Genomic DNA, 230,686 nt, shown 5'->3' with positions numbered 1-230,686 from the left:
ACCTGGTAGCCCGGAAGCGAATCACCTCGTCGAGCGGCACCGCGAAGTCTTCGCTTCGTACTTTCCGCTCACCAGGCAGATGCAGGTCTGTCTCGGCCGCATGTTTGAGGCCGACCCGGGATTCGCCGCCCACTACGACGGCATCCGCGCCGGCCTCGCCACGTGGTTCCGTCGCATCATCGACGCCGACGCACGCGCCCACGGCATCGACCCCGACATCGCGACCTGGCAGTAGAGCACGGTGCAGAGCTGAGAAGGCTCCGCGCACGCGAAGAGGGCGGCACCCCCGCACAGGGTTCCGCCCTCTTCTTTGGTGCTCCGGAACCGCCGCCGGATCGTGAGGGTCGGGGATCAACGGCGGTTCCGGGGTCCTCGCGTCAGCGGTGGTCGCTGCCCGCCGACTGCGACGCCGCGCGGCCCGCCTCCAGGCGCGCCACCGGGATCCGGAACGGCGAGCAGGAGACGTAGTCCAGCCCCACCTCGTGGAAGAAGTGGACGGACTCCGGGTCACCGCCGTGCTCGCCGCAGACGCCGAGCTTCAGGTCGGGGCGGGTCTCGCGGCCCGCCTTCGCCGCCGCGGCGACCAGCGAGCCGACGCCGTCCTTGTCGATCGTCTCGAACGGGGAGACGCCGAAGATGCCCTTCTCCAGGTACGCCGTGAAGAACGAGGCCTCCACGTCGTCCCGGCTGAAGCCCCACACCGTCTGCGTGAGGTCGTTCGTGCCGAAGGAGAAGAACTCGGCGGCCTCGGCGATCTGACCGGCGGTCAGCGCGGCGCGCGGGAGCTCGATCATCGTGCCGATCGACAGCTTGAGCGACGTACCGGTCGCGGCCTCGACCTCCGCGACCACCGCGTCGGCCTCCTCGCGGACGATTTCCAGCTCCTGGACCGTGCCGACGAGCGGGATCATGATCTCGGCGCGCGGGTCGCCCTTGGCGTTCTTGCGCTCGGCGGCGGCCTCGGCGATCGCGCGGACCTGCATCGTGAACAGGCCCGGGATCACCAGGCCCAGGCGCACGCCGCGCAGGCCCAGCATCGGGTTCTGCTCGTGCAGCCGGTGCACCGCCTGGAGCAGACGCAGTTCGTTCTCGTGCGGCTCCTGGCGGGACTCCGCCAGCGCGACGCGGACCGAGAGTTCCGTGATGTCGGGGAGGAACTCGTGCAGCGGCGGGTCCAGCAGACGGATCGTCACCGGCAGGCCGTCCATCGCCGAGAACAGCTCCACGAAGTCCTGCTTCTGGAGCGGGAGCAGCGCCTTCAGGCTCTCCTCGCGCTCGTCCGCCGTGTCCGCCAGGATGAGGCGCTCGACCAGCTCACGGCGGTCACCGAGGAACATGTGCTCCGTACGGCACAGCCCGATGCCCTGCGCGCCGAAGCGACGGGCGCGCAGCGCGTCCTCGGCGTTGTCCGCGTTGGCGCGCACCCGCAGCCGGCGCTTGCGGTCGGCGAACGCCATGATCCGGTGCACGGCCTCGACCAGTTCGTCGGCGTCCTGGGCGCCCGCGTGCATCCGACCCTCGAAGTACTCGACGACGGGAGACGGGACGACCGGGACCTCGCCCAGGTAGACCTTGCCGGACGACCCGTCGATCGAGATCAGGTCGCCCTCCTCCACCACATGCCCGCCCGGCACGGTCATCCGGCGGCGCTTGGTGTCGACCTCCAGCTCCTCGGCACCGCAGACACAGGTCTTGCCCATGCCGCGCGCGACGACGGCCGCGTGCGAGGTCTTGCCGCCGCGCGAGGTCAGGATGCCCTCGGCCGCGATCATGCCGTCCAGGTCGTCGGGGTTGGTCTCACGCCGTACGAGAATCACCTTCTCGCCCGAACGCGACCACTTCACCGCGGTGTACGAGTCGAAGACCGCCTTGCCGACCGCCGCACCCGGCGACGCCGCGATGCCCCGGCCGACCTGCTCGACCTTCGCCTCCTCGTCGAACTTCGGGAACATCAGCTGGGCGAGCTGGGCGCCGGTCACGCGCTGCAGGGCCTCGGCCTCGTCGATCAGGCCCTGGTCGACGAGCTGCGTGGCGATACGGAAGGCCGCGCCCGCGGTGCGCTTGCCGACGCGGGTCTGGAGCATCCAGAGCTGGCCGCGCTCGATGGTGAACTCGATGTCGCAGAGATCCTTGTAGTGGTTCTCCAGCGTCTCCATGATCTGCATCAGCTGGTCGTACGACTTCTTGTCGATCGACTCCAGCTCCGCCAGCGGGACCGTGTTGCGGATGCCCGCGACGACGTCCTCGCCCTGGGCGTTCTGGAGGTAGTCGCCGTAGACGCCCTGGTGGCCGGAGGCGGGGTCGCGGGTGAAGGCGACGCCCGTGCCGGAGTCGGGGCCGAGGTTGCCGAAGACCATCGAGCAGACGTTGACGGCCGTACCCAGATCGCCGGGGATGCGCTCCTGGCGGCGGTACAGCTTGGCGCGGTCGCCGTTCCAGGAGTCGAAGACCGCCTTGATGGCGAGGTCCATCTGCTCGCGCGGGTCCTGCGGGAAGTCCCGGCCGGCCTCCTTCTTGACGATCTTCTTGAAGGCGGTGACCAGCTTCTTCAGGTCGGCGGCCTCCAGCTCGGTGTCGACCGTGACCTTCTTGGCCTCCTTGGCCTTCTCCAGCGCCTCCTCGAAGAGGTCGCCGTCGACGCCGAGGACGGTCTTGCCGAACATCTGGATGAGGCGGCGGTACGAGTCCCAGGCGAACCGGTCGTCGCCGGCCTGCTTGGCCAGGCCCTGCACGGACTTGTCCGAGAGACCGATGTTGAGGACGGTGTCCATCATGCCGGGCATGGAGAACTTGGCGCCCGAGCGGACCGACACGAGGAGGGGGTCGTCGGCCTGACCGAGCTTCTTGCCCATCTTCTGCTCCAGCGCGTCGAGGTGCGCACTCACCTCGTCACGCAGTGCCGCGGGCTCCTCACCACTGTCGAGGTAGACCTTGCAGGCCTCGGTGGTGATGGTGAAGCCCGGAGGGACGGGAAGGCCCAGGTTGGTCATCTCGGCGAGGTTCGCGCCCTTGCCACCGAGGAGGTCCTTGAGGTCCTTGTTGCCCTCGGTGAAGTCGTAAACGAACTTCACGCCCTCAACGCTCTTGCCGGATCCGGCTACCTGGGGATCTTTGTTTTCCGACACGGGTCTCGACTCCTCGAGGACGCGGTGGCTGCCCTGACGGCGAGGAACATACCCAGATCAAAGGCGCCTGGGTACGTCTACTTGTGCGTCATGCGCCTGTAACCACTCGTCCGCCACCGGATCGAAAGTCAAGGCTTGGTAAGCGGTGACGGCCTGATGTTTTCACTTCTTGAACGCAACCTTGCCCGCAGGCCGGGCATTGCGCTCTTATGAGCGGCATCCAGCACGTCTGATTTCGATCGATGAACGATCAAGGGGTGGCACTGAGTGCCACCCCTTGGAGAAGTGCAGTCGCCCAAGATCCGCTCATCTGAGCGCAACCCTTATCAAGGGTGGCGAGAATCACGCTGCCACAGGCGACGGGATTTCACCATGCGGACGTCGTCGAGAGACGGAAACGCGCCTGTCACACGCCCCGGCCACGCCTCACACCCCCAGCGCCCGCAGCCGCTCCTCCACCCGCTCCGGCGCGTACAGGTGCTCCACCACCAGCGCACCCGCCCCCACCAGCCCCGCCCGCTCCCCCAACCGCGAGGTCACGACGTCCAGCCGGGCCGTGGAGCGCGGCAGCGCCCGCTGGTACAGCAGTTCCCGTACGCCGGTCAGGAAGGGCGTTCCGGCCAAATCCCCCGCGATCATCAGCACGCCGGGGTTCAGCAGCGTCACGACCGTCGCGAGGACGTCCCCGACCCGGCGCCCGGCCTCCCGTGCCAGGCCCACCGCCCCCGGATGCCCGGCCGCCAGCAACTCCCGGACGTCCGAACCGGACGCCGCCGCCACCCCGGCCTCGGCCAGCCGCCGGGCCACGGCGCCCCCGCTGGCGACGGCGGCCAGACAGCCGTAGGAACCGCACCGGCACAGCACGTCGGCGCCCTCCGGCACCCGGATGTGGCCGATGTCCCCGGCGCCGCCGTCGATGCCCCGGTAGACCGAGCCGTCCACGACGACGCCCGCGCCGATGCCGGTGGAGACCTTGACGAGGACGAACGCCGAGCAGTCCGGGTGGCCGGTGCGCTGCTCGCCGTACGCCATCAGGTTCGCGTCGTTGTCGACGAGGACGGGGACGGGCGCGGCGCCCGTGTGGTCGGTGAACGACCTGGCCAGGCGGCCGCGTATGTCGTAGCCGTCCCAGCCCGGCATGATCGGGGGCTGGACGACCCGGCCGGTGTCGGTGTCGACCGGGCCGGGGACGGCGAGGCCTATGCCGCAGACCTCGTCGGCGCCGTGACCGGACTTCTGCAGCAAGTCCGCGAACCAACGCCCGAGTTCGCCGAGGACCGGCTCCGGGCCGTCCTCGACGACCAGGGTGCCGCCGTGTTCGGCGAGTATCTCGCCGGTCAGGGAGAGGACGGCCGCGCGGGCGTGGCGGGTGTCGAGGTCGGCGGCGAGGACGACCGCGTGTGCGTCGTCGAACTCCAGGGTGATGGCGGGGCGGCCGCCGAGCGGGGAGTCCACCGGGCCGCCGGCGCCCTCGCGCAGCCAGCCCGCGCGGAACAGGCGGTCGAGGCGCTGGCCGACGGTGGCCCGGGACAGGCCGGTGACCTGCTGGAGTGCGCCCCGGGTGGTGGCGCGGCCACTGCGCACGAGTTCGAGCAGCTCGCCAGCGCTGGTCTGGGTCACATTGCGTCCGGACATGCGCACCCCCTTGTGTTTCCCAACCCTGCATTACATAGTGAGTTTTGCGTGTTAAATAGACGTAACTCTACGGTAGCCGAGGCCGAACCGGCCGACCGGACGTCTTTCGGGGAGCCCCGAGTGGATCGCATCGCCCAAGTCACCGACCGGCCGACCCAGCGCGCGATCGCATACGATCCCGGCGCGGAGCCCCAGTCACCGCACCTCAGGGCCGAGCGCGTACTGGCGGGCAACTGGACCGGAACGTCGACCGTGCCCTCGCGCGGGCTGTATCCGCACCAGTGGTCCTGGGACTCGGGGTTCATCGCGATCGGGCTGCGGCACGTGTCGCCGTTACGGGCACAGACGGAGCTGGAGACGCTGCTGGCCGCGCAGTGGGGCGACGGGCGGATCCCGCACATCGTCTTCAACCCCTCCGTGCCCCTGGACGCGTACTTCCCGAGCCCCGACTTCTGGCGCTCCTCGACCGCGGGGCGCGCTGCGGGCGCCCCGCGCACCGTACAGACCTCCGGCATCGTGCAGCCACCGGTGCACGCGCTGGCGGCATGGCTGGTGCACTGCGCCGACCCGGGGCTGTCGCGGGCGCGCGGCTTTCTCGCCGGGGTGTATCCGCGGCTGGCGGCCTGGCACCGCTATCTGCTGCACCGGCGTGACCTGGGCGGCGCCGGGCTCGCGTCGGTGGTGCACCCCTGGGAGCAGGGCATGGACAACAGCCCCTGCTGGGACGCCCCGCTCGCCCGCGTCACCCCGGCCCCGGCCCGCTCCTTCCGCCGCGCCGACCTCGACCACGGCGCACCCGAGGACCGGCCGACGGATCTGGACTACGGGCGGTATGTGCGGCTGGCGACGGACTACCGGGAGCGGGGATACGCCGACGGGCCGGGCGACTTCGCGGTGGAGGACCCGGCGTTCAACGCCCTGCTGATCGCCTCGGAGCACGCGCTGGCGCGGATCGCACGGGAGCTCGGCGCGACGGGCACGGCCCGGCACGCACGCGCGGAGCGGCTGACCGGGGTGCTGATCGAACGGCTGTGGGATCCGGAAGCGGGGATGTTCCTCTGCCGGGACTTGCGGGGCGGCGAGTGCCGGGGCCTGCGCGGCAAGTACCAGGACCGGCGCGGCGAATGCCGGGACCTGCGCGGCGGCGAACGCCGAGACCCGCACAGCCACGAGTGCCAGCACCCGCGCGGCGAATGCCGAGACCCGCGCGGCGGCGAACGCCGAGACCCGCACAGCCACGAGTGCCAGCACCCGCGCGGCGAATGCCGAGACCCGCACGGCAGCGAATGCCGGGACCTGCGCGGCGGCGAAGTGATCCCCGAGCGCAGTGTCTCCGGTCTCATCCCCCTGCTCCTGCCCGCCCTCCCCCGCGGCATCGCCGCCGCACTCGTGCGCACGCTCGACGGGCCGCACTTCGGGGCCCGCCTCGTGCCCAGTTACGACCTGCTCGGTGAGGCCTTCGACCCGCACCGGTACTGGCGTGGGCCCGCGTGGTTCAACACGGGCTGGCTGGTGGAGCGCGGGCTCAGGGTGCACGGCGCGACCGAGCGGGCCGACGCCCTGCGCGACGCGATGATCGACACCGCCGACGCCTCCGGGTTCGCGGAGTACGTGGACCCGCACACCGGCGAGGCCTGCGGGGCGACCGGCTTCAGCTGGACCGCCGCGCTCACGCTCGACCTACTTCAAGCCAAGGGTGCCAACGGAGCCAAGGGAGGGGACCGGGGATGACGGACCGGCATCATCTGCTCGTGCACGGCGGGACGTTCGCCGCCGTCGGCGACGGCGGGGACATCAGCGGCGTGCGGGGCGGCAGCTCACCGGACGGCCTGTTCGTACGCGACGCCCGGCATCTGAGCCGCTGGCAGCTCACCGTCGACGGGGCCGTGCCCGAGGCCTTGAGCCCCGTCGCCGACGGCGACACCGCCCGCTGTGTTCTCGTCCCGCGCGGCGGCCGGCAGGAGCCCTCGGCGTACGCGATCTTCCGCGAACAGGCCGTCGGGGACAGCTCGTTCGTTGAGCTGCTGCGCGTCACCAGCAACCGCCCGGTGCCGGTCACGGTCCGCCTCGCGCTCACCGTCGACGCCGACTTCACCGACCAGTTCGAGCTGCGCTCCGACCACCGCACGTACGCCAAGACCGGCGCGGTCCGCTCCCGCCAGGTCGTCGAGGACGGTGTGGAGTTCACCTACCAGCGGGGGGAGTGGCGGTCCCGGACGACGGTGACCGCCGACCCCGCCCCGGACGCCGTGGAGGAGACCGGCACCGGCGCCCGCCGCCTCGTATGGGCCCTCGATCTGGAACCGCACGACACGGCCGAACTGACCCTCCGTGTCATCGCCCGCCCGCACGGCGAGCGGCGCGCGCTGCGCGTGCCCCGCTCCCCCGACGCCGTCAACGAGCAACTCCTCTCCATGGAGGGCAGGTTCGTGGAGGGCGTCGCCTTCCCGACCGGCTGGCCGGAGCTGGCGGCGGCCTGCGCGCGGGGCCTCGCCGACCTCGCCGCGCTCCAGGTGCCGGCCACCGGCCCGGACGGCGAGGAGCTGCGCGTCCCGGCCGCCGGAGCGCCCTGGTTCCTGACCCTGCTGGGCCGCGACGCCCTCCTGACCTCCCTCTTCGCCCTCCCTTATCACCCGCAGCTCGCCGCCGCCACCCTCCCCGCCCTCGCCGCCACCCAGGCGACCGGCACGAAAACCGGCTCGGTCGCGCAGCCCGGCAAGATCGTGCACGAGGTGCGGCACGGCGAGCTGGCCCACTTCGGGCAGGTGCCGTACGGGCGTTACTACGGCTCGGTCGACGCCACCCCGCTGTTCCTGGTCCTCCTGGGGGCGTACGTCGAACAGACCGGGGACACCGGCCTCGCCCGCCGCCTGGAGCCGCACGCCCGCGCGGCGGTCGGCTGGATGCTGGACCACGGCGGGCTGACCTCGCGCGGCTACCTGGTCTACCGCGCCGACCAGGGCGGCCTCGCCAACCAGAACTGGAAGGACTCCCCCGGCGCCATCTGCTCCGCCGACGGCACCCGCCCGACCGGCCCGGTGATGGCCGCGGGCGCCCAGGGCTACGCGTACGACGCGCTGCGCCGCACGGCATGGCTGGCCCGCACGGTGTGGGACGACAAGACGTACGCGGCGCTGCTGGAGCAGGCGGCCGGTGATCTGCGCGACCGTTTCCAGCGGGACTTCTGGATGCCGGACCGGTCCTTCCCCGCCCTCGCGCTGGACGGCGACGGCCGCCCGCTGGACGCGCTGGCCTCGGACGCCGGGCATCTGCTGTGGTCCGGGCTGCTCGACAAGGAGTACGGCGAGGTCGTCGGCCGGCGGCTCCTGGAACCCGACTTCTTCTCCGGCTGGGGCGTGCGCACACTGGCGGCCGGGCAGCCGGCGTACCACCCGCTGTCGTACCACCGCGGCTCGGTCTGGCCGCACGACAACGCGCTGATCACCCTCGGCCTGGCCCGCTACGGTCTGCACGACGAGGCCCGTACGGTCGCCCACGCGCTGGTCGACGCGGCGACCGCGACCGGGCACCGGCTGCCGGAGGTGCTCGCCGGGTACGGCCGGGACACGCACGCCGAGCCGGTGCCGTATCCGCACGCGTGTGTACGGGAGTCACGGTCGGCGGCGGCACCGCTGGCGCTGCTGACGGCGGTCGGCGGCGCGTGAGTTTCCCTTGGTGGTGAACGGAGTGGGGCGGCGGGCCGTACGAGAGGACGGCGGACCCGTTCCCCCACGCCGGGTCCGCCGCCGCACCGCGCTTTCGTACGGAGGGACCTTCGGGTGGCTGTCTTCACGCGTCAACCACGGCACACGACCGATGACGCACCGGACGACACCGAGCCCCCGGCCCCCGCAGGCCGCCTCACCCGCTGGCGCGCCGCCCACCCCACCGCCACCCGCGTCCTGGGCCGCACCGCCACCGGCCTGTCCGCGGCCCTGGTCCTGATCGCGCTGCTGATGCCCAACACCCTGGAGACCCTCGGCCCGGGCACGTTCCTCCGCATCCCGGTGGAGGCGATCATCAGCGCCGCCCTGCTGCTGGTGCTGCCGCGCCGCCCCCGGCTGGTGGCGGCCGTCGTCGCCGGACTCGGGCTCGCCGTGCTGACCGCGCTGAACCTGCTCGACATCGGCTTCAACGAATACCTCGGCCGGGGCTTCAACCTCATCCTCGACTGGGGCCTGCTCGACGACGCCCAGTCGTACATGGAGGACGCGATGGGCAGGGCCGGGGCCGTCGCGCTCGCGATCGGCGCCGTCGCCCTCGTCGTCCTCGTGTGCGCGCTGATGACGCTGGCGACGGTCCGGCTGAGCAACGTACTCGTCCGGCATCGCACGGTCGCCGTCCGGTCGACGCTCGCCGCCGGCGTCGTATGGACGCTGACGTACGCGCTGGGCCTGCAGTTCGCCGGTCTGCCGATCGCGGCCGACAACGCGGCGGCGCTGACGGAGGGCCGGGCGGAGCGGGTGCAGGCGACGCTGCGGGACGAGGCGGCGTTCGCCCGGGAGGCGCGGACGGACGCGTTCGCCGCCACCCCCGGCGAGCAGCTCGTACCGGATCTGCGCGGCAAGGACGTCATCTTCACCTTCATCGAGTCCTACGGCCGCAAGGCCATCGAGGATCCGCTGATCTCACCCGGCGTCCGCCGGACCCTCGACACCAGCACCGATGCGCTGACCAAGGCGGGTTTCGCCGCGAAGAGCGGCTGGCTGACCTCCGCGACCTTCGGGGGCAGCAGCTGGCTCGGGCACTCCACGTTCCTGTCCGGACTGTGGATCGACAGCCAGCAGCGCTACGCGACCGTCACCTCCGGGGACCACCTCACCCTCACCAAGGCGTTCCAGAAGACCGGTGCCTGGCAGACCGTCGGGATCATGCCGGGGGTGCAGAAGGGCTGGCCGGAGGCGGAGTTCTACGGGTTGGACGATGTGTACGACGCCTTCGAACTCGGCTACAAGGGCCCGAAGTTCAGCTGGTCGACGATGCCGGACCAGTACACGCTGGAGGCGTTCCAGCGGCTGGTGCACGGCAAGAAGCGCGACAAGCCGCTGATGGCGGAGGTCATCCTGACGTCCAGTCACCAGCCGTGGTCGCCGCTGCCGAAAATGGTCGACTGGGAGGACCTCGGCGACGGCTCGCTCTTCGGCCCCATCCAGAAGGCGGGCACGAATCCGGCGGACATCATCGCCGACAGCACCCGCTCGAAGCAGGAGTACGGCAAGTCCGTCGAGTACTCCGTGACCAGCCTCACCCAGTGGCTTCAGCGCTACGGCACCGAGGACACCGTCCTCGTCTTCCTCGGCGACCACCAGCCCATCGTCCGGGTCAGCGGCTACGACGCCGGCCGGGACGTGCCGGTGTCGATCGTCGCCAAGGACCCGAAGGTGCTGGACAGGATCGCCGGCTGGGGCTGGTCGGACGGGCTGCGGCCGGCGCAGGACGCGCCGGTGTGGAAGATGAGCGACTTCCGGGACCGCTTCCTGACGGCATATGGCTCGACGCCGTCGGGAAAGACCGGCTGATCAGCCGCCGGAGGTGTCCAGCTCGGCGTCCTCGCTGATGCCCGCGCAGTCGTAGGGGTCCTTCAGCCAGCCGTCCGGCAGGACGACCCGGTTGTTGCCGGACGTCCGGCCGCGGGGCCCGTCGGCGCCGGCCGGCCAGGGCTGGTCGAGGTCCAGCTCGTCCAGTCCGGCGCGGAGTTCTTCGAGCGAGGACGTGATAGCGAGCCGCTTGCGCATCTCGGAGCCGACGGCGAAGCCCTTCAGATACCAGGCGACGTGCTTGCGGAAGTCGATGACACCGCGCGACTCGTCGCCGATCCACTCACCGAGCAGGGTGGCGTGCCGGACCATGACGTCGGCGACCTCGCGGAGGGTGGGCCGTGCGATGTCCTGGTCACGCCCCTCGAAGGCGGCCACCAGATCGGCGAACAGCCACGGCCGCCCCAGGCAGCCGCGCCCGACCACGACCCCGTCGCAGCCGGTCTCCTTCACCATCCGCACCGCGTCCTCGGCCGACCAGATGTCGCCGTTGCCGAGCACGGGGATCTCCGGCACATGCTCCTTCAGCCGGGCGATGGCGTCCCAGTCGGCGGTGCCGCCGTAGTGCTGGGCGGCGGTACGGCCGTGCAGGGCGATGGCGGTGACGCCCTCCTCGACGGCGATCCGGCCGGCGTCGAGGTAGGTGATGTGGTCGTCGTCGATGCCCTTGCGCATCTTCATGGTGACGGGCAGGTCCCCGGCCCCGGTGACCGCTTCCCGGAGGATCGCGCGCAGCAGGTGCCGCTTGTACGGCAGCGCGGAGCCGCCGCCCTTGCGGGTCACCTTGGGCACCGGGCAGCCGAAGTTCAGGTCGATGTGGTCGGCCAGGTCCTCCTCCGCGATCATGCGGACGGCCTTGCCGACGGTCGCCGGGTCCACGCCGTACAGCTGGATCGAACGCGGCTTCTCGGTCGCGTCGAAGTGGACCAGCTGCATCGTCTTCTCGTTGCGCTCGACCAGCGCCCGGGTCGTGATCATCTCGCTCACGAACAGGCCCTTGCCACCGCTGAACTCCCGGCACAGGGTGCGGAAGGGCGCGTTGGTGATCCCGGCCATGGGGGCCAGGACGACGGGCGGCTGGACGGTGTGCGGACCGATCTGCAGGGGCGTGGGCATTCCCCCATTGTGCCGTGCGAAGGCAATGGGACGGTAAAGTTAGTTAGTTAGCCACACTATTGAAATCGGCGTGCGAGGGACGTCATGCCCGAGCTCAGCCCTCGCCGACGCCTGCTCGTACTCGCGATCTGCTGTATGAGCCTGCTGATCGTGAGCCTCGACAACACCGTCCTGAACGTGGCCCTGCCCTCGATGCAGGACGACCTGCGGGCCAGTACGTCCGGCCTCCAGTGGACGATCGACGCCTACACCCTCGTCCTGGCGTCCCTGCTGATGCTCGCGGGCTCCACGGCCGACCGGATCGGCCGCAAGCGGGTCTTCATGGCGGGCCTGATCGTCTTCACCGTCGGCTCGGCGCTCTGCTCGGTGGCACCCGACCTGAACACCCTGGTGATCTTCCGCATGGTGCAGGCGGTGGGTGGCGAATGGGGGTACCTCCCAGGCCCTTAAGGCACTGGGGGAGCTCAACCCGGTCGCCATGTCGATCATCACGAACACCTTCACGGACCCCCGCGAGCGTGCCCGTGCGGTCGGGGTGTGGGGTGCGGTCGTCGGCATCTCGATGGCCGCGGGCCCGCTGGTGGGCGGCCTGCTGGTGGAGGCGGTGAACTGGCGGGCGATCTTCTGGGTCAACCTTCCGGTGGGCGCCGCCGCGCTGCTGCTGACGCTGCGCTACGTCCCCGAGTCCCGCGCCCCGAAGGCCCGGCGGGCCGATCCGGTGGGACAGCTGCTGGTGATCGCGCTGTTCGGGGCGCTGACGTACGCGATCATCGAGGCGCCGAACGCCGGGTTCGCGACGGTGCTGCCGTTCGCGGTGGTGGCGGTGGCCGCGCTGCTGGGGCTGCTCGCGTACGAGCCGCGTCGCGCCGAGCCGTTGATCGATCTGCGGTTCTTCCGGTCGGCGCCGTTCAGTGGGGCGACGGTGATCGCGATCAGCTCGTTCGCGGCGCTGGGCGGGTTCCTGTTCCTGTCGACGCTGTATCCGCAGAACGTGCGGGGGCTGGACGCGCTGCACGCCGGGCTGTGGATGCTGCCGATGGCGGTGCCGACGTTTCTGTGCGCGCCGCTGGCCGGGCGGCTGGTGGGGAGCCGGGGCCCGCGGGTGCCGTTGCTGATCGCCGGGGTGGCGACGACGACGAGCGCGGCGCTGTTCGCGGGGTTCGAGGCGGAGACGTCGGATGTCGGGTTGTTCGTCGGGTACGTGCTGTTCGGCGTGGGCTTCGGGTTCGTGAACGCGCCGATCACCAACACGGCGGTGTCGGGGATGCCGCGGGCGCAGGCGGGGGTGGCGGCCGCGGTCGCCTCGACCAGCCGCCAGCTCGGTCAGACCCTGGGGGTCGCTGTGGTGGGCGCTGTGCTGGCGTCGGGGATCGGGGCGTCTTCGTATCGGGAGGCGTTCGTGTCGGCTGCTCGGCCGGGGTGGTGGATCCTCGTGGTGTGCGGGGTGGCTGTGCTGGGGTTCGGGGTGCTGACCAGCGCGCGGTGGGCCCGGGGGACTGCGGAGCGGACGGCTGAGCGGTTGGAGGGGGATGGGGTGCGGGAGGTGGTGGGGGCTGTTGAACGCGCCTGACTGCGGGTCGTGGGTGGCTGGCCGCGCCCACGCGGCGGAGCCGCAGCTGGCGACGCGAGGGCACAGCTTGGCCAACTCGGTGTGAAGAGATCCCTGTTGATGTTGATCCTGCTGCACACTCCTTGCTGCGCGAAGAGACAGCCCGGTTGCGCGAGAACGGACGCTGGAGGCGTCATGCCGCAGATCGACACGAGCAAGGTCAGCCGGTGGGATCAGCACGGGCGCGAACACGTGGTCCGCGTCCAGCGCACCGGCGTGCAGCGCACGATCAGATGCGACACGTGCGGCTGGCGGCGGGGTGCGCAGTTCCTGCCGTGGCTGAAGGCGGAGGAGCACCTGGCGGAGGCGCACCAGGCGACGGTGGACCCGACGGGGGCCTGACCGGCCGCAGCGCGACTGGCCCGGCGGGCGCCTGACCCCGCCCCGGCGTGACCGGACCCGGCCTGACCTGGCGGGGCCTGACCCCGCCCCGGCGTGACTGGAGCCGGCGGGTCCCTACCCCGCCCCGGCCTGACCGGACCCGGCGGGCGCCTGACCCGCCCCGGCCTGACCGGACCCGGCCGGCGCCTGACCCGCCCCGGCCTGACCGGACCCGGCCGGCGCCTGACCCGCCCCGGCCTGACCGGACCCGGCCGGCGCCTGACCCGCCCCGGCCTGACCGGACCCAGCGGGCGCCTGACCCGCCCCGGCGTGACTGCCCCCGCAGGGGCCTGACCGGCCGCGAGCGTCAAGCCCTCAGCCCCCGTATCACCAAGTCCACCACCGCCGCGAAGTCCGCCTCCGCCTCCGGCCGCGCCCACTCCGGGGCGTAACAGGGGTCGTGGAAGCGGCCGGTGGCGTGGAACACCGCGCGGGCCGCGGCCGCCGGGTCGGCGGTCGTGAAGGTGCCCGCCGCCACCCCAGCCTCGACGATCCGGGTCAACTGGGCGGCGAGATCGGCGAGGTGCTCCGGGACCGCCTCACCGCTCTCGCCGGTGAGCACCATGTACGTCGCGAACAGCTCCGGATCGTCGCCCGCCTTGCGGCGCTTGGCGTCGAACAGCGCCCGCAGCCAGTCCCGCAGCCGCGCCTCGGGGTCGCGGTCCTCGGCGACGATCCCGGCCAGCGCCTCGGACGTACGGTCCAGCCACCGCTTCGTGACCGCCTCCCGCAGGGCCGCCTTGGTGCGGAAGTGCCGGTACACGCTGCCGTGGCTGACGCCGAGCGCGCGGGCCACGTCGACCACGGTGGCCTTGGCCGGGCCGTGGCGGCGCAGCACCTCCTCGGTCGTTTCGAGGATGCGCTCGGCGGTCAGGGTTTCGCTGGTCGGGGGCATGAGGTGACCGTACCTCGTGCCCGGATCAGCGTTCGCTGTCGAGGTGCGCCATCTGCTGGGTGGGGTAGCGGTCGCCCGCCGCCGCGTCCGCCGGGACGGCCTCCTCGATCGCCCGCAGGTCGGCCTCGTCCAGTACGACGTCCATCGCGCCAAGCGCCTCGGTCAGCCGGTCCCGGCTGCGGGCGCCGACCAGCGGCACGACGTCCTCGCCTCGCGAGAGGACCCAGGCAATGGCGATCTGCGCGACGCTCACGCCCTTCTGCTCGGCGATCTTCCGCAGCGCCTCCACCAGGTTCAGGTTGTGCTGGAGATTCTCGCCCTGGAAGCGGGGCGACAGCGCCCGGAAGTCGTTGGCGGCGAGCTGCCGGTCGGCGGTGAAGTGGCCGGAGATCAGCCCGCGCGAGAGCACGCCGTACGCCGTGACGGCGATGCCCAGTTCACGGACGGTGGGCAGGATCTCGGCCTCGATGCCGCGCGAGATCAGCGAGTACTCGATCTGCAGGTCCGAGATCGGGGCGGTGGCGGCGGCCCGTCGGATCGTCTCGGCGCCGACCTCACTGAGGCCGATGTGCCGGACGTACCCCTTCTCGACCAGTTCCGCGATCGCGCCGACCGTCTCCTCGATCGGCACGTCCGGGTCCAGGCGGGCGATCCGGTAGACGTCGATTTGGTCGACGCCGAGGCGCTGGAGCGAGTAGGCGGCGAAGTTCTTCACGGCGGCCGGGCGGCCGTCGTAGCCCGACCAGCCGCCGTCCGGGTCGCGCAGGGCGCCGAACTTCACGCTGAGCAGCGCCTGTTCCCGCCGGGCGGCGGGCGCGGCGCGCAGGGCCTCGCCGATCAGCAGCTCGTTGTGGCCCATGGCGTAGAAGTCGCCGGTGTCGAGCAGGGTGACGCCGGCCTCCAGGGCGGCGTGGATGGTGGCGATGGATTCGGCCCGGTCCGCCTCGCCGTACAGCGCGGACATGCCCATGCAGCCGAGGCCGAGGGCGGAGACCTGGGGGCCGGTGGTTCCGAGAGTGCGGGTCTGAATGGTCATGGGTCCACCATGGCATGACAGCTGACAGATTTCAATACCTGTCAGCTGTCATTTTCCACCGAGCGGCAGATGCGGGACTTGGTCCAGACCTCTTGACGAAAGGTCTGGACCGCTGGACTGTCATGCCTACGACACCTCACCGCACCCCCACCGGGAGGCCTCGCATGATCCGCCGCGCCCTGCGCCTGCTCGCCGCCGCACTGGCGACCGCCTGTCTCACCCAGCTCCCCGTCGCCGCCACCGCCTCCGCCGCCGCCGAGACCTGCGCCGTGAAGTCGAAGCCCGCCGGGAAGGTCCTCCAGGGCTACTGGGAGAACTGGGACGGCGCGGCCAACGGCGTCCACCCGCCCTTCGGCTGGACCCCGATCACCGACTCCCGCATCGGCGCGCACGGCTACAACGTGATCAACGCGGCGTTCCCGGTCATCCGCTCCGACGGCACCGCGCTGTGGGAGGACGGCATGGACACGGGCGTGAAGGTCGCGACGCCCGCGGAGATGTGCGCGGCGAAGGCGGCCGGCCGCACGATCCTGCTCTCGATCGGCGGCGCCACGGCCGGCATCGACCTCAGCTCGACCGCGGTCGCCGACCGGTTCGTCGCGACGATCGTGCCGATCCTGCAGAGGTACAACTTCGACGGCATCGACATCGACATCGAGACCGGCCTGGTCGGCAGCGGCAACATCAACCAGCTGTCCACGTCCCAGGCCAACCTGATCCGCATCATCGACGGCATCCTGGCCCGCATGCCGTCGAACTTCGGCCTCACCATGGCCCCGGAGACCGCCTACGTCACCGGCGGCAGCGTCGTCTACGGCTCGATCTGGGGCGCGTACCTCCCGATCATCAAGAAGTACGCCGACAACGGCCGCCTGTGGTGGCTCAACATGCAGTACTACAACGGCAGCATGTACGGCTGCTCCGGCGACTCCTACTCCGCCGGCACCGTCCAGGGCTTCGTCGCGCAGACCGACTGCCTCAACAAGGGGCTCGTCATCCAGGGAACGACCATCCGCGTGCCGTACGACAAGCAGGTGCCCGGCCTGCCCGCGCAGCCCGGCGCGGGCGGCGGCCACATGTCACCGAGCCTGGTCGCCCAGGCCTGGCGGCACTACAACGGCGCCCTCAAGGGGCTGATGACCTGGTCGATCAACTGGGACGGCTCGAAGAACTGGACGTTCGGCGACAACGTCAGGTCCCTGCAGGGCCGTTAGCGCGCGGTCAGGGCGAGCTTCGCCCCCAGCGCCAGGAACGATCCCGCGAAGGTCCGGCGCAGCCAGGTCATCACGCGCGGCCGGGACACGACATGGCTGCGCACGGACGCCGCGAGCAGACCGAAGGCGACGAACACGACGAAGGTCACCAGCATGAAGACGCCGCCCAGCGCCAGCATCCGCGGCACCGCGTGCGGCTCGGCGGGGCTGACGAACTGGGGCAGGAACGCCAGGAAGAAGATCGTCACCTTCGGGTTGAGCAGATTGATCAGCACGGCCCGCACGATCACCCGCCCCGAGGTGACCGGCGGGGCGTCCCCCTCCTGACCGACGTCGATCGTGCCCTTCTCCCGCACCGTCGCCCAGGCCATGTAGAGGAGGTAGGCGACACCGGCGTACTTGAGCACCTGGAAGGCGGTCGCGCTGGCGTGCAGCAGCGCGGCGACGCCGGTGACGGTGGCTAGCACATGCGGAACGATCGCGAGCGTGCACCCGAAGGCGGCCGCGACACTCGCCCGCCGCCCCCGGGAGAGCGCGGCGGCGAGGGTGTAGACGAGTCCGGTACCCGGGGTGACGACGACAACGAGGGTGGTCAGCAGGAAGGCGATACTCATGGGGGCCACCCTGCCGACGCCGTGGCCCCCGTTGCAGGGCCAATCCGACGGCTGTATCGGGGGCCAATGACGAACGCCGGACGGGCCGAGTGACTCAGCCCGTCCGGCGTTTGAGGACGAGGCCGTCCAGGCCGAAGCGGGGGTGCGGGGGCGGCAGCCCCCGCGACGGCGCCCGCAGCCGACCTAGCAGCCCATCAGGCGCGACGCCAGGTATCCCTCGATCTGGTCGAGAGACACACGCTCCTGCTTCATCGTGTCGCGCTCACGCACGGTCACCGCGTTGTCCTCAAGGGTGTCGAAGTCGACCGTCACGCAATACGGCGTGCCGATCTCGTCCTGGCGGCGGTAGCGGCGGCCGATGGCGCCCGCGTCGTCGAACTCGATGTTCCAGTTCTGGCGCAGCGTCTGGGCGAGGCCCTTGGCCTTCGGGGACAGCTCGGGGTTCCGCGACAGCGGCAGCACCGCGACCTTCACCGGCGCGATGCGGTGGTCGAGGCGCAGCACCGTCCGCTTCTCCATCTTGCCCTTGGCGTTCGGCGCCTCGTCCTCGACGTAGGCGTCGAGCAGGAACGCCAGCATCGCCCGGCCGACACCGGCCGCGGGCTCGATGACGTACGGCGTCCAGCGCTCGCCGGCCTCCTGGTCGAAGTAGGAGAGGTCCTGACCGGAGGCCTTGGAGTGCGAGGCGAGGTCGTAGTCGGTGCGGTTGGCGACACCCTCCAGCTCGCCCCACTCGCTGCCGCCGAACTGGAAGCGGTACTCGATGTCGGCGGTGCGCTTGGAGTAGTGGGAGAGCTTCTCCTTCGGGTGCTCGTACCAGCGCATGTTCTCCTCACGGAGACCCAGGCCGGTGTACCAGTTCCAGCGCTGCTCCATCCAGTACTCGTGCCACTTCTCGTCCTCGCCCGGCTTGACGAAGAACTCCATCTCCATCTGCTCGAACTCGCGGGTGCGGAAGATGAAGTTGCCCGGCGTGATCTCGTTGCGGAACGACTTGCCCATCTGGGCGATGCCGAACGGCGGCTTGCGGCGCGAGGTGGTCTGCACCTGGGCGAAATTGGTGAAGATGCCCTGCGCGGTCTCGGGCCGCAGGTAGGCGATGGAGCCGGAGTCCTGCGTCGGGCCGAGGTGCGTCGACAGCAGGCCGGAGAACTGCTTGGGCTCGGTGAACTGGCCCTTGGTGCCGCAGTTCGGGCAGTTGATGTCGGCGAGGCCGTTCTCGGGGACGCGGCCCTTCTTCTCCTCATACGCCTCCTCCAGGTGGTCCGCGCGGAACCGCTTGTGGCAGGAGGTGCACTCGGTCAGCGGGTCGGTGAAGGTGGCGACGTGACCGGAGGCGACCCAGACCTCGGGGGCCAGGATGACGGACGAGTCGATACCGACGACGTCCTCGCGCGACGTCACCATGTAGCGCCACCACTGGCGCTTGAGGTTCTCCTTGAGCTCGACACCCAGGGGCCCGTAGTCCCAGGCGGCACGCTGGCCGCCGTAGATCTCACTGCAGGGGAAAACGAAGCCACGGCGCTTGCTCAGGCTGACGATGGTGTCGATCTTGTCGGCGGCCACGGTGCTCTCTTCATTACGACGACGGGCGACGAAGCGAGATGCTTCCAGCGAATGCTTCAGGTTACCGGCGCGGACTCCCCCTGAACCAAATCGGGCTCCCCTCAGAACCGAATCGGACCTTTGTTGACAACGGTTTCCAGATTTGTTGAAAATGACTCTCATGAACATACGACGCCGCCTGATACCCGCGGCAGCACTGGCCACCCTCAGCCTCACCGCCCTCTCCGCCTGCTCCAGCGACAGCGGGACCGCGGGCAACGCGGGTAACACGGACAAGTTCGACGTCGTCGCCTCGTTCTACCCGATGCAGTTCCTCGCCGAGCAGATCGGCGGGGACCATGTGAACGTCACCACCCTGACCGAGCCCGGTCAGGAGCCGCACGACCTGGAGATCAGCGCCCAGCAGACCGCGCAGCTCCAGGAGGCGGACGCGATCCTCTTCCTCAAGACCCTCCAGCCCGCCGTCGACGAGGCGGTCGCCCAGACCGACGTCAAGACGAAGATCGACGCGGCCACGCTGACCAAGCTGGAGGACCACGGCGACGTCGAGCACGAGCACGCCGGCGAGGGCGAGGAGGCGCACGCGGAGTCCGAGGTGGAGGAGCACGCCCTCGACCCGCACGTCTGGCTGGACCCGGTGAAGTACGCCGAGGTCGCGAGCGGCGTCGGCGCGGCCTTCGAGAAGGCCGACCCGGACCACGCGGCCGACTACAAGCAGAACACCGAGGCCCTGGTCAAGAAGCTGGACGCGCTCAACACCGAGTACGCGGACGGCCTGAAGGACACCGAGTCCAAGGTCTTCTTCACCAACCACGCGGCCTTCGGCTACCTCGCCGAGCGCTACGGCCTGACCCAGGAGGCCATCTCCGGCCTCGACCCGGAGAGTGAGCCCAGCCCCGCCCGGATCAAGGAACTCCAGGACGAGGCCAAGGCCGACGGCGTGACCACCGTCTTCTACGAGACACTGGTGAGCGACAAGACCGCGAAGACCCTCGCCAAGGACGCGGGCCTGAAGACGGACGTCCTCGACCCGCTGGAAGGCATCACCGACAAGTCCAAGGGCGACGACTACTTCCAGGTCATGGAGTCCAACCTCAAGGCGCTGCGGACAGCCCTGGGAGCCAAGTGATCGTTACGGAGGACGCCATGGGCGCCACGGGAGAGCCCGTCATATCGATGCGCGACATCCGCGCCGAGTTGGGCTCGCGGCCCGTGCTGCGCGGCATCGACCTCACCGTGCGCCACGGTGAGGTCGTCGCGCTGCTCGGCGCGAACGGCTCGGGCAAGTCGACGGCGGTGCGCAGCGTCATCGGGCAGGTGCCGGTGAGCGCCGGGCAGATCGAGTTGTTCGGGACGCCGCGACACCGGTTCCGCGACTGGGCGCGCGTGGGGTACGTCCCGCAGCGCACGACGGCCGCGGGCGGGGTGCCCGCCACGGTGACGGAGGTCGTCTCCTCCGGCCGGCTGTCGCGGGCCCGCTTCGGCGTGCTGCGCAAGGCGGACCACGAGGCCGTACGCCGGGCCCTGGAGCTGGTCGGTATGACGGACAGGGCCAAGGACTCGGTCAACGCCCTCTCCGGGGGCCAGCATCAGCGGGTGCTGATCGCCCGCGCCCTCGCCTGCGAACCCGAGCTGCTGATCATGGACGAGCCGATGGCGGGCGTCGACCTGGCCAGCCAGGAGGTGCTCGCGCGGACCCTGCGGGAGCAGGTCGCCGCCGGCGCGACGGTCCTGCTCGTCCTGCACGAACTGGGCCCGCTGGAGCCGCTGATCGACCGCGCTGTGGTCCTCCGCGACGGCTGCGTGCTGCACGACGGCCCGCCCCCGAAGGCGGTCGGCCAGCACGCGCTGCCCGGCCACGACCACGTCCACCCGCACGCGGCGCCCGACGCCGAACCGATCCGCACGGGACTGCTCAGCTGATGGATTTCCTCGACTACGCCTTCATGCAGCGGGCCCTGCTCGCCGCGGTCCTGGTCGGCATCACGGCCCCGGCGATCGGCATCTACCTCGTGCAGCGCCGCCAGGCCCTGATGGGCGACGGCATCGGCCATGTCGCCATGACCGGCGTCGGCCTGGGCTTTCTGCTCTCCTGGTCGCCGGTGTGGATGGCGACGCTGGTCTCCGTACTCGGCGCGGTGCTCATGGAGCTGATCCGCTGGTTCGGCCGCACCCGCGGCGACATCGCCCTCGCCATGCTCTTCTACGGCGGTATGGCCGGCGGCGTGATGTTCATCAACCTCGCGCCGAAGGGCTCCAACGCGAACCTCACGTCGTACCTCTTCGGCTCGCTCTCCACGGTGAGCGAGTCGGACGTCACCGCGATCTGCCTGCTCGCGGCCTTCGTGGTGCTGGTCACCGTCGGGCTGCGCCGACAGCTGTTCGCGGTCAGCCAGGACGAGGAGTTCGCGCGGGTGACGGGGCTGCCGGTGCGGGCGCTGAACCTGCTGACGGCGATCACCGCGGCGGTGACGGTCACCGTGGCGATGCGAGTGGTCGGCCTGCTGCTGGTGTCGGCGCTGATGGTGGTCCCGGTGGCCGCCGCCCAGCAGCTCACCCGCAGCTTCGCGGCGACCTTCGCGATCGCCGTCGCGATCGGCGTGGCCGTCACTCTCGGCGGCACGGTCACCTCGTACTACCAGGACGTCCCGCCCGGCGCGACCATAGTGCTGCTGACCATCGGCGCGTTCGTCGTGCTGACCGCGCTGGCGGCGCCGCTGGCCCGGCGGCGCGCGCGGGCGCTGGCCGCGGCGCAGCCCTCCGGGGACCCGGCGGAGTGTGCGATTCCGGCCAGTCGGGGAGCCGCGGACGAGGTCGGCGTCTGACCGCGCGCAGTCCGGGCTGGCACAATGGCCCGGCAGACGCTTCAGGCAAGGAGGCAACCGGTGACCACCGCTGGACCGCCCGTGAAGGGCCGGGCCACTCGGCAACGTGCCGCTGTGGCGGCAGCCCTGGACGAGGTCGACGAGTTCCGCAGCGCGCAGGAACTGCACGACATGCTCAAACACAAGGGCGACGCCGTCGGGCTCACCACGGTCTACCGCACCCTGCAGTCCCTCGCCGACGCCGGCGAGGTCGACGTCCTGCGCACCGCCGACGGCGAGTCCGTGTACCGCCGCTGCTCCACCGGCGAGCATCACCATCACCTCGTCTGCCGGGGCTGCGGCAAGGCGGTCGAGGTCGAGGGGCCCGCGGTGGAGACGTGGGCGGAGGCCATCGCCTCCGAGCACGGGTTTGTCAATGTGGCGCACACGGTGGAGATTTTCGGCACCTGTTCGGACTGCGCCGCGGTTTCGACCGGTTCGTAAGCGCCGTCGTGGGGGCCGGTGGCCTCTTCGGGCTGTCCGGCCGTTGTGGCCGGTCGCGCAGTTCCCCGCGCCCCTGGGGGGAACTGCGGCGCCGTCGGCTATGAGGTGCTCTTGCCCTCCATGGCCAGGAGTTCCTCGTTCGGGATCGCGCCGCCGAAGCGGCGGTCGCGGGAGGCGTACTCCACGCAGGCCCGCCACAGGTCGCGGCGGTCGAAGTCCGGCCACAGCACGTCCTGGAAGACCATCTCGGCGTAGGCGCTCTGCCAGAGCAGGTAGTTGGAGGTGCGCTGCTCGCCGCTGGGGCGCAGGAAGAGGTCGACGTCCGGCATGTCCGGGTAGTAGAGGTACTTCGCGAAGGTCTTCTCCGTCACCTTGGACGGGTCCAGACGCCCGGCCCGCACGTCCTCCGCCAGTGCCTGTGCCGCGTCGGCGATCTCGGCCCGGCCGCCGTAGTTCATGCAGAAGTACAGGGTCAGCCGGTCGTTGTCCTTGGTCTGCTCCTGGGCGATCTGGAGCTCCTTGGCGACCGACTTCCACAGCTTGGGCATCCGGCCCACCCAGCGCACCCGGACGCCGAGTCCGTCGAGCTGGTCGCGGGTCTTGCGGATGAAGTCGCGGTTGAAATTCATCAGGAAGCGCACCTCGTCCGGCGACCGCTTCCAGTTCTCGGTGGAGAAGGCGTACAGCGAGATCGCGCCGACGCCCATCTCGATCGCGCCCTGGAGCACGTCCAGCACCCGCTCGGCGCCGACCTTGTGCCCCTCGGTGCGCGGCAGCCCGCGCTCCTTGGCCCAGCGTCCGTTGCCGTCCATGACGATCGCCACGTGACCGGGGACCAGCTCACCGGGCAGCTTCGGCGCGCGAGCGCCGGACGGGTGCGGCTCCGGCGTCTTGTACTCGCGCCGCTGGCGCCCCAGGAACCCGCGTACGGCCATGTGCTTCTCGTCTCCTCAGGTCTTACTTTTCCACGTACCGAAGTGAGCGCAGCCCGCGCTCCAGATGCCAGTGCAGATACGCGGACACCAGCCCGCTGCCCTCCCGCACATACCGCGGCTCGCACGCGTCCGCGGTCTCCCAGTCTCCCGTAAGCAGCGCCCCGAGGAGCTCCAGGGTCTGCGGTGAGGGTACGACGCTCCCGGGCACCCGGCAGTCGACGCAGACGGAGCCGCCGGACGCCACCGAGAAGAATCGGTTGGGTCCGGGCATTCCGCACTTCGCGCAGTCGCCGAAGCTGGGGGCGTAGCCGTTGACGGCGAGGGAGCGCAGCAGGAAGGCGTCGAGGACGAGGTGCGGGGCGTGCTCGCCGCGGGCGAGCGTGCGCAGGGCGCCGACCAGCAGCAGGTACTGCTGCACGGCCGGCTCGCCCTCGTGGTCGGTGAACCGCTCCGCCGTCTCCAGCATCGCCGTCCCGGCGGTGTACCGCGCGTAGTCGGTCACGATCCCGCCGCCGTACGGAGCGATGGTCTCGCTCTGGGTGCAGAGCGGCAGCCCGCGCCCGACCAGCTCACTGCCCCGCGCGAAGAACTGCACGTCGACATGCGAGAAGGGCTCCAGCCGGGCCCCGAACTTCGACTTCGTCCGCCGCACCCCCCGAGCCACGGCCCGCACCCGCCCGTGCCCCCGCGTGAGCAACGTGATGATCCGGTCGGCCTCACCGAGCTTCTGGGTGCGCAGCACGATGCCGTCGTCCCGGAACAGACTCATCGCACACCGCCTTCGGACTGCTGGGGGTGCGGGGGTCGCCCCCCGCAGTGTCGCAGCATGATCCGGTCGGCCTCACCCAGCTTCTGGGTGCGCAGCACGATGCCGTCGTCCCGGAACAGAGTCATGGGCCCATTCTCTCCTACGCGGGCGGCCCCTCCTTCAAGGAACCTCGCCCCGGCTGCGGGCGTTGGCGTACGCGGTCGCCGCGCTCAGTCTTTCCGCCGCCGTGGCGTTGCGCAGGGCCTCCGGGTCGCAGTCCCACTCCTTCCCGCCGCCGACGGCTCTCAGCTGCACGTACGGCCCCTCGTGCCCCATGACGATCCCCACCTTCCCGCTGCGGGTGTCCACGACGTACGAGCCGATCGGCGGCTTCGGCGGCTTCTTCGACTTCATCGGCTTCCGGCCTTTTCCAGTGCGCTTTCGCGATTGCTTCACGGGGTGGTTCCCCGCCCCTTTCGGGTTTCACTCTTTGCGACTCCCCGACCACGCACTGCCTCTACACTCACCAGAAGCCCACCGGGCCTTCCGTGGCGACCCCGTTGAGCGGCGTTACCGCCGCTGGATCATCAGCGTTCGGCGAGAGGTGTCGGGGCCTCCTGGATCGCCCAGCCGTTGCCGTCGGGGTCCTGGAAGAAGAGGAAGGAATTCCACCGCTCCTCGCCCCGGCCCTCCGCCCAGCCGGACGCGCCGACGTGCAGGACCGGCGTCACCTCGACGCCGCGTCCCACCAGTTCCGCCCTGGCCGCCTCGATGTCCGTGACACAGAGCTGGAGGCCCTGGAGGGCGCCGGGGGCCATCCGGGACTGGCCCGGCGAGTCCGGCAGGCCCGACTCCAGCACGATCGAGCAGCGCGAGCCGGGCGGGGTGAGCTGGACGAAACGGCCGACGCCCTCGTAGAACGCCGCGTCGATGTCGGCGCGGAAACCGCACTGGTCCTCGTAGAAGGCCTTGGCGCGGTCCAGGTCGGTGACCGGCACGGTGATCACCTCAAGCGTCCATTCCATACGCGCACCTCCTCAGCCATGGTCCCCCCGCGCCACGGGCCGCGCCCGTCGGCCGAACCGGCGGGCCGGCGCGAGCAAGGCCAGCTTCGGCTCCCAGTGCCAGTCGGAGCGGGGTCGTCGGGCCGGTCCTTGACGGCGGCTGTCGGGGCGGTGCGGGGCGTCCGGCGTGACGAACTCGAAGGCCATCGCCGCGTACAGCCCCATCGACTCGAACACGTCCACCAGGTCGACCAGATAGGCGGCCTGGGTGCGTTCGCTGCGCACCGGCTCGCCCTTGATCTCCGGCGGCTCCTTGCGTGGTCGACGACGTCCCAGCCCATGCCGCCCGCGCTCGGCGCCCCCTCGTACGCGCACGTGCCGAACTCGGTGATGGCGAGGGGCCTGCCCCAGCGCAGGTACTCAACGCCCGGCGAACCGGCGCACGTACGCCCGCTGCCACGGCGTCTCCACCGCCCGCCGGTCGTAGCGCGCCCGGACGTACGCCACGGCCTCCTGAGGCGGTACGCCGTCCAGGACCGCCAGACAGGCCAGCGCCGTCCCCGTCCGCCCCCGCCCTCCCCCGCACGCGATCTCGACGCGCTCGGCGGCGGCCCGCTCCCAGACCTCGGTCAGGACCGCCCGGGCGTCGGCCCGGTCCGTCGGAAGGCGGAAGTCGGGCCAGCGGATCCAGCGGGACTCCCAGGGGAAGCGCTCGGGCGGCTTGCCGAGGAGGTACACGCCGTACGACGGGCCGGGCGCCACCGGGTCGAGGGGGTGGCGCAGTCCCCGGCCCCGGATCAGGCGGCCCGAGGGCAGCCGGAGTACGCCTGGTATCCGCTCGTCCCACCCGTCGACCGTCGTCATACGGCCATTCGAACCCGCTCTCCGCGCCCGGGCAACCGATTCCCGCCGACCGAAGGGGCCCCGTTCAGCCCTCTCCGCCACGGAAGTGAACTGCCATCGCGCGCTGCGCGCCCTCCACGTCACGGGCGCGCAGCGCGGTGATGATGGCGCGATGACGGTGAACGGTGAGCTCGGGGGACGGGTCGTCCGGGCGGGCACGGGCACCGGCGACCCGGTGGCAGACCGTCCACAAGGCGTCGAGCAGCTCGGGCACGAGCGCGTTGCCCAGCGAGGCGTACAGCAACTGGTGGAACCGGCGGTCGAGTTCGGCGACGGGACGCCCGGCGCGGCCCTCCGCCGCCATCCGGTCCACCAGCCCGTCCAGCCGGTCCAGCTCCGCCTCGGTGAGCGTGCCGGCCACCCGGCGGATCAGCCACTCCTCCAGCGCCTGACGCACCTCGCGGATCTCCGCCGTCGCACCGGCGTCGTCCGCGTGCCGGACGAGGGCGCGGAAGGTGAGGCCGTCGACCAGCGGGGTGAGCGAGGCGCGGCCCACGAAGGTGCCGTGGCCGTGTCTGATCTCCACGATGTCGAGCGCCTGGAGCGCCTTGAGGGCCTCGCGGACGGAGTTGCGGCCGGCCCCGAGCGCCGCCATCAGCTCGGTCTCGGTGGGCAGCGGCGTGCCGGACCGGAGCCCGCGGTCGAGGATCAGCTGAACGACCGCGCGCTGCATCCGGCGATTCCTCGGCTCCCCGGGCATGCGCCGCATCGTACGCCCCGGGGACGTCCCACGTCCCACCTCTGGCTCCGAGCTGTGCCAACTCCCGCTATTTCCCGCTGTCATTGGTGCGACCTGTGGCGGATACGCCATTCGTGTGCGATCTCTTGACCGCCCCCACGGCCGCTCCTATCGTCGCGCTCACCGCAGGACGTAGGACGTCGTATCTCCCCATCATCCGACTCATCACCTGACTAGTCATCAGACTCGTCATCAGACCCGTCATGCCTCCCCACCACCCTTCGGAGGACCCGTGCGCGACGTGACCCACGACGTGCCGGCGCTGCACCGCCGGTCGTTCCTGAAGTACTCCGGTGCGCTGGGCGCGGCGGGCGCCGTCTCGGCGTCGTTGGCAGCCTGTTCGGCGGGCCCCGAGTCCACGAACGACCTCGGCGACGGCGGCTCGGGCCCGAACCGGACGCTGACGGCGGTCATCGGCTACGGGAACGACGGCACCTGGGACCCGACGCAGACGGCGTCGGCGTTCTGCATGGCCGCCAACAACCACATCTACGAGGGTCTGCTCGACACCGACCCGATCTCCCGGCAGCCGTACCCCGCGCTGGCGACCAGGGTGCCCACGGACCTCACCGCCACGTCCTGGAAGTTCACCCTGCGCCCGGGCGCCACGTTCCACGACGGCAGGCCGGTCACCGCCGACGACGTGGTCTTCGTCTTCGACCGGATCCTCGACCCGGGCACCCAGACCCTGGCCAAAGGGTTCTTCGAGCCCTGGCTGAAGGACGTACGGAAGATCGACGAGCGGAACGTGGAGCTGGTGCTGAAGTTCCCCTTCCCGGAAGGGGTCTCCCGGCTCACCCTGGCCAAGATCATGCCGAAGCACGTGTTCTCCCGGCCCGGCGCCTGGAACGACGCGATCAGGGGGCTGGCGGTGGGTTCGGGGCCGTACCGGCAGACCGCGCACCACCCGAAGTCCAACACCACCTTCGAGGCGTTCGCCGGCTACAACGGCCCGCGCCCGCCCGCCTTCAAGAAGATGAACTGGCTGACGATCGTCGACGCCGCGCCCCGCGTCGCCAAGATCTCCGGCGGCAGCGCGGGCGCGCAGATCGCGGACAACATCCCGTACGCCAACATCGGCCAGCTGGAGAGCACCGGGATGACGGTGGCGGGCGGGGCCGGGATGAACAACCTGTTCCTGATGTTCAACACCCGGCACAAGCCGTTCGACGACGTGCGGGTGCGGCAGGCGCTGCACTACGCCATCGACAGCGAGAAGATCGTCGAGGTCGCCCTCAAGGGGCACGGCAAGCCGTCGTCGTCGTTCCTCGACGAGGCCAATCCGTCGTACCGGCGGGCGAAGACCGTCTACGACCACGATCCGGACCGGGCGAAGGCGCTGCTGAAGGAGGCCGGGGTCAGCGGGCTGCGGATCGACATCCTCGCCGTGAACGTCAGCTGGATCGTGGACTGCCTGCCGACCATCAAGTCGTCCTGGGACGCGATCGGCGTGGCGACGACGCTGTCGCCGCAGGAGACCACGGCCGTCTTCACCAAGATGGACCAGAAGCAGGACTACCAGGTGGTCGCCGCGGCCTCGAACCCCAACCAGTTCGGCCTCGACGCCGACCTGATCATGCGTTACAACCACGGCCCCGAGAACCTCTGGATGCAGTACGCCCGCTGGGCCGACGACCCGGTCGCGAAGCAGCTCTTCAAGGACATGGACCGGGCCACCCGGGAGCCGGACCCGGACCGCAAGAAGACGATGGTCCAGGACTACGTCGACGTCGTCGCCGAGCAGGCCGTGCTCTACCCGGTCGTCCACAACGAGCTGATGACGGCCTGGGACCCTCGGGCGCTCGCCGGGATAAGGGCACAGGCGTACCCCGGGATCAACGTCCTCCAGGCCAAGTGGGCCTAGCCGGTGGTCGCCGTCGTCAGAATCCTGGCCCGCCGTGTCCTGCTGCTCGTACCGCTGATGCTCGGCATCGTGCTGTTCGTCTTTTTGGTGATGCGGTTCTCCGACGTGGACCCGGCGTCCGCGTTCTTCCAGGGCGCCAATCCGACGCCCCAGCAACTGCACGACTTCCGCGAGGAGCACGGCCTGCTCGACCCGCTGCCGGTGCGCTACGTCGCCTTCGTCGGCGATCTGCTCCACGGCGACATGGGCACCAGCGCGCTCACCCGGGGCGAGGTCGTCGACCAGGTGATGACGGCGCTGCCGCTCACCATGCAGCTCACCTTCCTGGGCCTGGGCATCGCGGTGGTGCTGTCGCTGCTCGGCGGCGTGACCGCCGCGATCTACCGGGACCGGCTGCCCGACCAGATCATCCGGGTGGTGTCCCTGACCGGCGTGGCCGCGCCCGGCTTCTGGCTGGCGCTGCTGATGATCCAGTACCTGGCGGTCGACCTGGGCTGGTTTCCGACCGGCGGCTACATCAACCCGGCGGACTCCTTCACCGGCTGGCTGAAGACCATGACCCTGCCCGCCCTCGCCCTGTCGCTGCCGGTCGCCGCACAGCTGACCCGGATCGTGCGCACGGCGGTCGTCGAGGAGCTGGACAAGGACTACGTCCGCACCGCGATCGGCAGCGGGCTGCCGCCGAGGGTGGTGGTCGGGCGGAACGTGCTGCGCAACGCCCTGATCAACCCGCTGACCGTGCTCGGGCTGCGCGTCGGCTATCTGCTCGGCGGCGCGGTCGTCATCGAGACGATCTTCTCGCTGCCCGGCATGGGCAAGCTGATGATCGACGCCGTGAAGAACGGCGACCCGGCCGTCGTGCAGGGCGTCGTCCTGACCACGGCGACCGGGTTCGTGGTCGTCAACCTCGTCATCGACATCCTCTACCTGCTGGTCAACCCGCGACTGAGGGATGCCGCCTGATGTTCTCCCGCAAGCGCCTCACCGAGGCCCTGACCCGACCCGGCGTCCGGCTGCGCGGCTGGCGCCGGCTGCCGCTGCTGTCGAAGGTCGCCGTCTGCTTCCTGGCCCTGGTGGTGCTGGTCGCGGTGTTCGCGCCGCTGCTCGCGCCCTACGACCCGCTGGAGCAGCTGCCGCCCGTCGACGGGACGGGGCATCCGTCCGCCGAGCACTGGATGGGCCAGGACAGCCTCGGCCGGGACATCCTCAGCCGGCTGATGTACGGCGCCCGCTGGTCGCTGGCCATCGGGCTCGGCGCGACCGCGCTCGCGCTGCTGGTGGGCTCGGTGATCGGGGCGGTCGCGGCGACCTCCCGCAAGGCGGTGGACGAGACGCTGATGCGCTGCCTGGACGTGGTGATGGCGTTTCCGGGGATCGCGCTGGCCGCCGTGCTGGTCGCCGTGTTCGGCGGCGGGATCGTGGTGCTGATCTGCGCGATCGCGTTCCTGTTCACACCGCCGGTGGCCCGGGTCGTCCGGGCGAACATCCTCGACCAGTACGGCGAGGACTATGTGACCGCCGAACGGGTCATCGGCGCCCGCACCCCGCACATCGTCGTCAGGCACGTGGCCATCAACTGCGCCGCCCCGGTGCTGGTGTTCTGCACCGTGCAGGTCGCCGAGGCGATCGTCTTCGAGGCGTCGCTGTCCTTCATCGGCGCGGGCGTACGGCCGCCGGACCCGTCGTGGGGCAGTGTCATCGCGGACGGCAAGAACATGGTGCTGACCGGCGGCTGGTGGGCGACCGTGTTCCCCGGGCTGCTGATGCTGGTGACCGTGCTGTCGCTGAACATCCTGTCGGAGGGCGTGTCCGACGCCTGGGCGGCTCCGGCGCCCCGCGAGGTGGAGGCGCCCAAGGACCGCCTGGAGGCCCCCGAGCCCGGCAGCGGCAAGGTCACCCCGCTGCCCGGCCTCGCCGAGGCCGCCCTGAGGCTCCGCTCCCGCGCCCGCCCCCTGCCCGACGGGCAGCCGGTGCTCGCCGTCGAGAACCTCGCCATCGGCTTCCCGGACCGGCATCACGGCGTGGACATCGTCGACGGCATCAGCTTCGAGGTGCACGCCGGTGAAGTGCTCGGCCTGGTCGGCGAGTCGGGCTGCGGCAAGTCGCTCACCGCGCTCACCGTGATGGGCCTGCAACCCAAGGCCGCCCGGGTGCGCGGCCAGGTCCGCTTCCACCAGCGCGACCTGCTCGCCGAGCCGATGCGGGTGCGCCGCAAGCTGCTCGGCCACGAGATGGCGATGGTCTACCAGGACGCCCTGTCCTCCCTGAACCCGGCGATGACCATCCGCTCCCAGCTCAAGCAGGTCGTACGGCGCGGCGGCCGGCGCAGTCCCGCCGAACTGCTCGGCATGGTCGGCCTCGACCCCGACCGCACCCTGCGCAGCTACCCGCACGAACTCTCCGGCGGCCAGCGCCAGCGCGTGCTGATCGCCATGGCCCTGTCCCGCGACCCGAAGCTGATCGTCGCCGACGAGCCGACCACCGCGCTCGACGTGACCGTGCAGGCGCAGATCATGGAACTGCTGCTGAAGCTGCGCGAGGAGCTGGGCTTCTCACTGATCCTGGTCTCGCACGACCTCGCGCTGGTCGCGGCCGTCACCGACCGGGTCGTGGTGATGTACGGCGGGCAGATCGTGGAGACGGGCGTGACCGCCGACCTGGTCGAGGCGCCGGCCCACCACTACACGCGCGGCCTGCTCGGCAGCGTGCTGTCGCTGGAGGGGGCGGCGGAGCGGATGACGCAGATCAAGGGCGTCGTGCCGTCCCCGGCGGACTTCCCGGCGGGCTGCCGTTTCGCGGACCGCTGCCCGATGGCGAGCGAGGTCTGCCGGACCACGGCTCCCGACCTGCTGGGCACACCGACGCACACGGCGGCCTGCCACCATCCGGCGGTCCTGCTGGTGAACACCGGCGAGGCGGAGAGCGAGGTCGTCACATGACCGCACGGGCGGAAGCGCTGGTGGAGCTCGACGACGTGCACGTCGTGCACAGGGCCCGCACCGGCGGGGTGTTCACCCGGGACAAGGTGTACGCCCTGACCGGCGCCGCCCTCACCATCGCGCCCGGCGAGACGGTCGGCGTGGTCGGCGAGTCCGGCTGCGGCAAGTCGACGCTGGCGAAGGTGCTGGTGGGCGTGCAGCCGCCGACGTCGGGGACGGTGTCCTTCCAGGGCCGCGACCTGTGGGCGATGCCGCCCGCCGAGCGCCGGAAGGCCATCGGCAGCCACACCGGCATGATCTTCCAGGACCCGTCGACCGCGCTGAACCGGCGGCTGACGGTACGGCAGATCCTGCGCGACCCGCTGGACGTGCACGGGCGCGGCACGGCCGCCGGGCGGGAGGAGCGGGTGCGGGAGCTGATGGCGTTGGTCGGTCTGCCGAAGGCGCTGGCCGACGGGCTGCCCGGCCAGCTCTCCGGCGGACAGCGCCAGCGCGTCGCCATCGCCCGCGCGCTCGCCCTCGACCCCGAGCTGGTGGTGGCCGACGAACCGACCAGCGCGCTGGACGTGTCGGTGCGCGCCCAGATCCTCAACCTGCTGCTGGACCTGAAGGAGCGGCTGGGCCTGGCGCTGGTGTTCGTCTCGCACGACATCCAGACGGTACGGCGGATGAGCGACCGGGTGATCACCATGTACCTCGGCCGGATCGTGGAGGTGGCCCCGGCCGACCGGGTGACCGACCGGGCCCGCCACCCGTACACCCGCGCCCTGTTCTCCGCGACCCCCGGCCTGCTCGACCCGATCGACCCGATCCCGCTGGTCGGGCCGGTCCCGTCGGCGACCCGCCCGCCGAGCGGCTGCCCGTTCCGCACGCGGTGCTGGAAGGCCGACGGGATGTGTGCCGACTTGATGCCTGAATTTTCCGTTTCGTCCACCCCTGTGCATCGGTTCCGCTGCCATCATCCGGTGGGAGAGGACCAGTCGACCCGTGAGCTCGTCGGCCAGGCTCAGGCACCAAAGGAGCCCGCATGACCTTCCCCTCCCCGCTGACCGGTGTCATCCCGCCCGTCTGCACGCCCCTGACACCGGAACGTGAGGTGGACGTCCGCTCGCTGCTCAGGCTCGTCGACCATCTGGTGGCCGGTGGTGTGCACGGGCTGTTCGTGCTCGGCTCGACCTCCGAGGCGGCCTACCTCACCGACCGGCAGCGCGCCCTCGTCGTCGAGACCGTCGCCGGTCACCTCGGCGGGCAGCTCCCGCTGATCGCCGGGGCGATCGACATGACGACCCCGCGCGTGCTGGACCACGTCACGGCCGTCACCGAGGCGGGCGCGGACGCCGTCGTCGTCACCGCGCCCTTCTACACCCGCACCCACCCGGCGGAGATCGCCCGCCACTACCGGCTCGTCGCCGCCGCCTCCCCGGTCCCCGTCCTGGCCTACGACATCCCGCCCGCCGTGCACACCAAGCTCCCGGCCGAGCTGGTCGTGGAGCTGGCCGCCGAGGGTGCGCTGGCCGGGCTGAAGGACTCCAGCGGGGATCTGGCGGGGTTCCGTCAGGTCATCACCGGCCTGCACGCACACGGCGTCCTGGGCTTCAGCGTGCTGACCGGCTCCGAAACGCTCGTGGACGCGGCCCTCGCGATGGGCGCGGACGGGGCGGTGCCCGGCCTGGCCAACGTCGACCCGCACGGCTACGTCCGGCTCGACCGGCTGTGCCGGGCCGGTGACTGGGACCGCGCCCGCGCCGAACAGGAGCGGCTGTGCGCCCTGTTCGGCCTGGTCGGCGTCGGCGCCCCCACCCGGATGGGCGGCAGCTCCTCGGCGCTGGGCGCCTTCAAGGCGGCGCTGCATCTGCGCGGGGTCATCGCCTGCCCGGCGACGGCGGAGCCGCAGGTGCCGCTGTCGCCGGACGAGGTGGAGAAGGTGGGCAAGTTCCTCGCGGCGGCGGGGCTGCACTGACGGCGGCTAGTAGTGCTTCGTCAGGTTCTGGATCTGCTTGTGGTGAGGGTTAGGCCGGCGTCTGGGCTTTTGGGTCGAGCCGCCGGAGCATGAGGAAAGCCTGGGCGGCGATGACGAGGGTGATGTGGTGATGCCAGCCGCGCCAGTGCGGCCTTCGAAGTGGTCCAGGCCCAGGTGGAGTCTTTCTGGAGCGGCTGCTTCTGATGCACCGATCTTTTGACCTTACTCAACGTTCACTTGTCGGCTACCTTTGCGCTGCAACTGAAGATCAGCTGTGGGTGGGGTGGTACGGATGTGGCTTCGAAGATGGGGCGCCAGCCGGGCGATGGGGGTGATGCTCGGCGTGGCGCTGGCCGCGAGCCTGTCCTCAGGGTCCAACCAAGCGCAGGCGCAACCCGCGCAGTTGCCTGCCCCTGGGGCTGAGTCGGAGACGCGGGCGTATTCCGAGAGCGAAGCCCTTGCGGCGGCGAAGCGCTCCGGTGAGCCTGTGGAGATCGCCTCGCTGCGAGGTGAAAGCCGTGATGTGTTCGCGACCCCGGACGGGAACCTGGAGGCGCGAGAGTATCTGCGGCCGATCCGCGCCCGGGTGGGGGTGATTGGAAGCCGGTCGACACGGAGCTGAAGAGAACGGCGGACGGAACGGTCGCCCCGAAGGTGACCACCGTGGACCTGGAGTTCTCCGGCGGCGGTGATGAGCCACTGGTGTCGATGACGAAGGCGGGGCGCGAGCTGGCGCTGTCCTGGCCCAATGAGTTGCCGTCGCCTGAGCTGGACGGTGCGACCGCCACGTACCGGGAGGTGCTTCCCGGTGTTGACCTGCGGATGGGCGCGCAGGAGGACGGCTTTACCCAGCTGCTGGTAGTGAAGTCGGCGGAGGCCGCCGAGAACCCTGAACTGGCCGAGCTGCGGCTGAAGCTGGCCGCTGAAAGCATGGACGTCAAGGAGACCGCGGCCGGCGGTCTCGAAGCGGTCGATGCCGGCGCCAACGGCGTTGTGTTCGAGGCGCCCAAGCCGTTGATGTGGGACTCCAGCACGGGCAACAGTGCGGCGACGGCCGGGCAGCTGTCGGCACGGGCCACAACGGTGTCCACGGACAGCGAGCCGGGTGCTGGTGAGTCCGGCAAACTGGCACCGGTCGGCGTCGACGTTCCCGCCGAACAGGACGAGCTGGTGCTGACGCCGGACGAGGAGGTCCTGAAGGGCAAGGACACCACATACCCGGTGTTCATCGATCCGCAGTGGTACTCGCCGCGCACCTCAGCGTGGACGATGGCGTCGAAGTACTGGGCGTCGTCTCCGCAGTGGAAGTTCAACGGCGACTCGGATGCGGGAATGGGCTACTGCAACTGGTCGTACTGCCAGCCGCATGACACCAAGCGGCTGTTCTACCGGATCCCAGTGTCGGCGTTCGCCGGCAAGACGATCTTGTCGGCGGAGTTCGTCGTCCGCAACACATGGTCCGCTTCGTGCTCGGCGCGCAGCGTGGAGCTGTGGCAGACGAAGGGCATCTCCACCTCCACGACTTGGAACTCTCAGGAGGCCTCCGGTTTCTGGGTCAAGCAGCTGGGGTCAAAGCCGTTTGCTTACGGCTACTCGGGCTGCAGCGCGGCCGATGCCGAATTCACTGTGAAGTCCGCAGTTCAGGCGGCCGCCGACAACGGGGACTCCACGATGACCTTCGGCCTGCGGGCGGCCAGCGAGAGCGACGGCTACGCGTGGAAGCGATTCTCGGACAAGGCATTCCTGCGGGTGAAGTACAACCGTCCGCCGTCCCAGATCAGGACGTCGCAGCTGACGATGGAGTACGGCGGTAGCTGCAAGAGCCCGTCGTCCCCAGCGCGCGTCCGGACGCTCGGCAAGCTCTACGCGAACAACGTCACCGACCCCGACGGAGACACCGTCGCGGTGCAGTTCCAGGCGAAGTGGGACGGCGGTTCATGGAGTCCCGCGCGGACCACCCTCAAGGCGTCGGGTTCGACGTTCTCGATTACCCTGCCCTCGACGATCCCACAGAACAAGACGGTTAACTGGTACGCCCGTGCCTATGACGGGGCGCAGTACTCCCCGTGGTCGTACGCTGGTGATCCGGCGGCGTGCTATTTCGTCTACGACACGAGTGTGCCCAAGGCGCCAACAGTCAGCTCCGGTGAGTACCCGGAATCGGATCCGGCGGATCCCAACGATCCGTGGTACGACGGAGTGGGCCAATACGGGACCTTCACCATCGATGGGGTCAACTCCGATGTGACGACGTACTGGTACGGCATCAACGGTGACCCGACCTCGAAGAACAAGATCACTACTTCGGGTGGGGCCGCCCGGATCGCCAATGTGCTGCCGGCCAAGCCGGGCGTCAACTCCTTCACCGCGCAGGCTTTCGACGCGGCGGGCAACGGCAGCGAGATCCGCACCTACCAGTATCGCGTGAAGGCCGGCCAGCCCGATCGCGCGACCTGGCAGCTGGACGAGGGCGCTGGGGCAAGCGAGGCGAGAGGCTCGACACCCCCGCGCAAACTGAATTTGCTGGGCGGCACGACCGCCGAGGTGGAAGGTGTCACGGGGACGGCGGTCAGGTTCAACGGCACGGACGGCTACGCCGACACCGACCTCTCCCCAGTCAATTCCATGCAAGGGTTTACCGTTTCCTCATGGGTCAAGTTCGACCAGCAGCCCGCTCGTTCGGCGGTAGTGGCCACCCAGCCGGGCAACATCATGGCTGGCTTCGAGCTCTACTACTCCCTGACCCACGGCTGGGTGTTCAACCAGCATTCCGCGGACACCGCTGATGCCAATTCGGTTATGGCCAAGGCTCCCACGCCCGCCCCGATCACCGTGGGCAAGTGGACACATGTGGCCGGCTCCTACGATGCGACCCTCGATCTGCTGCGACTGTATGTCGACGGACAGCTGGTCGGCGAGAAGAGCTGGTCCACACCGTGGAACGCCCGCCGCGGTCTGAGACTGGGTGCGGGCTCCTACAGCGGGGCCCCGGGTAATCATTTCCCCGGCGCCATCGATGAAGTACAGATCTTCAGCCGGTCGCTCGCCGACACCGAGATCGCCCGGCTGTATGCGAAGCAGACCGTCGGCGATCCGGGGCCCCCTGCGATCGCGGTGTTCCCCATGGACGAGCAGGCCGGCGCCACCGAGATCGCCGGTCACGGAGGAGTGATCCCGGCGACCTACCACGGAACGGTCACCACGGGCGAGCCGGGAATCGCAAAGAAGGCCACCCACTTCGACGGCGCTACCGGATACGGCAAGGTCGGCCAGACCAGCGCTCCCCACGTGAACACGTTCCGCAGCTTCACCGTCTCCGCCTGGGCCAAGCTCGACAGGTTGGCGACGGAGAGCGGCGTGGTCGTGCTGCAGGCCGGTAAGGAGCGGCCCGGGCTGGAACTGTACTACTCAGCCGCCACCCAGCAGTGGGCATTCGCCCAGTACACGGCGGACTCAGCCACCGCGGCCATCGTGCGCGCGCAGCAGCCCTCCGGTACGAAGGCGCGGGCCGGTGAGTGGGCGCATCTGGTCGGAGTGCACGACACACAGGACAACACGCTCACGCTGTACGTGAACGGAGTGAAGGCCGGGTCGGCCACGCAGACGAGCCCCTTCTACGCCGACCAGTCGATGTACATCGGCGCGGGAAGCTTCAGCGGAACGACGCAGTTCTTCTTCCCCGGCACGGTCGACGATGTGCGGATGCTGGACCGGCCGGTTTCCGCCGAAGAGGTCCAGCAGATGTTCCAACAGCGTCCGCTGGTCAAGGCTCGCTGGAAGTTCGAGGAGACCTCCGGTACCTCCCCGGTCGTCACCCCAGACGACGCCGGGACCGGGAACGACCTCACCCTGCTCGGTGGTGCGTCCAAATCCGACAACGCGTGGATCGACTCCGGCTCGATGGAGCTTAACGGCACGAGTGCGTACGCCACCGCCGGCAATGTGCCTGTCGATACCTCCGGAAGTTTCACGCTGACCGCATGGGCGCAGGCTGTCGCCATGCCCGCTGGTTCGGTGGCCCTGGCAAGCGCGGAAGGCAGCAACCAGAAGGCCTTCACAGTGCGCTTTGTGCCCGATGCCGCCGATCCGGAGAACAAACCAGGCCGCTGGCAGTTGACGGTCGCAGACAGGAATGCCACCGACGCCATCGTGGTAGAGGCCAACAACGGCGAGTTCTACGACGCCCGCCAGTGGAATCATCTCGCCCTCGTCTACGACGGCTTCGCCAAGACGGCCCGCCTCTACGTCAACGGTGGCCTCGCCGAAGTTGCCTGCACCGACCTCGACGATGATGGCACCGGCGATGACTCCTCCTGCACAGATCTTGTGCCATGGGCGGAGAACACCACGGCCTTCAAGGCCACCTCCTTGCAGGTGGGCCGCGAAGGCACTGGCAGCGCGGCCAAAAGCTACTTTCCCGGTCTGGTCGACGACGTATGGGTTTTCCAGGGTGCGCTGAGCGAAGCCCAGGTCGGCAAGCTGGCACGAACCTGGTTCGACCTGTCCACCGAGATCCCCGGCGACTGATCTGGCAGAGGGACGGGGCCCATAGGTGTGCTCGGGCCCCTCCCCTACCCGTATCCGTGACCGCTTGCGCTGTCATCTCACGCCTGGATTCCTATGCCTGGCGCCCGTCGATGAAGAATCGAGTCTATGTATGTATGGCATATCGCGCCCACCGCGCGTAGCCGCCCTGTGGCGCAGAGCCACACAGAGGCGCGGAACAAGGGCAGCCCTGGGACGCAGAGTCGCCCTGGGCACGTCCGTGGTCATGGTCGCCACGCTGCTTCAGGCGGCGACGTTCACGCCTCCCGCCGTCGCTGCGGGCAAGGGACGCCCAGGGGTGTCCGAGCCGGACAACCCGGTCGCGGGCACGTCCGTCACGAAGCTGAAGCCACGGAAGGTCCAGAAGGGTCCGCGGACACCCCAGGACGCCCCGAAGGCCAACTGGCCCAAGGCTGGTTCGGCCCTCGTCTCACTGAAGGAGCCTGCGGCGAAAGCGGGTTCGGCGGTCACGGCCAAGGGGTTGCCGATCTCGCTGAACACCCCCGCGAAGCGGGTGAAGTCGGCGACCGGCGGCACGATCGAGGCGAAGGTTCTCGGCCGTGAGGCCGCGAAGAAGGCCGGGGTCGACGGGGTGCTGTTCACCCTGAAGGCCAAGGACAAGGCGTCCTCTGGCACGGTCAGTGCCACCGTCGATTACTCCTCCTTCGCCGAGGCGTTCGGCGGCGCCTACGCCTCCCGGCTGACGCTGGTGGAGCTGTCGGCCTGTGCGCTGACGACGCCGAAGAGCCCAAAGTGCCGAAACAACAGGCCTCTGCCCACGGAGAACGACACCGAGGAGCAGACCCTCACCGCCCGATCGGTGTCGGTGAGCAGTAGCTCGCCCACTTTGCTGGCCGCGACCGCCGGGGACGCGGGCAAGACCGGCGACTACAAGGCGACCCCGCTGTCGCCGTCCTCCACCTGGAGCACCAACCTCAACACCGGTGACTTCGGCTGGTCGTACAACATTCCGGTGCCCGAGGTGCCCGGCGGGCTCACCCCGCAGGTGGGTCTGTCGTACTCCTCCGGCACGGTCGACGGCCGTACCGGCAACACCAACAACCAGTCCTCGTGGGTCGGCGACGGGTTCGAGCTGTCGCCGGGCTTCATCGAGCGGCGCTACAAGGCGTGCGCGGACGACGGGCAGACGGCTGCCGACGGGATCAACAAGCCCGGTGATCTGTGCTGGGGCTACGACAACGCCTACATCGCCTTCAACGGCAAAGGCGGCGAGCTCGTCCCGACCGGGGTGACCGATGAGTTCAAGCTCAAGCAGGACGACGGCACGCTCGTCAAGCGGCTGCGCAACACGGCGCTGGCCAACGGTGACAACGACGGTGAGTACTGGCGGGTGACCAGCCCCGACGGTACGCGCTACTACTTCGGTTACAACCGTCCGTCCGGGTGGTCCGAGGGCAAGGACGAGACGAACTCGTCGTGGACCGTGCCTGTCTTCGGTGACGACGCCGACGAGCCGTGCAATGCCAGCACCTTCGCGGCATCGTGGTGCCAGCAGACGTGGCGGTGGAACCTGGATGCCGTCGTTGATACGCACGGCAATCTGATGACGTACTACTACGGCAAGGAGACCAACTCCTACGGCCGTAACCTCAAGGCCGCAGACGACACCCCTTACGTGCGGGGCGGGTACCTGAAGCGGGCCGAGTACGGCCTGCGCGCCTTCTACGGTCAGGCGCTGGCCAAGGTGGAGTTCACCAGTTCCGAGCGCTGCATACCCAACGCGAGCACGACGTGTTCGTCGATCTCCACGGACTCGTTCTACTGGTACGACACTCCGTGGGACATGAACTGCACGGCGGGCACCGACTGTGACAACGGGCGGCTCTCGCCGACCTTCTGGACCCGCAAGCGGCTGACCGGCATCACCACCTCCGTCCTCAACAGTACGGCCTACAGCAAGGTCGACTCCTGGGCCCTGACCCACCGCTGGGGTCAGGCCGACGTCGACTACCAGCTGCTGTTGGACTCCATCCAGCACACCGGCCACACCGGCGCCACCCCCGTCACACTGCCGAAGACGACGCTGGCCTACACCCAGCTGGCCAACCGGCTGGATCAGACCGGCGACGGCTACGCCCCGTTCATCAAGGCGCGCCTGTCGACCGTGGCCGACGAGCACGGCGGGCAGATCGACGTCAACTACTCCGCTGCCGCTTGTAGCGCGGGCTCCCTGCCGACCCCCGAGACGAACACCACTCGCTGCTTCCCGCAGATGCTGGGCGGCTCGGACACCCAGGCGCCGGAGCAGCACTGGTTCAACAAGTACGTCGTCACATCCGTGACGGCCACGGACCGCACCGGTGGTGCGCCGGACGCGGTGACCGCGTACGAGTACCTGGGCGGGGCGGCCTGGCACTACGACGACGATGACGGTCTGACGAAGGAGAAGCACAAGACCTGGTCGCAGTGGCGCGGCTACGGTCACGTCCGCGTCAAGACCGGTGGCCAGGGCGGCGCCGCGTACATGAAGACGCAGCAGGACAGCTACTTCCTGCGCGGTATGCACAGTGACCGGCTGAACAAGGACGGCGGCACCAAGACCGTCAGCGTCACGCTGGACACCGGCGAGGGCGACCCCATCACCGACCATGAGTCGGCGGCCGGCTTCACCTACAGGACCGCCACGTACTCCGGTCCGGGCGGCAAGGTGCTGGCGAAGACTGTCCAGCGGCCCTGGCACCACCAGACCGCGAAGAAGGTCCGCTCCTGGGGCACGGTGACCGCGAACTTCACCGGCACCGGCGAGTCGCGGACATGGACGTCGCTGGACGACGGAGCGGGCAGCCAGTGGCGTACGACCTCGGCCTCCACGACGTACGACACCGTCGCGGGCCGCGTCACCCAGGTAGACGACAAGGGCGACACCTCCACCACCACCGACGACGTCTGCACCCGCACCAGCTACGCCACCAACACCACCGCCAACATCCTCACGCTGCCCTCGCGGGTGGAGACGGTGTCGGTGTCGTGTGCCACCACCCCGGACCGCACCAAGCACGTCGTCTCCGACGTACGCAGCGCCTATGACGGCGGTGCCTACGGTGCTGCGCCGACGAAGGGTGACGAGACCGCGACGGCCAAGCTGACCAAGCACAGCGGCACCACCGGCACCTACCTGGAGACCGGCACCACATTCGACGCCTACGGCCGCGCGCTGTCGACCACCGATATCACGGCGAACGTCACGGCCACCGAGACGACCGCGCCGGTGCGCACCGCGCGCAGCGACGGCCTGACCACCACCACCGCCTACACCCCGGCCACCGGCTTCCCGACGACGGTCACCACGGCCACCCCGCCGGCCAAGGCGGGAGACTCGGCCACCGCACAGACGACCACCACAACGCTGGAAACGCTGCGTGGCCTGCCCACACAGCAGAAGGACACCAACGGCAAGATCAAGACCTTCACCTACGACGCGCTGGGCCGCGCCGACCGGGTCTGGCTCGCCGACCGCAAGACCGGTCAGACACCGTCGTTCGAGTTCAACTACTTCATCGACGAGGGCAAGCCGGTCGCAGTCCGCACCCTCACCCTGGACAACGGCGGCGCCCAGGTCGCTTCGTACACGCTGTACGACGGCCTGCTGCGCGCCCGCCAGACCCAGGACATCGGCCCCGACGGCGGCCGGCTGATCGCGGACACGTTCTACGACGAACGCGGGCTGGCCACCAAAAAGTTTGCGCCCTACTACACAACCGGCGCCCCCAACCGCGAGTTGTTCAAGCCGGTCGATGCGCTGAGCGTGGAGACGCAGACGTGGCACACGTATGACGGCCTGAACCGCGAGACCTCCACGAAGAACATCGCCGGCAACGGCGACGGCGGCGCCGATCTCGGCACCACGACGACTGCGTACAGCGGCGATCGCACCACGGTCATCCCGCCCATCGGCGGCACCGCCACCACCACCCTGACCGACGTCCGCGGCCGTGTCGTGGAGCTGCGCCAGCACCACGAGCGCAGTGCGACCGCGCCCTACGACGCGACCAAGTACAAGTACACGCCGTCCGGCCAGCTGTCCCAGGTCACCGACCCGGCGGGCAACGACTGGTTCTACGACTACGACCTGCTCGGCAACCAGACCAAGTCCACCGATCCCGACCAGGGCATCACCTTCAAGACGTACGACGACCGCAGCCAGCTCAGCACCACCAAGGACTCCGAGAACCGGGTCCTGTACCGGGTCTACGACCAGCTCGGCCGTCAGACCGAGCTGCGTGACGCCGGCCACACCGGCAAGCTGCGCGCCAAGTGGACGTACGACACGATCACAGGCGCCAAGGGCCACTTGGCCTCCGCGACGCGGTACGACGCGGACGGCGACGAATACACCAGCAAAGTCACAATGTACGACCAGCTTTACCGTCCTGTGCGCACAGCAGTGACGATCCCGACGAGCGAAGGTGCTCTCGCCGGCACTTACCAAGGGGGGACAAGCTACAAGCCATCGGGCCTGGTCGCGGGTATGTCGTACTCGGCGGCAGGCGCCCTGCCCGGCGGCTCGTTCAGCTACACCTACGACTCCGCGCTGCGTCCGGTGTCGATCCTCGGTGACGGTTTCCAGGCCGACACCACCTACTCCAACACCGGCAAGCCGCTGCAGTACGCCTACGGCTCCACCGCGGCCGGCGCGAAGAAGGCCTGGGTGACCAACACCTACGAGTGGGGCACCCAGCGCCTGGCCACCACCCGAGTGGACCGACAGGACATCGCAGGCGTCGACCGGCACAGCACGTTCGGCTACGACCAGGTGGGCAGTATCCGGTCGATCGCCGACGTGTCGCGTCACGGTACCGACACCCAGTGCTTCACCTACGACTACCTGCGCCGGCTGACGGAGGCGTGGACCGAGGGCGACACCGCCTGCTCGGCCACTCCATCGGCGACCGCGGTCGGTGGCGTGGCCCCGTACTGGCACTCCTACACCTACGACAAAACGGGCAACCGCAAGACCGAGACCCTGCACGACCCGAGCGGCGACACCACGAAGAACACCACCCGCTCCTACGTCTATCCGCCGGCCGGCGGCCCGCAGCCGCACACGCTCACCGAGGTGAACCAGGAAGGCCCGAACGGCAGCACATCGAAGACCAGCTACCTCTACGACAACACCGGCAACACCACCGACCGCGTGATCAGCGGCACCACCCAGACGCTGGAGTGGGATGCCGAGGGGCATGTCACCAAGGTCACCCAGCCCGTAGAGGGCAAGCCGGCCGAGGTCACCGAGTACGTCTACGACGCCGAGGGCAACCGGCTCATCGCCCGCGGCCCCAACGAGACCACGCTGTACGTCGGGAACACCGAGGTCGTCCTGCCCAAGGGCGCCACCACGGCCAAGGCCACCCGGTACATCGACCTGGGCGGCGGCCATCAGGCCGTCCAGTCGAACGACGGCTCGATCACCATTACCGTCGCCGACCACGTCGGCACCGGCCAGCTGCAGGTCAAGACGGCCGACCTGTCGCTGTCTCAGCGCCGTACCCTGCCCTTCGGGGGTAGCCGCGGCACCGATACCGGCACCTGGACCGGCAGCAAGGGCTACGTCGGTGGCACCGACGACACCAGAACCACCGGCCTGACCCACCTCGGGGCCCGGGAATACGACGCCTCGATCGGGCGGTTCATCAGCCTGGATCCGATCATGGACCCGGCCAGCCCACAGCAGATCAACGGCTACGCCTACGCCGACAACACACCCGTCACCGGCTCGGATCCCACCGGCCTGTACTGCGACGGCTGCAGCGTCGACAACCCCGACAGCGTATGGGGACCAGGCAGCGGCCCAGGCTGTACGCACTACACCTGCTACGACGACAACGGAAAGCCGGCCTACACGGTCACCCCGTCCGCCGCGTCCAAGCCCAGCTCCAAGGCGAAGAACAGCCAGCCGACCGGAGAGCCCGCACCCGTCTTCCTGGCCGGCACGCAGGTGCCCACGCCGAAGCAGATGAACGCCCGCGCGGGTTACGAGAGCCTGCGCGGGAACTATCAGGCACAGGTGATGAAGTGGGCCGAGGGCCAGTGCCAGATGGACCCCAGCTCCGAAGTCTGCGCGGCAGCCCATGACTTGGGCTGGGTCCGACCCGGCGGACCTGGCGCGCTCTTGGAACTGCTCGGCATCCAAGACGCGATCGATTGCTCCAACGGCAGTGTCAGCGCCTGCTTGTGGACCGCAGCCGGCTTCATTCCCTTCGGGAAGATCGCAAAGGCGGCCAGTCTCCTTGGGAAGGGCAAGCACGCCGACGCGGCGGCCTTGGCCGTCTGTCCTGTGCGGCACAGCTTCGTAGCCGGCACGCTGGTCGCGATGGCCGACGGATCCTACAAACCGATCGAGCAGGTTGAGGTCGGGGACATGGTCCTTGCGACCGATCCGGAAACCGGCGAAACAGGAGCACGAGAAGTCGTCGCGACCATCATCAAGGACGACGACAAGCACTACACGCAGCTCACGATCAGCACACCCGACGGCGAATCCAGCATCACCGCCACCGACCACCACCCCTTCTGGAGCCCGAGCAGAAACGGCTGGGTCAACGCCGGTGATCTCACGGCGGGCGCGACCCTGCGCACAGCAGAGGGCAAGACCGCGCTCGTCGAGAACGTCGAGCCTCTGCGCAAGTCCGGGCGAACGTATGACCTGACCGTGGCGGGCTTGCACACGTACTATGTACTCGCTGGGCAGACGCCGGTTCTGGTTCATAACAGTGGAGGATGCCTTCCCGCTCTCCGGGACTGGAGCAGTCAGCGGTTCCAGTTCGGGAATCAGTCCTTCTTGCTGGACAAGAAGGGAATGGAGCACATCCTCACTCGTCATCACCCGAAGTATTGGGATGGCTCGGTGAAGAAAACGCAGTCCTTCTTTGATTCGAGCATGAGTGTCGATGACGTCCAAGGCGCTATTGGGCAGGTCATGCGACAGAACCGCGATACACTCGTTCAGCGAGGCAGTCAGGGAATGTATCAGATTCGCGGCAACGTCAACGGCGTCGATTACGTGCTCGGCATGAACAGAGGTCGAGTGGGCCAGTTCTATCCGGAATCTCCATAATCGAAGGGCCTGTGACGTGGTTGAGATTGAGACGTTCCTGAAGGATGTGGATGGTGGGTTTGTGCAGGTGGAAGCCTGCCGAACTCCACCGCCCGACCTTGACTACATTGAAGGTGCCATTCGGCTGTCCGTTGATGGATTGGAAATCATCGGCACTGAAGAGTGGGACTATGTCGACCAACTCTGGTGTTATATCGCCGAGATGGTGACGAAAGTGCAGTCGTCGGGTTACGCGGAGACGTATTTCCCGGATCAGCCGATCAAGCTCTCTTTTCAGGTCACCGGGTCTCGCGTCCTGGTGACCGCCAAGATTGGCGAAGAAGTTAAGAGGGCAAATGCTTCGTCGGCGGATCTCCTGGAAGCCGTCAAAGCGGCTGGAATGAGCTTCTTCAGGAAGATGTCCGAGCTCGCCCCGGACAATTTGTATTCCGAGGCGCAGCAGGAGCTGTCAGTTTGACCGAACCAGAGGCCCCGCCGGGAATGCTCAATCCGGCAGGGCCTCTGGGGCTCTTGACGGCAGTAGTTGACGGCAACGTCAGCGGACGGGAGCCGCCCAGAGCGGTGGTTCGTCGCCGTCGTCGGGCTTGCCGGTGATCTCGGCGGGGTTGCGGAGGGCGTGGCCGAGGAGGTCGATGGCGTCGCGTTGGAGTCGGAGCCGGACGTGGGCGTAGACGGTGGCGGTGACGCCGATGTGGGCGTGCCCCAACAGCTCCTTGATCACGATGAGTTCCACTTCTTGCTCCAGTAGGAGGGTGGCCGCCGAGTGGCGGAGGTCGTGGAACCGGATGCGGCGGAGTCTGGCCTGGCGGAGCAGGGTGTTGAAGTGCCGGGTGAGAGTGGACCCCTCGATCGGGGCGCCGTCGGGGCGAGTGAAGACGTAGCCGCTGTCCTCCCAGCCCGCCCCCGCCGCCTCACGTTCCTGGAATTGTCGGTCGCGGTGCTGTTCAAGGCGGCCCGCTGTCGAGGGCCGCGCGCGCTCCGGCCCTGCGGGGGCCGCCGCGCGCTCCTGTCTCCGCCCCGCTTGCCGTCGGCCCCGCCGGTCCGGGCGCGCAACAGCCGTACAGCGAACCACCCTGGGGCTCTGCCCCAGACCCCGGCCCTCCCTCCGAGGGGCAGTGGGGCCGAGTGCGGGTGCGGCTTCGTCGTGGTGAGTGGTCGCGGGTCGCGGGTGACGTCCCTCGTCGCCCGGTCACCGGAGGCGTACCAGGAACCCCCGGGGGCCGGCGAAGCTGCCCGACCGACGAGGGACCCCTCCCGCTCAGGCCCCGGTCCTGCCGGAGCCCGGCCCGCCGCGTGGTGGGGCACCTTTGTGGGCGGGTGTCTGCCGGATCGCCCCCGGTTGATGTGCCGGCCGGGCGTACCGTGGAGTGGGAGGTGGTGAGTTGATGACTACGGAGCTGGCTGACAACGTCCGCAAGTACCGGCGTCGCGCGGGGATGAGCCAGGAGGAACTCGCCCACGCCGCAGGCGTATCGCCGGGCACCGTGCGCAAGGCCGAGCAGGGCGGCACCATCCGCATGGAGACCCTACACACGCTTGCCCGAGCGCTGGGGGTGACCACGGCCGCGTTGATGGCCTCGGATGCACCGGAGCCCGTCGGGCAGGCCGAGGAGCCGAACCGGGTCAACCTGATCCAGCTCCGCGCCGCCCTCACCCCAGCCGTCGGGCTCGTGGACCAGGACGCCGAAGCCGTGGCCGAGGAACCGAACCTGCGCACCTTCCAGCGGATGCTGCAAGACGCACGGGTGTTGTACTTCTCCGACAGCTACAAGAGCGTCGCGGCTCAACTGCCGGGCCTGCTGCGTGATGCCGCACAGGCCGTCGCCTACTACGACAGCGGAGACGAGCACCGACAGGCCCTGCTGGCCCGCGCTGAGGCGCTGCGTCTGGCCGGCACCTACCTCACCCAGGTCCGGCAGTACGACATCGCGTACGCCGCTGTACGTGGCGCCATCATGGACGCCCGTCAGGCCGGAGACATGCTTGCGGCGGGCTCGGGCGTCGGCTGCATGTGCTGGCTGCTGGTGCGCCAGGGCCGGTTGGACGAGGCGGAACAGGTCGCCGCCCAGAGCATGGACGCGGTGGAGCCGAAGATCACCGGGGCCGAGCCGGACCACTACGCGGTGTGGGGCGGCCTGGCGATGGAGGCCGCCGCCGCAGCCGCGAGGAACAACCGTCCCGACGAGGCGAAGGAGTACCGTCAAGCCGCCCGGGTCGCGGCAACCGCGGTCGGTACGGCGCATCGCAACGTCTCCCGGCACTGGTCCGTCTTCGGGCCCGTCACCGTCGCGGTCAAGGCACTCGAAGACGACATGGTCGTCGGGACGCCCGCGCGGTGGTGCGCAAGGCAGGCGAGCAGGAGGAGTTGTCGCCCAAGGCATGGAAGCGCTTGGGCAGGCCCAGCACCAACGACGGGAACCGCTTCACCCTCGACGTGGCGCGCGCCCACACCCGAACCGGCGACTTGTCCGCCGCCATGGACGAGTTGACCCGCGCCAAGGAAGCCGCCCCGCAGTGGCTGCGGCACCAGAACGGGGCCGCCGAGACCATGCAGGAGATCCTGCACAAGCGCAAGCGCACCCTCACGACGGAGATGCGCGAAATGGCCGACTACTTGGGCGTTGTCGGGTAGCTGCCACGCAGCGTGGCAGTTCGTGAACCTAGAGTGGCGAACTGCCATGACTCCCACCTGGGGTGACGATCAGTCAGCGCTTACGGTCAGTGCGTCCAACGTCAGTGACCTAGGCCGGGGGTGCTCAGTGAGCCAGCCCAGGAGCGATGCCGACCGCATACGTCGCAGAGAGCTGTACGACGCCCCGTCGGGCAGGGGAGGTCCCCGCTTACTGCCGTGGACCAGCCCGGAGGGGAAACCCTGCTACCTGAGCAGCGACGGCCGGGGCTACCTCTCCACCCTCACCGACAGCATCGAGACGGTACAGCTCAGCATGGGCCAGGAACTGTTGGAGTACGCCCGCGACGCCACGGCACCCGGCGCGAAAACCCTGTCGGCGACCGAATACCGCTGGCTGGCCTGCCGGTTGACAGAAGCCCTGGCGGACACGCTCAGGGTCGCGGAATCACGCGGACAGCGCATCCCGGATCAGGAAGCAGCGACCGAAGATGCCTGACTCCCCGAACGCCGGCGCACCAGCATGCAACGCCTCTCGGGGGCGCTACCGCTTCCGCGAGTACCACGAGACCACCGTCACCGACTCCATGGCCCTGCCAGCGTTCGAGGCGGTCTGCGTCACAGGCGAAGAGCGCAACTGCGGCGCCACCTCAGGCACACTGCACACCCCGGACGAACTGACCCGTTGGATCGCCGGACACTGCGCCCAGAGCCAAGGCTTGATCAAGTTCCCTCGATTCCCGGGTTGTTGGTGATGCCCAGGAGTGGAAGTGCTCGTTCGGGTTGGTCGCGGATTGCGCGGGTGGTCTTGGCGATGTTGTCGGCTCCCAGGGTTCTGAGCAGGCCGATGGCAAGGTTGCGGAGGGTGGCCATGGCCCGGGGTGCGGTGCCGGTGTGGACGGTGGAGGCGTCCTCGGCGAAGGTCACGTCTCTCACGTGGTGCAGGGCTTCCACGGTCCAGTGGCCGCGGATCGCGGCGGCGAGCTCGGCGGGGCCGGCCTGGTGGGCGTCGAGGCTGGTGACGGCGTAGACCGTCTCGCGGGTTTCGCGTCGGCCGGTCTGCCTGCGGGGGCGGTGGACGCGGACGGCCAGACGGGCGTGAGGGAAGGCGATCCCGCCGAGTTCGTCCGCGATGCCGCAGGTCTTGACGGAGCGGGACTCGCGGCGGCCGTGTCCGGTGGAGGTCGTGGTGTGCTGGACCGGGATGTCCCGCCAGGGCAGGGCCGCGAGCTGGCGGTGTGCGGTCGGCTGGTTGGCTTTGATCACCGCGATGTAGTGGGCGTTCTTGGTCTCGACCAGCCAGGTGACGTTCGCCTGGACCGAGTGCAGCGCGTCAAAGGTGACAAGAGCTCCCTGAAGGTCCAGCGGCTCGAGCAGGGGCCGGAAGTGCGTGGTCTCGTTCGTCTTCGCTCCCACCTCCGCCTGGGCGAGGGTCACGGCCCGGTGGTGGGTGACCGCGGAGAGCAGATGCCGGCGGGTGGCGGTCAGGTGGGCCGATCCCTTCAGCGCCTTGCCGTCGACGGCGATCACGCGACGCGGTCCGGACCCGGCCCCGGCGGCGTCGTGCCGGCCGGTGAGGTAGGCGCCGACCGCCCGGTCCAAGGCGTCACCGTCGATAGCCTGGAGGACACGCCCGATCGTGGTCCGTGAGGGAGTCCGGCGCCACTGGAGCGGATGACGGCGCACGCCGACGGCCGCCAGCAGGGCGTCCGAGGCCCGCTCCGCCCACTCGGCGAGTTCGTCGACGCTCCTCGCTCCCGAAACGGCCGCACAGGCACATATGAGGAGGATGGCGGTCAGCGGGTACCAACGGCCCCGCCGCGCACGCGGGTCGGGCACCAGGTCCAGGTAGGGGCGCAGGTCGGCAACCCGGCCGCCGTCCAGCGGCCCCAGCTTCACCAGCACCGCGGGGAAAGGGGAGGATACAGCGGCAGGCACGGGCCACCTCATGATCGTTGAGCTTCGACACCCCAATGATCACGAAGCCCGTGCCTGCTCTGCTATGAGCTCGTAACAGGATCTTGCAGAGGTGCCTTGAAGGCCGTGCGCCGGGAACGGCGCCGCCGCCGGATCCTGCCCGTCATCTCCCGCAAGGGTGCCCCGGACATCAAGGGCCTGGGCAAGCTCCGCTACGTCGTCGAGCAGTCCTTCGCCCTGTTCCATCAGTTCAAACGCCTTGCCACCCGCTGGGAACGACGCCTCGAACTCCACGACACCTTCCTCTCGTTGGCCAGTAGCCTGATCCGCTGGCGGCGGCTCAAGAAGACCGGATCATGAACCTCGCACAGGCTTCTAGGAGTTTCGGCTCACGATTGAGTTGGCGTATGACGCGAGATCGTGGACCAAAACCTGCAGGCGCCGTCTTCTGAGCGTGCCCAGAAGCGGGAGGGCGTGCCGGTAGGTTGCCGACCAGGTGATATTGGTGCCGCCGTGGGGTGCTCGAGCCAGGTCCACAGACCCCCGATGAGACGCGAACAGCCCGGCGGCCTGTTCGTAGCTGAACCGCTGGTCGGGAACCAACTCGACAATGCGCTCGCGGCAGCACACACGTCCAAGGCGGGAACGGATGGTGCGGAGGTCATCTACACGTGCCGGTCGCTCGACCCCCGCGGGCAACTCCCACTGGACCTCGTAGTAGGAGGTCCACGACGGCCAGGATTCTGCATCCAGGAGTGCTGCGTAGACGAGAGCGGAAGGCGCCGATGAGTACGAGGTGGCAGTAACAGGGAGGGACGACACCCGGCAAGGCTAGACGCTGTCTCGCCATGATCGTGTTACGAGTTCTATGCGCCCCAACCGGTCACGGCCCGACGCACCCGCACCACTCCGGAACTTGACCAAGCCCTGGCCCAGAGCGGCCACGAGTTCTACGAGCAGACCGCCCGCGCTCTCGTCCGCGCCGAGCCTGGCGCGTGACAGTAAAGTCCCGCTGCACCGACACCAGGCAGCGACAGCGCAATCGCATGCCCCGAGCCGTTGACGGCAGTAGCGACGGCAACACCCACGGATTTCCCCGCACAACCACGGACACCAGTGGAACGCAAAATCCACGCTGACCAGCGAAGAAGCAGGTAGAGGGGTGCCGCGTAGCACACGTACTATGTGCTGGCTGGGGCCACGCCGGTCCTGGTTCACAATTCGAATGGCATTTGCGGAACCGCAGCCCTGGAGAACGGGGACTGGCAGCATATTCTGGACCGTCACCGGCCCGGTGGTGCGCTGATCGACGACGAGGCAGGCATCCTTATTGGTAAGGAGAAGAAGGTCCGTCAGACGCCAAAGCCGAACACTCAAGGGCGACCTGGCCAGATCTATGAATGGGACTTTGGTCCAGGTAACGTCGTCGGCAAGGCTGGTCCGGCAAATGGGGGCGGAGACTTGACTAGAATCCGTGTAATCGTGAATGACGGAAAAGTCGTGACCGCCTTCCCGTTCTAGGCGAGAGAGCTCCCTACAAGGAGAAATCATGATTCATCTTTCCTTCTCTCTCCCGGAGCCGGGATCGCCCTGGCGGAGAACCTGGGAGGGGGCGAAGCAGGGCGATCCTGCGGGCCTTGCAGAGATCGACCTTCGCTACAAGTACTTCGGCGTCAATGTCGAGATGATCGTAGGTGGCGTGGAGGCCATCTCGAAGAGAAGGTTTGTGACGCTCGTGGATCTGGCCCTTTCGCTCTCTCACGCGGAACGGCGTATCTCATCAGGAGAAGACGCGGCGTTCGGCTTCACTGAGAGCGAAGAGGTTATCCATCTGCGGCACGACGGAGATCTCATTGTCGTGACCTCATCGAAACGTGCCTGGCGGGTTAGCGTCGAGCGTGAAGAGCTGGCGAGTTCCTTCTCCAGATTTCTCCGTGAGGCGTATTCACATCTGACTTCAGAGATCCCTGGATTGGTTACTAATCCGGTAATTCGGCAAATGTTGCCGGAATAGTTCGTACCGTTCTCGGAATGAGTGCAGAGTGATACGCGGAGGCCCCGCCGGAGTGACTTCTGGCGGGGCCTCTGAGGCTTTTGACGGCAACGTTGCCGCTGAGGTTGAAAGGACGGGGTGACAGGCTATGGAGGCTCCAGCCCGAGTCCGGTCTCGGCGATGGAGCCGTCGAGAACTTCGGGGCGTCGTTGGATGGCGCGTAGGCGGTTCTTCACGAGCGGGGTGAGGTCGTCGATCGCGTGGGGTGCGAGGTTGGCCAGGGACTTCTTCAGGTGGGCCCAGACGGCTTCGACGGGGTTGAGGTCCGGCGCGTAGGGCGGGAGCTTGACGATGGTCAGCAGGTCGCTGCCGCGTTCGCGGAACTCCCGCAGGGCCTTGGCGTGGTGGGTGCCGGCGTTGTCCCAGACCACGATCAGCGGGGCACCGCCCAGCTGCCGACGGGCGGAGGTCAGCAGGTCCGCGAACTCGCGGGCCCGGAAACCCTTCTTCTCGCCGGTCCGGCCCCGCTACGTCTGGGTCCGGTAGATCAGCCTGGTCTCGCGGCCCGGTCTGACGCAGATCATCCCGGCCATCAGAACCCGGCCGGAGCCCTTGCCCGTCACTCTGACCAGCGGTGTCCGCCCGCGTCGCGACCAGGTCCGGCCCTTCCCGGGTTTCAGGTCCTGTCCGGCCTCGTCCTCAAAGACGATCCACGCACCCAGGAGCCGGGCCGTCCTCTTACCCGTGACCACTGCTCCGTGCGCCACAGCCCTACGGCCTGTTCGCCCCGTTCGACGGCCCGGTGCGCGGGGACTTGTGGGGACCAGCCCAGCCGGTGCAGCAGATACGACACCCCACGCGGGGTGTACCGGTAGCCGAACAGCCGGCGGATCAGCTCCGCGACCCTCGTCAGGGTCCACCGCTGGTCCTCGACCCAGCCGTGTACCGCCGGGCCGGCCTCCAGCTCGGCCTGCAACCGCTCGGCCTGGACTGGACATCGTCCAGCCGGCACGGAAAGCCGCCGGGCCCCCTTGGACACCAGGGCCGACTTGCCGCCGTCTCGCCAGACGGCGTGCCAGGCGTACGCCGACTTCCGCGACACCCGTAACCTGCGCGCCACCTCCGGCGGCTGCACCCCCTGCTCGAACATCTCCGCGGCCTCGAAACTCACCGCCTCACGCTTCGCCCGCCCCACAGCGGTCAGACCGCCGCCATCCGCATACCTCATGACGAGGATGTAGCACCGCCAACGCCCGCCGTCACCCCGTCCTTTCAATCTCAGCGGCAACGCTGACGGCAACGTCAGCGGACGACGGCTGCGATGGGTGGGTCGTCAGGGTCGTCGTCGGTCGGGCCGAGGGCGTTGCCGAGGGTGTCGATGGCTTGGCGTTGGAGTCGGAGTCGCACGTGGGCATAGACGCCGGCGGTGACACCGATGTGAGCGTGGCCCAACAGCTCCTTGATCACGACGAGGTCGACGCCCTGTTCCAGGAGCAGGGTCGCTGTCGAGTGCCGGAGATCGTGAGTGCGCCGTGAGGCGCAGTGCTTCGAGTGGGGGGAGACCTTCACCGCTGTTCCCGTCGCAGCGGGACGGTGGAGCTGAGGGCAGCCTGAGCCGGATGGTGCCGGGGAGGGTGGGAGCAGCCCTGACAACGCCGGGACGTGCCAGTACCGCCAGATGGTGCGGGTTCGGCTAGCGGGACGGAGAGGAGTACGCGAGGAACCGGCGTGTGACACCCCCGATGCGGCGGAGGCCGGCCTTGCGGAGGAGAGTGTTGAAGGTGCGGGTGAGATTGGTCGGGTCGATCGCTCTGCCCTGCACTGTGGTGAACACGTGCGCGTCGTGCTGCCACGTACTGCCTGCGGTCGCACGTTCGCGCTGCTGCTGTTCGTGGTGGAGTTTCAGGGACTGGTGTCGACGGTCAAGTAATTCCCCAGTTGCAGCGCCACCGTCCCCAGACGGGTGTTCGGGCTGAGTGGGTGGGCGGGGGCCGGGCCGCCCGCCTGGAAATTGTCCGGGACGCAGCGGCCGGTCAAGGACGCCTTCGGCGCCGCTAGCGCGGTGAGCTGCGCTCATCCTTGACAGTCCGCTGCGTCCCTCAAGATCAGGCTGGCTGTCGGGCGGCCCGGCGAAGAGCGGCGTCCTCATGGGGATCGGGGAGCAGCGTCGGGATCCCCATGGGGATCCTTTGGTGTCTCGGCTGGGGAATTACGTGACGTTCCACAGGGACTGGACGCAGAGGGTGGGGAGGGCGATGCGGCGCTCGGAGGCCCGGGTCTTGGTGGGCAACGTGGTGAGTCCGCCCGCCGCCGTCCACCAGGACGGCTGGTTTCCGGCAGGTGTGCGGCGAGGGTGAAGCTGCTGGAAGACGAGGGTGCGAGCAGGGGGTGTGCTCCTAGACTGGCCGGGTGACCGAAGCATTCGACTACGAGGACATGCACTACCTGGTGGACCGGCTCACGCCGACGCAGGTACGTCGCTTGCGCCTGCTCGTGACCCAGGACGAGGAATTGTCGCAGGCCGCCGCCGCGGCGCTACCTCCGCGTCCCGATGAGGAGCGGCCGGTCTCGGCTGGGCTGCTGGCGTTGATCGGTGCGGTCAACGGGCCGGAGGATCTGGCCGAGCGGCATGACGACTACATCCGGGAGCGGATGCGCGAGCGGTTCGGCGACCAGACGTGAACGCGATCGTCTTCGACACCGGCCCGCTCGCCGCAGCCCTGAACGCCGGTGACCGGCGCCATGCGGAGTGCGCTTCTCTTCTGGTCTCGTTGACTGGCCGCCGTCTGCTGCCCAGCCCGGTACTGACCGAGGTGTGCTGGCTGCTGGAGCGCTGGCCCAAGCTGGAAGCCGCCTTCCTCACCGAAGTCGCCCGGGGTGCCTTCGAACTGGTCCACCTCGCCCCTGCTGACCTGGAGCGTATGGGCGAGTTGGTCCTGCAGTACGCCGACTTCCCTCTCGGCGGAGTCGACGCCTCGGTGATCGCCGTGGCCGAACGCTTCGGAGTGGAACGCGTCGCGACCCTTGACCGCCGCCACTTCAGCGTCGTCCGCCCCAAGCACGCCCCGGCACTCACCCTCCTGCCCTGACGGTACGCCGACGGCACCGGACCCGATAGCAGCGCACAACCGCGGATGTCGACGTACCAGGAAACCTCGCCTGATCTGCGAAAACGCAGGTAGGGAGGGGTAGGCCGGCACACGTACTGAACCAGAAGGTTCAGGCTGACCTGGACAGCCTGTTCCAGCAACTGTCAGGCGGAAATATGAATCCGGGCCTCGGAAGCAAGGCGCTGGCAGGAACTGATGTCACCTATGCGCGAGGATGGAACGGCGTTCGCCTATTCTTCCGGAACGTGGACGGAGGGGTTCAGATCGTTGGAAATCCGATAAGGCGAACGAGTCCAAGGTGATTGCGAGGCTGAATCAGCTCTATGGCCAGTGACCCTCTCTACGCGTAGAGAACCAGCATTTCAGCGCACTCTTCATTCTGAGCGCAGAGGAAACAAGGAAACCGTTGAGAATGTCGACGCAGAACTCAGCCTCCCTGATGGGACGCGGTGGAGCGCCACGTTCATGACGCTACGGGCTATCGAACAGGTGATGAATCGATGGAAGGAGACTGGAGAATGTGCCAGCGGTGCGTACTTCCAGTGTTCCGACCTTGTGATCATTCCGGAGGGTGGGTCTGGCGGCGATGCTGGATTCCTTCAAGGGGATTATCGATTCGGGTGTACCTGAAGGGGTTTTGCAACTCCTGAGTGACGACCGAAACGTCGTAGATGCTCCTGCGGAGCGAATCAGGATGCCCCTTTCTCGGGTGACGGAGAGAGGGGCATCCTGGCTTTTGACGGCAACGGTGACGGCAACGTCAGCGGACGACGGCTGCGGCGGGTGGGTCGCCGGGGGTGTCGGTCGGGTTGAGGGCGTTGCCGAGGGTGTCGATGGCCTGGCGCTGGAGGCGGAGGCGTACGTGGGCGTAGACGCCGGCTGTGACGCCGAAGTGGGCGTGTCCGAGGAGTTCCTTGATGACGACGAGGCCGATGCCCTGTTCCAGGAGCAGGGTGGCGGTCGAGTGTCGGAGATCGTGGAAGCGGATCGTCCGAAGGCCGGCGCTGTGTGTCCGTCCAGCCCGCTCCAGCCGCCTGGCGCTCCTCCCGCTGCCGTTTCTGGTGGATCTTGAGCGAACTGATGCATTCGGTGGGGAGGGCGATGCGGCGTTCGGAGGCGAGGGTCTTGGTGTGCAGGACGGTCAGGCCCTGGCTGCGGGTGCGCTGGAGGGAGCGGTGGATGGTGGCGGTGCCATCAGATCACCAGATCCGCCGTTGGTCAGGTCACGTCGGCGAGCCGGATCCGCCGGAACTCGATCCTCTCGTACGTCCCCGTCACCCCCGTCTCGTAGAGCACCCCGAGCGTGTCCGTGCCGACCTGCACCAGGTCGGAGTAGGCCGCCGGCTGCCGGGACAGCGTCAGCGCCTTGGTGAAGGTCGCCCCGGCGTCCCTGCTGCGCCACACCGCCATGGCCTCGCGGGCGGTGGGCACGGAGGGGCCGGAGAAGAGCAACGGGGCGTCGGGGTCACCGGGTTGCAGGGCACTCGCCTGGACGATGGGCACGTCGTTCAGGGTGGGCTGGACGGCGTAGGGGCGGGCGAGGGTCCGGCCGCCGTCGGTGGAGCGGCTGTCGAGGCGGTGGCCGGGGCTGGTGCCGTGCTGGTCGCGGGCGGAGAAGTAGAGCGTGCCGTCGGGGAGTTCGGCGGCGGTGCTCTCGTTGGCGTTGTCCAGGCCGTCGTAGGAGTCGTCCACGAAGCCCAGCCGCCAGGTGGCGCCGCCGTCGTCGCTGTAGAAGGCGTGGGCGCCGTAGTACTTGGTTTCCTGCCCGGTGTCGGTGGATCCGGCGGGCGGGGCGGCGGAGTGGTTGGCGGGGACCAGCAGACGGCCGGCGTACGGGCCGTGGCTGAGGGCGAGGGCGTGGCCGGGGCCGGTGGCGTACCAGCGCCAGCCGGTCCGCTTCACGCCCCGCGTGATCTCCCGCGGCCGGGTGAAGGTGCGCCCGTCGTCCGTGCTGCGCTGCACGAACACCCGGCGGCTCTGCGCCGGCGTCGCCTCGCCCCGCATGATCTGCGCCTCCGTCACGGCGCCGCTGTTGTAGGTGCTGAGCAGCACGACGGCGCCGGTGCGCGGGTCGAGAACGGGTGCCGGGTTGCCGCGGGTGTCCCCCGCCCCGGCGGCCACGACCGTGAGCGGGCCCCAGGTGCAGCCGCCGTCGGTGGAGCGGCGCGCGACCACGTCGATGTCGCCGGAGTCGCCCGCGCCGCCGCGCCGGCCCTCGGCGAAGGCGAGGACCGCGCCGGTGCCGGTCGTGACGGCGGCCGGGATGCGGTAGGTGGTGTAACCGCCCTGCCCGGCGGTGTACGGCACGGAGGAGGTGCAGCGGGCGGCGGACGCGGGTGGGCCGGAGGTGAGCGGGCCGAGCACCAGTGGGGCGAGGGTGGCGGCGGCGGTCAGGAAGGCGCGTGTGGGACGTCTCATCGGGCGGTCCCCTCAGGGTCGGTGACTGTGTGTCAGTCATCGATGACTGACTGTCAGTCACATCGTCCCCGGAGTCACCAGCCCGCTCTCGTACGCCACGATCACCAGTTGCGCCCGGTCCCGTGCCCCCAGCTTGCCCATGATGCGGCTGACGTGGGTCTTCGCGGTGAGCGGGCTGAGCCCGAGCGACTCCGCGATCTCGGTGTTGTTCAGGCCTCGCGCGACCAGCGTGAGCACCTCGCGCTCACGCTCGGACAGGCATTCGGGTCCGGCCGCCGCGGGGGCCGAGGGGCTGCGCAGCAGACGCGCGATCAGCCGGGCCGTGGGGCCGGGTGACAGCAGCGCCTCACCGGCGGCCACCGTGCGGATGGCGTCGAGGAGTTCGGCCGGACGGGTGTCCTTCACCAGGAACCCGGAGGCACCCGCGCGCAGCGCCTCGACGATGTTCTCGTCGGTGTCGTAGGTGGTCAGGACGAGTACCTTCACCCCGGCCAGGTCCTCGTCGGCGGCGATCAGCCGGGTGGCCTCGATGCCGTCCAGGTCGGGCATGCGGATGTCCATCACGACCAGGTCGGCGCGGGCGCTGCGGGCCAGTTCCACCGCCTCCCGTCCGGTGCCCGCCTGGCCGACGACCTCCATGTCCCGGGCCGACTCGACGAGCATCGCGAACGCGGCCCGTACGAGGGTCTGGTCGTCGGCGAGCAGTACACGGATGGCGCTCATCGGGCTCCTTCGCTTCCCAGTGGCAGTACGGCCCTCACCTCGTAGCCGCCCGCGCGGCCCGGCCCGGCGTCCAGCGTGCCGCCCACGCTGCGCGCCCGTTCCCGCATGCCGACGAGCCCGAAGCCGGGCGTGCCGGCGCCGGCGCCGGTCCCGTCGTCGGTGACGTCGACGCGGAGGGCGCCCTCACCCTCGTACACCCGCACGCGGACGGTGACGTCGGCGCGTCCGCCGTGCCGTACGGCGTTGGTGAGCGCCTCCTGCACGATCCGGTAGGCGGCCGCCCCGACGGCGGGCGGCACCTCGTCGGCCCGCACCGTCAGCTCCACGTTCGCCCCGGCGCCGCGCGCGGTGTCCGCGAGGTCCTTCAGGCCGTGCAGGTCGGGCAGTGGGCCGCGGGCCTCGGCCGGGGTGTGCTCGCGCAGCACCTCCAGGGTGGTGCGCAGTTCGCCGCGCGCCGTGCGGCAGGTCTCGGCGATGTCGTCGAGGGCCTCGGCGACGGCGGCGCGGTCGAGGCGTTCGGGGTCGGCGGTCAGGACGTGCGCGGCGACGGAGGTCTGCACGCCGATCAGGGTGATGCTGTGCGCGAGCAGGTCGTGCAGGTCGCGCGCGATGCGCAGCCGCTCCTCGGCGACCCGGCGGCGGGCCTCCTCCTCACGGGTGCGTTCGGCGCGTTCGGCGCGTTCGACGATGGCGGCGACGTACTGGCGGTAGTAGCGGACGTCGACGCCGAAGAAGAGGACGGCGATGACCCAGCCGGAGATGCGCAGCAGTTCGAGGCCCTGGTGGGCGTTGACAGTGAGCATCACGCTCACCGAGATGCCGAGGACGGCGGCTCCGGCGAGGAGCGTGCGCATGGGGCGGCCGGTGACGGCGACCGAGTAGAGGATGACGTACGTGGCGGGGGCGGGAGCGATGTGGTTGTAGTCGAGGGTGTGGTACGGCCCGACCAGCACCACGACCACGGCCAGCATGAGCAGCGGCCGGCGCCGCCGCCACAGCAGCGGGACCGAGATGGCGAGCAGCAGCACCCAGGCGAGCGCGTCGAGCCGCCGGCCGTCGTCGGTGAACAGGGCGATGACCGTGGCGAGGACGGCGGTGGCCACCGCGAGCAGGGCGTCGTTGCGCAGGGCGTGCGGGGCGGTGAGCGGGTCGCGGTTGACGACCGCCATGATCCGCTCGCCGAGGCCCGGCCGGTGGGGTGGGTGCACGGAGCTCATCTTCCGGGAGGAGGGCGCCCCTCCGGCAGGGAGGGGCGCCCCAGGGCTCATACGGGTTCCGGCTGGCGTTCGGGCCGTACGGGTTCCTCCGGTGCCTTGGACAACCGCCCGGGCCACCACACCGTCCGCCCCAGCGCCACGCTCGCGCTGGTCACCAGGTAGGTGCGGACGAGGAAGGTGTCCAGCAGCACCCCGACGGCGATGACGAAGCCCAGTTCGACGAGTGCCACCAGCCCCATGTTCACCAGCACCGCGAAGGTCGCGGCGAGCACCAGACCGGCGGAGGCGATCACGCCGCCGGTGGTGCGCAGCGCGGTGAGCGCGGCGGTGCCGGGTTCGGCGCCGCGTGTGGCCTCCTCGCGCATCCGGTGCATGAGGAAGATGCCGTAGTCGACGCCGAGGGCGACCAGGAACACGAAGGACAGCAGCCCCAGTCCCGGATCGGTGCCCTGGAAGCCGAACAGCGGCTCGAACACCAGCCCGCCGATGCCGAGCGTGGCGCCCCACACGGCGACCACGGCGGCCACCAGGATCAGCGGCGCGACCAGCGAGCGCAGCAGGACGACGAGGATGAGCAGCACGGAGACCAGCACGATCGGCACGACGACCGCGGTGTCCCGGGCGTTGGTCTCCTCCAGGTCGAGCTGCTGGGCGCTGGGCCCGCCGACGTAGGAGCCGTCGAGCCGGTCGCGCAGCTCCTCGATGGTCCGGGTCTCCCCCGGCGTCTGGGGGGCGTCCTCGGCGATGACGACGACCTCCGTCCAGCCGTCTCCGGTACGTCCCCGCTGCGCGCTGTCGACGCCCTCGGTGGCACGGACGGCGGCGAGAGTGGCGTCGGCGCGGTCGGCCGGGGTGAGCACGGTGATGGGCTGGCTGGACCGCTCCGGGTAGGCCTCGGCGAGCGTCCGCAGGGCGGCGACCGAGTCCGGCCGGTCGACGAAGGAGTCCTCCTGCTTGAGCGTGCCGGGCAGATTGAAGGCGCCCAGCGCGAGCGCGCCGAGCAGCACGGCGCCACCGGCCAGCACGGTCACCGGGCGCCGCCCGGCCGAGCCGCCCATCGCGGCGAACAGCGACCGGCGCACCTTGGGCGTGGAGCCGTACGCCGGGACCAGCGGCCAGAAGACGCGGCGGCCCAGCAGGACGAGGATCGCGGGCAGCAGGGTCAGCATCGCGGCCAGCGCGCAGAGCACGCCGACCGTGCCGAGCGGTCCCATCCCGCGGTTGGAGTTGAGGTCGGCGGCGAGCAGGCACAGCAGCCCGGCGGCGACCGTCCCGGAGGAGGCGAGCACGGCGGGCCCGCAGCCGCGCAGCGCGGTCCGCATGGCGTCGTACGGCCGCTCGATCCGGCGCAGTTCCTCGCGGTAGCGGGAGATGATCAGCAGGGCGTAGTCGGTGCCGGCGCCGAAGACGAGGATCGTCATGATGCCGGTGCTCTGCCCGGACACCTGTGTGCCGAAGGCCTCGTGCAGCCCGTAGGAGACGGCCATCGACAGATAGTCGGCGAGCCCGGCGACGGCGAGCGGTACGAGCCACAGCAACGGGCTGCGGTAGATGAGGATCAGCAGGACGGCGACGACGGCGACGGTGGTGTAGAGCAGCGGCCCGCCGAGCTGGTTGTACACCTTGCTCGCATCCGTCGTCATGGCGCCGGGCCCGCCCACCTCGACGGTCAACCCGCCCTGGCTGTGGGCGACTTCACGGACGTCGTCGACGAAGGCGTCGCGCTTCTTCTCGTCGTCGCCGGGTTCGTTGGTGGCGACGGGATACATGAGGGTGGTCCCGTCCTTCGACGGCACGCCCTGCGGCTCGGCGGTCAGCTCGTGCTCCCCGGCGATCCGCGCGACCTGCTCGCCCGCCGTCGCCCGGTCGGCGGCGGTGAGCCCGGCGTCCCGGTGGTAGACGAGCACCAGTTCCGTGGTCTCGCCGCCCGGCAGCCTGTCCTGGATCTCGGCGACCTGCGTGGAGTCGGCACTCGCCGGCAGATAGTCGGTGACGCGGTCGCGCTGTACGTCCCCCAGCTTCGCCGCGAACGGTGAGGCGATCGCCAGCACGCCGACCCACAGCGCGAGCAGCAGCCACGGCACGGCGCGCCGTCGCGTTCGTATCGTTTCCCCGGCCCCCATGGAACGGGCCCTCCCTCCGGAACGGATGACTGGATGCGGCTTCCAGACTTCCGGTGGCAGGGCGTGGAAACGTCGCGCGCGAGGGCGAGTTCGGCGGTACGGCCGGGGGTGACCTGACGGCCGTATTACTCCCCGGGGAGTATCAGGACGGCGTCCGGGCGGCGGCCGCCAGCAGGCGGGTCACCTCGTCCGAGGTGATGGTGAGGGCGGCGCCGACGGTGGCGAGGACCTCGCGTTCGGCGGCGGTGTAGGGGCCGTCGGCGAGGGCGATGCGGGCGCCCTGGAGGAGGATCGACTCACGGCCCGCCGGGGCGAGGTGCGGGGCGAGTGGGTCGAGGGCCTCGTGCAGCTCTATGGCCAGACCCGGGCCGCAGGGTGTGCCGATCACCCGGCCGGTGTCCGCGGCCAGCGCCTCGACCAGGGCGTTGAGCTGCTCCTCCGTGCAGTCCTCGAAGCCGGCCGCGCGGACCGTGCCGGCGGCCGCGCTGAGCGACGGGCGGGTGCGGGTGCCGCCCGCGGCCAGCACCGCGAGGGCGACGGTGTGCACGGCGTCGCGGAGCATCGCGGAGAAACGGGTGGTGGTGGGGTGGTCCAGGACGTCGGTGCCGAAGTGCCGGCGACAGGCCGCGCACTCCACGACCGGGCCGGTGTCACCGCGCGGCAGCACGGGCACGCCGAGCAGGGTGAAGCGGCGGCGCCCGGTCAACCGCTGGTAGTTGCGGTCACCCCCGCAGCCCGGGCAGAAGAACTCGCCGTCGCCGACGGCCGTCCACGCGGTACGGGTGCCCAGAACGCGCGAACGCCTGGCGGCACGGCCGTTTCGTCCCCGGACTGGCAGCACGTCGCACCTCCGTAACCCCACGGCAACATCGCCGCGCTGGCGTGATGTTAGCCACATCCGTGAGGCGGAGTCAGTACCCCGGACGAGACCTCTCCGTGACCTGGCCGGTAAACGACGGGGCCCCGCCCGCCGCAAAACGGCGGACGGGACCCGAAACGCCCGGTCAGAGGGGTCAGCGTGCCGCCCGGTTGACGGCCGAGACGACTGCCTTCAGTGACGCACGTGTCGTGTTCGCATCGATGCCGATCCCCCAGAGGACCTTGTCGTCGATCGCGCATTCGATGTACGAGGCGGCCTGCGCGGAGGCGCCCTCGCTCATCGTGTGCTCCTGGTAGTCCAGCAGCCGGATGTCGATCCCGATGCCCTGCAGGGCGTGGAAGAACGCGGAGATCGGGCCGTTGCCGGTACCGACCAGCGTCACCTCGGTGCCGTCCACCTCGGCCTGGGCGGTCAGCGTGTCCACGCCGTCCTTGTCGGTGGTGGACTGGCCGTTCTTCAGCTGGATCCGGCCCCAGGGGTTGTCCGGGTTCGGCAGGTACTCGTCCTCGAAGATCGCCCAGATGTCCTTCGGCGTGACCTCGCCGCCCTCGGCGTCCGTCTTCGCCTGGATGATCTTGGAGAACTCGATCTGCATCCGGCGCGGCAGGTCCAGCTTGTGCTCGTTCTTCAGCACGTACGCCACGCCGCCCTTGCCGGACTGCGAGTTCACGCGGATGACCGCCTCGTAGGACCGGCCGACGTCCTTCGGGTCGATCGGCAGGTACGGCACCGCCCACTCGATGTCGTCGACGGTGACGCCCTTGGCCTTGGCCTCGGCCTCCATGGCGTCGAAGCCCTTCTTGATGGCGTCCTGGTGGGAGCCGGAGAAGGACGTGTAGACCAGGTCGCCCACGTACGGGTGGCGCGGGTGGACCTCCATCTGGTTGCAGTACTCCCACGTACGACGGATCTCGTCGATGTCGGAGAAGTCGATCTGCGGGTCGACACCCTGCGAGAACAGGTTCATGCCCAGCGTGACCAGGTCGACGTTGCCGGTCCGCTCGCCCTGCCCGAACAGACACCCCTCGACGCGGTCGGCACCGGCCATCACCGCCAGCTCGGCGGCCGCCACGGCCGTACCCCGGTCGTTGTGCGGGTGCACGGACAGACACACGTACTCGCGCCGCGAGAGATTCCGCCCCATCCACTCGAACCGGTCCGCGTGCGTGGACGGCGTCGACCGCTCCACGGTCGCCGGCAGGTTCAGGATGATCTCGCGGCCCGGCCCCGGCTGCCACACATCCATGACGCCCTCGCAGACCTCCAGCGCGAAGTCCAGCTCGGTGTCGGTGAAGATCTCCGGGCTGTACTGGTAGCCGAACTCGGTCTCCGGACCCAGCAGCTTCTCGGCGTACTCCATCACGAGCCGCGTCCCGTCGACGGCGATCTGCTTGATGTCGTCCTTGGAGCCACGGAAGACGACCCGGCGGAAGACCGGCGCGGTGGCGTTGTACAGGTGCACGGTGGCGCGGCGGGCGCCCTTCAGCGACTCGACGGTCCGCTCGATCAGGTCCTCACGGGCCTGGGTGAGGACGGAGATCGTCACGTCCTCGGGGATGGCGTTCTCGTCCTCGATGATCGACCGTACGAAGTCGAAGTCGGTCTGACCGGAGGCCGGGAAGCCGACCTCGATCTCCTTGTAGCCCATCTTCACCAGCAGGTCGAACATCGCCCGCTTGCGCACCGGTGACATGGGGTCGATCAGGGCCTGGTTGCCGTCGCGCAGGTCGGTGGAGAGCCAGCGGGGGGCGACGGTGATTCGGTTCTGCGGCCAGGTGCGGTCCGGGATGTCGACCTGCTCGTAGCGGCCGTACTTGTGGATCGGCATGGAACTGGGCTGCTGGCGATGTGCCATGGTGGCGTGGGCTCCTCGAGAAATCCGGTGAGATCCGGTGTCCGGAAGGACGGCCGACGACGCAACGCCGAGCTCCGCGGGGAGGGGGTCGGCCTCGACTACAGGCCCTCGCCGCGGCAGCTAAGGAGAAGCAGCCCGAAACGCATGATGCCCAGCATGCTAGCCGAGCCCTTCAGAAACAGGCGGTCCCGTATCAGTATGCGGGACCGCGCGCCGCCAAGGGGCGCGGGGAACTGCGCGAGAACCACCCACGATCCCGCAGCCAATAACACAGCGCAACCACCCACCACCCCCCTCATCCCCACATTTCACCAATCAAGGTTGCAGAGGGTGACACTGACCTAACTCGGTGCAATGGTGCGGTCATGACCGCGACCTTCTGCACGATCGTCCCGCCCCACGTCCTCGACAAGCTCGCCCAGTCCGAGGACCCAGCCCTCTCCGGTCCCGCCCGCCAGACCCTCCAGCGTGACGCCTACGAACGCACCCACCGCCGCCTCACCACGGTCCTCGGCGCCCCCACCATCACCCCGCCCGCCGAAGCCGCCGGAGGCACACCGCACCGCACGATCCACGACGCCCAGCACAGGACCAGCCTGCCCGGCAAGAAGGTCCGCGGCGAGGGCGACGAACCCGGCAAGGACGCCACGGTCAACCGCGCCTACGCGGGCCTCGGCGCCACCTTCGACCTGTTCCTCAAGGCCTACGGCCGCGACTCGATCGACGGAGGCGGCCTCCCGCTCGTCGCGACCGTGCACTACGACGAGCGGTACAACAACGCCTTCTGGAACGGCGAGCAGATGGTCTTCGGCGACGGGGACGGCGAGATCTTCCTCGACTTCACCATCCCCATCGACGTCATCGGCCACGAGCTCGCCCACGGCGTCACCCAGTACACCGCGAACCTGACCTACTTCGGCCAGCCCGGCGCCCTCAACGAACACGTCTCCGACGTGTTCGGCGCGCTGATCAAGCAGTACACGCTGGGCCAGACCGCCGCCGAGGCCGACTGGCTGATCGGCGCCGGTCTGCTCGCCCCGCGCGTGAGCGGAGTGGCCCTGCGGTCCATGAAGGCCCCCGGCACGGCGTACGACGACGATGTGCTCGGCAAGGACCCGCAGCCCGCCACGATGGACGAGTACGTGCGCACCGGCCGCGACAACGGGGGCGTCCACATCAACTCGGGCATCCCCAACAACGCCTTCTACCTCGCCGCCACCGCCCTCGGCGGGCACGCCTGGGAGCGCGCCGGGCAGATCTGGTACGACGTGCTGACCGGCGGCGAGCTGAAGGAGGACGCCATGTTCGCCGAGTTCGCCACGCTGACCGTCTCCGCCGCGAAGGCACGGTTCGGAGACGGCAGCGACGAGCTGCGGGCGGTGGCGAAGGCCTGGGAGCAGGTGGGGGTGCGGACGCTGTAGCGGCCCTGTAGACAGGAACCCATGCGTATTCAGGTGCGGCGCACGGGCGGATTCGCGGGCATCGAGCGGCACGCCGAGGTGGACACCTCGGGGCGGCCCGACGCGCACGAGTGGCACGCCCTGGCCGAGAAGGCGCTCGCGGCGGGCCGGGGCACGCCACCCGTCGGGGTTCCGGACGGCTTCGGCTACCGGATCACCGTCGACGGCAGAACGGTGTACTGCGCCGACCCCCGGCTGACGGAGGAACAGCGCAGGCTGATCTCCAGGGTGCTGAAGGAGGGAGCGTAACTCCCGGTTCACGCCAGGGCGTTGACTTCCGTTACCGGCGGTACCGATGATCCGCGCATGGCGACTGAAGCGAGCACGGCGACGAACCCCCTGCCCCAGTTCCCGGCCGGCTTCCTGTGGGGCGTCTCGACGTCCGCGCACCAGATCGAGGGCGCGGCGGACGAGCGCGAAACGTCCGTGTGGGACGCCTTCACGGCCGAGCCGGGACGGGTGAAGGACGGCTCCACCGCGACGGTGGCCTGCGACCACTACCACCGCTACCGCGAGGACGTGGCGCTCCTGGCCGACCTGGGAGTGGACGCGTACCGCTTCTCGATCTCCTGGCCGCGTGTGCGCTCGCCCAAGGGGCTCGACTTCTACGACCGTCTGGTGGACGAGCTGTGCGCGGCGGGCGTGCGGCCGGTCCCGACGCTCTTCCACTGGGACCTGCCGGTGGGCCTCGACTGGCTGGAGCGGGACACGGCGTCACGGTTCGCGGAGTACGTGGCGGTGGTCGCGGAGCGGCTCGGCGACCGCGTCGGCAAGTGGATCACCCTCAACGAGCCCGCCGAACACACCCTCCTCGGCCACGCGCTCGGCGTGCACGCGCCGGGCCGGCAGCTGCTGTTCGACGCGCTGCCCGTCGCCCACCATCAGCTGCTGGCGCACGGACTGGCGGTACGGGCCCTGCGCGCGGCCGGCGCGACGGACATCGGGATCGCCAACTCGCACGGGCCGACCTGGCCGGCGTCGCGGGACAGCGCCGATGTGGAGGCGGCGGACTTCTACGACGTCCTGCTGAACCGGCTGTTCGCGGACCCACTGCTGCTGGGTGAGTACCCCTCGGGGATCGGCGAGTTGATGCCGGGGGATGTGGCGTCCGACCTGAAGGTGATCGCCGAGCCGGTCGACTGGTACGGGATCAACTACTACGCGCCGACGCGGGTGGGGGCGCCGGAGGGCACGGAGATCGACTTCGGCGGGGTCCGGATGCCGGCCGAACTGCCCTTCTCGGTGCGGGAGATCGAGGGCGTGCCGGTGACCGACTTCGGCTGGCCGGTGGTGCCGGAGGGGCTGACCGAGCTGCTGACCGGCTTCCGGGACCGGTACGGCGAACGGCTGCCGCCGGTGGTGATCACCGAGAACGGGTGCTCGTACGAAGGGCTCGACGACCAGGAGCGCATCGCCTACCTGGACGGCCATGTGCGCGCGCTGCACGCGGCGTTGGTGGCGGGGGTGGACGTGCGCGGGTACTTCGTGTGGTCGTTGCTGGACAACTTCGAGTGGGCCGAGGGGTACGCGCGGCGGTTCGGGCTGGTGCATGTGGACTACGAGACGCTCCAGCGGACGCCGAAGGCCTCGTACCGCTGGTTCCGGGACGTGCTGCGGGCGCAGAGCTGAAGGTCGCCGCGACCTCGGGGGTGCCGGACCGGGTGCCGCGACTGCGACGCGGTGCGGCGGCCGGGGCGAACCCAGTCGTCAGAAGCCGAGCTTGCGCAGTTGCTTCGGGTCCCGCTGCCAGTCCTTCGCCACCTTCACGTGCAGGTCCAGGAAGACCGGAGTGCCGAGCAGCGCCTCGATCTGGCGGCGGGACTTGATGCCGACCTCCTTCAGGCGCTTGCCCTTGGGGCCGATGATGATGCCCTTCTGGCTGGGGCGTTCGATGTAGACGTTGGCGTGGATGTCGAGGAGCGGCTTGTCGGCGGGGCGGTCCTCGCGCGGGAGCATCTCCTCGACGACGACGGCGATGGAGTGCGGCAACTCGTCGCGTACGCCCTCCAGCGCGGCCTCCCGGATCAGCTCCGCGATCATGACCTGCTCGGGCTCGTCCGTCAGGTCACCCTCGGGGTAGAGGGCCGGGCCCTGCGGGAGCAGCGGGACGAGGAGGTCCGCCAGCAGGCTCACCTGCTTGTCCCCCACCGCCGACACCGGCACGATCTCCGCCCACTCGATGCCCAGCTCCTTGCCGAGCTGGTCGATCGCGATCAGCTGCTCGGCGAGCGTCTTGCTGTCGACCAGGTCGGTCTTGGTGACGATCGCGACCTTCGGCGTCTTCCGGATCCCGGCGAGTTCCTTGGCGATGAACCGGTCACCGGGGCCGATCTTCTCGTTCGCCGGCAGACAGAAGCCGATCACGTCGACCTCGGCCCAGGTCGTGCGCACCACGTCGTTCAGCCGCTCGCCGAGCAGCGTGCGCGGCTTGTGCAGGCCGGGGGTGTCCACCAGGATCAGCTGGGCGTCGGGCCGGTGCACGATGCCCCGGACCGTGTGCCGGGTGGTCTGCGGCTGGTTCGCGGTGATCGCGACCTTCTGCCCGACCAGTGCGTTCGTAAGGGTGGACTTGCCCGCGTTGGGGCGGCCCACGAAGCAGGCGAAGCCGGCCCGGTGCGCGCTTTCGGCCGACTGCTCGGATGACGGGGTACGAACGCTCATGGCGCCCATTCTCCCTGATCGCCGAAGCCCCGCCGTACAGTGCGGCCCCGCGCCCTCCCGGGCCGGGGCCGCGACCGTCCGAGAACTCAGTCGAACACGAACGGGCCCGGTGACTGCGGCCCGGTCGCCGTGCAGGTGATGGTGATGCCGAAGACGGTCATCCGCAGCGAGCCGCCGAAGGCCTCCAGGCTGTCGCCGGAGGCCACGGTGCCGCTGAGCGGGCCGACGGTGACGGGATCGCCGGCGGCCATCGCCGGGTTCTCGGTGCCGCTGAAGACGGTGGTGCCGCCGCTCCCCTTCACCAGGGTGAGCGTGGACGCGATCGAGTCGGCCCCGAGACCGATGGGGGCGGTGATCTCGGAGGAGGTGAGGGTCATGGTGGCCGCCGTGCCGTTCTGGGTGGCGGTGAGGGTGGCCTGGCCGCCGCCGAAGCTGCCGCAGTCGGCGGTGAGGGTCGCCGACTCCGGTGTGACGGCCACGGCCGCGGGCGCGAGGAGGACGCCGGTGACCGCGAGGGCCCCGACGGTCAGTGCCGCACCGGTCGCAATGCGCTTGCCTCTCATGGGGATGGGGCTCCCTTCCCGTGTGGGGAATGCCATGTGGGGGATGGACGGGAGACCGAGGGACCGCCCGGTCCGGCAGCGGGGTGCGGGCGTGCTGCGCGGGCTTGTTATCTGACGGTCCGTCGGAACTTACGGTCCTATTGATGCGCGAGTGGCAGACGACGGCAAGGGGTATTTCCGGCCTTCAACGACCGGCTCGCTTCGGCCGAAGCGGGGTCTGGGGGCCGAAGCGGGGGCCTGGGGGCGGCAGCCCCCAGCACTACCTCAGCCCGCGGAAACGGTCAGCCGCACAACCCCGTCGGTCCCGGCCACCAGCACCGGCGTCTCCGGCCCCCCAAGGTCCCGTACGGCCGCCCGGTCCTCCGCGGACGCGGAGTCCGCCTCCGTGACGACCGCCGCCGCCTCCAGCGACTTCGCCCCCGACGCCACCGCCATGGCCACCGCCGTCCGCAGCGCGCTGAGCTTCAGCGAGTCCAGGTCGACGGTCCCGGCGACATACGTACGCCCCGTCTCGTCCCGTACGGCAGCCCCCTCGGGGACACCGTTGCGGGCCCGGGCCGAGCGGGCCAGGGTGACGATCTTGCGGTCCTCGGGGTCAAGCGCGTTGGTGTCGGTCATGCCCCGAGCATACGTAGCCCGGCGGCCCGCTTCAGGGGCGGTCCAGGCGGAGCCGTTCGGCGCGCGGCAGGCCGGCCACCACCAGGTCGTAGGAGTCCTCGATCAGCTCCCGGACCAGGCGGTCGGGGAGCGAGCCGTCCACTGTGACGGTGTTCCAGTGCCGCTTGTTCATGTGCCAGCCGGGGACGATCAGGCCGGAGTGGTCGGCGCGCAGACGGACCGCGTCCTCCGGGTCGCACTTGAGGTTCACCGTGAGCGGGCGGGCGTCCATGATGGACAGGGCGAACATCTTGCCCAGCACCTTGAACACCGACGCCTCCGGGCCGAACGGGAAGTCCTCCACGGCCGCGTTGAAGGACAGACAGAAGGCGCGCAGCTCCTGGGGCGTCACTCCGGCTTCGTCTCCTCCTGCGGCGGATCCATCGCGGCCACCGGCTCCACCAGCACGGTCACGATCTTGTTCCGGCGCCCGGCGGCGGCCTCGGCGGTCAGCCGCAGTTCGCGGCTGTCGGGCAGCTCGACCACGGACGACGCCCCGGCGATGGGCACCCGGCCCAGCGCCTTGGCCAGCAGCCCGCCGACCGTCTCCACGTCCTCGTCGTCGTACGCCTCCAGCCCGTACAGGTCGCCGAGGTCGCCGATGTCGAGGCGGGCGGTGACCCGGTAGCGGTCGTCACCGAGGGGCTCCACGGGCGGCAGCTCGCGGTCGTACTCGTCGGTGATCTCGCCGACGATCTCCTCGAGGATGTCCTCGATGGTGACGATCCCGGCGGTGCCGCCGTACTCGTCGATGACGACGGCGACGTGGTTGCGCTCCTTCTGCATCTCGCGCAGCAGGTCACCGGCGTTCTTGGTGTCCGGCACGAAGAAGGCGGGGCGCATGGCCGTGGACACCAGCTCCGTCTCGGCGTCCCGGCTGATGTGCGTCTTGCGGACCAGGTCCTTCAGATACACGATCCCGACGATGTCGTCCTCGCTCTCGCCGGTGACCGGAATCCGCGAGAAACCGGACCGGAGCGCGAGGGTCAGGGCCTGGCGGATGGTCTTGTAGCGCTCGATGGCGACGAGGTCGGTGCGCGGGACCATCACCTCCCGTACGAGGGTGTCGCCCAGCTCGAAGACGGAGTGCACCATGCGGCGCTCCTCGTCCTCGATGAGGGACTCCTTCTCGGCGAGGTCGACCAGCGCGCGCAGCTCCGCCTCGGAGGCGAAGGGGCCGCGCCGGAAGCCCTTGCCGGGGGTGAGGGCGTTGCCGATGAGGATCAGCAGGGACGGGATCGGGCCCATGATCCGGGCGAGCGGGACCAGGACGTACGCCGCCGCGGTGGCCGTGTTCATCGGGTGCTGGCGGCCGATGGTGCGCGGGGAGACTCCGACGGCGACGTACGAGACGAGGACCATGACCGCGATGGCGATCAGCAGGGCCTCGGTGGTGCTGTCGAACTCGTTCAGGCAGGCGTATGTGATCAGCGCGGCGGCGGCCATCTCGCAGGCGACGCGGACGAGCAGCGCCACGTTGAGGTAGCGGGTGGGGTCGGCGGCGACCTGGGCGAGCTTGGCGCTGCCGCGCCGGCCGGAGCGTACGGCCTCCTCGGCGCGGAAGCTGGAGACGCGGGCGAGGCCCGCCTCCGCGCAGGCGGCGAGCCAGGCGACGACGACCAGGGCGACGGCGCCGGTGACCAGCGGGATGCTCATGACACGGTGGGGGCCGGGGAGGGGCCGGTGAGGCCCTTCTCGGCACGCCAGCCGTCCACGATGGCGGCCTGGAGGCCGAACATCTCGGCCTTCTCGTCGGGTTCCTCGTGGTCGTACCCGAGCAGGTGCAGCACTCCGTGGACGGTGAGCAGCTGGAGCTCCTCGTCCATGGAGTGCTGCGTCGGGGCCTCGGCCCCCTGCTTGGCGGCGACCTCCGGGCACAGCACGATGTCGCCGAGCAGGCCGTGCGGCGGCTCGTCCTCGTCCTTCGCCGGCGGGCGCAGCTCGTCCATCGGGAACGACATCACGTCGGTCGGACCCGGCAGGTCCATCCACTGGATGTGCAGCTGCTCCATGGCGTCGGCGTCCACCACGATCACCGAGAGCTCGGAGAGCGGGTGGATGCGCATCCGTGCGAGCGCGTAGCGGGCGATGTCGAGGATCGCCTGCTCGTCGACCTCGGTTCCGGACTCGTTGTTGACGTCGATCGACATGGTCGTGCTGGTCTACTTCCCCTTGGAGCCCTTGGCGCCGGTCTTGCCACGGCCCTTGTGCGTGCCGTTCTCCGTGCCGTGCTTGTCGTCGTACTTCTCGTACGCGTCGACAATACGGCCCACCAACTTGTGCCGGACGACATCGTGGGACGACAGCAGGGAGAAGTGGACGTCCTCGACGCCCTCCAGGATCTCCCGCACCTGCCGCAGTCCGGACTTGGTGCCGTTCGGCAGGTCGACCTGGGTCACATCACCCGTGATCACGATCTTCGAGTCGAAGCCGAGGCGGGTGAGGAACATCTTCATCTGCTCGGGGCTCGTGTTCTGGGCCTCGTCCAGGATGATGAAGGCGTCATTGAGAGTCCGACCACGCATATACGCGAGCGGCGCGACCTCGATCGTCCCGGCCGCCATCAACCGCGGAATCGAGTCCGGGTCGATCATGTCGTGCAGCGCGTCGTAGAGCGGGCGCAGGTAGGGGTCGATCTTCTCGTAGAGCGTGCCCGGCAGGAAGCCGAGGCGCTCGCCGGCCTCGACGGCCGGGCGGGTCAGGATGATGCGGTTGACCTGCTTGGACTGCAGGGCCTGCACCGCCTTGGCCATGGCCAGGTACGTCTTGCCGGTACCGGCGGGGCCGATGCCGAAGACGATCGTGTGCTTGTCGATCGCGTCGACGTACCGCTTCTGGTTGAGGGTCTTGGGGCGGATCGTGCGGCCGCGCGAGGACAGGATGTTCTGGGTGAGCACCTGCGCCGGGGTCTCCTCCGGGCCCTCGCCGTTCTCAGTCGCCCGGAGCATGGCGATCGAGCGTTCCACTGCGTCCTCCGTCATCGGCTGCCCGGTGCGGAGCACCAGCATCATCTCGTCGAACAGGCGCTGGACGAGGGCCACTTCCGCCGCGGGCCCGACCGCGCTGATCTCATTGCCCCGGACGTGGATGTCGGCCGCCGGGAAGGCCTTCTCGATCACGCGCAGAAGGGAGTCGCCGGACCCCAGGACGGTGACCATGGGGTGCTGGGCGGGGACGGTGAACTGTGCTCTCGCCTGCCCCTGCGCGGGGGTGTGAGCTGTGGGTGTCTGAGTCATGGGCCGGCGCTTAAGGCCTGCACGTCCTCCTCGATACGACTCGCCTGCCACAAGGGCGGCCTGGCGATTTCCAGAGTACGCCGGGGGACTGACATCGCCGTAGGCCTTTTCGATGCGCAGTACGGCACACGGGCCCCGGGGCAACGGGGGACAACGGGGGGACAACGGGGTCAGACGGACCGGCCGAAGCCGATCGTCGGGACCGCGCGGCGCAGCGGCCAGGGGCGGGACGTGGCGGGGATGAGGTCTTCCAGGAAGGCGTACCGGCGCAGGGCCGCCGGGTCCTGGTCGTCGAACGACTGGACCCTGCGCCACCAGGCCCCGATCTCGGACCAGCCGGGGGCCGAGAGGGAGCCGCCGAACTCCTGGACGGACAGGGCGGCCGTGAGGCCGGCGAAGGCCAGGCGGTCGGCGAGGGGCCAGCCGGCCAGGGTGCCGGTGACGAAGCCTGCGACGAAGACGTCTCCCGCGCCGGTGGGGTCCAGGGCCTCGACGGCGATCGCCGGGACCTCGGCGCTCTCGCCGGTGCGGCGGTCCACGGCGTACGCGCCGTCCGCACCCAGGGTGACCACGGCGAGCGGTACGTGTTCGGCGAGGGCGTGCGCGGCGGCGCGGGGGCAGGTGGCGCCGGTGTAGCGCATCGCCTCCTCGGCGTTGGGCAGGAACGCCTCGCAGTGTTCGAGGTCGGCGAGGCCGGCCAGGTCCCAGGCCCCGGTGTCGTCCCAGCCGACGTCGGCGAAGATGCGGGTGCCCTTGCTCGCGGCCTGCGCGATCCAGGGGGCGCGCTCGCCGGGGACGAGCGAGGCGACGGCGGCACGCGCGCGTGGGGGGCAGTCGGGGGCGGGCTCCTCGGGGGGCGGCTCGTGGCCGTGGGAGATCATGGTGCGCTCGCCCTCGTACGCCATCGAGACGGTGACCGGGGAGTGCCAGCCGGGCACCGTGCGCGACGGGGTGAGGTCGATGCCCTCGCCCTGCTCCAGGGCGTCCCAGCAGTAGTCGCCGTAGTGGTCGTCGCCGAAGGCCGCCGCGAGGGACGTCTTCAGGCCGAGGCGGGACAGCGCGGTCGCCATGTTGGCGACGCCGCCGGGGCTCGACCCCATCCCGCGCGCCCAGGACTCGGTCCCGCGCACCGGGGCGGAGTCGAGCCCGGTGAAGACGATGTCGAGGAAGACGGTGCCGGTGAGATAGACGTCCCAGGGCGGCTCGCCCTGCCCGCGCAGGGCGGCCAGGGGGTCGACGTGGGCGTGGCAGTACCGACCCTGGCGGATGGTCGGCACCGCCGTCGCGGTGGGCTGCGGCCCCTCTCCGGTGGACGCGGTCACAGTGCGCTCCCTGACGTGGTACTGGTCTGGCCAGTGTGCACCACGTCACTGACAGCGGTTGTCCGGTCACGGGAGAAGGACCTCTACGAGGTCGCCGCAGATGGAGGCCCGCACGGTCACGAGGAGCCACGCCCCGTCACGCGCGCGGTCCGCCGCGTCACGCCGTCGCCGGACCCGGCCGCCCGGCGCCCGGCGGCCCCGAAGCGGACCGTGCCGCGCCCGGTGCCGACTTGGGGGTGGCCGTGGCGGCGGCTGCCCGTGCCGGTGCCTCCCCGCCCCGCACCCGGTCGTTCCGTCCGCCGCCGCGCACCAGCAGGACGCTCACCGCCGCCAGGAAGCCGACCACCGTCAGGCCGACCAGGCCGCCCTTGGTGGAGCCGGTCGCGTCCTCGATGAGGCCGAAGGCGGTCGGGGCGACGAAGCCGCCGAGGTTGCCGATGGAGTTGATCAGGGCGATGCCGGGGGCGGCGGCCCGGGCGTCCAGGTAGCTCTGGGGGATGGTCCAGAAGATCGGGGACGCGGGTTTGAAGCCCACCGCGGCCAGGCACAGCGCGCCCAGCCCCACCCACGGCGACACGAACACCGCCAGCAGCGTGCCGCAACCGCCCAGCACCAGCAGCGTCATCAGGATCGGCCGCCGCTTGCCGATCCGGTCGGAGATCCGCCCGCTGACGTACACGGCGACGATCGCGCACAGCCACGGCACCGACGTCAGCAGCCCCACCTGGAAGTCGCTCAGTCCGCCGATGTCGGCCACGATCGACGGCAGCCAGAAGGTCACCGCGTACAACGCCACGTTGATAGCGAAGTAGATCCACAGGAAGAGCAGCATCTGGGGATCGGCGAGCAGCCTCCAGCGGGAGATGTGCGCACCCCCGGTGGCCCGTGCCTCCTGCTCCGCGTCGATGACGGCGACGAGGCCGGACTTCTCCTCCTGCGTCAGCCAACTCGCCGTCTCGATGCCGGAGTCGAGGAACCGGTAGACGACGAAGCCCAGGACGACGGAGAAGATGCCCTCGATGAAGAACATCCACTGCCAGCCGGCGTGCCCCCAGATGCCGTGCATCTCCATCAGCGCGCCGGAGACCGGGCCGACGATGACCGTCGCCGTGCCGGACCCCATCAGAAAGATGGACGTGGCGCGGCCGCGGTGGGAGTCGGGCAGCCAGCGGGAGAAGTAGTAGATGACGGCCGGGAAGAAGCCCGCCTCCGCCACGCCGAGCAGAAAGCGCAGTGCGTAGAACATCTCCACGCTGTTGACGAACGCCATCGCGGTCGCCACGACACCCCAGCTGATCATGATCCGGGTGAGCCAGACCTTGGCGCCGTAGCGCTCCATCAGCATGTTGGAGGGGACTTCGAAGAGGGCGTAGGCGATGAAGAAGATCCCGGCGCCGAGGCCGAACGCGGCGGCCGACAGCCCGACGTCGGCGCGGAGTTCGTCCTGGGCGAAGCCGAGGTTGACGCGGTCCATGTAGTTCGCGACGAACATCACGAAGAAGAGCGGGACCACGCGGCGGAAGATCTTGCGGATGGCGGACTGGACGGCGGGCGGGTGCACTCCAGGGGCTTCGGGTACTGCTGCGGACACGAGCGGCTCCGATCGTGGGCAGGGGAAGGGGAGTTACCGGCGGTCGAGGGTGTTACCAGCGGGGCATCGCCGGAGTGACCCACTCCGGATCGGCGATCCGCATCGCGGCCGCGTCGTCGCGGTCGCGCAGTGTGCCGTCGTCGTCCAGCCAGCGCCGGTGCAGCAGGGCGAGCCGGTCGCGGTCGAGTTCGACGCCCAGGCCGGGGGCGTCCGGGACCCGCACGGACCCGTTCTCGAAGACCAGCCGCTCGGTGAGCACGTCCTCGGACTGCCAGGGGTAGTGGGAGTCGCAGGCGTGATGGAGGTCGGGGACGGTGGACGCCACGTGGGTCATGGCGGCCAGCGAGATCCCCAGGTGGGTGTTGGAGTGCATGGACACCCCGACGCCGAAGGTGCGGCAGACGGCGGCGAGTTGCTGGGTGTTGCGCAGTCCGCCCCAGTAGTGGTGGTCGGACAGGACCACCTGGACGGCGCCCCGCGTGAACGCCTCCTTGATCTCGGCGAACGTCGTCACGCACATGTTGGTGGCGAGCGGTACGCCGGTCCGCGCGGCGACCTCGGCCATGGCGGGCGTGCCGAGCGCCGGGTCCTCCAGGTACTCCAGGACGTCACGGAGTTCCTCGGCCACCTTGACCGACGTCTCCACGGACCAGGCACCGTTGGGGTCGAGCCGCAGCGGATGTCCGGGAAAGGCCTCCGCGAGCGCCCGTACGGCCGCGATCTCCTCGTCGGGCGGGAACACCCCGCCCTTGAGCTTGAAGGACGAGAACCCGTACCGCTCCTTGAACTTCCGCGCCTGCTCCACGACTCCGGCCGGGTCGAGGGCGGCACCCCAGTCGTCCTGCTCGGCGGCCACGCCTTCCGGATGCTCGGCCCACTTGTAGAAGAGATACGCGCTGTACTCGACCGCGTCCCGCACCTTGCCCCCGAGCAGCGCGTGCACGGGCAGCCCGAGCGCCTTGCCCAGCGCGTCCAGACAGGCCACCTCGAAGCCGGAGACGACGGACAGCCGCAGCTTGTCCGCGGTCTGCACGCCGCGCAACCCGCCGACGTCCACGGCCTCGGAGACCCGTGAGGCGTCCACGGCCACCTCGTCGGCGAGGACGAACAGCCCGTTGAGATCGCTGACTTGCCGTCCCTTCAGTTTCTCCGCGAAGGGCCGTGCCAGCTCCAGGTACTTGGCGTCCCCGTACGTCTCCCCGACGCCGGTCACGCCGTCCGCCGTCACCACCTCCACGATCAGCCGGGGCGTGTACGGCTGGTGGACGCCCTGCGTGTTCAGCAGCGGCGGGTCGGCGACCAGGATCGGGGTCAGGTGGACGCTCGCGATCGTGAGGTTCACAGGGCGGCTCCTACGAGGTCGAGTCCGGTGGCGAGCAGGGTCCTGAGGTCGGCGAGGTCGGCCGACGAGGGTTCGGTGAGCGGGGCGCGGACCGGGCCGACCGGCCGGCCACGCAGCCGGGCCGCCGCCTTGACCAGCGACACGGCGTATCCGGGCGTCCGGTCGCGCAGTTCGACGAACGGCACGTAGAAGTCCCGCAGCAGCTTCTCCACCACCCCCTCGTCGCCGTCGCGCAGGGCGGTGAAGAAGGCGTTCGCGATCTCGGGGGCGAAGGCGTGCACGGCGGAGGAGTAGGCGGGGACGCCGACGGCGGCGTAGGCGCGGGCCTGGATCTCGGCGGTGGCGGCCCCGTTGAAGAACAGGAAGTCCTCGGGGGAGGCGAGGGTGAGGCGCTGGAGCCGGTCGAGGTCGCTGTGCCCGTCCTTGAGGCCGATGACGCCGGGGATCCGCGCGATCCGGCGGAACGCCTCGGTGCCGTAGGCGACCTGGCCGCGCTGGTAGGCGATGAGCGGCAGCGGGGTGCGGGCGGCGAGCTGCTCCAGCTGGGCGACCAGGCCGTCCTGCGGTACGGCGACGAGATAGTGCGGCAGCACGAGCAGCGCGTCGGCGCCGGCGTCCTCGGCGATCCGGGCGAACCGTACGGCCTGCGCCCAGCCGTAGCCGACCCCGGCCACGACCGGCACGCGTCCCGCCGCCTCGTGCACAGTGGCCGTGACGACCTGCCGGTACTCGTCCTCGTCCAGCGAGAAGAACTCGCCGGTGCCGCAGGCGGGGAAGACCGCGCCGGGCCCGGTGGCGAGCTGCGCGGCGAGATACGCGCGGAAGCCGTCGAGGTCGAGGGAGCCGTCGTCGTGGAAGACGGTGAGCGGGAAGGACAGCACGCCGCCCGCCATCCCCTCCCGCAGCCGCGCCGCCACGCCGGTGTCGAGACCCACGCCCATCATCTCCCTATGTAGACGCCATCCACGTATGAAGACGGAGATTAGATAGGCGAACGGCGGCCGTCAATGGTTCGCGCACACCGCGACGCATCGCAGGGCGGCGCCCCTGCTTACGATCAGGACATGTCGGAGACAGGCGGCGTCCGCGAGGTGAAATCGGCGGCGCGTACGGTCGAGTTGCTGGAGCTGCTGGCCGCGCGCGGCGACCGTCCGGCGCGGCTTCAGGAGCTGGCGGACGAGCTCGGCGTGCCCCGCAGTTCGATGTACGCGCTGCTGCAGACCCTCGCCGCCCGCGGCTGGGTCCGTACCGACGTCACCGGCTCCCTGTACGGCATCGGCATCCGTGCCCTGCTCACCGGCACCAGCTACCTCGACTCCGACCCACGCGTCCGCGTCGTACGCCCCTACCTCGACGAGGCGTCGGAGGCGCTCGGCGAGACCATCCATATGGGTCGGCTGGACGGCCGGGACGTGGCGTATCTGGCGACCCGTGAGTCGCACGAGTACCTGCGGACCATCAGCCGGGTCGGGCGCAGGCTGCCCGCCCATGTGGGCGCCCTGGGCAAGGCGTTGCTCGCCGAACGCCCCGACACCGACCTGCCCGACGGCCCGTACGAGGCGCTCACCCCCCACACCCACACCACCCGTGCGTCCCTCGCCGCCGACCTCGCCGAGGTCCGGTCGCGCGGCTACTCGGTGGACCGCGAGGAGGGCGTGCTCGGCATCGTCGGCTTCGGCTTGGCGCTGCGCTACGACGACCCGGCCCAGGACGCGATCAGCTGCTCGGTGCCGGTGGCCCGGCTGACGCCGGGCCGGGAGGAGCGGATCGTCGCGGTGATGCGGGAGATCAGGGCGAAGATCGAGGCGACGGCGCCGGCGACCGGCGGGGCCGCGCACTGGCGTTAGCCGGCCGGAAGGCGAGTGGAAGGCGCTCATTTACCCGGCTTGGCCGACCCCAAACAGAAGGTGACCCAGATCACCCATCCCGGCCTCCCGTCGCCCTCCCCCCGCTTGATACAAATTGCCCGCGCGTTCCTGTCCGTCGACGGTCGTCGCCCAATCCCCCTTTTCTGTGCCGTCCTTTCGCATGCCCTGGGAACGCCCGTGTTCGCCCCCCGCACCATCCCCTGGCCCCTCGTCGCCCTTTTCACGGCCGGGTACCTCGCCCCGTACCTCCTCCCGACCGTCGTCGGCAGGCTGGACTCCGGACTTCCTGTCTCCGCCACCCAGGCGGGCGCCATCGGCAGTGCGCTGCTGCTGAGTTCGGCGGCGGCCGGGTTCCTGCTGGCGTCCCGCGTCGACCGGGTCGGCCCGCGCACCCTGGCCCGCGTCGGCCTCGCCCTCGCCGTGCTCGGTTACGGCGGCGCCACCCTCACCACCACCGTCCCCGCGGTCGTCGCCGGCGCGATGGTCGGCGGGTTCGGATCCGGTACGGCCACGGCGGTCGCCGCCACCGGGATCGCCGCACAGCGCGACCCGCACCGCGTCACCACGGTCGGCCTGCTCGGCGTCTCCGCCCTCGCCGGGGCGCTCTATCTGACGATCCCGCACCTCGGCCCCGGCCACGGCATCCCGCTGGCCGCGATCGCCCTCACCGCGCTCGCCGTCTGGCCGCTGACCGCCCGTCTCCCGGTCCGTACGGCCGCCCGCCACGTCCGCCGGGAGTCCAGCCCTCTCCCCCACCCCCGCGCAGGCCTGATCCTGGCCGCCACCCTGCTGTGCTGGTCCCTCGCCCAGAACTCGCTCTGGGGCGTCAGCGGCCGCATCGGCCTCACCCAGGCCCACTTGTCCGAGGCCACGGTCGGCGTGGTCTTCGCGGTGGCGCTCGGGGCGGGGCTGCTGGGGGTCGTCGGGGCGGGCGCGCTGGGCCCACGGCTCGGCCGGGCCCTACCCGTCGGGGCGGGCACGGTGCTCATCGCCGCGTGCATCGCGCTGAGCGCCTCCGCGACCGACCTGACGACCTTCGCGACCGGCGAGATCGCGTGGAATCTGCTCTACCCGATCGTCCTGTCGTACGTCATCGGCCTCGCCGCCTCCCTCGACCCGCGCGGCCGATGGGCGGTACTCGTCGGTTCCGCGTCCTCGCTGGGCACGGCGGCGGGCCCGCTGACCGGCAGCCTGCTGTCGGCGCGGGCCGGTTTCCCGGCGATGGGCGTGGTGCTGGCCGTCGGGCTGCTGGTGATCGCCGTGCCGATGACGGCGGTGGCACTCGGCGCGGGCAGACGCTCGCTTCCGATGGTGGAGATCCCGGTGGAGACACCTGCCTACGACAAGGCGACGGCCGCGTAAGCGCCCCACGAGCACTTAGAACTCGTACGCCTCCACCTCCGCGAGATACCGCGCCCGCCGCTCCTCGTCGTGCTCCAGGAACGACGCGACGAAGGAGTTGCGGGCAAGCTCCCTCAACGCGTCCTCGGTCAGTCCCAGCGCCGAGCGCACCGCGTCGAAGTTGTCACCCACGTACCCGCCGAAGTACGCCGGGTCGTCGGAGTTGACCGTGCACAGCAGCCCCGCGTCGAGCATCGCGGGCAGCGGATGGCCTGCGAGGACGTCGACGGCACGCAGCCGGACGTTGGACAGCGGGCACAGCGTCAGCGGGATCCGCTCCCGCACCAGCCGCTCCACCAGCGCCGGATCCTCCATGCAGCGCAGCCCGTGGTCGACGCGCTCGACGCCGAGCACGTCGAGGGCCTCGGTGACGTACTCCGGCGGCCCCTCCTCCCCGGCATGCGCCACCCGCCGCAGCCCGAGGGCGGCGGCGGCCTCGTACACCTCACGGAACTTCACCGGCGGATGCCCGACCTCGGCGGAGTCCAGCCCGACCCCGGTGATCCGGTCCAGATACGGCTTCGCCGCGTCCAGCGTCGCCATCGCCGACTCGGCGGACTCGTCCCGCAGGAAGCACATGATCAGCTGGGTGGAGATCCCGTGCGCGCGCTCGCTGTGCTCCAGCGCCCGCCACAGGCCCTCGACCACCGTGCCCATGCCGACCCCGCGGGCGATGTGCGCCTGCGGGTCGAAGAAGATCTCCGCGTGCCGCACGCCCTGCGCGGCGGCCCGGGCGAGGTAGGCGTTCGCGAGGTCCGCGAAGTCCTGCTCGGTGCGCAGCACGGCCATGAGCTCGTAGTACAGGTTCAGGAAGGACTGAAGGTCCTCGAACTGGTACGCCTTGCGCAGCTCGTCGGTGTCCGCGTAGGGCAGCCGCACGCCGTTGCGTGCGGCGAGCTCGAAAGCGAGCTCCGGCTCCAGGGTGCCTTCGATGTGCAGGTGCAGTTCGGCTTTCGGGAGGGGCATCAGATCATCGTACGGGCGTTTCACCGACGCTTCGGAAGCGGCACTCTCAGTAGGTCGTGCGCCACGCTCAGCTCCCCCTCGAACCCGGCGGCCCGCGCCTGCCGCTCGAAACCGTCCGGCTCCGAGTAGCGCTGGCTGAAGTGGGTGAGCACGAGATGCCGTACGCCGCTCTCCCGGGCCACCCGTGCGGCCTGACCGGCCGTCAGGTGGCCGTGTTCCACGGCGAGTTCCTCGTCCTCGTCGAGGAACGTCGACTCGATGACGAGCATGTCGCAGCCCTCGGCGAGCGCGTACACGCCGTCGCACAACCGGGTGTCCATCACGAACGCGAACCGCTGCCCGCGCCGCACCTCGCTGACCTCTTCGAGGGTCACCCCGCCGAGCGCGCCCTCGCGCTGGATCCGGCCCACGTCGGGCCCCTTGACGCCGTGCGCGGCGAGCCGCTCGGGCAGCATGCGACGCCCGTCGGGCTCGACGAGGCGATAGCCGTAGGACTCGACGGGGTGGGAGAGCTTGTGGGCCTGAAGCGTGTATGCCTGCGACGAGGCGAGCTCCCCGTCGCGGTCCACCGGCGCCTCGACGAGCTGCACGGTCTCGCGGTAGGCGGTGGCGTACCGGAGTCGGTTGAAGAAGCGCTGCCCGGAGCGGGGGTAGTGCGCGGTGATCGGGTGGGGCACCTGGTCGAGGTTGATGCGCTGGATGACTCCGGCCAGGCCCAGCGAGTGGTCCCCGTGGAAGTGCGTGACGCAGATCCGGTCGATGTCGTGGGCGGCGACCCCGGCGCGCAGCATCTGGCGCTGGGTGCCCTCGCCGGGGTCGAACAGGATGCCCTGGCCGTCCCAGCGCAGCAGGTAGCCGTTGTGGTTGCGGTGCCGGGTCGGGACCTGGCTGGCGGTGCCTAGGACCACCAATTCACGTACGGACACGGCGACTTACCCGGGCGGCCATTCCAGGCCGCGGCCGCCCAGGACGTGGGCGTGCGTGTGCCAGACGGTCTGGCCGGCGCCGGGGCCCTTGTTGAAGACGACGCGGTAGCTCTCCAGCTTGTCCTCGTCGGCGACCGCCTGGGTCTCGCGCAGCACGTCCGCGGCGATCTGAGGCACGGCTGCGGCGAGCGCGGCGGGGTCGGGGTAGTGCACCTTGGGGATGACCAGGACGTGGGTGGGTGCCTGGGGGTTGATGTCCCGGAAGGCGACGGTCGTATCCGTCTCGCGGACGATCGTCGCCGGGATCTGGCCCGCGACGATCTTGCAGAACAGGCAGTCGTCCTGCGGCTCCCCTGCCATGGTCCCTCCGGGGGTTGAACGGGTGATCGGGTGTGGGGGCATCGTATCGTCGCCGGGTGCGGGCCGTCGGGGGCTGGTCGCGCCCACGCGGCGGAGCCGCATATCGACACAGCCCCGCGCCCCTTTACGTCGGCAAGCTGGGCGGTGCTTTCGCGGGACCGGAGTCCAGTGCCTCCAGCGCGAGCCTTATCGCCTCGTCGAGCTGTACGTCCCGGCCCGCCGTGTAGTCCTGCGGACGCTGTACGACCTCCACGTCCGGGTCCACGCCGTGGTTCTCGACGCCCCAGCCGTAGCCCTCCAGCCAGAAGGCGTACTTGGGCTGGGTGATCAGTGTGCCGTCGATCAGCCGGTAGCGGCTGTCGATGCCGATCACGCCGCCCCACGTCCGCACCCCGACCACCGGGCCGAGCCCGAGCGCCTTGATCGCAGCGTTGACGATGTCGCCGTCCGAGCCGGAGAACTCGTTGGCGACGGCGACGACCGGCCCGCGCGGCGCGTCCTGCGGGTAGCTGTACGGCCGCATCCCGCGCGGAACCGCCCAGCCGACGATCCGCCGGGCCAGCTTCTCCACCACCAGCTGGGAGGTGTGCCCGCCCCGGTTCTCCCGGACGTCGACGACGAGCCCCTCCCGGCCCACCTCCACCCGCAGGTCCCGGTGGATCTGCGCCCAGCCCGGCGCCTGCATGTCGGGGACGTGGAGGTAGCCGAGTCGCCCGCCGGACCGCTCGTGCACGTACGCCCGTCGGTCCGCGACCCACGCGTGGTAGCGCAGCGGTTCCTCGTCGGCGATCGGGACGACGACCGCGTGCCGCACATCGCCACCGCCCGACGGCGAGATGGTCAGCTCGACGGCCTTGTCCGCCGTACCGACGAGCAGCGGTCCCGGGCCGGTCACCGGGTCCACCGCCCGCCCGGCCACCGCCACGATCGCGTCCCCGGGACGCACCGCGACGCCGGGGGCGGCGAGGGGTGAGCGGGCGTCCGGGTCGGAGGTCTCCGAGGGCAGGATGCGGTCGATGCGCCAGCTGCCGTCCGGGTGCCGGGAGATGTCGGCGCCGAGCAGGCCCTGTTGGGCACCGCCTCCGTGTCCGCCGCGCGGGATGACGTAGGCGTGCGAGGTGCCCAGTTCGCCCTGCACCTCCCACAGGAGGTCCACCAGGTCGTCGTGGGTGGCGACCCGCTCCAGGACGGGCCGGTAGCGGTCGAGGACGCCGTCCCAGTCGACGCCGTTCATGTCGGGCCGCCAGAAGTGGTCGCGCATGATGCGCCCGGTCTCGTCGTACATCTGCCGCCACTCGGCCGCCGGGTCGACCGTCTGGCGGACGCGGGTGAGGTCGACGGTGACGTTCGTGTCGCTGTCGTCGTCGTTCGAGGCTCGGCGGTCGCTCGGTACGACCTTCAGGCGGTCGCTCGTCCAGAGCAGCACCCGCTTCCCGTCGCCGCTGACCTCGAAGTGGTCGGCGTCGGCCGCGAGGTGCTCCAGGCGCTGCTGGGCGAGGTCGTAGCGCTCCAGCTCGGTCTTGGGGTCGGGGTCGTCCGGGGTGGCCCGGGAGGAGCCGAGGACGCCCTCCACCGGGTGCCGCAGCCACAGCACGCCGTCCTTCGCGGCACGCAGGTTGGAGTAGCGCCCGGCCTCCACCGGGAACGGCACGATCCGGTCGGCGAGCCCTTCGAGGTCGATGCGCGTGGTCGGCGTGCCCTCGCTGTCGGGCGTCTCGTCCTTGTCCGGCGTCTCGAAGGGACGGCCGTGCCGCTGCGGGCCGAACGGGGACGGCGTGGTCGCGGCGAGGGTGATGAGGTGCGGGCGGTCGCCGACGACGAAGGCCAGGTCGAAGACGTGCTCGTCGTAGACCGGGTCGAAGGAGCGGTTGGACAGGAACGCCAGGTGCTTGCCGTCGGCGGTGAAGGCGGGGGCGTAGTCCTGGAAGCGCAGCGGGGTCGCCTCGGTGACCGACAGGTCGGTGGTGTTGGCGAGCTTCAGCTGGCACAGCGGGCGCGGCCCGGGGTGGGACCAGGCGAGCCAGGCGGAGTCGGGCGAGAAGACCAGCCCGCGCACGTCGCCGTTCTCACTGCGGTCGACCTCACGCACCTCGCCGGTCTCCCGCTCGACGAGCAGCAGCCGTCCGTCGTGCGAGGCGACGGCGGCCCGGCTGCCGTCGGGGGCCATGGCGAGCCCGAGGACCCGGCCGAGGCGGCCGGCGGCCAGCCGGCGCGGGATCGAGCCGGGTGTCAGGCCGGTGGCGGGCGCGAACTCCAGGGCGTCCTCGCCCTCGGCGTCCGTCACCCACACCACCCACTCCTCGCCTTCGGCGCGGAAGGTGCGGGGCAGCCGGGCCCGGACGCCGGGTTCGGCGGCGAGCGCGCGGGCGGGGCCGGAGCGGTGGGTGACCCAGTGCACGCCGCCGCGTACGGCGACCGCGCTGCCGCGCGCGGTGTGGTCGGGGGACGCCGACCCGAACCAGCGGGCGGCGTTCACCGGGTACGGCTGCCGGTCGGTGCGCTGCCCGCCGAGCCGGATGTCGAGGCGGCGCGGCTCCGCCCCGTCGAGGTCGTCCAGCAGCCACAGTTCGCCGACGGAGGAGTACACGACGCGGGTGCCGTCGCTCGCCGCGTGCCGGGCGTAGAAACCGTCGATCGGGGTGTGCCGGCGCAGGTCGGAGCCGTCGGCGTGGGAGGAGTACAGCGCGCCGGTGCCCTCGTGGTCGGACAGGAAGGCGATCCGGTCGCCGACCCAGGTCGGGTACTCGATGTTCCCGTCGAGCTCCTCGTGCAGCCGCACGAACTCGCCGTTCCCGTCGCGGTCGATCCACAGCTTGCCCGCCGTACCGCCCCGGTACCGCTTCCAGGAGGCGGCCTCGCGGCCCATCGGCGCGGACAGCAGCACGGTGTGCGGGCCGTACGCGATGCCGCCGACGGGGCCGTACGGCAGCCTGGTCGGCGGTCCGCCGTCGAGGGGGACGGCGTGCGCCCAGGTGCGGCGGAGGGTGGCCTGGCCGTGGGTGGTGAGAGCGAGGACCTGTCCGTCGGGGGTCCAGCCGCGCACGCGGGTGACCCAACTGCCCCAGTACGTCAGGCGTTTGGCGGGACCGCCGTCGACGGGCGCGATGTGCACCTCGGGTGCGCCGTCGCGGGTGGAGGTCCAGGCGACGGTGGTGCCGTCGGGCGAGATGCGCGGCTGGGTCACCGGCACGTTGTCGGCGCTGACCCGCCAGGCGCGCCCGCCGTCGAGGGGCGCGAGCCAGACGTCGTCCTCGGCGGTGAAGGCCACCAACTCGCCCTGGACGTGCGGAAACCGGAGATACGCGGGCACTGCGGACTGTGTCACCAGGTCACCCTACGCAGGCCGGGCTCCCGAGCACAGGGGTTTGGATCACCTGCCACACCTGCTACTTACCTTCTGGCCAGCACGTGGGGGCGCTCCGGCAGTAGACGGTCTTGGTGACGGTCACTGTCGTGGTGGGGCCGCCGCCGGGCGGGTTGTTGACGGGCGGGGCGGAGGTGGCGTCGCAGTCGCCGAGTCCGCTGACCCGGAACCACTCCTTGCCGTCGATCTCGGCGGTGAGGTCGCCGCGCACGCAGGCGCCGTCGACCGCGCGGGTCACCTTGCCGGTGACGGTGATGTCCTGGCCGTCGGTGGTCTGCCCCTCGCAGTCGACGTCCGCGACGGTGTTCACGCTCGCGGACGGTGTCGACCCGCTCCGCTCGCCGAAGTCGGCGGTGCAGCTGAGCCACTGCACCTCGGCCTTCTGCCGCTCCAGCTCCCGGGTCACCAGCTCGTCGGTCGTGTAGGCGACGGTCACGGAGCTCATCGCCCCCGGCTCGCAGGCGACCAGCCCGCCCAGGCAGGCGACCAGGACCGCCGCCACACCGGCCGTCCGCTGCCGGCGAGGACGGCCCCAAATCCACCGCAATGCCCCCATGGACGGCAGCCTGCCACTGTCCCGGCCGTCGCGGTAGGGCGCATACGGCCACTCGGTACCCTCACACGTCACCCAACCGCCGTTCTCCGGAGGAACGTTGCCACCCCGTGTCCGCGTCCGCAGGAACCTCCCGCTGCCGGCCCCGCGCGTACCCGACGGCGGCGCCGACGAGGCCGGGCCGGTGACCGACCCGGCCACCGCGCCCCCGGTCCCGCCGCGCCGCCGCCGGGTGCGGATGCTCGTCGACGTGGTCGACCATCCCGACGAAGTCGCCTACGCCACGGGCCTGTTCGAGGAGCGGGGCTGGTCCGTGCGGCCCGCCGAGGCCGAGGAGCGGGCGCGGGCCGGGGAGGCGCGGCGGGCCGCGCTGGCCGTGGAGGTGCGGCTGCACGGGGCGCGGTTCGGGGCGGTGCGCACGGCGGTGGCGGAGGTCGAACGGCTGCTCCAGCAGGCCGAGTTGGGCGCGTGGGTGCGGGACGCGGCGCTGGTGGAGCACGAACGCCCGCCCAGGACGACGTACCAGATGCACCGCGCCCCCACCACCGGTGGCCGGGTGGGTCGGATGTGGACCTGGCTGGGCGGCCTGGACGAGCAGCGGGCGGTGACGGTGGCGGCGGGACCGGACTCGCGGGAGGCGGCGGAGGCGGAGTTCGCGGCCCGCCCGCTGGGTGGCCGGGAATTCAGCCCCGACCGGCACGGCCTGCGCGTCCCCGGCCACTCGGACGCGAACCCGCCGCGCGACGAGACGCCGGAGGCGCGGCGGGTGCGGCTGGCCTGGCTGACGGCGGGCTCGGCGGGCCTGGTGCTCGCGATCGTCTGCGGGATGTACGTCGTGCGGGCCGAGGGCGCGTGGAAGCTGCTGCCGGCGCTGCTGAGCACGGCGGGCGCGCTGCCGCTGGGCCGGATGGCCAAGGAGACGCGGGACCGGGGCAGGCCCGCACAGTGGGCGGCGGGCGTGGCGGGGACCAGCGCGCTGGCCGGGTTCGGGGCGCTGGTCGGGCAGGACGTCACGCCGGGCGATCTGTGGGCGGGGGTGCTGGTGCTGGGGGCGGCCGCGTTCGCCGGTACCGGGGTGGTCCTCGCGGTGCGCCGGACGTTCTTCACCCGGCACGCGGCGTGGCTGGTGCCGCTGTCGGTGCCGGTGGTGTGGTCGGTGGTCGGCCGGCTGGGCGGCCAGATGCACGACGCCTACCTCGACCGCTTCGGCATCCGCGCGGCCACCGTGCCCACGCCGGCGCTCGGCAGGTACCTGGCCGCCGCCGAGCCGATGGGGCTGGCACTGGGCAGCGTGCTGTTCTCCGTGGCGATCCTGGGCTGGCTGCGTCATTTCCACCTGGGCCGCGACGGCAGCTACCGCCTCTTCGCCGTCGTCATCGCGACCCTGCTGGCGGTGACCTACGCCCTGACGGCCGTCGCCCTGGGCGCCGACCGCGCGACCGGCGCGGCGGACCGGGCGGCGGTCCGGACGGCGACCCTGGGCACGAGTCCACCCGACTACTTCGGCCTGCACGGCCACCTGGTCTGCGTCCGCCCCGTGGACCCCACCAAGCCCGTCCCCGTCGAGAACGGCCCCCTCCCCACGGCCCACCCGGTCCTCTCCTTCGGCTCCACCACCGACTGGATCTGGCTCTGGGACCCGTCGCGCGACGGCAAGTCCCCGGCGGAGTCCTTCGCGGTCCGCCGCGAGGACGTCCAACTCCTCCCCACCAAAAACCCCGCACCGAAGAGGTGCCCTGCGTCCTAGCGTTGGTGGTGCGCATGAGGGGCGGCAGGGGGACGGGCCGTGCGGGGACGGGCCGTGCGGGCGTCCTTCCGCGTGGGATCAGGACCAGCGGCCGGTGCGGCCCAGCAGGAGTGCTGCCGCCGCCGTGCCGGCCGTGGACGTGCGCAGCACGGTGGGGCCGAGGCGGTAGGCGCGGGCGCCGGCGTTCGTGAACAGGGTCAGTTCCTCCGGGGAGACGCCGCCTTCGGGGCCGACGACCAGCATGATCTCGCCCTCGGTGGGGAGTTCGGCGGTCGCCAGCGGCTCGTCGCCGCTCTCGTGCAGTACGGCGGCGAAGTCGGCCCCGGCGAGCAGCGCGGCGACCTGCTTGCTCGTCGCCGCGTCCGCGACCTCGGGGAAGCGCACGCGCCGGGACTGCTTGCCGGCCTCGCGGGCGGTGGCCCGCCACTTGGCAAGGGCCTTGGTGCCGCGTTCGCCCTTCCACTGCGTGATGCAGCGGGCCGCCGCCCACGGCACGATCGCGTCGACCCCGACCTCGGTCATGGTCTCCACGGCCACCTCGCCCCGGTCACCCTTGGGCAGCGCCTGGACGACCGTGACGCGCGGCTGTCGCACCGGCTCCTCGGTCACCGAGTCCATGTGGACGATCAGCCGGTCCTTGCCCTCGGTGTCCACGACCACGCACTCCGCCCAGCGCCCGGCCCCGTCGGTGAGGACCACGTCCTCCCCCGGCCGCAGCCGCTTCACGGACACCGCGTGCCGCCCCTCGGGCCCGTCGAGGACGTACCGCCCGCCGTCGCCCGCGTCGAAGTGCTCGACGACGAACACCGGCGCGGTCATCCGGCACCCCCGGAGGACAACGCTGTCCTGGCCGCGTCCAGCTCGGCCGCCAGCACCTCCACCAGCTGCCCGGCGGGCAGCTCACGCGCCATCCGGTGCCCCTGCCCCGCCCAGAGCGCCATGCCCTGCGCGTCACCCGCCTTCGCGGCGGCCTTGCGGACCGGGGAGGTGAGGTGGTGGATCTCGGGGTAGGCGGCGGGGGCGTACGGGCCGTGCTCGCGCATGAACCGGTTGACCAGGCCACGGGCCGGGCGGCCGGAGAAGGCGCGGGTCAGTTCCGTACGGACGAAGAGCGGGTTGGTCAGCGCCTGCTTGTGGACGGCGTGGGCGCCGGACTCGGGCGTGGCGAGGAACGCCGTGCCGAGCTGCGCCGCGCTCGCGCCGGCCGCGAGGACTGCGGCGATCTGGCTGCCGCGCATGATGCCGCCGGCGGCGACGAGCGGCAGACCGACCGCCTCACGGATCTGGCCCAGCAGCGAGAGCAGCCCAATGGCCGAGCGGTCGTTCTCGGGGATGTCCTGGTGAGTGCCCTGGTGGCCGCCGGCCTCGGCGCCCTGCACGATCACGCCGTCCGCGCCCGCCCGCTCCACGGCCCGGGCCTCGTCGGGGGTGGTGGCGGTGACCAGGGTGAGGGTTCCGACCCGGCGGAGGGCGTCGAGGACGTCACGGGAGGGGACGCCGAAGTGGAACGAGACCACCGGCACCGGGTTGTCGAGCAGCACCGCGAGCTTGGCGTCGTAGCCGTCGTCGCGGCCGCTGTCGGGGTCGCCGAGCTCGGTCTCGTACCAGGCGGCCTCGCCGGCCAGCTGGTGGGCGTAGACGTCGACGGCGGCGGGCTCGGCGTAGTCGGGCTGCGGCATGAACAGGTTCACGCCGAAGGGGCGGCCGGTCAGCCCCCGCAACTGCTTGATCTCCTGGTACATACCGTCGGCCGTCTTGTAACCGGCCGCGAGGAATCCGAGCCCGCCGGCCTCGGCCACGGCCGCGGCGAGCTGCGGCACGGAGACGCCGCCCGCCATGGGGGCCTGCACGATCGGAAGCGGAAAGAGATCGGTCAGTGCGGAGGACATGACGGCATGTTGTCACGTCCTCCGAACAAGTCCGAATCCGGCCTGACCCCGGTCATATGCCTGAGGCACCCCAAGGTCCCGTGAAGGGCTAGCGCCCGTTGAACGCGTCCTTCAACCGCGAGAACAACCCCTGCTGCCCCGGCTGGAACTGCCCCTGAGGCCGTTCCTCGCCGCGCAGCTTGGCCAGTTCCCTCAGCAGGCGCTCCTGCTCCACGTCCAGCTTGGTCGGCGTCTGCACCTCGACGTGCACGATGAGGTCGCCGCGGCCGCCGCCGCGCAGGTGTGTGACGCCCCGGCCGTGCAGGGGGATCGACTGGCCGGACTGGGTGCCCGGGCGGATGTCGACCTCCTCCAGGCCGTCCAGGGTCTCCAGCGGCACCTTCGTACCGAGGGCCGCCGCCGTCATCGGGATCGTGACCGTGCAGTGCAGGTCGTCGCCGCGCCGCTGGAAGGTCGGGTGCGGCAGCTCGTGGATCTCGACGTAGAGGTCACCGGCCGGACCGCCACCGGGCCCGACCTCGCCCTCACCGGCGAGCTGGATGCGCGTGCCGTTGTCGACACCGGCCGGGATCTTGACCGTCAGGGTGCGCCGCGACCGGACCCGGCCGTCGCCCGCGCACTCCGGGCACGGGTTCGGTACGACCGTCCCGAAGCCCTGGCACTGCGGGCAGGGCCGCGAGGTCATGACCTGGCCCAGGAAGGACCGCGTGACCTGCGAGACCTCACCACGGCCCCGGCACATGTCACACGTCTGCGCCGAGGTCCCCGGCGCCGCGCCCTCGCCGCTGCAGGTCGAGCAGACGATGGCCGTGTCGACCTGGATGTCCTTCGTCGTGCCGAAGGCCGCCTCGTCGAGCTCGACCTCGATCCGGATCATCGCGTCCTGGCCCCGGCGCGTGCGCGAGCGCGGCCCGCGCTGCGACGCCGTACCGAAGAACGCGTCCATGATGTCCGAGAAGTTCCCGAAGCCACCCGCGCCGAAGCCGCCCGCACCGGCGCCGGCCCCGGCCTGCGACAGCGGGTCGCCGCCGAGGTCGTAGACCTGCTTCTTCTGCGGGTCCGAGAGCACCTCGTAAGCGGCGTTGATCTCCTTGAACCGCTCCTGGGTCTTCGGATCGGGGTTGACGTCCGGGTGCAGCTCGCGCGCGAGCCGCCGGAAGGCCTTCTTGATCTCTTCCTGCGACGCGTCGCGACGCACGCCGAGAACGGCGTAGTAGTCCGTGGCCACTTACGACTCCGCCAGGATCTGTCCGACGTACCGTGCCACTGCGCGTACCGCTCCCATCGTTCCCGGGTAATCCATGCGGGTCGGTCCGACCACGCCGAGCTTGGCAACCGCCTCGCCGCCCGAACCGTAGCCCACCGACACCACCGACGTGGAGTTGAGTCCCTCATGGGCGTTCTCGTGCCCGATGCGCACGGTCATGCCCGAATCCTTCGCCTCGCCAAGCAACTTGAGAAGCACCACCTGCTCCTCCAGCGCCTCCAGCACCGGCCGGATGGTGAGGGGGAAGTCATGTCCGAAGCGGGTGAGATTGGCCGTACCGCCGATCACCAGCCGCTCCTCCGTCTCTTCGACGAGCGTCTCCAGGAGGGTGGAGAGCACCGTCTGGACCGTACCGCGGTCCTCGGCCTCGAAGGCCTCCGGCAGATCCTGCACCAACTGCGGCACGTCCGTGAAGCGGCGGCCCGCGACCCGGCTGTTCAGCCGCGCCCGCAGATCCGCCAGCGACGACTCGCCGAACGGCGCCGGGCAGTCGACCATCCGCTGCTCGACCCGCCCGGTGTCCGTGATCAGCACCAGCATCACGCGCGCGGGTGCCAGCGACAGCAGTTCCACGTGCCGCACGGTGGACCGGGTCAGCGAGGGGTACTGCACGACGGCGACCTGCCGCGTGAGCTGCGCGAGCAGCCGTACGGTCCGGGTCACCACGTCGTCCAGGTCGACGGCGCCGTCGAGGAAGTTCTGGATCGCGCGGCGCTCCGGCGCGGTCAGCGGCTTGACCTCGGCCAGCTTGTCGACGAACAGCCGGTAGCCCTTGTCCGTCGGGATGCGCCCGGCGCTGGTGTGCGGCTGGGCGATGTACCCCTCGTCCTCCAGGGCCGCCATGTCGTTGCGCACGGTGGCCGGGGAGACGCCGAGGCTGTGCCGCTCGGTGAGCGCCTTGGAACCGACCGGCTCCTCGGTACCGACGTAGTCCTGGACGATCGCGCGCAGTACCTGCAGCCTTCGTTCACTGAGCATCCGCGCACACCTCCAGTACGTCGTCCCCTTGGCGCTCCCCCTGGCACTCGACGCCCGCGAGTGCCAGCCTTACCGGCCCAGTGTACGGCCGTCGGGTACGCCCCGGGCAAGGCCGGTCCTGCGAGGTCGTGCGGTCGGGAGCGTAGGGCTAGCGTCGCCGTATGAACGTGACTTGGGAAGAGGTGGGCTGGGAGCGGCTCGCGCGCGGGGTCGGGCGGTGCCGGCTGCCCGGCTGGGACTGCACGGTGGGGCTGGTGATCGGGCAGGGCGCGGCGCTGCTGATCGACGCGGGGTCGAGCCTCGCGGAGGGGGCGGCGCTGCGGGCGCGGGCGGAGGCGCTCGCCGGTCATCGTGTGACCCATCTCGCGCTCACCCACCCCCACTTCGACCACGTCCTCGGCGCGGCCGCGTTCGCCGGGGCGGAGGTCTTCGGCGCGGTCGGCATCGACACCGTGCTCGGTGGCCGGCGCGGCCGTGAGGAGATCCGCGCGGACGCCGTCCACCACGGCCTCGACGCGGCGGCGGCCCAGGAGGCGGCCGACACCCTGGTCCCGCCCCGCCACCATGTCTGCGGCGAGTGGACCCTCGACCTGGGCCCCGGCCGCCAGGTCCTGCTGGCGAACGTGGGCCCGGGCCACACGGCGTACGACCTCGCGGTCCTCGTGCCGGGGGAGCCGGAGGTGGTCTTCTGCGGCGACCTGGTCGAGGAGTCCGGCGAACCGCAGGCGGGCCCGGACGCGGTGCCGTCGCACTGGCCGGACGCGCTGGACCGGTTGGTGGACTTCGGCGGCGAGGACGCGCTGTACGTGCCCGGTCACGGTGCGGTGGTGGACGCGGCGTTCGTACGGCGCCAGCGCGACGCCCTCGCCACCCGTTTCGGCGTGTCGCACGGATGACGTAAGGCACCGTCCATATCGTCATGCGAATGCGCCAGTACTCCGCCGACCTGACCCCGCCGTGGAAGAAGCCCCAGCCCGTCCCGGAGGTCCCCGCGGAGGCCGGTCTGGTGGTGGAGGAGCCCGGCACCGGTTTCTGCGGCGCGGTGATCCGCTGCGAGGCGGGAACGGTGACCCTGGAGGACCGCTTCGGCAAGCACCGGGTCTTCCCGCTGGAGCCACGCGGCTTTCTGCTGGAGGGCAAGGTGGTGACCCTCGTACGGCCGTCCGCTTCGGCTCCGGTACGCCCCGCCCGCACCGCCTCCGGCTCGATCGCCGTACCCGGCGCACGCGCGCGCGTGGCCCGCGCCGGCCGCATCTACGTCGAGGGCCGGCACGACGCCGAGCTCGTCGAGAAGGTGTGGGGCGACGACCTGCGCATCGAGGGCGTGGTGGTGGAGTACCTGGAGGGCGTGGACGACCTGCCGTCGATCGTGGCCGATTTCGCACCGGGCCCGGACGCGCGGCTGGGCGTCCTGGTGGACCATCTGGTGCCGGGCACGAAGGAGTGGCGCATCGCGGAGGCGGTGACGAGCGAGCACGCGCTGGTGGTGGGGCACCCGTACATCGACATCTGGCAGGCGGTGAAGCCGTCGGCGCTGGGGATCGCGGGGTGGCCGTCGGTGCCGCGCGGTCAGGACTGGAAGACGGGGGTGTGCCGGGCGCTGGGGTGGCCGTCGGAGAACACCGGGGCGGTGTGGCAGGCGATTCTGGGCCGGGTGGGGTCTTACAAGGACCTGGAGCCGGAGTTGTTGGGGAGGGTGGAGGAGCTGATCGACTTCGTTACGGGTAGCGGTGGGGCCTGACGTCGGGGAAGGTTCCGAACTCGCTGGTGTCCAATTCGAGTCCCAGAGCCTCCAACGGGATGGGATCGCCGAATTTGATGATCTCCTGGCTGAGGTAGTCGGCGTCCTCACCCTGGCCCGCGGGCTTCGTCAGCAGGACGCAGTGCGCCATGATCGGGTCGAGGATGAGGTACACGGGGATCTTGCCCGCCGCGTAGATCGAGCGCTTGACCACATAGTCCTGGTGAACGCTGCTCTTGGAAACGACTTCGACCACCGCTGTGACCAGCTGGGACGGCAGGAGACGGCCCGAGGCAGGCAGTACGTCCGGCGCCGCGACAACCAGATCCGGGATGGGCATACTCTCCTCGCCGGCGATGCCGACGTCCTGGGTCTGGATGGGATACCAGCGGTCCATAGGCATCTGCCGCAGCGTGTGGAGCACGATCAGGTTGTGCACCAGATCTGGGCTGGCCATCATCACGATTACCCCCCGGAGGAGCTCAGCCTTGACGCCCTCGGGAGGCTCGAACTTGTCGAGGTAGTTGGCCAATCCACGTTCGTCCACAGCGGTCATCTCCGTGGCCTCCGCATCCGCCGCGTCCTTTTGGCGGCAGCCTACGAATCAGGTTAGGGACCGAACCGGCGTTCCGCATCGATTCACCCGCCGGAGTGATCAGTCCACCAGGTCCCTGACCACCGCATCCGCCAGCAGCCGGCCCCGCAGCGTCAGCACCGCGCGCCCCTGCTCGTACGGACCGGCCTCCAGCAGCCCGTCGGACAGCGCACGCACCGCCGCCGCGAGCCCCTGCTCACGCAGCAACCCGAGCGGCACCCCCTCCCGCAGCCGCAGCTCCAGCAGGATCCGCTCCACCCGGCGGTCCTCGCCGGACAGCAGCTCGCGGCCGGCGCCCGGAGAGCGGCCCTCCGCCAAAGCAGCGGCGTACGCGCCAGGGTGCTTGACGTTCCACCACCGCACGCCCCCCACGTGGCTGTGCGCGCCCGGTCCCGCTCCCCACCAGTCGGCCCCGCGCCAGTACAGCTCGTTGTGCAGACAGCGGGCCGCCTCCGAGGTGGCCCAGTTGGACACCTCGTACCACTCGAAACCGGCCCCGGACAGCCGCTCCTCCGCGATCAGGTACCGGTCGGCGTGCACGTCGTCGTCCGTCATCGGGACCTCGCCCCGGCGGATACGACGGGCCAGCTGGGTGCCCTCCTCGACGATCAGGGCGTAGGCGCTGATGTGATCCGGCCCCGCCCCCAGCGCCGCGTCCAGGGACGCCCGCCAGTCGTCGTCCGACTCGCCCGGGGTGCCGTAGATCAGATCCAGGTTCACGTGCTCGAAGCCCGCCGCCCGGGCCTCCGCGACGCACGCCTCGGGGCGGCCGGGAGTGTGGGTGCGGTCCAGGACCTTCAGCACGTGCTGCTTCGCGCTCTGCATTCCGAACGACACCCGGTTGAAGCCACCCTCGCGCAGGGCCGCGAGATACGCCGGATCGACCGACTCGGGATTCGCCTCCGTCGTGACCTCGGCGTCCGCCGCCAGCCCGAACTCCTCCCGGATCGCGCCCAGCATCCGTACGAGGTCACCCGCGGCCAGCAGCGTCGGCGTACCGCCCCCGACGAAGACCGTCCGGACCTCACGCGGATCGTCGCCGAGCACCTTGCGGGCCAGCCGGATCTCGTCGATCAGCGTGTCGGCGTAGTTGTCGCGCGAGGCGAGGACCCCGCCGGTGCCACGCAGCTCGGTCGCCGTGTAGGTGTTGAAGTCGCAGTAGCCGCAGCGGGTCGCGCAGTACGGGACGTGCAGATAGAACCCGAGGGGTCGGTCCGCCGCCCCGGCGAGCGCGGCCGGGGGCAGCGCGCCGTCGTGGGGGACGGGCTCGCCGTCGGGAAGTACGGAAGGCATGTCCCCCATTGTCCCGTACGCGGCGGGTCACTCGGCCTGCAGCACCAGCAGCGCGAGATCGTCCTCCGGCGGGCGCCCGCCGAACTCGTGCACCAGCCGCCTGATCCGCTCGGCGATCAGCTCGGCGCTCATCCCCGCGCACCCCGCCAGCGCCGCCGCCAGTCCGTCCCCGTCGTCGAACTGGCGTGAGCCGCTGCGCCGCTCGGTCACCCCGTCCGTGACGCACAGCAGGGTGTCACCGGGCCGCAGCTCGAAGCTCTCACTCGTGTACGTCTCGTCCTCGACGACCCCGAGCAGGGTCTGCGGCCGCGCGGCCGTCCGCACGTCGCCGTCGGGTCCGAGGAGCAGCGGCAGCGGATGCCCGGCGGAGGCGACGGTGCAGCGGACGCCGCCGTCGAAGGGGGCGAGCTCGCCGTAGAGGAGGGAGAGGAAGCGGGTCTGCGGGCCGTCTCCCGGGCCGACGGGGCCGACCAGGGCGCGGGCGGCCGCGTCGGCGGCCTCCGTGGCGTCGTCGAGGAGGAGCTGGTTGAGGCGGTCGAGGACGTCGGCGACGCGGTAGCCCTCGCGGGCGAGCAGCCGCAGCCAGGGGCGGGCCAGCCCGATGACGACGGCGGCCTCGGGGCCCTTGCCCTGGACGTCACCGACGGCGAAGCACCAGCGCCCGTCGCCGGCCGGGAAGAGGTCGTAGAAGTCGCCGCTGGGTCCGCCCTTGTCGCAGGGCTCGTACACGAGGGCGCTGCGCACGCCGGGGATCTGTGCGACGGCCCCGGGCAGCAGGCCGCGCTGGAGCACGGCGCTGATCGTGGCCTGCCGGGCGTACTGCCGGGCCGCCCCGATGGCCAGCGCCACCCGGCGGCTCAGGTCCTCGACGAGCCCGGTGATCTCGTCCGGGAAGCCCTCGACCCCGGCCCGCCCGATGACGAGCGTGCCGAGCGGGCGCCCACCGGCGACGAGCCGGTACGACAGGGCCGTACCGCCACCTGCGCCCTCGGCCGCGGGGCCCGCGCGATCCACCTCCAGCGACTCGTCCCCGGGCCACGGATAGGGCACCGGCCCCGAGGACGTCACCCCCTCCTCGCCGCGCGGCGGCTCCTTCTCCAGGCAGCGTCGCAGCTCCTCGATCCGCTCCTCGCTCGCGTGCCACACCCGCGCCAGCCGCGCCCCGCCCGCCCCACCGCCGTCGCCCCACCCGGCCCGGCCGCCCAGGGCCTCGTCCTCCAGCCATACGGCACACCAGTCGGCCAGCCGGGGCACGATCAGCTGGCCGGTGAGCGCGGCGACCAGGTCCTCGTCGAGCTGCCCGGCGAGCAGGTCGGAGGCCTCGGCGAGGAAGGACAGCGCGCCCCGGCCGAGCCAGTCCCGGTCGCGCTCGGCCCGGTGGACGTGCCCCCGGTCGAGCGCGGTCGAGGGTGGGGGAGGCTCGGGCGCGAGCAGTTCGGCGCCGAAGAAGGCCGTGCGCTCGGGGTCGTGGCCGTCGGCGTCCGGACACACCTCGGCGGGCACCCGCGCCCACACCGTCTTGGCGCCCCGGCGATAGGTCACGCCCCAGGCCTCGGAGAGCGCGGCGACCAGGCGCAGCCCGCGTCCGTACTCCGGTGTCTCGAACCCGGCGTCGCTCTCCCCGTCCCGGGGCGGCCGCGAGGGATGGTGGTCGCAGACCTCCACGACGACGGCACCTGTCTCCGCCTCCAGCCGGCAGACCAGCTCGACGTCGGTACCGGCGTGCACGACCGCGTTGGTGACCAGCTCGCTCAGGACGACCATGGCGTCATGGGCCAGCCGATCGGTGAGCCGCTCGGCGCCCGGCAGTCCGCTGCCCGCCCACTCCTGGAACGCCGCGCGCAACAGTCCACGGGCCGCCCCCGGCGCGAGAGGACTCCCGTTGAGCGCCGTGCGCACCTGTGCGCCGGGGCGCACGGAGACAAGGGATACGGACTCCCGTTGCGCCGGAACGGCCCCCATCTACAGCTCCCCGAGCGGCTCGGACGAAGACGATTACGCCTCGATCAATGCCGACAGGGTGACAGACCGCCCGCACGCATAAGCACGGAGTCACTAAAGTGGCCACATTCGACCGGAATCGGTCACCTAACAAACACAGGGCGCGTGAACTGACCTCAGGGGCGCGGGGAACTGCGCGACCAGCCCACCACAACGAGCCGGCCGCGCACGAACCCTCAGACACCGCTACGCCTCGCGCGCCCCCGCATACATCTCATCCAGCAGATGCTGATACTCCCGCTCCACCACAGGCCGCTTCAGCTTCAGACTCGGCGTGATCTCCCCGTGCTCCACATCCAGGTCCCGAGGCAGCAACCGGAACTTCTTGATCGTCTGCCACCGCTGGAGCCCGGCGTTCAGCTGCTGCACATACCCCTCGACCATCCCGACGGTCGCCGGCGCGGCCACCACCTCGGCGTAGGACTTCCCCTCCAGCCCGTTCTCCTTCGCCCACTGCATGATCGACACCTCGTCGAGCGCGATGAGCGCGGTGCAGAAGTTCCGGTCGGCCCCGTGCACCAGGATGTTCGACACGTAGGGGCACACCGACTTGAACGACCCCTCGATCTCGGTCGGCGCCACGTACTTCCCGCCCGAGGTCTTGAACAGGTCCTTCTTCCGGTCGGTGATCCGCAGATACCCGTCGGGCGACAGCTCCCCGATGTCCCCGGTGTGGAACCAGCCGTCCGGCTCCAGCACCTCCGCGGTCTTCTCGGGCAGCCCGTGGTACCCCTCCATGATCCCGGGCCCGCGCAGCAGGATCTCGCCGTCCTCCGCGATCCGCACCTCGGTGCCGGGCAGCGGCTTGCCGACCGTGCCGGTCCGGTACGCCTCACCGGGGTTGACGAAGGACGCCGCCGAGGACTCGGTCAGTCCGTAGCCCTCCAGGATGTGGATGCCGGCGCCGGCGAAGAAGTACCCGATCTCGGGCGCCAGCGCCACCGACCCGGACACGCAGGCTCGCAGCCGCCCGCCGAAGGCCTCCCGCAGCTTGGAGTACACGAGCGCGTCGGCCACCTTGTGCTTCGAGGCCAGTCCGAACGGCGCCGAAGCGGTCCCGGTGCGGCGGAAGTTGTCCTGCGTGACCTTGGCGTACTCGCGCGCGACACCCGCCGCCCACTGGAAGATCTTGTACTTGGCGGGGCCACCGGCACGGGCCTTCGCGGCGACGCCGTTGTAGACCTTCTCGAAGATCCGCGGCACGGCAGCCATGTACGTCGGCTGCACCACCGGCAGATTCTCGATGATCTTGTCGACCCGCCCGTCGACGGCGGTGATGTGCCCGACCTCGATGTGCCCGGAGGTCAGCACCTTGCCGAAGACGTGCGCGAGCGGCAGCCACAGGTACTGCACGTCGTCCGGGCCGAGCAGCCCGGTCGCGGCGATCGCCTTGGCCATGTACGACCAGTTGTCGTGCGGCAGCCGGACACCCTTGGGCCGGCCGGTCGTGCCGGAGGTGTAGATCAGGGTGGCCAGCTGGTCCTTGGTGATCGCGCCGACCCGCTCCTTGACGAGGGTGGGGTCCTTCTCCAGCCGGGCCGCGCCCCGAGCCTCCAGCTCGGCGAGGCTGAGCACCCAGTCGCCGGTCTCCACGCCCTCCGCGTCGATGACCACGACATGCGTGAGGTCGGGCAGCTCGGCGCGCTTCTCCTGCGCCTTGGCCAGCTGCTCGGCGTTCTCCGCGATCAGGACGCGGCTGCCGGAGTCGGCGAGGATGTACGCCGACTCGTCGGCGTTGGTCTGCGGATAGATCGTGGTGGTGGCGGCGCCCGCGCACATGATGCCGAGGTCGGCGAGGATCCACTCGATCCGGGTGGCCGAGGCCAGCGCGACCCGCTGCTCCGGCTGGACCCCCAGCTCGATCAGCCCGGCCGCGATCGCGTACACCCGCTCGGCGGCCTGCGCCCAGCTCAGCGACTTCCAGTCGTCCGGGCCCTGCCCGGAGGCCGACGGGACCGGATAGCGGTAGGCCTCGGCGTCAGGGGTGGCCGAAACGCGCTCCAGGAAGAGGCCGGCGACGGACGGCGGACGGTTCTCGATCAAGGTCTGTGTGTCGCTCACGACATCCTCCGGGGCCCGCGACGGTGCGGCTGGCTCAGGGCGTCTAGCGCCTTCAGTGCGGCAGTTTTCACTCGCGTGCCGTTGTTTAACTCGCGAGTAACTATCGAGCAGGGATCAGGGTAGAGGCCGACCGGCCACTACGTAAGCCTTCGGACTTTGTCACTTCCTCCAGAAGAACGGCCGCACACATGCAACAGGGGCCCGCCGTCCTGGACGGCGGGCCCCTGTTGCGCACGATTTGCGAGGTAACTCCTCGTAACCCGCGGTTACTTCTTGCCCTTGCTCGGCCCCGCGCTGTCATCGCTGGACAGCACGGCGATGAAGGCCTCCTGCGGAACCTCCACGGAACCCACCATCTTCATCCGCTTCTTGCCTTCCTTCTGCTTCTCCAGCAGCTTGCGCTTACGGGAGATGTCACCGCCGTAGCACTTGGCGAGGACGTCCTTGCGGATGGCGCGGATGGTCTCGCGGGCGATCACCCGGGAGCCGATGGCGGCCTGCACCGGCACCTCGAAGTTCTGCCGCGGGATCAGCTCCTTGAGCTTGGCGACGAGCCGCACGCCGTAGGCGTACGCCTGGTCCTTGTGCGTGATCGCCGAGAAGGCGTCCACCTTGTCGCCGTGCAGCAGGATGTCGACCTTGACCAGGGAGCTGGACTGCTCGCCGGTGGGCTCGTAGTCGAGCGAGGCGTAGCCGCGCGTCTTCGACTTCAGCTGGTCGAAGAAGTCGAAGACGATCTCGGCCAGCGGCAGCGTGTAGCGGATCTCGACGCGGTCCTCGGAGAGGTAGTCCATGCCGAGCAGGGTGCCGCGCCGGGTCTGGCACAGCTCCATGATCGCGCCGATGAACTCGGTGGGGGCGAGGATCGTCGCCCGGACCACCGGCTCGTAGACCTCCGCGAGCTTGCCCTCGGGGAACTCGCTCGGGTTGGTGACCGTGTGCTCCATGCCGTCCTCCATGATTACGCGGTAGACCACGTTGGGGGCGGTGGCGATCAGGTCGAGGCCGAACTCGCGCTCCAGTCGCTCACGGACCACGTCGAGGTGGAGCAGGCCGAGGAAGCCGACGCGGAAGCCGAAGCCGAGGGCGGCGGAGGTCTCCGGCTCGTAGACCAGCGCCGCGTCGTTGAGCTGGAGCTTGTCGAGGGCCTCGCGCAGCTCGGGGTAGTCGGAGCCGTCCAGCGGATACAGCCCGGAGAAGACCATGGGCTTGGGGTCCTTGTAGCCGCCGAGCGCCTCCGTGGCCCCCTTGTGCTGCTGGGTGATGGTGTCACCCACCTTGGACTGCCGGACGTCCTTCACACCGGTGATGAGGTAGCCCACCTCACCGACGCCGAGCCCGTCGGCGGGCAGCATCTCCGGCGAGTTGGTGCCGATCTCCAGCAGCTCGTGCGTGGCACCGGTCGACATCATCCGGATCCGCTCACGCTTGTTGAGCTGGCCGTCCACGACTCGGACATACGTCACGACACCGCGGTAGGAGTCGTAGACGGAGTCGAAGATCATGGCGCGCGCGGGGGCGTCGGCGACGCCGACCGGCGCCGGGATCTCGGCGACCACCTTGTCGAGCAGGGCCTCCACCCCGAGCCCCGTCTTCGCGGACACCTTGAGCACGTCGTCCGGCTCGCACCCGACGAGGTTCGCCAGCTCCTCGGCGAACTTCTCCGGCTGCGCGGCCGGCAGGTCGATCTTGTTGAGCACCGGGATGATGGTGAGGTCGTTCTCCATCGCCAGGTACAGGTTGGCGAGGGTCTGGGCCTCGATGCCCTGGGCGGCGTCGACGAGGAGGATGGTCCCCTCGCAGGCGGCGAGCGACCGCGAGACCTCGTAGGTGAAGTCGACGTGCCCCGGGGTGTCGATCATGTTGAGGATGTGCGTGTTGCCCGGGTCATGGGTGGGAGCCCAGGGCAGGCGCACGGCCTGGGACTTGATCGTGATGCCACGCTCGCGCTCGATGTCCATCCGGTCGAGGTACTGAGCACGCATCTGCCGCTGCTCGACCACACCGGTCAGCTGGAGCATCCGGTCGGCGAGCGTGGACTTGCCGTGGTCGATGTGCGCGATGATGCAGAAATTGCGGATCAGAGCCGGGGCGGTACGGCTCGGCTCGGGCACATGGTTAGGGGTCGCGGGCACGCAGGGTCCTGTCTCTTGAGGCGCCTTATGCCTCGGGTCGGATCGTCACGTAGCCTCCATGGTCCCACGGGCGGCGACCGGGGACCGGTTTGGGCCACCTGGAGCGCCGCTGGTAGCCTGGGTCGCTGCGTCTCATGCCCTCTCAGCGCGAGGCGCGCCTTCAAGAAATCACCTGGTACGGGTCCCGGAGTCCCTCTGGTCCCGTGCCTGAACCTGAAAAGGCTCATTCGTGGCGAACATCAAGTCCCAGATCAAGCGGATCAAGACCAACGAGAAGGCTCGGCTGCGCAACAAGGCCGTCAAGTCCTCCCTGAAGACCGCGATCCGCAAGGCCCGCGAGGCCGCTGCCGCGGGTGACGTCGAGAAGGCCACCGAGTACCAGCGCGCTGCCGCGCGTCAGCTCGACAAGGCCGTCTCCAAGGGCGTCATCCACAAGAACCAGGCCGCCAACAAGAAGTCGGCGCTGGCTGCGAAGGTCACGTCCCTCAAGGGCTGAACCCCTTATCTGGTCTGAGCGGATCCGGCTCACCGGATCCAGCCGCCGGAAGGACCCAGAGCGGGCCCTCTCTCATCCGCTCCCGACCGGCACCCCGGATTCGCACGCGGCCTGCGTTCGCCACGCGGGTGCGGATCCAACAGCTTGAACCGAGGCTCCGGCGCCCCGCTCTTCCCCAGGGCGGGCGCCGGGGCCTTCGGCATGCCGCTCACTCCTCACGACCAGAACTCGTTGGCCCGGCGTCACGACCAGAACTCGTTGGCCCGGTCGATGTCCTCGACGCACTCGTCGAGGTCGGAGATCTTCTCGCCGACGATCCGGAAGACGATGCAGCCCTTGTCGTCGATGCGCCTGCCCTGCCGCTCGGCCCTGAGCCGGTGCACGGCGACCGCGTGCCCCCGACCGTCGACCAGGACGCTGCCCAGCGCGACCTGCAGGGTCCCACCGGTCTCCTCGTGGAGCCGCCGGTACATGTCGATGATCGCGTCCTGTCCCTTGAAGTCCCCCGCGAGCGGATGACTACCGGGCACGTGATGCGCGCAGTCCGACGTCATCAGCCCTCGCAGGGCATCCATGTCACCCCGCGCGAAGGCCGCGTAGCCCTTGCGGACGAGAGCCGCGTGCGGATGTTCAGCCATGCCGAATCGCCACCTTTCGTGATGCGGGCGATCTGGGCTGATACCGACGATTCTCCTCTCGGGAGGTCACGGGCACACCTCGACGCGGGGAGAGTGCCCGCAGCCCGTCCGGGCCGACCTCCGCTATCCGCGCCCCCGCGACCGAGCCGCCCGTGCGATGGTCACGACCGCCTTCTCCAGGGCGTACTCCGGGTCGTCCCCTCCGCCCTTCACCCCGGCGTCGGCCTCGGCGACCGCCCGCAGCGCCACCGCCACCCCCTCCGGCGTCCACCCCCGCATCTGCTGCCGCACCCGGTCGATCTTCCACGGCGGCATGCCCAGCTCCCGCGCCAGATCAGCCGGACGCCCACCCCGCGCGGCGGACAGCTTCCCGATCGCCCGCACCCCCTGCGCCAACGCACTGGTGATCAGCACCGGCGCCACCCCGGTCGCCAGCGACCACCGCAGTGCCTCCAGCGCCTCCGCCGCCCGCCCCTCGACCGCCCGGTCGGCGACCGTGAAGCTCGACGCCTCGGCCCGCCCGGTGTAGTACCGCCCGACGACCGCCTCGTCGATGGTGCTCTCGACGTCCGCGCACAGCTGGGACACGGCGGACGCCAGCTCCCGCAGATCGCTGCCGATGGCGTCGCAGAGCGCCTGGCAGGCCTCCGGTGTGGCGGACCGCCCCAGCGTGCGGAACTCCCCCCGGACGAACGCCAGCCGGTCCGCCGGCTTGGTCATCTTCGGGCACGCCACCTCGCGCGCCCCCGCCTTGCGCGCGGCGTCCAGCAGCCCCTTGCCCTTGGCACCGCCCGCGTGCAGCAGCACGAGCGTGATCTCCTCGGCGGGCGCCCCCAGATACGCCTTCACGTCCTTGATCGTGTCGGCCGACAGATCCTGCGCATTGCGGACGACCACGACCTTGCGCTCCGCGAACAGCGACGGGCTGGTCAACTCCGCGAGCGTGCCCGGCTGCAGCTGGTCCGGCGTCATGTCACGCACGTCCGTGTCGGCGTCGGCGGCCCTGGCGGCGGCCACCACCTCCTGGACGGCACGGTCGAGCAGGAGGTCCTCCTGGCCCACGGCGAGCGTCACCGGGGCGAGAGGGTCGTCTTGAGCAGTCTTCCTGGCCATCCCGGACAGCATCCCACGCGCCACTGACAACGCCGCCCGTCAGTCTCCGGCCCCCGTCAAAGGCAGGGGACACGTCGGGCCTACGGATCCTCCCGCCACCCCTCCCACTCCGCCACGAACTCGTCCAGCTCCCCCGCGTCCAGCCGTCCGTCCTCGTCCCGCAGCACGACCAGCCACTGCGCGTCCTCGGCGTCGTCCTCACCGGCCAGCGCGTCCCGCACCAGCCGCGGCTCCTCCCGCAGCCCGAACCGCTCCCCCAGCGCCTCCGCCACCTCCTGAGCGGCATCGCGGTCGGGCAGCACCAGCACATGTCTCACATCACTCACGGCAGCCATTTTCCGCCACCGCCCCAGCCCACGAACCAGCAGGTCAGCCCACCCAGCTCCAGCTCGCGATAGCAGGTCAGTCCACCCACCCCGCGAACCCAGCAGGTCAGCCGCCCGCGCGCCCGGCAGGTCAGCCCACCCCGTCCGCGGAAGCGGGTCAGTCCACCCCACCCCGCGAACCCAGCAGGTCAGCCGCCCGCGCCCCCGGCAGGTCAGCCCACCCCGTCCGCGGAAGCGGGTCAGTCCACCCCACCCCGCGAACCCAGCAGGTCAGCCGCCCGCGCCCCCGGCAGGTCAGCCCACCCCGTCCGCGGAAGCGGGTCAGTCCACCCCACCCAGCGATCCCGGCAGGTCAGTCCACCCAGCCCGCCGGGGGCAGGTCCACCCAGCTCCCGAACCCAGCAAGTCACCCCACCCCAGCCCGCGAACCCGGCAGGTCAGTCCACCCCACCCCGCGAACCCGGCAGGTCAGTCCTTCCCACCCCCAGCCCCCCGCACCACCGGCACCCGGTCCAGCTCGATCCCGAACCGCTCCCGGTAGACCTCCAGTACCTCCTCGTCCGTGCCCAGCTCCCGCTCGTCCCGCGTCCCGTCCGCGCCCGTCGTCTTCAGTCGTCGCCCGCTGAGCGTGATCCGGCCGCCGTCCTCCGTGATCCGGGAGCACACCAGCGACTGCCCGAAGTGCGACTCCGGCGAGGTACTGTGCCACCAGGCCCCGGTCACGAAGTCCGCGAGCACCCGAGGCCTCTGCTCCAACCGGTACGCGGGCCTGCCGTCCCTGATCACATCCAGGTCGGGAGCCCCGGCCGCGGGCGCGCCCCGCATGCCCGCCGCGTCCGGCCCCGCCTCGGCGATCCGGAACACGCCCCCGGGATCCACCTGTTCGCGCCGCTCCTCGAAGGCCAGCGGAAAGTGGCTGAAGGCACCGAAGCCGACATCGGCGAGCCACTCCCCCGCATCCACCGTCCGCACCCGCAACGCCATGTGGTCGTAAGGGATCCCGGGCCGCCCGCCCTCCCCGTACACCCGCGCCGCCAGCAGCGAGACGTCGTATCCCAGCGCGACGAGCAGCGCGCCGAAGGCCCCGTTCAGTTCGTAGCAGAACCCGCCGCGCCGCGCGCCCACCACCTTGTCCAGCAGCCGTTTCTCCTCCAGCACGATCGCCTCGCCGAGGTGGATCGACAGGTTCTCGAAGGGGATCGACCGCAGATGGTGCAGTTGCAGTTCACGCAGGACGTCGATGGTGGGCCACGCCGGGTGCGGGACTCCCAGGCGGCGGAGGTAGGCGTCAACCTGTGCGGCATTCATGCCTTCAGTCTCGCGCCACGCGCAAGCCCGCGCCCGCACCGACGACAGCCAGCGCCCCGTCCACGTCCGTCCGCAGCACTCTCGCGCCCCCGTTCCGCAGCGCCGCGACCGTACTGGGAGCCGGATGCCCGTACGGGTTGTCCGCGCCGCAGGAGATCAGCGCCAGTCGCGGCGCGGCCCGGCGTATCAGCTCCGGATCTTGGTACGCGGAGCCGTGGTGGGCCACCTTGAGCACGTCCACGCCGCCCACCAGCGCGGCCGCCGGTGTCCGCAACAGCGCCTGCTGGGCCGGGGGTTCGAGGTCCCCGAGCAGCAGCATCCGCAGGCCCGCCGACCGTACGAGCATCGCGACGCTGGCGTCGTTCGGGCCCTCCGGCTCCGGCGCCGGTCGTGGCGGTGGCCACAGCACCTGCCAGGACAGGTCCCCGGTACGCCGCTGCTCCCCGGCCAGGGCTCGCGTGACCGGAATCCCCCGGGCGGCCGCCTCTCTGTGGACGAACTCCGCCTGGTCCTGCGGTTCTTCGAACCCGGTCGTCTCGATCGCCCCCACCGCACGCCCCCGCAGTACGCCGGGCAGCCCGGCCACATGGTCGGCGTGGAAGTGGGTGAGGACCACCAGCGGGACGCGGGTGATGCCGAGGTCGCTCAGGCACCGGTCGACCAGCCTCGGGTCGGGTCCGGCGTCCACGACGACCCCGGCGCCCGCGCCCGCCGCGAGCACGGTGGCGTCGCCCTGTCCCACGTCGCACATCGCCAGCCGCCACCCCGGCGGCGGCCAGCCCGTGACGACTCTGGCCAGCGGCGGCGGCTGCACCACCGCCAGCACCAGCAGCAGCCCGCAGGCCCCGCACAGCCACGGGTGCCCCAGCAGCCGCCGGCCGGCGATCACGACGGCCACCGTGACGAGGGCGAGCAGTGCCGCCCCGCCCCAGCCACCCGGCCAGTCCACCCCGGCTCCGGGCAGCGCCGCCCCGGTGCGGGCGACCTGGGCGATCCACCCGGTCGGCCAACTCGCGCACCACGCCAGCCCCTTGGCCAACGGCATCGCCACCGGCGCCACCGCGAGCGCCGCGAAACCCAGCACGGTGGCCGGCGCGACCGCGAACTCCACGAGCAGATTGCACGGCACCGCCACCAGACTCACCCGCGCCGACAACACCGCCACCACCGGCGCACACAGCGCCTGCGCCGCCCCCGCCGCGGCCAGCGCCTCCGCCGGCCGCGGCGGCACCCGGCGTCTGCGCAACGCGCTGCTCCAACGGGGCGCGACGGTGAGCAGCGCGCCCGTGGCCAGGACCGAGAGCAGGAAGCCGTAACTGCGGGCCAGCCACGGGTCGTAGAGCACCAGCAGCAACACCGCCGTCGCCAGCGCCGGAATCAGCGACTTGCGGCGCCCGGTCGCGAGGGCCAGCAGCGCGACGGCTCCGCAGGCCGCGGCCCGCAGGACGCTCGGGTCCGGTCTGCACACGATCACGAACGCCAGCGTGAGCGCTCCGCCGAGCACCGCCGTCGTCCGCAACGAGATGCCGAGCCGGGGTGCCAGGCCACGGCGCTCACTGCGCTGCGCCAGGCCGGGCGGTCCCAGCAGCAGGGCGAGGATGATCGTGAGGTTGCTCCCGGACACGGCGAGCGTATGGGCGAGGTCGGTCTCCTTGAAGGCCTCGTCCAGTTCCGGCGTGATCCGTGAGGTGTCGCCGACGACCAGTCCCGGCAACAGTGCCCGCGCGTCCGCCGGCAGCCCGTCGGTGGCCTCCCGCAGGCCGGCCCGTAACCGTCCCGCGAACCGCTGTGGCCCCGACGGCTCCCCCACCACCTCCGGCCCCGCCCGATCCCGCACCCGCAGCACGGCCGCGATCCGGTCCCCGCCCACCATGGCGGGCGCCAGCCGCCCGGTCACTCTGACCCGGGTGGAGGGCAGCAACCCGAGCCACTCCCGCCGCCCGGCCACCCCCGCGTCGACGATCACCAGCACGGGCGTCCGCGTCACGGCCCTCGCCCCGGACGTCTCCTCGACGCTGCGCACCTCGCCCTTCGCCAGCACGGACACCGGCGCCAGATGGTTCCCGGTGACCCGTGGGCGCGTGAGCCGGGGATCGGCGGTGACCTCCACCTCGGCGGTCACCGTGGCGAACCGCTCCGCCAGCCCCGGCACCGGTCCCCGGCGCAGATCGGCCCCGTGCAGCCCGGCCGAGGCGGCGGCGGCCGCGACGCAGAGCAGCACGGCGGCGACCGCGGCACGCGACCCGGCACCCGCTGTCGCCCGAACAGCACCGAGCAGCAGCCCGCATCCCACGACCAGGCAGACCACGACCACACCGGTCAGCAAACCGGGAGAGGCGTCCAGCGCGAGCGCCGCCGTCGCCCAGGCGGCCAGGGCGGGAGGTACGAGCCGTAGGTCCGTCGGCCCCTCCTGCCTGGGATGGGCGGCTCCGAGGCGGCTCCCGGAAGTCACGTGCACGGCCCGCCGCGCGCCCGAGGGCGAGACGTCCTGGGAGGGCCTCATGGCCGTACGAGATTCCGCAGGTCGGCGAACCGTCGTTCACCGATGCCGTTGACCTCCCGCAGCTCGTCCACCGAGCGGAACCCGCCCTGCTGCGTGCGGTAGTCGATGATGTGCTGCGCCAGCACGGGACCGACGCCCGGGAGGGTGTCGAGCTGCTCGACCGTGGCGGTGTTGAGCGAGACGGGGGCTGCGGGAGCGCCGCCCGCCCCGCCGGTCGCGGCTCCCCCGGCCGGAGCCGGGACGGCGGCGGGCGCGGGGCCCCCGACGACCACCTGTTCACCGTCCACCAGGAACCTGGCCCGGTTCAGACCGTCGATGTTCGTGCCCGGCCGCACCCCACCCGCCGCCTTCAGCGCGTCGGCGACCCGCGATCCGGCCGGGAGACGGTGAATGCCGGGCTCGCGCACCTTGCCACTGACGTCCACCACGATCTCCGCGACCGGCGTGCCGTTGGCTGCACCGGGAGGGCCGGTGGCCACGCCCGGCGCGGCGGACGCTTCGCCCTCCTGCTCCTCGAACGGCGCCGCCGCCCTGACCACCTCGGGTGCCTGCACGGACTGCGTCCGCCCGGCCCAGAAGTGCTGTACGGCGAACCCCGCCACGACGACGACCAGCACGGTGAGCGCCACGACGCTCCGCCGTTCAAGGCCGCACCGCGCCTGCAACCAGACCGGCAGCCGCTCCCGCAGAGCCAGCCCGGCACGCCCCTGCCGACTGCCCGCACCCTCAGGTGCGACCCCCGGCTCTTCCCCACCGGTGTCACCCGGTGGCCCCGCCCCCGACTCCCGCCACTCCTGCGCGCGTTCACCGAAGAGCACCTCCGCACGGCGCCGGAGCTCATCTGCCGACGCGTGCCGGTGCCGGGTCCGGCCGAGGGCCGCAGGGCCGCGGTGGCGGTGACGGTGTGCGGTGCGGCCGTCGGAGGCAGGTCCACGGCCCGGTCCACTCGTTACGGATGCTGCGCGTGTGCGTGATCGAAGTGCCATGCGACGAGGATGCGGCAGCCCACCACCCTCGCGATGATCTTGCTCAATTCCCGGGGACTACCGCCCAGTTGTGGAAAACTCCGTCACCCACACGGGTGAAAGCGCGCAGGCCAAAAGCCACGGCACCTCCACGCATGCCACGGCACCTCAACGACGAGGCCCTCACCGCACCGAAACCACAACCCCCAACAACCCAGGCCCGGTATGCGCCCCGATCACCGCCCCCACCTCACTCACATGCAGGTCCGCCAGCCCCGGCACCCGCCCCCGCACCCGCTCCGCCAGCGCCGACGCCCGTTCCGCCGCGGCCAGATGGTGCACCGCGATGTCCACCGGCGCGCCCCCCGCCCGCTCGGCCACGATCTCCTCCAGCCGGGCGATCGCCTTCGACGCCGTCCGCACCTTCTCCAGGAGTTCGATACGGCCACCGTCCAGCTGCAACAACGGCTTCACGGCGAGAGCGGATCCGAGGAACGCCTGCGCGGTGCCGATCCGTCCGCCGCGCCGCAGGTAGTCGAGCGTGTCGACATAGAAGTAGGCCGATGTGCCGGAGGCGCGTTTCTCGGCGGCTGTGACCGCCTCGTCCACCGTGCCGCCCGACTGCGCCACCTCGGCCGCGGCGAGCGCGCAGAATCCGAGCGCCATCGCGATCATCCCGGTGTCCACCACCCGTACCGGCACCGGCGCTTCGCGCGCCGCGAGGACCGCCGCGTCGTACGTGCCGGACAACTCCGCCGACAGGTGCAGGGAGACGATGCCGGTGGCGCCGGATTCGGCGACCTTGCGGTAGGTCTCGGCGAACAGCTGGGGGCTGGGGCGCGAGGTGGTGACGGGGCGTCGCTTCTGCAGCGCCTGGGCCAGCGAACGGGTCGAGATCTCGGTGCCCTCTTCCAGCGCGCGGTCGCCGAGGACCACGGTCAGGGGTACCGCTGTGATGCCATGGCGCTCCATCGTCCGGGGCGGCAGGTAGGCCGTTGAATCGGTGACGATAGCGACATGGCGGGACATGAGCTGGAGGTTACCTGCCGTAGCGCCCGGGCGGCAGCCCGGGCCTCTCACCTGCGCGGAACTTGCGCAAGGACGCCACGCGGAACCCGCGCACACCGGACGGACACACGCACACCGCGCGACAGCCGGGCCGACGCCGCATGCTCAGGTCGTGCTCTCGGGGCGGGGCTTCTTCTGCCAGGGGTACGTCGGGCGCGGCCCCGGTGGGGTGATGGCGGGCCGCGTCGGCTCCTCGGCCGTGCGGGACTGCGGGGTGTCCGGCCAGGTCTGCTGCGCGTTGGGAGCGTCGGTGGGCGGGGCCTCGGGCCACGGTGGCGGCGTCGCGGCGGAGTCCGGCGTCGTCCAGTGCCGCAGCGCCCCGGTCTCCACGTCGATCTGGGCGCTCAGCGCGTCCAGGTCGTCGTCCGCGAAACGGCCGGCCCGATCGCGGGCCGCCCAGCGCAGCGACTCCGCCGAGTGTGTGATGCGCTCGGTGCGGTCGCGCAGCTCGGGCAGCCGCTCGGCGAGCGTCGCCCGGTCGGGCTCCGACTCCAGACGCCTGAGCTCGGCGTCCAGTTCGTGACCGTGCGCGCTGAGCCGCTGGAACAGGCCGAGCGCCTCCTTCAGGGACTCGTCCTCGGTCACGCCCGCGTGCAGCGTGTCCTGCGTGGCGCGCATCGAGGTGCGCAGCTTCAGCCGGAGCTGGGCGATCTCCCCGACGGGGCCGGGCTGGGCGAAGGACTTGGCCCGCAGGGTGTGGTCCTCGACCGTGCGGCGGGCCTGCGTGATCGTGCGGTCCACGCCCCGCTTGGCGGCGCCGACCACCTTGACCGTGGCATAGGCGCCCAGCGCCAGGAAGAGCACGAAGAGCAGGGCGAACACCATGATCACTGCTTCCACGACGCTCCTCCTCCGAACCGGCCGCGGCACACCGCGCGCCGCTCTTCAACGGTAAACGCAACGGGCAGGCCCGGAGTTCCAGGAGAACCCCGAACCTGCCCGCAGAACACCCCGAACCGACCCGTAGGGGACGACCCCGAGGCGGCAGCAACCGCTCCCCGGACCGCTACGCCGGAACGATGTTCACCAGCTTCGGCGCCCGAACGATCACCTTCCGAATCCCGGCCCCACCCAGCGCCGCGACCACCTTCTCGTCGGCCAGCGCCACCTTCTCCAGCTCCTCCTCGGAGATCGCCGGCGACACCTCCAGCCGCGCCTTGACCTTGCCCTTGACCTGCACCACACAGGTCACGGTCTCGTCCACGACGTACGCCGGGTCGGCGACGGGGAAGTCCTGGTGGACCACGGAGTCCGTGTGCCCCAGCTTCCGCCACAGCTCCTCGGCAATGTGTGGCGCCAGCGGCGCGACCATCAGCACCAGCCCCTCGGCGACCGGCCGCGGCACCGCCCCGCCCGCCTTGGTCAGGTGGTTGTTCAGCTCGGTGACCTTGGCGATCGCGGTGTTGAACCGCATGCCCTCCAGGTCACCCCGCACGCCGTCGATCGCCTTGTGCAGCGCCCGCAGCGTCTCCTCGTCGATGTCGGCGGGCGCCACGTCGACGACCGTCACCTCACCGGTGGCCTCGTCGACGATGTTGCGCCACAGCCGCTGCAGCAGCCGGAACTGGCCGACCACCGCGCGCGTGTCCCACGGCCGCGACACGTCCAGCGGACCCATCGCCATCTCGTACAGCCGCAGCGTGTCGGCGCCGTACTCGGCGGAGATCTCGTCCGGAGTGACCGCGTTCTTCAGGGACTTGCCCATCTTGCCCAGCAGCCGGGTGACCTGCTCGCCCTGGTAGTAGTACGCGCCGTCGCGCTCCTCCACCTCGGCGGCCGGCACCGCGATGCCGCGGCTGTCCCGGTAGACGTAGGCCTGGATCATGCCCTGGTTGAACAGCTTGTGGAACGGCTCGGCGGACGAGACGTGCCCCAGGTCGTACAGCACCTTCGACCAGAAGCGCGCGTACAGCAGGTGCAGTACGGCGTGCTCGGCACCGCCCACGTACAGGTCCACGCCGCCGTGCGGCCGGCCCTCGCGCGGGCCCATCCAGTACTGCTCGATGTCCGGGTCGACCAGGACCTCGTCGTTGTGCGGGTCCAGGTAGCGCAGCTCGTACCAGCACGAACCCGCCCAGTTGGGCATGGTGTTGGTCTCGCGGCGGTACTTCTTCGGGCCGTCACCCAGGTCCAGGGTGACGTTGACCCAGTCCTCGTTGCGCGACAGCGGCGTCTCGGGCTGGGTGTCGGCGTCGTCCGGGTCGAAGGTGCGCGGGCTGTAGTCCTCGACCTCCGGCAGCTCCAGCGGCAGCATCGACTCGGGCAGGGCGTGGGCGATGCCCTCCTCGTCGTACACGATCGGGAACGGCTCGCCCCAGTAGCGCTGCCGGCTGAACAGCCAGTCGCGCAGCCGGAAGTTGACGGTGCCCTCGCCGACACCGGACCGCTCCAGCCACTCGGTGATGCGCGCCTTGGCGTCGACGACGCCCAGGCCGTCCAGGCTGATCTCGTCGTTCGACGAGTTGATGATCTTCGCGTCGTACGAGACGAAGGCGTCGTCCCACGTCGACGGATCCGTGCCCCGGTCGTCCGAAGGCTCCACCACGCACCGCACGGGCAGCTCGAAGGCGCGCGCGAACTCGAAGTCGCGACTGTCGTGCGCCGGGACGGCCATGATCGCGCCGGTGCCGTAGCCCATCAGCACGTAGTCGGCGATGAAGACCGGGATCCGCTCGCCGTTGACCGGGTTGGTCGCGAACGCGCCCATGAAGACGCCGGTCTTGTCCTTGGCCTCGGCCTGCCGCTCCACGTCGGACTTGGCGGCGGCCTGCGCGCGGTACGCGGCGACGGCGTCGGCCGGGGTCCGGTGACCGCCGGTCCACATCTGGTGGGTGCCTTCGGGCCACTGTGCCGGGGTGAACTTCTCGACCAGCGGGTGCTCGGGCGCCAGCACCATGTAGGTCGCGCCGAACAGGGTGTCCGGGCGGGTGGTGAAGACCGTGACGTGTTCGCCGTCGATCGGGAAGTCGACGCGGGCGCCCTCGGAGCGGCCGATCCAGTTGCGCTGCTGCAGCTTGATGGCCTCGGGCCAGTCCAGCTCCTCCAGGTCCTCCAGCAGCCGCTCGGCGTAGGCGGTGATCCGCATGTTCCACTGGCGCAGCTTGGCCTTGAAGACCGGGAAGTTGCCGCGCTCGGAGCGGCCGTCGGCGGTGACCTCCTCGTTGGCCAGGACGGTGCCCAGTCCGGGACACCAGTTGACCGGCGAGTCCGAGGCGTACGCCAGGCGGTACTCGCCCAGCACGTCGGCGCGCTCGGCGGCGCTCAGCTCGTTCCAGGAGCGCCCGCCGGGCAGCGCGCGCTCACCGCTCTCGAACTGCGCGACCAGGTCCGCGATCGGACGGGCCTTGCGCGCCTCGTCGTCGTACCAGGAGTTGAAGATCTGCAGGAAGATCCACTGGGTCCACTTGTAGTAGTCCGGGTCGATCGTGGCGAACGACCGGCGCTTGTCGTGGCCCAGGCCCAGCCGGCGCAGCTGGCTCTGCATGTTCTTGATGTTGGCCTCGGTGGACACGCGCGGGTGCGTGCCGGTCTGCACGGCGTACTGCTCGGCGGGCAGGCCGAAGGCGTCGAAGCCCAGGGTGTGCAGGACGTTGTGGCCGGTCATGCGCTGGAAGCGCGCGAAGACGTCGGTGGCGATGTAGCCCAGGGGGTGGCCGACGTGCAGTCCCGCACCGGAGGGGTACGGGAACATGTCCATGATGAACTTCTTGGGCCTGGCGACCGCCTCGGGGTCGCCCGCCAGGTCACCGTTGGGGTTGGGTGCCGCGTACGTGCCCTCGGCGTCCCAGAAGTCCTGCCAGCGTGCCTCGATCTCGGCTGCCATGGCGGCCGTGTAGCGGTGCGGCGCGGCCACCTCGGCAGTGGCTGCGGGGTTCGTCTCGCTCATGATCCTCAAAGCTCCATCGATCGTCTCTGCCAGCGGCTGCGATTCCTCGGAAACGAAAAATCCCCTCGCACAGGAGGGGACGCCGCGCCGACTCCGGCCACTCGACTCACCCGGTGGCCGGGACTGATCAGCGCGGCCCGCTAAGCAGAAGGCGTACGGCACGCATGGCGTCAGGGTACCGCAGCCGCCGACCGAGCCGCGACGGACTTCGGGGCCGTCCGGCACGCCGTGCCGGCAGGCCAAAACCTGAATGATGTTCAAAGGTTACTTCGCGTAACGGCCACTAAGGGGCATCACAACAAGCAGATTGTCCTTTGATAACAGCGCAATAACTCAAACCTCGTACTCATCGGTATGGCGCCACTTAGAGTTCGGCCCGGGACCGCTTTACCGAACCGCTCGGAGTTGCCCCATGAAGTCTCCCCGCAGTACCCCACCGCTCCCGCAACGCGTCGCGCCGTGGGGAGGTGCGCCGTGCTGACCGCGGACGGCGTCGCGGACACGACCAACGACAGCACCGCGGACACCTCGTTCGTGGTGTTCCTCGACTTCGGCGTGGGCGTCCTGTCACTCGTCTGCCTCAGCTGCTCGGTGATCTGGGGACTCGTCGCACAGGACCGGATCCTCCTCGACGCCCGTCGGCGGATCCTGGCGCAGGCGGTGCACCGGAGCACCGCCGTCGCCTCCGTCGTCTTCCTCCTGGTGCACATCGGGGTCAAGCTGGCGCTGGAGCACACCACCTGGATCGCCACGGTGATCCCTTTCGGGCTCCTGCTCACCAACAACGACGAGCTCATGGGCCGGGGCTTCCTCATCGGCCTCGGCACCCTGGCCGGCCTCCTCATGATCTTCGTCGGCGTCACCGGCGCCCTGCGCAACCGCTTCGCCTCCCCGGCACCCGTCGCGGCACGCTGGCGGGCCATGCACATGCTGGCCTACCCGGCCTGGTGCGCGGCCCTGGTTCACGGGCTCTACGCGGGTCGCACGGCCAAGCCGATCTTCGTGTTCCTCTACGGACTGTCGGTGCTCGGGGTCGCGGCGGCCCTCGCGCTGCGCGCGGCGCCACGCCCCGTCAAGCGCCGGGTCGCCGACGGGATCACCGCGCTGCTGCGATCGCCGAGGGCACTGGGCCGCGAACAGCTCGAGGCGAGCCGGGCCCGGGTGGCGGGCGAGTCCGCGCTGCCGGGTTACGAGAACCAGCAGGGCTCCCAGTCGCGCACGGCGGCGCCCGCGGGACCGCTGTACGAGACCGCCGAGCGCGTTGCCGCACCGGAGCCCGCGAGCGGGTTCTCGGCCGCCTACCGCGCCGTCTCGGCACCTTCACGCCCCTGGCAGCAGCCCTCCCCGGGCGGCCAGACCGCGCCCGTGGAGTTGCCGTTCGACGCGCAGCCCACGGAGGCCTTCCCGCGCGTGGACACCGGCGGCAGCACCTCCGGCTCCTGGCCGATCCCGTCCCCGCCCCCGGTCGGCGAGGCACCCCCGTCGGCCTACGACCCCCTCCAGGACACGGGATACAACATCCCGGCCTATGGCAATTCGGGCGCGTCCGGCTATGGATCAAGTGATGTGTACGACACCGGTGAGATGAACGCCGCCTTCGGCACGTACTACCCGGATGACACGTACAACAACAGCGGTCCCGCCACTGAAACACTGCCCGGTGCGTCCTACGACTTCGACGCACCGGGTTCGGGCGAACCTTGGAACACGCCTTCCGGAGGCTTTAAGTGAACGAGGCCCTGCCCGACGTCCCAGAAGTCCGCGTGGTCGGCCTTCCTCAGCTCACGTCAGGCTTCGACCTTGTCGAAAGACTCGATCTGCCCATGCACCTGAAAGTGCATGGGCCGCTCGAACCCATGGGCGGCGAGCAGCTCGCGCAGCTCGCCGAACGCATCAACCTCAAGGGCCGCGGCGGCGCGGGCTTCCCCTTCCACAAGAAGCTGCGCTCGGTCGCCGAATCGGCGATCAAGCGCGGCGTCCGGCCGGTCGTCGTCGTCAACGGCAGCGAGGACGAACCGGCCTGCCGCAAGGACACGGTGCTGATCAACCGCGCTCCGCACCTGATCCTCGACGGCGCCCTGCTGTGTGCCGAGGCGCTCGGTGCCCGCACGCTCGTGGTGGGGGTCACCCGTGAGTCGACGCAGCGCTCCATGGAGGCCGCGCTCGCCGAACGCGGCCTCAGCAACGGACGCCGATCGGCTCTCCGCGCGCGCGTGCAGCGGAATCCGGTCCGCATGGTCACCGGCGCCGCAGCCTCCCTGATCCGCTCGATCGACGGCGGCCCGGCGATCCCGCCCGGCCGCAAGATCAGCGCCTCGCAGAGCGGCGTCGGCGGCGCCCCCACCCTGCTGTCCAACGCCGAGACGTTCGCCCAGCTGGCCATCGCCGCCCGCATCGGCCCGGAGCGCTACGGCAACACCGGTCTGTACGACGAGCCCGGCACCGTCATGCTGACGGTCTCCGGCGCCGTCGCCCGCCCCATGGTCATCGAGGTGCCCACCGGCGTGCCCCTGCGTTACGTCCTCCAGCTCGCCGGCGCGCCGCCGGTCCCGCAGGGCGTGCTGACCGGCGGCTACCACGGCAAGTGGATCGACGCGGCGACGGTGAACGAGGCGATCGTCTCCCGCAACTCGCTGGACGCGGTGGGCGGTTCGCTGGGTGCCGGCGCGATCCTGCCGATCAGCCAGGAGACCTGCCCGCTGGGCGAGTCGCTGCGGGTCGCCCAGTGGCTGGCGGAGGAGAGCGCGGGCCAGTGCGGCCCCTGCTACCTCGGCCTGCCCGCCGCCGCGCGCGGCATGGAGGACATCCTCAACGGCGGCGGCCCGGCCGCCCTGGAGGCCCTCAAGCAGGTCGCCAAGAACGTCAAGCGGCGCGGCGCCTGCTCGCATCCCGACGGCTCCGCGATGTTCCTGGAGTCGACCGTCAAGGCCTTCACGGACGACCTGGCGGCCCATGTCCTCGGCAACGGCTGCGGACGGCCCGTGCACGGCGTGCTGCCCCTCTTCGAGGGCGGCAGGGCCCCGACAGGCCTCCCCGGCGGCACGACCGAGGAGAACGGCCCCAGCCGCCAGAAGATCTTCGTGGACTGGACGCTGTGCCGGGGCCACGGCCTGTGCGCCGACATCCTCCCGGAGGTCTTCGAGCTCGGCGCCGACGGTTTCCCGACCGTCGCCCAGGCCCAGGTGCCGCGCCGCGCGGAGGACAAGGCGATGCGGGCGGTCCGCCGCTGCCCGGCCCTGGCCCTGCGCATCGAGGAGCAGGCGGAGCGGGCACCGGCCCGCAACAACCTCCCGGTCCTCTCCCAGGGCCGCGGCCGCCGCGCTCTCGGCCGCTGACACGAGAAACGGGGCCATCCCCTAGGGGGCGGCCCCGTCAACTCGCGCAGAAGGGGGTGCGGGTGGCGAAGCCCCCGCCACGCGCGGCGCAGCCGCGCAGAACACGAAAAGGGCGACCCGGTCCGCTCTTTCCACGGATGCAGGTCGCCCTCGCACTTGTGGAGCTAAGGAGAATTGAACTCCTGACCTCCTGCATGCCATGCAGGCGCTCTACCAACTGAGCTATAGCCCCTTGTTGTGTTCCGCCGTGTTCCCCCGGCGGCGACGCCAACATTACACGGTGGACGGGGTACTCCACCAAATCGTTTCCCTTCTGCCCCGATACGGCCGCTATGGTCGGCCCTCGTGACCGTGATCACGTCCACCGCAGTCCACCGCCGGACGCCCGTCGCCCTGGGCGCGTGCCTGCTCTCCTTCGCGGCGTTCTGGATCGCCCAGCGAGCCGCGCACGTGTCGATGATCGACCTGATGGTGTACCGGGCCGAGGGCGCCACCGTACGCGCGGGCGGCGACCTGTACGCCCTGCGCGCCACCGCCACCCAACTGCCCGCCACCTACCCGCCCTTCGCCGCCCTGCTGTTCACCCCGCTCACGCTTCCCGACACGGGCTCCCTGCGCACCCTGGCCACCGCCGGGAACCTCGCCCTCCTGGTGGTGCTCGTGCGGCTCTCCCTGCGGATCATCGGGCACACGCGCGTGGAGACCGCCTGGTGGGCCTCGGCGGTGGTCGTGTGGTGCGAGCCGGTGTGGACGACCCTGCGCTACGGCCAGATCAACCTGCTGCTCGCCGTGCTCGTCCTGTGGGACCTCTCCCGGCGTCCGGGCGACCGCTGGACGGGCGTCGGCATCGGCCTCGCCGCGGCCGTGAAACTGACCCCCGCGCTGTTCGCCGTCCTCCTGCTCGCCACCGGCCTCGTGGCGCGCCGACGGCACCGGAGCGGCCCTTGGCTGCGGCACGCGCGCGTGGCGGCCGGCAGCTTCGTCTCGGCGACGCTCCTCGCGGCGGCCGTCCTGCCGTACGACTCCTGGCGGTTCTGGACGGACATGGTGTTCCGGACGGAGCGCGCCGGGCACGCCGAGCAGACCGCCAACCAGGCGCTGCGCGGCGTTCTGGCCCGCCTGCTGCACTCCCCCGACCCGGGGGCCCTCTGGGTCGCTGTGGCGGCCCTCGTGGCCGCGGCGGGGCTGGCGGTGGCGGTGCGGGCGGAGTTGCGTGGGGAGCGGGCCTGGGCGGTGGTCTGCTGCGCGGTGACGGCGCTGCTCGTCAGCCCGGTGTCGTGGTCGCACCACTGGGTGTGGTGCGTACCGCTCGTCCTGCTCCTCGCCGCGCGCGCCCGTCGCGCGGCCGCCGTCGGCACGCTCCTGGTGTTCTGCTCGTACGCCCTGTGGTGGGTGCCACACACCCCCGGCAGGCCCGAACTGCGACAGAACCCGATCGAGTTCACACTGTCGGGCCTCTACGCCGCCACCGGCTGCCTCGTCCTGGCGCTCGCCACGGCCAGAACGCGGAAGGGTCAGGCGGTCACGAACGAGTAGAACCGCTTGAGCGTGCAGTGCTCTTCGAGGAGCCGGCCGTAGATCGGCTCACCCTCCAGCTCCCGGTACGTCTCGATCGGGTCGCCCTTTATGATCAGCGCCCGTGCGCATTCCTCGCACCAGTACTGGTAGTCGGGGTTCACCGGTTCCATGTCGCGGACGATCGGCGTGCCGCTGCCGCACCAGTCGCATTTCCGCCTGTGTGCACCCATCGATCAGCTCCAGCTGTGGCCGCAGGCCGTGCACACGTAGGAGATCCCGCCGTTGTCGCCGAGCACCTGGGCGACATGCGCGGAGCCGCAGGAAGGGCAGCTGAGCCGGGTGGTCGTGTCCCGTATCAACGCCGCTTCGCCAAGGAGGTGGCCGACCTCCCTGAGGATGCTCGCAGGCATCGCTACTCCCTCCCGTCGGGCCGCGCCCCCTTCCGGCCGTTTGATTCTGCCACGACCGGACCAATACGGTCAGCGACGCCTTGGTACCAGTCCGGACACGGCAGCCTGGGCGTCTCCACAGAGGTATACGCCTTCCGGGCGACGACTGCTCAAACGCGTGACGACGAAAAATCCCGCCCCCTGAGGGGACGGGATTCGTCCGTGGAGCTAAGGAGAATTGAACTCCTGACCTCCTGCATGCCATGCAGGCGCTCTACCAACTGAGCTATAGCCCCTGGTGCCACGCGGCGGAGCCGCATGGTGTTTCGCCCCGCTCGGCGGGGCGAACAAGAAGAACTTTAGCCTGCGACCTGCCGGAAAGTGAAATCCGGGGTACGGCCCCCGGGGCGGGGCTCAGTCGTCGTCGCCGAGCACCGGCTCCGGAAGGGTGCCGGCGTTGTGCTCCAGCAGCCGCCAGCCGCGGGCGCCCTCGCCGAGGACGGACCAGCAGCAGTTGGAGAGGCCGCCGAGGCTCTCCCAATGGCGGGCCTCCAGGCCGAGGAGGCGACCAATGGTGGTGCGGATGGTGCCGCCGTGGCTGACGACGACCAGGGTGCCGTCGTCGGGCAGCTTGTCGGCGTGCCGCAGGACGACCGGGGCGGCCCGGTCGGCCACCTCGGACTCCAGCTCGCCGCCACCGCGGCGCACCGGCTCCCCGCGCTTCCACGCGGCGTACTCCTCGCCGTACCGGGCGATGATCTCGTCGTGCGTCAGACCCTGCCAGACGCCCGCGTACGTCTCCCGCAGGGCCTCGTCGCGGTTGACGCCCAGGCCGGTGAGCGCGGCCAGCTCGGCGGCCGTGTTCGCGGCCCGCTTCAGGTCGGAGGAGATGATCGCGGCGGGCTTGAGGGAGGCGAGCAGGCGGGCCGCGCGTCGGGCCTGGGCGACGCCGGTATCGGTGAGCTCGACGTCCGTGGTGCCCTGGAAGCGGCGCTCCACGTTCCAGGCCGTCTGGCCGTGCCGCCACAGGATGACGCGGCGGCCGGGCTTGCCGGCGGGCACCTCGCCGGTGGCGCTCATCGCCACTCACCGCCCAGCTCGGCCGCCTCCTCGGCAGCCTGGAGCTTGGCGTGCTCCGCGGCCTTGCCGCGGGTGGCCTTGGCGTCGGCGGGCAGCTCCAGCTCGGGGCAGTCCTTCCACAGCCGCTCCAGGGCGTAGAAGACGCGCTCCTCGCTGTGCTGCACGTGCACGACGATGTCGACGTAGTCGAGCAGGATCCAGCGGGCCTCACGATCGCCCTCGCGGCGCACCGGCTTGGCGCCGAGCTCCTTCTGGAGCCGTTCCTCGATCTCGTCGACGATGGACTTGACCTGGCGGTCGTTGGGCGCGGACGCCAGCAGGAAGGCATCCGTGATCGACAGCACATCGCTCACGTCGTAGGCGATAACGTCGTGGGCGAGTTTGTCGGCGGCCGCCTGGGCGGCGGTGTTGATGAGCTCAAGAGAACGGTCGGTTGCGGTCACTACATGGCTTTCGTCGGCGGTCACTTGCCTTCAAGGGTCTCACGGACCGCCGACGGCGCCCCACGCATTACCCGGCGGAGGCCGGCTCGTAGTCCTGGCCGAGGACGACCGAGACGTTGGCGTTGGAGGAGACCTCACCCTTGGTGACCGCACTGGAGGGCAGCCCCAGGGTCTTGGCGACCTCGGTGGCGTTCTCCTTGTCGGCGGCGTCCGCGTAGGTGACCTTGGAGGCGGACTGGGCACTGCTCGCCGTACCGCCCTCCAGGAAGGTGAAGCCGCCGTTGAGGAGCACCACGCGCGCCTTCTCCGTGTTGTCCTTCACACCGCTGGCGTTCTGCACCGCGACCCGGACGGCCGCGTCCTGGTCGGGGCTCTTGGCGGTGCCGCCAAGCACGTCCTTGACCACGCTGTCGCTCGCCTCGGCGCTGAGGGTGCCGTCGTCCTGGACGGGCAGCATGGCGGTCTTGTAGTCGCCGCTCTTGGCGAGGTCGGACAGCTTGGCGAGGAAGGTGCCGAGGTCCTTGTCGGTGAGCGACGGGTCGAGGATCTGCGCCAGCGTCTGCACGGTGGTCGTCGCGGCCTGCGCGTCCGACGACATCTTGCGCAGCACGCCCTGCATGACCTGCCCGAACCGCTCCAGCTGGGCGTTCTGGGCCTCGCCCGAGGCGCGGTACGTGGCGTAGGCGACCGCCGTCTTGCCGCTGAGGGTCTGGCCCTCGCCCTTGTTGACCAGCGGTGCCTCGCCCTTCTTCTTGGCGTCCGGGTCGGGCACGTCGGCGTTGGTGTCGATCTCGATGTTGCCGACGAGGTCGACGAGGTTCTGCAGGTAGGGGGTGTCCAGGCGCCAGGTGCCCTGGATCGACGTGCCGAGGACGGTGTCCAGGGCCTCGCGGGTGCCGGAGGAGCCGTCGTCCTCGACCGACTTGGCCAGCGTCGTCGTCCCGTCGTCGCCGGACAGCGCGAGGGAGTTGGGCAGCAGGACGGTGGTGCCCTGCTTGGTGGTGGTGTTGTCGACGAGCAGCGCCGTGGCGGTGCCGCCCTTCTTGGTGTCGTGCAGGTGTACGACGATCACGTCCCGCTTCTGCGCGGCCGCCGACGTCGTACCGCCCTTTGTGTCCTCGGACGGGGACAGGCCGGGCAGCTTCCCGGCGTACCAGAGGTAACCGACGCCGCCGGCCGCGACCAGCGCCAGCACGACGACCAGGGCGACGAGGCGGCTGCGGGCGCGGCGCTTGGCCTCCTCGCGGCGCTCGGTGCGGTTCTCGGTGAACGCCAGCCAGTCGATGACGTCCTCGGAGTCCTGGTCGGGCTCCTCGACGAAGGCGAACTGTTCCGTCCGGTAGTCCCGGTCCTCGCGGCCGTGTCCGGCGTCGGGGGCGTCCCGTACGGGCTCCTGGCGCTGTTCCGGCTCGACCGGGCGCGGCTGCTGCGGGATGTACGCGGTCTGCTCGGCGACCCGGGGCTGCTGCCCGCTGGTGGCGGTGCGGCCGTAGGGGTCGTACCCGTCGTACGAGGTCACGGGCTGCTGCTGACCGGTCCCGTAGGGGTCGTACGGGGGGACCGGCTGCTGCTGGCCGGTGGCGTACGGGTCGTACCCGTAGCCCTGCTGCTGCGCGTAGGGGTCGTACGGCTGCTGGGCCGGTACCTGCCGGTACACAGGCCGGCCGTACTCGTCGTAGCCGACGAGTTCGTACTGGTCGGCGCCGTAACCTGCGGCCCCCGCGTCGTATCGGTCGTTCACCGGTGCCCCTCTCGGCTCACTCGCCGCGGTACAGCTGTCGCTTTGCGATGTAGCGCACGACTCCGTCCGGCACCAGATACCAGACGGGATCGCCCTTGGCGACTCTCGCACGGCAGTCCGTGGAGGAGATGGCGAGGGCGGGAACCTCGACCAACGAGACACCGCCCTCCGGAAGCCCGGCGTCCGTCAGGTGGTGGCCGGGCCGGGTGACCCCGATGAAGTGTGCGAGGGAGAACAGCTCCTCGCTGTCCCGCCAGGTCAGGATCTGGGCGAGGGCGTCGGCGCCGGTGATGAAGAACAGGTCCGTGTCGGGGTTGAGGGCGCGCAGGTCACGCAGGGTGTCCACGGTGTAGGTGGGGCCGCCGCGGTCGATGTCGATGCGGCTGACCGAGAACTGCGGGTTCTCGGCGGTCGCGATGACCGTCATCAGATAGCGGTCCTCGGCCGGGGAGACCGTGCGGTGGGTCTTCTGCCACGGCTGTCCCGTCGGTACGAACACCACCTCGTCGAGGTGGAACTGTGCCGCGACCTCACTGGCCGCCACGAGGTGCCCGTGGTGGATCGGGTCGAACGTCCCGCCCATGACGCCGAGGCGGCGCTTGGCCGACGTCGACGGGCCGGTAGGCATGTCCTGCTCTCCCATGCGTGCAGACCCTACCGGCCCGGCCTGTGGACCAGGCCCTAGCGGTCGCGGTTGAAGCGGGTGGTGATCCACAGCAGCAGCATCAGGGCGATGAACGCGCCACCGCCGGTGACCAGGGGGTTGAGGCTCTCGTGGTTGCCGCCGTGTTCCTCGCCCTCGGCGGCGAGGGTGACCAACTGGGCAGCGGCGCTGTGGAAGCTCATCTTCGGCAGGACCTATCGCGTGTGGGCGGGATAAAGACGTCGGCTCATCGTAAGCGGGCGCCTCGGCCGCGCTCACGCCGACTCCACCGTCGAGCAACCTTCCCGGGCCCTCAGTCGTCCTTCCGCCTGTAACCCCGAAGCAGGAACCAGGCGGTCAGCACACAACCCACCACCATCACGATCAGCACGACCCTAAGGAGATTCCCCGCGCCTTGCTCCTGAGCGGCGCTGAGCCACTGGATCGCGGCGATGTGCTCCATGGTGCGGGACTCCTTCGTCGTACTGCCCGTCCACGGTATCTCCGCCTAGGCTTGGCCTTGCTTCGGGGACGTACAAGAAAGCGCAAAGGCACACCAGGGCACACCGACGCACATGGGGGACCACATGTCCGACGACGGCCACCAGCAGGGCGGGCACGAGAGCGTGCCCAGCAGGCAGCGCAGGCGCTTCCCGGGGATCTCCTCGCGTGCGTACGAGCACCCGGCCGACCGCTCCGCCCTGGTCGCGCTGCGCAAGCTGAGCGGCTTCGACACGGTCTTCAAGGCCCTCAGCGGCCTGCTGCCCGAGCGGAGCCTGAGGCTGCTGTTCCTGTCCGACTCGGTACGCGTCTCGGACCGGCAGTTCGCCCACCTCAACGACATGCTGCGAGACGCCTGTTACATCCTGGACCTGGAGAAGGTCCCGCCGATGTACGTCAACCAGGACCCGCAGCCCAACGCGATGTGCGTCGGCCTGGACGAGCCGATCATCGTCGTGACCACGGGGCTCGTCGAGCTGCTCGACGAGGAGGAGATGCGGGCGGTCATCGGCCACGAGGTCGGCCACGCCCTGTCCGGCCACTCCGTGTACCGCACGATCCTGCTGTTCCTGACCAACCTCGCCCTGAGGGTCGCCTGGATCCCGCTCGGCAATGTGGCGATCATGGCGATCGTGACGGCGCTGCGTGAGTGGTTCCGCAAGTCGGAGCTGTCCGCCGACCGGGCGGGCCTGCTGGTCGGGCAGGACCTCCAGGCCTCGATGCGCGGCCTGATGAAGATCGCGGGCGGCAACCATCTGCACGAGATGAACGTGGACGCGTTCCTGGAGCAGGCCGACGAGTACGAGGCGGGCGGCGACCTGCGCGACTCCGTGCTGAAGATCCTCAACGTCCTCCCCCGCTCGCACCCGTTCGCCACGATCCGCGCGGCCGAGCTGAAGAAGTGGGCGGCGTCCCGCGACTACCAGCGGATCATGGACGGCCACTACCCGCGGCGCGGCGAGGACAAGGACACCTCGGTCACCGACTCCTTCCGCGAGTCCGCGGCGAGCTACGCGGGGCATGTGCGCGGCAGCAAGGACCCGCTGATGAAGCTGGTGACGGACATAGCGGGCGGCGCGGGGGACCTGGGCAGCCGGGTGCGGCGGGGCTTCAGCGGTTTCGCGGGCGGTGCTGGGGGTTCCACCGATACGACCGGTACGAACGGTTCGGCGGACTCGGCGCCCAAGGACCAGCCGCCGCGCGACGAGGACTGACCGGGGCGGGGCCGACCGTACGGGCCTGCCCCGCTCACGCCTTCGGCAGCCTCGGCTGCGCGCTGTCCGCCAGCGTCCCGCACAGTGCCGCCGTGCCCTGGGGTGCGTACGGGTCCGTCCCGGCCGGGCCGCCCGCCTTGGGGGTCTGGCCGGCGAGCAGCGGGCGCAGGTGGTTGGTGGCGTCCTCGGCGCAGGACAGTGGTCCGGCCTGGAGGGACGAGCCGACCAGCTCGGCCTGGTGCAGCCGCAGGTCGTCGCGGTCGAAGCGGAAGTGCAGCTCACGCCGGACGGTGAACAGGGACACCTCGGCCTTCTCGTCGGCGCCGGCCGGTCGCAGCGCGTACACGAACGTGTGGTCCGAGGTGACCTCGAGGGTGGAGGAGTCGACCTCGCCGGCCTCCAGTGAGCCCTGCACCCGGATCTTGCGGTCGGCCAGTTCGGCCCGGCTGGGGTCGAAGCGCACCAGCCAGCCGGTGGGGGCGTGCCGGCCGTCGGCGGTCGGCTGCTCGAAGCTCCGGTCGAACTGGTCGAGTTGCTCGGGGTCGAGCAGCACGCGCACCGGCCTGACCTGCCCGCCGGTGAGCACCTCGGGGTAGAGCGAGGAGCGGACGAGGTAGTCCTTGGCGGTGGTCAGGGCGGTGATGACCTGGGCGTCCGAGAAGTTCGCGGTGCGCCGCGCGGCCGGCAGCGCTATGCCCTCGGCGCCGACGCGGAACTGGGCGGCCGGACTATTGGCGTACAGCTGTTCGGAATCGGGGGCGCCGGGCACCTTGCCCTGCGGGGCGAGCGGGATGACGGTCATCCGCAGCGGTTGGACGTACCGGCCGGCCTGCGGGGTCTGGTACGGGTGCCGCACGCCCATGTAGATCGCGGTGCCGAAGGCGACGGCGATCAGCAGGACCAGGACCAGGGCCTGCCGGGACAGGCCCCGGCGCATGGGCGGACGGCGGCGGACGGCGGGCGCGTGGTCGGCCATGCGCTCCTGCGCGGAGAACTCCTGGAGGCGGGCAGCGCGGACGAACGATTCGTCGAACACGACAGATCGGTATTCGTCGTCCGCACCGTTGGGGGCGCCGTCCGGTGTCCCCTCAGGTGGGTCCCCAGGCCCGCCCATATCTTCAGAGTAGGTCGCCACAAGCTCCGGTAAACGCCCCGCTACGCGACAACTTCTGACAGGTACTCACCAGGTTCGCGAGCCTCCGCCGGGGCGTGCGGAACCGGCCGTTCAGGGGGTGCGCGGGACCGCCGAGACGGCCGGCTGGGAGTAGTCGGCGGACGCGGAGGGCGCCGTTGAGGTGCCCTGCTCCAGGCCGGTCGAGGCGGGCGGCGGGACCTGGTCCTGGCGGTTGGACGAGGCGCCCCGGTAGACCGCGGCGAAGGCCAGCGCGACCATGCCGATGCCCATCACCAGGGCGAGCAGCCAGGCGACCGGGCGATGCCAGCGGACCTGTTTCCCGTACGGTCCCGCCGAGCCGTCATGGTCGTCGAGGATGTCGGGGTCCAGGTCGTCGAAGTCCGGGTCGTGGCCGAAACCGCCATGGCCGTCCGGGCCGTACCCGTCGTCGTACCGCTCGCCCCTGCCGTGCGCCCGGCGGGCCTCCGCCTCGGAGGCCTCGGCTCTGGCCTGCGCGGCGGCCAGGAGGCGTTCGACGGCGGTCGGCTCGTGCACCACGGCCGCCCGTACGAAGGCCTCGTCGAAGACCACGGAGGCGAACTCTTCGTCCGACACCCCGCGGTCGTGGTCGTCGTCGGGCTCCCAGCCGTCAGGGAACGGCGTGCCCCCCACGTCCTCCGGCACGGATCCAGAGTAGACCTGGGGGGTCAATTTGGGCAGACGGTATGCAAATTCATCCGTCTGCCGAGACACCTCCCGGCCGCCGCGCGCCGGGGTCGTGCGCCTCAGCGCCGTACGTGACCGTCCCCGGTGACGATGTACTTCGTGCTGGTCAGCTCGGGCAGACCCATCGGGCCGCGGGCGTGCAGCTTCTGCGTGGAGATGCCGATCTCGGCGCCGAAGCCGAACTGGCCGCCGTCCGTGAAACGGGTCGAGGCGTTCACCGCGACCGTCGTGGAGTCCACCAGCTGGGTGAAGCGGCGGGCGGCCTGCTGGGAGGTCGTGACGATGGCCTCGGTGTGGCCGGAGGTCCACAGCCGGATGTGCTCGACGGCCTTGTCCAGCGAGTCCACGACGGCGGCGGCGATGTCGTACGACAGGTACTCGGTCTCCCAGTCCTCCGCCGTGGCCTCGACGACGGTCGCCTTGGAATCCTTGGCGTACGCCATCACCCGCTCGTCGGCGTGCACGGTCACCCCGGCCTCCGCGAGGGCGTCCAGGGCGCGCGGCAGGAACCGGGCGGCGATGTCCTGGTGGACCAGCAGCGTCTCGGCGGCGTTGCAGACGCTGACCCGCTGCGCCTTGGAGTTGAGCAGGATCTCGATCGCCGTGTCGAGGTCGGCGTGGGCGTCGACGTAGACGTGGCAGTTGCCGGTGCCGGTCTCGATCACGGGGACCGTGGACTCCTGGACGACCGTCTGGATCAGCGAGGCCCCACCGCGCGGAATCAGTACGTCGACCAGGCCGCGGGCGCGCATCAGCTCGCGCACGCTCTCGCGGCTCTCGCCGGGCACCAGCTGCACGGCGTCGGCGGGCAGCCCGGCGCCGCCGACGGCGTCCCGGATGACCCTGACGAGGGCGGTGTTCGACTCGTAGGCGGAGGCCGAGCCGCGCAGCAGGACGGCGTTGCCGGACTTCAGGCAGAGCGCGGCGGCGTCGACGGTGACGTTCGGGCGGGCCTCGTAGATGATCCCGACGACGCCCAGCGGGACGCGGACCTGGCGCAGGTCGATGCCGTTGGGGAGGGTCGAGCCGCGCACGACCTCGCCGACCGGGTCGGGCAGCGCGACGACGTCCCGCACGTCGGAGGCGATGGCCCGGACGCGCTCCGGGGTGAGGGTCAGCCGGTCGACGATGGCCTCGCTGGTGCCGGCCTCGCGGGCCTTGGCCACGTCCTTGGCGTTGGCCTCGACGATCTCGCTCGTACGGACCTCCAGCGCGTCCGCGATGGCGAGCAGCGCGTCGTCCTTCACGGCCCGGGGCAGCGGCGCGAGGTCGGCGGCGGCGGCCTTGGCACGGTAGGCGGCCTGGGTGACCGGGGACATGGAGTCGTACGGAGAGAGCGTGGTCATGAGGGAAGGGTAGTGCGCGTCAGGGGTGCGTTCATCTGGTGTTCCACACCCCGAGATGCCCTCAGAAGGGGTGCACTCCGACAGGAGACGCCGGTGGGGGCCCGTAGCCCTCGGAGATGCGTTGGTGGTAGGTGGCCCGGTCGATGACCTCCAGGCCGACGATCTCCCAGGGCGGGAGCCCGGCGCTCTGCCGGTGCTCGCCCCACAGCCGCAGCGCGACGGCGGCCGCGTCGTGCAGGTCGCGAGCCTCCTCCCAGTACCGGATCTCCGCGTGGTCGTCGGCGTATCTGCTGGTCAGCAGGAAGGGGTGGTCGTGGGCGAGCTGCTCAAGGGCGCGCCGCACCTCCTTCAGCGGGGCCGCTTCGCCGGAGACGCTGAGGGTGACGTGCCACAGGCGGGGGATGTCCTCGGGCTGCTCGCTCTTGTACTGCTCACCGGCGGCGACGCTGGTGAGGGCGCGCTCGGTGCCTGCCGCGCGGGACGCTGCCCCAGGGCGCACTCGTCTCACGGCGGCCTCCTTCATGCAGTGCCAGTGCGTGCCTCTGGACAAAGTTGAGCAGGCCCCCGGGGGCTCGCGGGGCGGTTTTGCGGAACGTCCACCTCAGGGCGGGGGCTTTTGCGGGGCGTTCCCCCCGTTTTCGGCCGCTCGCCAGGGCCTCGTCAGTGCCGCTCGCCAGGGCCTCGTCAGTGCCGCTCGCCAAGGCCTCGTCAGCGCCGCCCCGCCAGGCCTCGTCAGCGCCGCCTGCCGGGCGTCGTCAGTGGTGCAGGACCACCAGATCGTCCCGGTGGACGACCTCGCGCTCGTACGCGGGGCCGAGGTCGCGCGCCAACTCCCGCGTGGAGCGGCCGATCAGCTGCGGGATCTCCTTGGCGTCGAAGTTGACCAGCCCGCGCGCCACGGCGTGCCCCCTGCCGTCACGCAGTTCGACCGGGTCGCCCGCGCTGAACTCGCCCTCGACGGCGGCGATTCCGGCCGGCAGCAGCGACTTGCGGCGCTCCACGACCGCGCGCACGGCACCGTCGTCCAGCGTCAGCGCACCCTGCGGCGTGGAGGCGTGCTGGAGCCACAGCAGCCGGTGGGCGGAGCGCTTGCCGGTGGGGTGGAAGTACGTGCCGGTGTCCTGGCCGGTCAGCGCGTCGGCGGCGTGGATGGCACTGGTGAGGACGACCGGGATGCCCGCGGCGGCGGCGATCCGGGCGGCCTCGACCTTGGTGACCATGCCGCCGGTGCCGACGCCGGCCTTGCCCGCGCTGCCGATCTCCACACCGGACAGGTCCGACGGCACCCGCACCTCCGCTATCCGCGAGGTGCCGGGCTTGCTGGGGTCGCCGTCGTACACGCCGTCCACGTCGGAGAGGAGGACCAGCAGGTCGGCGTGGACGAGATGGGCGACGAGCGCGGCGAGCCGGTCGTTGTCGCCGAAGCGGATCTCGTCGGTGGCGACGGTGTCGTTCTCGTTGACGACCGGGAGGGCGCCCATGGCCAGGAGCTTGTCCAGGGTGCGGGAGGCGTTGCGGTGGTGGGCGCGGCGGCTCATGTCGTCCGAGGTGAGCAGCACTTGGCCGACGCGGACGCCGTAGCGGGCGAAGGAGGCGGTGTAGCGGGCGACGAGCAGCCCCTGGCCGACGCTGGCGGCGGCCTGCTGGCGGGCGAGGTCGGTGGGGCGGCGACGCAGGCCCAGCGGGGCGAGTCCGGCGGCGATGGCACCCGAGGAGACCAGCACGATCTCCCTCTCCCCACCGCTGCGGATCTTGGCGAGGACGTCGACGAGCGCGTCGACCCGGTCCGCGTCCAGTCCGCCGGTTGCGGTGGTCAGCGACGAGGAACCCACCTTGACGACGATCCTGCGGGCCTCGCGCACGGCCTGCCTTGCCCCTGTCACCTTGGTGTCTGTCCCCTCGCGTAGGTATGGCTCCCGAAACCGCAATCTACGCGAAGTGGCTCGGCGTCCGCTCGTCGGTCCAGCGTCCGGACAGGCAGTGGGTGACGGCGTGCTCACACTCCGCTTCCGGCGTCCGGCGGCTCAAACGCGGGGGCGTCTCAGGCCGCCGGCCGGCCTGCGTCCTCCGGTTCGACCTCCTCCACGGCACTGGCCGCGATGCGCGACTCCTGGCCGAGGTTGCGGGTCTCGGCCTTCAGCGCCAGCTCCGCCACCGCCGAGTTGAACTGGTCGATCGACTTCGGCTCGTCCGGGCCCAGCAGATACCGCTTCAGCTCCTTGCGGTTCTCCGCCAGCGGATCGGCGGCCGGATCGCGTACCGCCGCCAGCAGTTCGCCCAGTTCGGCGGCGCTGTTGGTCAGGATCACGGCGGCGCGCACGGCGGTGTTCTGCCGTCTGAACTCCTCGGCGCCCAGCCCGGCCGAGTCCGTCACCGCGTACGGCTTGCCGCTCGCGATGAAGTCGGAGACCACGCTGGAGATGTCGGAGACCATCGCGTCGGAGACGTTGAAGCAGTCGTACAGGCGCGGCTCGGCACCTGTGATGACGCGGTGCTCCCAGGCCGGGACGGCACCCCAGTAGGCCTCGTTCCACTCGGCGCGCAGCCGGGCGATCTCCTTGTGCCGCGCGAGGTCGATCAGGCCGTCGCGGGTCGCCTCGGCCTCGTCGTCCTTCTCCCCGCCGGTGGTGCGGGACAACTCGGCGAGCCGGGCCTCGATCCGGGCCCGCTCGGCCTGGGCGGCGGTCCGCGCGGCGGCGTCGACGGTGCAGCGGGGGTCGGCGGCCCGCTCGGCGGCGGCCTGCTCGACCAGGGCCGTGATCCGCCGGTGGGCGGCCTTGGCCTCGGCGCTGCGGGTGCCGGTGAAGGGGTGCGGCTTGTACAGGACGCGTACCGGCGGGTCGGCCGTGACGAGCCGCCGCACGATGTTCTCGCCCGCCAGCAGGAGCGAGGTGTTGCCCGGGTTGTCGTCCCAGCCCTCCCAGGTCGGGGCGTACAGCACCGTGGGCATAGGGTCTTCGGGCACGCCCTGCCAGGTCCGGATCGGCGCCAGCTGCGGGCGGCCCACCTCCACGATGTCCTCGTCGCGGACACCGACGTCGGCGATGGCGTAGCGGTGGCGGCCCGCCCGGCCGGCGGTCCACACCTCGTCGTAGACCTTGCTGAACGGGTTGACGCTGGCCGCCTTGTCGCTGTCGCCGTGGCCGATGAAGACGTGCTTCATGGTGGGGACGCGCAGCATGTGGATGTTCTTGCCGACGTTCGCCGCGTACAGCGTGACCCGCACGGTGGACAGGTCCATGTTCATCAGGTGCACCCCGCCGGGCACGCAGATCACGGGGACCGTGGTGGGCGCCAGGTTCTGCAGGATGACCCGCTCACGCAGGATGATCAGCGGCTTGGAGTCCAGCTGCTCCATGGTCTCCAGCCACATGTTGACCTGGTACGCCGAGTCCTTGGAGCCGGAGAAGTACAGCACCGTCTCCGGCCGGTACGCGCACAGCCAGTCGTCCACCGCGGCCAGCACGGCCTCCGGACACGACGGCACCCGCCGTCCGCGCACGTACGGCACCAGCGCGAGGGTGTAGCCGCCGCCCAGGACCAGCGTGACGGCGATTCCGACCAAGCCGGCCACGGCCGAGTCGGCGGCCGCGGAGACCAGCACGCCGACGACCGCGGCGAGGTCGAGGTGCAGGATCTTCTCCGCCGAGCGGTGCAGCAGCCGGCGCGGCGGGGCGTCCGGGATGCGGATGCGCGTCGTGAGGTCGACGTTGCGGGTGGCGACCGGCAGCCGGCGGCGGTTGCGGATCAGGGTGACCAGGGCGCCGTGCGGGGCCTGGAGGCCGTAGAAGGCGATGAAGCAGCCGACCGCGCCGTAGAAGATCAGGTCGTCCGAGAGGGAGAGCCGGGCCAGCAGCAGGACCAGCAGCAGCTGCCGGATCAGGAAGCGGATCGACAGACCGGCCCGGACCTTGCTGAGCCGGTTGATCAGATAGCTGCCCCTGCGGTGCAGATAGTGGTCCGCCAGGTACGTCACGGCGGCCGCGGCCGCGAAGGCGGGCACGCTGGGGACGAGCGCGGCCAGCATGAGGCAGGGATAGCCCAGCACCATGAGGGCCGCCGCGGCCAGCTCGGCCACGGTGCCCACCCGGGCGACGCGTACAGCGGTGGAGATCACGAAGAACCTGCTCTGTGGGGGGTAGGGAGGGGCGGTCGACTAAGCCGCGTCGTCCTGACGGTCAAAGACCCCGGCCAGCGCCTGTTCAAAACCGGAGGCCTTGGTGGCGCCCGCCGTCGGGTCCTGCTGGCGGACGTCGATGACATGGCCGGTCAGCTCGGACAGCAGCACGTCGAGCGAGGTGCGCGCCACGGCCTCGGAGGAGAGCAGCGAGTCCGTGGGCTCCTGGCCGAAGGCCTTGGTGCGCATCGGGGTCGCGGTGCGCTCGGGGTTGACGCAGTTGACGCGGATGCCTTCGGCGGCCCACTCGTCGGACAGGGCCTGGGTGAGGTTCACCATGGCGGCCTTGGTCGAGGAGTAGAGGGAGTACTCGGCGCGGCCGCGCGTGTAGCTGCTGGAGGTGTACAGCAGCAACTGCCCCTTGGTCTCGGCCAGATACTTGTACGCCGAACGAGCGATCTGCACCGGCGCGAGGTAGTTGACCTTCAACGCCTCCTCGATGGTGGCGTTGTCGGTCTCGGCCAGCCTGCCGATGCGCAGGACACCAGCGGTGTTGACGACGTAGTCGATCCGCCCGCTCTCGGCGTACGCCCTGGACAGCGCGTCGTCGACCTCCTCCGGGTTCTCCACGTGCGTGCCGGTGGTGGAGCGGCCGAGGGCGTGGACGTTCGCCCCGTAGGACTCGGCGAGTTCGGCGATGTCCTTGCCGATGCCGTACGAACCGCCGAAGACCACCACGGTCCTGCCGGTCAGCAGCTCGCGGTAGGCGTCCTCGACGTTCTGCTCCGGAGCGGCCGTGGAGCCCAGCTGGAACAGCTTGTCGGCGATGAAGACGTCCACGGGCTGGGTGACCTTCATGTTGTACTCGTCACCCGCGACGACGTGGATCGGCACGTCCGGCAGATAGCGCAGGACGACCGTGCAGTCGTCCGTGGCCTGGAAGTTGGGGTCCTCTGCCGCGACCTCGTAGGCCCGCTTGATCGTCGAGAGCTTGAAGGCCTGCGGGGTCTGGCCGCGGCGCAGCCGGGAGCGGTCCGGGATCTCGGTGATGAACTCGCCGTCCTCGCCGTGCGTGCGCGTGACGATGATGGTGTCCGCGGACGGGATCGCGACGTCGACGGCCTGGAAGCGCTCCAGCGCGGCGACGCAGTCGTCGATGACGCGCTGCGACAGCAGCGGACGTACGGCGTCGTGGAACAGGACGTTGAGGTCCTCGCCCTCGGCCGCGCTCTCGGTCAGCGCCGCGATGGCGCGCTCGGTCGTCTCGTTCCGCGTGGACCCGCCCTCGATGATCCGGGAGACCTTCCTGAACCCGGCCCTGGCGACGATCTTTTCGACGTCGGGCACATAACCCGGCGCCATCAGCACGATGACGTCGTCGATCGAGTCGGCCTTCTCGAAGGTGGTCAGGGTGTGCTCGATGACTGCCTTGCCGGCGATCTTCAGCAGCTGCTTCGGGATCGACAGACCCACGCGCTGACCGGTACCGCCGGCCAGGATCACTGCGGTGGTACGGGGCTTGGCTATGTGCTGTGACACAGATGACCTACCTTGTGGCGACTGGGAACTTGCAAAGGCTCGCACTTGCGCTTACCCCGATGCAAGGTGAGCGACCGCCGGCCAATATATGGGCGCAACCTGTCGTTCACCTTGCACTTCTGGTGGCCCGTCGAGAGGTTCCGTGGGCGTCCGTGGAAATGTTGTGAGTAACTCCACAGGGAGTTATGGCCTTGGTGTGACGCGTAAGTTCCCCGTAAGTACCGTGCAAGTAACTCAGCGCCGCCGCAGCCGTTTCAGGCAGCGATGACCGAGAGCCTTGACCAATTCTTTGGAAGATGTCTGGTGAACGGTACGGGACTTGGCGGGTGCCGTGTGCCGGACAGGCGCCGCGGCGGCCGCCGCGAGCACCCCGTAGAGCGCCTGCGCGGCCACTTCGGGCGCGAGCCACGGCTCATTTCCAGGCGGGGCGGGCTCCGGCACGGCGGACAGAAGTGCGGTATCCCCGATCACTCGCACGCCCATCTCCGCGATTCGCTCCGCCATCTCGGCGCCGATCGCGGCGGCCGCCTCCAGCGCCCACTGCGGAGTACCGATCTTCACATCCCGCGAAGACGGAGGGCACGCGTTCTTCATATGCATCACAGCGCCATTGCGGACCAGCCTGGAATACAGCTCGTCGGGCAGTCCATTGCCGCGGAATTCCCTGTTGAGATTCCTGAGCATTTCGGTCTCGGCGAGGGTAAGAGAACGATTCGCCGTATCCGGAACAGGCTGCAGCAACTTATCCGGAAGACCGAGAAGTGTCTCGAACGTACGCATCAGACCGTCCCGGTCCCGGTCGTCCACGATCACGACTGTGAATCGCTCCGGCCCCACCGCCCGAGCCCACCGCTCCACCAGCCGGTCATGCCGGTGCCGGTGCCAGAAGCTGGGGTTGGGCTTCTCGTACGGCGGCCTGCGCAGCATGTGGTCCAGCCAGTCCGGGTAGCCCATGCGCAGCCCGTTCTGCACGTACTGCTGCCACTGCGACGGCATGATCTTCGTCAGCGGGCGCAGGGTGACCAGGACGTGCACACGGTCGCCGCCGAGCTGGTCGACGATCGTTGCGATGGTGGCGTCGTCGGCGGCGTCGGCGAAGAACTCGCTGCTGACGACCGAGGTGCGGGTGCCGGTGGCGGCGACCTGGTCGAGCAGGCGGGTCCAGTGCCGGTCGGTGGGCACGGTGTCGCCGATCATCGCCGGCCGGGCGCAGGCGGCGAGGGCGGCCTCCATGGGGTGCCGGGTGTGCGCGGGGAAGGCGACGCCGAACGCGGGCAGCCGGTCCTTGGCGGCGAAGAGGGCGCCCTGAATGGCCGTGGTGCCGGTTTTGTGCGGGCCTATGTGCAGCAGGCGGGTGCCTGGAGGGAGTGCGGCGATGGGCCGGGCCGCGGTGGCCGGTTCAGCGGCGGGCTGGGCGAGTCTCTGGCGTTCCGTCTCCATGGTGAACGGACGGTAAACGGCTTGCCTGAGACAGACGTGAGAAGGCCCTGGGACTCCGATGAGCGCCAGGGACCTTCACAGAGCCGGGCGGGTCAGACCACCCGTACCCCCGGGCGCCCCGCGTCCACCCGCAGCCGCGCCAGCGTGCTCGGCGTCGCCTGCGGCGTACGCACGGTGTCGACGATCCTCACCTGCGCGTCGATGCCGTCCCGGCGGATGTCGAACAGGTGGTAGCCGCGGTGGGCGTCGAGCAGCTTCCAGTGCGGATTGTCCGGCATGCGCGGGTCCCACTCCTTGCGGAAGGCGGCCTGGTCCTGGTCGCCGTTGCTGGAGATGGACGTACCGACGAACTCGGCGCCGACGACGTCGGAGTCGGGGTCGGCGAAGTCCTCCTTGAGGTCGGTGACCATCGTCAGGTGCCGGTCGCCGGTGAGCACGACCGGGTTGTCGACCTGCTTGAACTCCTCGAGGAACCGGTTGCGTTCGGCCTGGTAGCCGTCCCAGGCGTCGTAGAACCACTGCTTGCCCGCGCCGACCAGCAGATCGGTCTCGGCCATCATGATCTGCGAGGCGACCAGGTTCCAGCGGGCGGGCGAGTCCTGTAGCCCGTCGAGCAGCCACTGCTTCTGCCGTGCGCCGAGCATGGTGAGCCCCGGGTTCTGCGCACCGGCCTGGCTGGTGGCCTGGTCGCCGCGGTACTGCCGGGTGTCCAGCACGTTGAGGCGGGCGAGGCGGCCGAACTCCAGGCGGCGGTACATCCGGATGTGCGCGCCCGTAGGGATCGCGCTCGCCCGGACCGGCATGTGCTCGTAGTACGCCTGGTAGGCGGCGGTCAGCCGGGCCACGAACGCGTCGTGCGACTGCTTGTCGGGGTCCTGCGGGACCTCGCCGGCGAAGTCGTTGTCGACCTCGTGGTCGTCGAAGGTGACCACCCAGGGGGCGGCCGCGTGCATCGCCTTGAGGTCCGGGTCGGTGCGGTACTGCGCGTACCGGTTGCGGTACTGGGTGAGGGTGTACGGCTCACCGGTCCCCTCGTGCCGGCGCAGCGCGGTCGCCGAGGGCGTGGACTCGTAGATGTAGTCGCCGACGAAGAGGACGACGTCGGGATCCTGGGCCCGCGTGTCGGCGTACGGCGTGAAGTAGCCGTGCTGCCAGTTCTGGCAGGACGCGAGCGCGACGCGCAGGGTGCCGCCGGAGCTGAGGCGGTGGGGGGCGGTGCGGGTGCGGCCGACGGGCGAGAGCCTGCCGCCGGCGCGGAAGCGGTACCAGTACTCGCGGCCCGGGCGCAGTCCTCGTACATCCACGTGAACGCTGTGCCCGTACTCGGGCCGGGCCTGGGCGACACCGCGCCGCAGGGGCTTGCCGAGCCGCTCGTCGGTGCCGATCTCCCACTCCACCGGCACCGGCCGGTCGGGCATGCCGCCGCCGTTCAGCGGGTCGGGGGCGAGCCGGGTCCACAGCACGACGCCGTCGGGCAGCGGGTCGCCGGAGGCCACGCCGAGGCTGAACACCCCGTCGGGCAGTGGCGTTTCGCCGGCGCGGGCGGCGGACGGCAGCCACAGCTGGGCGGAGGCGGCGGCGCCGACCACCGCGGCTCCCGCGGTCAGAAAGCGGCGTCGGTCGGGCGAAACGGCTCCGGTCATCGGCGAACTCCCTTGCCTCGCTGGCCACATGGACAAGGGGATGCTCACGCGCCCGGGCGGTCCGTCCGCTGAACGCAGGGATGCGCGTGCATGACAACCAGGAGGACAAGGGAAGACCCGTCACGGCAGGGTGGACATTCCCTTGCCGCAACGGGTCTGACAGTCAATCAGCAGGCGAAACCCGGGCGTCTAGAACGGCTCGAAGTCGTCGAATTCCCGCTCCAGCTCGTCCCGTTCCGCCTCCCGGTCCCGGCGACGCTGCACCGCGGGCCGCTGCCCCTCCAAGCGGTGGTCCTCGCCACGGCGGCCCAGCATCTCCGCACCGGCCATGAGGGTCGGCTCCCAGTCGAACACCACGGCGTTCTCCTCGGGCCCGATGGCCACGCCGTCCCCGGCCCGGGCGCCGGCCTTGACCAGCTCCTCCTCCACGCCGAGCCGGTTCAGCCGGTCGGCGAGATAGCCGACCGCCTCGTCGTTGTTGAAGTCGGTCTGCCGCACCCAGCGCTCCGGCTTCTCACCGCGCACCCGGAACAGGCCGTCGTCCTCGCGTACGACGGTGAAGCCCGCGTCGTCCACGGCCTTGGGCCGGATGACGATCCGTGTCGACTCCTCCTTCGGCCGGGCGGCCCGCGCCTGCGCGACCAGCTCGGCCAGTGCGAAGGACAGCTCCTTCAGCCCGGTCCGCGCCACCGCCGACACCTCGAACACGCGGTAGCCCCGCGCCTCCAGATCCGGCCGCACCATCTCGGCGAGGTCCTGGCCGTCCGGTACGTCGATCTTGTTCAGGACGACGATCCGCGGCCGGTTGTCGAGCCCGCCGTACTCGCGCAGCTCCGCCTCGATGACGTCCAGGTCGGAGACGGGGTCGCGGTCGGACTCCAGCGTCGCGGTGTCCAGCACGTGCACCAGCACACTGCACCGCTCCACGTGCCGCAGGAACTCCAGGCCCAGTCCCCTGCCCTGGCTGGCGCCCGGGATCAGCCCGGGCACGTCCGCGATGGTGTACACGGTCGAACCGGCGGTGACGACACCGAGGTTCGGCACGAGCGTGGTGAAGGGGTAGTCGGCGATCTTCGGCTTGGCGGCGCTGAGCACGGAGATCAGCGACGACTTGCCGGCGCTCGGGTACCCCACGAGCGCCACGTCGGCGACGGTCTTGAGCTCCAGGACGACGTCCTGCAGATCGCCCGGCTCACCGAGCAGCGCGAAACCGGGCGCCTTGCGGCGGGCGGAGGCCAACGCGGCGTTGCCGAGCCCGCCCCGGCCACCCTGTGCGGCGACGTACGAGGTGCCGTGGCCGACCAGGTCGGCGAGGACGTTGCCCGCCTTGTCCAGCACGACGGTGCCGTCCGGCACCGGCAGCACCAGGTCCTGGCCGTCCTTGCCGGAGCGGTTGCCGCCCTCGCCGGGCTTTCCGTTGGTGGCCTTGCGGTGCGGGGAGTGGTGGTAGTCGAGCAGCGTGGTGATCGACTGGTCGACGGTGAGGATGACGTCGCCGCCGCGGCCGCCGTTGCCGCCGTCCGGCCCGCCGAGCGGCTTGAACTTCTCACGGTGGACGGAGGCACAGCCGTGGCCTCCGTTACCCGCGGCGACATGCAGTTCGACGCGGTCCACGAAGGTGGTCATGGTGCGGTGCCTCCAGTTACGTACGGGAATGTCTCTTGTACAACACGCGAAAGGCGGACCCGCTTCCCCGAAGGGAAGTGAGGCCCGCCTCGCGAAAGCTTCCGATCAGGCGACCGGAACGATGTTCACGACCTTGCGGCCACGGTGGGTGCCGAACTGCACCGAACCGGCCTGCAGCGCGAACAGCGTGTCGTCGCCGCCACGGCCGACGCCCGCACCCGGGTGGAAGTGGGTGCCACGCTGACGGACCAGGATCTCGCCCGCGCTGACGACCTGACCGCCGAAGCGCTTCACGCCGAGGCGCTGAGCGTTGGAGTCACGACCGTTACGGGTGGACGATGCGCCCTTCTTGTGTGCCATCTCTCCTCAGTCCCTTACTTCGCAGCCGCGGGGATCTCAGTGACCTTGATCGCCGTGTACTGCTGGCGGTGGCCCTGACGACGGCGGTAGCCGGTCTTGTTCTTGTAGCGCAGAATGTCGATCTTCTGGCCCTTGTGGTGGTCCACGACCTCGGCCTGGACCTTGATGCCGGCCAGCACCCACGGGTCGCTGGTCACAGCGTCGCCGTCGACAACGAGCAGGGTCGAGAGCTCGACCGTGTCGCCAACCTTGGCAGTGGAAATCTTGTCAACCTCAACGATGTCGCCGACAGCAACCTTGTGCTGACGACCACCGCTGCGCACGATGGCGTACACGCGGATCTCTCTTTCGCTCGGAGAACGGCACCCCCGCAGGCCAGCCGCCCTGGGACAGACGGCCTCTCCCGGTGGCCCGGGAGGAAGAGGTTTACGGGGATGTGGCGTGTTCAGTGGACACGCCGACGGTCAAGGTTACGGGGCGGTGGCCGAGAGGGTCAAACCGGGCCCCGTGGTGGGCGGTGTGCGGCCGGTCACCCGGCCGCACACCGTCACCTGTGGCGTCAGCCTTCGTCGGTCGAGACCGAGACGGTCGGCTGGGACTGCTCGGCGGCCGCGGTCTTCTTCGCCGTCGCCTTGGTCGCCTTGGCGGCGGCCGTCTTGGTGGCGGTGGACTTCGCCGCCTTCTTGGCCGTCGCCTTCTTCGCGGCCGTCTTCTTGGCCGCGGTCTTCTTGGTGGCGGCCTTCTTCGCCGTGGCCTTCTTGGCCGTCTTGCGGGCCGTCTTCCTGGCCGGGGCGGACTCGTCGCCCTCGGCCTCGACGACGGCCTCGGCGGCGGCTTCCCTGGCCTCCACGAGAGCCTGCTCGGCCTCGTGGGCGGCCTGCTCGGCGACCGGCGCCTGCGTCTCCGCCGACTCCGCCGACGGCACGACCACGACGGCCGTCTCCTCGGACGCGGTCGGCGCGGTGGCCTTGCGGACCGCACGGCGGCGCGGACGGGCCGGGGCGGCGGCCTCGGCGGGCGCCTCGGCCTGCTCCGGCCGCGCGGCGACCGGCGTCTCCGCGACCTCGGGCACCTCCGGCGTCGCGGCCACGGCCGGCGCGGTCTCGGCCGGCGCGGTCTCGGCGACCGTCACCACCGCCGCCTCCGCCGACGCCGGTGAACCGGCCGGTGCGCTCACCTTGCGGGTGGCCCGACGGCGGGTACGGCCCTTGGGCGCGGCCTCCTCGGCGGGCGCCGGGGCCTCGACCACCGGGTCCTCGACGGCCACGGGCTCGGCGTGCGCCGCGGCGGCCGGCTCCAGGCGCACCGGACGCGCGGCCTCCTCCTCGGCCGTCACGTCCTGCGCCGTGGGCGCCGGTACGCCGGCCCCGTCGGCCTCGCTCTTCGGCGCGGGCGCACCCGCCGGAGCCGAGACCCGACGGCTCGCCCGACGCCGCGAACGCCCGCGCGACGCCGCGGCCTCCGCCTCGGCGACGCTGCTGTACAGCTCCTCGTCCGGCGCGAACTCCGGCGCGGGGAGCGCCACCGGCTCGGCGACCTCGGCCGCGACCTCGGTCTCGGTCTCCGCCTCCTCCTCGGCGGTCTCGCCGATCTCGACGAGCTCGCCGGCCACGGCCTCGTGCGTGTGCTCCGGCTGTTCGGCACCGGCCCGCGCGCGCTTCTTGCGCTTGCCTCCGCCACCGGCGGCGGCCGCGTGGTCCAGGTGCACGATGACACCGCGCCCGTTGCAGTGGACGCAGGTCTCGGAGAACGACTCCAACAGGCCCTGCCCGACCCGCTTGCGGGTCATCTGGACCAGGCCCAGCGAGGTCACCTCGGCGACCTGGTGCTTCGTACGGTCCCGGCCCAGGCACTCCAGCAGGCGCCGCAGCACCAGGTCCCGGTTGGACTCCAGCACCATGTCGATGAAGTCGATCACGATGATGCCGCCGAGGTCGCGCAGCCGCAGCTGACGGACGATCTCCTCGGCCGCCTCCAGGTTGTTCCTGGTGACCGTCTCCTCCAGGTTGCCGCCCTGGCCGGTGAACTTGCCGGTGTTGACGTCGATGACGACCATCGCCTCGGTCCGGTCGATCACCAGCGAACCGCCGCTGGGCAGCCAGACCTTGCGGTCCAGCGCCTTGGCGAGCTGCTCGTCGATCCGGTAGGTGGCGAAGACGTCGACCTCGGAGGTCCACTTCTGCAGCCGCCCGGCGAGATCCGGCGCGACATGGGCGACGTACCCGTGGATGGTCTCCCAGGCGTCCGGGCCGCTGACGATGACCTTGGAGAAGTCCTCGTTGAAGATGTCCCGCACGACGCGGACGGTCATGTCCGGCTCGCCGTACAGCAGAGTCGGCGCGTTGCCGCTCTTGGCCTTCTTCTGGATGTCCTCCCACTGCGCCTGCAGCCGCTCGACGTCCCGGCGCAGCTCGTCCTCGCTCGCGCCCTCGGCGGCGGTGCGCACGATGACGCCCGCGTCCTCGGGGACGATCTTCTTGAGGATGGTCTTCAGCCGGGCCCGCTCGGTGTCGGGCAGCTTGCGGCTGATGCCGGTCATCGAGCCCTCGGGGACGTACACGAGGTAACGGCCGGGGAGGGAGACCTGGCTGGTCAGACGCGCGCCCTTGTGCCCGATCGGGTCCTTGGTGACCTGCACGAGGACGGACTGGCCGGACTTCAGGGCGGACTCGATGCGGCGCGGCCCGTTGGCCATGCCCAGCGCCTCGAAGTTGACCTCACCGGCGTAGAGCACGGCGTTGCGGCCCTTGCCGATGTCGATGAAGGCGGCCTCCATCGACGGAAGCACGTTCTGCACCTTGCCGAGGTAGACGTTGCCGACGTACGAGGTCGACTGCTCCTTGTTGACGTAGTGCTCGACGAGCACGTTGTCCTCGAGCACGCCGATCTGCGTACGGTCGCCGTTCTGCCGGACGACCATCACGCGCTCGACGGCCTCGCGCCGGGCCAGGAACTCGGCCTCGGTGATGATCGGCACGCGGCGGCGGCCCTGCTCGCGGCCCTCGCGGCGACGCTGCTTCTTGGCCTCCAGACGCGTGGAGCCCTTGATGGACTGCACCTCGTCGGACGGCTCGGCACCCTTTTCCCGCGGGGGTCGCGGCTCGCGGACCTTGACGACCGTGCGCTCGGGGTCGTCGGCGGACGGCTCGGCGTCCGTGCCGGAGTCACCGGCCCGGCGACGACGGCGACGGCGACGGCGGCTGCTGGTGGACGAACCCCCGGACTCGGCGGCCCGCTCGTCCTCCTCGGCGTCCTCCTCGGCGTCCTCCTCGACCTGCTCGGCGGTGTCCTCGGCGTCCTGCTCGGCCTGCTCGGCGGCGAGTTCCTCGGTGTCACCCTCGGCGAAGTCGCCGGACTCGCCCCGACGGCGACGCCGGCCACCGCGACGACGACGGCGACGCGACCCGGTCTCCTCGCCCTCCTCGTCCTCGACGACGGGCTCGGCGGCCTCCTCGGCCTCCTCGGCCTCCTCCGCCTCCTCGTCCCCGGCGGTCTCGACGGCCTGCGCCTCGGCCTCCTCCACGGCTCCGGCACCCCGGCGCCGGCGGCGACGCCGCGACCCGGTCGGCTCCTCGGGGAACTCCTCGGCCTCGGGGGCCTCCTCCACCGCCTCGGCGGCCGCTTCGGCGGCGGCCCGCTCGGGCGTCTGGAACCTCGGCTCGGTGAACACCGGCGGCTGGAACACCGCGACGGCGGGCCGCGCCGGCGGACGCGGTGCCTCGGCCTCGGCGCCCTCGGTCTGCGCGGGCGCGGCGAAACCGGTCGCCGCCTTCCGCACGACCCGACGCCGCGTACGGCGGGTGGCACCGCCCTGGTCACCGGCGGCCTCGGCGGGCTCGGGGGTCTCCTCGGTCACGGCAGGCCGCGCGGCCTCAGCGGGCTCTGTCACGGCGGGCTCCTCGGCCCGCGTGGCCTCGGCGACGGCAGGCTCGGCGGGCGCCTCGGCCGCGCCCCGGCGGCGACGCGTACGACGCGGGGCGGCAGCCTCGTCGGCCTGCTCACCGGCGGCCTCGACGGCCTCACCGGCGGCGCTCTCGGTCGTCTCGGCGGGCGCCGACACCCGACGCGTGGCCCGACGGCGGGCCCGGCGCGGAGCGGCCTCCTCGGTTTCCTCCGCGGCGGCGGCCTCGACCTGCGGCTCGGCGGCGGGCACGGCGACGGCAACCTCCGACTCGGCGGCGGGCGCCTCGACGGCAGCCTCCGGCTGTGCAATCTCCGGCTGTGCGGCCTCAGTGGCGGCCGGAGCCCCGGCGGGCGCGGACGCCCGGCGGGTCGCCCGCCGACGCGTACGCGCGACCGGCGCGGCCTCCTCGACGGGGGCGGCCTCGGCCTGCGGCTCGGTGGCGGGCGCCTCGGCGCTCACGTTCACGGCTGCGGGTACGACGGGCGCGGCGGACTCGGCGGGCGCGGCTGAGGTCGGCGACCCGGAAGGCGCCGACGCCCGGCGCGTGGCCCGGCGACGGCGGGGCGGGGCGGGCTCGTCGACGACATGGGCTACGGCGCTGTCGTCCACCGGCTCGGGGGCGACCTGGGCGGCGACCGGCACCACCGTCTCGGCGGCCTCGACGGACTCAGCAGACCCGGCAGGCGTGGAGACCCGACGGGTCACGCGACGACGCGTACGCGCAACGGGCGCGGGCTCCTCAAGGGCCTCGGGCTTCTCGACCGCTTCTTCAGCCTCTTCGGCCTCTTCGGCCTCTTCGGTCCCGGAAAGCTCTTCGGTCTCGGAAATCTCACTGGCCTCGACAGCCTCGTCGACCTCCCCGGCCTCCTCAGCAGCGGCAGAGGAAAGGTCGGTCGCGGCCAGGTCGGCGGCTTCGGCGGCAGGCAGGTCGCCCGAGGCCAGATCGGCGGCGTCAGCGGCCGGTATGGCCGGCGCGACGGTCTCCGTCGGCGTTTCGGACGTGGTGGCGGGCGGACCCGCCGGTCGGGAAGCGGCACGGCGCCGACGACGCGGCGGCAGGGTGTCGCTTGGAGTGTTCAGTTCGGAACCCTCAGTGGGTTCGATCGGCTCGAGCATGCGGGCGTTTCTCCCGTCAGGCTCCCGGGCGCCGCACCTGGTCCGGCGGGGATGCCGGTGACGTCCGCGGCTCGCGCGATGCGCGACTGCCGCCGTCCGGGGCGCGGGCGCCGCACGGGAGCTCTCTGTTGTCCTGTCTCGCCGGTTCCGTCCGCCGTGTTGCGGACGGCCTGGCGAAAGTCTTCTGGTCGGTTCGCTGCCCGACCCAGGTGGCTCCCGAGTACGAGGGCGGCGCTACGACGTCCGTCCTACGCGGGGCCCGCCTCGCGGTCAGGCGCGAGCGGGTCTGTCACCGTGCCGGTCTCTTCATCGAACAGCCCCTGCGCCAGCCTGGTCACCGCTGCGGGGACCGGCGGCGCCAGGTCGGCCACGGCGCGGAGACCGGACAGGACGTCGTCGGGTCGTACGGCAGGCGTCACGTGCCGAACAACCAGCCGCAGTATCGCACAGGGCTGGTCGGTCGGCCTATCAGCCTGCGAAGTGTGCTCTTCGGTTGTCTCTGGGCTGACGACTGTCTCCAGGCTGACGACGGCGGGGCGGGCGTCGAAGGTGCGGACGCCGTTCTTGGTCAGGCGCTGCACCTCCACGGCCTCGGCCGCGATGAAGGCGGCCACGGCGCGCGCGGCGTCGGCCCGGTCCACACCGTCCAGCCGCAGCTCCCAGACGGAGGCCGTCAGCCGGTCGGCGAGCCCCGAGGTGCGGGCCTCGACCGCCTCGACGATGTCGAGCCCGGGGGGAAGCGACTCGTCGAGCAGGATCCTGAGCTTGTCCGGATCGCGCGTATCGGTGAGCGCGATCTCCAGGTACTCCGCCTCACTGCCCGTGCCGGTGGGTGCGGCATTGGCGTACGACACCTTCGGGTGCGGGGTGAACCCCGCCGAGTACGCCATGGGCACCTCGGCGCGGCGCAGCGCACGCTCGAAGGCGCGCTGGAAGTCACGGTGGCTGGTGAACCGGAGGCGGCCGCGCTTGGTGTAGCGCAGTCGGACGCGCTGCACCGTGGGTGCCGGCGGCGGGCCTTCGGGCTGTCGCTTGCCCAGTGTCGTTCAATCCTTCGTGAGAGCGGTCGTACTGCTACCAAGAGTACGTGTGTCGGCGGCCGCGGGTTCCCGCCGGACCGTCGCCCGCGGCTGCCGGGGCTCGCCGAAGAGCATCCGCCGGAAGTCGGCCCGCGCCTGCCGCGCGCTGTCCCGCGCGGACGCCAGCGCCTGCCGCGTGGCCCGGCCCGCGGCGCGCAGCGCCTCACCCACCGGCCGCAGGACCGCGTCCCGGACCGCATGGCCGACAGGCGTGAGCACGCGCGCGTACGCCCATCGCACCGGCTCCACGAAGATCCACCGGAAGAGCGTGGCGAGGAACCGCCCGACGGCGCGCGAGATGTGCCCCGCGACCCGCCAGGCATGGCCGAGCGCGGCGCCGATCTCCCGCCCGACGACCGCGAGCGCGTGCCCGACGGGCACCAGTAGCCACCGCCACAGGGCGAGCGCGGGCAGCACGAACAGGATCCGGCAGGTCCAGTACAGGGCCGTCCCGATCCCGGTGACGATCATGCGCACGGCCCACACGAGCCCGTTCACGCACCACACGAGCGCCCGCCCGACCGGCGCGAGCAGCCACTCGTACAGCCACGTGGCGGGTACGACGAGGAGGTATCGCACCAGCCACGCCACGCCGACTCCCCCGGCGGCGAGCACGGCGCCAAGGCCCTTCAGGAGCCACATGATCCCGTGGCCCACCGGCGTGAGCACGCGCGCGTACACCCACGCCAGCCCCGCCGCGATCCCCCGCCCGACCCAGGCGATCGCATGCCCGATCGGCGTCAGGACGTACCGGTACAGCCATCCGCACGGCACGGCGACCAGCACGTGGCCGAGCCAGGCCAGCGCCCGGCCCGCCGGCACCAGCACCCACCGCCACAGCGCCACGAACGGCCATACGAACACCGCCCGTCCGAACCACAGCAACCCGCGTCCGACCGGCCTCAGCACCGCGTCGTCGAGGAACCGCCCGGCGACGACGAGCGCGTCCCACGCCATGCGTACCGGCAGGACGACGACGAGCATGACGATCCGCACCGGAACGCGGATCGCGACCACGAGGCACCCGTCAGGCGGCTGCTGAGCAGGCGGCTTTTCCAGATCCATACCGGCGTAGACGCCACAGCCCCCGGTCTGGATCCGCCCCGCTCCCCGACCCTTCGTCCACACCTCCACCCGCACCCGCATCCGCACCTTCATTCGAAAACTGCTGCACGAAGAGATACATGCGGCGGATTTGGGTGACACGGAGGGTTGATGATGGTTGGTGATGATATGCCCGGAAACGAGAGAGTCTCCGCCGCCGAGGCGATGCGGCAGGCCACCGAGCAGCTCGCGGAGCTGCTGGGCCGGCGCCCTGAATCCGTCTCCGCTCTGAAGCCGACGGACGACGGCTGGGAGGCCGAGGTCGAGGTCGTGGAGCTGGAGCGCATCCCCGAGACCACGAGCGTGATGGCCAGCTATGAGGTCGCCCTGGACCCGGCCGGCCAACTGCTGGCCTACAAACGCGGGCGGCGCTACACGCGCGCCCAGATCGACCGCAATGAAGGGAGCAGGTCGTGACCATCACCCCGGGCGGCGGCGGAGTGCCCGCCCCCAGCCAAGGCGGCTCCGGAAACCTCTATGACGTCCTGGAGTTGGTCCTGGACCGCGGTCTGGTAATCGACGCCTTCGTGCGGGTGTCCCTCGTCGGCATCGAGATCGCCAAGGTCGACGCCCGTGTCGTCGTGGCCAGCGTGGACACGTATCTGCGCTTCGCCGAGGCGTGCAACCGGCTGGACCTCGAAGCGGGCCGCAAGGCCCCGGCCCAGCTGCCCGACGTGATGGAGCGCGTCACCGAGGGCGGCGCCAGGGGCAAGAGCAAGGGCGCGCTGAGTGGCGCCGTCGACGCTTTCACGGAGTCCCTCCAGAAGGGCCGCCGCGACGAGATCGAGAGCGGCGAACGACCACGGCACGGCAAGGAGGAGCGGCGGGAGCGGGAGCGCGAACCCGTCGAACGCGGCGCGGAGCGCCGTTCCTCGAAGGATCGCGAGGAGTGAGCGATGTCGCTGTACGTGTACGCCATCACCAAGGCATCGCATCCCCTGCGCCTCGACGACCTCAAGGGCGTCGGCGACTCGCCGTCCGAGGTGCGGGTGGTGCGCGGCGACTCCCTGTGCGCCGTCGTCAGTGAGGCCCCGGAGGACCTGTCGATCGCGCGCCGGGACCTGGAGGCGCATCACGCGGTACAGGAGCGGCTGTGGTCCGACGACGTCACGCTGCCGCTGGGCTTCGGATTCGTCGCCCAGGACGAGGACGCCGTACGCGCCGTCCTGGACCAGGGCGCCGAGCAGTACGCCCAGCGGCTGGCCGAGCTCGCCGACCGGGTGGAGTTCAACGTCAAGGGCGTGCAGGACGAGGACACACTGCTGCGGCGGATCGTCGAAGAGTCCGATCGGGTACGTGAGTTGAACGAGGCGACCCGCGAGGGCCACGGAACTCCCGAGCAGCGGCTGGAACTCGGCCAGCTCGTGGCCCAGGAGGTGCAGGTCCGCCAGGACGCGCTCGCCGAGCAGATCGTCGCCGCGCTACGGCCGCTCGTGTACGCGGAGAGCCTGTCGCCGCCGTCCGAGCAGTACTTCGTCAACGCCTCGTTCCTCGTGGACCGCGACAAGGCCGAGGAGTTCACCGACTCCTGCGCGGAGCTGACCGAGCAACTGCCCGAGGGAGCCGAGCTACGGCTCCGCGGTCCGCTGCCGCCCTACAGCTTCGCCTGACAGCTGCTGACGGCACCGGACCCGAACGACACAAGGAGGCACTGGTGGGACTGGTCTTCGAGGTCCTGGCGCTGCCCTTCGCCCCGGTGCGGGGCGTGGGCTGGGTGCTCGAGAAGGTCGTACAGGCCGCGGAGCACGAGTACTACGACCCCACCCCCATCCAGGCGGCGCTCGCCGACCTGGAGCGGGCGCGGGCCGAGGGCCGTGTCGACGAGGAGGACTTCGCGGCACGCGAGGAGGAGCTGTTGCGGCGGCTGGAGGAGATCAGGCTGTACCAGCTCGGAAAGACGGCATCATGAACAACGCCAAGATCGGAACAGCTCTCATCGGCGGCTATCTGCTGGGCCGCAGGAAGAACACCAAGGCCGCCCTGGGGCTCGCCCTGGCGATGGCCGTCAGGCGGGCGAAGGCCGGGGACATCGCCGAGGCCCTCGCCCCCGTGCTCGGCAACCTCAACCGGCAGGCCCGCACCGAACTGGCGGGCGCGACCAAGGCCGCGGTCGGTTCCGTGCTGAACGCCCAGGCCGACCACCTGGCCGACGCCCTGCACCGGCGCACCGTCGGCCTGCAGGAGCAACGGGAGGATCTCGGCCCGCAGGGGCAACGGGAGGACGAGGACCGGGAGGCGGAGGAGGAGCCGCGCGACGAGGAGGAGAAGGAGGAGCGGCCCAGGGCCAAGAAGGCGGAACGCCGCCCCTCGTCGCAGCCCAAGTCCGGCGGCGGGGCCCGCAGGGCGTCGTCCTCCGGATCGAGCAGCACCTCGCGAGCGAGGGAGTCGGACGATGACTGACCGCAAGGCGTCCGGGCGCGGCTCGCCGACCGGTACCGGAGTCCTGAAGGGTCCGGGCGCGAACAAGCTGGTGGAGGAACTGGGAGCCTACGCCGAGGCCCGCCTGGAACACATGCTGACCGGCGTCGGCCACAAGATGGGCGATGCCGCGAGCCGGCTCGGCTCGGCCCATGTGGGGCCCGGCCCTCTCGTCCACGCCCTCGGCAAGGGCGGCAAGGTGTTCGGCGGGCAGGTCGCGTCCCAGGCCAAGGAGACCGCCGCGCACGCCAAGGACGCCGTGGCGGACAAGGTCAAGGAGGCCACCGGCCAGAAGCACGGGCCGGCGCGCGGCGCCGGGACCAAGAGCATCACCATCATCGAGGACATCGACGTCGGTGTTCCGGTGCGCGAGGCGTACAACCAGTGGACGCAGTTCACGGAGTTCGGCCGGTTCACCAAGGGCGTGGTCGACGTCGAGCAGAAGGACGACACCACGACCCAGTGGCAGGTGAAGATCGCCAAGGCGAGCCGCGCGTTCACCGGGACGATCACGGAGCAGGTGCCCGACGAGCGGATCGCCTGGACGTCCGAGGGCGCCAAGGGCACCACCAGGGGCGTGGTCACCTTCCATCCGGTGGCCGACAACCTCACCAAGGTCCTGCTGGTCGTCGATTACTTCCCCAAGGGATTCGTCGAGAAGACCGCGAACCTCTGGCGGGCCCAGGGCCGCCGTACCCGGCTGGACCTGAAGCTCTTCCGCAAGTTCGTGATGCTGCGCGGCGAGGCCACGGGCGGCTGGCGCGGGGAGATCCGCGAGGGGGAGGTGGTCCGCGGCCCGGACGAGGAGGCCGAGGAAGAGGGCCGCGAGTCCCGTGAGTCCCCTGAGTCCCGTCAGGAGAAGGAGCGGCCCCGCGAGGAGAAGGCCGGGGAGGAGGAGTACGACGAGGAGCAGCCCGAGGACCGCTACGACGAGAGGGACGAGGACGAGAAGAGGGACGAAGGCGAGGAGAGGGACGAAGGCGAAGACGAGTACGAGGACAAGGACGAGGACGAGTACGACCAGTACGACGATGAGGACCAGGAGGACGAGGAGGACCAGGAGGACCAGGAGGACGAAGACCGCGACGACGAGGAACCCGCGGCCGAGAGCCGTCGGCGCCGCAGGTAGCCGACGGCACGAGCCGCTCCCAGGAACGAGGTCGAGGACGCCGTGACCGAGCCCCTATCCGCCGGCCCCTCCCCGGCTCGGACGCTTCAGCCGTACGGCCAGGGATCCAGTGCGAACCTCGCCGACATACTCGAGCGCGTGCTCGACAAGGGCATCGTCATCGTCGGCGACATCAAGATCGACCTGCTCGACATCGAGCTGCTCACCATCCGGCTCCGCCTGCTGGTCGCCTCGGTGGACAAGGCCAAGGAGATCGGCATCGACTGGTGGGAGCGCGATCCCTCTCTGTCGTCCCGCGCCGACGGCACCCGCGACCTGGAGGAGCAGAACGCCCGGCTGCGTGACGAGGTCAGGCAGCTGCGCCGGCAGATGGCGGAGCTGCCGGAGGGCGCTCCGACCGGCCGCCGCCGTTCACGCGATCGCGACCCCGACCGTGAACGCGAAGGGGAGCGTGAGCGTGAGCCCGGCGCGGAGCCCCGGCGCAGGAAACGCAGGCCCGACGAGGACGACGACAGCCGGAGTTGAGGCGCCATGGACGACCAGCTCAGCTACGTGTACGGCGTCGTGCGCACCGTCGCTTCCCTGGAGCGGGACGCCCTCACCCGCCTCCGCGGGGTCGCGGACGCACCCGTCACGCTGGTCCACCACGGCGACATGGCGGCGGCTGTCAGCCCGGTCCCCCGGTCGGACTTCTCCGAGGCGGCGCTCAGAGCCCACCTGGAGGACCTGGACTGGCTGGAGACGGTGGCCCGCGCCCACCACCAGGTCGTGGAGACGCTGGGCGCGCACACCACGGTGCTTCCGCTGCGACTGGCGACGGTGTACCTCGACGACGCCCGGGTCCGCGACATGCTCGGCGAGCGGGAGAAGACCCTCACCACGCTGCTGGACCGCCTCGCCGACCATGTCGAGTGGGGTGTGAAGGTCTACGCCGACGCGTCCTCGCCGGCCGCCGAGCCGCCGCCGGACAGCACCGCGGACGAACCCGACCCCGGCCGCGCCTACCTGCGGCAACGCCGACGACAGCGGCACGCGCGCGAGGACGCCTGGTCGTCCGCCGCCGAGGCCGTCCGGCGTGTCGAGGAGCAGGCCGGGGCCCTCGCCGTGGCCCGCGCCCGGCACCGCCCCCAGCAGGGCCGACTGGCCGCTGGGACCGGGGCGACCGGGGCGACCGGGGCGACCGGCGAGAACATCGCCAACGACGCCTATCTCGTCCCGCGCCGCCACGCCGAGGAGTTCCGCGCGCGGGCCCTGCGAGCCGCCGAGGGACTCCCGGGCGTACGGGTGGAGGTCACCGGCCCCTGGGTGCCGTACTCCTTCGCCCAGATGCCTCAGACCCAGGCGGCCCCGGAGGGAGCACGACAGCGGTGACCGCGTACGAGGACCCACCCATCGCCCAGCGCCAGGTGGCCCTGATCGACCTGCTCGACCGGCTGCTGAGCGGCGGCGCGGTGCTCACCGGCGACGTCGTCCTGTCGATCGCGGACATCGACCTGGTCCGGATCTCGCTGCGCGCGGTGATCGTCGCCGTTCACGAGCAGCAGTGGGGAGTGACCCTTGACGAACCCCGCTGACCGCCCGAGCGCCGACCGCCTGGAGGAGGTGGCCGACGCCGCCGCACGCGCGTTCGCCCTCCTGCCCGCCCGGCCGGACGAGGTGCCGCCACCGCTGGGCGCCGGGGACGACCGCTCCTCGGTCGCCCGCCGCCTCCGTACCGACCCGGAGACGGTGGAGCGCGACCTGGTCAAACTCGTGCTCACGATCGTCGAACTGCTCCGCCAGCTCATGGAACGCCAGGCCCTGCACCGCGTCGACCAGGGCAACCTCACCGAGGAGCAGGAGGAGCGGCTGGGCCTGACGCTGATGATCCTCCACGACCGCATGACGGAACTCTGCCGCCGCTACGACCTCACCATGGAAGACCTCAACCTCGACCTGGGCCCCCTCGGCCCCCTACTGCCACCGCCCTGACAGTGCGGCCATCACCCGAACGAGTGCGTCATTCACCTCAGTGCCCGAGCCCGCTCGGCGCTGGCGCGGCATTCTTGACCGTCAGCGGCAGCAGCTTCTTCCCGGTCGGGCCGATTTGGATCTGCGTGTCCATCTGCGGACACACCCCGCAGTCGAAGCACGGCGTCCACCGGCAGTCCTCGACCTCGGTCTCGTCGAGGGAGTCCTGCCAGTCCTCCCACAGCCAGTCCTTGTCGAGGCCGGAGTCGAGGTGGTCCCAGGGCAGGACCTCCTCGTACGTGCGCTCGCGGGTGGTGTACCAGTCGACGTCCACGCCGAACTGGGCCAGCGCCTTGTCCGCGCAGTCCATCCAGCGGTCGTACGAGAAGTGCTCGCGCCAGCCGTCGAAGCGGCCGCCGTCCTCGTACACCGCGCGGATGACCGCGCCGATCCGGCGGTCACCGCGGGAGAGCAGACCCTCGACGATGCCGGGCTTGCCGTCGTGGTAGCGGAAGCCGATGGAGCGGCCGTACTTCTTGTCGCCGCGGATCTTGTCCCGGAGTTTGGCCAGGCGGGCGTCCGTCTCCTCGGCGGACAGCTGCGGGGCCCACTGGAACGGGGTGTGGGGCTTCGGGACGAAGCCGCCGATCGAGACCGTGCAGCGGATGTCGTTGGAGCCGGAGACCTCGCGGCCCTTCTGGATGACGTGGGTCGCCATGTCGGCGATCTGGAGGACGTCGTCGTCGGTCTCGGTCGGCAGGCCGCACATGAAGTACAGCTTCACCTGGCGCCAGCCGTTGCCGTACGCGGTCGCGACCGTCCGGATCAGGTCCTCTTCCGAGACCATCTTGTTGATGACCTTGCGGATGCGCTCGCTGCCGCCTTCGGGGGCGAAGGTCAGGCCGGAGCGGCGGCCGTTCCTGGTCAGCTCGTTGGCCAGGTCGATGTTGAAGGCGTCCACACGGGTCGAGGGCAGCGAGAGGCCGATCTTGTCGTCCGTGTAGCGGTCGGCCAGGCCCTTGGCGATGTCGCCGATCTCGGAGTGGTCGGCCGAGGAGAGGGACAGCAGGCCGACCTCCTCGAAGCCGGTCGCCTTCAGGCCCTTGTCGACCATGTCGCCGATGCCGGTGATGGAGCGCTCGCGCACGGGGCGCGTGATCATGCCGGCCTGGCAGAAACGGCAGCCGCGCGTGCAGCCGCGGAAGATCTCGACGGACATCCGCTCGTGGACCGTCTCCGCCAGCGGCACCAGCGGCTGCTTGGGGTACGGCCACTCGTCGAGGTCCATGACGGTGTGCTTGGACACGCGCCACGGGACGCCCGACTTGTTCGGTACGACACGGCCGATGCGGCCGTCCGGCAGGTACTCCACGTCGTAGAAGCCGGGGACGTACACCCCGCCGGTCCTGGCCAGCCGGAACAGCAGTTCCTCGCGGCCGCCCGGGCGGCCCTCCGCCTTCCAGGCGCGGATGATGTCGGTGACCTCCAGGACGGCCTGCTCGCCGTCGCCGATCACCGCGCAGTCGATGAAGTCGGCGATCGGCTCGGGGTTGAAGGCCGCGTGGCCGCCGGCCATGACGATGGGGTCGTCGACCGTGCGGTCCTTGGCCTCCAGCGGGATTCCGGACAGGTCCAGCGCCGTCAGCAGGTTCGTGTAGCCCAGCTCCGTGGAGAAGCTGACGCCGAGCACGTCGAACGCCTTCACCGGGCGGTGGCTGTCCACGGTGAACTGCGGGACGCCGTGCTCCCGCATCAGCGCCTCCAGGTCCGGCCACACGCTGTAGGTCCGCTCGGCGAGGACGCCCTCACGCTCGTTGAGGACCTCGTAGAGGATCATGACGCCCTGGTTGGGCAGCCCCACCTCGTACGCGTCCGGGTACATGAGCGCCCAGCGGACATCACAGGCGTCCCAGTCCTTGACGGTGGAGTTGAGCTCTCCACCGACGTACTGGATCGGCTTCTGCACATGCGGGAGCAGGGCTTCGAGCTGCGGGAAAACCGACTCGACAGACATCGCGGGACTTTCGTGAGCTGACAGGGGTGACCATCAAGCCTAACGCGGCCGGAGCCCCCGTCCGCACGCTCAGATCCCGGCCGTGCCCTTCATCCCCTTCCACACTCCCGGCAGCTCCGCCTCCACCGCGGCCGCCCGCTGCTCCTCCCGCCCGTACACCAGGCCGTAGGTGAACGCGTTCTCCCCGGCGGCGTGCGCCTGCTCGGCCAGTTCCTTCAGCGCCTCCCGGCTCATCACGCTGTCCTGGTGCTCACCGAGCAGGCCCTGCAGGTCCTTCAGCGACGACACCAGCTTCGACGCCGGCTTCCCGAGCGCGGGGGCCGCCGCCTCCGCCGCGTAGCGCGCCCGCTTGGCCTTCTTGCGGGCCTCGTGCGTCGCCACGTCACGGTCGTGTCCGGGTGGGGTGGCGAGGGCCTGCTCGACCAGCCCGGCCAGCACGTCGTACGCCTTGTCCACGGCCTTGGCGAGGACCTTCGACGGCTTCCCGGCCGCCGCCGGACGCAGCGGCGGGTCGGCGAGCAGGGCGTCCAGCGAGGTCAGCAGCGCGAGATAGCGCTGTCCGTTCAGTACGTCGATGATCTGCCGGCGTGAGTCCCCGCCCCGCGCCTTCGCCCAGGTGCGCAGCCGGTTGCGGACGGGCCCGACGACCAGGCCGGGCGGCAGTTCCTCGACGATGCCGCCGATCCGCTCGGCCAGCACCTCCTGGTCGCGGCCCGCGCCCAGCTCGCCCGCCAGCCACTTCAGCTCGTCGCCGATCGGGTCGGTGACGGCCCGGTCGAGGATCTTGCGGTACGACTTGAAGGTGCTGCGCGTCCGACGGGTGGCGACCCGCATGCGGTGCACCGAGTCCTCCACGTCCCGGCGCACGGCCGGATCCAGCTCGACGATCACGTCCCGCTGGGCCCGCAGATACGCCAGCACATGGTCACCGGCGGTGACCGGCGCGGCCCGGTCCTCCTTCCGGGGCTGTCCCTTGCCGCTGGTCTCGGCCAGGGCCCGGGCCAGCTTCGAGGCGGACTCGGCGGGCCGCACGCCGGCCTTGCGCAGTCGCTTCTCGACCTTGTCGAGGAACGCCGGATCGCCGCCGTCGGCGAGCTCCACCTCGATCTCGGTCCACTCGGCTTTCCCACCGGCCCCGGTGAGCCGCTCGGCCCGCACGGCGTCCACACTGACCTCGGCGAGCAGCCGCCCGTCGACGTCCACCAGATGGCGGATGTCGCGCGTCGAGCGCAGCCGCACCACGGGTGCCAGCTTGTCGTCGCGCACTCGGGAGCGGACGAGCGCGCCGAGCGTGGACGGCACCGTGTCGGACAGCGGGGCGCTGATCTCGTCCCGCACCCCGCTCGCGACCGGGAACTTCAGATGCCATCCGGCGTCCGTGCCGCCGGTGCGGCGGCGCAGGGTGATCGAGGAGGCCGCCAGGCGCTCGTCGGCGGTGTCGTAGTAGGTGGCGTCCAGCTCGGCGACGCCCTGGTCGAGGACGGCCGCCACTCCGGCGACGCCGGTCAGGTCGGGCAGCCCACTGTCGTCGGACTCGTACTTGCGCTCGATCTCACGCTTCGTATCCGCCATGAACCGAATCTAGTGGGAGTCGGGGTACAACGGCAGGGCGACCAGAAGGTTAATTCGGGAGAAACCTCACGCCGACATGGGTCTCTGCACCCGGATCGACTGCAACAGGCCGACCGCCACCCAGACCGCGAACATCGACGATCCGCCGTAGGACACGAACGGCAGCGGCAGACCGGTGACCGGCATGATCCCCAGGGTCATCCCGATGTTCTCGAAGGACTGGAAGGCGAACCAGGCCACGATCCCGGCCGCGACGATCGTGCCGTACAGCTCGGTCGTCTCCAGCGCGATCCGGCAGGCCCGCCACAGCACCACGCCCAGCAGGAGGATTATCAGCCCGCCGCCGATGAAGCCGAGTTCCTCGCCCGCGACGGTGAACACGAAGTCCGTCTGCTGCTCCGGCACGAACTGCCCGGTGGTCTGCGAGCCCTGGAACAGGCCCGATCCCGTGAGCCCGCCCGAACCGATGGCGATGCGGGCCTGGTTGGTGTTGTAGCCGACGCCCGCCGGGTCGAGGTCCGGGTTGGCGAACGCGGCGAAGCGATTGATCTGGTAATCGTCGAGGATGTGCAGCTGCCAGACGGCCACCGCTCCCATGGCGCCCGCGCCCAGCAGTCCGAACACCCACCGGTTCGACGCGCCGGACGCCAGCAGCACGCCCAGCACGATCACCACCATCACCATGACCGACCCGAGGTCGGGCATCAGCATCACGATCAGCATCGGCACCGTGGCCAGGCCGAGCGCCTGCACGACCGTGCGATGGTCCGGGTACGGCTTGTCGCCCGCGTCCACCCGGGCCGCCAGCAGCATCGCCATGCCGAGGATGATCGTGACCTTCACGAACTCCGAGGGCTGCAGCGAGAATCCGCCGCCGACCGCGATCCACGAGTGGGCGCCGTTGACCGTGGTGCCGAGCGGGGTCAGCACCAGCAGCACCAGGAAGACCGACGCCCCGTACAGGATCGGCACCGCGCCGCGCAGGGTGCGGTGGCCGAGCCAGACCGTGCCGATCATCAGCGCGAAGCCGATGCCGGTGTTCAGCAGGTGCCGCACCAGGAAGTAGTACGGGTCGCCCTGGTTGATGTCGGTGCGGTTGCGGGTCGCCGAGTACACCAGCACCGCGCCGATCAGGGACAGCGCCAGGGCCGACAGCAGTATCGGCCAGTCGAGCCGCCGGGCCAGCGAGTCACGGGCGAACAGCCGGGTCCAGCCCGCGCGTTCGGGCCCGTATCCGGAGACCTGGAAGCTGTTCGCGCCCGTCATGTGAGCATCCTTCGGCTGAGCGTGCCTCGGCGGCCACCGCGGCCCCGGCGGCGCTGCCGCCGGCGTGTGTCCCGGTTGGCTTCCGGCGACGCCTGCACAGTCGCCGCCGTCTGCACCGTCCCGCCCTCGTCCTCCGGGGCCTTCTGGCTGGCCTGCTGTTCCTTCGCCGGGTCCTTGGGGATCTTCGGCGCGATGATCGAGCCGTCGGCCTGGATCTTCGGCAGGCTCTTCTGCGGGGTGGGCAGCAGGGCGTTCTTCTTGTTGATGGTGCCGTCGTCGGAGACGCCGTACAGCGCGTCGTAGATGTTGCGCACGGCCGGACCCGAGGCGCCGGATCCCGTACCACCCTGGGAGATCGTCATCACGATCGCGTAGTCGTCGGTGTACGTCGCGAACCACGAGGTGGTCTGCTTGCCGTAGACCTCCGCCGTACCGGTCTTGGCGTGCATCGGGATCTTGTCCTGCGGCCAGCCGCCGAACCGCCACGCCGCCGTACCCCGGGTGGCGACGCCCTCCAGCGCCTCGTCCATCTGGGCCAGCGTCTGCCGCGTGACCGGCAGCCTGCCGTGCGACTGGGGCTTGATCTCGCTGACCTGCTTGCCGTCGGCGCTGATGATCGCCTTGCCGACGGTCGGGTCGTAGAGCGTGCCGCCGTTGGCGATGGCCCCGTAGATGGTGGCCATCTGAATCGGCGTCACCAGCGTGTCGCCCTGGCCGATGGAGTAGTTGATCTCGTCACCGGCGCGCATCTTGTTGCCTTCGAGGCAGTTCTCGTAGGAGATCCGCTGGACGTAGTCCCCGTCCTTCTTGCCGGTCTTGCACCAGGCGTCCTTGTTGGCCTCCCAGTACTCCTGCTTCCACTCGCGGTCGGGGACCCGGCCGGTGACCTCGTTGGGCAGGTCGATGCCGGTCTCCTTGCCGAGGCCGAACGCGTGGGCGGCCTTGAAGAAGTGGTCCTTCGGCTTGCCCTTGGGGTTGATGCCGCCGTCCTTCTTCCACTCGCTGTGCGCGAGGGCGTAGTAGACGGTGTCGCAGGAGACCTCCAGGGCGCGGCCGAGGCTGATCGGGCCGTGGTTCTGCGACTCGAAGTTCTTGAAGACCTGGCCACCGACCGAGTAGGCGCTGGAGCAGTTGTACCGGCCGTCGAAGTCGTAGCCCGCCCGGACGGCGGCCGCGGTGGAGACCACCTTGAAGATCGAGCCGGGGGCAGCCTGACCCTGTATGGCCCGGTTGAGCAGCGGGTAGTTGGACTTCTTGCCGGTCAGCTGGGCGTAGTCCTTGGCGGAGATGCCGCCGACCCAGGCGTTGGGGTCGTACGTCGGGTTGGACGCCATGGCGACGATGCGGCCCGTCTTGGCCTCCATCACCACCACCGCGCCGGAGTCGGCCTTGTAGCGCTCGTTGGTGTTGCGGTCCCACTGCTGGCGGGCGACCTTCATCGCCTCGTTCAGCTCGAACTCGGCGACCCGCTGTACGCGCGCGTCGATGCTGGTGACGAGGTTGGAGCCGGGCTCGGCGGCGTCCGACTCGGCCTGGCCGATGACCCGGCCGAGGTTGTCCACCTCGTAGCGGGTGACGCCGGCCTTGCCGCGCAGCTCCTTGTCGTACGTGCGCTCCAGGCCGCTGCGGCCGACCATGTCGGAGCGCAGGTACGGCGAGTTGGTGTTCTGGGCCTGCTGGATCTCCTGGTCGGTGACCGGGGAGAGGTAGCCGAGCACCTGGGCGGTGTTGGCCGCGCCGGGGCTCGGGTAGCGGCGGACGGCCTGCGGCTCGGCGGTGATGCCGGGGAAGTCCTCGGCGCGCTCGCGGATCTGCAGGGCCTGGCGCGGGGTGGCCTCGTCGGTGATGGGGATCGGCTGGTACGGCGAGCCGTTCCAGCACGGCTGCGGCGTTTCGGCGTCGCACAGCCGGACCTTCTCCATGACCTCCTTGGGCGTCATGTTCAGCACGCCCGCGAGTTTGGTGAGGACGCCCTTGCCGTCGTCCTTCATCTTCAGCAGGTCGGTCCGGGAGGCGGACACCACCAGCCGTGTCTCGTTGTCGGCGAGCGCCACTCCGCGCGCGTCCAGGATCGAGCCGCGCACGGCGGGCTGGACGACCTGCTGGACGTGGTTGCCGGAGGCCTCCTTGGCGTACGCGTGGCCCTCGCGGATCTGGAGGTACCACAGGCGGCCGCCGAGGGTGGCCAGGAGGGAGAGGACGAGGATCTGGATGACGACGAGCCTGGTCTGGACGCGTGGGGTCCGTCCGGTCTCGGGAATGTTGGTCACTGCGGCTGCCTCCCCCTCTCAGAGCGCGTACGCGTGTGCGGGTACGAATGATGAACGGCCGGTCGACGAGGCCGGGTTCCGCCTGAGCTCCCCCGTTCGGGTGAACTGCCCTGCGCTCACAGCCGCTTGACCCCCTTGATGCGCCCGGCCCGCGCCACCCGCGCTCTGGCCGCCTTCACCTTCAGGCTGCCGAGCCCGCCGCGCTGGCCGCCGATGCGCAGTCCGGTGCCGGCGGAGAGCCAGCCGGAGGAGATGTCGGTCGCCTTGGCCGAGGAGCTGGCCTCCACCGGGTCGTTGTCCGCGCGCCGGGCGAGCGCCATCAGGCCGGGGACGACGAAGGGGGCGAGCAGCAGGTCGTACAGGGCGGCCGTGAACAGCAGGCCGGTCAGGCCGACATGGCGGGCGGCGGTGTCGCCGACGAGGGCACCTACCCCGGCGTACAGCAGGGTGCTGCCGATCGCGGCGGCGACCACCACGGCCATCGGTCCGGTGGCCGACTTGACCTGGCCGTTCTCCGGCTTGACCAGGCCCGCGAGGTAGCCGATGACGCACAGCACCAGCGCGTAGCGGCCGGCGGCGTGGTCGGCGGGCGGGGCGAGGTCGGCGAGGAGTCCGGCGCCGAAGCCGATCAGAGCGCCGCCGACATGGCCGTAGACCAGCGCGAAGGCGAGCACGGTGAGCAGGACCAGGTCGGGGACGGCGCCCGGGAGGTGCAGCCGGGCCAGGACGCTCACCTGGAGCACCAGGGCGACGACGACCAGGGTTGAGGAGAGCAGGATCCGGTTGAAACGCATTGGGTACAGCTCCCCCTACTGGTCTTCCTCTTGCTGGGACTCGCCGCCGGTGGGCGCCTCGGAGCTCCCGGAATTCTCGGAACTCTCGGTGCTCTCAGAGCTCTCGGAGTTCTCGGTGCTCCCGGAATTCTCGGTGCTCTGGGAGTTCTCGGTGCTCTGGGAGTTCTCGGCGTTCGCCGCGCCCGGCGTCACGGTCACCGTCACGGTGGGAGTCGGCGTCGGCTTGGACTTGTCCGGCAGCACCGTGTCGCGCGGGTCCTTGGCGGGCGTCTGGACGACCACCCCGACGATGTCGAGCTTGCTGAAGCTGACGAACGGCGTGACGTAGAGCGTGCGGGTCAGGTCGCCGCCGGAGGGGTCGACGCGGGAGACCACGCCGACGGGGACGCCGGGCACGAACGGCTTGTCGGCCTGCGAGCCGAAGGTGACCAGGCGGTCGCCCTTCTTGATCTGGGCCTTGCCGTTGAGGAGTTCGACGCGCAGCGGCCGGTCGCCCTGGCCGGAGGCGAAGCCGAGTTCGTCGCTGCCTTCCATCCGGGTGCCGACGGTGAAGTCGGGGTCGCTGGCCAGCAGCACGGTCGCGGTGTTCGGGCCGACGGTGGTGACGCGGCCGACCAGGCCGTCGCCGTTGAGAACGGTCATGTCCCGCTTGATGCCGTCGCCCGCGCCGATGTCGATGGTGATGGTCCAGGAGAAGCCCTGGGCCGCTCCTATGGCGATGACCTCGGCGCCCTTGATGCCGTACTGGCCCTCACCCGCGACCTTCAGCATCTTGTTCAGCTGGGCCAGGCGGCTGCGGTTGCGGTCGTCGCTGCCGAGCTTCGCCTTCAGGGCGGCGTTCTCCCGCTCCAGTTCGGCCAGCCGGTCGTGCCGCTCGCCGGAGTCACGGATCGCGGCGATCGCGTTGCCCACCGGGTCGACCGCCGTCGACACCCCGTTCTCGATCGGGCCGAAGACCGCGGCCGCGGCTCCGCGGGCACCGTCGACCGGTGAATCCTCCCCGCCGCGGATGTCCACCGTGATCAACGCGAACGCGATGGCGACCAGCAGCACAAGAAGCAGCCGGCTCTCTCGTGTGTCCCTCACGTGCGGCGGCCGTGCCCTTCCTCATAGGAATCCGGGAAATCGGGTTGGCCCGAAGGGAAACCGGACGCGGAATCCCACGGGCTGTTTGTGGCAGCTTATGCCTCTATATCAACGATCCGCCGTACGAGAGGCGATGGTCTCGTACGGCGGAATCGAAGAGTTACGTCATCTGCGCGGCTGGGCGTCCAGCACCTGCTGGAGCGCCTCGAACTCCTCGACGCACTTGCCGGACCCGAGCGCCACGCTGTCCAGCGGGTCCTCGGCGATGTGGATCGGCATACCGGTCTCGCGGCGCAGCCGCTCGTCCAGGCCGCGCAGCAGCGCGCCGCCGCCGGTCAGAACGATTCCGCGGTCCATGATGTCGCCGGACAGCTCCGGCGGACACTTGTCGAGCGTCGTCTTCACCGCGTCCACGATCGCGTTGACGGGCTCCTCGATCGCCTTGCGCACTTCGGCGGCCGAGATGACGACGGTCTTGGGCAGCCCGGAGACCAGGTCCCGGCCGCGGATTTCGGTGTGCTCGTCGGAGTCGAGGTCGTACGCCGAACCGATCGTGATCTTGATCTGCTCGGCCGTGCGCTCACCCAGCAGGAGCGAGTACTCCTTCTTGATGTGCTGGATGATCGCGTTGTCCAGCTCGTCGCCCGCGACGCGGATGGACTGGGCGGTGACGATGCCGCCGAGGGAGATGACCGCGACCTCCGTGGTGCCGCCGCCGATGTCCACCACCATGTTGCCCGTGGCCTCGTGGACCGGCAGGCCGGAGCCGATGGCGGCCGCCATGGGCTCCTCGATGATGTGCACCTGACGGGCGCCGGCCTGGGACGACGCCTCGATGACGGCACGGCGCTCGACGCCGGTGATGCCCGAGGGCACACAGACGACGACCCGCGGACGAGCCAGATACCGCCGCTTGTGGATCTTCAGGATGAAGTAGCGGAGCATCCGCTCGGTGATCTCGAAGTCGGCGATCACGCCGTCCTTCAGCGGACGTACGGCAACGATGTTGCCGGGCGTGCGCCCGATCATCTTCTTCGCTTCGGCACCGACCGCGAGGATGCCACCGGTGTTGGTGTTGATGGCGACGACGGACGGCTCGTTGAGTACGATCCCGCGACCCCTGACGTACACCAGCGTGTTGGCGGTCCCGAGGTCGACAGCCATGTCACGGCCGATGAACGACATTGAGTTCCCCATCAGGATTCGTCTGGCCTTCCCACGGAGCTTTTGAGGGCTTTTCAGGTCGGCGAAGTGGGTGCTGTGACGTGAAGGCTTCCATCGTAGACGCGTCTTCCCGAACACTGCGCGAGGGTCTTCGCCATTGTCATCAGATGGCGCGCCGCCTCGCTTGTGGAGACGGGCCATCGGGGGCACTCGTTCCCCCGATCGGCACGGATACACCGGGGGACGACCGGAAATTCGCGGCCGTCCCAGGTCAGGCGGTGGGAAAAGGTGACGGTCCCTCAGAAGGACGCGTGGTGAATTCGTTCCGCTTCTTCGGCGACGCGTCAGGCGCGGCCGGGGAAGAAGATCTTCACCTCACGTTCGGCCGACTCCTCCGAGTCGGAGGCGTGGATCAGGTTCTCGCGCACGATCACGCCGTAGTCACCGCGGATCGAACCGGGCGCGGCGGCGATCGGGTCGGTCGGGCCGGCCAGCGCGCGCAGCCCCTCGATGACCCGCTCGCCCTCGACGATCAGCGCCACGACCGGGCCGGAGGACATGAACTCCACCAGCGGCTCGTAGAAGGGCTTGCCCTTGTGCTCGCCGTAGTGCTGCTCCAGCGTCTCCTGGTCCAGGGTGCGCAGTTCCAGCGCGGTGATCCGCCAGCCCGCCTTGCGCTCGATACGGCTGATGATCTCGCCGGTCAGGCCGCGACGGACGGCGTCGGGCTTGAGCAGGACGAGGGTGCGCTGGGTCACGACGGGGCTCCTTCTTGGGTCACGCGGTGTGCGGGGTGATGAGGCTACAGGGCGCTTCCGCGCGTTCGTTACGCAGTGTCAGCCTGCGCGGCGAATCTGGCCTTGGCCTCGTCGATCTTCCTGCCGTAGTGGACGGAAGCCCACCACAGCGCGGCGAACATTGCCCCCAGGAAGAACATCGTGGGGACGACGAAACCGGAAGCAATGAGTCCGATCTGCAGGGCCCAGCCCATGGCCACTCCGCCCGGCCGGGTCGCCAGGCCGCACAGCACCAGGCACAGGAACATCGCGATGCCGCTGACCGTCCAGACCGTCGACATCGACAGGTCGGGATCCTTCATGGCCACCAGACCGGCGAAGCCGATGACGAAGAACTCGCCGATCAGGGTGGAAGCACAGAGCGTACGCATGGTGGGAATCAGCCCTTCCCCAGCAGCAGTCGGGCCTCGCCGACGGTGATGACGGATCCGGTGACGAACACACCGCCGCCCGCGAACTCGCCCTCCTCCTCGGCCAGCGTGATCGCCGCCTCCAGCGCGTCCGGCAGCCGCGGCTCCACCTGGACCCGCTCCTCGCCGAACACCTCGACAGCGATGGCCGCCAGTTCGTCGGCGTCCATCGCGCGATGGCTGGAGTTCTGCGTGACGACGACCTCGGCGAACACCGGCTCGAAGGCCTCCAGCAGCCCGCGTACGTTCTTGTCGCCGCTGGCGCCGACGACCCCGATGAGCCGGCTGAACTGGAAGGCCTCGCCGATCGCCTCGGCCGCGGCCCGGGCGCCGGCCGGGTTGTGCGCGGCGTCCAGGACGACGGTGGGCGAGCGCCGTACGATCTCCAGCCGGCCCGGCGAGGCGACGGCCGCGAAAGCCTTGCGCACCGTGTCGATGTCCAGCGACTCGGCCCGCTGCGCGCCGACGCCGAAGAACGCCTCGACGGCGGCGAGCGCGACGGCCGCGTTGTGCGCCTGGTGGGCGCCGTGCAGCGGCAGATACACCTCGGTGTACTCGCCGCCGAGCCCGCGCAGGGTCAGCAACTGTCCGCCGACGGCGACCTGCCGCGCCACGACACCGAACTCCAGGCCCTCCCGGGCCACGGTCGCGTCGACGTCCACGGCCTTCTTCAGCAGCACCTGGGCGGCGTCCACCGGCTGCTGGGCCATGATCACGGTGGCACCGGTCTTGATGATCCCGGCCTTCTCACCGGCGATCTCGCCTGGGGTGCCACCGAGCCGGTCGGTGTGATCGAGGTCGATGGGCGTCACGACGGCGACATCACCGTCGATGACGTTGGTGGCGTCCCAGCTCCCGCCCATGCCCACCTCGACGACGGCGACGTCGACCGGCGCGTCGGCGAAGGCGGCGTACGCCATGCCGGTCAGCACCTCGAAGAACGACAGCCGGTACTCCTGCTGGGCGTCGACCATCTCGACGTACGGCTTGATGTCCTGGTACGTCTCGATGAACCGCTCGGGCCGGATCGGCGCCCCGTCGAGGCTGATCCGCTCGGTGATGGACTGCACGTGGGGCGAGGTGTACCGCCCGGTCCGCAGCTCGAAGGCGCCGAGCAGGGCCTCGATCATGCGGGCGGTGGAGGTCTTGCCGTTCGTGCCCGTGATGTGGATCGAGGGGTACGACCGCTGCGGCTCGCCGAGCACGTCCATCAGCGCGGAGATGCGTGTGACGGACGGCTCCAGCTTGGTCTCGCCCCAGCGGGTGGCGAGCTCGGCCTCGACCTCGCGCAGCGCCTTGTCGACCTCAGGGTCCTCGGGGCGCGCCGGCACGTCGGACTGCGGGGGGCCGCCCTGGGTGCGCAGGGTGCGGCTGCCGGCCTCGATCACGGCGAGGTCGGGGTCGCGCTCGGTTTCGGCGGCGATGATCTCGTCGAACGACTCGCCGGGGTCGGACTGGTCACGCGGGGGGAGCTCACTCACGGGGCCAGTCTACGGAGCGGGACCGACAAAGGTTGTGGGTGGCTTGTCCTGTCGTTCGGCTGCCGGTCGTTTGTGGCCGGCGGCGCAGTTCCCCGCGCCCCTGGGGGACGTGAAGGCCCCGGCACCGACAGGGCACCGGGGCCTTCAGCCACGTACCGACCGCTACGCCTGCGGCAGCCTTTCCAGCTGCGCGGCGATCCGCGCGATGTCCTCCTCCGCCTTGGCCAGGCGCCCGCGGATCTTGTCCACCACCTGGTCCGGTGCCTTCGCGAGGAACGCCTCGTTGCCGAGCTTGGCCGTGGCCTGGGACTTTTCCTTCTCGGCGGCGGCGAGGTCCTTGGCGAGGCGCTTGCGCTCCGCCGCGACGTCGATGACGCCGGAGAGGTCCAGGCCGACCTCGACGCCCGCCACCGGCAGGGTCGCCGTCGCCGAGAAGCTCTCGCCCTCCGGCTGCAGGCGCAAAAGCTGGCGGATGGCCGGCTCGTGCGAGGCCAGCGCCGTACCGTCCAGGCTCAGGCGCGCCGGCACCCGCTGGCCGGGCTGGAGGCCCTGGTCAGCGCGGAAGCGGCGGACCTCGGTGATGACGGACTGGAGCGTCTCGATCTCCCGCTCGGCGTCGGCGTCCCGGAAGCCGCTGTCCTCGGGCCACTCGGCGATGACGACGGACTCGCCGCCGGTCAGCGTGGTCCACAGGGTCTCCGTGACGAAGGGGACCACCGGGTGCAGCAGGCGCAGGGTGACGTCCAGGACCTCGCCGAGGACGCGCTTCGAGACCTCGGCGGCCTCGCCGCCCGCCTGGAACACCGTCTTCGACAGCTCGACGTACCAGTCGAAGACCTCGTCCCAGGCGAAGTGGAACAGCGCGTCGGACAGCTTCGCGAACTGGTAGTCCTCGTAGTACGCGTCGACCTCGGCGACCACCGAGTTCAGGCGGGAGAGGATCCAGCGGTCCGTCGAGGACATCTTCGACGCGTCCGGCAGCGGGCCGTCCACCGTCGCGCCGTTCATCAGCGCGAAGCGGGTGGCGTTCCAGATCTTGTTGGCGAAGTTGCGGGAGCCCTGGACCCAGTCCTCGCCGATCGGGACGTCGACGCCCGGGTTGGCGCCGCGCGCGAGGGTGAACCGCAACGCGTCCGAGCCGTACTTGTCCATCCAGTCCAGCGGATTGACGACGTTCCCGAAGGACTTCGACATCTTCTTGCCGTTCTGGTCACGGACCATGCCGTGCAGCGCGATGGTGTGGAACGGCGGGGTGCCGTCCATCGCGTAGATGCCGAACATCATCATCCGGGCGACCCAGAAGAAGAGGATGTCGTAGCCGGTGACCAGGACGGAGTTCGGGTAGAACTTCGCGAGCGACTCGGTCTGCTCGGGCCACCCCAGCGTGGAGAACGGCCACAGGCCGGACGAGAACCAGGTGTCCAGGACGTCGGAGTCCTGCCGCCAGCCCTCACCGCTCGGCGGCTCCTCGTCGGGGCCGACGCAGACGACCTCGCCCTCCGGGCCGTACCAGACCGGGATGCGGTGGCCCCACCACAACTGCCGCGAGATGCACCAGTCGTGGAGGTTGTCGACCCAGTCGAAGTACCGCTTCTCCATCTCCTGCGGGTGGATGCCGACCTTGCCCTCGCGGACCGCGTCACCGGCGGCCTTGGCGAGCGGGCCGACCTTGACCCACCACTGCATGGACAGGCGCGGCTCGATGGTGGTCTTGCAGCGCGAGCAGTGGCCGACGGAGTGGACGTACGGGCGCTTCTCGGCGACGATCCGGCCCTCGGCGCGCAGCGCGGCGACGATGGCGGAGCGGGCCTCCAGCCGGTCCAGGCCCTGGAAGGGGCCGTGGGCGGTGATGACGGCGTGCTCGTCCATGACCGTGATGGCCGGCAGGTTGTGCCGCTGGCCGATCTCGAAGTCGTTCGGGTCGTGCGCCGGGGTCACCTTGACGGCGCCGGTGCCGAACTCGGGGTCGACGTGCTCGTCGGCGACGACCGGGATGGAGCGGTCGGTCAGCGGCAGCTTGATGAGCTTGCCGACGAGGTGCCTGTACCGCTCGTCCTCGGGGTGAACGGCGACGGCGGTGTCACCGAGCATGGTCTCGGCACGGGTGGTGGCGACGACGATGGTGTCGTCCCCGTCGCCGTACTTCATGGAGACGAGCTCACCGTCGTCGTCCTGGTACTCGACCTCGATGTCCGAGATGGCCGTCAGGCATCGGGGGCACCAGTTGATGATGCGCTCGGCGCGGTAGATCAGCTCGTCGTCGTAGAGCCGCTTGAAGATGGTCTGAACGGCCTTGGACAGCCCCTCGTCCATGGTGAACCGCTCACGCGACCACGCGACGCCGTCGCCGAGGCGGCGCATCTGGCCGGAGATCTGCCCGCCGGACTCGGCCTTCCACTGCCAGACCCGCTCGACGAACGCCTCACGGCCCAGGTCGTGCCGGGACTTGCCCTCCTTGGCGAGCTCGCGCTCGACGACGTTCTGGGTGGCGATACCGGCGTGGTCCATGCCGGGCTGCCACAGCGTCTCGTAGCCCTGCATCCGCTTGCGGCGGGTGAGGACGTCGATGAGGGTGTGCTCGAACGCGTGCCCGAGGTGGAGCGAGCCCGTGACGTTCGGCGGTGGGATGACGATGGTGTACGGCGGCTTGTCGCTCTTCGCGTCCGCCTCGAAGTAACCGCGCTCTACCCAGCGCTCGTACAGCGGCCCCTCTACGTCGGCCGGCGCGTACTGGGTCGGCAGTTCGGTGTTGGGCGCTGGTGGCTGCTGCTGAGCGTTCTCGGTCACGGCCTCAGTTTAGGGGTGTCACCGGGGCGTCCCGAAACTCGATTCCTTTGTAACGGTGCGCACCCCGATGCCGTGCGGTTCCTGTGGCTACGCCAGGATGTCGTGAACACATAAGCATCTGGAGGGGAACCCAGAAATGAGCTACAACCAGCCGGGCCCGTACGGCGGGCAGCCCCAGCAGCCCGGACCGTACGGCCAGCCGGGCCCCTACGGCCAGCAGCCGCAGGCACCGCAGCCCGGCTACGGCTACCCCCAGCAGCCCGCCCCGCCGCAGCCGGGGTACGGCTACCCGCAGCAGGCCCCGCAGGGCGTGCCGCCGCAGACCCCTCCGTACGGCCAGCAGCCCCCCTACGGCCAGCAGCCCCCTTACGGCCAGCAGCCGCCCTACGGTCAGGCCCCGTACGGCGCACCGACGCCGCCGGCTCCGGGCGGCGGAAAGAAGAAGACCGGCCTCGTCATCGGCGCGGTGGCGGTCGTGGCGGCGATCGCCGTGGGCGCGTACTTCGTGCTCGGCGGGGGCGGCGGCGCGGGCGGTCTGGAGGACGACGGCGCCCACAAGCTGGCGACGCCCGCGACCGTGCTCACCGAGTACAAGCGGATCTCCGACGACGGTGCGAGCGCGGGCGACGACTCCGAGAAGGAGTTGGCGAAGAGCGGTGTCAAGAACGGCAAGACCGCGTTCGGCCTGTACTCGACGGCGGACCTGTCGGGGTACGACCCGAGCGACCCGAGCTCCACGCCCGACCCTGCCGCGGCGACGGCCAAGGGCATCACGTTCCTCGGCGTCTACGGCGAGATCAGTGACCCCGAGACCGCCCTCGACACGTTCTTCACCAACTTCAAGAAGACGGCAGAGGAGGACTCCGGCGGTTCCGGCAACGAGCCCGAGCTGGTCGGAGAGCCCGAAGAGGCCGATCTGGACGGCGCGGTCATGAAGTGCCAGTCGATCAAGGGACAGGACCAGCTGACCAAGAAGGAGAAGACCGACTGGTTCTGCGCCTGGGCCGACTACAGCACCCTCGTCATGATCTCTCCCAGTGACGCCACCAAGAGCGTGACGAAGGACGTCGTCGTCGACATCACGACGAAGCTCCGCCCCGAGATCCGCGTCAAGGCCTGACGCCGCCTCAGCCGCCGCAATCGAGAAGGGGCCCCGGTCGGTTGACCGGGGCCCCTTCTCGTACGCGGTGTCAGGTGTTACGCGGACTTCTGCTCGCCCGTCCCCCGCCCCCGCGCGTCCCTCGGGATGAGGGTCGGGTTGACGTTGGAGTGGACGACGTCCGCCGTGATGACGACGCGGGCGACGTCCTTGCGGGACGGCACCTCGTACATCACCGACATCAGGACCTCCTCCATGATGGCGCGCAGGCCGCGGGCGCCGGTCTGGCGGAGGATGGCCTGGTCGGCGATGGCTTCCAGCGCCTCGCGCTCGAAGTCGAGTTCCACGCCGTCGAGTTCGAAGAGGCGCTGGTACTGCTTGACCAGGGCGTTGCGCGGCTCGACCAGGATCTGGAGCAGGGCCTCGCGGTCGAGGTTGTGGACGGAGGTGATGACCGGGAGGCGGCCGATGAACTCCGGGATCATGCCGAACTTGACCAGGTCCTCCGGCATGACGTCCTGGAACTGGTCCTTGGCCTCTAGCTCGCGCTTGGAGCGGATCGTCGCGCCGAAGCCGATGCCCTTCGCGCCCGCCCGGGACTCGATGATCTTCTCCAGTCCGGCGAAGGCACCGCCCACGATGAACAGCACGTTCGTCGTGTCGATCTGGATGAACTCCTGGTGCGGGTGCTTGCGGCCGCCCTGGGGCGGGACCGAGGCCGTGGTCCCTTCGAGGATCTTGAGGAGGGCCTGCTGGACGCCCTCGCCGCTCACGTCCCGTGTGATGGACGGGTTTTCACTCTTTCGCGCGACCTTGTCGATCTCGTCGATGTAGATGATCCCGGTCTCGGCCTTCTTGACGTCGTAGTCGGCCGCCTGGATCAACTTCAGCAGGATGTTCTCGACGTCCTCACCGACGTAGCCCGCCTCCGTCAGCGCCGTCGCGTCGGCGATGGCGAACGGGACGTTCAGCATGCGCGCCAGGGTCTGCGCCAGGAGGGTCTTGCCGGAGCCCGTGGGGCCCAGCAGCAGGATGTTGGACTTCGCCAACTCGATGGCGTCGTCGCGGCCTTGGGCGCCGCCGTTCTCACCGGCCTGAACGCGCTTGTAGTGGTTGTAGACGGCGACGGAGAGGGCCTTCTTCGCCGCCTCCTGGCCGACCACGTACCCCTCGAGGAACTCGTAGATCTCGCGCGGCTTGGGCAGCTCCTCCCAGCGCACCTCGCTGGTCTCCGCGAGCTCTTCCTCGATGATCTCGTTGCAGAGATCGATGCACTCGTCGCAGATGTACACACCGGGGCCTGCGATGAGCTTCTTGACCTGCTTCTGGCTCTTGCCGCAGAACGAGCACTTGAGCAGATCGCCGCCGTCACCGATGCGTGCCACGGTGTGCTTCCCCTTCGCCTGGGAGACGCCTGGACGCTAAGAGTCCAGCGGCTCCTGGTGCTGCCTTATGTCGACGGTACCTTGCCGGGCCCCCCGTTCGGGCCCCCTTGGCACGGTTCACTTTGACGTGGACCTTGCCACGCACAGTGTCACACCGTGCCAAGGAGCGGGGTACATTACCCGATCCGCGTCAGCGGACCGACGCGTTGTTCATCTTGCGGGTCGAGATGATCTGGTCGATCAGGCCGTACTCCAGCGCGTCCTCGGCGGTGAGGATCTTGTCGCGCTCGATGTCCTCGCGGATCTTCTCGATCGACTGGGTGGAGTGCTTGGCCAGCATCTCCTCCAGCTGCGAGCGCATCCGCAGGATCTCGTTCGCGGCGATCTCCAGGTCCGAGACCTGACCGCGGCCGGTCTCGCTGTACGGCTGGTGGATCAGCACGCGCGCGTTCGGCAGCGCCATGCGCTTGCCGGGCGTGCCGGCGGCCAGCAGCACGGCCGCGGCGGAGGCCGCCTGGCCCATGCAGACCGTCTGGATGTCCGGCTTGACGAACTGCATCGTGTCGTAGATCGCCGTCAGCGCGGTGAAGGAGCCGCCGGGGCTGTTGATGTAGACCGAGATGTCCCGGTCGGGGTCCATCGACTCCAGGCACAGCAGCTGCGCCATGACGTCGTTGGCGGAGGCGTCGTCGATCTGGACGCCGAGGAAGATCACGCGCTCCTCGAAGAGCTTCGCGTACGGGTCGTACTCGCGGATGCCCTGGGAGGTGCGCTCGACGAAGCGCGGGATCACATAGCGGGACTCGGCCTGCGGGCCGGTGTACTGGGCCTGCGGGGCCTGCATGTCCTGGACGGCGCGCATACGGTCGTAGAGGCCGCTGCCGGGGAAGTCGTTCACGGTATCTCCTGAAAGGGGCTGGGGCGGTGGCTGGGGCGCTGTGAGGGGTGTACGGGCCCGGCGGGGGCCGGTACGGCCGTCAGGCCCCCGTGCCGCCGCCGCCCGGCATGCCGGCGGCCGTCGCGATCACCTCGTCGATGAGGCCGTACTCCTTGGCCTCCGTGGCGTCGAACCAGCGGTCGCGGTCCGAGTCGCGGGTGATCTGCTCGACCGACTGGCCGGTGTGCAGGGCCGTGAGCTCGGCCATGCGCTTCTTGGTGTGCAGCAGCCGCTCGGCGTGGATCTTGATGTCCGAGGCCGAGCCGGCCAGGCCGGCGGAGGGCTGGTGGATCAGGATCTCGGCGTTCGGCAGGGCGAAGCGCTTGCCCGGGGTGCCGGCGCTGAGCAGGAACTGGCCCATGGACGCGGCGAGGCCCATGGCGATCGTCACCACGTCGTTCTTGATGTACTGCATGGTGTCGTAGATCGCCATGCCGGCCGTGATCGAACCGCCCGGGCTGTTGATGTACAGGTAGATGTCCTTGTCCGGGTCGGCGGCAAGGAGCAGCAGCTGCGCGGTGATCTTGTTCGCGATGTCGTCGTCGACCGGCTGGCCGAGGAAGATGATCCGCTCGTTGAGCAGCCGGTTGTAGACATGGTCGCCGAGGCCACCGCCGATGGAAGGCTCGCCGGCGGCGGAGGGCATCAGATTCGTCACGTATCCACCTGCTCGTCTTGCGACGGCGCGCGGCCGTCTTACGTTCGCCGTATTCATGGACCCTAACGCGGTAGCCCTCCGGGGGAATCCCGAGTTGAGGGGTGTTCGCCGGGGGCGTAGCGCGCCGGGGGGAACCGGTTCGTCGGCGACTGCGGGTCGTGGGGGCTGGTCGCGCAGTTCCTCGCGCCCCTTCAGGGCGCGACGCCCAGCCGTATGACAAAGGGCCCCGGGGTGTGTCCCGGGGCCCTTCTTACGGCTGTTTACGCCTCGTCGTCCGTCTTGTCACCCTCGGTGACCTCGGCGGACTCCTCGGTCTCGTCCTCCTCGTCCAGGTCGACGATCTCGCCGTTGGTGTCCTTGACCGTGGCGGCCTCGACGACGACCGCGAGGGCCTTGCCGCGGGCGACCTCGCCGACCAGGAGCGGGACCTGGCCCTGCTCGACGACGGCCTGGGCGAACTGGTCGGGGGACATGCCGGAGGAGGCCGCGCGTCGCATCAGGTGCTCGGTGAGCTCGTCCTGGTTGACGTTGAGCTTCTCCTGCTTGACCAGCTCGTCGAGGACGAACTGGGTCTTGATGCCCTTGACCGCCGCCTCGCGGGTCTCGGTCTCGAACTCCTCGGCGGTCTTGCCCTGGATCTCCAGGTACTTGTCGAGGGTCAGACCCATCTGGCCGAGCTGGTGGTGCTCCAGGTTGTGCTTGCGGGTGTTGATCTCGTCCTCGAGGAGCTTCTCGGGGACGGGCACCTCGACGAGCTCCAGCAGCTTCTCCAGGACGCGCTCCTGGGCCTGCGTGGCCTGGTCGAACTGCTTCATGTTCTCCAGGCGCTTGCGGCTGTCGGCCTTCAGCTCGTCCAGCGTGTCGAACTCGGAGGCGAGCTGCGCGAACTCGTCGTCCAGCTCGGGCAGTTCGCGCGTGGCGACCTGGGTGACCTTGACGGTGACCTCGGCCTCACGGCCGGCCGCGGAGCCGCCCTTGAGCTCGGAGGTGAAGGTGGCCTCCTCGTCGGCCGACAGGCCCTTGACGGCGTCGTCGATGCCGTCCAGCAGCTCGCCGGAGCCGATCGTGTAGGAGACACCGCTGGCGATGCCGTCCTCGAGGACCTCGCCGTCGACCTTGGCCTCCAGGTCGATCGTGACGACGTCGCCGTCCTCGGCGGCGCGCTCCACCGGGGAGGTGGACGCGAAGCGCTCGCGGAGCTGCTCGACCGACTTCTCGATGTCCTCGTCGGTGACCTCGACGGCGTCGACCTCGACCTCGATGCCGGAGTAGTCCGGGATCTCGATGGCCGGGCGGATGTCGACCTCGGCGGTGAAGTTCAGCGTCTCGCCGTCCTTCAGCTCGGTGATGTCGACCTCGGGCTGGCCCAGGACGGAGAGCTCGGCCTCGTTGACCGCCTCGGTGTAGAACTTCGGCAGCGCGTCGTTGACGGCCTCCTCCAGCACGGCGCCACGACCGAACCGCTGGTCGATGACCCGGGCGGGGATCTTGCCCTTGCGGAAGCCCTTCACCGTGACCTGCTGGTTGATCTTCTTGTACGCCGCGTCGAGGCTGTCCTTGAGCTCCTCGAAGGGCACCTCGACAGTGAGCCGAACCCGGGTCGGGTTCAGGTTCTCCACGGCGCTCTTCACGGTTCGGTCTCCTTGTGGCTGACTTCTCGGGTTCTGCCGGGACCCGACGGGCCCGGCGGATGTGGCCGCCCGGAGGACTTCAGTGATGAGGCACACGGGCGTGCAGCTTGCATAGTAACGGCAGCGGGTACACGGCCCAAAAGGCGATCACGCGTGGTGATCGGGTGAGTGGTCGGGGTGGCGGGATTTGAACCCACGGCCTTCCGCTCCCAAAGCGGACGCGCTACCAAGCTGCGCCACACCCCGTCTGGTGCGACACGTAGGGTACATGCCCGCAGGCAGCGGGGCTGCCGCATTTCCCGAGGGAGGTGCGATCTCGTGCGATGCCGGCGCCCGGGCGGAAAACGGGGTGTGCGGTGAGGGGGGCCGACCCGCTACGATGCCTGCAGTGCCGCGGGCGACTGACCTGCGGCGCACCCTGTGCGGGCGTAGCTCAATGGTAGAGCCCTAGTCTTCCAAACTAGCTACGCGGGTTCGATTCCCGTCGCCCGCTCTGTCGGCCCAGGGCCCGGCAGGAGGTTCGCCCTCCTGTGCGGGCCCTGCGGCGTTTCGGGGGCGGACCCCGGGGCCGTCAGAAGCTGATCGAGTTGATCGTTTCCGCTATCGAGTTGAGAAAGCGGTTGATCGACGGGGCCATGCCGGTCGAGGCGAGGAAGAAACCGAAGAGCATCGCCACGATGGCGGGACCCGCCTTGATCGAGCCCCCTCGCATCATCACCACCAGGATGATCGCCAACAGCAGCACCACAGACAGTGAAATGGCCACAACTGATCACACCCTCGGTCGGTCCGCTCTCCCGGCCGGGGGACACGAGCCCGCGCACCCCCGCCAGAACCATCGTGCCACCAACAGGCCTGCCGTATGCGGCGCGTGACGTAACGCCGACCACACCCGCGCCGCACCCCGGCACGTTCGGCCACGCCCCGCGCGCCCACCGCGCACGCCACGGAAATCCAGGAAATGGGGCAATCGTGAATATCCACGCCCGCGTTGTGATGACTGTGAGCCAAAAGAGAAGTGACTGACAGCTGAATCCGGAATGACCTGGAGGGTTTTACGGCGGCCCGCGGCCGCGGCTAGGGTGCCTCAGATGTTTCAGGCACAGGTCAAGCAGCGCGATGCCTTCTTCGACAACGCCAAGTACCTGGCGATCGTCCTGGTGGCGGTGGCTCACGCATGGGAGCCGTTGAAGGGGGACAGCCGGATCCTGGAGGGCGTGTACCGCGTTGTGTACGCGTTCCACATGCCGGCGTTCATCATCATCTCCGGCTATTTCTCGCGCAGTTTCGACATGCGCCCCGACCGCCTGAAAAGACTGATCACCGGCGTGGCGGTGCCGTACATCGTCTTCGAGACCGCCTATCCGCTCTTCAAGCGTGTCGTCGCCGACGACCCCGGCCAGGAGATCAGTCTGCTGGACCCCTGGTATCTGACCTGGTTCCTGTGCGCGCTGTTCATCTGGCGGCTCACCACCCCTGTCTGGAAACTCGTGCGTTGGCCGCTGCCCGTCGCGCTCGGCGTCGCCATGCTGGCGTCCGTCTCCCCGCAGATCGGGGACGACCTGGACCTGCAGCGGGTGCTGCAGTTCCTGCCGTACTTCGTGCTGGGCCTGTGCATGAAACCCGAGCACTTCCAGATGGTGCGCACGCGGTCGGTGCGGATCCTGGCGGTGCCGGTGTTCGCGGCCGCGCTGGTGGTCGGCTGGTGGGCGGTGCCGCGGATGGACACCGCGTGGTTCTTCCACCGGGACGCCGCGCAGCAGCTGGGCGCGCCCTGGTGGTCCGGGCCGGTGATGGTGCTCGCGATGTTCGGCTGCTCGCTGCTGCTGACCGCGTGCTTCTTCGCCTGGGTGCCGGGGCGGCACATGTGGTTCACGGCGCTGGGCGCGGGGACGCTGTACGGCTATCTGCTGCACGGGTTCCTGGTGAAGGCCGGGGACTACCGGGGGTGGTTCGACCAGGACTGGCTGCACCGGCCGGCCGGGCAGATCCTCGTGAGCGTGCTCGCGGCTGTCGCTGTCACGCTGTTGTGCACGGCGCCGGTGCGGCGGGTGTTCCGGGGTGTGATGGAGCCGAGGGTGGCTTGGGCGTTTCGGGAGGATGCGGTGCGGGAGGCGCGGGAGCGCGAAGAGGTTCCGGTGGGCTGAGTTCGCCTACTGGAGTGCCACGAATTGCTCACGGGCGAGTGCGGGCAGTTTGTGGTTCTCGCGCAGTTCCCCGCGCCCCTTTTGGGTCAGCTGCCCTTGAGGTGCCTCATCAGGCGCTCGAAGTCCTGCCAGCCCGACAGGTCGGACGGGTCGCCCGGCAGTGGGTAGTACAGGGCTGGGCGGGTCTTCGGGCCCAGTTCTCGTGGGGGCTCGGAGAGCGGGGTGCGGCGGGCGCGGTCGCCGGGCATGGTGCGGACCTCTTCGGCGCCCAGTACGAAGGCGTAGGGCACGCCCGGGCCCTCGAAGCGGGGCGGTACGGACAGGTCGCGGCGGGCCCGGCGGATCTGGACCAGCATGGACTGCAGGTCGTGCTTGGTGGCCAGGGCCTCCGCCGCGGCGGGCACGGCGTCGGACGGCACCTCCTCGCCGGGGCCGTAGCCGAACGCCATCGTGACGTCCTCCTCCACGCCGGCCTTGGTCCGGGTGATGCGCACCGTCGCCAGTCCCGGGCGCTCGGGCGTGCCGACGACGACCAGCCAGGTCGGCTGGGGGCTCCGCTCGTGGGCCACGTCGGTGAGCTGCCGCAGCGACCAGGGCAGGTTGGCGGGCTCCTCGGTGCCCCAGCCGGACGGCGGCTCCCCGGTGATCTCCCGCCACACGGCTTCCACGGCGCCGCCGAGCACGAGGCGGTCGTCGGCCGGGTGGACGGTGCGGAAGGAGATCGCGAGCTGGCGTTCGCCGGTGTCGGCGATGTCCTCGCCGAACGTGCGAGCGACCGGCGTGCGCGGGTCCTCGGGGGTCGCCTCCGGGGACTCGACGGTCACGAAGAGGCCGTTGTCCCAGCGCAGCACGGCCCCGGACAGGCCGTCGTAGTAGCCGTCCCGCTCGTCCTGCACCACCCAGCGCGAGGGCCAGCCCGGCAGGGCGCCTCGGACGGCCGGGGACATGCGGGTGCCGGCGGGGGTGACGATCTGCAGGCCGCGGCCGCCCTCGGCGGCGGCGCGGAAGGCGTCCGCGAGCCACGCGGTCATCGACACGACCGGGCGGTCCTGGATGACGACGGCGACCTTGTCGGTGAGGACGTCGACGGCGGGCTGGGCGGCGGCCTGGGCCGGTACGGCGCTGACGCCGTCCGTCTTGACCACGGCCATCGACCGGGCCGCCTCGCGCGGCCAGGCGGTGCCGCCGACGAGGGTGGCCAGCCGGGCGGCGAACGTGCCGGCGAGTTCCTCGGCCTCCTGCACGCCGGTGGTCGCGCGGGCCTCGGTCCACCAGTACGGCGTCTCCGGCTCGCGCGCCCCCAGCAGCCGCTGGGCCTCGCCCCGGACCTGCACGAGCAGGGGTGCCTCGACGGAGACGAGGGGGCGGCCCTGTTCGTCGCACAGCCGCACCACGGCTCCGTCGCCCTCGGCGCCCACCAGCTTGTCGGGGCCGCCGGAGAGCAGGCCCGCGAGCACGCTCAGCGGGTCGGGCATCTTCTTCGTGAGGGCGATGACGTCCTTGGTCATGGGTTTACCTGGTCCCCGCGTGTGGCCGGTCTGTGGTCATCAATTACTTGGTCCCCGCGTACACGGTCTGGATCAGCCGGGTGGCCTCGCCCCGGCGCAGCAGGGTGCCCCGGCCGGGCGGCTGCTGGCCGGCGTACACGCCCGGGAAGAGCTGGCCCTCGCTGCGGTCGCCGGCCATCACCAACGCCGAGGCGCCGGACTCGCGCAGGCTCTGCAGCAGCGGCTCGTACAGGCCGCGGGAGGCGCCCGCGACGCGCCGGGTGAGGACGAAGTGCAGGCCGATGTCGACGGCGGAGGGGATGTACGGCACGAAGGGCGCCAGCGGCTGCTGTCCCGCGGTGGTCAGGACGTCGTAGTCGTCGACGAGGATCACGATCCGTGGGCCGGAGAAGCTGCCGGGCTCCAGGTCCTCACCGTCGGCGCCCTCGTCGGGCAGCCGCTTCTCCAGCTCGGAGGCGATGCCGGCGGCGAGGCCCGCGCACAGCTTGGCGTTGTAGGCGTAGCCGCCCCGGTACTCCTCGGGGATGGCGCCGCGCAGCCCACGGCGCGGGTCGAAGACGCCGAAGACGAGTTCGTCGTCGCCGTAGCGCTCGATCAGGCCCTGCGTGATCACCTTGAGCAGGTTGGTCTTGCCGCACTCGCTGTCGCCCATGATCAGCAGGTGCTGGTCGTGCTGGAACAGGTCTAGCAGGACGGGCGCGAGCTGGGTCTGGTCCAGGCCGATGGGGACGCGGCGCGGCTCGGCGGCCGGGGTCGGCAGCTGCTGCGGCTCCAGGACGTGCGGGAGTACCCGCACCGGCTGGGCGACGTCGCCGGTCCAGGTGGCGCGGACCGTGCGGGCGGTGCGCTCCAGGACGGCGCCGAGGTCGGTGGTGTCGGCGAGGCCGTCGGTGCGGGGCAGCGCGACCTGGGCGAACAGCTTGCCGTCGGTGAGGACGCGGCCCTTCTCCTCGGGGGAGAGGGTCTGGGCGAGCTTGCGGTCGATGCTGGACTCGCTGGGGTCGTTCAGGCGCAGCTCGACGCGGGTGCCGAACTGGGACTGGGTGGCGATGCGCACGTCGTTCCAGCGGAGCATGCCCGCCACGACGTGGATGCCGTAGCCGCTGCCGCGCTTGAGGATGTCGGCGACCGCGTCGTCCAGTTCCTCGAAGTCGTCGCGCAGCGCGCCGAAGCCGTCGATGAGCAGCACGATCTCGGTGGAGGCCAGCTCGGTGACGCGGCCCGCCGCGCGCAGGGTGCGCAGTTGTTCGAGCGAGTCGATGGAGTGGATGCGGAAGAGCTCCTCGCGCTGGTCGAGCATGGCCCGCACCGAGTCGATGGTGCGTGCGGCGCGCTCCCGGTCGGCGCGGCCGGCGACGCCGCCGACGTGCGGCAGCCCGGACAGCGCCTGGAGGCCGCCGCCGACGAGGTCGAGGCCGTAGATGCCGACCTCCTGCGGGGTGTGCGTCAGCGACAGGGAGAGGGCGAGGGTGCGCAGCAGGGTCGTCTTGCCGGACTGGGGGCCGCCGATGACGGCCGCGTGGCCGCCGGCCAGTGTGAGGTCCAGGTACCACTGGCCCTGCCACTGCTTGGTGGGGTCGTCAAGGACGCCGAGCGGCACCCGCAGCGGGCCGCTCCGCCTGGCCAGCTGCATGCCGCGCGGCCCGACCTCCACGGGCCCGGCGACCTTGTCGAGGGCGACGGCGGCGGGCAGCGGCGGCAGCCAGATCTGCCGTACCGGACGGGCGCCGAAGCCCTCGATCTGCTCGATCATCACGCCCATCTCGGTGGGCCCGGTCTCGCGGCGCCGCATCTGCGGCTGCTCCTCGGGTGCCGCGCCGGACTCCTCGCCGAGCGAGTTGTACGCCTCGTAGGCGAGGGCGAGCGGACCGGTGTCCTCCGCCTCGCGCTGCACGGGCCCGCTGTAGGCGCCGGAGACATAGCTCGCCTTGAACCGCTCGTAGTGGCTGGTGTCGACCTTGAGGTAGCCGAAGCCGGGCAGTGGCGGCAGGTGGAAGGCGTCGGTGGTGTCCAGCACGGTGCGGGACTCGTCGGCGGAGAAGGTGCGCAGGCCCAGCCGGTACGACAGGTAGGTGTCCAGGCCCTTGAGCTTGCCGCCCTCGATGCGCTGGCTGGACAGCAGCAGGTGCACGCCGATGGACCGGCCGATGCGGCCGATGGACAGGAACAGGTCGATGAAGTCGGGCTTGGCGGTGAGGAGTTCGCCGAACTCGTCGATCACCACGAACAGGTGGGGCAGCGGCTCCAGGTCGGGGCGCTTCTCGGCGCGCAGCGCGGCGTAGTGGCCGATGTCGGCGACGTTGCCGGCGTCCTTGAGCACCTGCTGGCGGCGCTTGACCTCGCCGGCCAGCGAGGAGTGGACGCGCTCGACCAGGCCCGCCTGGTTCTCCAGGTTGGTGATCACACCGGCGACGTGCGGCAGGTCGGCGAAGGGCGCGAAGGTGGCGCCGCCCTTGTAGTCGACGAGGACGAGGGCGAGGTCCTCCGGCGGGTGGGTGGCGACCAGGGCGAGGACGAGGGTGCGCAGCAGCTCGGACTTGCCGGAGCCGGTGGCGCCGACGCACAGGCCGTGCGGGCCCATGCCCAGCTCGGAGGACTCCTTCAGGTCGAGCAGGACGGACTCGCGGGAGTCGCTGATGCCGATCGGCACGCGCAGGAACGCGCGTTCGCCGCGCGGCGCCCACAGCCGGTCCAGGTCGAGGCGGGCCACGTCGTCGATGCCGAGCAGCTCGGCGAAGTCGACGGGGCCGGTCAGCGGGGCGTCGGCGCCCATGGAGTCGGCGGACAGCCTCAGCGGGGCCAGCATCCGGGCGAGGCCCTCGGCGAAGGCGGGGCCGACCTCGTCGACGGTGCCGTGGGCGCTGATCGGCTCGCTCTCGCGCAGGTCCTCGATGACGACGCGTTCGCCGTCGACGGTGATGCGCACGCCGACACTGCCCGGTTCCTGGACCCGCTCGTCGAGCAGGTGCAGCACGCTGACGCCCATGTCGCGCAGGCCGACCGCGTCGTCGGGGCGGGGCAGGTCCACGGCGTCGTCGCCGTGCGCGTCGGCGACGACGATCAGCCGGGAGCTCATGGCGAGGGCGTCCCGGCCGGACAGGCCGCGCCGCACTTCAGCCGCGTAGGAGGCGCGGCGGCGCAGCTCGGGGCCGATCTGCCGGGCCAGTTGGGGCACGGAGGGGGCGATACGGCGGGCGGCGACGGGCCCGTCGAACTGCTCGCCGTCGAGCAGGTGGGGCAGCCACTTGGCCCACTCCCAGTCGGCGATCCGGTCGCCGGGCGCGGCCAGCGCCATCGCCACGTCGTCCGGGGCGTGGGTGGCGGCGGCCTGCGCCAGCAGGGCGCGGGCGACCCGCAGGGTGTCCTCGCGGCGGCCGATGACGCTGATGTTGCCGACCCGGTCCAGCGGGACGGTGAGCGGCAGTTCGGTGCCGGTGCCGAAGCGGGCGACCAGCGCGGACGCCTCGTTCAGCATGAACTGGTCGGGCGGGGTGAGCACGGAGGAGCCCTGGTCGCCGACCTTCAGGTCGCGTACCCGCATCTCGCCGGTGCCGACGCGCACGCGCAGGAAGTCGCCGTCCATACGGCGCCGCTCCCACAGCCGGGCGGGGTCGCGCACGATGTCGTACAGCGCGTCCGGCGGCGGGTTGAGTACCTGGGCCCGTTCCCGGCGCTCGCGTTCCTCCTTCGACAGCTCCTCCCGCAGGTCCTCCAGGTAGGCGAGGTAGGCCTCGCGCTGGGTGCGGCGGGTGCGCTGGGCCTTGCCGCGCTGGGAGAACAGCAGAATCATCGAGCCGACGATGGTGACGACGAGGATGATCGCGCCCAGTGCCGCGAACTGGCTGTTGCGCACGACCGTCATCATCACGACGGACGACATCACACCGGCGACGGGCAGCAGCGAGGTCGCGACCGAACCCGACTTGCCGTCGGGCAGGTTGGGCGGGGCCTCTATGGTGCGCGGCGCGGGGGAGGCCGGGGGACGGGTGGTCCGGGCCGGGCGGTGGATCAGTCGGGTGCTCATCGTCCTTGCCTCTGCGGGTTCCCTTCGGGGGAGCTCAACGGCGCTTCTGGGACAGCTGGAAGACCTCCGCGGCCAGGCCTGCGGCGGCCTGCCGGGTGGCCCGGGCGAGCAGGTCGGTGCGGATGGTGCCACCGGCCGCGAGATGCCGGTCGTACGGCAGGACGCGCACGCTCGCGCCGGTCGCCTTCAGCGGCTCGGCGGCCTTGTCGAGGTCGACGCCGGTGTGCGGCACGGTCTCGGTGAGGACGACGACCGTCGAGGTCGTGATGTCCCGGGGCAGTCCGCGCATCCACTGCAGCACGGCGTGCGTGCTGGCGACGCCCTCCAGCGTGGCGGGCACGGTCAGCACCCGCGCCTGGGCCGCGGACAGCGCGGTGCGGGCCACCTCGGCGGGCAGCGTCTCGCAGTCGACGACGGTCACCCCGAAGTAGCGGCGCAGCGACACCATGACGCGCTCGTAGGACCGGGTGTCGAGCATGGCGCCGACCTGGCCCTGGCTGCCGGGCAGCAGCCAGGCGTTGTCGGGCAGTTGGACGAGGTAGCCGGTGATGTCGAGCAGCGACATCTGCGGTTCGACGACGTCGGCGAGGTCGCCGGTGGTCCAGCGCAGGTTCTCCGCGCCGAGCCGCAACGGCAGGGTGCCGAGCGCCGGGTCGGCCTCGACGGCCAGCACCGGGTCCTGCCGGTAGTGCGCGTAGGTGGTGCTCAGCAGGGCGGCGACCGTGGTCTTGCCGGAGCCGCCACGGATGGAGGTCACGGCGATCTGCCGGCCGGTGGTGACGGCCTGCTGGAGCACCTCGGCGGTGGCGGTGGTCTCGGCGACCTCGCGGGCGGCGGAGGAGGACACGGTACGGCGTACGGCGCGCAGGGCGCGGGTGCCGAAGGGCTCGCCGCGGCGGGGCTTGAGTCCGGCGTCGGCGATCCGCTTGTCGACGGCCGGGCGGGAGTCGGGGGTGGTGCGGGAGGCCGGGGCGCGGCGGGCGGGGGCGGGCTGGGGGGTGGGGGCGGCCTGCTGCTGGGGGTGGGCGGCGTTGCCCTGGTCGGCGTACGGCTGGGGCTGGTGCTGGGCGGCGTAGGCCTGGGCCTGCTCGGCGTACTGCTGTGCCTGGTCGGCGTACCCCTGCTGCGGGTAGCCGTAGGGGGCCTGCTGCTGCGGGTAGCCGTACGGGGCCTGCTGCTGCGGGACGTTGGAGGCGGGCTGCTGCTGCGGGTAGCCGTAGGCCGGGTCGGGGCCCGGCTGCTGGTGCTGCTGCTGGGGGTAGCCGTACGCCGGGTTCGGCCCCTGCGGGGGAACTTGCGGCCCCGGCTGCCCCGCCGCCTGCTGCGGCTGCTGCTGTTCCTGCTGTGGAGGCGCCTGTTCCGGCTGCGCGCCGGACTGCTCCCCGGGCCGGGCGCCCTGCTGTGCGGCACGCTGTCCGGCCGCGCCGGCCCTCAGGTCGCGCAGCACATCGCCCTGCCAGTTGTCCCCGCTCGGCATGTCGCCCTTTCTCTCCCGCCACGCTCCTGCCTCGTCGTCCCGCCCGGAGCGACGCGCGTCGGCGTCCGTATTCGAAGCCTCAGAACTTGTTGAGCAGTTGCCCGTAGATACCGAACACCCCGACGGCGAGCGGGAAGAGCCCGATCACACCGAGGGACTCCACCAGGTCGGCCAGGCGCCGCAGCCGCACCCGGACGTGCTCCGGCGGCTCGATCGCGAGGACCAGCAGCGGCAGCAGCGCGGCAGCCGCCAGCAGGACGAGCGCACCGGCCCCGCCCGCGTGGTCCAGCCACAGCACCGCGAGCCGTACGACGAGCAGGGCCGCCGCGCCGAACAGCGCCACGACCTCCGCGACCAGCGGGAAGGCCCGCGCCCGGGACAGCAGGACGACCGCGGTGAGCGAGGCCAGCGCCACCGACCACCAGGCCGGGTCCTCCCCCGTGGTCAGCAGCCAGCCGCCGGCGGCGGCCGAGGCGGCGGTGACCACGGTGGCGAGGGCGAGGCCGCGGTGGGTGGCGGCAAGCGCGTTGCCGACCTCGTGCCGGCTCACCGAGGTGCCCGAGGAGCGCCGGTCGTCGAGCCCGGTGAGGCCCGAGGCCATCAGCGCGAACCGGGGCAGCATCCCGAGCAGCACCACCGAGAACACCGCCATCACGGCACCGAGCCGCTCCGGCTTGTCCTGTACGGCGGCGACGGCCTCCCACACGACGGTGATGACGGCGGCCGCCCCGGCCCCGATGAGTCCGCCTCGGCCGAGTGGCGAGAAGAAGGCGAGCAGCACGAGGCTCAGCACCAGCGCGGCGACGACCCCGGCCAGCCGGGCGGTGCCGGACCAGTCGTAGGCGTCGGCAGTGGTCCACGCGGCGAGCACGCCGAGCCCGCCGGAGGCGAGCAGCAGCGCGGTGGCGAGCCCCAGGTTGCCGCCGCCGGTCTTCGCCACCACGGCACCGGCGATCAGGAAGACGACGGTCGCGACCAACAGCGCGGTCGCCACGGACTCCAGGGCGAACTCCCGCCGGGCCAGCACGGCCGCGGCGACGGCGAAGGCGAAGGTGGCGACGCCGGCGCTGATCCGGCGCGCGGCCGGACGCCAGCGCCAGGCGCGCAGGTCGAGGTCGTCGGCGACCTGGTCGGTGACGTCGTGCACGACGGGCGCGGGCGGTGCGGCGTGGGCGCGCACCAGGCGCAGTACGGCGCCGTCGGGCACCTCGGCCGAGGACAGTGTGGCCTCGTGCGGCAGCACCGAGCCGTCGGTGCTGATCAGTTGCCGTGTGGTCGGCCGGCTGGCGGCCCGGTCGTCGAGCAACCGCAGTATGTCGGGGAGCAGTTGGCCGATCGGCGTGTCCGAGGGCAGAACGATGTCGGCGCGTCGTCGCTCACCGACCAGGGTGACCCGGCTCAGTTGAGTCCGGGACGTCGTTGATGTGCTCACCACTCACCGGAACCTATCATCGCGTCGTTTCGGCCATCGTGGCCTGGCGACGTGCTCACGTCAGTCACGCACACCCCGTTCACTGCTTCTCCCCACCGTCGCCGGCGGACGCGCCGGGCGACGGGTTGTACATCTGCTCCTGCTGCTGGCGCTGCTTCTCCTGCTCGGCCCGCTGCTTGGCGAGGGTGGCCTGAACGAAGGACCAGCCGATACAGCCGGCGCACAGTACGGCCGCGATCGCGATACCCGCGAACACCTTGCCGAGCCGCTCGTCGGCGGTTCGCCGGGCGCGCTGCGCGCCGAACAGCAGCGCGTCGCGCATCCGGCGCCGGCGTACCGCCACCGACTCCAGCAGTTGGCTGTCGTAGTCCCGTGCCATTCAGTCGTCGTCCTGTGCCGTAGAGGTCGTCGGTCTTAGTGGGTCAGTCGTCGGATGTGAGGCCGAGGAGGCCGCGCATGGTGGCGTACTTCTGTTCCAGGCGCCTGGCCGTGGCCTCGTCGAGCTCGGCGAGGCGGCGCGGGTCGGCGTTGTGCGCCAGGTCGGCGGCCTTGACGAGCCGGGCCCCCGGCGTGGCCAGAATCCGGCGCGCGTACGCCTCAGGCGTCTCCCCCGCCCGCCTGGTCACGGCCCGTACGACGTCCTTCGTGCGCTGCGGCAGCGCGGCCTGCGCCAGCCACTCCTCGCTCAGCACCCCGTCCTCGACGGCGTCGTGCAACCAGGCGGCGGCGATGAGCGCCTCTCCCCCGCCCCGGGCACGCACCCCCTCGGCGACGGCGGACAGATGCTCGGCGTACGGCCGCCCGGCCTTGTCCGTCTGCCCGGCGTGCGCGGCGCGGGCAACGGCCTCCACCTCGGCGAGACTCATCTCCTGCGGCATGCGGATCCCCCCTGACTTCGCTTCCGCAACATAGGACATGGACGCGCCATGCGTACAGCCGGGGTGCGGCAGCCCCTCGCGGCTCTTCACGCCCCTCCCGACAGCCCCGTCACGATCATGAAGAGCACCCACAGCACGGGGACGAGGGCGACATAGGCACGCGGCCGCCGGTGCACGGGCACGCCGGGGTCGTACCGCGGCCCGAGCGTCCCCGGCCCCGGCGCCGGGAGCCGCTTCACCCCGCGCACGGCGAGGACGTTCCGGACCAGCGTCAACGGCGCGAAGATGAAGAGGGAGAGGGGGCTCCACCAACCCTGGCAGAGGGTGTGGGTGGTGTAGGCCCGGTACACGGCCAGCCCACAGGTCATGCACATGGGCCCGTCCGTCTTCTTGAACCCCATGAGGATCACGAGGCCGCGGTGGGCGCGGAAGGTGACGTCGACGGCGGGGGAACCTCCGCAGAACCTGCACATGTTGCCGGGGGCGGGGGGCGCTCCGCCGACGGGGGGCTGCTGGGCGTACCAGGCGCGGAGCGACTCGGCGACGGCGTCGAGGAGCCCGTTCTGCACGGCCCTGGCGATCGTCCCGTCGGAGAAGCGCTCCCCACGCACGATGGCCGTGGCGGCGCGCACGGCGTCCGCTGCGGACAGCCGCCCGTCGGACGCAGGTTGGGGCATCGGACTGTCGATCCATCGATGCTCGGGAGTGACGGCGCCGACGCGGGAGAGTGCCTGGACAGCGCGCTCCAGCGGCTCGCCGTAGAGCGGGAAGGCCACGTGGTACACACCGTCCGCCAGCTTCTGGCCCCCGCCCCACTTGATGTCCCGGTCCTCGTCCGTGAGCGCGTCGAAGGCGTCGGCGAGTTCGCGCCAGGCGTCCGCGTTGTCCCGGTCAAGCTGATTGAGCAGGCGCCGGTCGTCGTCCGGGGTGACGACACGAGCCAGTTCCTCGATCGCGGCGACGTCGGGGGCCTCGGTGACGGGGCCGACGCCGGGTTCGCGGCTGAGCATGGTGAGGACGCCGAGAGGGGCGAGACCCCGCTTGTGGGCGTCATGCGCCCGGCGGTACCACTCCGTGCCCGCCTCGTAGGCACCGCTGCTGCCGGCCGACCGGTGAACCAAGTCGACGACGGTGGCATCGGCCCAGACGTATCCGATGATTTCGCCGTCAGGGGCGGTGAGGGTGACGTAGTGCACGGGACTGGACATCTGGTCAGGCCTTACCGGGCGATTCAGCCGCCGGCGGCCAGCTCCTTGAGTACGGCGAGGGACGGGGCTTCGGTGAGGGAACCCGGCACGGCGTGGCTCTGCTCGCAGTCGTTCGTGCCCTGCGCAAGCTCCGCGAGCAGGGCGGTCGGGGCGAGCTCCCGGGCCTTGCCGCCGCGCAGGGCCCGCAGCCACCGGCCACCGGCGTTGACGGCGTTGGGCGAGAGCCCCGGGGGCGTCACCCAGCCCGCCGCGACGTCCTCGTCGTTCGCCCATACGTACCCGATGACGGTGCCGGTCCGGTCGGCGACGCTCAGGTACGCGACCGGCCCGTCGGTGTCGCGGGCGTACCTCGGGGGACCGTCCACTTGGCGGAACCACACGTCGTCGTCGAAACGCGGGTTGATCCCTCGTTCTCTACTCACCTTTGGCCAGTGCCTCGACCGCGGCCGCGTTCGGGGCGTCGGTGAGGGAGTCCGGCAGGACCCGGCCTTTGACGCCCTCCGGATTGGCAAGCAGCTCCGCGAGGGCCTGGGACGGCAGGATGCCCCGCCCCTTGGCGCCCTCCAGCCTGGCGTGCCAGAGACCGCCCTCGGAGAACGCCCGAGGTCCGGCGGCCTCGCGGGGTTCCCACGCGGCGGCGTCGTCCTCGTCATTGGCCCACACGTAACCGAGCACCACGCCATCCTGCTTGTCGACCACCATGACGTATCGCACCGGCTTGTCGGTGTAGTTCTGGTATCGCGGCGGACCCGGCGACACGAGGTTGAAGTGCACGTCCTCGTCGAAACGCGGGTTGATCGGTCGTTCGCTGCTCATGACGTTCGCATTCCTTTGAGTCGGGCTGATCTGCGACGAAGGCTACGGCCTCGGCAGAACCTCCCCGTACACATGCCACTTTCCCGCCTCGTCCATGAAGACGCGCGTCACCTTGTACTCGGAGCCCCGGGCAAGGAGCAGCTCGCGTTCTCCGGGGTACTTGGAGAGGTGGTCGATCCAGAGGGCGGGTGTGCCCTCCGGCACTCGCAGATGCATCCACACGGGCTTGCCGTCGAACGGCGGCGGCGGTGTCTTGCCGAGGGCCGTGGAGGTGTACGCCTTGTCGTCGAACACACCGCCTTGCATGTCCAGCGGTGATTTCAGCGGGCGGCCGTCGATCTTGATGTGGTCGACACCGGTGCCGCGGACGATCATGAGGTCCTCGGGCACCGGGCGGGTGTCCATGACCTTGTCCATCTCGTCGATGGTGCCGTTGAGCGAGTCGTCCAGGTCGTTGCCGAAGCGCAGGTGGCCGTTGATCAGGTCGTACTCGTTGCCGCTGTACGTCCTCAGCGCTTCCCGCGACTCGGCGGGCAGGTCGTCCAGGAAGTCGTTCCAGTACGCGTTGCCGTACGCCAGCCCCGCCTCGTTGCTGACGCTCGGCGCGGGGTTCGTGCCGCGCGCCAGTTCGGCCGCGGCCACCGCGTGCTTCTCGGCATCGCTGAGGCCTGCGAACTCCTCCGGCGACATGGACGGCTTGTACTCGAATGGCTCCCCTGCCCCACCACCCGGCACATCCGTGCCCTGGTGCCCCGGGCCGACCGGAGCGTCGGTGCCGTGGTGGGCGGCAGCGTCCACGACGCCCGTGTGGTCGCCGAGGTCCACGTGGTCACCGGTGTGCACCGCGTCGTCCGTGTGCCCGGCACCGTGCGAGGCGTCGTCGGCGTGGCCCACACCAGGCGCGTCGTGCCCCGTGCCGTGCGGGGTGTCCGGGGTGTGGCCCCCGGTGCCCGGAACGTCGGGACCGCCGGTGTGCGGCGTGGTGGTCGGGACCTCGTGCGCCGGGTTGGCCCCCGTCGTCTGGTGATACCAGGGCGTCGTGCCGCCGGGGTGACCACCGCCTGCGTGCGGTGTGGCAGTCGGAGTCTGGTCGTACGACGACGGCGACGGCGCGTGATCGTACGCGGACGGCGACGGCGCATGGCCGTACGGCGTCGAGGTCGGCGTCGCGTCGAAGGAACCGCCCGGGACGTGACCGCCGGTGGCGGCGTGCGGGGCGGGTGCGTTGTAGTGGCCGGGTGCGTTGTAGTGGCCGGCGTTGTCGACCGTGTGCGCCATGCCGTCGCCCGCATGCGCACCCGCGTACACCGGCTGCTGGACGCCCTGGGTCGTCCAGTGGGCCGGGAGCGTCGGCGTGGTGGTGCCGTGCGGGACCGTCGGGCCGGTCTCGTGGGGAACCGGCGTCGTGTCGATGACGCCGTTGGGCGCGATGAGGTTGCCGTTCGGGTCCATCAGGCGACCGTCGGGCAGGTGGACGGAGCCGTCCGGGAGGGTGGGGATGTCGATGTTGCCGACGCCCTTGAGGCTGGTGGCGATGTCGCCGATCTTCGACAGACCGGCACCCGCGCCCTTGGCGATGTACGTCATCGGGTCGATGGCCCTCGCCGTCGTGCCCAGCACCTTCGCCACCGCGCCCGCCTTGCCCGCACCGGCCACCGCGCCACCCGCGCCGCCGGTGAACACGGTGGTCAGCACGTTGAAGGTGACCGCACCAGCCGCGCGGGCGGGGTTCTTGCCCCACTGGTCCCACGCCACCAGCGCCTTGCCCGTCTCCTTCATCGCGGTGCGCGAGTCACGGATCCAGGAAGGGAGCTTGTTGTCCGGCAGCGCCCAGAACAGGGTGCCCACGCCCGGGATCGAGGACAGCGCCAGACCGGTGGCCAGCTGCGCCAGCCCCTTCCACGCCTGCCCCATCGCGTCCCAGCCACCGAAGCCGACCAGCGTGCCCAGACCCTTGATCGTGCCCCAGATGCCGTCGACGATCAGGCCGTCCCACACGAACGACTTCACCCAGTGGCCGACCTCGTACCAGTGATGCTTCTCCTCCACCGGGTCACCCCAGGGAAGCTTCGCATTCTTCATGTCCTCCGCAGAGAACCCGTACTGGTCCTTACGCTCAGACCCATCACCGGCCACCATCTGCGTCCCACCCCACAACGCAGTGATCTTGTTGTGGCACGTCCGCTCCGCCGCCCAGAAGGCAGCAACGGTCGCGGTGATGTCATCGCGCAGCTGGTTGTGCTCGCCGACCCTGTCCTCGTCGTACTCCCACTCGTCATCGTCTTTCACGGAGTTGACGAAGGCCGTGGCGTCCGCTTTCAGCTGCTTCAGCTTGTCCACCAGCGGACGGACCTCCGTCGCATACGCGGACAGCGCCCCCGAGACGGTCTCCAGGTCGTCGGCGAAAGCGTCCGCCTTGTCCTGGACCGGCTTGGTGGTGGCGAAGAGCTGCTCGGCCTCCGGGGCCTGGTAGTACGCCGACAGGCCCTGGAACTGGTGGTGAACGTCCCGGCCGGCATCCCGCACATGCCCGGCGTCCGTCTTCAGGCCGCCGTAATCCTTCTCCAACTGGGCCAGATCACCCGTGAACTGGGGAATCTGCGACGGGTTGATCACGCCTTGCCCACCCCCGGCATATCCAGCTTCGGCGCCTTCAACGTATTACGCTGCGCCTCCGCCGCCATCTCCTGATCGCCGTTCAGATACGCCGTCGTCGCATCCACCACACCCTGCAACGACTTACCCGCCCGCGCCGCCACGAACTGCAGATCCTTCGAGGCGCGTTCGGCGTACTGCGACAACGCGAGGGCCACCAGACCACCCTGCGCCTTCTCACCGCCCTCACCGCCACCCTCGGCGGAAATGGTGCCCGCGCTCGAAGCCGCCGACGTCAGATGATCCCCGAACGACTTCCCGTACTTCTCGAAGTTCGACGCGGTCTCACCCGTCGTCTTCAGCACACCCGAAATACCCTGCGGCTTCAGATCCCACCCGGACACCACAAACCCCCGTAAACCAAACCCAGCGACCAGCCACCAGTCACCAGCCTCAGCCGATGTTGTCCACCGCCGCCTTCGCCCGCGACAACGTCGACTGCGCCGTACCGTCGTTCTTCTCCAACGTCGTCTTCAACAACTGGATGATGTTCCGCACCTCCTGCGAAGCACGGTTCCACCGCTGCTCCTTGCCGTGATACTCATCCGCCACACCATCCGCCGTGAAGTCCGCCATCGCGGCCTTCACCTGACGATCGCGCTGACCGATGACCTCCTCCAGCCGGCCGATCACCGTCTGAATGTTCGCCTGAGCATCCGTCGACGCACCCGTGTCATACGACCGACGATCCGCACCAGCACCCGCCATCACACACCACTCCCCGTCAAGAAAACCGAACCAACCAACCCGACGACCTAACGGAACCGCGCCGCATCAAAGTTCGCGGCCGCCATCTGCTGCCGCGCATTGTCACCCTGCTCCTGATCGCCGGAGCTGAACGCCGACTCCATACCCGACTGACCACCCAGGATCGCCGACAACGACCCGTTCAGCTCACTGGTGATCTCATCCGCACGCGCCTTGAACTGGTCGAACATCGCCCGACCGGTGCCGTTGAACTTGCCCTCCAACGGCTGCGCCGCCTGCACCAACTGACGGATCAACGTGCCGAGATCATCACTCGAACCACGCGACTCACGCATCAGCGACGACAACGTCTGCGTACCCATGTCGAACTTCATACCGAACCCGCCTCCCCCATCTCGTGTCCTGGCCGTTGTCCCATCGTACGTATGTCATCTCTACCAACGCCTCGATCGCTCATGCAATCGAGAGTGGACGGCAGTTACAGAGGCAGCACAGTGCCATGACCGACCACGGTCAGTGGGTGGCAGACATGGCCGTCGGGCCCTCGCGGCAGATCAGCAGCAGCGCGCGGTCGTCGTTGACGTCCTTCGCGACCGCCTCGATGAGGTGCCAGGCGGCGCCCTGGAAGCCGCCGGTGACATAGCGGTCGGCCTCGCCGGTGAGGCGGTCGATGCCCTCGACGATGTCGCGGTCGGAGGTTTCCACCAAACCGTCCGTGAACAGCATCAACACGTCGCCCGGGCGGAGTGAGCCCTTCACGGAGTCGAACTGGGCGCCGTCGTACACACCGAGGAGCGGGCCGTCTGCCGCCTTCTCCTCCCAGCGGCCGCTGCCCGCACTGAGCTGGAGCCCGGGCGGATGGCCCGCCGAATACAGCTCGTAATCGCCGGTGTCCAGGTCGAGGACGAGGTGGATGGAGGTGGCGAAGCCCTCCTGCCAGTCCTGGCGGAGCAGGTAGCCGTTCGCGGCGGGGAGGAAGGCGTGTGGGGGCAGGCTGCCCAGGAGGCCGCCGAAGGCGCCCGACAGCAGCAGGGCGCGCGAGCCGGCGTCCATGCCCTTGCCGGAGACGTCCGTGAGGACGACCTCCAGGGTGCGGCCGCCGTTCGTACGGGCCGCGACGACGAAGTCGCCGGAGAAGGACTGGCCGCCGGCCGGGCGCAGCGCCATCTCGCGGTGCCAGCCCTGCGGCAGCTTCGGCAGCTTGCTCTGCACCCGGATGCGTTCGCGCAGGTCGAACAGCATGGTGCCGCCACGCCGCCAGGGCACGCCGACCCGGCTGCGGAACTGGGCGATCAGCAGCCCGAAGAAGCCGCAGGCGGCGACCACCAGCACCACGCCCGGCGTCACACGCGACGGGCCCTCCGTGTACGGGCCGAGCTTTATCGACTCCACGATCAGGGCCGTGGCGGCCGCCGCGTACAGGCCGAGCAGGCTGGCCGGGCGCAGCAGCAGGCCACCCGCGACGATCGGCAGGACGAGCACGGCCGGGGAGCACCACACCGAGTTGGCGAGCGTACCGGCGGCGATCAGGGGAATGGTGAGCAGCAGGCCGGCCAGCGCGACCCAGTCGGAGCCGTCGCCGCGGAAGTAGTCGACGGCGCTTCTGCGCAGGCCGACGCGGACCCGGTGCCACCTCATCTTCAACCGGGCCGTGAACGTATCGGCCGCCGCGCGCCGCTCTCGTCCTGCTGCCATCAGTTCGGGACCCTATCCATCGGACCAGCTGCTTGGCACGGGAGGTCCCACTTGTCCCCCGTCCGAGGCTCGACCTCACAGTGAACTTCACGAAAAGCCGCCGCGCCGCCGTCCCGGAGAAGTCCGGGAGAAATTTCCTCGCTCGTCCCGCTGTGCCCTGGTAGGCATGGGCCCATGGCAACTGACTTCCTGACCGGCCCGGGTACCGAACTACGCGTGCTGCGACCCGACGACTGGGATGCGTGGTACGACACCCTGATCCGCGCTTTCGGTGGGGTGCCGGAGTCCACCGAGGAGCGGGAGCTGTGGAACGCGCTCACCGAGTTCGACCGTTCGCTGGGCGTCTGGGAGGGCGGCGCGTGCGTGGGTACGGCCGGGGCGTTCACGTTCCGGCTGACCGTGCCGGGCGGGGCCTCGGTGCCCGCGGCGGGCGTGACGATGGTCGGGGTGGCGGCCACGCACCGGCGGCGCGGGGTGCTGACGTCCATGATGCGGCGGCAGTTGGACGACGTACGGTCCTGGGGTGAGCCGCTGGCGGTGCTCACCGCGTCCGAGCCGGAGATCTACGGCCGGTTCGGGTACGCCGCCGCGACCTACGGGCTGAGCGCCGAGATCGACACCGGTCGGGTAGGGCTGTCGGTGCCGGCCGGCGCCGATGACGTACGGCTGCGGTACGCGGCGCCCGCCGATGTCCTCGACGTGTGTGAGGACGTGTACGCCCAGCTGGTGCCGCTGCGGCCCGGGATGCTCGCGCGGCGGCCCGGATGGGAGCGGGTGGGGCTGCTCGATCCCGAGAGCGAGCGGGACGGGGCGTCGCCGTTGCAGTGTGTGGTCGCCGAGCGGGATGGCGAGATCGCGGGGTACGCGCGGTTCCGGGTCAAGCTGGGATGGGGGGAGACCGGGCACAACGGCACGGTGGTCCTGGAGGACCTGGCGGCGCTCGATCCGGCGACGGAGGGGGCGTTGTGGCGGTTCCTGTTCGGGATCGATCTGACGACGACGCTGCTCGTGCGCGGGCGGCCGGTCGACGACGCGTGGCAGTACCAGGTGTCGGACATCCGGCGGTGCCGGTCGCGGTCGCGGGATTCGCTGTACGTGCGGCTGGTGGACGTCGGGGCCGCGCTGGAGGCTCGTACGTATCAGGCGCCGGTGGACGTCGTGTTCGAGGTGGTGGACGACTTCTGTCCCTGGAACGCGGGGCGTTGGCGGCTGTCGGGGGACGCGAAGGGGGCGACGTGTTCGCGTACGTCCGACGCGGCTGATCTCGCACTGTCGGTACGTGAGTTGGGGGCGGCGTATCTCGGCGGGGTCGGCCTCGGGGCGCTGGCGGCGGCCGGGCGGGTGCGGGAGGTCCGGGCCGGGGCGCTGGCCGAGGCGGCGGTGGGCTTCGGGAGTGCTGTGGCGCCCTGGTTGCCGCACGGGTTCTGAGACGCGGCTCCCGCGATCAGTCGCGCTGGCAGGTGGGGCACCAGAAAAGGTTGCGGGCGGCGAGGTCGGCGGTGCGGATCTCGCCGCGACAGATGTGGCAGGGCATGGTGGCCCGGCGGTAGACGTAGACCTCGCCGCCGTGGTCGTCGACGCGGGGTGGGCGGCCCATGGCCTCGGGGGTGTGTTCGGGGCGCACGGTGTCGATGCGGTTGTGTTTCACGCCCTGGCGCATGAGGTCGACGAGGTCGGCCCAGATCGCGTCCCACTCGGCGGGGGTGATGTCCTTTCCTTGCCGGTATGGGTCGATCTGGTGCCGGAAGAGGACCTCCGCACGGTAGACGTTGCCGACGCCGGCGATGACCTTCTGGTCCATGAGGAGGGCGGCGATCGTGGTCCGGCTGCGGGAGATCCGCCGGTACGCGGCGCCGGAGTCGGCGTCGTCGCGGAGCGGGTCGGGGCCGAGGCGGTCGTGGATCGCCCGCTTCTCCTGCTCGGGGATCAGGGCGCAGGTGGTCGGCCCGCGCAGGTCGACGTACGCGGTGTCGTTGGCGAGGCGCAGGCGGACGGTGTCGGTGGGCGGCGGGGCGGGGGCGTCACCGAAGGCGACCTTGCCGAACAGGCCCAGGTGGATGTGGACCCAGTCGGCGTCGCGGAAGCGCAGGAAGAGGTGCTTGCCGTGGGCCTCGGTCGCGGTCAGGACGGCGCCGTCCAGGAGGTCCGCGGCGTCGGAGAACTTGCCCTGGGGACTGGTGACCCGGGGGGCCGTGCCTGAGAAGCGGGCGGCGTAGTCGTACGCCAGCCGGTGAATCGTGTGCCCCTCTGGCACGGTTCCTGGTCCCTTCCAGCCCCCCGGGGGCGGTCTCAGTCCTGCTGCGGGTGGTGCGCCGGGATGGGCGGCAGGTCGCCGGTCGTCTCGTACGCCGACAGCATGTCGATACGACGGATGTGGCGCTCGTCACCGGAGAAGGGGGTGCCCAGGAAGACCTCGACGAACTTGGTCGCCTCCTCCTCGGTGTGCATGCGCGCGCCGACGGCGACCACGTTGGCGTTGTTGTGCTGGCGGCCCAGCGCCGCCGTCTCCTCGCTCCAGGCCAGCGCCGCGCGCACGCCCTTGACCTTGTTCGCGGCGATCTGCTCGCCGTTGCCGGAGCCGCCGATCACGATGCCGAGGGAGTCCGGGTCGGCCGCCGTGCGCTCCGCGGCGCGCAGGCAGAAGGGCGGGTAGTCGTCCTGGGCGTCGTAGATGTGTGGGCCGCAGTCGACGGGGTCGTGGCCGGCCGCCTTGAGCCACTCGACGAGGTGGTTCTTCAGTTCATAGCCGGCATGGTCGGAGCCGAGGTACACGCGCATGGGACGAGTGTGACATGCGCCGCGCGGGGCAGCAGGGCGGGGTAACCGCGCCGAAAAATGTGCGCAACCCCACCGAAGCTCAGGAAAACCTCAAGTAACGATCTGGAATCAAAGGTTCAAGAATTCGTTCGCCTCGGATTCACTGGTCCGACTCGTACACCGCTCGTGCGGGGATCAGCTCACCCGGCGCAAAGGAAATCCGTCCCATGACTTCGCAGCCGACCCTGACGAAGGCCGGAAGCGGCCCCGGAGACCACGGTGGAGCCGGCGATCCCGGTTCCGGAACCGGTCTCCAGGCAGGGCTCAAGAACCGCCATCTGTCGATGATCGCCATCGGCGGTGTCATCGGCGCCGGACTCTTCGTGGGGTCCTCCTCCGGCATCGCCACCGCCGGACCCGGCATCCTCCTCTCCTACGCGCTCGTCGGCACGCTCGTGGTGCTGGTGATGCGCATGCTCGGTGAGATGTCCGCCGCCAACCCCACCTCGGGGTCCTTCTCCGCCCACGCGGACCGGGCGCTCGGCAGCTGGGCCGGGTTCTCCATCGGCTGGCTGTACTGGTTCTTCTGGGTGGTCGTGCTGGCGGTCGAGGCGACCGCGGGCGCCGTGATCCTGGAGGGCTGGATCCCGGCGGTCCCGCAGTGGGCCTGGGCCCTGATCGTGATGGTCGTGCTGACCGCCACCAACCTCGTCTCCGTCGGCTCCTACGGCGAGTTCGAGTTCTGGTTCGCCGGCATCAAGGTCGTCGCCATCGCCGCGTTCATCGTCATCGGCGGTCTCGCCGTCTTCGGCCTGCTGCCGGGCGTCGACAGCGACCAGGCCGGGCTGAGCAACCTCACCGAACACGGCGGATTCCTGCCCAACGGACCCGGGGCGATCCTCACCGGTGTGCTGCTCGTCGTCTTCTCCTTCATGGGCAGCGAGATCGCCACCCTCGCCGCCGGTGAGTCCGAGGACCCGCAGCGGGCCGTCACCAAGGCCACCAACAGCATCATCTGGCGGGTCGCCGTCTTCTACCTCGGCTCGATCTTCGTCGTGGTGTCCCTGCTGCCGTGGGACAGCAAGTCCATCGCCGAGGACGGCTCCTACGTCGCCGCGCTCGACTCCCTCGGCATCCCGCACGCCGGTCAGATCATGAACTTCATCGTGCTGACCTCGGTGCTGTCCTGCCTCAACTCCGGCCTCTACACCGCCTCGCGTATGGCCTTCTCGCTCGGCCAGCGCGGGGACGCGCCGAAGGCCTTCGCCCGCACGACCGGCAACGGTGTGCCGCGGACGGCGATCCTCGCGTCCGTCGCGTTCGGCTTCGTGGCCGTCTTCTTCAACTACAAGTTCCCGGACTCCGTCTTCCTCTTCCTGGTCAACTCCTCCGGTGCGGTGGCCCTGTTCGTCTGGCTGGTGATCTGCTTCTCGCAGCTGCGCATGCGGAAGATCATCCAGGCCGAGGCGCCGGAGAAGCTGGTCGTGAAGATGTGGCTGTACCCGTATCTGACCTGGGCGACGGCCGCGCTGATCGTGTTCGTGCTCGGCTACATGCTGACCGACACCGAGCACGACGGACGCAAGACCGTGCTGCTGTCGCTGCTCGTCGCGGCCCTGGTACTCGCCGTCGCCGTGGTCCGGCAGCGGAACGGGAAGCGGAACGCCGTCGAGGCCGACGCGCAGCCCACCGAGGTGCGGGACTAGGCAACGCCCCGGGAGAGCTTCACGCCGCTGTGCTCACATCCGTGACTCACAGCAGCGTGAAGCTCTCCTTCACGTCCTCGTAGATCGCCAGCGCGGTGTCCTCCCCGGCCGGCTGGTACCACGTATTGATCTGGTACGACTTCCCCCTCGCCTCGAAGCCGAGCAGCCGGGCGTGCCACGGGACGCCGTCCAGGGTGAACGTGTACTCCCAGATCACCGCCGGATGGCCGCGGAACGTCGTCTCCTCCAGGCGGATCTTGCGATAGTCCCGCCCCTGGTGGGCGTTGCGTTCCGAGGTGCGCCAGGTCTCCATCAGGTCGCCCCGGGCCAGGGAGGACTTGGCGGCCAGTTCCTGGGTGCCGTCGGGTGAGGTGTAGTGCACCTCCGAGCCCGTCTTCACATCCCGCCGCCAGCCGTTGGGCGTCACCCACGCGTAACCGCCGGCCTCCTCGCGCGCGCCCGGGGGCAGGGTCGGCGGGCGGGAGGTGCCGGCGACCGTGGGCGAGGCGGAAGCGGAGGCCGTGGCCGGTGGCGTCCCGTCCGCCCGGGTGTCCTCCGGCGGCCCGGCCGTCGCCGCGAAGACGATCCCGGCCACCGCGGCGGCCGTGAGGACACCGGCCGCAGCGATCACCGCCGTCCGCCGCCGAGGCGCCCTGGTCCCCGACGGGACCTGCCCCGCCTCCAGAGTTCCGGGCGCCGGCCGCCGCTCGGTCACCGCCTGAGCCCGCGCCAACGAGACACCACCCCGCCGCACAGACGACGACTCCACCAGAACGGGCGTCGGCTCCTCAGCCGCAGAAGGGGGGACTGAAGCGGCCGGAGCAGGAACTGGAGCCGGGGCTGGAGCCGGGGCTGGAATTGGAACCGGAGCTGAAACTGACCCTTGGTCAGGCCCCACCACCGCTCCCGGCACTGACTCCGCCACCGGCCCGGCCTCTGACCTCGCCACCGGCCCCGGCACAGGCCCGGCCATCGATCCCGGCACAGGCCCCACCACGGGCCCGGCCTCTGGCCCCACCACCGAGCCCGCCACAGGCCACTCCACCGGCCCGGCCCCCGACCCCGGCACAGGCCCCACCACGGGCCCGGCCTCTGGCCCCACCACAGGCCGGGCCTCTGGCCCCACCACCGAGCCCGCCACAGGCCACTCCACCGGCCCGACCTCCGACCCCGCCACAGGCCACTCCACCGGCCCGGCCCCCGACCCCGGCACAGGCCCCGCCACCGGCCTCGGAACAGGTCCCGGCGCCGCCCCCACCGCAGGCCCCGTCTCCGGCCCCGGAGCTGCCCCCGCCGCAGACTCCATCTCCAGCCCCGCCGCAGCCCCCGGCTCAGGCACCACAACCGTCGGCGAAGGCGTGGCCTCTGAGGGCCGGAATGCCGCCCTTCGCAGCGCCTCCTCCGCCTCCTGCAGTCCCGGGCGGCTCCCGGGGTCCTTCCGCAGTAGTGCTGCCAGCACGTCCCTCAACGGGCCTGCCGAGTCCGGTAGTTCGGGTTCCTCGTAGAGCACCGCGTGCAGCGTCGCCAGCGTTGTGTCCCGGGCGAACGGGGACTGGCCGGCCAGGGCCGCCGACAGCGTCGCCCCCAGCGACCACACATCCGACGGCGGCCCCTGCGGTCGCCCGGAGATCCGCTCGGGGGCCATGTAGTCGGGCGAGCCCACCAGCATCCCGGCCATGGTCAACGCCTTGGCGTCCTGGATCGCCGCGATGCCGAAGTCGGTGAGCACGACCCGCCGTCCGGCCCCCTCGACCAGCACGTTCCCCGGCTTGATGTCCCGGTGCAGCACCCCACGCGCATGCACCTCGCGCAGCGCCTCCACCAGCCCCAGCCCGATCCGTGCGGCCTCGCGCGGCCCGAGCGGCCCGTCCTCGGCCATGATCCGTTCCAGGGAACGCCCGGCCACCAACTCCATGACGATCCACAGGCGTTCACCCTCGTCCACCACGTCGTAGACGCGGACGACGTTGGGATGGTCGATCCGCGCGGTGGCCCGGGCCTCGCGCAGTGTGCGCTCGCGGCGGGTGCGGGCGTCCTCGGCGTCAAGGCCGTCGATGCGCATTTCCTTGACGGCGACCAGCCGGTCGAGCATTTCGTCGACGGCTCGCCACACCCGCCCCATTCCCCCCTGCCCAATGCTCTCGACCAACCGATAGCGCCCTGCCACCAGTAACCCTGGAACACCGGTACTTCGCGTATTCCCCGGCAATTCTCCGCACCCCCTCAACAACCCCATGACGGAAACACAATGGCCACACGTCGGGCCGTACCAGCATAGTGCGGAGAAATCTTGTGGTACCTCTTCAAGTACTGCGAATTCAGGCGCAGGCAAGGGGGACGAACATGAGTTCTCGTGGGAACGCCAGCCGTACGACGACCATCATGGGATCGCTGGTAGCGGCATCTTTCTCGGCCGTGCTGATCCTTTCCGGCACCGCCGGGGCGGACGACCAGGGACCGGGCAGCGACAAGGGGGGAAAGGCCGTCGACAAGGCGCCGGCGGGGGTGGAGTTGACCACGCTGTTGCCCGAGAAGATCTCGGTCGACAACGACTCGCAGGAAACGGCGATTACCGCCACGGTGAAGAATGAGGGGGCACAGGACAGCGGTCCGGTCAGGCTTCTGGTCGTCGGTTTCGACGGGCTGACGGTCCAGAATGTCGACGGCTGCTCCGCGATACCCGAGGGTGATCTGCCCGAGGGCTCGAACAGCGGTTTCGCCTGCCCGCTGGACAATCTGGCGGCGGGTGCGTCGAAGTCGTACGACGTCGACGCGACCTACGACCTGAGCAAGACCGGAAAGATCTGTCTGCCCGTCCAGAACGGCGACGGAAGCAAGACGTTCTGGCAGCAGGGCCCGGTCCCGTTCGGTACGACGAACCCGTCACCGAACGCCCCGGCCACGCCCCTGCTGCTCGGCACCGACAACAAGCCGGTGGCACCGGGCGGCGACGAGCTGCCCAGGACCGGCCCCGGCCGTGACGTCCTGCCGCTGGGCGCGGCCGGCGCGACGCTGGTCGCGGCGGGGGCGGCTGGACTGTGGTGGTCCCGACGGCAACCCGCACAACGCGCACAAGGAAAACGCGCATAAGAAATACGCGAGGGCCGGGGCGCTGATCCGCCGCCCCGGCCCTCCGCAACACCCACCGAACAGTCAGCGCTTGCCGACGAGCTTCCACGCCGTCGGCAGCAGCCCCATCGCCAGCGCCGCCTTCAACGCGTCGCCGATCAGGAACGGCGTGAGCCCGGCAGCGATCGCGGCGGACGCGGACATGCCGGCGGCCAGGGCCAGGTACGGGACGCCGACGGCGTAGATGATCGCCTCGCCCAGGAGCATCGCGCCCGCCATCCGCCACGGGGAGCGGTCGGCGCCCCGGCGGGCGAGTGCGCCGACGGCGGTGGCGGCCAGCAGCAGGCCGATGACGTAACCGAAGGACGGGGCGGCCGCGCCGGAGCCGCCCTCCGCGAACCACGGCACCCCGGCGACACCGGCGAGCGCGTACAGCGCGAGCGAGAGGAACCCGCGCCCGGCACCGAGGGCGGTGCCGACGAGCAGCGCGGCGAAGGTCTGGCCGGTCACCGGCACCGGGGTGCCCGGGATCGGCACGGCGAGCTGGGCGGCGAGGCCGGTGAGCACGGCGCCGCCGACGACGAGCGCGACGTCGCGGACGCGGGAGGCGGGGAGCAGGTCGGCGAGGACCTGGCCCGGGCGGGCGGGGGCGGCGGCAGCGGTGCTCATGGGGACTCCGCGAGTGAGGGCGGTTCGGGACACCGTGACGCTAACCCAGGGCACCGGGGCCGACCACCGTCACCGCCCGACAAAGGCGCGAGCGCGACAGTGGTTGGCTCCTTACAAAGAGTGGTGATTACACGTGAACGGGCGTGATACCGGTCACTGAGGTGGAGACATGTGGCTCACTCGGGAGAGGTGAGGGGGCCCTGTAGGGTCTCGCCAATCGGGCAGGCCACGGTGGTGTGGCGCCCCGGCCTCTACACTCCGTACGGTTGTTCCCCTTATCCCCTCACGTACTGGACGAGCCGCGCCCATGTCCCGCACCACTGCTGTACAGGCCCCGCCCGAGGCGGACGCGTCACTGTCCCACGGACTCAAGCAGCGCCACCTGTCGATGATCGCCCTCGGTGGCGTGATCGGCGCCGGGCTGTTCGTCGGCTCCGGCGCGGGCATCGCCGCCGCCGGGCCGTCGATCGTCGTCGCCTACGTCATCTCCGGTCTTCTGGTGATGCTGGTGATGCGGATGCTGGGCGAGATGTCGGCCGCGTATCCGTCGTCGGGGTCGTTCTCCGCGCATGCCGAGCGGGCGATCGGCCCGTGGGCCGGGTTCACCGCGGGCTGGGCGTTCTGGGTGCTGCTGTGCACGGCCGTCGGGCTGGAGGGCATCGGCGCCGCGAAGATCGTCAGCGGCTGGCTGCCGGGCACGCCGGAGTGGGCGTGGGTGGCGCTGTTCATGCTGGTGTTCTGCGGCGCGAACCTCGCGGCCGTGAAGAACTTCGGCGAGTTCGAGTTCTGGTTCGCCGCGCTGAAGGTCGGCGCGATCTCGCTGTTCCTGGTGCTGGGCGTGCTGGCGATCGCGGGCGTCCTGCCCGGCACGGACTCCCCCGGCGCGAGCAATCTGACGGACTTCATGCCAGGCGGCGGTGAGGGCCTGGTGATCGGCCTGCTCGCCTCGGTGTTCGCGTACGGCGGTCTGGAGACCGTCACCATCGCGGCGGCCGAGTCGGAGGACCCGGTCAAGGGCGTGGCGAGCGCGGTCCGTACGGCGATGTGGCGTATCGCGCTGTTCTACGTCGGCTCGATGGCGGTCGTCGTCACCCTCGTCCCGTGGGACTCGAAGGAGGTCGTCGAGAGCGGCCCGTACGTCGCCACCCTCGACCACCTCGGCATCCCGGGCGCCGGGCAGCTGATGAACGTGGTCGTGCTGGTCGCGCTGCTGAGCGCGATGAACGCCAACATCTACGGCGCCTCGCGCATCGCCTACTCGCTGGTGCGGCGCGACCAGGGGCCCAAGGTGCTGGGCCGGGTGTCGGGCGGGGTGCCGCGGATCGCGGTGCTCGCGTCCTGCTTCTTCGGCTTCGTGTGCGTGGTGCTCAGCTACTGGCGGCCGGACGACGTCTTCCCCTGGCTGCTGAACATGATCGGCGCGGTCATCCTGGTCGTCTGGATCTTCATCGCCGTCTCGCAGCTGCGGCTGCGCCGCCGGCTGGAGCGGGAGGCGCCCGAGAAGCTGGTCGTGCGGATGTGGGCGTTCCCGGTGCTGACCTGGGTGGCGCTGGCGGGCATGGCGGCGATCTTCGTCCTGATGGCCCGAGAGCCGGACACGCGGGTGCAGTTGTACTCGACCGGCGGGATGACCCTGTTCCTGGCGGCCGTCGGGTACGCCTGGCAGCGGGCGCGCGCCCGGCGCTGACGCCGACGTACCCCCGAAAGGCCCCCGCGTTCACACGCGGGGGCCTTCTTCTTGCTAGGTTGTAGTTGCAAGCTAATTGCAATAAGAGGTCGAGGGGACCCTTCATGCCCGTCTACACGCTGCCTGAACTGCCGTACGACTACTCCGCACTCGCCCCCGTGATCAGCCCCGAGATCATCGAGCTGCACCACGACAAGCACCACGCGGCCTATGTGAAGGGTGCGAACGACACGCTGGAGCAGCTCGCCGAGGCGCGGGACAAGGAGTCCTGGGGATCGATCAACGGCCTGGAGAAGAACCTGGCCTTCCATCTCTCCGGGCACATCCTGCACTCCATCTACTGGCACAACATGACCGGCGACGGCGGCGGCGAGCCCCTGGACAAGGACGGCGTGGGCGAGCTGGCGGGCGCGATCGCCGAGTCGTTCGGCTCGTTCGCCAACTTCAAGGCGCAGCTGTCCAAGGCCGCGGCCACCACGCAGGGCTCCGGGTGGGGCGTCCTGGCGTACGAGCCGCTGAGCGGCCGGCTGATTGTCGAGCAGGTGTACGACCACCAGGGCAATGTCGGGCAGGGTGCGACGCCGATCCTGGTCTTCGACGCCTGGGAGCACGCCTTCTACCTGCAGTACAGGAACCAGAAGGTCGACTTCATCGAGGCCATGTGGCAGGTCGTCAACTGGCAGGACGTGGCCAGGCGTTACGAGGCCGCCAAGTCCCGCGCGGACGTGCTGCTGCTGGCGCCCTGAGCGCCTTCCCCATCGTCCTGCCTCGTGATCGTCTTCTCACCCTTCACGTCGGCAGGCGGAAAGAAGGAGGCCCCCGCGAGGACGTGACTCGCGGGGGTCTTCCGATCTTCGCCCGGCAGGCTCTAGCCTCCCGGAGCACCGGCGTGACCGGCGTCGGCTTCGCTCAGGAGGCGCCATGGCTTGGGTGCGTTGTCCGGACTGCCCCGGCAGTGACATGAAGTGGTTCGGACCCCTGACCGAGGAGGAGATCCCGGCGGCCCGGCAGGTCGTCGCCGAGGCCCGTCCCGAGGAGTACTTCGTCGCGAACGCCTATCACCGGTGCCGTCATGAGGGCTGCCGTCGTATCCAGCGCCGGGACGACTGGAAGCGGGGCGGGACCCTGCCCGAGGAGGGGTAGGTCCCGCCGCCGGCCTCAGAGGTTGCTGAAGTCCGGGCCCTTGGTGCGGGTGCGCTTGATCTCGTAGAAGCCGGGGACCGAGGCCACGGCCAGGGTGCCGTCCCACAGGCGGGCGGCCTCCTCGCCCTTGGGGGCGGGGGTGACGACCGGGCCGAAGAAGGCGACCTCCTCGCCGTCGGGGCCGGGGACCGAGATGACGGGCGTGCCGACCTCCTGGCCGACCTTGTCGATGCCCTCCTTGTGGGAGGCGCGCAGCTCCGGCTCGTACGGGGTGGAGTCCCAGTGGTCCATGAGGGACTCGGGCAGGCCCACGTCCTTCAGGGCGGCGGCGACCGTCTCCCTCTCCGGGCCCTCACCCTGGTTGTGGATGCGGGTGCCGACCGCGGTGTAGAGGTCGCCGAGCACCTCGGGGCCGTGCTCCTGCCGCGCCGCGATGACGACCCGTACCGGGCCCCACGCCTTGGTGGCGAGCATCTCGCGGTACTCCTCGGGGAGTTCGTCGAGCTTGTCCTCGTTCAGCACGGCGAGGCTCATCAGATGCCAGCGGACCTCGATGTCACGGACCTTCTCCACCTCCAGCACCCAGCGGGAAGTCATCCAGGCCCAGGGGCACAGCGGGTCGAACCAGAAGTCGACGGGGGTCTTGTCCGACATGTCTCTCCTCATGAGGAAGCGATTCTCCCGGGGAATGTCCGGAGCAACACCGCCGCTCGTTCCGCCATTCCCCACTGCCCCAGGTCAGCAGCGCATGGCAGGATCGGTCCTGATCAGCCGTGTCCGACCAACCCGAGGGAGTGCCGCCCGTGCCCGGTGAGAATCTGTCCCGCGACGAGGCCCGGGAGCGGGCCGCCCTGCTCTCCGTCGACGGATACGACGTGTCCCTCGACGTGCGCTCCGCGGTGGGCGAGGCGACCGGCGACGGGCCGCGGACCTTCCGGTCGGTGACCACGATCCGGTTCCGCTGTGCCGAGCCGGGCGCGGCGAGCTTCGCGGACCTGATCGCGCCGAGCGTCACCGCCGTGTCCCTCAACGGCCGCGACCTCGACCCCAGCGAGGTCTTCGACGGCTCCCGGATCCTGCTGGAGGACCTCGCCGCCGACAACGAGCTGATCGTCGACGCCCAGTGCGCCTACTCCCGCACCGGCGAGGGCCTGCACCGCTTCGTCGACCCCGAGGACGGCGAGGTGTACCTGTACACGCAGTACGAGCCCGCCGACTCGCGCCGCGTCTTCGCCAACTTCGAGCAGCCGGACCTGAAGGCGCCGTTCCGTTTCGAGGTGCGGGCACCGGAGGGCTGGACGGTGTGGAGCAACGGCGCCGGCCGGCGCGCCGACGGGGTGTGGCGGTTCGCGGAGACGAAGCCGATCTCGACGTACATCACCTGCGTGGTGGCGGGCCCGTACCACTACGTCACGGACTCCTACACCCGCACCTTCGACGACGGCACGCAGCTTCAGATCCCGCTCGGCGCGATGTGCCGCAAGGGCCTCGCGCCCTACTTCGACGCCGACGACGTCTTCCTGGTCACCAAGCAGGGCCTGGACTTCTTCCACGACCACTTCGACTACCCGTACCCGTTCGGCAAGTACGACCAGGCGTTCGTGCCGGAGTACAACCTCGGCGCGATGGAGAACCCGGGGATGGTGACCTTCCGGGAGGAGTACATCTTCCGCGGGAAGGTGACGCAGACGTCCTACGAGGGGCGGGCCAACGTCATCCTGCACGAGATGGCGCACATGTGGTTCGGCGACCTGGTCACCATGGAGTGGTGGGACGACCTGTGGCTGAAGGAGTCCTTCGCGGACTTCATGGGCACGTTCGCAGGCGTCGGCGCGACCCGCTTCAAGGACGCCTGGATCACCTTCGCCAACCGCCGCAAGGCCTGGGCCTACCGCGCCGACCAGTTGCCCTCCACCCACCCCATCACCGCCGACATCCACGACCTGCAGGACGCCAAGCTCAACTTCGACGGCATCACCTACGCCAAGGGCGCCTCCGTGCTCAAGCAGTTGGTGGCGTACGTCGGTCAGGACGCGTTCCTGGAGGGCGCCCGGCGCTACTTCAAGCGGCACGCGTACGGCAACACGCGCCTCGGTGACCTGCTGTCGGTGCTGGAGGAGACCAGCGGGCGGGACATGAGCGGCTGGGCGCGGTCCTGGCTGCAGACGGCCGGGGTCAACTCGCTGACGCCGCAGGTACTGCTGGACGCGCAGGGCCGGATCGACGAGCTGGCGGTGGTGCAGGAGGCCGCCGAGTCGCACCCCGAGCTGCGGCCGCACCGGGTGGTGGTCGGCCTGTACCGGCGTGACGACACGGGGGCGCTGCGGCGGTACGCGCGGGCCGAGGTGGACGTGCACGGCGCGCGGACGGTCGTGGCGGAGCTGGCCGGGACCGAGGCGCCCGAGCTGGTTCTGGTCAACGACGACGACCTGACGTACTGCAAGATCCGCTTCGACGAGACGTCCCTCGACACGCTCCGCGAGCACCTGGGCGCGCTGACCGATCCGCTGGCGCGTGCCCTGTGCTGGTCGGCGCTGTGGAACATGACCCGGGACGCGCTGCTGCCGGCGCGGGAGTTCGTGGACCTGGTGCTGCGGTTCGCGGGGCGCGAGTCCGAGATCGGGGTGCTGCAGATGCTGCACGCCTGGGCCGAGTCGGCGCTTCAGCACTACGCGGCGCCCGACTGGCGCGAGACGGGCGGCCGAATGCTCACCGAAGGCGCCCGGCGCGAGCTGTACGACGCCGAGCCGGGCAGCGAGCACCAGCTGGCATGGGCCCGCTTCCACGCGCGCGTGACCGAGGACCCGACCGGCCTGGAGCTGCTGCGGGAACTGCTGGACGGCACGGCGGCCGTCGAGGGCCTCGACGTCGACCAGGAGCTGCGGTGGGCGTTCCTGGAGCCCCTGGCCGCGCACGGGGTCGCGGACGAGAAGGTGCTGGCCGCCGAACTCGCCCGGGACGACACCGCCTCCGGCAAGCGCCACCAGGTGCGCTGCCTGGCGGCCCGCCCGTCCCAGGCGGTCAAGGCGCAGGCGTGGGCGCAGGTCGTGGAGTCCGACGCGCTGTCCAACGCGCTGGTCGAGGCGACGATCGCGGGCTTCACGCAGGCCTCGCAGCGGGAGTTGCTCGCGCCGTACGCGGAGAAGTACTTCGCCGCCATCGAGCGGGTGTGGACGCAGCGGTCGATCCAGATCGGCATGGACGTGGTGCGCGGGCTGTTCCCGGCGCTGCGGGACTCACCGCAGACGCTCGCGGCGACGGACGCCTGGCTGGCCGCGCACGAGGGCGCCGCCCCGGCCCTGCGCCGACTGGTGCTGGAGGCCCGGGACGACCTGGCGCGGGCGCTGCGCGGGCAGGCGTGCGATGCGGCGGCGGGTGGCTGACCAGTAGCTTTGGCCTGAGCTTGGGCCGTTGGTCACCGTTACGAAATTCAGGCAACAGTAGCCGTAACCCCTGGTCCGCACCCGAACGGACCAGGGGTTTTCGCTGCCAACTCGGCATCCGAACATGCGTCCTTTAGAGCGAGCTTGTCCGGTTTTGTCGACGGGCGTGTAACAGCGGTTAAGGGGCGGATCAGGCGCGGGAATCCCCGGGTCATGAACCACGACACCCCGCTCTCCCCCCGCCCCCTGCACCACCTGTCCGACGGCCGGCGTCGGGTCATGACGGCCGCACAGCTGCGGGCGCACGGTGTCTCGGCCGCCGAGACGGACGCCCAGTGCAAGCCCGGCGGCCCCTGGCAGCAGATCCTCCCGGGCGTCTACCTGCTCCACCCCGGCCCGCCCACCAGCGAGGAACGGCTGCACGCGGTGCTGATGTACACGGCCCGCGAGACCTCCCCCGGGGTCCCGGCCCAGCCCGGCTGCGAGAACGAGCAGCGCCCGCTGTACCCGGAGGTGATGATCACCGGCCTCGCCGCGCTGAACCTGCACGGTTTCGCCGCCGTCCCCCCACTGCTCTCGCTGGACCGCATCGACGTCCTGGTGCCCCGGCTGCGCCGACTGCGCTCCACGGGCTGCGCCCGCGTGCTGCGCACCCCCGCGCTGCCCACGCCCCAGCAGCGTACGGGCCTGCCGGTGGCGCCGGTGCCGCGCGCCGTGGCGGACGCGGTGGCCGACCTCGAGGACGCCGGGGCGGTGCGGCGGCTGCTCACCGAGGCGGTGCGCGGCGGTCACTGCGAACCGGCGGCGATCGTCCGGGAGTTGAACCGGGCCAGGCTGCTCAGCCGCCCGCATGTGGTGGACGCCGTGGACTCGCTGCTGGCCGAGGGGCGGGCGATCGCGGAGGACCGGCTGTACCGCATGGTCCGGGAGTACGGCCTGCCCGACCCGGTGTGGAACGTCGACCTCCGTCTTCCCGGTGGGCCGCACCTGGGCGGCCTGGACGCCTACTGGCCGGAGCACGCGGTGGCCCTGGAGCTGGACACCCGCGCTCCACGGCCGGGCCACCGGCAGGAGGACGACGCCCTGTGGTCGGAGTACGCCCGCAAGCGCGAGCACCTGGAGCGGCTGGGCATCACGGTCGTGCACATCACGCCGAAGAAGCTACGGGACGCGATGGAGCAGCAGGCGACGGTCGTGCGGACGGCGCTGATGGCGTCGGCGGACCGCGATCCGGCGGCGTATGTGGTGGTGCTGCCCCGGTAGTGACCGACCGGGGCAGCACCAGGAGGGGAGAGGAGGGGCCGCCGGGGCCGATCCCGGGCGGCCCCTCCTCATACGCGGCCTACCGGTCGCCGCAGAACTCCGCCTCCACCACCGCGTCGCTGTCGCCCGCCCAGTCGCCGTTGAAGTTGAGGGCGAGGGAGTGGCGGCCGTCCGGGGTGGTGACCGCCTCCGACGAGGAGCCGTGGATGCCGCCGCCGTGGCCCCAGACATGGACGCCGCAGGACAACTCGCGGTCCAGCAGGCCCAGTCCGTAGGCGGCGTTCGGGGCGCCGTCGATCGGGACCGTCGTCTTCATCGCCTTCAACTGCTCCGGCGGCAGCAGCTTGCCGCCCAGCAGCGCCCGGTAGAAGCGGTTGAGGTCGGCCGAGTCGGAGATCATCTCGCCGGCCGCGTACGCCAGGGACGGGTTGAGCCGGGTGACGTCGTACGTCGGGCCGGTCGCCGTCTCCGCCAGCTTGCTGTACGCGCGGCTGCTGGGCTGCGGCACGCCGACCCGCGTGCCGGGCACCGACGTGGCGTTGAGGTGCAGCGGCCTGAGGATGCGGTCGCGGATCTCCGTGCCGTACGGGCGGCCCGTCGCCTTCTCGATGACCATCCCGGCGAGGACGTAGTTGGTGTTGGAGTAGCTCCATGACGTGCCCGGCGCGAAGTCCGGCTTGTGGGCCATCGCGATCGCCACCAGCTCGGTCGGCTGCTTCGTGTCGTAGCGGTGCTCGAGGAAGCCGTCCTTCAGGAAGTACGTGCGGCCGAACTCCTCGTCCGAGGTGTAGTTGTAGATGCCGCTGGTGTGGTTGAGCAGCTGGCGGACGGTGATCTTCCGGCCGTCGTGGCCGTTGCCCCGCACCGCGCCCGGCAGCCACTCGTCCACCGTGTCGTCCAGCGACAGCCGGCCCTCCGCCTCCAGCTGGAGCAGCACCGTCGCCACGAACGTCTTGGTGATGCTGCCCACCCGGTACCGGTCGGCCGTCGAACGCGGCTCGCCGGTGCGGAGGTTGCCCACGCCCTCGGTCGCCCGCCAGGTGCCGTGCGCGTCCTTGGCCGTGGCCGTGACGCCGGGCACCCCGTCCTTCACGGCGGCGCGCAGCGCCTCGCGGGTCGCGTCGTGGCCGCCCCCGGTGGGTGCGGCCAGGGCCGGGCCGGCCAGGGCGACCGACAGTGCCACGGCCGTCGCCGCCACCAGGGTCACTCGTACGTTCATGTCTTCCCCCATCTGATCCCCTTGGATCCTTTTCGGATCACAACACGGTCGGAGGGAGAAACCATGAGCACCGCGTGAAGGTTGCCGGCGCCCGTCCCGGTTGAGCGGGTTTCAGCCCTTCTCCGTGCGGTGCGGGGCCGCCGACTCCACGCACGTGGTGAGCGTGTGCGCTACATGCGCGGGTCTATGCCAGGTCGACGCGCCCGGCGGCGGGGCGTTCCCGCCACAGTCGCAGGCCCAGGTCGACCAGTCCGATGCGTCTGAGGGCGGGTACGGCGTCGAGTTCGTGCCAGGCGGCCATGTCGGTGGAGCCGCCGATCTCGTAGCGCAGTTCGCCGCCGACCACGGTCCCCTCGTACACCAGGCGTACGCCGTGGTGGTCGGTCGCCGGGCGGAAGCGGCGGCGCGGGAAGGTGCGGTGGAGGGAGTTGACGCCGAGGATGCCGGTGACCTCGATCCGGTAGCCGGTCTCCTCCCGCACCTCCCGGCGGACGGTGTCGTAGGGATCCTCACCGTGTTCCATGCCGCCGCCGGGCAGCACCCACTCGGGCGTCCCGTCGGATGTCGGGGAGCGGGCGAGCAGCACCTGGCCGTCGCGGACGCATATGGCGTAGGCCGCCACCCTCAACTTTCTGCGCACGCAGCGACGTTAACCCGTCGGGCGGGAATGCGCCCGGCACACCAAACCGGGAATGCCGCCCGTCACCCGAAATGTTCCGCTCGTTCCCCTGTGTCCCTCTCTGTGCATCGCGGGTTTTCCCCATTCATCCATTTCGATTCGGTCAACCCTCGCCAAACATCCCGCTGTTGCGTAAGGCTGAGCGGTCGTCCGGGACCGTATTCCGGACTGTCTCGTTCCTTAACCAACAAGGGATGCCGATGACACTCACCCCCCAGAACGAACCGATACCGGGCGCGAGACGTGTGGCCCGGATCGCCGTGGCCGCCGGTCTCGTCGCCGCGCTGGCCGCGGCCGGGCCCATACCCGTGGCGCTCGCCGCGGACCAGGCGCCCACAGCGGCCGACCCGAGCGTGAAGTCCGCGCACGACAAGCTCGGTTCCGACGACGCCGAGCTGCTCGCCGAGGCCAAGGCCGCGGGCGACAAGAGCGTGACCATGATGGTCGCCACCGCGCCGGGCAAGACGGAGCAGGTCGCCGAGCAGCTCGACTCGGTCGACGGCGGCCTGGTCGGCCGTACGTACGACAAGCTCGGCTACGTCCGGGCCACCGTTCCCACCGGCAAGGCGGACGCGGCCATCGCCGCCGCCACCAAGCTGTCCTCCGTGCACGGCATCGACCTGCGCGAGGAGATACCGCTGGACGACCCGCGGCCCAACGCGGGCGCCACGCAGGGCACCCAGGCCACGGGCAGCTACCCGGCCCCCGGCAAGAACACCCCGGCCGAGAACCCGTACAACCCGTCCTTCGAGACCGGTGCCGTCGACTTCGTCGAGGACCACCCGAAGGCCGACGGCCGTGGTATCACCATCGGCATCCTCGACTCGGGTGTGGACCTCGGCCACCCGGCGCTGCAGAAGACGACGACCGGTGAGCGGAAGATCGTCGACTGGGTGACCGCGACGGACCCGGTCGCCGACGGGGACGGCACCTGGCGCCGGATGACCACCTCGGTCAGCGGCCCGACCTTCTCCATCACCACGCCCACGCTCGGCACCGAGACGTTCAAGGCGCCGGAGGGCTCGTACAAGTTCAACTACTTCTCCGAGTCCGCCACCACCGGTGGCGACATGGCCGGTGACCTGAACCGCGACGGCGACACGACGGATGTCTGGGGCGTGTTGTACGACGCCGCGTCGGGCACCGCGCGCGTCGACCTGGACGACGACCTCGACTTCACCGACGACACCGCGATGAAGCCGTACAAGGACGGCTTCCAGATCGGCTACTTCGGCACCGACAACCCGGCCACCGAGATCGCCGAGCGGATCCCGTTCGTGGTCGAGATCCGCAAGGACGTCGTCTACAACGCGGCCGGCGCCAAGGCCGACTACGTCAGCATCGGTGTCATCGAGGGCTCGCACGGCACGCACGTGGCCGGCATCACCGCCGCCAACAGCCTGTTCGGCGGCGAGATGAACGGTGCCGCCCCCGGCGCCAAGCTGGTCTCCTCCCGCGCCTGCACCTGGTCCGGCGGCTGCACCAACGTCGCCCTCACCGAGGGCATGATCGACCTGGTCGTCAACCGGGGCGTCGACATCGTCAACATGTCGATCGGCGGCCTCCCGGCGCTGAACGACGGCAACAACGCGCGCGCCGAGCTCTACACGCGCCTGATCGACGAGTACGGCGTCCAGCTGGTGATCTCCGCGGGCAACTCCGGCCCCGGCGCCAACACCATCGGCGACCCGTCGCTGGCCGACAAGGTGATCTCGGTCGGCGCGACCGTCTCCAAGGCGACCTGGGCCGCCAACTACGGCTCGAAGGTGGAGAAGCGGTACGCGATGATGCCGTTCTCCTCGCGCGGCCCGCGTGAGGACGGCGGCTTCACGCCGACGCTGTCCGCGCCCGGCGCCGCCATCAACACCACGCAGACCTGGTCGCCCGGCGGCCCGGTCGCCGAGGCCGGCTACAGCCTGCCGCCCGGCTACTCCATGCTCCAGGGCACCTCGATGGCCTCCCCGCAGGCGACCGGCGCCGCCGCGCTGCTGCTGTCCGCCGCGAAGCAGAAGGGCATCGACCTCACCCCGGCGACCCTGCGCACGGCGCTCACCTCGACCGCCGACCACATCAAGGGTGTGCAGGCGTACGAGGAGGGCGCGGGCCTGGTCAACATCGAGGACGCCTGGGACGCGATCCGTGACGGCGCCACCGCGCACACGTACGCGGTGAAGGCGCCGGTCGACACCGCGATCGACCAGTTCCTGAAGACCCCGGGCTACGGCACCGGCCTGTACGACCGTGAGGGCGGCCTGAAGGCCGGCCAGAAGAAGACGTACGAGATCACGATCACCCGTACGTCCGGCGCCGACAAGGCGATCCGGCACGAGCTGCACTTCGAGAACAACGCGGGCGGCACCTTCCGGATCGTCGGCTCCGACGAGGTGCGGCTGCCGCTGAACCAGCCGGTCACCGTCAAGGTGCAGGCCGCGCCGAAGTCCGCCGGGCTGAAGAGCGCGATCCTGGAGGTCGACGACCCGCGCACCGAGGGCATCGACAAGCAGGTCCTCAACACGGTCGTCGTCGCGCAGCCGCTGAAGTACACCTACTCCGCGTCCGGTTCGGTGCAGCGCAACAGCCCCACCTCGTACTTCGTGACCGTGCCCGAGGGCGCCAAGACGCTGGAGGTCGCGCTCGGCGGACTGGCCGACAAGAGCCAGACCCGGTTCATCGCCATCCACCCCTACGGCGTCCCGTCCGACCCGACGTCGACGATCAACTGCTACCCGAACTACACCAACCCGGCCAACACCTGCCGCCCGGACGTGCGTTCGTACACCGACCCGCAGCCCGGTGTCTGGGAGATCGAGGTCGAATCGCGTCGTACGTCGCCGCTGCTGGACAACCCGTACAAGCTGGACGTCACCGTCCTCGGCGCGGCCTTCGACCCGGAGACCGTGACCGTGCCCGAGGCCAAGGTCGGCACCCCGGCCGCCGCCTCCTGGAAGGTGACCAACGGCTACGCCGCCATCGACGGCAAGCTGGTCGGCGGGCCGCTCGGCTCGTCCAAGACCACCCGCCCGACGATCAAGCAGGGCGAGACCCAGACCAGCACCGTCGAGGTGCCCGAGGGCGCCACGTCGCTCGACGTGGCCATCGGAGGCGTCTCGGACGCGGCGGCCGACCTGGACCTGACGGTGTACGACAGCACCGGCGCCGTCGTCGGTCAGGACGCCGACGGTGACTCCGAGGAGCAGGTGTCCATCGCCTCCCCGAAGGCCGGCACGTACACCATCGAGGTCTACGGCTACGGGGTGCCGGCCGGCTCCACCGCGTACGACTACCGGGACGTCTTCTTCTCCGCCGCCCTCGGCAGCGTGAGCGTCGACGGCTCGGCGCCGGTGCGGCTCGGCACGGGCGAGTCGGCGACGGTCTCCGGCAGTGTCACCGCCGCCGCGGCCGCGCCCGAGGGACGTGAGTTCTTCGGCCAGGTGCGGCTGGTCAACGCGCGCGGGACGGCCGCGGGCGTCGGCAACGTGAAGATCGAGAAGGTCACGCCGTAAGTCACCGGTACGGCAGTGGGGGCGGGCGTCCGTGTGGGCGCCCGCCCCTCTTCTATGCGCAGGGTGTCGCGTCCGCTTGCGGCAACGTCTCGATGAGCAGCGGGCGTTGGGCGGCGATGGCGGCCTCGCCGACCAGCCAGAAGTCGGGGGACACGCTGTCGCGGGGGATGGCGACGAGAACCTGTTCGCCCTCGTCGAGGCCGGCGCTCGTGGGGATCGCGAACGTGACGTCGGCGTCGCTCCTGGCGGGTTTGTAGGAGCGGGTCACCTCCAGGGTGACGCGCTCCTCGCCGGTGCCGGGGACGGGCCGGGTGTCCGTCACCTCGCCCTCGGCGACCAGGCGGGCGCAGGCGAGGTACTCGGGGGAGCCGAGGGGGCCGACGGCCTTGGAGGAGTCGGACTGGGCGCTGTCGGCGGCGGCCCCGGAGCTCTCCGTCGCGCCGTCGCCCGCCCGAACGAGCAGCCAGCCCAGGCCCACCACCATCGCCCCGGCGGCCGCGACTCCCACCGCGCCGAGGGCGAGGGCGAACGTACGGCGGCGGCGTGGTCGTGGCCGGACCGGCGGCGCCGGGGCCTGCGCCGGCTCCTCCGGTGCCTCTGTCAGCGCCTCGGCGATGATCCCCAGCTGCTCCCGCAGCAGCGCCACGTCGGCCGCCGCCGACCGGTGCTCGGCCACGAGGGCGGCGTCGGCGCGGGCCGCGTCGGTCAGCGGCTCGTCCATGAGGACGGCCAGCAACGGGTCCACGCCGGTGCCCTCGCCGTCGTAGCCGTCCTGTTCGACGGTCACGTCACACCACCTCGTCCTCGTGCAGGCGGGCGCGCAGGGCCCGTACCGCCGTGTGCAGCCTGCTCTTGACCGTGCCCTCCGGGATGCCGAGCTCCTCGGCGATGGAACGCACCGGCAGGTCGGCGTAGAACCGCAGGACGAGGACCTGGCGCTGGGCGTCGGGCAGCTCGTCCAGGCCCTGGGCGACCGCGAGGGACAGCAGGCTGGTGTCCTCGCCGGAGGGGTGCTCCAGCTGGCGCAGCGAGGCCAGGCGCTCGCCGAGGCGTTCCTGGCGGCGTTTGGCGCGGTGCCAGTCCATGGCGAGGTTGGAGGCGACGACCGCCGCCCACGCGGAGACGTCCCGCGGTGCCTCGCGGCCGCCGGCGGCCCGCTCCAGCAGCCGCAGGCGTACCTGCTGCACCCCGTCCGGCAGGTCCGCCTGCGGCACTCCGCCGAGCGCGAGCACCGCCCGCACCCGGCGTTCCTGGGCCGCGTCCAGGGGATCCTCGACGTCACGGTGTCCGTCGCCCCCCTGGCCGCGGCGCGCCCTTCCGCGCAGCACAGCCACCCCTCTCCTTGCCGCGTTTCCCCTATGACGCCCGGACGGGCCGAAACGTTCGACTCGTTTCCGGGGCAGTCATCAGTGGCGTACGTCACGGAGGCCCCGTCCCACTACGCGGGCACAAGCCCAAAGGATTGGACACAGGGGCCCAGGTGCCCCGCATGATGGAAAGGCCCCGGCCAGGGACGGGGCGCCCGCAAACCACGCAAAGGAGTCGTCGTGAGGGTCGGAATCGTCGGAGCCACCGGTCAGGTCGGCACGGTCATGCGCAGGATCCTCACGGAGCGCGACTTCCCGGTGACGGAGCTGCGGCTGTTCGCCTCGGCCCGCTCGGCGGGGACGGTGCTGGACGGCGTGACCGTGGAGGACGCGGCCACGGCCGACTACTCCGGCCTGGACATCGTCCTGTTCTCCGCGGGCGGCGCGACCTCCAAGGCGCTGGCCGAGAAGGTCGCCGGGCAGGGTGCGGTCGTGATCGACAACTCCTCCGCCTGGCGCCGGGACCCCGAGGTACCGCTCGTGGTGTCCGAGGTGAACCCGCACGCGATCGCGAGCCGCCCCAAGGGCATCATCGCCAACCCGAACTGCACGACGATGGCCGCGATGCCGGTGCTGAAGCCGCTGCACGAGGAGGCGGGCCTCGAAGCCCTCGTCGTCGCCACCTACCAGGCCGTGTCCGGCTCCGGTCTCGCCGGCGTCGACGAGCTGTTCGAGCAGGTCAAGAAGGTCGGCGAGGACGCGCCGAAGCTCACCCACGACGGCTCGGCGGCGGAGTACCCGGCGCCGCACAAGTACGTCGCGCCGATCGCGTACAACGTGCTGCCGCTGGCCGGCTCGATCGTCGACGACGGGCTGAACGAGACCGACGAGGAGCAGAAGCTCCGCAACGAGTCCCGCAAGATCCTGGAGATTCCCGAGCTGAAGGTCTCCGGCACCTGCGTCCGCGTCCCGGTCTTCACCGGCCACTCGCTCCAGGTCAACGCCCGTTTCGCCCGCCCGATCAGCGTCGAGCGCGCCAAGGAGCTGCTGGCCGGCGCCCCCGGCGTGGCGCTGACCGACGTCCCCACGCCGCTCCAGGCGGCCGGTCAGGACCCGTCGTACGTCGGCCGGCTCCGCCGCGACGAGACGGTGGACAACGGCCTCGCGCTGTTCGTCTCCAACGACAACCTGCGCAAGGGCGCGGCGCTGAACGCGGTGCAGATCGCGGAGCTGGTGGCGGCGGAGCTGTCGGCCAAGGCCGCCGGCTGAGCGCTCCGCCGGGGCGGTGGCCGCGGGTGAGCCGTCGTTCGTCTGCGGCGCCGTCGTGGCTGGTCGCGCGGTTCCCCGCGCCCCTGGGGCCGCTGCCGCCCGCCTAGGGCCTGCGAACCTCGTAGAGGAAACAGCCGTACTCGACGGCCCGGACGTGGACGAGTGCCACCTCCGGGTCGTCGAACGCGTGGGCGAGGGCCGCCTCGAAGTCGGCCTCGACCAGCCGTCCGCCCAGGATGCGTCCCTCGGTCGAGTAGCGGCGCAGGGTGCGGTGGGCGTTGGTGAAGGGCAGGGCGCTGCCCCGAGGCCCCGGGCATTCCCCCGCATGGATGAAGACGGGGCCCTGTTCGTCGTACGCCCCCGGGTCGGCGCCCGTTTGCGCAGCCCAGCGGCGCAGTGGGGCGTACGAGACGAGGGCGATCCGCTCCCCCGGCCCGCTGCGGCGCAGGCAGCAGCGCAGCGGCGCCCCACCTTCCTCGTCGGTCACGGGAACCATCTCGCGTCCCGCGTCGTCTGCAGAACGCAGCTCCTTCAGGACCGGCGGTTCGATCGGTCGTGCGATGTACGTCGTCATGGGCCCAGGCTCGCGCGATCCCGCCGTGCCCACCGGCGGGAAATGGACATCGCGTTCGCCGCAGGTCGCGTGGAAGGATGGCGCAACCGACACATAACGAGGAGATGACCGCGTGCCTGGCACAAACCTGACTCGCGAAGAGGCGCAGCAGCGGGCGAAGCTGTTGACCGTTGACTCGTACGAGATCGATCTCGACCTGTCCGGGGCGCAGGAGGGCGACACCTTCCGGTCCGTGACGACGGTGCGCTTCGACGTCGCGGAGAACGGTGCCGAGTCCTTCATCGACCTGGTGGCGCCGACGGTCCACGAGATCACTCTGAACGGCGATCCGCTCGACCCCGCCGCGGTCTTCAAGGACTCCCGGATCGCCCTGCCCGGCCTGCTCGAGGGTCGGAACGTGCTGCGGGTGGCCGCCGACTGCGCGTACACCAACACCGGCGAGGGCCTGCACAAGTTCGTCGACCCGGTCGACGACCAGGCCTACCTCTACACCCAGTTCGAGGTGCCGGACGCCCGCCGTGTGTTCGCCTCCTTCGAGCAGCCGGACCTGAAGGCGACCTTCCAGTTCACCGTGCGCGCGCCCGAGGGCTGGACCGTCATCTCCAACTCGCCCACCCCCGAGCCCCAGGACAACCTCTGGGTCTTCGAGCCGACGCCGCGCATCTCGACGTACATCACGGCGCTGATCGTCGGCCCGTACCACAGCGTGCACAGCGTGTACGAGAAGGACGGCCAGTCCGTGCCGCTCGGCATCTACTGCCGTCCGTCCCTGGCCGAGTACCTCGACTCGGACGCCATCTTCGAGGTGACCCGGCAGGGCTTCGCCTGGTTCCAGGAGAAGTTCGACTACGCGTACCCGTTCGAGAAGTACGACCAGCTGTTCGTGCCGGAGTTCAACGCGGGCGCGATGGAGAACGCGGGCGCGGTGACCATCCGCGACCAGTACGTCTTCCGCTCGAAGGTGACGGACGCGGCGTACGAGATGCGTGCCGAGACCATCCTGCACGAGCTGGCCCACATGTGGTTCGGCGACCTGGTCACCATGGAGTGGTGGAACGACCTGTGGCTGAACGAGTCGTTCGCCACGTACACGTCCATCGCCTGCCAGGCCGCCGCGCCCGAGTCGCGCTGGCCGCACGCCTGGACGACGTTCGCGAACTCCATGAAGACGTGGGCGTACCGCCAGGACCAGCTGCCGTCCACCCACCCGATCATGGCGGAGATCCGCGACCTCGACGACGTGCTGGTCAACTTCGACGGCATCACGTACGCCAAGGGCGCCTCCGTACTGAAGCAGCTCGTCGCCTACGTCGGGCAGGACGAGTTCTTCCGGGGCGTGCAGGCCTACTTCAAGCGGCACGCGTACGGCAACACCCGCCTGAGCGACCTGCTGACCGCGCTGGAGGAGACCTCCGGGCGGGACCTGAAGACCTGGTCGAAGCTGTGGCTGGAGACGGCCGGGATCAACATCCTGCGCCCCGAGATCGAGACGGACGCCGACGGTGTCATCACGTCCTTCGCGATCCGGCAGGAGGCGCCGGCGCTGCCGACGGGCGCGAAGGGCGAGCCGACGCTGCGCCCGCACCGGATCGCGGTCGGGCTGTACGAGATGGACGACGACGCCGGGAAGCTGGTGCGCGTCGAGCGGGTCGAGCTGGACGTCGACGGCGAGCTGACGGCCGTACCGCAGCTGGTGGGGCGGCGGCGTCCGAACATCGTCCTGCTGAACGACGACGACCTGTCGTACGCCAAGGTCCGTCTCGACGAGCAGTCGCTGGCCTTCGTCACCGACCACCTCGGCGACTTCGAGTCGTCGCTGCCGCGGGCGCTGTGCTGGGCGTCGGCCTGGGACATGACGCGCGACGCGGAACTCGCCACCCGTGACTACCTGTCCCTCGTCCTGTCCGGCATCGGCAAGGAGTCGGACATCGGCGTGGTGCAGTCGCTGCAGCGGCAGGTGAAGCTGGCGATCGACCTGTACGCCGACCCGGCCGCCCGCGAGGCGCTGCTGACCCGCTGGACCGACGCCACGCTGGCGCACCTGCGCGCCGCCGAGCCGGGCGGCGACCACCAGCTGGCCTGGGCGCGCGCCTTCGCGGCGACCGCGCGGACGCCGGAACAGCTGGACCTGCTGGAGGCGCTGCTGGACGGCTCCCAGACGGTCGAGGGACTGGTCGTGGACACGGAGCTGCGCTGGGCGTTCGTGCAGCGGCTCGCGGCCGTGGGCCGCTTCGACGAGGCGGAGATCGCGGGCGAGTCCGAGCGCGACAAGACGGCGGCCGGTGAACGCCATGCCGCCACCGCCCGCGCCGCCCGCCCGACGCCGGAGGCCAAGGCGGAGGCGTGGGCCTCGGTCGTCGAGTCCGACAAGCTCCCGAACGCCGTCCAGGAGGCGGTCATCTCGGGGTTCGTCCAGACCGACCAGCGGGAGCTGCTCGCGCCGTACACCGACAAGTACTTCGAGTCGGTGAAGGCCGTCTGGGACTCCCGCTCCTACGAGATGGCCCAGCAGATCGCGGTCGGTCTGTACCCGGCGGTCCAGGTCACCGCGCACACCCTGGCGCGGACGGACGAGTGGCTGTCGACCGCCGAACCGAACGCGGCACTGCGGCGGCTGGTGTCCGAGGCGCGCGCCGGCATCGAGCGTGCGCTGCGGGCACAGGGCGCGGACGCGGCGGCCCAGGGGTAAGCCTGCCTGGTCGTACGTCGACAGGGGCGCCCGGCGAGCTCGGCTCGGGGGCGCCCCTTCGCATGGGCGTGCGACAGCGTGGCGATCATGGGGGACGCCTGTACGCCTGTCATCCCAGCCCGGCCGCGACCTCCCGCAACGCCGCCAGCACCTTCCCCGCGGCGCCCGCCTCTCCCCCCTTCCGCACCGCGGCCAGCACATGCCGCCGAGGCCGTTCCACCGTCAACTCCCGCATCACCACCCCCTCCCTGCGCACCGCCGCCATCCGGGGCACCAACGCCACCCCCATCCCGGCCTCCACCATCGCCAGGATCGCCGTCCACCCGGCCGCCGAATGCCCCTGCACGGGCCGGAACCCCGCCGCCTCACAAGCCGCCCGGGTGATGTCGGACCACGGTCCGCTCCCCCCGAAGATCCACGGCTCGGCGGCGAGATCGGCAAGCCGCAGCACCTCGACCCCCGCCGACGCGTGCCCCCGAGGCAACGCGAGGTCCAACGGATCCGACAGCAACCGCACCACGCCGAACCGACCGTCCGCGGCCGTCGGCGCCTGCGCCGCCAACGACAGCGCGACATCCACCTCCCTCGCGGCCAGCAACTCGTACGCCTCCCCGGCCTCGGCCTCCCGCACCCGCACGGTCACCCCGGGGTACCTCGCACGCAGCGCCCGCACGGCCGGTACGACCAGGGCGGGCACGGCGGTCGAGAAGGCGCCCACCCGCACCTCCCCGACCTCCCCCTGCGCATACGCCACCAACTCGGCGTCCGCCCGCTCCAGTTGCTCGAACACCGCCTCCGCGTGCCGCAACACCAGCCGCGCCGCGTCGGTGAGCCGCACCCGCCGCCCCTGAGCCTCCAGCAACGGCACCCCGAGCTGCTTCGACAGATTGGTCAGCTGCTGCGAAACCGCCGAGGGAGTCATCCGCAACGCCTCGGCGGTCGCGGTCACCGTCCCCCGCTCCCGCAACGTCCGCAGGATCTGCAGTTTCCGGATGTCCCACTCGCCCATGGAACGAAAACCTACAGCTCAGCGCCGCCCCGGGCCTCCAGCCCCAGCCCCAGCCCCGGCCCCGGCCCCGGCCCCGAGCACGACCCCGCCCACGATCAGCACCATGCACAGCACCTGCCCCCACCCGATGCCCTCCCCCAGCAGCAGCCACGAGAGCAGGGACACGCACACCGGTTGCAGGTAGTACACGGCACCGGCACGTGAAGCCCCCACCATCGCGATCGCCTTGTTCCAGGCGTAGAAGGCGACGGCGGACGAGACGATCCCGACGTAGAGAAGGGGAAGCACCGTCTCGTACGACGGCTCGAAGCCGCCCTGCACGGCGAGGCTCACGCCCTGCGCGGGCAGCAGCAGTACGGCGCCAAGGAGGAAGGTGGTGAAGAGGAAGCCCGCACCGCCGAGTTCGGCGGGCTTGCGGCGCAGCAGCGCGCTGTACGCCGCGAAACAGCAGGTGGCGGCGATCATCCAGGCGTCCCCCCGCCCGAAGTCGGCCCCCTCGCCGACCAGCAGAAGCACGCCCGTGCACGCGATGAGCAGCCCGGCGGCCCGGCGCCCGCCGAGCCGTACGCCGCTCGCACGCTCGAACAACGCCATCAGCACCGGCGACGCGGCCATGATCATGCCCATGGTGGCGGCGGGGGTGGTGCGGCCGGCCTCGTTGACGAGGGTGTTGTAGAGGGTGACGCCGAGCAGCGAGGCGAGCAGGACGAACCCCGCGTGCCGACGGATCACCCGGCGCTGCCGCCAGGCCTGCCGGGCCCCGAAGGGCGCGACGACGACCAGCGCCACCACCCAGCGCCAGAAGGCGTGTTGGACGGGCGGGACGCTGTCGTGCAGGGCACGGGAGGTGACGAAGCTTCCGGACCAGACGAGGGTGGCGAGCGCGGCGAGGGCGAGGCCGAGGGCGGCGCTTCTGGGGTTGGCCGGGCTGAGCGTCGTACCGCTCGAACCGGTCGCATGGGAGGAGGTGGTCTGGTCGGAGGCAACGGTCACGGAGATCCTTTCACTGGTCATTGATCACGTCGGTGATCACGTCGTCGGATCAACCGTCCCAGCGAGGCACCAATCAGGTCCATCGAATCTTTTCGACCGTTCTTTTCAGTGGAACTGAACAATACGCGGGGCCTGCCTCGACCCTCACAGCCGAGCAGGCCGACCAACTGGCCGACCTGCTGAGGGAGTTGCTGGCTGGGGCGGGCGTTCAGCCCAGGTGGGTCGACAGGGCTGACTCGATCGCTTCGGGGGTGGCGGAGTCGGTGGCCCAGGCGATGTAGGCGTCGGGGCGGATCAGGAGGGTCGTGCGGCGGGGTGTCGCCCAGTGGGCCACCGTCAGGCGGTCGGTGCGGGGGGTGGCCGGTGCCTCGTGGGGCTCCGGGGTGACGAGGAGGAAGTGGCCGGTGCGGAGGGTCTCGTAGAGGCGGCCGGTGGTGAGGAGGGCGTCGGGGGCGCGGCGGCCGGTCAGGGGGTGGGAGCCTCGGGGGGCCGGGTAGCGGTAGCCGATGCCGGTGACCTGGGCCACGAGCTTGCGGCGGGCGGGGCCGGCCGTGTTGGCGAAGGCGGCCACGAGTGTACGGGCGGCGCGGAGGAGGGGGCTCTGGGCCCGGGCCAGGCGGACCAGGCCGCCGCTGCTGCGCAGCACCGCCTTGCCGACCGGGTGGCGCTCGGTCTGGTACGTGTCCAGGAGACCCTCCGGCGCCCAGCCCTGGAGGGCAGCGGCGAGCTTCCAGCCGAGGTTGGCCGCGTCCTGGAGGCCGGTGTTCATGCCCTGGCCGCCGGCCGGGGAGTGGATGTGCGCGGCATCGCCGGCGAGGAAGACCCGGCCGACCCGGTACTGCGGCGCCTGACGCTCGTCGCTGTGGAAGCGGGACAGCCAGCGGGCGTCGTGCATGCCGTAGTCGCTGCCCAGGGCGCGGCGGGTGACCTCCTTGACCTCGTCGAGGTCGAGCGGGGCGTCGTCGGAGACCTCGTGGCGGCGGTTCCAGCCCATGACGCGGTACCAGCCGTCGCCGAAGCTCGCGATCATCGCGAAGGAGTCGCCCGCGCCGTTGACGGTCAGGACACTCTCGGGCTTCTCGGCGAGCCGGACGTCCGCCAGGAAGAGCGACTTGATGACGGAGACGCCGGGGAAGGGCAGGCCGATCGCCTGCCGGACGGCACTGCGGTGGCCGTCCGCGCCGACCACGTACGCCGCGCGGTGGGTCACGACCGCGCCGTCGACGCCGCGTACGTCGACATTAACGCCGGTGCCGTCCTGGCGCAGGCCGACGACCTCGCTCTCGTACGCGAACTCGACGCCGAGCTCACGCGCCCGACGCTCCAGCAGGCGCTCGACCTCGTACTGCGGGGTGATCAGCAGGAACGGGAAGCGCGAGGGGAGCGTGCTCAGGTCGAGCGAGAGGCGGCGGAAGAGGCGCAACTCAGTGAGGGTGCCGCCGGTGGCGATCAGCGGGTCGGCGAGGCCGCGGGCGTCCAACTGCTCCAGGGTGCGGGCGTGGACGCCGAAGGCGCGGGAGAGGTTGCTGATGCTGTGGCGGCGCTTTTCGAGGAGGGTGACGGGGATGCCGGCGTGGGCCAGGTCGCCGGCCAGGAGGAGGCCGGTGGGGCCTGAGCCGACGACGATGACGGAGCGAGGGGTCTGGGGGGTGCCGTTCATCTCGACCTCCTGGGCCAACGGGTGCTGGTCAACGGGCGTTGACCAGCGGGCGACGGGCGTTAGTCAACGACTGTTGGTCAACGCTTGTTGGCAACGTTAGGCGGGGGAAGGTGAGGGTGTCAACGCTTGTTGGCCTACGAGTGTTGGCATACGCATGTTGGACCTACGCGCGCCGACCTGCGCACCGCCCGCCTACGACTGTTGGCCTACCTCCGTTGACCCACGCCCGACGGCCTCAGCCGTCCGAGCTCAACCGACCCGCCCACACCCGTTGGCCTACACTCGTTGACATGCCAGACGCACCGCCCCCCGCGCCCACCCCACCCACCCCCGCCGCTCGGACACCACCCGCACCGCCATCCTCGACGCCGCCCGCGAGCGCTTCGCCGCCGACGGATACGAGCGCGCCACCATCCGCGCCATCGCCAAGGACGCGAACATCGACCCGTCGATGGTCATGCGCTACTACGGCAACAAGGAGGGCCTCTTCGCGGCCGCCGTCGCCGTCGATCTGGAGCTCCCCGACCTCGGCGCGGTCCCCCGCTCCGACGTCGGCCGCGCCCTCGTCTCGCACTTCCTCGACATGTGGGAGGACAACGAGGTACTCACCGCCCTGCTCCGGGTCGGCGTGACCAACCAGGCCGGGGCCGAGCGGATGCAGGGGATCTTCCGGGATCAGTTGCTGCCGGTTGCCCAGCGGGTCTGTCCCGACCCCGAGCAGGTGCCGACGCGGGCCGCGCTGTGTGCGACGCAGGTGCTCGGGCTGGCGCTCACCCGTTACGTCCTGCGGTTCCCGCCCGCGACGGCGCTGGTCCGCCAGGAGATCGTGGCCTGGCTGGCGCCCACCCTCCAGCGCTACCTCACCGCGCCGAGCCCCTGACACCGACACCCGGACATGCCGAAGGCGCCGACCTCATCGACGTACGACGAGAACGGCGCCCTCGGAACTGGCGCGGCGGAAGTGCGCGGCTCGAAACCGAGCCGGTGTCAGGCCTTCGCGTCGGCCCGGGTCGTGATGTTGGAGCTGGTCGTGTCCTGCTGCTTGTGGGACTTGTCCAGCACCATGACCAGGCCCGCGATCACCGCGAAGATCACGATCGGGGCAATCACGAACCAACCCAGCGTCTCGATGACGCTCAGGCCCGTGCCGGGGTCGTCACCGTCGTCACGCGTCAGCGCGAGCGCGGGGGACGACATGAGCAGCATCATCAGCGTCGTACCGGCGGTCAGGGCGCCGGCGCGCAGGGCGTTCTTCTTGTCCACGGTGCCAAAAGTATCGAACGCCGGGTGGGGCCGCGCGTCCGGGGTGCCGTAAGAGGTGCGGACAGCCCCGCACCAGCCCCGCACCAGCCCCGCACCAGCCACGCACCAGCCACGCACCAGGCGCGGACCAGCGCGGACCAGCTACGAACGAGGCGCGCAAGGTGCGGAGCAGAGGCGGACAAGGTGCGAAGAAGACGCGCACAAGGTGCGCAGCAAGGGCGCACCTGCGCTGAAAGGCCACTCACCCGCCGAAGGGCCACTCCCCCCGGCGAAGCCCCCTCACGCCCCCCGCAGCACCTCCACCAGCCCCCGCAACCGCGCAGAAGCCGCCAACCCCTCCAACGTCACCACCCGCCCGGCCGCGTCAGCGATCGGCAGCCGCCAGTTCGGATACTCGTCCCACGTCCCCGGCAGATTCTGCGGCCGCCGATCCCCCACCCCGTCGGGCAACCACACGCCGATCATCCGCGCCGGCGTACGCAGCAGGAAGCGGTGGACGGCCTGGACCTCGGCCTCCTCCTCCCCCGCGCCGAGCCCGCCGCCCGTCCCCCGCAGCAGGCCCAGCCGGGCGAGCAGCGCCAGCCATTCCCCCGTGTCGGCGGCCGCTTCCCCCCGCTCCACGTCCGGTGGGCGGGTGAGCAGGCCGAGCCGGTCGCGGAGTTCGACGTGTTCACCGGTCAGCCGGGCCGCGGTGGGCGGCAGGTCATGGGTGGTGGCGGTGGCCAGGCAGTCGGCACGCCAGCGGTCGGGCGGCAGGGGCCGGCCGTCGCCGTCCCAGTCCCGCTCGAACCACAGCACCGACGTGCCGAACACCCCCCGCTCCCGCAGCGCTTCGCGCACCCCCGGCTCCACGGTCCCCAGGTCCTCGCCGATGACCAGCGCCCCGGCCCGGGAAGCCTCCAGCACCAGTACGGCGAGCATGGCCTCGGCGTCGTAACGGACGTACGTCCCCTCGGTCGGCGGCAGCCCCACCGGCACCCACCACAGCCGGAACAGGCCCATCACATGGTCGACGCGGAGCGCGCCCGCATAGCGGAACAGGCCGCGCAGCAAACCCCGGAACGGCGCGTACCCCGACTCGGCCAGCCGGTCCGGGCGCCACGGCGGCAGCCCCCAGTCCTGGCCGCGCGCGTTGAAGGCGTCCGGCGGGGCGCCCACGGACATCCCGGCGGCGAAGTACCGCTGCTGCGCCCAGGCGTCGGCGCCCGCGGGATGCACGCCGACCGCGAGGTCGTGCACGATCCCGACCGGCATGCCCGCCTCCCGCGCGGTGCGCTGCGCGGTGGTGAGCTGGGCGTCGGTAAGCCAGGCGAGCCGGGAGTGGAAGTCGACGCGGTCCATCAACTCCCGTCGGGCACCGGCCGTTTCGGCGGACCGCGGGTCCCGCAGGCCGTCCGGCCAGGTGTGCCACTCGGGTCCGTGCACCTCGGCCAGCGCGCACCAGGTGGCGTGGTCCTCCAGGGCCGCGCCCTGCTCGGCGAGGTAGTCGCAGTAGGCGGCGCGTCTGCCGGGGCCGAGAGGGACGTCGTTCACGAGTTCCAGCGCTTCCCGCTTCAGCTCCCACACCGCGTCGCGGTCGATCAACGCGCCCTTCTCCAGCACCGACTCCCGCAACCGGTCGGCCCGTTCGGCCAGCGCCCGCACCCGTTCGCGGTCGTCGACGTACGCGTACTCGGGGATGGCCTCGATGCGCAGATGCACCGGGTCGGGAAAGCGGCGGGAGGACGGGCGGTACGGGGAGGGGTCGGTGGGGGCGCCGGGCACGGCCGCGTGCAGCGGGTTGACCTGGACGAATCCGGCACCGAGGGAGCGGCCGGCCCAGGCGGTGAGTTCGTCGAGGTCGCCGAGGTCGCCCATGCCCCAGGAGCGCTGAGAGAGCAGGGAGTAGAGCTGGACCAGGAGGCCGTACGACCGTGCCGCCGGTGTGGGCAGCCGGGGCGGGGCGGCGATCAGGTGGGCGTCGGCGGTCCGGCCGTCGGGCGCGGTGGCGGTGAGGCGGTGGACGCCGGGCGGGAGGTGCTCGGCGGAGTCGCGGGTCTCGCCCTGCTCGGTGCCGATCCGCAGCCGGGTGCCCTCGGGCAGCCCGGCGAGGGCGTCCGGCACGGCGCCGCCCCAGCACACGACGGTCGGCGGCAGCAGCCGCTCACGCAGTTCCGCGCGGCGGGCGGCAAGCGCGGCGCGCGTGGCCTCGGGCGTGCTCGCGTCGACACCGAGCGCGGCCAGGGTCCGGGTGAGCGCGGCGGCCGAGGCGGCGACCGTGCGGTCCGGGGAGGGGCTGTAGGAGGGAGCGACGCCGTACGACTCCGCGAGCCGACACAGGTCTTCACCGGGAGCTTCACCCGGGCTGGGTGCGGTCATCTACGGCCTCGGGGGGTCGGCGGGGTCGGCGTCGCGGGTGCGGTCATCTACGGCCTCGCGGGATCGGCGTCGGGAGTGCGGTCATGTACGCCTCGCGGGATCAACGCCCGGAGTGCGGTCATCTACGGCCTCGCGGGACCAACGTCCGGCGTGCAGCCATGCACGGCCTCGCGGGACCAACGTCCGGCGTACGTCATCTACGGCCTCGCGAAGTCGGCGTCCGGTACGGCGAGCGGCGGCTCGCTGGTGAGGGGTTCGGCGTCGGGCAGCGGGGGTTCGCTGGTCAGCGGGGCCTCGGTGCAGGCGCCCTCCGCGCTGAACACGCACACATGCGCGAGATCGGGGTCGGCCGGATGCGCGGGGGCCGCGTCGGCGGACGGCTGCGCCTGCCGGGGGAACGGCGTGCGTTTGGAGCGGGCCGGGTCCCCGGGCGAAACGGTGCGTTTGGAGCGGGCGCCTCCCTCGGAGCGGGCGCCTCCCTCGGAGCGGGGCGTGTCGTCGGAGAGGGCGGACAGCAGAAGGTGTGCCGATGCGGCCACGGTGGTCTCCTTGTCGAGGTCGTGTCGAGTGGGTCATCGCAGCCCTACCCAGTGAGCGCGAGGCCAGACGCCCCCAGAGCGAAGAACGTCCTTCTCGTCACATTCCGTACTCACCCGCTCTCTCCAGGTTCTGACAAACAGCACATATCGGCCACTCCCGTTGACACCCCTTTCCTCGGATGGTGGGCTCGATCTCTCCCTGACGCGGACATGGGGAGTCGGGGACGACAGCGAGGAGGGCCTGTGGGGCTGCGGCACGGACGGGGGGCGGTCGCGCTGGCGTTCGCCGTGGTGGCGGGAACCGGCACCGCCGGAACCCTGGGCTCCGCGCCCACCGCCCAGGCGGCCCCACTGGCCCCACTGGCCCCACCGACCCCACCCGCTTCCCGTACGGCCCCGGAGTCCCCCACCAGCGACGCCGAGAACCCCTCCGTCTGGCCCCGCCCCCAGTCCCTGCGCTCCACCGGCACCCCGGCAACCGTCACCGACGAGGTCGCCCTCCGGACCGGCCCGACGGCCGACCCGTACGCCGTCCAGACCCTGTGCACCCTGCTACGGCAGGCCGGCGCCCGCCGTATCACCACCACCGCCGATCCCGTCCCGCCGGGCACCCTCGTCGTCCGTGCCGGGACGCGGACCCCCGACCGCGACCTCCCCTCCGGCGGCTACGAGCTCACCGTCGACGGCGACACCGTCACCCTCTCCGGCACCGGCCCGGACGGCCTCTTCCACGCCGTCCAGACGCTGCGCCAACTCATGCGCCCGGACGGCACGATCGCGGGCGCGGTCGTCCGTGACTGGCCCGGCACCGCCGTACGCGGCACCACCGAGGGCTTCTACGGCGAACCGTGGACCGGCGAACAGCGGCTCGCCCAGCTGGACTTCATGGGCCGCACCAAGCAGAACCGTTACTTGTACGCGCCCGGCGCCGACCTCTACCGGCAGGCGCGCTGGCGTGAGCCCTATCCGGCCGGGCAGCGGGCGGAGTTCCGGGAGCTGGCCGAGCGGGCGCGGCGCAACCACGTCACCCTCGGCTGGGCGGTGGCCCCGGGCCAGGCCATGTGCCTCTCCTCGGACGCGGACGTGAAGGCGCTGACCCGGAAGTTGGAGGCGATGTGGGCGCTCGGGTTCCGGGCGTTCCAGCTCCAGTTCCAGGACGTCAGCTACAGCGAGTGGCACTGCGAGGCGGACGCGGAACGTTTCGGGTCGGGGCCGGAGGCGGCGGCACGGGCGCACGCGCGCGTGGCGAACGCCGTGGCGCGGTACCTGGCACACCGCCACCCCGACGCGCCCGCGCTCACCCTGATGCCGACCGAGTACTACCAGGACGGCGCCACCGAGTACCGGCGGGAGCTGGCGGGCGCGCTGGACGCGGGCGTTCAGGTGGCGTGGACGGGCGTGGGCGTGGTGCCGCGCACCATCACCGGGCGTGAACTCGCCACCGCCCGCGAGGTGTTCCGTCACCCGCTGGTCACCGTGGACAACTACCCGGTCAACGACTACGCCCAGGACCGCGTCTTCCTCGGCCCCTACACCGGCCGCGAACCCGCCGTCGCCGCCGGTTCGGTCGCCCTCCTCGCCAACGCGATGGCACAGGCCGAGGCCTCCCGCATCCCCCTGTTCACCGCCGCCGACTTCGCCTGGAACCCGCGCTCCTACCACCCCCAGGAGTCCTGGCGGGCCGCCCTCGCCGACCTCGCGGCGGGCGACGAACGCCGCGCGGAGGCCCTGGCCGCGCTCGCGGGCAACGACGCGTCCTCGGTACTCGGCAGCGAGGAGTCGGCGTATCTGCGGCCCCTGATGGAGGCCTTCTGGCGCGAGCAGTCCACCACGAACGCCACAGAGACCGGCCGGACACAGGCGACCACCGACGACACAACAGCCGGCCGGACACAGGCGACCACCGACGGCACAACAGCCGAGCGGACACCCGGGATCAGCCAGGACCGCCTCCGCGCCGCCTTCACCGTGATGCGCGAGACCCCCGCCCGCCTCTCCGGCACCCCGCTCGCCCTCGAAGTCACCCCCTGGACCCAGCAGTTGTCCCGCTACGGCGAGGCCGGCCTCGTCGCGCTCGACATGCTCGAAGCCCAGCGCACCGGCGACCCGACGGCGGCCTGGACGGCGTACCGCACCCTCGGCGAGTTGCGCGAGCGGCTGGGCTCGGCGCGGGTCACGGTCGGCGAGGGGGTGCTGGACCCGTTCCTGGCGCGGGCGCAGCGGGCGTACGAGAGCTGGGCGGGTCTCGACGGCGAGCCGGACGCGGACCGGGGCGGCGCGGGCGACGGCCGGACCGTCCGCTTCCCGCACCCCCGCACGCTCGCCACGGTCACCGTCCTGACCGACCCGGGCACGCGGGGCGCCGTCGAGGCCCGGGTGCCCGGCGAGGGCTGGCGACGGGTCGGCGCGCTGGACGCTTCGGGCGCCACCGAGTTGCCCGCCCGCCTGCGTGCCGACGCCGTCCGCGTGACCGGCCCGGCGCCTGACCGGATACGGCATCTGGTGCCCTGGTACGCCGACTCGCCCGCTGTCGCGCTGGAGTTGCCCGACACGGCGGACGCGGAGATCGGCGGGACGCGGCGGCTGACGGCCCGGCTGAGCGCGCTACGGCCCGCCGACGTGCGGGGCCGGCTCACCGTCGAGGCGCCGAAGGGCGTGGAGGTGCGTGTCCCGGGCGGTGCGCTGACACTGGCGCGCGGGTCGTCCGTCGAGGTGCCGGTCGAGGTGACCGTGCCGGAGGGGACGCCCGTGCGGTCGTACGACATCCGGCTCGTGTTCGGGGAGGTGTCCCGCACCCTCACCGTCCGCACCTTCCCGCGGACCGCCGGGCCCGACCTGGCGCGCACCGGCGCCGCCGCCTCCTCCGCCGACGAGACGCCCGACTTCCCGGCGTCCGCGGCGAACGACGGCGATCCTGGGACGCGCTGGTCGTCGCCGGTGGAGGACGGCGCCTGGTGGCAGGTGCGGCTGGCGCGGCCGGTGCGGCTCGGGCGGGTGGTGCTGCACTGGCAGGACGCGTATCCGTCGGCGTACCGGATCCAGGTCTCGGCGGACGGCCGTCGCTGGCGGACGGCCGCGGTGGTGCGGGACGGGCGCGGGGGCCGCGAGGAGTTGCGGATGGACGAGCGGGACGTGACGTACGTGCGCGTGCAGGGCGAGAAGCGGGCGACGGAGTACGGGTACTCGCTGTGGTCGGTGGAGGCGTACGCGGTCGCGGACTGAGCGCCGCGCAGTTCCACCGACTCCCTTTTTGCTGAGCATTTTTTTGCTGAGCATTCCCGAGCCAGCTATTCACTCAGTACATGTACTCAGTACATACTCATCCCATGAGCACCCGTCACATCCTGCTCGGGCTGCTCGCTGCCGGTCCCAGCCATGGCTACGACCTCAAGCGACGGCACGACGAACGCTTTCCGCAGGCCCGTCCACTGGCCTACGGGCAGGTGTACACGACCCTGCAACGGCTGGTCCGCGACGGACTGGCCGAGGTCGACGGCACCGACGCCGACGGCGGCCCCGAGCGGACGCTGTACCGCCGCACGGCGGACGGGACGCGGGAACTGGCCCGCTGGGCGGGCGAGATCGCACCGCCCGCGCCCTTCGTGACGAACGAGATCTTCGCCAAGGTCGTCGTCGCGATCCTGGACGGCGGCGATCCGGAGGCGTATCTGCGCGCCCAGCGGACCGCCCACATGGAGCGCATGCGGGAGCTCACGGCGGTCAAGACCGGCCCGGGAGCCGATCTGACGACCCTGCTCTCGGCGGACTTCGCCCTCAACCACCTCGACGCCGACCTCCGCTGGATGACCACCACGGCGGCCCGGCTCACCACCCTGACCGCGGAGGTCGACTCAGCATGAGCAACCCAGAGCCGCTGCTCGCGGCCCGTGACCTCACCAAGGCGCACGGCAGGACCGAGGCCCTGCGCGGCGCCTCCGTCGAGCTGCGCACCGGCGAGATCCTCGCCGTGACCGGCGCCAGCGGCAGCGGCAAGTCGACGCTGCTGCACTGCCTCGCGGGCATCGTCCGGCCCGACGGCGGTGCGGTGTCGTACGGCGCCGAACGCGTCGACCGGCTGCCGGAGCGGCGGCTGAGCGAGCTGCGGCGGACGGAGTTCGGGGTGGTGTTCCAGTTCGGGCAGCTGATTCCCGAGCTGACCGCCCTCGACAACGTGGCGCTGCCGCTGATGCTGGGCGGGGCCGGGCGCGGGGAGGCTCGGGAACGGGCCGGGGAGTGGCTGGAGCGGTTCGGGGTGCGCGGACAGGGTGAGCTGCGGCCGGGCGAGATGAGCGGCGGGCAGGCCCAGCGGGCCTCGCTGGCGCGGGCGCTGGTCACGGGACCGAAGGTGGTGTTCGCGGACGAGCCGACGGGCGCGCTGGACTCGCTGGCGAGCGAACAGGTGATGACGGCGCTGGTGCACACAGCCCGCGAGGCGGGCACGTCCGTGCTGCTGATCACGCATGACGCCCAGGTGGCGGCGTACGCGGACCGGGAGGTCCGGCTGAGCGACGGCGTCGTGGTGCCGATGGGGGTGACGGCGTGACGAGTACCGGCACTGGTGGGATGCGGGCCGATCTGCGGCTCGCGTGGCTGCTCACCCGTGGTTCCGACCGGCGGGAGTGGTGGCGGGTCGGGCTCACCGTGGTCGGCGCGGGGCTGGCCACCGGGTTCGCGCTGGCC

The 230,686-nt window shown here is 70.8% G+C and carries 192 protein-coding genes, 4 tRNA genes and 8 pseudogenes (2 of these 204 cut by a window edge); 70 read left to right on the top strand and 134 right to left on the bottom strand.

The features are described 5' to 3' along the window. Window positions 1-235 carry the end of a MerR family transcriptional regulator gene (locus I2W78_RS27095; protein WP_196464740.1) on the top strand. The gene continues 569 nt to the left of window position 1, outside the view, so only the last 235 of its 804 coding nucleotides appear in the window; its start codon lies beyond the left edge, outside the window; it ends in the stop codon at window positions 233-235. 142 nt (window positions 236-377) lie between these two features. Here I2W78_RS27095 and ppdK read toward each other — a convergent pair whose 3' ends face one another. Further along, window positions 378-3,125 (bottom strand): pyruvate, phosphate dikinase, encoded by a 2,748-nt coding sequence (gene ppdK, locus I2W78_RS27090; RefSeq protein ID WP_196462859.1) that lies wholly within the window; start codon window positions 3,123-3,125, stop codon window positions 378-380. Window positions 3,126-3,551: 426 nt separating this feature from the next. After that, on the bottom strand, window positions 3,552-4,760 hold the full coding sequence (locus I2W78_RS27085) for an ROK family protein (protein WP_196462858.1): 1,209 nt from the start codon (window positions 4,758-4,760) through the stop codon (window positions 3,552-3,554). A 120-nt stretch (window positions 4,761-4,880) separates the two neighbouring features. On the opposite strand from I2W78_RS27085, the gene I2W78_RS41205 reads away from it, so the two are divergent. The 3 genes from I2W78_RS41205 to I2W78_RS27065 all read left to right on the top strand — a co-directional run bounded on the left by I2W78_RS41205 (window position 4,881) and on the right by I2W78_RS27065 (window position 10,279). Further along, the gene (locus tag I2W78_RS41205; protein WP_307783804.1) at window positions 4,881-6,491 is read left to right on the top strand and encodes an MGH1-like glycoside hydrolase domain-containing protein; all 1,611 of its coding nucleotides are present in this window, start codon (window positions 4,881-4,883) and stop codon (window positions 6,489-6,491) included. After that, window positions 6,488-8,425 (top strand): amylo-alpha-1,6-glucosidase, encoded by a 1,938-nt coding sequence (locus tag I2W78_RS27070; RefSeq protein WP_196462857.1) that lies wholly within the window; start codon window positions 6,488-6,490, stop codon window positions 8,423-8,425. Before I2W78_RS41205 ends, I2W78_RS27070 begins: the two co-directional genes overlap by 4 nt. Before the next feature lie 114 nt (window positions 8,426-8,539). Beyond that, window positions 8,540-10,279 (top strand): CDP-alcohol phosphatidyltransferase, encoded by a 1,740-nt coding sequence (locus tag I2W78_RS27065; protein WP_196462856.1) that lies wholly within the window; start codon window positions 8,540-8,542, stop codon window positions 10,277-10,279. On the opposite strand, the gene dusB is transcribed toward I2W78_RS27065, so the two are convergent. Further along, on the bottom strand, window positions 10,280-11,413 hold the full coding sequence (gene dusB, locus I2W78_RS27060; protein WP_196462855.1) for a tRNA dihydrouridine synthase DusB: 1,134 nt from the start codon (window positions 11,411-11,413) through the stop codon (window positions 10,280-10,282). A gap of 84 nt (window positions 11,414-11,497) precedes the next feature. On the opposite strand from dusB, the pseudogene I2W78_RS27055 reads away from it, so the two are divergent. Together I2W78_RS27055 and I2W78_RS27050 are read left to right on the top strand one after the other, a co-directional pair. Continuing rightward, window positions 11,498-12,983: pseudogene (locus I2W78_RS27055) on the top strand (MFS transporter). 174 nt (window positions 12,984-13,157) lie between these two features. Further along, window positions 13,158-13,364, top strand: coding sequence for a hypothetical protein (locus I2W78_RS27050; RefSeq protein WP_196462854.1), 207 nt, complete (start codon window positions 13,158-13,160; stop codon window positions 13,362-13,364). 346 nt (window positions 13,365-13,710) lie between these two features. On the opposite strand, the gene I2W78_RS27045 is transcribed toward I2W78_RS27050, so the two are convergent. Next, window positions 13,711-14,298 carry a TetR/AcrR family transcriptional regulator gene (locus I2W78_RS27045; protein ID WP_196462853.1) on the bottom strand — a complete coding sequence of 196 codons (588 nt, stop codon included), beginning with the start codon at window positions 14,296-14,298 and terminating at the stop codon, window positions 13,711-13,713. Window positions 14,299-14,323: 25 nt separating this feature from the next. Continuing rightward, window positions 14,324-15,334 (bottom strand): aldo/keto reductase, encoded by a 1,011-nt coding sequence (locus I2W78_RS27040; protein WP_196462852.1) that lies wholly within the window; start codon window positions 15,332-15,334, stop codon window positions 14,324-14,326. 164 nt (window positions 15,335-15,498) lie between these two features. Here I2W78_RS27040 and I2W78_RS27035 point away from each other — a divergent pair, with 164 nt between their 5' ends. Further along, window positions 15,499-16,548, top strand: coding sequence for a chitinase (locus tag I2W78_RS27035; protein ID WP_196462851.1), 1,050 nt, complete (start codon window positions 15,499-15,501; stop codon window positions 16,546-16,548). On the opposite strand, the gene I2W78_RS27030 is transcribed toward I2W78_RS27035, so the two are convergent. Together I2W78_RS27030 and I2W78_RS27025 are read right to left on the bottom strand one after the other, a co-directional pair. Beyond that, window positions 16,545-17,162 carry a LysE family translocator gene (locus I2W78_RS27030; RefSeq protein ID WP_196462850.1) on the bottom strand — a complete coding sequence of 206 codons (618 nt, stop codon included), beginning with the start codon at window positions 17,160-17,162 and terminating at the stop codon, window positions 16,545-16,547. The genes I2W78_RS27035 and I2W78_RS27030 overlap by 4 nt on opposite strands. Before the next feature lie 183 nt (window positions 17,163-17,345). Beyond that, complete coding sequence (locus I2W78_RS27025; protein ID WP_196462849.1) at window positions 17,346-18,728, bottom strand: glycine--tRNA ligase; 1,383 nt, start codon at window positions 18,726-18,728, stop codon at window positions 17,346-17,348. Between the two features lie 160 nt (window positions 18,729-18,888). On the opposite strand from I2W78_RS27025, the gene I2W78_RS27020 reads away from it, so the two are divergent. The 4 genes from I2W78_RS27020 to I2W78_RS27005 are packed head-to-tail and all read left to right on the top strand — an operon-like array spanning window position 18,889 to window position 22,036. Beyond that, window positions 18,889-19,857: a zinc ABC transporter substrate-binding protein gene (locus I2W78_RS27020; RefSeq protein ID WP_196462848.1), complete on the top strand. Its 969-nt coding sequence runs from the start codon at window positions 18,889-18,891 to the stop codon at window positions 19,855-19,857. 17 nt (window positions 19,858-19,874) lie between these two features. Next, window positions 19,875-20,651, top strand: coding sequence for a metal ABC transporter ATP-binding protein (locus I2W78_RS27015; protein ID WP_196462847.1), 777 nt, complete (start codon window positions 19,875-19,877; stop codon window positions 20,649-20,651). Further along, window positions 20,651-21,553, top strand: a complete 903-nt coding sequence (locus I2W78_RS27010; RefSeq protein WP_196462846.1) for a metal ABC transporter permease — start codon at window positions 20,651-20,653, stop codon at window positions 21,551-21,553. Before I2W78_RS27015 ends, I2W78_RS27010 begins: the two co-directional genes overlap by 1 nt. Before the next feature lie 60 nt (window positions 21,554-21,613). Beyond that, window positions 21,614-22,036 carry a Fur family transcriptional regulator gene (locus tag I2W78_RS27005; RefSeq protein WP_196462845.1) on the top strand — a complete coding sequence of 141 codons (423 nt, stop codon included), beginning with the start codon at window positions 21,614-21,616 and terminating at the stop codon, window positions 22,034-22,036. 98 nt (window positions 22,037-22,134) lie between these two features. Here I2W78_RS27005 and I2W78_RS27000 read toward each other — a convergent pair whose 3' ends face one another. From I2W78_RS27000 to I2W78_RS26965, 8 genes and pseudogenes are all read right to left on the bottom strand, one after another. Beyond that, the gene (locus I2W78_RS27000) at window positions 22,135-22,971 is read right to left on the bottom strand and encodes an isoprenyl transferase (RefSeq protein ID WP_196462844.1); all 837 of its coding nucleotides are present in this window, start codon (window positions 22,969-22,971) and stop codon (window positions 22,135-22,137) included. A gap of 22 nt (window positions 22,972-22,993) precedes the next feature. Continuing rightward, the gene (gene recO, locus I2W78_RS26995; RefSeq protein WP_196462843.1) at window positions 22,994-23,740 is read right to left on the bottom strand and encodes a DNA repair protein RecO; all 747 of its coding nucleotides are present in this window, start codon (window positions 23,738-23,740) and stop codon (window positions 22,994-22,996) included. Beyond that, window positions 23,737-23,865 carry a recombination protein O N-terminal domain-containing protein gene (locus tag I2W78_RS40750; protein WP_230885604.1) on the bottom strand — a complete coding sequence of 43 codons (129 nt, stop codon included), beginning with the start codon at window positions 23,863-23,865 and terminating at the stop codon, window positions 23,737-23,739. The genes recO and I2W78_RS40750 overlap by 4 nt, the downstream gene beginning before the upstream one ends. Before the next feature lie 34 nt (window positions 23,866-23,899). Further along, window positions 23,900-24,133 carry a hypothetical protein gene (locus tag I2W78_RS26985; RefSeq protein WP_141310573.1) on the bottom strand — a complete coding sequence of 78 codons (234 nt, stop codon included), beginning with the start codon at window positions 24,131-24,133 and terminating at the stop codon, window positions 23,900-23,902. Between the two features lie 173 nt (window positions 24,134-24,306). After that, the gene (locus I2W78_RS26980) at window positions 24,307-24,744 is read right to left on the bottom strand and encodes a VOC family protein (RefSeq protein ID WP_196462842.1); all 438 of its coding nucleotides are present in this window, start codon (window positions 24,742-24,744) and stop codon (window positions 24,307-24,309) included. A gap of 12 nt (window positions 24,745-24,756) precedes the next feature. Then, window positions 24,757-25,142: pseudogene (locus I2W78_RS26975) on the bottom strand (abortive phage infection protein); the annotation flags it as partial. Between the two features lies 1 nt (window position 25,143). Beyond that, on the bottom strand, window positions 25,144-25,587 hold the full coding sequence (locus I2W78_RS26970) for a protein-tyrosine phosphatase family protein (protein ID WP_196462841.1): 444 nt from the start codon (window positions 25,585-25,587) through the stop codon (window positions 25,144-25,146). A 64-nt stretch (window positions 25,588-25,651) separates the two neighbouring features. After that, on the bottom strand, window positions 25,652-26,335 hold the full coding sequence (locus I2W78_RS26965) for a FadR/GntR family transcriptional regulator (RefSeq protein WP_374222704.1): 684 nt from the start codon (window positions 26,333-26,335) through the stop codon (window positions 25,652-25,654). Between the two features lie 262 nt (window positions 26,336-26,597). On the opposite strand from I2W78_RS26965, the gene I2W78_RS26960 reads away from it, so the two are divergent. From I2W78_RS26960 to I2W78_RS26940, 5 genes are read left to right on the top strand one after another with little or no spacing between them, the layout of a single operon-like run. Then, window positions 26,598-28,229, top strand: a complete 1,632-nt coding sequence (locus tag I2W78_RS26960) for an ABC transporter substrate-binding protein (RefSeq protein ID WP_196462839.1) — start codon at window positions 26,598-26,600, stop codon at window positions 28,227-28,229. 3 nt (window positions 28,230-28,232) lie between these two features. Further along, on the top strand, window positions 28,233-29,192 hold the full coding sequence (locus I2W78_RS26955) for an ABC transporter permease (protein ID WP_196462838.1): 960 nt from the start codon (window positions 28,233-28,235) through the stop codon (window positions 29,190-29,192). Further along, window positions 29,192-31,168, top strand: a complete 1,977-nt coding sequence (locus I2W78_RS26950) for a dipeptide/oligopeptide/nickel ABC transporter permease/ATP-binding protein (RefSeq protein ID WP_196462837.1) — start codon at window positions 29,192-29,194, stop codon at window positions 31,166-31,168. Before I2W78_RS26955 ends, I2W78_RS26950 begins: the two co-directional genes overlap by 1 nt. Beyond that, window positions 31,165-32,199, top strand: a complete 1,035-nt coding sequence (locus I2W78_RS26945; RefSeq protein WP_196462836.1) for an oligopeptide/dipeptide ABC transporter ATP-binding protein — start codon at window positions 31,165-31,167, stop codon at window positions 32,197-32,199. The genes I2W78_RS26950 and I2W78_RS26945 overlap by 4 nt, the downstream gene beginning before the upstream one ends. Continuing rightward, complete coding sequence (locus I2W78_RS26940; RefSeq protein WP_196462835.1) at window positions 32,196-33,128, top strand: dihydrodipicolinate synthase family protein; 933 nt, start codon at window positions 32,196-32,198, stop codon at window positions 33,126-33,128. The genes I2W78_RS26945 and I2W78_RS26940 overlap by 4 nt, the downstream gene beginning before the upstream one ends. 49 nt (window positions 33,129-33,177) lie before the next feature. On the opposite strand, the pseudogene I2W78_RS26935 reads toward I2W78_RS26940, so the two are convergent. Then, a pseudogene (locus I2W78_RS26935) lies at window positions 33,178-33,302 on the bottom strand (IS701 family transposase); the annotation flags it as partial. A 160-nt stretch (window positions 33,303-33,462) separates the two neighbouring features. Here I2W78_RS26935 and I2W78_RS26930 point away from each other — a divergent pair. The 3 genes and pseudogenes from I2W78_RS26930 to I2W78_RS26920 all read left to right on the top strand — a co-directional run bounded on the left by I2W78_RS26930 (window position 33,463) and on the right by I2W78_RS26920 (window position 45,205). Continuing rightward, window positions 33,463-37,655: pseudogene (locus I2W78_RS26930) on the top strand (LamG-like jellyroll fold domain-containing protein). 244 nt (window positions 37,656-37,899) lie between these two features. After that, a complete protein-coding gene (locus I2W78_RS26925) occupies window positions 37,900-44,748 on the top strand; it encodes a polymorphic toxin-type HINT domain-containing protein (RefSeq protein WP_196462834.1) in 6,849 nt (2,282 codons plus the stop codon). Between the two features lie 16 nt (window positions 44,749-44,764). Beyond that, window positions 44,765-45,205, top strand: coding sequence for a hypothetical protein (locus I2W78_RS26920; protein WP_196462833.1), 441 nt, complete (start codon window positions 44,765-44,767; stop codon window positions 45,203-45,205). 78 nt (window positions 45,206-45,283) lie between these two features. Here I2W78_RS26920 and I2W78_RS26915 read toward each other — a convergent pair. Further along, window positions 45,284-45,697 (bottom strand): annotated as a pseudogene (locus tag I2W78_RS26915) (tyrosine-type recombinase/integrase); the annotation flags it as partial. 436 nt (window positions 45,698-46,133) lie between these two features. On the opposite strand from I2W78_RS26915, the gene I2W78_RS26910 reads away from it, so the two are divergent. From I2W78_RS26910 to I2W78_RS41875, 4 genes are all read left to right on the top strand, one after another. Continuing rightward, window positions 46,134-47,237 (top strand): helix-turn-helix domain-containing protein, encoded by a 1,104-nt coding sequence (locus I2W78_RS26910; RefSeq protein WP_230885603.1) that lies wholly within the window; start codon window positions 46,134-46,136, stop codon window positions 47,235-47,237. Beyond that, on the top strand, window positions 47,225-47,380 hold the full coding sequence (locus tag I2W78_RS40745) for a hypothetical protein (RefSeq protein ID WP_230885602.1): 156 nt from the start codon (window positions 47,225-47,227) through the stop codon (window positions 47,378-47,380). The genes I2W78_RS26910 and I2W78_RS40745 overlap by 13 nt, the downstream gene beginning before the upstream one ends. A 127-nt stretch (window positions 47,381-47,507) precedes the next feature. After that, complete coding sequence (locus tag I2W78_RS26905) at window positions 47,508-47,876, top strand: hypothetical protein (protein WP_307783801.1); 369 nt, start codon at window positions 47,508-47,510, stop codon at window positions 47,874-47,876. Beyond that, entirely contained in the window at window positions 47,869-48,132 is a 264-nt protein-coding gene (locus I2W78_RS41875; RefSeq protein ID WP_445330152.1) for a DUF7848 domain-containing protein, read from the top strand. Before I2W78_RS26905 ends, I2W78_RS41875 begins: the two co-directional genes overlap by 8 nt. On the opposite strand, the gene I2W78_RS26900 is transcribed toward I2W78_RS41875, so the two are convergent. Continuing rightward, window positions 48,101-49,315, bottom strand: coding sequence for an ISAs1 family transposase (locus I2W78_RS26900; RefSeq protein WP_307783799.1), 1,215 nt, complete (start codon window positions 49,313-49,315; stop codon window positions 48,101-48,103). The two genes, I2W78_RS41875 and I2W78_RS26900, sit on opposite strands and share 32 nt — an antisense overlap. Window positions 49,316-49,420: 105 nt before the next feature. On the opposite strand from I2W78_RS26900, the gene I2W78_RS26895 reads away from it, so the two are divergent. Further along, a complete protein-coding gene (locus tag I2W78_RS26895) occupies window positions 49,421-49,654 on the top strand; it encodes a hypothetical protein (RefSeq protein WP_196462831.1) in 234 nt (77 codons plus the stop codon). 15 nt (window positions 49,655-49,669) lie between these two features. On the opposite strand, the gene I2W78_RS26890 is transcribed toward I2W78_RS26895, so the two are convergent. Further along, window positions 49,670-50,116, bottom strand: a complete 447-nt coding sequence (locus tag I2W78_RS26890) for an SRPBCC family protein (protein WP_196462830.1) — start codon at window positions 50,114-50,116, stop codon at window positions 49,670-49,672. Between the two features lie 363 nt (window positions 50,117-50,479). Here I2W78_RS26890 and I2W78_RS26885 point away from each other — a divergent pair, with 363 nt between their 5' ends. Next, window positions 50,480-50,815, top strand: a complete 336-nt coding sequence (locus I2W78_RS26885) for a hypothetical protein (RefSeq protein WP_230885600.1) — start codon at window positions 50,480-50,482, stop codon at window positions 50,813-50,815. 28 nt (window positions 50,816-50,843) lie between these two features. Next, the gene (locus I2W78_RS26880) at window positions 50,844-51,308 is read left to right on the top strand and encodes a hypothetical protein (protein ID WP_196462829.1); all 465 of its coding nucleotides are present in this window, start codon (window positions 50,844-50,846) and stop codon (window positions 51,306-51,308) included. A 125-nt stretch (window positions 51,309-51,433) separates the two neighbouring features. On the opposite strand, the pseudogene I2W78_RS41870 reads toward I2W78_RS26880, so the two are convergent. Together I2W78_RS41870 and I2W78_RS26865 are read right to left on the bottom strand one after the other, a co-directional pair. Beyond that, window positions 51,434-52,515 (bottom strand): annotated as a pseudogene (locus I2W78_RS41870) (IS630 family transposase). 74 nt (window positions 52,516-52,589) lie between these two features. Continuing rightward, window positions 52,590-52,817, bottom strand: a pseudogene (locus tag I2W78_RS26865) (tyrosine-type recombinase/integrase); the annotation flags it as partial. Between the two features lie 879 nt (window positions 52,818-53,696). Between I2W78_RS26865 and I2W78_RS26860 the strand changes: the two are divergent. Together I2W78_RS26860 and I2W78_RS26855 are read left to right on the top strand one after the other, a co-directional pair. After that, window positions 53,697-53,969, top strand: coding sequence for a hypothetical protein (locus tag I2W78_RS26860; RefSeq protein ID WP_307783798.1), 273 nt, complete (start codon window positions 53,697-53,699; stop codon window positions 53,967-53,969). Beyond that, window positions 53,966-54,376, top strand: coding sequence for a type II toxin-antitoxin system VapC family toxin (locus tag I2W78_RS26855; RefSeq protein ID WP_196462828.1), 411 nt, complete (start codon window positions 53,966-53,968; stop codon window positions 54,374-54,376). Before I2W78_RS26860 ends, I2W78_RS26855 begins: the two co-directional genes overlap by 4 nt. A gap of 781 nt (window positions 54,377-55,157) precedes the next feature. Here I2W78_RS26855 and I2W78_RS40740 read toward each other — a convergent pair. The 7 genes and pseudogenes from I2W78_RS40740 to leuA all read right to left on the bottom strand — a co-directional run. Next, a pseudogene (locus tag I2W78_RS40740) lies at window positions 55,158-55,590 on the bottom strand (tyrosine-type recombinase/integrase); the annotation flags it as partial. Window positions 55,591-55,615: 25 nt separating this feature from the next. Next, the gene (locus I2W78_RS26845; protein WP_196462827.1) at window positions 55,616-56,815 is read right to left on the bottom strand and encodes a sialidase family protein; all 1,200 of its coding nucleotides are present in this window, start codon (window positions 56,813-56,815) and stop codon (window positions 55,616-55,618) included. Between the two features lie 57 nt (window positions 56,816-56,872). Then, complete coding sequence (locus I2W78_RS26840) at window positions 56,873-57,538, bottom strand: response regulator (RefSeq protein ID WP_196462826.1); 666 nt, start codon at window positions 57,536-57,538, stop codon at window positions 56,873-56,875. Further along, a complete protein-coding gene (locus tag I2W78_RS26835; protein ID WP_196462825.1) occupies window positions 57,535-58,755 on the bottom strand; it encodes a sensor histidine kinase in 1,221 nt (406 codons plus the stop codon). Before I2W78_RS26835 ends, I2W78_RS26840 begins: the two co-directional genes overlap by 4 nt. 47 nt (window positions 58,756-58,802) lie before the next feature. Next, on the bottom strand, window positions 58,803-60,878 hold the full coding sequence (locus I2W78_RS26830; protein ID WP_196462824.1) for an MMPL family transporter: 2,076 nt from the start codon (window positions 60,876-60,878) through the stop codon (window positions 58,803-58,805). Between the two features lie 142 nt (window positions 60,879-61,020). After that, window positions 61,021-61,719 (bottom strand): TerB family tellurite resistance protein, encoded by a 699-nt coding sequence (locus tag I2W78_RS26825; RefSeq protein ID WP_196462823.1) that lies wholly within the window; start codon window positions 61,717-61,719, stop codon window positions 61,021-61,023. Window positions 61,720-61,891: 172 nt separating this feature from the next. Then, window positions 61,892-63,613 carry a 2-isopropylmalate synthase gene (gene leuA / locus I2W78_RS26820; protein WP_196462822.1) on the bottom strand — a complete coding sequence of 574 codons (1,722 nt, stop codon included), beginning with the start codon at window positions 63,611-63,613 and terminating at the stop codon, window positions 61,892-61,894. Between the two features lie 365 nt (window positions 63,614-63,978). On the opposite strand from leuA, the gene I2W78_RS26815 reads away from it, so the two are divergent. Genes I2W78_RS26815 through I2W78_RS26805 form a run of 3 tightly spaced genes read left to right on the top strand, consistent with a single transcriptional unit; the run spans window position 63,979 to window position 66,702 of the window. After that, on the top strand, window positions 63,979-65,034 hold the full coding sequence (locus tag I2W78_RS26815; RefSeq protein WP_196462821.1) for a M4 family metallopeptidase: 1,056 nt from the start codon (window positions 63,979-63,981) through the stop codon (window positions 65,032-65,034). Between the two features lie 21 nt (window positions 65,035-65,055). Beyond that, window positions 65,056-65,322, top strand: coding sequence for a protealysin inhibitor emfourin (locus I2W78_RS26810; RefSeq protein WP_196462820.1), 267 nt, complete (start codon window positions 65,056-65,058; stop codon window positions 65,320-65,322). A gap of 57 nt (window positions 65,323-65,379) precedes the next feature. Then, on the top strand, window positions 65,380-66,702 hold the full coding sequence (locus I2W78_RS26805) for a GH1 family beta-glucosidase (protein WP_196462819.1): 1,323 nt from the start codon (window positions 65,380-65,382) through the stop codon (window positions 66,700-66,702). 78 nt (window positions 66,703-66,780) lie between these two features. Here the strand turns inward: I2W78_RS26805 and era are convergent, their stop codons facing one another. The 11 genes from era to I2W78_RS26750 form a co-directional block, all read right to left on the bottom strand. Next, window positions 66,781-67,734 (bottom strand): GTPase Era, encoded by a 954-nt coding sequence (era, locus tag I2W78_RS26800; protein ID WP_196462818.1) that lies wholly within the window; start codon window positions 67,732-67,734, stop codon window positions 66,781-66,783. Window positions 67,735-67,820: 86 nt separating this feature from the next. Next, window positions 67,821-68,297, bottom strand: a complete 477-nt coding sequence (locus I2W78_RS26795) for a hypothetical protein (protein ID WP_196462817.1) — start codon at window positions 68,295-68,297, stop codon at window positions 67,821-67,823. 264 nt (window positions 68,298-68,561) lie between these two features. Beyond that, the gene (locus tag I2W78_RS26790; RefSeq protein ID WP_196462816.1) at window positions 68,562-68,915 is read right to left on the bottom strand and encodes a cytidine deaminase; all 354 of its coding nucleotides are present in this window, start codon (window positions 68,913-68,915) and stop codon (window positions 68,562-68,564) included. Between the two features lie 31 nt (window positions 68,916-68,946). Further along, window positions 68,947-69,306, bottom strand: a complete 360-nt coding sequence (locus I2W78_RS26785; RefSeq protein WP_196462815.1) for an MmcQ/YjbR family DNA-binding protein — start codon at window positions 69,304-69,306, stop codon at window positions 68,947-68,949. Continuing rightward, the gene (locus tag I2W78_RS26780) at window positions 69,303-70,610 is read right to left on the bottom strand and encodes a hemolysin family protein (RefSeq protein WP_196462814.1); all 1,308 of its coding nucleotides are present in this window, start codon (window positions 70,608-70,610) and stop codon (window positions 69,303-69,305) included. The genes I2W78_RS26785 and I2W78_RS26780 overlap by 4 nt, the downstream gene beginning before the upstream one ends. Further along, window positions 70,607-71,104 carry an rRNA maturation RNase YbeY gene (gene ybeY, locus I2W78_RS26775; RefSeq protein ID WP_196462813.1) on the bottom strand — a complete coding sequence of 166 codons (498 nt, stop codon included), beginning with the start codon at window positions 71,102-71,104 and terminating at the stop codon, window positions 70,607-70,609. The genes I2W78_RS26780 and ybeY overlap by 4 nt, the downstream gene beginning before the upstream one ends. Window positions 71,105-71,116: 12 nt before the next feature. Next, entirely contained in the window at window positions 71,117-72,190 is a 1,074-nt protein-coding gene (locus I2W78_RS26770) for a PhoH family protein (protein ID WP_196462812.1), read from the bottom strand. A 170-nt stretch (window positions 72,191-72,360) separates the two neighbouring features. Continuing rightward, complete coding sequence (locus tag I2W78_RS26765; RefSeq protein WP_374222703.1) at window positions 72,361-73,512, bottom strand: carbohydrate kinase family protein; 1,152 nt, start codon at window positions 73,510-73,512, stop codon at window positions 72,361-72,363. A gap of 157 nt (window positions 73,513-73,669) precedes the next feature. Beyond that, complete coding sequence (locus I2W78_RS26760) at window positions 73,670-75,073, bottom strand: MFS transporter (protein WP_196464732.1); 1,404 nt, start codon at window positions 75,071-75,073, stop codon at window positions 73,670-73,672. An 82-nt stretch (window positions 75,074-75,155) separates the two neighbouring features. Next, window positions 75,156-76,445 carry a glucarate dehydratase family protein gene (locus tag I2W78_RS26755; RefSeq protein ID WP_196462811.1) on the bottom strand — a complete coding sequence of 430 codons (1,290 nt, stop codon included), beginning with the start codon at window positions 76,443-76,445 and terminating at the stop codon, window positions 75,156-75,158. Next, on the bottom strand, window positions 76,442-77,386 hold the full coding sequence (locus I2W78_RS26750; RefSeq protein ID WP_196464731.1) for a 5-dehydro-4-deoxyglucarate dehydratase: 945 nt from the start codon (window positions 77,384-77,386) through the stop codon (window positions 76,442-76,444). Before I2W78_RS26750 ends, I2W78_RS26755 begins: the two co-directional genes overlap by 4 nt. A 123-nt stretch (window positions 77,387-77,509) precedes the next feature. Here I2W78_RS26750 and I2W78_RS26745 point away from each other — a divergent pair, with 123 nt between their 5' ends. Both I2W78_RS26745 and I2W78_RS26740 read left to right on the top strand, forming a co-directional pair. Further along, on the top strand, window positions 77,510-78,292 hold the full coding sequence (locus tag I2W78_RS26745; RefSeq protein WP_196462810.1) for an IclR family transcriptional regulator: 783 nt from the start codon (window positions 77,510-77,512) through the stop codon (window positions 78,290-78,292). Window positions 78,293-78,490: 198 nt separating this feature from the next. Then, entirely contained in the window at window positions 78,491-79,675 is a 1,185-nt protein-coding gene (locus I2W78_RS26740; RefSeq protein ID WP_196462809.1) for an MFS transporter, read from the top strand. Between the two features lie 15 nt (window positions 79,676-79,690). Here the strand turns inward: I2W78_RS26740 and I2W78_RS26735 are convergent, their stop codons facing one another. The 5 genes from I2W78_RS26735 to I2W78_RS26715 form a co-directional block, all read right to left on the bottom strand. Next, complete coding sequence (locus tag I2W78_RS26735; protein WP_196462808.1) at window positions 79,691-80,680, bottom strand: adenosine deaminase; 990 nt, start codon at window positions 80,678-80,680, stop codon at window positions 79,691-79,693. A 20-nt stretch (window positions 80,681-80,700) separates the two neighbouring features. Beyond that, window positions 80,701-81,606 (bottom strand): ribonuclease Z, encoded by a 906-nt coding sequence (locus I2W78_RS26730; protein ID WP_196462807.1) that lies wholly within the window; start codon window positions 81,604-81,606, stop codon window positions 80,701-80,703. 6 nt (window positions 81,607-81,612) lie between these two features. Beyond that, complete coding sequence (locus I2W78_RS26725; RefSeq protein ID WP_196462806.1) at window positions 81,613-81,966, bottom strand: histidine triad nucleotide-binding protein; 354 nt, start codon at window positions 81,964-81,966, stop codon at window positions 81,613-81,615. A gap of 124 nt (window positions 81,967-82,090) precedes the next feature. After that, the gene (locus I2W78_RS26720; RefSeq protein WP_196462805.1) at window positions 82,091-85,291 is read right to left on the bottom strand and encodes a S41 family peptidase; all 3,201 of its coding nucleotides are present in this window, start codon (window positions 85,289-85,291) and stop codon (window positions 82,091-82,093) included. A gap of 61 nt (window positions 85,292-85,352) precedes the next feature. Continuing rightward, on the bottom strand, window positions 85,353-85,886 hold the full coding sequence (locus I2W78_RS26715; RefSeq protein ID WP_230885597.1) for a hypothetical protein: 534 nt from the start codon (window positions 85,884-85,886) through the stop codon (window positions 85,353-85,355). A 97-nt stretch (window positions 85,887-85,983) separates the two neighbouring features. On the opposite strand from I2W78_RS26715, the gene I2W78_RS26710 reads away from it, so the two are divergent. Then, window positions 85,984-87,630 carry a hypothetical protein gene (locus I2W78_RS26710; RefSeq protein WP_196462804.1) on the top strand — a complete coding sequence of 549 codons (1,647 nt, stop codon included), beginning with the start codon at window positions 85,984-85,986 and terminating at the stop codon, window positions 87,628-87,630. Between the two features lie 78 nt (window positions 87,631-87,708). Here the strand turns inward: I2W78_RS26710 and I2W78_RS26705 are convergent, their stop codons facing one another. The 4 genes from I2W78_RS26705 to hrcA form a co-directional block, all read right to left on the bottom strand. Continuing rightward, a complete protein-coding gene (locus I2W78_RS26705) occupies window positions 87,709-88,449 on the bottom strand; it encodes a 16S rRNA (uracil(1498)-N(3))-methyltransferase (protein ID WP_196462803.1) in 741 nt (246 codons plus the stop codon). Next, window positions 88,446-89,519 carry a nitronate monooxygenase gene (locus tag I2W78_RS26700; protein ID WP_196462802.1) on the bottom strand — a complete coding sequence of 358 codons (1,074 nt, stop codon included), beginning with the start codon at window positions 89,517-89,519 and terminating at the stop codon, window positions 88,446-88,448. Before I2W78_RS26700 ends, I2W78_RS26705 begins: the two co-directional genes overlap by 4 nt. Window positions 89,520-89,607: 88 nt before the next feature. Further along, window positions 89,608-90,747 carry a molecular chaperone DnaJ gene (dnaJ, locus tag I2W78_RS26695; RefSeq protein ID WP_196462801.1) on the bottom strand — a complete coding sequence of 380 codons (1,140 nt, stop codon included), beginning with the start codon at window positions 90,745-90,747 and terminating at the stop codon, window positions 89,608-89,610. Further along, window positions 90,748-91,764, bottom strand: coding sequence for a heat-inducible transcriptional repressor HrcA (gene hrcA, locus I2W78_RS26690; protein WP_196462800.1), 1,017 nt, complete (start codon window positions 91,762-91,764; stop codon window positions 90,748-90,750). Window positions 91,765-91,925: 161 nt separating this feature from the next. Here hrcA and I2W78_RS26685 point away from each other — a divergent pair, with 161 nt between their 5' ends. Further along, entirely contained in the window at window positions 91,926-92,660 is a 735-nt protein-coding gene (locus I2W78_RS26685) for an MBL fold metallo-hydrolase (protein ID WP_196462799.1), read from the top strand. Between the two features lie 29 nt (window positions 92,661-92,689). Continuing rightward, complete coding sequence (locus I2W78_RS26680) at window positions 92,690-93,505, top strand: DUF3097 domain-containing protein (protein WP_196462798.1); 816 nt, start codon at window positions 92,690-92,692, stop codon at window positions 93,503-93,505. On the opposite strand, the gene I2W78_RS26675 is transcribed toward I2W78_RS26680, so the two are convergent. The 5 genes from I2W78_RS26675 to lepA form a co-directional block, all read right to left on the bottom strand. Then, window positions 93,483-94,061: a Uma2 family endonuclease gene (locus tag I2W78_RS26675; protein WP_196462797.1), complete on the bottom strand. Its 579-nt coding sequence runs from the start codon at window positions 94,059-94,061 to the stop codon at window positions 93,483-93,485. The two genes, I2W78_RS26680 and I2W78_RS26675, sit on opposite strands and share 23 nt — an antisense overlap. Before the next feature lie 99 nt (window positions 94,062-94,160). Beyond that, window positions 94,161-95,393, bottom strand: a complete 1,233-nt coding sequence (hemW, locus tag I2W78_RS26670) for a radical SAM family heme chaperone HemW (RefSeq protein WP_196462796.1) — start codon at window positions 95,391-95,393, stop codon at window positions 94,161-94,163. Window positions 95,394-95,420: 27 nt separating this feature from the next. Beyond that, the gene (locus I2W78_RS26665; protein ID WP_196462795.1) at window positions 95,421-97,355 is read right to left on the bottom strand and encodes an ATP-binding SpoIIE family protein phosphatase; all 1,935 of its coding nucleotides are present in this window, start codon (window positions 97,353-97,355) and stop codon (window positions 95,421-95,423) included. A gap of 225 nt (window positions 97,356-97,580) precedes the next feature. Continuing rightward, complete coding sequence (locus I2W78_RS26660; protein WP_196462794.1) at window positions 97,581-99,455, bottom strand: AMP-dependent synthetase/ligase; 1,875 nt, start codon at window positions 99,453-99,455, stop codon at window positions 97,581-97,583. Window positions 99,456-99,721: 266 nt separating this feature from the next. Then, complete coding sequence (gene lepA / locus I2W78_RS26655; RefSeq protein WP_196462793.1) at window positions 99,722-101,590, bottom strand: translation elongation factor 4; 1,869 nt, start codon at window positions 101,588-101,590, stop codon at window positions 99,722-99,724. A 229-nt stretch (window positions 101,591-101,819) separates the two neighbouring features. On the opposite strand from lepA, the gene rpsT reads away from it, so the two are divergent. Further along, the gene (gene rpsT, locus I2W78_RS26650; protein ID WP_196462792.1) at window positions 101,820-102,086 is read left to right on the top strand and encodes a 30S ribosomal protein S20; all 267 of its coding nucleotides are present in this window, start codon (window positions 101,820-101,822) and stop codon (window positions 102,084-102,086) included. Between the two features lie 242 nt (window positions 102,087-102,328). Here the strand turns inward: rpsT and I2W78_RS26645 are convergent, their stop codons facing one another. The 9 genes from I2W78_RS26645 to leuS form a co-directional block, all read right to left on the bottom strand. Beyond that, on the bottom strand, window positions 102,329-102,724 hold the full coding sequence (locus I2W78_RS26645) for a nuclear transport factor 2 family protein (RefSeq protein WP_196462791.1): 396 nt from the start codon (window positions 102,722-102,724) through the stop codon (window positions 102,329-102,331). A gap of 123 nt (window positions 102,725-102,847) precedes the next feature. Next, window positions 102,848-103,837, bottom strand: coding sequence for a DNA polymerase III subunit delta (gene holA / locus I2W78_RS26640; protein ID WP_196462790.1), 990 nt, complete (start codon window positions 103,835-103,837; stop codon window positions 102,848-102,850). A gap of 80 nt (window positions 103,838-103,917) precedes the next feature. Then, complete coding sequence (locus I2W78_RS26635) at window positions 103,918-104,163, bottom strand: hypothetical protein (RefSeq protein WP_196462789.1); 246 nt, start codon at window positions 104,161-104,163, stop codon at window positions 103,918-103,920. Between the two features lie 468 nt (window positions 104,164-104,631). Further along, window positions 104,632-105,471, bottom strand: a complete 840-nt coding sequence (locus I2W78_RS26630) for an arylamine N-acetyltransferase family protein (RefSeq protein ID WP_196462788.1) — start codon at window positions 105,469-105,471, stop codon at window positions 104,632-104,634. Window positions 105,472-105,475: 4 nt separating this feature from the next. Then, window positions 105,476-107,974, bottom strand: coding sequence for a ComEC/Rec2 family competence protein (locus I2W78_RS26625; protein WP_196462787.1), 2,499 nt, complete (start codon window positions 107,972-107,974; stop codon window positions 105,476-105,478). Further along, window positions 107,971-108,960 (bottom strand): ComEA family DNA-binding protein, encoded by a 990-nt coding sequence (locus I2W78_RS26620; RefSeq protein ID WP_196462786.1) that lies wholly within the window; start codon window positions 108,958-108,960, stop codon window positions 107,971-107,973. Before I2W78_RS26620 ends, I2W78_RS26625 begins: the two co-directional genes overlap by 4 nt. Before the next feature lie 162 nt (window positions 108,961-109,122). After that, entirely contained in the window at window positions 109,123-109,968 is an 846-nt protein-coding gene (locus I2W78_RS26615; protein ID WP_196462785.1) for a DegV family protein, read from the bottom strand. 144 nt (window positions 109,969-110,112) lie between these two features. After that, the gene (locus I2W78_RS26610; protein WP_196462784.1) at window positions 110,113-110,847 is read right to left on the bottom strand and encodes a hypothetical protein; all 735 of its coding nucleotides are present in this window, start codon (window positions 110,845-110,847) and stop codon (window positions 110,113-110,115) included. Between the two features lie 166 nt (window positions 110,848-111,013). Next, the gene (leuS, locus tag I2W78_RS26605) at window positions 111,014-113,893 is read right to left on the bottom strand and encodes a leucine--tRNA ligase (RefSeq protein ID WP_196462783.1); all 2,880 of its coding nucleotides are present in this window, start codon (window positions 113,891-113,893) and stop codon (window positions 111,014-111,016) included. 474 nt (window positions 113,894-114,367) lie between these two features. Between leuS and I2W78_RS26600 the strand changes: the two genes are divergently transcribed. After that, entirely contained in the window at window positions 114,368-115,624 is a 1,257-nt protein-coding gene (locus I2W78_RS26600) for a cytochrome b/b6 domain-containing protein (RefSeq protein ID WP_307783795.1), read from the top strand. Continuing rightward, window positions 115,621-117,228 carry an NADH-quinone oxidoreductase subunit NuoF family protein gene (locus tag I2W78_RS26595; RefSeq protein WP_196462782.1) on the top strand — a complete coding sequence of 536 codons (1,608 nt, stop codon included), beginning with the start codon at window positions 115,621-115,623 and terminating at the stop codon, window positions 117,226-117,228. The genes I2W78_RS26600 and I2W78_RS26595 overlap by 4 nt, the downstream gene beginning before the upstream one ends. A gap of 159 nt (window positions 117,229-117,387) precedes the next feature. Here the strand turns inward: I2W78_RS26595 and I2W78_RS26590 are convergent. After that, a tRNA-Ala gene (locus tag I2W78_RS26590) sits at window positions 117,388-117,460 on the bottom strand. Window positions 117,461-117,573: 113 nt separating this feature from the next. On the opposite strand from I2W78_RS26590, the gene I2W78_RS26585 reads away from it, so the two are divergent. Further along, entirely contained in the window at window positions 117,574-118,764 is a 1,191-nt protein-coding gene (locus I2W78_RS26585; RefSeq protein WP_307783794.1) for a glycosyltransferase 87 family protein, read from the top strand. Here I2W78_RS26585 and I2W78_RS26580 read toward each other — a convergent pair. The 9 genes from I2W78_RS26580 to I2W78_RS26540 all read right to left on the bottom strand — a co-directional run bounded on the left by I2W78_RS26580 (window position 118,743) and on the right by I2W78_RS26540 (window position 123,505). Beyond that, on the bottom strand, window positions 118,743-118,976 hold the full coding sequence (locus I2W78_RS26580; protein WP_003976229.1) for a hypothetical protein: 234 nt from the start codon (window positions 118,974-118,976) through the stop codon (window positions 118,743-118,745). The two genes, I2W78_RS26585 and I2W78_RS26580, sit on opposite strands and share 22 nt — an antisense overlap. A gap of 3 nt (window positions 118,977-118,979) precedes the next feature. Continuing rightward, complete coding sequence (locus tag I2W78_RS26575) at window positions 118,980-119,156, bottom strand: hypothetical protein (protein WP_141310671.1); 177 nt, start codon at window positions 119,154-119,156, stop codon at window positions 118,980-118,982. Window positions 119,157-119,358: 202 nt separating this feature from the next. Beyond that, window positions 119,359-119,431 (bottom strand) — tRNA-Ala (locus I2W78_RS26570). A gap of 118 nt (window positions 119,432-119,549) precedes the next feature. After that, window positions 119,550-120,215 (bottom strand): histidine phosphatase family protein, encoded by a 666-nt coding sequence (locus tag I2W78_RS26565; RefSeq protein ID WP_196462781.1) that lies wholly within the window; start codon window positions 120,213-120,215, stop codon window positions 119,550-119,552. Next, window positions 120,212-120,658 carry a ribosome silencing factor gene (rsfS, locus tag I2W78_RS26560; RefSeq protein WP_196462780.1) on the bottom strand — a complete coding sequence of 149 codons (447 nt, stop codon included), beginning with the start codon at window positions 120,656-120,658 and terminating at the stop codon, window positions 120,212-120,214. Before rsfS ends, I2W78_RS26565 begins: the two co-directional genes overlap by 4 nt. Before the next feature lie 67 nt (window positions 120,659-120,725). Continuing rightward, on the bottom strand, window positions 120,726-122,399 hold the full coding sequence (locus I2W78_RS26555) for a LytR C-terminal domain-containing protein (protein WP_196462779.1): 1,674 nt from the start codon (window positions 122,397-122,399) through the stop codon (window positions 120,726-120,728). A gap of 16 nt (window positions 122,400-122,415) precedes the next feature. Then, complete coding sequence (nadD, locus tag I2W78_RS26550; RefSeq protein WP_196462778.1) at window positions 122,416-123,042, bottom strand: nicotinate-nucleotide adenylyltransferase; 627 nt, start codon at window positions 123,040-123,042, stop codon at window positions 122,416-122,418. 38 nt (window positions 123,043-123,080) lie between these two features. Further along, window positions 123,081-123,245, bottom strand: a complete 165-nt coding sequence (locus I2W78_RS26545) for a hypothetical protein (RefSeq protein WP_196462777.1) — start codon at window positions 123,243-123,245, stop codon at window positions 123,081-123,083. 110 nt (window positions 123,246-123,355) lie between these two features. After that, window positions 123,356-123,505: a hypothetical protein gene (locus I2W78_RS26540; protein WP_196462776.1), complete on the bottom strand. Its 150-nt coding sequence runs from the start codon at window positions 123,503-123,505 to the stop codon at window positions 123,356-123,358. Window positions 123,506-123,629: 124 nt separating this feature from the next. On the opposite strand from I2W78_RS26540, the gene I2W78_RS26535 reads away from it, so the two are divergent. Then, on the top strand, window positions 123,630-124,757 hold the full coding sequence (locus I2W78_RS26535) for a M48 family metallopeptidase (RefSeq protein ID WP_196462775.1): 1,128 nt from the start codon (window positions 123,630-123,632) through the stop codon (window positions 124,755-124,757). A gap of 34 nt (window positions 124,758-124,791) precedes the next feature. Here I2W78_RS26535 and I2W78_RS26530 read toward each other — a convergent pair whose 3' ends face one another. The 15 genes from I2W78_RS26530 to I2W78_RS26460 form a co-directional block, all read right to left on the bottom strand. Next, window positions 124,792-125,871 carry an SCO2583 family membrane protein gene (locus I2W78_RS26530; RefSeq protein ID WP_196462774.1) on the bottom strand — a complete coding sequence of 360 codons (1,080 nt, stop codon included), beginning with the start codon at window positions 125,869-125,871 and terminating at the stop codon, window positions 124,792-124,794. 111 nt (window positions 125,872-125,982) lie between these two features. After that, window positions 125,983-126,555 (bottom strand): SCO2584 family spore wall biosynthesis protein, encoded by a 573-nt coding sequence (locus I2W78_RS26525; RefSeq protein WP_445330151.1) that lies wholly within the window; start codon window positions 126,553-126,555, stop codon window positions 125,983-125,985. Window positions 126,556-126,656: 101 nt separating this feature from the next. After that, window positions 126,657-127,943, bottom strand: coding sequence for a glutamate-5-semialdehyde dehydrogenase (locus tag I2W78_RS26520; protein WP_196462772.1), 1,287 nt, complete (start codon window positions 127,941-127,943; stop codon window positions 126,657-126,659). A gap of 61 nt (window positions 127,944-128,004) precedes the next feature. Continuing rightward, window positions 128,005-128,466, bottom strand: coding sequence for a hypothetical protein (locus tag I2W78_RS26515; protein ID WP_196462771.1), 462 nt, complete (start codon window positions 128,464-128,466; stop codon window positions 128,005-128,007). Window positions 128,467-128,698: 232 nt separating this feature from the next. Further along, on the bottom strand, window positions 128,699-129,805 hold the full coding sequence (gene proB / locus I2W78_RS26510; RefSeq protein ID WP_196464727.1) for a glutamate 5-kinase: 1,107 nt from the start codon (window positions 129,803-129,805) through the stop codon (window positions 128,699-128,701). Window positions 129,806-129,984: 179 nt separating this feature from the next. After that, a complete protein-coding gene (locus I2W78_RS26505; protein WP_374222702.1) occupies window positions 129,985-132,060 on the bottom strand; it encodes a hypothetical protein in 2,076 nt (691 codons plus the stop codon). 39 nt (window positions 132,061-132,099) lie between these two features. Then, entirely contained in the window at window positions 132,100-133,599 is a 1,500-nt protein-coding gene (locus I2W78_RS26500) for a bifunctional cytidylyltransferase/SDR family oxidoreductase (RefSeq protein WP_196462770.1), read from the bottom strand. A 234-nt stretch (window positions 133,600-133,833) separates the two neighbouring features. After that, window positions 133,834-135,039, bottom strand: coding sequence for a hypothetical protein (locus I2W78_RS26495; protein ID WP_230885594.1), 1,206 nt, complete (start codon window positions 135,037-135,039; stop codon window positions 133,834-133,836). Window positions 135,040-135,131: 92 nt separating this feature from the next. Next, a complete protein-coding gene (locus I2W78_RS26490; RefSeq protein WP_196462769.1) occupies window positions 135,132-136,682 on the bottom strand; it encodes an alkaline phosphatase D family protein in 1,551 nt (516 codons plus the stop codon). Window positions 136,683-136,871: 189 nt separating this feature from the next. Further along, a complete protein-coding gene (gene obgE / locus I2W78_RS26485; protein ID WP_196462768.1) occupies window positions 136,872-138,308 on the bottom strand; it encodes a GTPase ObgE in 1,437 nt (478 codons plus the stop codon). A 105-nt stretch (window positions 138,309-138,413) separates the two neighbouring features. Next, window positions 138,414-138,668, bottom strand: coding sequence for a 50S ribosomal protein L27 (gene rpmA, locus I2W78_RS26480; RefSeq protein ID WP_014672692.1), 255 nt, complete (start codon window positions 138,666-138,668; stop codon window positions 138,414-138,416). Window positions 138,669-138,682: 14 nt separating this feature from the next. Then, window positions 138,683-139,003: a 50S ribosomal protein L21 gene (gene rplU, locus I2W78_RS26475; protein WP_004931419.1), complete on the bottom strand. Its 321-nt coding sequence runs from the start codon at window positions 139,001-139,003 to the stop codon at window positions 138,683-138,685. Between the two features lie 224 nt (window positions 139,004-139,227). Continuing rightward, on the bottom strand, window positions 139,228-143,688 hold the full coding sequence (locus I2W78_RS26470; RefSeq protein ID WP_196462767.1) for an Rne/Rng family ribonuclease: 4,461 nt from the start codon (window positions 143,686-143,688) through the stop codon (window positions 139,228-139,230). Window positions 143,689-143,936: 248 nt separating this feature from the next. Beyond that, window positions 143,937-144,686, bottom strand: coding sequence for a TIGR03936 family radical SAM-associated protein (locus I2W78_RS26465; protein WP_196462766.1), 750 nt, complete (start codon window positions 144,684-144,686; stop codon window positions 143,937-143,939). Between the two features lie 48 nt (window positions 144,687-144,734). After that, window positions 144,735-145,832 (bottom strand): hypothetical protein, encoded by a 1,098-nt coding sequence (locus tag I2W78_RS26460; RefSeq protein WP_196464724.1) that lies wholly within the window; start codon window positions 145,830-145,832, stop codon window positions 144,735-144,737. A gap of 150 nt (window positions 145,833-145,982) precedes the next feature. Between I2W78_RS26460 and I2W78_RS26455 the strand changes: the two genes are divergently transcribed. Genes I2W78_RS26455 through I2W78_RS26410 form a run of 10 tightly spaced genes read left to right on the top strand, consistent with a single transcriptional unit; the run spans window position 145,983 to window position 151,389 of the window. Continuing rightward, window positions 145,983-146,288 (top strand): gas vesicle protein GvpO, encoded by a 306-nt coding sequence (locus I2W78_RS26455; RefSeq protein ID WP_196462765.1) that lies wholly within the window; start codon window positions 145,983-145,985, stop codon window positions 146,286-146,288. Further along, complete coding sequence (locus tag I2W78_RS26450; protein WP_196462764.1) at window positions 146,285-146,764, top strand: gas vesicle structural protein GvpA; 480 nt, start codon at window positions 146,285-146,287, stop codon at window positions 146,762-146,764. Before I2W78_RS26455 ends, I2W78_RS26450 begins: the two co-directional genes overlap by 4 nt. Before the next feature lie 3 nt (window positions 146,765-146,767). Continuing rightward, window positions 146,768-147,481 carry a GvpL/GvpF family gas vesicle protein gene (locus tag I2W78_RS26445; protein ID WP_196462763.1) on the top strand — a complete coding sequence of 238 codons (714 nt, stop codon included), beginning with the start codon at window positions 146,768-146,770 and terminating at the stop codon, window positions 147,479-147,481. Window positions 147,482-147,525: 44 nt separating this feature from the next. Continuing rightward, on the top strand, window positions 147,526-147,780 hold the full coding sequence (locus I2W78_RS26440; protein ID WP_196462762.1) for a gas vesicle protein GvpG: 255 nt from the start codon (window positions 147,526-147,528) through the stop codon (window positions 147,778-147,780). After that, window positions 147,777-148,271: a hypothetical protein gene (locus I2W78_RS26435; RefSeq protein WP_196462761.1), complete on the top strand. Its 495-nt coding sequence runs from the start codon at window positions 147,777-147,779 to the stop codon at window positions 148,269-148,271. The genes I2W78_RS26440 and I2W78_RS26435 overlap by 4 nt, the downstream gene beginning before the upstream one ends. Continuing rightward, window positions 148,264-149,418, top strand: coding sequence for an SRPBCC family protein (locus I2W78_RS26430; protein WP_196462760.1), 1,155 nt, complete (start codon window positions 148,264-148,266; stop codon window positions 149,416-149,418). Before I2W78_RS26435 ends, I2W78_RS26430 begins: the two co-directional genes overlap by 8 nt. A gap of 42 nt (window positions 149,419-149,460) precedes the next feature. After that, entirely contained in the window at window positions 149,461-149,943 is a 483-nt protein-coding gene (locus tag I2W78_RS26425) for a gas vesicle protein (protein WP_196462759.1), read from the top strand. A gap of 6 nt (window positions 149,944-149,949) precedes the next feature. Then, window positions 149,950-150,789 carry a GvpL/GvpF family gas vesicle protein gene (locus I2W78_RS26420; RefSeq protein ID WP_196462758.1) on the top strand — a complete coding sequence of 280 codons (840 nt, stop codon included), beginning with the start codon at window positions 149,950-149,952 and terminating at the stop codon, window positions 150,787-150,789. Then, window positions 150,786-150,992, top strand: a complete 207-nt coding sequence (locus tag I2W78_RS26415) for a gas vesicle protein (RefSeq protein ID WP_196462757.1) — start codon at window positions 150,786-150,788, stop codon at window positions 150,990-150,992. The genes I2W78_RS26420 and I2W78_RS26415 overlap by 4 nt, the downstream gene beginning before the upstream one ends. Next, window positions 150,976-151,389, top strand: coding sequence for a gas vesicle protein K (locus tag I2W78_RS26410; RefSeq protein ID WP_196462756.1), 414 nt, complete (start codon window positions 150,976-150,978; stop codon window positions 151,387-151,389). Before I2W78_RS26415 ends, I2W78_RS26410 begins: the two co-directional genes overlap by 17 nt. A gap of 37 nt (window positions 151,390-151,426) precedes the next feature. Here the strand turns inward: I2W78_RS26410 and I2W78_RS26405 are convergent, their stop codons facing one another. The 11 genes from I2W78_RS26405 to I2W78_RS26355 form a co-directional block, all read right to left on the bottom strand. After that, window positions 151,427-153,382: a TIGR03960 family B12-binding radical SAM protein gene (locus tag I2W78_RS26405; protein WP_196462755.1), complete on the bottom strand. Its 1,956-nt coding sequence runs from the start codon at window positions 153,380-153,382 to the stop codon at window positions 151,427-151,429. Between the two features lie 69 nt (window positions 153,383-153,451). Continuing rightward, window positions 153,452-154,954: a CYTH and CHAD domain-containing protein gene (locus I2W78_RS26400; RefSeq protein WP_196462754.1), complete on the bottom strand. Its 1,503-nt coding sequence runs from the start codon at window positions 154,952-154,954 to the stop codon at window positions 153,452-153,454. Window positions 154,955-155,020: 66 nt separating this feature from the next. Then, window positions 155,021-156,220 carry a rod shape-determining protein RodA gene (rodA, locus tag I2W78_RS26395; protein ID WP_196462753.1) on the bottom strand — a complete coding sequence of 400 codons (1,200 nt, stop codon included), beginning with the start codon at window positions 156,218-156,220 and terminating at the stop codon, window positions 155,021-155,023. Then, window positions 156,217-158,490 carry a penicillin-binding protein 2 gene (gene mrdA, locus I2W78_RS26390; protein ID WP_196462752.1) on the bottom strand — a complete coding sequence of 758 codons (2,274 nt, stop codon included), beginning with the start codon at window positions 158,488-158,490 and terminating at the stop codon, window positions 156,217-156,219. Before mrdA ends, rodA begins: the two co-directional genes overlap by 4 nt. Window positions 158,491-158,606: 116 nt before the next feature. Continuing rightward, window positions 158,607-159,284 (bottom strand): rod shape-determining protein MreD, encoded by a 678-nt coding sequence (gene mreD / locus I2W78_RS26385; RefSeq protein ID WP_196462751.1) that lies wholly within the window; start codon window positions 159,282-159,284, stop codon window positions 158,607-158,609. A gap of 15 nt (window positions 159,285-159,299) precedes the next feature. Then, window positions 159,300-160,370, bottom strand: a complete 1,071-nt coding sequence (gene mreC, locus I2W78_RS26380; RefSeq protein WP_196462750.1) for a rod shape-determining protein MreC — start codon at window positions 160,368-160,370, stop codon at window positions 159,300-159,302. A gap of 165 nt (window positions 160,371-160,535) precedes the next feature. Then, window positions 160,536-161,555 carry a rod shape-determining protein gene (locus I2W78_RS26375; protein WP_004001297.1) on the bottom strand — a complete coding sequence of 340 codons (1,020 nt, stop codon included), beginning with the start codon at window positions 161,553-161,555 and terminating at the stop codon, window positions 160,536-160,538. A 323-nt stretch (window positions 161,556-161,878) separates the two neighbouring features. Continuing rightward, window positions 161,879-162,292 (bottom strand): nucleoside-diphosphate kinase, encoded by a 414-nt coding sequence (gene ndk, locus I2W78_RS26370; RefSeq protein WP_196462749.1) that lies wholly within the window; start codon window positions 162,290-162,292, stop codon window positions 161,879-161,881. A 68-nt stretch (window positions 162,293-162,360) separates the two neighbouring features. Further along, window positions 162,361-162,702, bottom strand: coding sequence for a DUF4233 domain-containing protein (locus I2W78_RS26365; protein ID WP_196462748.1), 342 nt, complete (start codon window positions 162,700-162,702; stop codon window positions 162,361-162,363). Window positions 162,703-162,710: 8 nt separating this feature from the next. Then, window positions 162,711-164,222: a bifunctional tetrahydrofolate synthase/dihydrofolate synthase gene (gene folC / locus I2W78_RS26360; protein ID WP_196462747.1), complete on the bottom strand. Its 1,512-nt coding sequence runs from the start codon at window positions 164,220-164,222 to the stop codon at window positions 162,711-162,713. 162 nt (window positions 164,223-164,384) lie between these two features. After that, entirely contained in the window at window positions 164,385-167,009 is a 2,625-nt protein-coding gene (locus I2W78_RS26355; protein ID WP_196462746.1) for a valine--tRNA ligase, read from the bottom strand. Window positions 167,010-167,145: 136 nt separating this feature from the next. Here I2W78_RS26355 and I2W78_RS26350 point away from each other — a divergent pair, with 136 nt between their 5' ends. Then, complete coding sequence (locus I2W78_RS26350) at window positions 167,146-168,129, top strand: hypothetical protein (RefSeq protein WP_196462745.1); 984 nt, start codon at window positions 167,146-167,148, stop codon at window positions 168,127-168,129. Window positions 168,130-168,206: 77 nt separating this feature from the next. On the opposite strand, the gene clpX is transcribed toward I2W78_RS26350, so the two are convergent. The 5 genes from clpX to I2W78_RS26325 all read right to left on the bottom strand — a co-directional run bounded on the left by clpX (window position 168,207) and on the right by I2W78_RS26325 (window position 172,965). Next, window positions 168,207-169,493, bottom strand: coding sequence for an ATP-dependent Clp protease ATP-binding subunit ClpX (clpX, locus tag I2W78_RS26345; protein WP_196462744.1), 1,287 nt, complete (start codon window positions 169,491-169,493; stop codon window positions 168,207-168,209). A 190-nt stretch (window positions 169,494-169,683) separates the two neighbouring features. After that, entirely contained in the window at window positions 169,684-170,391 is a 708-nt protein-coding gene (locus tag I2W78_RS26340; protein ID WP_307783791.1) for an ATP-dependent Clp protease proteolytic subunit, read from the bottom strand. A gap of 79 nt (window positions 170,392-170,470) precedes the next feature. Further along, window positions 170,471-171,076 (bottom strand): ATP-dependent Clp protease proteolytic subunit, encoded by a 606-nt coding sequence (locus tag I2W78_RS26335; protein WP_196464722.1) that lies wholly within the window; start codon window positions 171,074-171,076, stop codon window positions 170,471-170,473. A 272-nt stretch (window positions 171,077-171,348) separates the two neighbouring features. Next, window positions 171,349-172,719, bottom strand: coding sequence for a trigger factor (gene tig / locus I2W78_RS26330; RefSeq protein WP_196462743.1), 1,371 nt, complete (start codon window positions 172,717-172,719; stop codon window positions 171,349-171,351). Between the two features lie 169 nt (window positions 172,720-172,888). Beyond that, window positions 172,889-172,965 (bottom strand) — tRNA-Pro (locus I2W78_RS26325). A 176-nt stretch (window positions 172,966-173,141) separates the two neighbouring features. On the opposite strand from I2W78_RS26325, the gene I2W78_RS26320 reads away from it, so the two are divergent. Continuing rightward, window positions 173,142-173,212 (top strand) — tRNA-Gly (locus I2W78_RS26320). Window positions 173,213-173,290: 78 nt separating this feature from the next. Here the strand turns inward: I2W78_RS26320 and I2W78_RS26315 are convergent. Then, window positions 173,291-173,485 (bottom strand): hypothetical protein, encoded by a 195-nt coding sequence (locus tag I2W78_RS26315; protein ID WP_196462742.1) that lies wholly within the window; start codon window positions 173,483-173,485, stop codon window positions 173,291-173,293. Between the two features lie 325 nt (window positions 173,486-173,810). Here I2W78_RS26315 and I2W78_RS26310 point away from each other — a divergent pair, with 325 nt between their 5' ends. Then, on the top strand, window positions 173,811-174,866 hold the full coding sequence (locus I2W78_RS26310; RefSeq protein WP_196462741.1) for an acyltransferase family protein: 1,056 nt from the start codon (window positions 173,811-173,813) through the stop codon (window positions 174,864-174,866). 86 nt (window positions 174,867-174,952) lie between these two features. Here I2W78_RS26310 and I2W78_RS26305 read toward each other — a convergent pair whose 3' ends face one another. The 14 genes from I2W78_RS26305 to I2W78_RS26240 form a co-directional block, all read right to left on the bottom strand. Beyond that, window positions 174,953-176,374, bottom strand: coding sequence for a DUF6177 family protein (locus I2W78_RS26305; RefSeq protein ID WP_196462740.1), 1,422 nt, complete (start codon window positions 176,372-176,374; stop codon window positions 174,953-174,955). A gap of 43 nt (window positions 176,375-176,417) precedes the next feature. Continuing rightward, entirely contained in the window at window positions 176,418-180,398 is a 3,981-nt protein-coding gene (eccCa, locus tag I2W78_RS26300) for a type VII secretion protein EccCa (protein ID WP_196462739.1), read from the bottom strand. A gap of 34 nt (window positions 180,399-180,432) precedes the next feature. Beyond that, window positions 180,433-181,875, bottom strand: coding sequence for a MinD/ParA family ATP-binding protein (locus tag I2W78_RS40735; RefSeq protein WP_230885593.1), 1,443 nt, complete (start codon window positions 181,873-181,875; stop codon window positions 180,433-180,435). A 79-nt stretch (window positions 181,876-181,954) separates the two neighbouring features. Continuing rightward, complete coding sequence (gene eccD, locus I2W78_RS26290) at window positions 181,955-183,310, bottom strand: type VII secretion integral membrane protein EccD (protein WP_196462738.1); 1,356 nt, start codon at window positions 183,308-183,310, stop codon at window positions 181,955-181,957. Window positions 183,311-183,386: 76 nt separating this feature from the next. Further along, a complete protein-coding gene (locus I2W78_RS26285; protein WP_196462737.1) occupies window positions 183,387-183,686 on the bottom strand; it encodes a hypothetical protein in 300 nt (99 codons plus the stop codon). 43 nt (window positions 183,687-183,729) lie between these two features. Continuing rightward, on the bottom strand, window positions 183,730-184,185 hold the full coding sequence (locus tag I2W78_RS26280; RefSeq protein ID WP_196462736.1) for an HD domain-containing protein: 456 nt from the start codon (window positions 184,183-184,185) through the stop codon (window positions 183,730-183,732). 86 nt (window positions 184,186-184,271) lie between these two features. Continuing rightward, the gene (locus tag I2W78_RS26275; protein ID WP_196462735.1) at window positions 184,272-185,393 is read right to left on the bottom strand and encodes a DUF6508 domain-containing protein; all 1,122 of its coding nucleotides are present in this window, start codon (window positions 185,391-185,393) and stop codon (window positions 184,272-184,274) included. A 23-nt stretch (window positions 185,394-185,416) separates the two neighbouring features. After that, a complete protein-coding gene (locus tag I2W78_RS26270; RefSeq protein WP_196462734.1) occupies window positions 185,417-185,815 on the bottom strand; it encodes a hypothetical protein in 399 nt (132 codons plus the stop codon). Continuing rightward, window positions 185,808-186,209 (bottom strand): hypothetical protein, encoded by a 402-nt coding sequence (locus I2W78_RS26265; RefSeq protein ID WP_196462733.1) that lies wholly within the window; start codon window positions 186,207-186,209, stop codon window positions 185,808-185,810. Before I2W78_RS26265 ends, I2W78_RS26270 begins: the two co-directional genes overlap by 8 nt. Window positions 186,210-186,251: 42 nt before the next feature. Then, the gene (locus I2W78_RS26260; RefSeq protein WP_196462732.1) at window positions 186,252-188,825 is read right to left on the bottom strand and encodes an ADP-ribosyltransferase; all 2,574 of its coding nucleotides are present in this window, start codon (window positions 188,823-188,825) and stop codon (window positions 186,252-186,254) included. After that, window positions 188,822-189,169, bottom strand: a complete 348-nt coding sequence (locus I2W78_RS26255) for a DUF6507 family protein (RefSeq protein WP_307783790.1) — start codon at window positions 189,167-189,169, stop codon at window positions 188,822-188,824. The genes I2W78_RS26260 and I2W78_RS26255 overlap by 4 nt, the downstream gene beginning before the upstream one ends. 88 nt (window positions 189,170-189,257) lie before the next feature. Further along, window positions 189,258-189,572: a pore-forming ESAT-6 family protein gene (locus I2W78_RS26250; RefSeq protein ID WP_196462615.1), complete on the bottom strand. Its 315-nt coding sequence runs from the start codon at window positions 189,570-189,572 to the stop codon at window positions 189,258-189,260. Window positions 189,573-189,619: 47 nt separating this feature from the next. Further along, window positions 189,620-189,946, bottom strand: a complete 327-nt coding sequence (locus I2W78_RS26245; RefSeq protein ID WP_196462614.1) for a hypothetical protein — start codon at window positions 189,944-189,946, stop codon at window positions 189,620-189,622. 139 nt (window positions 189,947-190,085) lie between these two features. Further along, window positions 190,086-191,267, bottom strand: coding sequence for a PP2C family protein-serine/threonine phosphatase (locus I2W78_RS26240; protein ID WP_196462730.1), 1,182 nt, complete (start codon window positions 191,265-191,267; stop codon window positions 190,086-190,088). A gap of 174 nt (window positions 191,268-191,441) precedes the next feature. On the opposite strand from I2W78_RS26240, the gene I2W78_RS26235 reads away from it, so the two are divergent. Then, the gene (locus I2W78_RS26235) at window positions 191,442-192,695 is read left to right on the top strand and encodes a GNAT family N-acetyltransferase (protein WP_196462729.1); all 1,254 of its coding nucleotides are present in this window, start codon (window positions 191,442-191,444) and stop codon (window positions 192,693-192,695) included. Between the two features lie 16 nt (window positions 192,696-192,711). Here I2W78_RS26235 and I2W78_RS26230 read toward each other — a convergent pair whose 3' ends face one another. Together I2W78_RS26230 and I2W78_RS26225 are read right to left on the bottom strand one after the other, a co-directional pair. After that, window positions 192,712-193,521, bottom strand: a complete 810-nt coding sequence (locus I2W78_RS26230; RefSeq protein WP_196462728.1) for an Fpg/Nei family DNA glycosylase — start codon at window positions 193,519-193,521, stop codon at window positions 192,712-192,714. A gap of 35 nt (window positions 193,522-193,556) precedes the next feature. Beyond that, on the bottom strand, window positions 193,557-194,045 hold the full coding sequence (locus I2W78_RS26225) for a ribose-5-phosphate isomerase (protein WP_196462727.1): 489 nt from the start codon (window positions 194,043-194,045) through the stop codon (window positions 193,557-193,559). A gap of 206 nt (window positions 194,046-194,251) precedes the next feature. On the opposite strand from I2W78_RS26225, the gene I2W78_RS26220 reads away from it, so the two are divergent. Further along, window positions 194,252-195,730: an amino acid permease gene (locus I2W78_RS26220; RefSeq protein ID WP_196462726.1), complete on the top strand. Its 1,479-nt coding sequence runs from the start codon at window positions 194,252-194,254 to the stop codon at window positions 195,728-195,730. Between the two features lie 46 nt (window positions 195,731-195,776). Here I2W78_RS26220 and I2W78_RS26215 read toward each other — a convergent pair whose 3' ends face one another. Next, window positions 195,777-197,852, bottom strand: coding sequence for a protein kinase domain-containing protein (locus tag I2W78_RS26215; RefSeq protein WP_230886623.1), 2,076 nt, complete (start codon window positions 197,850-197,852; stop codon window positions 195,777-195,779). A 221-nt stretch (window positions 197,853-198,073) separates the two neighbouring features. Here I2W78_RS26215 and I2W78_RS26210 point away from each other — a divergent pair, with 221 nt between their 5' ends. Continuing rightward, window positions 198,074-198,820 carry a hypothetical protein gene (locus tag I2W78_RS26210; protein ID WP_196462724.1) on the top strand — a complete coding sequence of 249 codons (747 nt, stop codon included), beginning with the start codon at window positions 198,074-198,076 and terminating at the stop codon, window positions 198,818-198,820. Window positions 198,821-198,883: 63 nt separating this feature from the next. On the opposite strand, the gene I2W78_RS26205 is transcribed toward I2W78_RS26210, so the two are convergent. Beyond that, entirely contained in the window at window positions 198,884-199,468 is a 585-nt protein-coding gene (locus I2W78_RS26205) for a biotin transporter BioY (RefSeq protein WP_196462723.1), read from the bottom strand. Window positions 199,469-199,775: 307 nt separating this feature from the next. On the opposite strand from I2W78_RS26205, the gene I2W78_RS26200 reads away from it, so the two are divergent. The 3 genes from I2W78_RS26200 (at window position 199,776) to I2W78_RS26190 (ending at window position 202,298) form a co-directional block, all read left to right on the top strand. After that, a complete protein-coding gene (locus I2W78_RS26200; RefSeq protein WP_196462722.1) occupies window positions 199,776-201,155 on the top strand; it encodes an amino acid permease in 1,380 nt (459 codons plus the stop codon). Between the two features lie 104 nt (window positions 201,156-201,259). Beyond that, window positions 201,260-201,901, top strand: coding sequence for a superoxide dismutase (locus tag I2W78_RS26195; RefSeq protein ID WP_196462721.1), 642 nt, complete (start codon window positions 201,260-201,262; stop codon window positions 201,899-201,901). A gap of 175 nt (window positions 201,902-202,076) precedes the next feature. Next, a complete protein-coding gene (locus I2W78_RS26190; RefSeq protein ID WP_196462720.1) occupies window positions 202,077-202,298 on the top strand; it encodes a hypothetical protein in 222 nt (73 codons plus the stop codon). Between the two features lie 15 nt (window positions 202,299-202,313). Here the strand turns inward: I2W78_RS26190 and I2W78_RS26185 are convergent, their stop codons facing one another. Next, entirely contained in the window at window positions 202,314-202,952 is a 639-nt protein-coding gene (locus tag I2W78_RS26185; protein ID WP_196462719.1) for a mycothiol-dependent nitroreductase Rv2466c family protein, read from the bottom strand. Window positions 202,953-203,101: 149 nt separating this feature from the next. Between I2W78_RS26185 and pepN (I2W78_RS26180) the strand changes: the two genes are divergently transcribed. Together pepN (I2W78_RS26180) and I2W78_RS26175 are read left to right on the top strand one after the other, a co-directional pair. Next, complete coding sequence (gene pepN / locus I2W78_RS26180) at window positions 203,102-205,681, top strand: aminopeptidase N (protein ID WP_196462718.1); 2,580 nt, start codon at window positions 203,102-203,104, stop codon at window positions 205,679-205,681. Window positions 205,682-205,894: 213 nt separating this feature from the next. Continuing rightward, complete coding sequence (locus I2W78_RS26175; protein ID WP_196462717.1) at window positions 205,895-206,944, top strand: hypothetical protein; 1,050 nt, start codon at window positions 205,895-205,897, stop codon at window positions 206,942-206,944. 79 nt (window positions 206,945-207,023) lie between these two features. On the opposite strand, the gene I2W78_RS26170 is transcribed toward I2W78_RS26175, so the two are convergent. Both I2W78_RS26170 and I2W78_RS26165 read right to left on the bottom strand, forming a co-directional pair. After that, complete coding sequence (locus I2W78_RS26170) at window positions 207,024-208,163, bottom strand: serine hydrolase domain-containing protein (protein ID WP_196462716.1); 1,140 nt, start codon at window positions 208,161-208,163, stop codon at window positions 207,024-207,026. A 184-nt stretch (window positions 208,164-208,347) separates the two neighbouring features. Continuing rightward, complete coding sequence (locus tag I2W78_RS26165; RefSeq protein WP_196462715.1) at window positions 208,348-208,803, bottom strand: NUDIX hydrolase; 456 nt, start codon at window positions 208,801-208,803, stop codon at window positions 208,348-208,350. A gap of 239 nt (window positions 208,804-209,042) precedes the next feature. On the opposite strand from I2W78_RS26165, the gene I2W78_RS26160 reads away from it, so the two are divergent. After that, on the top strand, window positions 209,043-212,345 hold the full coding sequence (locus I2W78_RS26160) for a S8 family serine peptidase (RefSeq protein ID WP_196462714.1): 3,303 nt from the start codon (window positions 209,043-209,045) through the stop codon (window positions 212,343-212,345). A gap of 52 nt (window positions 212,346-212,397) precedes the next feature. Here the strand turns inward: I2W78_RS26160 and I2W78_RS26155 are convergent, their stop codons facing one another. Together I2W78_RS26155 and I2W78_RS26150 are read right to left on the bottom strand one after the other, a co-directional pair. After that, window positions 212,398-213,132 (bottom strand): hypothetical protein, encoded by a 735-nt coding sequence (locus I2W78_RS26155; RefSeq protein ID WP_307783789.1) that lies wholly within the window; start codon window positions 213,130-213,132, stop codon window positions 212,398-212,400. A 1-nt stretch (window position 213,133) separates the two neighbouring features. Beyond that, entirely contained in the window at window positions 213,134-213,679 is a 546-nt protein-coding gene (locus I2W78_RS26150; protein WP_196462713.1) for an RNA polymerase sigma factor, read from the bottom strand. Window positions 213,680-213,892: 213 nt separating this feature from the next. Between I2W78_RS26150 and I2W78_RS26145 the strand changes: the two genes are divergently transcribed. Then, on the top strand, window positions 213,893-214,921 hold the full coding sequence (locus I2W78_RS26145; RefSeq protein ID WP_196462712.1) for an aspartate-semialdehyde dehydrogenase: 1,029 nt from the start codon (window positions 213,893-213,895) through the stop codon (window positions 214,919-214,921). A 103-nt stretch (window positions 214,922-215,024) separates the two neighbouring features. Here I2W78_RS26145 and I2W78_RS26140 read toward each other — a convergent pair whose 3' ends face one another. Beyond that, window positions 215,025-215,495, bottom strand: a complete 471-nt coding sequence (locus I2W78_RS26140; protein ID WP_196462711.1) for a DUF1203 domain-containing protein — start codon at window positions 215,493-215,495, stop codon at window positions 215,025-215,027. Window positions 215,496-215,607: 112 nt separating this feature from the next. On the opposite strand from I2W78_RS26140, the gene pepN (I2W78_RS26135) reads away from it, so the two are divergent. After that, window positions 215,608-218,184, top strand: a complete 2,577-nt coding sequence (gene pepN / locus I2W78_RS26135) for an aminopeptidase N (RefSeq protein ID WP_196462710.1) — start codon at window positions 215,608-215,610, stop codon at window positions 218,182-218,184. A 109-nt stretch (window positions 218,185-218,293) separates the two neighbouring features. Here the strand turns inward: pepN (I2W78_RS26135) and I2W78_RS26130 are convergent, their stop codons facing one another. The 3 genes from I2W78_RS26130 to I2W78_RS26120 form a co-directional block, all read right to left on the bottom strand. Beyond that, the gene (locus tag I2W78_RS26130; protein ID WP_196462709.1) at window positions 218,294-219,193 is read right to left on the bottom strand and encodes a LysR family transcriptional regulator; all 900 of its coding nucleotides are present in this window, start codon (window positions 219,191-219,193) and stop codon (window positions 218,294-218,296) included. A gap of 18 nt (window positions 219,194-219,211) precedes the next feature. Continuing rightward, a complete protein-coding gene (locus tag I2W78_RS26125; RefSeq protein ID WP_307783787.1) occupies window positions 219,212-220,186 on the bottom strand; it encodes a DMT family transporter in 975 nt (324 codons plus the stop codon). 208 nt (window positions 220,187-220,394) lie between these two features. Further along, window positions 220,395-221,846, bottom strand: a complete 1,452-nt coding sequence (locus tag I2W78_RS26120; protein ID WP_196462707.1) for an FAD-dependent monooxygenase — start codon at window positions 221,844-221,846, stop codon at window positions 220,395-220,397. A gap of 358 nt (window positions 221,847-222,204) precedes the next feature. Here I2W78_RS26120 and I2W78_RS26115 point away from each other — a divergent pair, with 358 nt between their 5' ends. Continuing rightward, the gene (locus tag I2W78_RS26115; RefSeq protein ID WP_196464719.1) at window positions 222,205-222,726 is read left to right on the top strand and encodes a TetR/AcrR family transcriptional regulator; all 522 of its coding nucleotides are present in this window, start codon (window positions 222,205-222,207) and stop codon (window positions 222,724-222,726) included. 107 nt (window positions 222,727-222,833) lie between these two features. On the opposite strand, the gene I2W78_RS26110 is transcribed toward I2W78_RS26115, so the two are convergent. The 3 genes from I2W78_RS26110 to I2W78_RS26100 all read right to left on the bottom strand — a co-directional run bounded on the left by I2W78_RS26110 (window position 222,834) and on the right by I2W78_RS26100 (window position 226,006). Beyond that, the gene (locus tag I2W78_RS26110) at window positions 222,834-223,109 is read right to left on the bottom strand and encodes a hypothetical protein (RefSeq protein WP_196462706.1); all 276 of its coding nucleotides are present in this window, start codon (window positions 223,107-223,109) and stop codon (window positions 222,834-222,836) included. Between the two features lie 279 nt (window positions 223,110-223,388). Continuing rightward, a complete protein-coding gene (gene malQ, locus I2W78_RS26105; RefSeq protein ID WP_196462705.1) occupies window positions 223,389-225,467 on the bottom strand; it encodes a 4-alpha-glucanotransferase in 2,079 nt (692 codons plus the stop codon). 197 nt (window positions 225,468-225,664) lie between these two features. Further along, window positions 225,665-226,006 (bottom strand): hypothetical protein, encoded by a 342-nt coding sequence (locus I2W78_RS26100; protein WP_196464847.1) that lies wholly within the window; start codon window positions 226,004-226,006, stop codon window positions 225,665-225,667. A gap of 249 nt (window positions 226,007-226,255) precedes the next feature. Between I2W78_RS26100 and I2W78_RS26095 the strand changes: the two genes are divergently transcribed. The 4 genes from I2W78_RS26095 to I2W78_RS26080 all read left to right on the top strand — a co-directional run. Beyond that, the gene (locus I2W78_RS26095; protein WP_230886615.1) at window positions 226,256-229,228 is read left to right on the top strand and encodes a beta-N-acetylglucosaminidase domain-containing protein; all 2,973 of its coding nucleotides are present in this window, start codon (window positions 226,256-226,258) and stop codon (window positions 229,226-229,228) included. A 104-nt stretch (window positions 229,229-229,332) separates the two neighbouring features. Next, window positions 229,333-229,866: a PadR family transcriptional regulator gene (locus I2W78_RS26090; protein ID WP_196462703.1), complete on the top strand. Its 534-nt coding sequence runs from the start codon at window positions 229,333-229,335 to the stop codon at window positions 229,864-229,866. Continuing rightward, window positions 229,863-230,549 carry an ABC transporter ATP-binding protein gene (locus I2W78_RS26085; RefSeq protein ID WP_196462702.1) on the top strand — a complete coding sequence of 229 codons (687 nt, stop codon included), beginning with the start codon at window positions 229,863-229,865 and terminating at the stop codon, window positions 230,547-230,549. The genes I2W78_RS26090 and I2W78_RS26085 overlap by 4 nt, the downstream gene beginning before the upstream one ends. 20 nt (window positions 230,550-230,569) lie before the next feature. Then, a protein-coding gene (locus tag I2W78_RS26080; RefSeq protein WP_196464718.1) for an ABC transporter permease crosses the window boundary here: on the top strand, window positions 230,570-230,686 show its start. It continues 1,221 nt past the right edge of the window; only the first 117 of its 1,338 coding nucleotides appear in the window; it begins with the start codon at window positions 230,570-230,572; its stop codon lies beyond the right edge, outside the window.

This window comes from Streptomyces spinoverrucosus (assembly GCF_015712165.1).
GTDB classification, from domain to species: Bacteria; Actinomycetota; Actinomycetes; order Streptomycetales; family Streptomycetaceae; genus Streptomyces; species Streptomyces spinoverrucosus_A.
The sequence above is the reverse complement of the archived record's forward strand: the minus strand, read 5'-3'. Positions and strand labels throughout refer to the sequence as shown.

Bases quoted from the DNA above. Each gene is read 5' to 3' on its own strand.
- I2W78_RS26530 (WP_196462774.1), bottom strand. From the start codon at position 125,871: ATGGGCGGGCCTGGGGACCCACCTGAGGGGACACCGGACGGCGCCCCC.
- ybeY (WP_196462813.1), bottom strand. From the start codon at position 71,104: ATGTCGATCGACGTCAACAACGAGTCCGGAACCGAGGTCGACGAGCAG.
- I2W78_RS26350 (WP_196462745.1), top strand. From the start codon at position 167,146: ATGAGCTACAACCAGCCGGGCCCGTACGGCGGGCAGCCCCAGCAGCCC.
- I2W78_RS26545 (WP_196462777.1), bottom strand. From the start codon at position 123,245: ATGAGCTTCCACAGCGCCGCTGCCCAGTTGGTCACCCTCGCCGCCGAG.
- I2W78_RS26630 (WP_196462788.1), bottom strand. From the start codon at position 105,471: ATGAATGCCGCACAGGTTGACGCCTACCTCCGCCGCCTGGGAGTCCCG.
- I2W78_RS26735 (WP_196462808.1), bottom strand. From the start codon at position 80,680: ATGCCCCTCCCGAAAGCCGAACTGCACCTGCACATCGAAGGCACCCTG.
- I2W78_RS26950 (WP_196462837.1), top strand. From the start codon at position 29,192: ATGTTCTCCCGCAAGCGCCTCACCGAGGCCCTGACCCGACCCGGCGTC.
- I2W78_RS26945 (WP_196462836.1), top strand. From the start codon at position 31,165: ATGACCGCACGGGCGGAAGCGCTGGTGGAGCTCGACGACGTGCACGTC.
- I2W78_RS26275 (WP_196462735.1), bottom strand. From the start codon at position 185,393: ATGTCCAGTCCCGTGCACTACGTCACCCTCACCGCCCCTGACGGCGAA.
- I2W78_RS26175 (WP_196462717.1), top strand. From the start codon at position 205,895: ATGAACCACGACACCCCGCTCTCCCCCCGCCCCCTGCACCACCTGTCC.
- I2W78_RS26200 (WP_196462722.1), top strand. From the start codon at position 199,776: ATGTCCCGCACCACTGCTGTACAGGCCCCGCCCGAGGCGGACGCGTCA.
- I2W78_RS26120 (WP_196462707.1), bottom strand. From the start codon at position 221,846: ATGAACGGCACCCCCCAGACCCCTCGCTCCGTCATCGTCGTCGGCTCA.
- mreD (WP_196462751.1), bottom strand. From the start codon at position 159,284: ATGCGTTTCAACCGGATCCTGCTCTCCTCAACCCTGGTCGTCGTCGCC.
- I2W78_RS27085 (WP_196462858.1), bottom strand. From the start codon at position 4,760: ATGTCCGGACGCAATGTGACCCAGACCAGCGCTGGCGAGCTGCTCGAA.
- I2W78_RS26460 (WP_196464724.1), bottom strand. From the start codon at position 145,832: ATGGATCTGGAAAAGCCGCCTGCTCAGCAGCCGCCTGACGGGTGCCTC.
- I2W78_RS26770 (WP_196462812.1), bottom strand. From the start codon at position 72,190: ATGACTCAGACACCCACAGCTCACACCCCCGCGCAGGGGCAGGCGAGA.
- I2W78_RS26490 (WP_196462769.1), bottom strand. From the start codon at position 136,682: ATGACCGGAGCCGTTTCGCCCGACCGACGCCGCTTTCTGACCGCGGGA.
- I2W78_RS26830 (WP_196462824.1), bottom strand. From the start codon at position 60,878: ATGGGGGCCGGGGAAACGATACGAACGCGACGGCGCGCCGTGCCGTGG.
- I2W78_RS26625 (WP_196462787.1), bottom strand. From the start codon at position 107,974: ATGAGGCCCTCCCAGGACGTCTCGCCCTCGGGCGCGCGGCGGGCCGTG.
- I2W78_RS26705 (WP_196462803.1), bottom strand. From the start codon at position 88,449: ATGACCGCGCCGGTGTTCGTCGTCGAGCACTTCGACGCGGGCGACGGC.
- I2W78_RS26365 (WP_196462748.1), bottom strand. From the start codon at position 162,702: ATGCGTACGCTCTGTGCTTCCACCCTGATCGGCGAGTTCTTCGTCATC.
- I2W78_RS26565 (WP_196462781.1), bottom strand. From the start codon at position 120,215: ATGAGCGCCACCGGCGAGGTGCCCGCCGGCAAGCCCGGCCGCCGCGTC.
- I2W78_RS26220 (WP_196462726.1), top strand. From the start codon at position 194,252: ATGACTTCGCAGCCGACCCTGACGAAGGCCGGAAGCGGCCCCGGAGAC.
- I2W78_RS26455 (WP_196462765.1), top strand. From the start codon at position 145,983: ATGATGGTTGGTGATGATATGCCCGGAAACGAGAGAGTCTCCGCCGCC.
- I2W78_RS26400 (WP_196462754.1), bottom strand. From the start codon at position 154,954: ATGGCGGATACGAAGCGTGAGATCGAGCGCAAGTACGAGTCCGACGAC.
- I2W78_RS26430 (WP_196462760.1), top strand. From the start codon at position 148,264: ATGACTGACCGCAAGGCGTCCGGGCGCGGCTCGCCGACCGGTACCGGA.
- I2W78_RS26645 (WP_196462791.1), bottom strand. From the start codon at position 102,724: ATGGCTGAACATCCGCACGCGGCTCTCGTCCGCAAGGGCTACGCGGCC.
- I2W78_RS26445 (WP_196462763.1), top strand. From the start codon at position 146,768: ATGTCGCTGTACGTGTACGCCATCACCAAGGCATCGCATCCCCTGCGC.
- I2W78_RS26675 (WP_196462797.1), bottom strand. From the start codon at position 94,061: ATGACCGCTGTGGACGAACGTGGATTGGCCAACTACCTCGACAAGTTC.
- I2W78_RS40745 (WP_230885602.1), top strand. From the start codon at position 47,225: ATGGACGAGTTGACCCGCGCCAAGGAAGCCGCCCCGCAGTGGCTGCGG.
- I2W78_RS27015 (WP_196462847.1), top strand. From the start codon at position 19,875: ATGGGCGCCACGGGAGAGCCCGTCATATCGATGCGCGACATCCGCGCC.
- obgE (WP_196462768.1), bottom strand. From the start codon at position 138,308: ATGACCACCTTCGTGGACCGCGTCGAACTGCATGTCGCCGCGGGTAAC.
- I2W78_RS27040 (WP_196462852.1), bottom strand. From the start codon at position 15,334: ATGACCATTCAGACCCGCACTCTCGGAACCACCGGCCCCCAGGTCTCC.
- I2W78_RS26335 (WP_196464722.1), bottom strand. From the start codon at position 171,076: ATGCCCTCCGCCGCCGGCGAGCCTTCCATCGGCGGTGGCCTCGGCGAC.
- nadD (WP_196462778.1), bottom strand. From the start codon at position 123,042: ATGGGAGAGCAGGACATGCCTACCGGCCCGTCGACGTCGGCCAAGCGC.
- I2W78_RS26420 (WP_196462758.1), top strand. From the start codon at position 149,950: ATGGACGACCAGCTCAGCTACGTGTACGGCGTCGTGCGCACCGTCGCT.
- I2W78_RS26225 (WP_196462727.1), bottom strand. From the start codon at position 194,045: ATGCGCGTGTACCTCGGCTCCGACCATGCCGGCTATGAACTGAAGAAC.
- I2W78_RS26140 (WP_196462711.1), bottom strand. From the start codon at position 215,495: ATGACGACGTACATCGCACGACCGATCGAACCGCCGGTCCTGAAGGAG.
- I2W78_RS26190 (WP_196462720.1), top strand. From the start codon at position 202,077: ATGGCTTGGGTGCGTTGTCCGGACTGCCCCGGCAGTGACATGAAGTGG.
- I2W78_RS26940 (WP_196462835.1), top strand. From the start codon at position 32,196: ATGACCTTCCCCTCCCCGCTGACCGGTGTCATCCCGCCCGTCTGCACG.
- leuS (WP_196462783.1), bottom strand. From the start codon at position 113,893: ATGAGCGAGACGAACCCCGCAGCCACTGCCGAGGTGGCCGCGCCGCAC.
- leuA (WP_196462822.1), bottom strand. From the start codon at position 63,613: ATGGCACATCGCCAGCAGCCCAGTTCCATGCCGATCCACAAGTACGGC.
- I2W78_RS26210 (WP_196462724.1), top strand. From the start codon at position 198,074: ATGAGTTCTCGTGGGAACGCCAGCCGTACGACGACCATCATGGGATCG.
- holA (WP_196462790.1), bottom strand. From the start codon at position 103,837: ATGGCCAGGAAGACTGCTCAAGACGACCCTCTCGCCCCGGTGACGCTC.
- I2W78_RS26240 (WP_196462730.1), bottom strand. From the start codon at position 191,267: ATGGCAGCAGGACGAGAGCGGCGCGCGGCGGCCGATACGTTCACGGCC.
- I2W78_RS27035 (WP_196462851.1), top strand. From the start codon at position 15,499: ATGATCCGCCGCGCCCTGCGCCTGCTCGCCGCCGCACTGGCGACCGCC.
- I2W78_RS26840 (WP_196462826.1), bottom strand. From the start codon at position 57,538: ATGAGCGCCATCCGTGTACTGCTCGCCGACGACCAGACCCTCGTACGG.
- I2W78_RS26495 (WP_230885594.1), bottom strand. From the start codon at position 135,039: ATGGAGACGGAACGCCAGAGACTCGCCCAGCCCGCCGCTGAACCGGCC.
- I2W78_RS26575 (WP_141310671.1), bottom strand. From the start codon at position 119,156: ATGCCTGCGAGCATCCTCAGGGAGGTCGGCCACCTCCTTGGCGAAGCG.
- I2W78_RS26280 (WP_196462736.1), bottom strand. From the start codon at position 184,185: ATGCCGCAGGAGATGAGTCTCGCCGAGGTGGAGGCCGTTGCCCGCGCC.
- I2W78_RS26685 (WP_196462799.1), top strand. From the start codon at position 91,926: ATGAACGTGACTTGGGAAGAGGTGGGCTGGGAGCGGCTCGCGCGCGGG.
- eccCa (WP_196462739.1), bottom strand. From the start codon at position 180,398: ATGAGCACCCGACTGATCCACCGCCCGGCCCGGACCACCCGTCCCCCG.
- I2W78_RS26185 (WP_196462719.1), bottom strand. From the start codon at position 202,952: ATGTCGGACAAGACCCCCGTCGACTTCTGGTTCGACCCGCTGTGCCCC.
- I2W78_RS26790 (WP_196462816.1), bottom strand. From the start codon at position 68,915: ATGACCGACACCAACGCGCTTGACCCCGAGGACCGCAAGATCGTCACC.
- I2W78_RS26795 (WP_196462817.1), bottom strand. From the start codon at position 68,297: ATGAGAGGCAAGCGCATTGCGACCGGTGCGGCACTGACCGTCGGGGCC.
- I2W78_RS27010 (WP_196462846.1), top strand. From the start codon at position 20,651: ATGGATTTCCTCGACTACGCCTTCATGCAGCGGGCCCTGCTCGCCGCG.
- I2W78_RS26310 (WP_196462741.1), top strand. From the start codon at position 173,811: ATGTTTCAGGCACAGGTCAAGCAGCGCGATGCCTTCTTCGACAACGCC.
- I2W78_RS26195 (WP_196462721.1), top strand. From the start codon at position 201,260: ATGCCCGTCTACACGCTGCCTGAACTGCCGTACGACTACTCCGCACTC.
- I2W78_RS26305 (WP_196462740.1), bottom strand. From the start codon at position 176,374: ATGACCAAGGACGTCATCGCCCTCACGAAGAAGATGCCCGACCCGCTG.
- I2W78_RS26160 (WP_196462714.1), top strand. From the start codon at position 209,043: ATGACACTCACCCCCCAGAACGAACCGATACCGGGCGCGAGACGTGTG.
- era (WP_196462818.1), bottom strand. From the start codon at position 67,734: ATGAGCGTTCGTACCCCGTCATCCGAGCAGTCGGCCGAAAGCGCGCAC.
- I2W78_RS26540 (WP_196462776.1), bottom strand. From the start codon at position 123,505: ATGGAGCACATCGCCGCGATCCAGTGGCTCAGCGCCGCTCAGGAGCAA.
- I2W78_RS26170 (WP_196462716.1), bottom strand. From the start codon at position 208,163: ATGAACGTACGAGTGACCCTGGTGGCGGCGACGGCCGTGGCACTGTCG.
- I2W78_RS26090 (WP_196462703.1), top strand. From the start codon at position 229,333: ATGAGCACCCGTCACATCCTGCTCGGGCTGCTCGCTGCCGGTCCCAGC.
- I2W78_RS26515 (WP_196462771.1), bottom strand. From the start codon at position 128,466: ATGAAGGAGGCCGCCGTGAGACGAGTGCGCCCTGGGGCAGCGTCCCGC.
- I2W78_RS26085 (WP_196462702.1), top strand. From the start codon at position 229,863: ATGAGCAACCCAGAGCCGCTGCTCGCGGCCCGTGACCTCACCAAGGCG.
- I2W78_RS26980 (WP_196462842.1), bottom strand. From the start codon at position 24,744: ATGGAATGGACGCTTGAGGTGATCACCGTGCCGGTCACCGACCTGGAC.
- I2W78_RS26620 (WP_196462786.1), bottom strand. From the start codon at position 108,960: ATGGCACTTCGATCACGCACACGCGCAGCATCCGTAACGAGTGGACCG.
- I2W78_RS26205 (WP_196462723.1), bottom strand. From the start codon at position 199,468: ATGAGCACCGCTGCCGCCGCCCCCGCCCGCCCGGGCCAGGTCCTCGCC.
- I2W78_RS26970 (WP_196462841.1), bottom strand. From the start codon at position 25,587: ATGACGACGGTCGACGGGTGGGACGAGCGGATACCAGGCGTACTCCGG.
- I2W78_RS26375 (WP_004001297.1), bottom strand. From the start codon at position 161,555: ATGTCGTTCATCGGCCGTGACATGGCTGTCGACCTCGGGACCGCCAAC.
- I2W78_RS26405 (WP_196462755.1), bottom strand. From the start codon at position 153,382: ATGTCTGTCGAGTCGGTTTTCCCGCAGCTCGAAGCCCTGCTCCCGCAT.
- I2W78_RS26805 (WP_196462819.1), top strand. From the start codon at position 65,380: ATGGCGACTGAAGCGAGCACGGCGACGAACCCCCTGCCCCAGTTCCCG.
- I2W78_RS26680 (WP_196462798.1), top strand. From the start codon at position 92,690: ATGCGCCAGTACTCCGCCGACCTGACCCCGCCGTGGAAGAAGCCCCAG.
- I2W78_RS26715 (WP_230885597.1), bottom strand. From the start codon at position 85,886: ATGGGGGCATTGCGGTGGATTTGGGGCCGTCCTCGCCGGCAGCGGACG.
- I2W78_RS26615 (WP_196462785.1), bottom strand. From the start codon at position 109,968: ATGTCCCGCCATGTCGCTATCGTCACCGATTCAACGGCCTACCTGCCG.
- I2W78_RS26910 (WP_230885603.1), top strand. From the start codon at position 46,134: ATGACTACGGAGCTGGCTGACAACGTCCGCAAGTACCGGCGTCGCGCG.
- I2W78_RS26745 (WP_196462810.1), top strand. From the start codon at position 77,510: ATGTCGGAGACAGGCGGCGTCCGCGAGGTGAAATCGGCGGCGCGTACG.
- I2W78_RS40750 (WP_230885604.1), bottom strand. From the start codon at position 23,865: ATGACTCTGTTCCGGGACGACGGCATCGTGCTGCGCACCCAGAAGCTG.
- I2W78_RS26245 (WP_196462614.1), bottom strand. From the start codon at position 189,946: ATGAAGTTCGACATGGGTACGCAGACGTTGTCGTCGCTGATGCGTGAG.
- hemW (WP_196462796.1), bottom strand. From the start codon at position 95,393: ATGCCTTCCGTACTTCCCGACGGCGAGCCCGTCCCCCACGACGGCGCG.
- I2W78_RS26815 (WP_196462821.1), top strand. From the start codon at position 63,979: ATGACCGCGACCTTCTGCACGATCGTCCCGCCCCACGTCCTCGACAAG.
- I2W78_RS27000 (WP_196462844.1), bottom strand. From the start codon at position 22,971: ATGGCCGTACGCGGGTTCCTGGGGCGCCAGCGGCGCGAGTACAAGACG.
- I2W78_RS41875 (WP_445330152.1), top strand. From the start codon at position 47,869: ATGCCTGACTCCCCGAACGCCGGCGCACCAGCATGCAACGCCTCTCGG.
- I2W78_RS27030 (WP_196462850.1), bottom strand. From the start codon at position 17,162: ATGAGTATCGCCTTCCTGCTGACCACCCTCGTTGTCGTCGTCACCCCG.
- I2W78_RS26265 (WP_196462733.1), bottom strand. From the start codon at position 186,209: ATGAGCAGCGAACGACCGATCAACCCGCGTTTCGACGAGGACGTGCAC.
- I2W78_RS26780 (WP_196462814.1), bottom strand. From the start codon at position 70,610: ATGAGCATCCCGCTGGTCACCGGCGCCGTCGCCCTGGTCGTCGTCGCC.
- I2W78_RS26725 (WP_196462806.1), bottom strand. From the start codon at position 81,966: ATGGCAGGGGAGCCGCAGGACGACTGCCTGTTCTGCAAGATCGTCGCG.
- I2W78_RS26665 (WP_196462795.1), bottom strand. From the start codon at position 97,355: ATGGGGGCCGTTCCGGCGCAACGGGAGTCCGTATCCCTTGTCTCCGTG.
- I2W78_RS26250 (WP_196462615.1), bottom strand. From the start codon at position 189,572: ATGGCGGGTGCTGGTGCGGATCGTCGGTCGTATGACACGGGTGCGTCG.
- I2W78_RS26845 (WP_196462827.1), bottom strand. From the start codon at position 56,815: ATGAGACGTCCCACACGCGCCTTCCTGACCGCCGCCGCCACCCTCGCC.
- I2W78_RS26810 (WP_196462820.1), top strand. From the start codon at position 65,056: ATGCGTATTCAGGTGCGGCGCACGGGCGGATTCGCGGGCATCGAGCGG.
- I2W78_RS27045 (WP_196462853.1), bottom strand. From the start codon at position 14,298: ATGCCCCCGACCAGCGAAACCCTGACCGCCGAGCGCATCCTCGAAACG.
- I2W78_RS26435 (WP_196462761.1), top strand. From the start codon at position 147,777: ATGAACAACGCCAAGATCGGAACAGCTCTCATCGGCGGCTATCTGCTG.
- I2W78_RS27020 (WP_196462848.1), top strand. From the start codon at position 18,889: ATGAACATACGACGCCGCCTGATACCCGCGGCAGCACTGGCCACCCTC.
- I2W78_RS27050 (WP_196462854.1), top strand. From the start codon at position 13,158: ATGCCGCAGATCGACACGAGCAAGGTCAGCCGGTGGGATCAGCACGGG.
- I2W78_RS26235 (WP_196462729.1), top strand. From the start codon at position 191,442: ATGGCAACTGACTTCCTGACCGGCCCGGGTACCGAACTACGCGTGCTG.
- recO (WP_196462843.1), bottom strand. From the start codon at position 23,740: ATGAGTCTGTTCCGGGACGACGGCATCGTGCTGCGCACCCAGAAGCTC.
- I2W78_RS26880 (WP_196462829.1), top strand. From the start codon at position 50,844: ATGATTCATCTTTCCTTCTCTCTCCCGGAGCCGGGATCGCCCTGGCGG.
- I2W78_RS26215 (WP_230886623.1), bottom strand. From the start codon at position 197,852: ATGGGGCGGGTGTGGCGAGCCGTCGACGAAATGCTCGACCGGCTGGTC.
- malQ (WP_196462705.1), bottom strand. From the start codon at position 225,467: ATGACCGCACCCAGCCCGGGTGAAGCTCCCGGTGAAGACCTGTGTCGG.
- I2W78_RS27070 (WP_196462857.1), top strand. From the start codon at position 6,488: ATGACGGACCGGCATCATCTGCTCGTGCACGGCGGGACGTTCGCCGCC.
- I2W78_RS26835 (WP_196462825.1), bottom strand. From the start codon at position 58,755: ATGAGCTCCGTGCACCCACCCCACCGGCCGGGCCTCGGCGAGCGGATC.
- I2W78_RS26285 (WP_196462737.1), bottom strand. From the start codon at position 183,686: ATGGCACGGGACTACGACAGCCAACTGCTGGAGTCGGTGGCGGTACGC.
- rodA (WP_196462753.1), bottom strand. From the start codon at position 156,220: ATGACGGGCGCGAACAGCTTCCAGGTCTCCGGATACGGGCCCGAACGC.
- I2W78_RS26580 (WP_003976229.1), bottom strand. From the start codon at position 118,976: ATGGGTGCACACAGGCGGAAATGCGACTGGTGCGGCAGCGGCACGCCG.
- I2W78_RS40735 (WP_230885593.1), bottom strand. From the start codon at position 181,875: ATGCCGAGCGGGGACAACTGGCAGGGCGATGTGCTGCGCGACCTGAGG.
- I2W78_RS26535 (WP_196462775.1), top strand. From the start codon at position 123,630: ATGTCCGACGACGGCCACCAGCAGGGCGGGCACGAGAGCGTGCCCAGC.
- dusB (WP_196462855.1), bottom strand. From the start codon at position 11,413: ATGCCCACGCCCCTGCAGATCGGTCCGCACACCGTCCAGCCGCCCGTC.
- I2W78_RS26985 (WP_141310573.1), bottom strand. From the start codon at position 24,133: ATGAAGTCGAAGAAGCCGCCGAAGCCGCCGATCGGCTCGTACGTCGTG.
- rpmA (WP_014672692.1), bottom strand. From the start codon at position 138,668: ATGGCACACAAGAAGGGCGCATCGTCCACCCGTAACGGTCGTGACTCC.
- I2W78_RS26130 (WP_196462709.1), bottom strand. From the start codon at position 219,193: ATGGGCGAGTGGGACATCCGGAAACTGCAGATCCTGCGGACGTTGCGG.
- I2W78_RS26925 (WP_196462834.1), top strand. From the start codon at position 37,900: ATGGTCGCCACGCTGCTTCAGGCGGCGACGTTCACGCCTCCCGCCGTC.
- I2W78_RS26750 (WP_196464731.1), bottom strand. From the start codon at position 77,386: ATGGGCGTGGGTCTCGACACCGGCGTGGCGGCGCGGCTGCGGGAGGGG.
- I2W78_RS26965 (WP_374222704.1), bottom strand. From the start codon at position 26,335: ATGCGGCGCATGCCCGGGGAGCCGAGGAATCGCCGGATGCAGCGCGCG.
- I2W78_RS26700 (WP_196462802.1), bottom strand. From the start codon at position 89,519: ATGTCCTCCGCACTGACCGATCTCTTTCCGCTTCCGATCGTGCAGGCC.
- I2W78_RS26470 (WP_196462767.1), bottom strand. From the start codon at position 143,688: ATGCTCGAGCCGATCGAACCCACTGAGGGTTCCGAACTGAACACTCCA.
- I2W78_RS26520 (WP_196462772.1), bottom strand. From the start codon at position 127,943: ATGACCACGCTCTCTCCGTACGACTCCATGTCCCCGGTCACCCAGGCC.
- hrcA (WP_196462800.1), bottom strand. From the start codon at position 91,764: ATGCTCAGTGAACGAAGGCTGCAGGTACTGCGCGCGATCGTCCAGGAC.